The organism is Kribbella sp. NPDC051718, from assembly GCF_040681515.1.
Taxonomy (GTDB): domain Bacteria; phylum Actinomycetota; class Actinomycetes; order Propionibacteriales; family Kribbellaceae; genus Kribbella.
This window is the reverse complement of sequence record NZ_JBFAYZ010000006.1, coordinates 1-224,942: the sequence shown is the minus strand read 5'-3', so window position 1 is coordinate 224,942 and position 224,942 is coordinate 1. Positions and strand designations below refer to the sequence as shown.

The following is a 224,942-nucleotide window of genomic DNA, read 5'->3' as shown; positions in this document are numbered from 1 at the left end:
GGGTGACCTGCGGCGCGGGGCCGGGCGATGTGTTTCTTCCATCGATCCCACACCTCGCACCTGGAGGACTTGTCATGTCCGACATCCGCCTGCGCACCCTGCGTGCGTTCAGCCGCACCCCATCCCTGCGCGCCGCCGCCCGCCGGTACGCCGGTACGGCCGCCGAGCCCGCCGCCCTGGAGCAGAAGGCCACTCCGGCGGCCACCCCGAAGCCCAAGGGCCACAGCGTCGTCGACAGCGCGATCTACTGCGACGGCTCACGGGTCGCGTCGCCGGAGTCGCTGGCCGACACGTACCAGGTGCTGCACGAGTCGCCGAAAAGCCTTGCGTGGATCGGCCTGTACCGCCCTGACCGGCGCGAGCTGACCTCGCTGGCGCAGGAGTTCGACCTGCACGAGCTGGCGATCGAGGACGCCATCCAGGCCCATCAGCGGCCGAAGCTCGAGCGCTACGGCGACACGTTGTTCGTAGTACTGAAGGCCGCTCGTTACCGGGACGCGACCGAGGAGGTCGAGTTCGGCGAAGTGCATGTGTTCGTCGGCCCGGACTTCGTGGTGACGGTCCGGCATGCCGAGGCGCCGAACCTGGCCGCGGTCCGTCGCCGGGTGGAACGCGATCCCGAGTTGCTGCGGCGCGGTACCGAGGCTGTTCTCTACGCGATCATGGACAAGGTCGTCGACGGTTATGCGCCGGTGGTGGCCGGCCTCGAGAACGACATCGACGAGATCGAGACCGAGGTGTTCCGCGGCGACCCGAAGGTGTCGCGGCGCATCTACGAGTTGTCCCGTGAGGTGATCGAGTTCCAGCGCGCGACCCGGCCGCTGGTCGGCATGCTGGACTCGTTGCGTGCCGGTTTCGACAAGTACGGCGTCGACGAGGAACTGCAACGTTCCCTGCGGGACGTGGCCGATCACGTGACCCAGGTGGTCGAGCGGGTGGACGCGTTCCGCGAACTGCTGCGCGACATCCTGACGGTGAACGCGACCCTGGTCGCCCAGCAGCAGAACGAGGAGATGAAGAGCCTCACCGTCGCCAGCAACGACCAGAACGAAGAGGTGAAGCGGATCTCTGCATGGGCAGCGATCCTGTTCGCGCCGACCCTGATCGGCACCGTCTACGGGATGAACTTCGACGCGATGCCGGAGCTGCACTGGCAGTTCGGTTATCCCTTCGCGGTCGGCCTGATGGCGATGGTGTGTGGCGGTCTGCACCTGATCTTCAAGCGCCGCGGCTGGCTCTGACTCCGTTTGCCCGACGGGCACTGGTCTGTTCGACCGAACGACTGAGGAGGAGGCGGACACGATGTGGTTGTTCCTGCGGTGAAGGCTGATCATGTGGGTGGTGCTGGCGATCGCGGTGCCATTGCTGGACTGGTTGCTGGGCAAGGTCAGCGCGGAACTGAAGGCGCGCAAGGGCGAGAGCGCGGTGACCAAGGGGCTCGACACGGCCCGGTCGGCGGCTCACAGCCTCGCCGGAAAGCGGCGCTGAAAGCCCTTCCGGGGGCGCGATCGCGATTGTGGCCGAGGTCACCGTTGGTCGCCGGTTCGTTGCTCTGAAGGGATTCAGAAGCCGGGTGAGAGGCCGATCCGGGGAAAATTTTGCCCAAATCGCCTGAAACAAGGCCGAATTGCCGCGTTGGTGTTTGTGCACACGCCCAAGAGTCCATAACGTTCACGAAAGATCGAGCGCTGTGCTCGACGCAGGAGTTCACGGAGGGAAGACAGTGAACAAGAGCCAGTTGGTCGAAGCGCTCGCAGTGCACTTCGACGGAAATCGCCGTTCGGCCCAGCACGCCCTGGAGTCGGTCATCGACACCGTCCAGCGCGAGCTGACCAAGAAGGGCGGCAAGGTCGCCATCACCGGGTTCGGGGCCTTCGAGGCCATCGAGCGTGGTGCGCGCATGGTCCGCAACCCGCGGACCGGCGAGACCAAGCGCGCCAAGAAGACCGTGGTTCCGAAGTTCCGCGCCGGTGCGGAGCTGAAGGCCGTTGTCTCCGGCGCCAAGAAGCTGCCGAAGCTGGTTGCACCGAAGGCGGCCCCGGCCGTCAAGGCCGCGCCCGCCAAGACGGCTGCGCCGGCCAAGAAGGCCGCTCCGGTCAAGGCCGCCGCCAAGAAGGCCCCGGCCAAGGCCGTCGCCACCAAGACGGTTGCGAAGAAGGCCCCGGCCAAGAAGGCCCCGGCCAAGACCGTCGCCAAGAAGGCCCCGGTCGCGAAGAAGGCCCCGGCCAAGACCGTTGCCAAGAAGGCGCCGGCCAAGAAGGCCCCCGCCAAGAAGGCTCCGGCGAAGCGCGCTGCCGCCCGCTGACCCGTCAGCACCTCGTAGTACCGCTGTACTAGCGAAGGCCGGTCTCCCCACACCAGGGGCGACCGGCCTTCGCCGTTGCCGGCTCTTTTGCCTACGGCAAGGTGATGAAGTGGACCTCGGCGATCGCCAGGCCCGCGCCGGTGCCGGTGGTGGTCAGACGGACCCGCTGGCCGAGGCGGAGCAGGCGCACCGGAGTACCGGTGAGGGCTTCGGCGTCGAAGGGCAGCTCGATGCCGGTGTCGGTCAACACTGCGCCGGATGCCGTCGCGGCGTCGTAACGGCTGACTGTTGCTTGCATGCCCTTACGGTAGCGGCCTTTCAGCAGGCGAGGCCCTCGGTGCCTGTCGCAGCGCCCATCACGAGCGACATCACATCAGCGGTCCGAGGACCGACACCTAGTTGTACTGCGTGCGCCAGGTCCGCCGCTGTGTCCACGTCGCGCCGTACCGACTCGATGGTGGCCAACGCGATCGGCACTGCGCCTGAGCCTTCGTGGGCCTGCGCGGAGCCCACACCGAAGCGGGGATCCAGCGGAACGCCAGGGGCGGCGGCGAGCATCGTAGTACCGGTCCCTGGTTCGTCTATGACGAAGCAGCGGTCTGCTGTGCACGCTGCCAATGCAGCGGTCAGCTCGGAAGCTCTGAGAGCCGGTAGGTCGGCCGAGAGCGCCACCACTCCAGTCCCTGGGTATTCGGCCGCAGCGAACGCCGCACCGTGCGCCAGAGCCCCATTGAGCCCTGCACCCGCCAGGTCCGGTACTACGCGCGCGCCGATCGCAGTGACGTCCGCTGCGACCACTGGGTCATCCGTGACAACCAGTACGGCGCGGACCAGAGGAGACTCGAGTGCGGCCGCAGTAGTGTCGACTGCGAAGGCACGAGCGAACTCTGGACGATGCTGCGGGTAGGCGGAAGCAAGCCGGCTCTTAGCGATCGCCGTACGCTTCACCGGGATCACCAGGGTCCAGGGAGCGACCTGTAGGTCTGCCATCAGGCAGGATTCTCCCATGACCGAGGGCAACCACAGCCACCAGGAGGCAGTAGTGAACGGCCAGCGCACCACCGAGGGGCCCCGGCCACGCCGGGGGTTCTGGTTCGGCCTGGTGGTCGCCATCGTCAAACCCTTCATGCTGACCTGGACCAAACAGGACTTCCGCGGCCGCGAGAACGTGCCGCGGACCGGTGGCATGGTGTTCGTGACGAACCACATCTCGCACTTCGACCCGTTCGTGCTCGGGCTCTACATCTGGGAATGCCGGCGGATTCCGCGGCTGCTCGGCAAGGCGTCGCTGTTCAAGCTGCCGATCGCCGGGCGGATCATCACCAGTGCCGGGCAGATTCCGGTCTATCGCGATTCGGCCGAGGCCGCGGACGCATTCCGGGCCGCGGTCGCGGCGGTCGAGAAGGGCGAGTGCGTCGGCGTTTATCCCGAGGGCACGATCACGCGTGACCCGGACCATTGGCCGATGACCGGCAAGACCGGCGCCGCCCGGATCGCGTTGATGACCGGCTGTCCGGTGATCCCGATCGCGAACTGGGGAGCGCAGGAGGTGTTCGCGTCGTACGGCAGCCTGCGGGTGCGGCTGCTGCCGCGCAAGACGATGCGGGTGATCGCCGGGGAGCCGGTCGATCTGAGCGCGTTCCAGGGCAAGCCGATCACGAACGAGCTGTTGCACGAGGCAACCGAGGTGATCATGCAGCGGGTGGCCGGCGAGCTCGGCGTACTGCGCGGCGAGACGCCGCCGAAGGAGCTCTACGACTTGCGCAAGCACAAGTTCCGTGAGGATGGGGAGAGTCGATGACCAAGGTTGCGGTGTTCGGTGCGGGGTCCTGGGGGACTGCCTTCGCGATCGTCCTGGCCCAGGCCGGCAATCAGGTGTCCGTCTGGGGACGCCGCGAATCGCTCTGCGAGGCGATCAACACGCGGCACGAGAACCCTGACTACCTGCCCGGTCTGCGACTCCCGGACGCCATCACCGCAACGCATGACCCGGCGCAGGCTGCCGACGGAGCCGAGGCGATCGTGCTCGCCGTCCCGTCGCAGTCGTTGCGGGACAACCTGCGCGACTGGGCCGACGTGCTGCCGGCCGCCGTACCGCTGGTCTCGCTGATGAAGGGTGTCGAGGTCGGTACGACGAAGCGCATGAGCGAGGTGATCGCCGAGCTGACCGGCGCCGGCCCCGAGCGGATCGCCGTCGTCTCCGGCCCGAACCTCGCCCGCGAGATCGCGGAAGGTCAGCCGGCCGCAGCTGTTGTCGCGTGCGCCGACGAAGGCACCGCCGCCCGGCTGCAGAAGCTCTGCCACTCGCCGACCTTCCGTCCGTACACGAACAACGACGTCATCGGCTGCGAACTAGGCGGCGCCACCAAGAACGTCATCGCCCTAGCCGTCGGCATGGCCGTCGGCCTCGGCTTCGGCGACAACGCCCGCGCCTCCGTCATCACCCGCGGCCTAGTCGAAACCGCCCGCCTCGGTACTGCCCTGGGCGCCGACGAACACACCTTCTCCGGCCTAGCGGGCCTCGGCGACCTGGTCGCCACCTGCTCCTCACCCTTGTCCCGCAACCGAACCTTCGGCGAAAAACTAGGCCAGGGCATGACCGTCGCCGAAATCGCCGGCGCCACCCGCCAGGTCGCAGAGGGCGTCAAGTCCTGCGCCTCCATCACCGAGCTGGCCCACCACCACGACGTAGAAATGCCCATCGCCGAACACGTGACGAAGGTCGTCGCCGGCGAGATGACCCCCAAAGACATGCTCTTCAGCCTCGTCTCCCGCTCAGCCAAGTCAGAACGCTGGGGCTGACACTGTCGGATTCTGTTCCGCTCGACAGGAGGTACTCAGCCTTTCCTCCGGCGCCCCCGCTCAGCACCGGACCGCCGAGCCACCGAATCGGCAGTACCTCCTGTCGAGCGGGACACGATCAGCTGCCGGACCACTTCGATCACCCATTCGGACTCGAACAGCACCTGCTGGTAGGTGAACCTCAACACCAGCCAACCCGCCGCGACCAGTTCGTCGTAGCGGCGACAGTCCTCAGCGAATGTCTTACTCGATCCGTGAAACTCGTATCCCTCTGCCTCCAGTGCGATCTTGAGTTCTCGATGCCCCAGATCCACTCGTGCCCTGACCCATCCCCGTTCGACCACGACCTGAGTCTCGAAACCCTCGATGCGAGCCTGGATCAGCAACGCACGCAACATGGACTCGAGGAAGCTTTCGCCCCCAGCAGTGGCCAGGGCGGCGACCTTGCGTGCCCTTCCGGAGCCGGGGCCGCGCATCGCCGTGGTCGCGGCGAGCAGTTCGCGGCGGGTGATCCCCTTGCCCAGGCTCGAGTCGGCGACAGCGAGTGCCTCATCGAAGGGCAGGATCCGGAGGCAGTCGGTGACCGTCCGGAGCATGGATGTCAGCCGATTCGATCGGTCCTCGTCGGCGATCGAAGCCCAGTGCAGCACAGCCGGTGGTCCTGGCCGAGGGTGGCGCTTGGCCGGCAGGGTGATGTGCGGCTTCTCCGGTGCTTTCAGTAGCGGCAACTTCCACGCGAGTGCGGCGCTGGTGTGCGACACAACTCCGTCGTAGGCGACCGCGGCCTGCTCATCGGCCGGCTGTCCAGGCAAGCCGTAGATGCCCAGCGCCACCCGCCGGATGACACCCGATTCCACGCGAGCAGCCAGTTCGCGTTTAGGGACGAGCCGGGTCAACTCGGCGAAGGTTGCTTGCCCGCCGAGGCGGGCAAGCACCTCGGGCAGGGTTTCCACCGGAAGAGGGTGCCCCACGGCGGCGGATCCGTGCTGACGTTCATCCACAGGCTGTCCCGCTCGACAGGAGGTACTCGGCTCAGCCAGGAGTGTTGGGCGCTGCTTGAGCGTTGGGATCTGGGCGAAGCAGCGAGTACGTCCTGTCGAGCGGGACACAACGGCGAGGCTGCGGACGGCGGAGGCGTGGGGATTACAAGGCGAGGGTGTGCTGGAGGACCATGGCGGCGGCTCCGTGGAGGGCTGCTTGGTGGGCGGTGTGGGAGGGGGCTACCCGCAGGTGGGTTGTGGCTAGGGGCAACGATCTGGCGTAGATGGTTTCCCGGATGCCGGCCAGGAGGTGGTCGCCTGCTTGGGAGAGGGAGCCGCCGATCACCAGGACTGACGGGTTGATCAGGCTGACGCAGGCGGCCAGGACGGTGCCGATCTCGCGGCCGGCTTGGCGGACAGCTTGGGTGGCGATCGGGTTGCCGGCGCGGACCAGGTCTACTACCTGCTGGCTGGTTTTGGTTCGTAGGCCGGTGGCTCTGAGCTGGGTGGCGATGGCGGCGGCGGAGGCGACGGCTTCCAGGCAGCCGGTGTTGCCGCAGCGGCAGAGTTCGGTGTGGCCGGGGGCTTGGATGTGGCCGATGTCGCCCGCCGCGCCTTGGGCGCCACGATGGAGGCGGCCGCCGCTGATCACACCGGCGCCGATTCCGGTGGCTACCTTGACGAACAGTAGGTGTTCGACGTCGGCGTACTGATTGGTGTGCTCGCCGAGGGCCATCAGGTTGACGTCGTTGTCGACCAGGACAGGGCAGCCGAACTCTTTCGTGAGCCGTCCGACGACGTCGTACGAATCCCAGCCGGGCATGATCGGTGGGTGGTTCGGGCGGCCGGTGCTGTGCTCGACCGGGCCGGGCAATCCGATGCCGACGCCGGCCAGGTCGTTGACCGAGCGCTTGGCGCGCTTGAGTAGGGCGCGGCCGGTGGTGGCGAGGGCGGTGAGGACGGTCTCGGGGCCTTCGGCGATGTTGAGGGCCGAGGTGGTGCTGTCGAGGATCGCGCCGCTCAAGTCGGTCAGCGCGACCGAGAGATGGGTCGCGCCGACGTCGGCCGCGAGCACCAACCGTGCCGACGGGTTGAACGCGAACCGGGCCGGCGGCCGGCCACCACTCGACGCCGCCTCGCCGGACGGTACGACGAAGCCCGCCGCGACCAGCTCCTCGAGCCGGCCGGTGACCGTCGATCGCCCGAGTCCGCTCAGGTCGATCAGCTCGGCACGGGTCCGCGGCTGCCCGTCGAGCAGCAGCCGGAGGACATCGTGGGCTGGACTCATTGACCGTACTTTCGTCGCGGACCGCCAGGCTTTTGCTTGACGGGGAACAAAAGTTCAACATAGCGTCGCCGTCATGTCCACCACAGCGCGCAAGCTCAGGGTCGGGATCGTCGGTGGCGGCTTCATGGGCCGCGTGCACGGGCGGTCGGCGCTGGTCGCGGGCGCGCAGATTGTCGGCGCCGTCGGTTCCAGTCCGGAGCGGGCCGAGGCTGCGGCGGAGGCGTCCGGAGCCGAGCGCGGGTTCGCGACGCTCGACGAACTGCTTGCCGCCGACATCGATCTCGTCCACGTCTGTACGCCGAACAACACGCACCTGCCGGTCACCCTGCAGGCGCTCGAAGCGGGCAAGCACGTGATCTGCGAGAAGCCGCTGGCCACCTCGGCCAAGGATGCGACCGGCCTGCACGCGGCCGCGCTGGAGGCCGGCCGGGTCGCGACGGTGCCGTTCGTCTACCGGTACCACCCGATGGTGCGCGAGTTGCGGACCAGGATCGCCGAGGGCGAGGCCGGGCAGATCACCAGCCTGCACGGGAGTTATCTGCAGGACTGGCTAGCCGGTGAGAATGACCAGAACTGGCGCGTCGACGACACCGCTGGTGGTCCGTCGCGAGCCTTTGCCGACATCGGCTCGCACTGGTGCGATCTGACCGAGTTCGTGACCGGTGACCGGATTGCCGATGTGAGCGCGCAGACTCGGACGATTCGGGCGAATCGCGGCGGGGTCGAGGTACGGACCGAAGATCTGGCGACTGCGCAGTTCCGTACTGCGGCCGGGGTTGTCGGGACTGTCGTCGTGAGCCAGGTCGCAGCCGGTCGGAAGAACCGTTTGTATCTGGAGGTATCGGGGACCGAGTCGAGCTTCGGGTTCGACCAGGAGGATCCGGATCGGCTGTGGGTCGGGCGACGCGCGGCGAGTCAGTTGCTGACGCGCGATCCGGACACCCTCAGCCCGCCTGCCGCGCGGATCAACCGGCTGCCGGCCGGTCATGCGCAGGGCTACCAGGACGCCTTCGATTCCTTTGTCGCCGACACCTACGCGGCTGCGCTGGACGGCGGCCATCCCGATGGTCTGCCCGACTTCGCCGCCGGTGCCCGCTCTGCCCATCTTGTCGACGCCGTACTGCGGTCCGCTGCGGCGGACGGCGCCTGGACCACTGTCGAAAACTGAACTGAGGAGCCTGCACATGCCACGCCCGATCACCCTGTTCACCGGTCAGTGGGCCGACCTGCCCTTCGAGGAGGTCTGCAGCCTGGCGTCCTCCTGGGGATACGACGGTGTCGAGATCGCCTGCTCCGGTGACCACTTCGACGTCCAGCAGGCGATCGACGACCCGGACTACATCGCCGGCCGGCACGAGATCCTGAAGCGGCACGGGCTGCAGGTCTTCGCGATCTCCAACCACCTGGTCGGACAGGCGATCTGCGACGACCCGATCGACTTCCGGCACCAGGCGATCCTGCCGTCGCGGGTCTGGGGCGACGGCGACCCCGAGGGCGTGCGGCAGCGGGCGGCCGAGGACATGAAGAACACCGCTCGGGCCGCGGCGAAGCTCGGCGTGAAGACGGTGATCGGCTTCACCGGGTCGTCGATCTGGCAGTACGTCGCGATGTTCCCGCCGGTGCCGGCCGTGCGGATCGAAGCGGGGTACAAGGACTTCGCGGATCGGTGGAACCCGATTCTCGACGTGTTCGACGAGGTCGGCGTGCGGTTCGCGCACGAGGTGCACCCGTCGGAGATCGCGTACGACTACTGGACCACGACGCTGACGCTGGAGGCGATCGGGCACCGCGAGGCGTTCGGGCTGAACTGGGATCCGAGCCACATGGTCTGGCAGGACATCGACCCGGCCGCGTTCCTGTGGGACTTCAAGGACCGGATCTATCACGTCGACTGCAAGGACACCCGGATGCGGGTCGGCGGCGGGCGCAACGGCCGCCTCGGGTCGCACCTGCCGTGGGGTGATCCGCGCCGAGGCTGGGACTTCTACTCCACCGGCCACGGCGACGTGAACTGGGAAGACTGCTTCCGCGTCCTCAACTCGATCGGCTACGAAGGCCCGATCTCGGTCGAATGGGAGGACGCCGGAATGGAGCGCAAGGTCGGCGCCGCCGAAGCCGTCAACACCATCCGCGCCCTGGCCTTCGACAAGCCCGAAGGCTCCTTCGACGACGCCTTCGCCACCGACAAGTAGTTTCTTTCAGATCTCCAGCTGTACTTCGACGATCCAGTTGCTCTGGTCGTCGCCGGCGGCCTCGAGGTAGTACTCGCGCCAGGTGAGTGTCGTGGGGGTTCGCTCAGTGGATTCAGCCCACTGGGCGAGCTCTTGGTATGCGGTGGAGATGGTGCTCATCGGTCCGTGGTGGACGACCGCGGCTACCTCGGCGGCGGGAAGTAGGTGGTCGTGGAGGCCGGGCACCTCGTGGCCCGCGAGTGCGTAGCCGGCGATGACCTGGACGGTGCTGGCGTCTGAGGACGGCTGGTAGCGGGCGATCGGTGTCGTGCGGTCCGCGCCGGCGGTCTCCATCGCGTCGGTGACTTGCTCGAACAGTGCTTGGACGACGGCGCCCGTCTGTTGGCGGCTGGCGTCCGGGGCGTCGGCTGAGAGGGCGGCGAGGGTGATGGGTTCGAGGTGTTTGGTTTCGACGGTCATCTGAGTCTCCTGCTCGATCAGTCGGAGTCTCGCCTTCACCCGGTCCAGCGTGTGCCGCTGCTGGCGTACCTGACGTTCCAGCTCGGCCTCGCGGAGGCGGAGCATGCCGTGCAGTTCCGCTGGGTCGACACCCTCGGACAGCAGTGGGCCGATCTCGTCCAGGTGGAAGCCGAGGCCTTTGAGGGCCAGTAGGCGGTTCAGCGTCGGCAGTTGGGCGAGCTCGTACGAGCGGCGCGCGGTGTGCGGGTCGACGTGGGCGGGGACGAGCAGGCCCAGGGCGTCGTAGTGGCGGAGCATGCGGGTGGTGATGCCGCCGAGGCGGGCGAATTCTCCGATGTTCATCATGGCCCTTTCAGTCAACGGCTTCACACAGTGTCAACTGCAAGGTGGGTGCAAGGGGTGGTGGTCTACTGGGGCGGACAGGTCTTCGGGGTAGAGGGAGTGGGCTGTGGAGTTGGACTGGGGTATCGGGGAGTACGAACCTACGGGGGAGGCGTTGCTGCCGATTTCTGAGGTTGTGGTGGGGATGTCGGAGCCGCTGGTGGGTAAGCGGGTTGTTGATTTGGGGACCGGGACGGGGAATGCGGCGCTGCTGGCGGCCGAGCTTGGGGCGGTGGTGACTGGGGTTGATCCGGCCGCGCGGCTGGTGGAGGTGGCGCGGAAGCGGGCTGCTGAGCGTGGGTTGCAGGCTGAGTTCCTCGTGGGTGATGCGGCCTCGATCCCGGTGGCGGACGGTACAGCCGAGCTGCTGCTGTCGGTCTTCGCGGTGATCTTCGCGCCGGATGCCGATGCGGCGATCGCCGAGATGACGCGGGTGACGGCGCCGGACGGGCTGATCCGGTTGACCTCGTGGGTGCCGGGCGGATCGATGATGGCGATCAACAACACTGCCGGCAAGTTCATGGCCGAGGTGTTCGGTGGCCCCAAGCCGGCTGACCCTGATGCGCCCAAGCCGCTTGCCTGGCACGACGAGGACGCTCTGCGGGAGGCCTTCGGGAGGTACGGGTTCGGGGCGGAGGTCGAGGTGCGTTCGATGAACCTCACCGGGGTGTCGGCCGAGGAGTACCTGGAGAAGTCGGCACAGCACCCGATGGCCGTGAGCGCGGCGCAGGCGTTGGCCTCGCGGCCGGATGGCGCTGAGTTGCAGGCCGAGCTCGAGCGGCGGCTGCTGGTCGCAGTACGGGAGATCAACGAGGACCCGGCGGCCTTCAAGGTCTCCAACCAATACGCGATCGTGACGGCCCGGCGCGGTTGATGTCGAAACCCGGCCGCCCGCTTCGTACTAGAGGTATGACGAAGATTCTGGTGGACGGACTCGGGTACGGCGAATCGGCGCGGTGGCACGACGGGCGGTTGTGGCTCGCGAACTGGGGGACCGGTGAGGTGCTCGCAATCGACGCGGACGGTGAGCGCGAGGTGATCGTCCGCGTGCCGCCGGAGACGATCCCGTTCTCGATCGACTGGACGCCCGACGGCACCTTGCTGGTGATCGCCGGCGCGACGCTCCTCCAACACAAGGATGGCGAGCTGGTCCCGTACGCCGACCTGAGCGGGCTGGCCGACCTGTTCAACGAGATCGTCGTCGACAGTCGCGGCAATGTGTTCGTCAACGGCGGCTGGTTCGACTTCAGCAAGCCCGGTGTGGTCGTCGTCGTGAGGCCGGACGGACAGGCCAGGCAAGTTGCCGACGGCATCAGGTTCGGCAACGGGATGGCGATCACGGCTGACGACTCCACGCTGATCGTCGCCGAGTCGTACGCGTGCCAGCTGGCCGCCTTCGACATCGCGGCCGACGGCAGCCTGTCCAACCGTCGCGTCTGGGCCGACCTCCCCGACGGTCATCCCGACGGCATCTGCCTCGATGCGGAGGGTGCGGTCTGGTACGCCGATGTGCCCGCGCAGCGGTGCGTCCGGGTGCGGGAGGGCGGCGAGGTGCTCGAGACGGTCGACCTCGATCGGGGCGCGTTCTCCTGCATGCTCGGCGGGACGGACGGCACCACGCTGTACATGCTCAGCGCCCAGTGGCGTGGGTTCGAGCACATGCTGAGCCCGGAACGCACCGGCCTGGTCTCAACTGTCGAGGTGAGCGTCCCGCACGCCGGCAGGCCGTAGTACGGCGGAGAAGGCCGCGATGCCCGTGGCCAGCAGCGTCACCAGGATGAAGGAGACGGTGAGGTTGCTGGCCTGGGCAATGCCGCCGATGACCGATGGGGCGATCAGGCCCGCGGTGTAGGTGACAGTGGCGACTCCGGCGATCGCCTGGCTGGCGTTGGGTCCGGTACGACCGGCAGCGGCGAAGGCGAGCGGTACCACCACCGCTACGCCCAGTCCCAGCAGGCCGAAGCCGGCTATCGCGACCAGTGGGTGGCCGGCCAGCACCACTAGTACGCCGCCGAGCGTGGCGACGGCCCCGCTGATCCGTACCGTCCGTACCGCGCCCCAGCGGTCGACCACTGCATCCCCGGCGATCCGGGCTGCAGCCATCGTCAGCGCGAAGCCAGTAGTGGCTGCTGCGGCCACACCGGCCGAGGTGGTCAGTACATCGCGCAGGTAGACCGCAGACCAGTCCAGGCTCGCGCCCTCGGCGAAGACGGCACAGAAGCCCACCGCACCGATCAGCCAGGCGGACTTGGGCGGCAGGGCGAAGCGTGGAGGCGCTTCCTCTTCCTCGGTCGGCTGCAGGTCGAGCACCCAATGGCAGGCCGTAGTACCGACCACCGTCAGTACGACCGCAGCGATCGCGTGGTGCAGTTGGGCGCTCACGTCGAGGTGGGCAGCCACTGTGCCGATCCCGGAGCCGATCAGCGTCCCCACGCTCCATATGCCGTGCAGGCCGGACAGGATCGACCTGCCCATCCGCTGCTCGACCTCGACACCCAGGGCATTCATGGCGACGTCGGCCATGCCCGCCGTCGCGCCGTAGACGAACAGTGCTGCGCACAGAGCCACCAGGTTGGGCGCGAGCGAGGGGAGCACGAAGGTGAGCGTGAAGAGCGCGATCAGTCCGCGTAGAGCGGTCCGGCTGCCGTAGCGGTGACTGATCCGTGCGGCGAGTGGCATCGAGAGTGAGGCGCCGATCGCGGGGAAGGCGAGTGCCAGGCCGAGCTGGCCGGGGCTCGCCGACGCGTGGTCCTGGATCCAGGGCACCCGGGTCGCGAACGATCCCGCCACTGAGCCGTGCACGCAGAAGACCGCCGCGACGGCGTACCGGGCCTGGCGGAGCTCGCTCACTGGGCGCCAACCTCACATTGGGTTCCACCATTCAAACATTCTGGTTGTTTGAATGAACATGCGGATGATAGTTTTACTCTGGTGAAGAGTACGGAACGGCAGCGGGTCATCGTCGAGCGTCTCAGGGCCGGGAGCCGGGTCGGGGTCGCCGAACTGGTGGCGGTGACGGGCGCCTCGGACATGACGGTCCGGCGCGATCTCGACTACCTCGCGGCGCAGGGTGTGCTGAAGCGCGTCCACGGTGGTGCGATCGCGGCCATGCCGACTGGCGTCGAACCGCCCTTCGCGGCGCGGTCGACCGCCGGCCTGGGGTCGAAGCAGGCGATCGCGCGGGCTGCGGTCGAGCACCTGAAGGACGGCGACACGATCGTGCTGGACAGCGGTACGACGGCACTCGAGGTCGCCAAGTTGCTTCGCGATCGCGCTGTCACCGTGATGCCGCTGTCGCTGCATGTCGCGCAGGAGCTCATCGATGCTCCGCGGGTACGGCTGCTGATGCCTGGTGGTGAGCCGAGGCCGGGGGAGTTGGCGATGGTCGGGCCGCTCACGCTGGCGTCGCTGCGGGCGTTGCGGTTCGACGTTGCCGTGTTGAGTCCCTGTGCGTTCAGTCTCGATGCGGGGATGACCGCTTTCGATCTGGGCGATGCCGAGGTGAAGCAGCAGGCGATGGCGGTGGCCACGCGATCGATGGTGCTGGTCGACGGCGCCAAGTGGGATCGGGCCGCGCTCGCGTACATCTGCCCGGCCGACCGTCCCGAGCTGATCATCACCGATTCCACTGCACCCGAGGAGTCCCGCACTTTGCTCGCGCAGCGCGGAGTACTGGTCGAGGTCGCCCACCTGGCAATGATTCAGTCAACTTCGGAAGGGCTCTCTTGAGCGTCGACACCGGCACCGCCGCGCCACCACGTGCGGCCCGGGTGGCCACTTGGATCTACTTCGGCCTGAACGGCTTCTCGGTCGGGATGTGGGTCGTGCACATCCCGAACGTCGAGCACGCGACCGGGATCTCGCACAGCACGCTCGGGTTGTTGCTGCTGGTCCTGGGTGGCGCTGCGTTCATCGGGATGCAGGTCGCTGGGCCGCTGGCGGATCGGATCGGTCAACGTCGGCTGGTGCCGGCAGCCGGCGTACTGCTGGGCATCTCGTTGTTCGGGCCGGGGCTGGCGCACAGTTGGTGGACGTTGGGGTTGACGCTGCTCGCCGTCGGTTTCGGGAACGGGTCGATCGACGTCGCGATGAACTCGCAGGCGGTGGTCGTCGAGCGGGCTTATCCGCGGCCGATCATGGCCGCGTTCCATGCGATGTGGTCGATCGGTGGGGCGTTCGCGGCGCTGATCGGCGCGGCGGCGTTGAAGGCGGACGTACCGACCGCTGTTTCTTTGAGCGTGTCCGGGGTGGTCGTCATCGTCGTCTCGCTGGCGGCTGGGCGGTTCCTGATCGAGGCACCTGCTGAGCCGGAGGCGGCTGCCGATGAGCCCGAGCGGGTTGCACCGCCGAGCAAGCTGGTGTGGAAGCTTGGTGCGTTGGCTTTCGCGCTGATGCTCGCCGAGGGTGTTGCCAATGACTGGGCGGCGCTGCAGTTCCGCGACGTCCTCGGTACTTCGACCAGTACCGCGGCCTACGCGTACGGCGCCTTCGCTGTCGCGATGACAGTCGGCCGCTTCTGTACGGACCGAGTCGCCGCTGTCGTCGGCCCCGCAGCCATCGTCCGGTACGGCGCCCTGCTCGCCGCCATCGGCCTAACCATCGTCATCGTGGTCCCCTGGGTGCCGCTCGCCCTGGTCGGCTGGGCCCTCTTCGGGCTAGGCCTCTCCGGCGGCGTCCCCCAACTCTTCACCGCAGCCGGCAACCTGGACACCCGCGCATCGGGAGCCCTGATGGCGAAAGTCGTCGGCCTAGGCTACGTAGGCCTACTAGCCGGCCCAGCCCTAATCGGCGGCCTGGCTCACTGGATGCCCCTCAACATCGCCTTCATCCTCCCCGTCGCCCTCTGCGCCATCACCGTCGCCTCCGCCTCGGTGATGAAGCGCTAACACCAACTCCGTACCCAAGGACAGGAAGTAGTCGCCAATCGGCGCCGTGCGCCATGCGGTTTGAGCGCAACATCGGCCCAGTCAGCCGCGGACTTCCTGTTGTTGAGTACGGGTGGCTTGCTGGGGTTGTCGGGTGAGGGCGTGTTCTAGGTCGGTCCATAGGTCGGTGGGGTGTTCTATGCCTACTGAGAGGCGGATCAGGTCTTTGGGGATGGTGGGGGCCTCGGCGGGCCAGCGGTGGCGGCGTTCGAGCATGGATTCGACGCCGCCGAGGCTGGTGGCGTGGACCCAGAGGGTGGTGGATTCGCAGACCTTTTGGGCGTACTCCGCGTCGCCGCCGAGTTCGAAGGCGAGGATGGCGCCGAAGCCGGACATCTGGGTGGAGGCGAGGGCGTGGCCGGGGTCGTCGGGGAGGCCGGGGTAGCGGACTCGGCTTACGCGGGGGTGTTCGAGGAGGCGCTGGGCCAGGAAGGCTGCGTTGGATTGGGCTCGCTCCAGGCGCAGTGCCAGGGTGCGGAGGCCGCGGAGGGCGAGGAACGCTTCCATGGGACCGGGGATCGCGCCATAGCCTCGGCGACGCGACTCCAGAGCGGTCCAGAGGTCGGAGGATGCGGTGACGAGAGCACCCAGTACTACGTCAGAGTGCCCGGCGATGAACTTGGTCGCCGAGTGCATCACGATGTCGGCGCCAAGAGACAGCGGCTGCTGCAGCAGTGGCGTGGCGAACGTGTTGTCGACGACAACCGTTGCCCCCGCAGCGCGACCGGCAGCGGCCAGAACGGGGATGTCCGCGACCTCCATAGCCGGGTTGGTCGGCGACTCGATCCACAGCATGTCCGCCCCGACCACTGCAGCCGACACCGCCGCAGTGTCAGTGATCGACACCCGCGTGACAGTCAGCCGCCCAGTAGCGGCCTGTTGATCCAGCAGAGCCAGTACGCCGCTATAGGCGTGCTGCGGCGTAACTACCCGCCCACCAACCGGCACCAGGTCGCAAACAGTCGCAGCGGCCGCCATACCGGAGGCAAAGGTCAGCCCGCGCCCACCCTCGAGCGCCCCGAGCGTCTCCTCGAGAGCGGCCCACGCTGAGTTGTCGAACCGCCCATACCCGCGATCCCCGCCCGCGATGTAGGTAGAGCTGAAAACCGGTGACTCACCCAGCGGAGCATCCGGTACCCGGGCAGGGCGGCCGGCGTGGACGACAACGGTCGAGGGGTCCAGGTCAGGCGTCATGCCTGCACTGTAGGCAGCGGGATCCCGCCACCGCGGAGCAGGCCCATGGCTTCGTGCGCCAGGTCCTTGACCTCGGTACCGTCCGGGTTGTCCACCCAGGTCTGCACGACGACCTCGATGATGTTCATGACCGCACCAGCAGCCAGCGCAGCCGTGAACTCCACCGAGTCACCCGCGAGCCGTCCGGCCAGTTCCACGGTCAGCTCGTTGCGCCAGCGCCAAGTCACCTCGGCCAGATGTGCACTCACCGACGCCGTCTGCCCGGCCAGCTCATACACGGCCCGGACCCGGTCGGGATTGCGCTCCAACTGGTCGAGCACCAACTCGATGACGCTCTGCAGGCCGTCCGGCAGATCCAGCTCGGCGGGCTGTTCGCGGAACCAGTTCAGCGCCCCGAACATGCTGTCCTCGACGAACTCCAGGACCAGCGTCTCCTTGGTCGGGTAGTACCGGTACAGCGTGCTCGGCCCGACCTCCGCGGCCGCGGCGATCTGCTCGACCGTCGTCCGGCCGAAGCCGTGGTCGGTGAACAGTTCGAACGCCTTGTCCGAGATCAGCCGGCGGGTGCGTTCCCGCTTCAGCTCCCGAAGCCCCATAGCCGTGCCCCTTGCTAGTACGTGCGGGCAGCGTAACGGATACCAACACGCCGACAGCTGATTTCAAATGGCAAACACAGTCATATGGTAGTTACTACCAAATTTTCTCGACGTTCAAACCATAGACAGCGAGGATCCTGCCGATGACCGACTTCCCGGCCACCCGTCCGACCGGCTGCCCGTTCGACCCGGCGAGCGGCTTCAGCAAGCTACGCGAGGCCGACGGCCCGACGAAGGTCTCCACCCCGGCCGGTGTCGACGCCTGGCTCGTCAGCCGGTACGACGATGTGCGAGCGCTCCTGCCCGACTCACGGTTGAGCTCAAGGTCGGCACCTTCGGCTCACGTAGTACCGGGGGCGGACCTCAACAGGGAGGTCGAGTCGGGGTCGATCCTGCAGACCGACGGTGAGCGGCACGCGTACCTGCGCCGCCTGCTGACCAGCGAGTTCACCGTACGCCGGGTGCAGGCGCTGCGGCCGCGGATCGTCGAGCTGGTCGAGGAGCACATCGACGCGATGCTGGCCAGCGGGGGACCGGTCGACCTGGTGCAGGCGTTCGCGCTGCCGATCCCATCGCTGGTGATCTGCGAACTACTCGGCGTCCCGTACGCCGACCGCAGCGAGTTCCAGGCGCGGAGCGCGATCCTCGTCTCGGTCGACCTGCCCGAGGACGAGATCATGCAGCCAGCGACGAGATCAACGAATACATGGCCGGCCTGGTGATGGCCAAGCTCGAGAACCGCGAGGACGACCTGCTGTCCCGCCTGATCACCCGGGCCGAGGACCAGGGAAACCCGCTGACCGTGCCCGAACTCGTCACGCTCGCTATCACCCTGCTGATCGCCGGCCACGAGACCACCGCGAACATGATCGGCCTGAGCACCCTCGCCCTGCTCCGTGACCCGGAGCAGCTCGACGCCCTGCGCGCCGACCCCGGGCTTGCGCCAAGTGCCGTCGAGGAGATGCTGCGCTACCTGACCGTCATCCAGTTCGGCTTGTTCCGCCATGTCATGGAGGACATCGAGATCGGCGACGAGACGATCCAGGCAGGCGAGTACCTGATCGCAGCGATCCAGTCCGGCAACCGGGACGAGAAGGTCTTCCCCGACCCGGACCGGATCGACCTGGCCCGCAAGGCCTCCCGGCATCTCGCCTTCGGGTTCGGCGCTCATCAGTGCCTTGGGCAACAACTTGCCCGGGTCGAGCTGCAGGAGGTCTACACCCGCCTCTACCGCCGGATCCCGACGCTGCGACTGGCCGTGCCGTTCGAGGAGATCACGTACAAGCACAACACCCTCGTGTACGGCGTGACCGCCCTACCCGTCACCTGGGACCGCTGACCTGGCGCTATCGTCGAGTCGGTGAGTCAGTACTCGAACGAACGAAGCAAGCCCCGGATCGCCGTCGTCTTCGGCGGGCGGTCGAGCGAACACGCGATCTCCTGCATCACCGCGGCCAACGTGCTGCAGGTGATCGACCGGGACAAGTACGACGTCGTACCGGTCGGTATCACCGCCAGCGGCCACTGGGTGCTGGAGAGCGGCGACCCGGAGCATCTGTCGATCACCGACGGCAAGCTGCCCGAGGTCGACGTGACCGCGATGCCGGTCGTGTTCAGCGGGGATCGCGAACTGGTAGTCCACGAACCCGGCGAGGTGCCGAACACGCTCGGTGAGGTCGACGTCGTCTTCCCGCTGCTGCACGGCCCGTGGGGCGAGGACGGCACGATCCAGGGCCTGCTGGAGATGTCGGACATCCGGTACGTCGGTTCGGGCGTGCTGGCCAGTGCCGTCGGGATGGACAAGCACTACATGAAGGTCGTCTTCGCGGCCGCCGGACTCGAGGTCACGCCGTACGTCGTGATCCGCGACCGCGACTGGAGCCGCGACCCGGAGTCCTGCCGTGCGGCGGTCGACAAGCTCGGCTACCCGGTCTTCGTGAAGCCGGCCCGGGGCGGGTCCAGTCTCGGGATCAGCAAGGTGAACAGCCTGGACGAGCTGGACGGGGCAGTCGCCGAGGCGCGCGCGCACGACCCCAAGGTGCTCGTCGAGGCGGCCGCCAAGCACCCGCGGGAGATCGAGGTCGGGGTCCTGGGCGGGCTGAACGGCGCCCCCGCGACGGCGAGTGTCTGCGGTGAGATCGCGGTCTCGGGTGGCGGGCACGAGTTCTACGACTTCGAGACCAAGTACCTGCCGGAGGGCGACGAGTTCGCGGCGTTGTCGATCCCGGCCGACCTGCCCGACGAGATCGCGGCGGAGATCCGGGCGCAGGCGCTGACCGCGTTCGACGCGATCGAGGCCGAGGGGCTGGCGCGGGTCGACTTCTTCCTCGACGAGGACCAGCGGGTGATCATCAACGAGATCAACACCATGCCGGGCTTCACGCCGAAGAGCATGTTCCCGCAGGTGTGGGCCGCGTCGGGCGTCGACTACAAGGAACTCGTCGACCGGCTGCTCGCCCTTGCGCTGACCAGGCCCACCGGTCTGCGCTGAGAGCTGCCCTGAAGGGCACACCTCGGGTTGAGCGGCCGGACGTCGGCCAGGTGGTGGTTAGCCTTCGAAGATGAGGCCGCGGGGGCGAGGCACTGGGGTATTGGCTGTGGGGGCGGGCGTTCTGCTGCTCGTCGTGATCGCTTCGGCCGCTGGGAGTGTGCGGCCGTTCGACGGACGCAACAACCAGTGGAGCCTCGAGCCGCACCCGCCTCGCAACACCGTCGCCTCGGGCCCGAGTACCGGTGGTGACATCGAGTTGTGGTGGGGGCCGTTCTGGACGGCGTTGCTCTACCTCGTGGGCGCGCTGGTCGTGCTGGTGCTGATCCGGTTGATCTACCAGGTCGCCACCGCGCCGCGCTCGAAGAAGCGTCGCGCCGAGAAGCCGTCGCCGACGAAGTCCGAGCGGCTGGCCGAGGCGGTGGATCAGGGTCTCCGCGCTGTCGAGCGCGGTACGCCGACCGATGCCGTGATCGCCTGCTGGGTCGGGCTCGAGGACGCCGCCGAAGCAGCCGGAGTACCGCGGAACGAGGCCGAGACGCCCGCCGAGTTCACCGTCCGGGTGCTCGCCGTGGACGGCGTGTCGGCACCAGATCTTGCCGCGCTGGCTGAGCTCTACCGCGAGGCCCGGTACTCCGCGCACCCGTCGTCGGAGGCTGCGCGGGCCGAGGCGCGGGCCGCATTGACCCGCCTGCGCGCCGACCTGACCGTCAGCTCGAACTGGCTTGGGCAGCCTTCCCGTTGAGGTAACGCTGCTGCGGCAGGCTGGTGGTCAGCGTCGCCGCCAACTCGTACGCCGCCCGCGCGCCGCCCAGGTCGCCGGACATCTCCAGCAGATGGGCTCGCACGGCATGCAACCGGTGATCCTGAGCGATCCGTTGATCGACCTCGATCTCACCGAGCAACTCCAGTCCCCGCTCCGGACCTTGCGCCATCGCCACCGCGACGACATGGTTCAGCGCGACCATCGGGTTGTCGCTCAGTTGCAGCAGTACCTCGTACAGCGCGACGATCTGCGGCCAGTCGGTATCGCTCCAGGACGGTGCCTCGCCATGAACGGCAGCGATCGCCGCTTGTAACTGATACGCGCCGACCGGCCCTCGGGGCAGCGCTTCGGTGATCAGCTCGACACCTTCGTCAAGGCTGGCCCGGAGCCAGAGTGAGCGGTCCTGTTCGGCCATCGGGATCAGCTCACCGTTCACACCTGTCCGGCCGGGACGGCGAGCGTCGGTGAGCAACATCAGCGCGAGCAGACCGGCCACCTCACTGTCATCGGGCAGCAGCGTGTGCAGCATCCTGGCCAGCCGGATTCCTTCGGCCGCCAGCTCGACCCGCTGCAACTCCGGCCCGGCCGTACTGGCGTAGCCCTCGTTGAAGATCAGGTAGATGACCTTCAGCACGGCCTCCAGGCGTTCGCCGTGGTCCGATGGCAGCGAGAACCGGGCCCCGGCATCCCTCACGCTTTGCTTGGCCCGGGTGATCCGCCGGGTCATCGTCGCCTCGGGAACGAGGAAGGCACGGGCGATCTCGGTCGTGGTCAGGCCGCCGACCGCGCGCAGGGTGAGCGCGATCTGGGAGGCGGCAGACAGCGCTGGATGGCAACAAAGGAACAACAGGATCAAGGTGTCGTCGGACTCCTCGACCGGCTTGTCCGCAGCCGGTGCCAGCCATTCATCGGGCAGCACCCACTGCGAGACCGTGTCCTCCCGTCTGTGCTGTGCCTGCTCCCTGCGGAGCAGGTCGATCAGCCGCCGGGACGCGACGGTGATCAGCCAGGCACGCGGATCGTCCGGACGACCCTGCTCCGGCCACTGTCGCGTGGCCGTGAGCAGAGCCTCCTGGACAGCGTCCTCCGCGGTGTCGAAGTGCCCGTACCGCCGGACGAGCGCCCCCAGGACCTGCGGCGCCAGCTCCCGCAGCAGCTCCTCCGCCACCGGCTCGGCCGACAGCGGCTCGGCCGACACCGGCTTCTCCGACACCGGCTCGGTCATCAGCCGGCCAAGTCCTCCTGGCCTTCCGCGATCGGCCGGATATCGGCGTATGCGGTGGCCCGGACGAACTCCGGCGCGGGGGTGTCGGCCAGCCGAGCGGCGATCTCGGTGGCGCGGTCGAAGCTCTCGCACTCGACGATCCAGTAGCCGGCCAGGACTTCTTGCGTCTCGGCGTACGGACCATCCGTCACCACCGACGCGCCGTCCTTCGAGCCGAGCCGTCTGGTCAGCACGGGCGCGGCGAGGGCGCGCGTCTCGACGAGTTCGCCGGACTCGGCCAGGTCGGCGTTGAACTTCTCCATGAACGCGCCCATCGCGGCGAAGTCCTCGCCCGTCCAGGCTGGCTTGCCAGTGTCCTTGCCGCCCATGCCGTCGTAGTCCTGCTGCGAGGCGTAGGTGAGGATCATGTATTTCATCGGTGTCTCCCGTCTCCTGGCACCAACTCTGGTGCCTGTCACCAGTTACGTCGATGCCCTCAACCGGAACCGGACGTGCACTCGCACGGAACTTTCGCGCAGCTCAGGTGCAGGGAGTGATGAGGGTGTTGTGGGCCTTGACGGCGTCGGATACGTCGGTGAGGGCGTTGGCCTCGGGGGCGTACTTGCTCGGGACGGCCAGCTCCAGGTAGACCTTGCGGCCGATGGTCGTGAACAGATAGCCGTTGGTGACCTGTTGGGCGTACCAGCCGACGCCGTTCACCTCGAAGCACTGCGACTGGGCCTGCGCCATCCCCGCCGGCGGGGCGACGCCACAGGTCACCTCGATCGCCGGATCCCCGTACGCCGTGGTCAGCGCGCTGGCCGGCTCGGCCTTGCGGCGCTTGGCGTCGAGCACCTTCGCGGGCATGGCCCGGATGAGCGCAGTACAGGCGTCAGCGACCTCTGGAGCAGGTGACGGCACGGCGATCTCGACCGGCCCGGGAGAGCAGCCGGTCAAGGCCAGCCCGAGCATGACGACGGCCAGCGCGACTCGTGGGCGGACGCGCCGGCCGGGTACGGCGGCGATCGGGGTCAGATGTGGACGACGGGGCACGTCAGCGTGCGGGTGATACCGGGCACGTTCTGCACCTTGGCCACGACCAGCTTGCCCAGTTCGTCGACGTTGCGAGCCTCGGCGCGGACGATCACGTCGTACGGACCGGTCACGTCCTCGGCCAGGGTGACGCCCTGGACCTCGGCGATCTGCGCTGCGACGTCGGCCGCCTTGCCGACCTCGGTCTGGATCAGGATGTAGGCCTGGACCACCACGTCGTTCTCCACTCAGTCGTCCTCAGCTGGTCGGGACCACAGTACTGCGCAAGGGTCCGGCGTACTCGTCGTTGCCACGTCACCGTACCGCCTAGCGTCCTGAGCCGGTAGTCACGTCAGCACGGTGCGGCGTGACTACCGGCTCAGGACGCTTAGACTCGCCCCTGGCATATGGGAGGTCTGTTGACGTGACAGAGACGTTGGGAAGCACGGGTGAGTTCGGCTTCATCGAAGCCGCCACCAAGAGCCTTCCCCAAGGTGAGGACGTCCTGGTCGGACCGGGCGACGACGCGGCCGTGGTGGCCGTGCCGGACGGCCGGATGGTGATCACGACCGACCTGCTGGTGGAGGGCCGCCACTTCCGCCAGGACTGGTCGTCGGCGTACGACGTGGGCCGCAAGGCCGCCGCGCAGAATCTGGCCGACATCGTGGCGATGGGTGCGCGGCCGACCTCGATCGTGGTCGGCTTCGGCGGGCCGGCCGATCTGCCGACCGCCTGGGCGCTGGAGCTGCAGCAGGGGCTCGGCGACGAGTGCGAACTGCTCGGCGTGAGCATCGTCGGCGGCGACACGGTCCAGTCGGACAAGATCATCGTCTCGGTCACCGCCTTCGGTTCGCTGGACGGCCGTCCTCCGGTACTCCGCTCAGGCGCGCGCCCCGGCGACGAGGTGGCCGTCGCCGGCCGACTGGGCTGGGCCGAGGCAGGCTTCGCCGTCCTCAACCGTGGCTTCCGGTCGCCCCGAACCGTCGTCGAAGCACACCGCCGCCCCGCACCCCCGTACGCCGAGGGCGTGCGCGCCGCGCTGGCCGGAGCCTCCTCCATGTGCGACGTCAGCGACGGCCTGCTCGCTGACCTCACCCACATCGCCGTGGCCAGCGAGGTCCTGATCGATATCCGCTCAACCGCCCTGACCATCCCCGAGCCTCTCCAAGCAGTAGCCGCCGCCACCGGCGCCGACGCCCTCGCGTTCGTCCTGACCGGCGGCGAGGACCACGCCCTGGTAGCCACCTTCGAACCAGCCGACGTCCCCGACACCTGGACTGTCATCGGCACAGTTGCCGTCGGCAACGAGGACCACCCGTCCGGCACAGTCACCGTCGACGGCCAGCCGTATGCCGGCACCACCGGCCACGCCCACTTCCGGAGCTGAGGAGCTGTTATGAACGCCGCGCCGCCGCGGGTGCTCACCGTCGCCGGGTCCGACTCCGGTGGGGGTGCGGGGATTCAGGCTGATCTCAAGGCGATGTTGGCCACTGGGGTGCATGGGATGAGCGTGATCACGGCGATCACGGCGCAGAACAGTCTCGGGGTGGAGGGGGCTTGGGAATTGCCGGCCGAGCAGGTGGTGGCGCAGTTCCGGAGTGTGGTGGACGACATTGGGGTGGACGCGGTGAAGACGGGGACGTTGGTGTCCGCCGGGATGGTTCGGGTGGTGGCGGGATTGTTGCGGACGTTGCCTGCCGGCGTACCGGTGGTTGTTGATCCGGTGTCGGTGTCCAAGCACGGGGACGCATTGCTGGCGGAGGACGCGATGGTGGCGGTGCGGGAGGAGATCGTGCCGCTGGCTACTGTGCTTACGCCCAACCTGACGGAGCTCGGGCCGGTGGCTGGGGTTGAGTTGCGTAGTGTCGAGGACCGTGAGCCGGCGGCGAAGGTACTGCTTGATGCCGGCGCGTCCTGGGTGCTGGTGAAGGGTGGGCATGACAGCGGGTCGTCGGCTGTCGATGTGCTGCACGGGGACGGAGTACGGATGGAGTTCAGTGCGCCGCGTGCCGATAACCGGCACACGCACGGGACCGGGTGCACACTGGCGAGCACCATCGCGTCGTACCTGGCCCGCGGGTACGACGTACCGGCTGCTGTCGGCGCTGCGAAGGACTACATCAGTGGGGCGGTGGCTGCCGGTTTCGCGCTCGGTGGTGGGATCGGGCCGGTGGACCACGCGTGGGAGTTTCGAAACAGGAGTGATCAGTGACCAAGAGCCGCCCCCCGGTGGACGGACTGTGCGACGAATGCGGCTTCAACTACGACACGGGTGACCTGCAGGGCACGGTGACGACGCTGATCCGGCAGTCGGCCGAGAGCAGCATGGCGTTGACCAAGGCCGCTGCTGGTAAGGACCCGGGTGTGGTGCGGGTGCGGCCGGAGCCGGAGGTCTGGTCGGCGATCGAGTATGCGTGCCATGTGCGCGACGTACTGGAGACGCAGCGCTTCCGGATCGCGCAGTGCCTGGCGGAGGACCGGCCGGTGTATGCGCCGATGGATCGGACCGGGCGGGTGAAGCAGGAGAAGTACGAGGATCAGGACCCGATGGAGGTGGCGGCCGCGCTGATGCGGTTCGCCCGCGAGTTCGGTGCCGCGGCGCGGGTGCTGACGCCGCCGCAGCTGGGCAAGCTCGGCCTCTACAACTACCCGGTACGAGCGCCCCGCTCGCTCGGCTGGATCATCCGCCACACCGCCCACGAGATCCAGCACCACCGCCACGACATCATCAAAATCCTCGCCGTCCTCGAACCCCCGATCATCCCGGCCCCCAAGCCCGACCCAGCTGCCGAGGAGGGCGAGACCATAGAAGGTCAGTCCGAGGAGGTTGCAGAGGCCGAGGACCAGGCGGCCGGCGAGAGGGACTGAGCTCGGCCGAGGGTCCGCTTGAGCCAGGCGGTCCTGGTACGCCGTGCTTCGGTCGACAACCCGGCCTGTGGGAAGACGGCGTCGGAGCCGTGGAAGGCGCCGGACCAGATGTGTAGGTCGGCTTGGCCGCCGGCTGACCAGATGCGGGTGGCGTAGTCGACGTCCTCGTCGCGGAAGACTTCGGCGGTGCCGGCGTCGATGTACGTGGCGGGTAGGCCGGAGAGGTCGTCGGCCAGGGCGGGGGAGATGTAGGGCGAAGGGTCGGTACGGCCGCCTAGTACCGATTGCCAGGCGAACTCGTTCTTCTCGCGGGTCCAGATGCCGGGCTCACCGGCGTACTGGCGGCTGGAGACTGTGATGCCGCGGTGGTCGAGCATGGGGCAGATCAGGATCTGGGCGGCGATCGCTGGGCCGTGGTGGTCGCGGGCCATCAGGGTGATGCCTGCCGTCAGCCCGCCGCCCGCGCTGGTGCCGGCGACGATGATGCGGGCCGGGTCGATGCCCAGCTCGTCGGCGTGGGCGGCGATCCACTGCAGGCCGAGGTAGCAGTCGTCGACGAGTGTCGAGCCGTTGGCCTCGGGTGCCAGGCGGTAGTCGATCGACACGACGACGGCGCCGAACTCCTCCAACTACTCCAGCGGAATGTCGATCTGCGACAGCCGATCGCCCATCACCATCCCACCTCCGTGCATCCAGTAGATGCAGGGCGCCGCCGCGTCGGCGTCAGCTGGGGCGAAGATCGAGAGCGGGAGTTGAGCGCCGTCGGGCGTGGGGATGGTGAGCTCGCGGTGTTCGACGGTACGGCGGCCGTAGAAGGTCTCGGGCGGGGGCGATGGGTACTGCCGGATCTGGGCCAGCAGGTCGGGAGTGAGTGTGGTGGTGAGCGGCATCGTGGTGAGGAGGTCGCTCAGTTCTGGGTCGACTCCAGGGCGCGGCAAGGTCATCGGTCAGGTCCTTTGGCTTGGGGGGGAGGTCAGAGCGCGGCCTTGCCGCCGACTGGGATCTCGTCGGCGTACTCCGAGTCGGCGACGAGTTGCTGGATCCTGGCGGTGAAGGCCTTTGCCTGCTCGGAGTTGAAGAAGCGGCTGTGGGCTTCTTCGGTGCTCCAGCCCTCGGTCACGTGGACGACGTCGGGGTTGCTTGCCGAGCGGCCTACCAGGAAGACGATGCAGTCGTCATTGGGCAAGCTGGGGGCGGTCAGCAGGGCGGCGATGAGTTCGTCCGCCTTGCCGGGCTGGGCGGTCATGGTGGCGTGGAATCCGTGGGTGATCTTCATGACTGAAGTCTTTCGCCCCGACCCCTGCGGACGGTAGATCTATCCTCTTGACCTCTTGCCTGATCCGATCAGAATCAAGAGAATCGGTCACTCCAGTGAGCTAGCGCGCTCTCGCTGGTGATGTGGTCGAGGGCGACGGCGGCGGCGCCTCGGAGGGCGCCGGTCTGCTGGTGGGTCGAGTCGAGTACTGCGGGCGGGCTGGCGCGGTGGAAGGTCATCAAGCCGTCCGAGTAGGCGGTGCTGAAGACTGCCGGGGCAGCGGCTCGCAGGGGGACGGCTAGGCCGCCGAGGGTGACGACCTCGGGGTCGTGGGCGTTGACGAGCCCTGCGATGCCGGTGGCGAGCGCTGCGGTTACCTTGGCGACGGCCCGGCTGATTGGGCGTTCGTCGAGCCGCTGAAGCAGGGCCTCGGCGTAGCTGTAGGGGTCGTCGGGCTCGGGCTCATGGAGGTGCTCCGCTAGCGCCCGCCCGTCGATCTCCAGGTCCCAGCAGCCGCGGGCTCCGCACGGACAGGTGCGACGCCGGTCGCCGAACGGAATGTGGCCGTACTCGCCGCCGGCTCCAGTGGCCCCGCTGGCCGGGCTGCCGTCGATGATCAGGGTGCCGCCTATCCCTACCTCGACGATGAGGTGCAGGGCAGTACCTGCGCCCGCTGCTGCTCCGGTGCGCGCTTCGGCGACACCGCTGAGAGTTGCGTCGTTGCCGACGAGCAGGGGGAGTCCGGAGCCGGCTACCACTGGGCTCAGGTCGACGGTGTTCCATCCGAGCGTCGGGGCTTGCATGAGGTGGTCCTCGCGGACCGTGCCCGCTACGGCGAGGCTGACGGCTAGCAGGCGATCGCCGTACTGTTCCTTGGCCCTGTCGACTCCTGCCCGGAGTGCGGCCAGTACTGCGGCCAGTACTGCGTCCGGCCGCCGGCTGCGGTGCCGGGTGGACTGCTGGTCGAGCAGTACGCCGTCCAGGGTCGCGGCTGCGCTTCGCCAGCCTGCTTGGCGTAGTTCCATGGCGAGTACTACCGGGCCCCGCGGATGCGGGCGTAGTACGGTCGTCGGCCGGCCGCGGCCCTGGCTCGGGGCGGGGGTCTCGGTGAGTAGGTGGAGGTCGCGGAGGCGGGCGGTGACCTCGGTGGTCGAACTGGTGCTCAGGCGGAGCTCGCGGGCCGCGGCTGCCCGGGTGATACCTGGCTGGCGCGCGATGAGGCCGAGGACGTCGGTGGCTGTCTGCCACTGGCCGCGTCGGGCTGCCGGTTTCACGCCGCCTCTTGCCGTCATGGGACCTTCCTGGCTTATGCTCGGAGTACGAGTTTAATGGAGGCGTCGATGGAGTTGGGGCAACTGCGGGCCGTGTTGTTCGACATGGACGGCACTCTGGTCACCTCGGACGCGTCTGTCGAGCGCGCGTGGACGACCTGGGCGGCGGAGTACGGCGTGGACCCGGCGGAGGTTCTCTCGCAGGCGCACGGCGCGCCCGCCGAGTCGACCGCCGACCGAATGCTGCCGCACCTCGATCGGGCTGGCCGGTCGGCGGCAGCCCTCCGACAGATGGAACTCCAGTACGACGACCTCGCCGACGTGGCCGCCGCCCCCGGAGCCTTCGAGCTGCTCGCCTTACTTGACCGCCGCGGCCTCCCCTGGGCAGTAGTCACCAGCGCCGACCACCGTCTCGCCAAGGCCCGCCTCGGAGCCGCCGGCATCGAGCCGCCGCTCCTCGTCACCATCGAAGACATCACCCACGGCAAACCCAACCCCGAGGGCTACCTCCACGCCGCTGAGTTGTTAGGTGTCGATCCCCGCTACTGCCTGGTCGTAGAAGACGCCGAAGTCGGCCTAGCCGCCGGCCGCGCCGCCGGCGCGACGACCGCCGCCCTGAAGGGCCTGGACGGCGACCTCCACCTCGAAGACCTACACCAGCTAGCCGACTCCTTGAACCGGACGGGGGAGTGACCACCCGCCGAGAAGCAACAGCCGACGCAGCTGCGACCCCGGGAGAGGGGTCCGGGGGACCTGTCGGCCCGGACGAGCTAGCGCGGCTCGGCGGTCAGGTGGAGCCGGCCGGCTCTGGGCTGGCGGCAGCAGGCCGGGTTGGCGAGGGCGCAGCGACGGGTGGTGGGCAGGCGCTGGCCGGGAGCCCGGGAGCGGGCGGGTCGGGTGCGGCCAGTGGCGTGGGGGTGGGCAGGCCTGGCGATGGCGCCGTGCTGGGTGGGCGGCTGGTGGTTTCGGTTGGGGTTGAGATTGGGGTGGGGCTTTCGGCGTTGGGGTTTTTGTTGGCTGGGTCGGGTGCGTGTGTGGCGGTGTTGGGGCGGGATTTGGGGGTGTCGGCTGAGCGGTTGGGGGTGTTGTCGTCGGCGTTTGCGGTGGGGTTGCTGGTGGTCGCGGGGGTGGGGCCTTGGATGCTCAGAGTTGTTGCGATCGGGGTGGTGTTGCGGATCGGGGCGGTTGTTTGTGCGGCGGGTGGGGTGCTGATTGCGGTGGCGCCTAGTTATGGGCTGGCGATTGCGGGGGGACTGGGGGTCGGGCTGGGTGGGGCGTTGCTGATTTTGATTGCGCCGTTGTTGCTGAGTGGGCCGACCGCCGCTGCCCGGCTCACGAGGGTCAACGCGTTCTCGAGTGCTAGCGGGATCCTGGCTCCGCTGGCGATTGGGGCGGCGGACAAGGTGGTGTCCACGGGGCGGTTGGCGATGCTTGCGGCGGTACCTCCGTTGGTGCTCCTGGCCGTGATCGCCCGGCCGGGCGCGACTCACCAGCAAGCGGCCGCGGTGCCGCAGCGGTTGGAGCGGCGGGTGTGGGTGCAGGTGGGGCGCGGGTGGGCTCGAGTGGTGCTGGCGGTCGCGGTGGAGTTCTGCTTTGTGATCTGGGCGGTGGCTCGACTGTTGGATTCGGGGCTGACCATCGCCGGCGCCGCCTTGCTGGGCAGTGCGTTCCCGATCGGTATGGCGGTAGGGCGCGCAATCGGGCCGGTACATCTCCGCGGCTGGTCCCCGATCGTGCCGGGCGGTCTGCTGGCGATCGCCGGGACGATACTGGTCAGCTTGTTCGGTACTCCGGCAGTCGTCACAGCAGGCCTCGTCCTAGCAGGCATCGGCGTCGCCCCGCTCTACCCGGTCACCCTGGCAGCCCTAGTAGCCACCCCAGGACTCAGCTCAGCCCGCCTCGCCGCCCTAGGCGCCTCAGCATCCGGTGTAGCCATCCTGCTGGCGCCAGCCGTCCTCGCCGCACTAGCAGGCGTGGTCGACCTCCGGACAGCCTTCCTCATCACCCTGCCGCTACTTGCCGCCCTGTTCCTCGCCAGCCGCCCCTTGAGCAGCGGTCACGAAGACACTGTCAGCCCGTAGCGCCCCAGCAGAGAACGCAACACCTCAAGGCCTTCCGAGAGGTCGTACAGCTCAGCATGCAACCCAGCCTCCCGCGCACCGTCGATGTTGGGCTGGTTGTCGTCGATGAAGAGCGTGGTCGAGCCGGGCTGGTCCACCGCGGCCAGGATCGCCTTGAAGTAGGCGGGATCCGGCTTGGCCAGCCCGAGGTCGCAGGAGTAGAAGCTCTGGTCGAACCAGTCACCGTAGTGCCGCTCGTCGTTCATGATCGCGCGCCGGTACGACTGCTGGTTGGTCGCGAGATGGCAGCCGACCCCAGCCGCCCGCAGCTCCTGGATCCACCCGACCACCACCGGCTCGGCCTCGAACCGGTGCCACAGCTGAAGTACCTCGTCCACCGACGCGCTGGACGACCACCGCTCGAGCACCTCGGCGACTGCCTCCCGGAAGTCGCCCTTGCCGGCGATCGAAGGCCGCTCGGACACCATCAGGTCGAGCACGAACTCGTCGGCCGCCTCAGGCGGTACGAACCCGGACAGCGTCCCTCGCCAGTCGACGGTGGGGCGCTGGATCACTCCATCGGCGTCGAACAGAACTGTGTCGATCTCTGCAAGCGGCATGGCGTCCATCCTGTCAGCCGGCCGGTCGGCCGAGACTGATCGGGCCAAGGAGTGGGCGGGCCCAGGATGAGCCCTTGACCGGTTCAGTTGGTATGCGCTTACCTTAAGCATGTCCGAACATTTGTGGACAACTTCTGGCGAAAATGAACACGAGTACTCCCCAACCGGTCGGTGACGAAGGTGCAGGTGAGGCGGTTCATGACAGTGACACGCAGGCAGTTCCTGGTGCTCGGCGCCGGGGCGGGGGCCGCGGCGGCCGGGTTGACCGGTTGCGGATCACGAAGTTCGCTCGGGGCCGCCGACCAGCTGAGCATGTGGACCTGGGTCGGCTCCGTCAACGACTCGCTGATCAGCGAGGCCGAGAAGACCATCCCCGGGACCGGCAAGCAGCTCTCGATGACCCGGATCGGCGGTGACTACAAGACCAAGGTGCTGACCGCGCTGGCCGGCAAGTCGCTGGTCCCGGACATCATGGCGATCAACGACGACGTGGCGACGTACTTCCCCAACGCGGACCAGTTCCACGACCTCAACGAGCTCGGCGCGGACAAGCTCAAGGGCGACTTCCTCGACTGGAAGTGGAAGCTCGGCATCACGCCGCAGGGCAAGATGATGGCCTACCCGATGGACACCGGCCCGACCGCGCTGTTCTACCGCCGGGACATCTTCGAGAAGGCCGGTGTGCCCACCGAGCCCGCTGACGTGCAGGCCACGGCGCCCGACTGGGACGGCTTCATCCAGCTCGGCAAGAAGGTCAAGCAAGCCGTACCGGGGTCGTCGATCACCGACAACATCACCTCGGTCTTCGACTACGCGATCGCCCAGCTCACCAAGCGCTACATGACCGCCGACGGCCAGTACATCGGCGACGGCGACCACATCCGGCAGGCCTGGGACCTGTCCGTCCGGGTGGTCAAGGAAGGCTTGTCGGCCAACGCCCAGTCGGGCAGTACCGACGCCAACGCGGTCGTCACCAACGGCCAGCTCGTCGCGTACGTCGGTGCGGTCTGGTGGGCCCAGTTGGGGCCGAAGAACGCCGCCCCCAAGACGAAGGGGCAGTGGCGGGTGTGCGCGACCCCGGGCGGCGCCGGGAACCGTGGTGGATCGTTCCTCGCCATCACGAAGTACTGCAAGGATCCGGCGGCCGCGTTCGCCTTCATCAGCTGGCTGGAGTCGTCCAAGAACCAGGCCGAGGCGTTCAAGGACCCGGTACTGTTCCCGTCCACGCCCGCCAGCTACACCGACCCGCGACTGACCGCGCCCGATCCGTTCTTCGGCGGCCAGAGGATCGTCGACGTCTTCGCCGAGTCGGCCAAGAAGTACCCGGGTGCGTACTTCAGCCCGTACGACACGATCATCCGCGATCCCCTCGCGGCCGAACTCGTCAACGTCGAGGTCGGCGGCAAGTCGTCCGACCAGGCCTGGAAGGACGGACAGAAACAGGTCAAGCGCGAACTCACCCGGGCGGGGGCGATCTGAGATGGCCGTCAGCAACGCGATCAGCACCGCAGCGGTGTCCACCAAGGAGTCCGCGCCGGACCGGCCGCCGGGCAAGTACCGCAGAGCGCTTCCGCAGTACGCCGCGGTGTCCCCGTTCTTCATCCTCTTCGCGGTCTTCGGCGCGTTCCCGATCCTGTTCTCGATCTGGCTGTCGTTCCACTCGTGGGACGGCATCGGCCAGATGAAGTGGGTCGGGCTGGAGCAGTACAGCTATCTGCTCACCGATCCGAGCTTCTGGAAGTCCATCACCAACACCTTGATCATCTGGGTGATCTCGACCGTTCCGATGCTGCTGCTGGCCCTGGTGATCGCGAACGCGTTGCACAACGCGACGCGGTTCCGCAGCTTCTACCGGATCGCGTACTTCGTCCCGAACATCACCTCGGTGGTCGCCGTCACGATGGTCTTCGGCTCGGTCTTCAGCAACAACTTCGGCCTGCTGAACGCGTTCCTGCAGTCGGTCGGGCTGCAGAAGATCGAGTGGCTGAGCGCGCCGTGGGGGATCAAGGTGGCGATCGCGAGCATCGTCTTGTGGCGCTGGACCGGGTACAACGCGATCATCTTCCTGGCCGGGCTGCAGGCGATCTCGTCCGACGTCTACGAGGCGGCCAAGATGGACGGCGCCTCCCCACGGCAGACGTTCTGGCGGATCACGGTGCCGCTGCTGCGGCCGGTGATCCTGTTCACCGCGGTCACCAGCACCATCGGCGGCCTGCAGATCTTCACCGAGTCGCAGGTGCTGTTCGGCAGCAGCGGCGCGATCGGCGGTCCCGGTGACGGCGGCCTGACGATCGTCTCGTACCTGTACGACAGCGCGTTCGGCAAGCACCAGTTCGGCTACGGCGCCGCGATCGGCTGGGCGCTGTTCATCCTGATCGTCTTGTTCTCGATCATCAACTGGCGGCTGATCGGCGGCAACGACGACGAACGGATCACCAAACGGGCGGCCCGCCGGATCGACGCGAAGATCGCCCGCGAGAAGGCCGGGCAGAAGGAGCTGACCGATGCGCACTGAAAGAGTCCGTACCGTCGTCGGCCACGTCGTCTTGATGTTCGGCGTGCTGGTCTCGATCTTCCCGTTCTACTGGATGCTCGTGATGGCCTCGAACACCACCTCGGACATCTTCACCTACCCGCCGAAGCTGCTGGTCGGCTCGCACCTGTTCGAGAACATGGGCCATGTGCTGGACAACATCGACTTCTTCGGCTCGATGCTGATCACGCTGATCGCCAGCCTCGGCGTCACCGTTCTGGTGCTGTTCTTCGATTCGCTGGCCGCGTTCGCGTTCGCGAAGTACGAGTTCCCCGGCCGCAACCTGCTCTTCGGGCTGCTGCTCGCGACGTTCATGATCCCGTCCCAGCTGGCGCTGGTGCCGCAGTTCGTGACGCTGGCCGAGTTCGGCTGGATCGGGTCGCTGAAGGCGCTGATCATCCCTGGCGCGGCGAACGCGTTCGGCATCTTCTGGATGCGCCAGTACGCCAAGGGAGCGATCCCGGACGAGCTCATCTCGGCCGCGAAGGTCGACGGCGCCGGCTTCTTCCGGCAGTACCTGACCGTCGGGCTGCCGGTCCTGCGGCCCGGGCTGGCCTTCCTCGGAATCTTCACGTTCATCAACGTCTGGAACGATTATCTGTGGCCGTTGATCGTGATGACGGATCCGAACAAGCTCACCCTCCAGGTCGCGCTGCAGCAACTGAACGGCGTCTATGGCACCGATTACAGCATGGTCATGGCGGGTGCCCTGATGAGTGTGATTCCGTTGATCGGCGTCTTCCTGATCGGAGGCCGCCACTTCATCGCCGACATCGCCGCCGGCGCCATGAAGTTCTGACCCTATTGACCGCACCTCGATGAGGGGAACCTCTGTGCAGAACAGCAAACTCCGCTGGGGAATTCTGGGTACCGGAAACATCGCGTCCAGGTTTGCCAGCCAGATCCCTGCGTCCTCGACCGGCGAGCTGGCCGCGGTCGGCAGCCGTAGCCAGGCGTCGGCCGACGCGTTCGGCGACAAGTACGGCATCCCGCACCGGCATGCGTCGTACGACGAAGTGCTCGCCGACGACACCGTCGACGCCGTGTACATCGCCACCCTGCACCCGATGCACCCCGAGTGGGCGATCAAGGCCGCCGAGGCCGGCAAGCACGTGCTGTGCGAGAAGCCGCTCGCGATCAACCGGTCCTGGGCGGCGGCGATGATCGAGGCCGCGATCCGCAACGACGTCTTCCTGATGGAGGCGTACATGTACCGCTGCCTGCCGCAGACCAAGCTGGTCGCCCAACTGGTCCGCGACGGCGCGATCGGCAAGGTGCACCAGATCCAGGCGTCGTTCGGGTTCCAGGCGTCCTTCAACGCCGAGAGCCGGATCTTCGCCAACGAGCTGGCCGGCGGCGGCATCCTCGACGTCGGCGGCTACCCGGTCTCGTACGCGCGACTGATCGCGGGCGCCGCCATCGGAGCCCCGTACGCCGATCCGGCGGCGGTCACCGCGGTCGGTCAGGTCGGCGAGACCGGGGTGGACGAGTGGGCCGTCGCGACGCTGTTCTTCGACAGTGGGATGACTGCTCAGGTGAGCACCGGGGTCCGCCTCAACGACGAGAACCGGGTCCGGGTGCTCGGCAGCGAGGGGTACCTCGTGATCGAAGACCCGTGGTTCGGCGGTGACGGCAAGCCCACCCACGTGACGCTGCACAAGGTAGGGGAGGAGCCACGCGACATCTCCGCCGAGCCCGCGTTCATCTACACGGCCGAGGCCGATGCGGTCGCGGCGGCGATCGAGGCCAGGCAGGCGCCGGAGATGTCGTGGGCCGACACGCTGGGCAATCTCGAAGTACTGGACGAGTGGCGCAAGCTGATCGGGCAGCAGTACGCGAGTGAGCGCGACGACATCCTGATCCCGACGGTCACCGGGCGGCCGCTGGTACGGCGCGACGATGCGCCGATGACGTACGGCGAGGTGCCCGGCCTCGGCAAGCAGGTGTCGCGGCTGGTGATGGGCGTCGACAACCAGTTGACGCTGCCGCACGCGGCGACGATGTTCGACGACTTCATCGAGCGTGGTGGGACGACGTTCGACACCGCGTACATCTACGGCGGCGGCCGGGGCGAGAAGCTGCTCGGGCAGTGGATGAAGTCGCGGGCCAACCGGGACGACGTGGTGGTGATCGGGAAGGGCGCGCACACGCCGTTCTGCGATCCGGAGTCGATCACCCGGCAGCTGTTCGAGTCGCTGGAGCGGCTGCAGACCGATCACGTCGACCTCTACCTGATGCATCGGGACAACGAAGAGATCCCGGTGGGGGAGTTCGTCGACGTGCTGGACTCGCATTTCCAGGCCGGGCGGATCAAGGCGTTCGGTGGGTCCAACTGGACGACGGCTCGCTTCGACGAGGCCAACGCGTACGCGGCGGCGCACGGGAAGCAGCCCTTCACGTTGCTGAGCAATCACTTGAGTCTGGCGCGGGCGTACGACGTACCGTGGGCCGGCTGCCGTCATGTCAGCGACGACGAGTCGCAGGCATGGCTGCGGGAGCGGCAGGTTGCGCTGTTCCCGTGGTCGAGTCAGGCGCGCGGATTCTTCACCGGGCGGGCCAAGCCGGAGGACCGGACGGACGAGGAGCTGGTTCGCTGCTTCTACTCCGACGGCAACTTCGAGCGACTCCGGCGCGCGGAGGAGCTGGCCGACAAGTATGGTGTGGGTGCGACGGCGATCGCGCTGGCCTGGCTGCTCCATCAGCCGTACCCGGTGTTCCCGTTGATCGGACCGCGTCAGCTGAGCGAGACGCGGACCTCGTTGCCCGGCTTGTCGGTGGAGTTGTCGGCCCAGGATGTGACCTGGCTGACAGCCGCTGACCTGGGCTGATGCCGAATTGGTGGACGCATCAGCAGCTGTGTAACATGGTCTGTCGGTGTCTCGACCCTAATCACGGAGAATCATGTCTAAAGTTTGCGATATTTGCGACAAGAAGCCGATGTTCGGCAAGAGCGTTGCCCGGCTGGGCAAGGGCGCGATGATCCGTCGGGTCAAGGCGCGCACGAACCGTCGCTTCAACCCCAACATCCAGCCGATCCGTGCGGTCATCAAGGGCACGCCCGTGAAGCTGAAGGTCTGCACGTCCTGCATCAAGGCGGGCAAGGTTCAGCGCGTAGTCGGCTAGTACGACCGGCCTGACCAGGCCGTCCTCCGTGTAGGGCCCCAGAGGCGCCCGGGTTACCCCGGGCGCCTACTGCTGTATCCGGTCAGGGCAAAGGCGAGGGGTGCCCGAGCACAGCCACCGGGATGATGCGGCCGGCCTTCGCCTCGTACTTCGCGAAGAACGGCGCGCGGGCGAGCACGACGTCGCGCCACAGCCGGTCGCGGTCCGCGCCTTCGAAGACGTGGACATCGACGTCGTACCGGCGGTCGCCGATCTGGATCCGGGCCCGGGTGGCGGCTCGGAGGTTGCGGAACCACTGTGGGTCAGGTTTGGATCCACCCGCGGAGCCGGTGACGAGGTAGCCGCCGTCGGTCTCGAAGTAGGCGACCGGCACGGTGTACGGCGTACCGGTCCTGCGGCCGGCCACAGTGATCAGCAGCACGGGAAGGCCCTTGGCCGTACCGCCGATCCTCCCTCCAGACCGGCGATACAGCCCGGTGGCGAGCCGGTTGGCGATCCCGGCCACTGTCCGCAGGAACGGGCCGAGGGTTGCTGAGCCGCGGACGCGGGCGATATAGCGGCGGTAGCGCCGCCGGCCCAGCAGCCGCCACATCAGCTTGATCGGGAGCGGCAGCTCGCCGAGGAACCACTGCGCTTCCTCGGGGGTCGCAACCTCCTCGAGGGTGCCGGCGGCGATCAGCTTCTCCGGGTTCGTGAACTTCTCGAACGTCTCCTGGCCGAACCGCCGCCACTCCCCGGCGTCGATCCGGTCCCGCATCAGCGGGACCACATTGGCTTCCTCGTCGTCGAGATGCTCGACCAGCGCCTGGGTGAAGTCATCCAGAGCAGCCGCCAGCTCGTCGCCGTTCACGGGTGCGGCGCGCCAGCTTTCCAGCGCGGCGCGCACCCTTGACGACCTCTCGGCCACCACTTGGTGCTGCTTCTCCATCCGGTCGATCAGCTCGGCCTGCGGCGCGGCCCGCTCGAGGAGCCGGGGCCAGATGTTCTCGTCCTCGCCGCTGTGGTGGTTGTGCAGCCCGTTCAGGAGGAAGTCGAGATGCGCGGCGATCGCCTCGGCGCGCGCGGTGGCGGTCGGCGGAGTACGCCGTACCAGGCCGGCGACCTGCGGAAAGCCGCGCCGGAAGATCCGGTGGATGACGGCCATCTCCTCCACCCGGGCCTCGCGAGGATCCGACCCAACTGCGGTGCTCGTCATGCTGCGCCTCCTGTCGATGGGCGCTCGATTTGATCAGGTGGACCTGATAATCAGGTATACTTGATCAAGTGGCGATGGCACAAGACCCTCCCGAGCAGGCGCAGAACACGGTCTCGATGCTCGGGCAGGCCTACAGCCTGCTCGGGTTCCAGATCGTCGACGGCGTGGTCGGTGCGGGCTATCCGCAGAAGCCGTCCCACTCCGCGGTGTTCGCCCAGATCAGCCCGCGGGGGAGCCGCCTCAGCACGCTGGCCCGCGGGGCGAACATGTCACCGCAGGCGATGGGTGAGCTCGTCGACGAGCTGGAAGAGCTGGGCTACGTCGAGAGACGGCCGGATCCGTCCGACCGGCGCGCGAAGCTGATTATGCTGACCCCCCGCGGCCATGACTGCATCGCCGCAGGCATCGCAACCATCCAGGGCATCGAAACCCGGATCGACCAGATCCTCGGCCCCGAGGGCCACACCGAGTTACGCCGACTGCTGGCCGAACTCCTCGCCACCGGCTAGCGGCGACTCGTACCCGTCACTCTCCGCCATGGACGGCAACCACGGTTGTGGTCCAAGGTGGTGCCTTCACTTTTTCGCATGTGGGGGGAACCACAGTGGATCAGACCAAGGCGCCCGCGCCTGCCCAGAAACCAGCCGACGACCCGGCCAGGAAGCAGTACGCCTGGCACCGGCACCCGGCCCTGATCGCCACCATCCCGGTGATCGGCGCCCTGATCGGCTCGATACTCACCATCGTCGCCGGCCAGCACGGCGCCCTCCCGGAAAGCCTCAACCCAGCCCCACCGCCGACCACCGTGGTGGCGCACGAGACCACCACCGCCACGGTCACCGCGACCGAGACGGTCACCGAGTCCGTCACCCCGGCACCGACCGATGGTGCGTCGACACCAGAGCTTCCGACCTCGCCGACCGTCGAAGCGCCTGCGCCGGGGACGCTGGCGATCACCGTCTCGATGACCACCGGCGGCAAGATCGGGCCGAACGAGTACCGGGCCGGTTCGACGCCCCTCGCCTCTGCGGAGGTGGACGACGAGTCGGGTCGCCAACTGACCCGGGGCTGCTACCCCACCTGGATACTCAAGCGCGGTACCGCGATCGTGCAGAGCTTGCGCGGCGAGACCTGTACCAGCGGCCTTCCCTTCGCCAGGGACGTGCTGAAAACCCGCGGGCTGTACCACGTGACCGTCAACGTGGTGACCGATGCCGGGCCGAAGGGAACCAAGACGCTGGACTTCAAGGTGACGTAGCGGTCACCTGGCTCGGGCGATGACCGTCAGTTCGTTGCGGTTGTGGTGGAGTTGGCGGGCTGACTGGATGTCGTAGTTCTTGCGGAGGACGTCCATGCCTCGGCGGGCGGCGTCGAGCGGGTTCCGGGCGCCGCCCTTGAGGGTGACGACGGCGAGGGCGCCCCGGCGGAGGTGGGGGATCGCGTCGAGCATGACGCGGGCGCTCATCAGCTGGTCCATCCGCATGTCGTTGACCACGACGTCGAAGCGGAGTTGGTTGCGGCGGAAGAACTCGCCGGCCGTGGTGGCGACATGATGGACGCCACGGTCGGCGGCCACCCGGCGGTCCAGATCGCCGGGGTCGATCGACCAGACCTGTTGGTCGTACTGGCGCAGGATCCGCGTCCAGCCGCCGGGGCTGGCGCCTAGGTCGAGCGCCTTGCCGCCGTGGGGGAGTTGCAGGTCGAAGGTCTGGATGGCCTCTTCGAGCTTGAACTCCGAGCGGGAGACGCGATCGTCCGAGCGGGCAAGGCGCATCCGGCCGCCCGGCCAGTCCGAGAGGCTGTGCTCGAGGCGGTTGAGGCCGATCAGCACGTTCTTCTTCGAGGCGAAGCAGGAGACGACGAGCTCCTGGCCGGCCCGGCTGACCTCGATCCCGCGCTCGGCCAGCGCAGGCTCCAGGAGGTGGTAGTACGAGCCGCCGCTGCTAGGCCCATCCGTCCAGGTCTGTACTGCGAGCGCCCGCGGGTGGCGCGGCAGCTCGGCCAGGATCAGCTCCGCCAACTCCTGCCCCGTCGGCACCTCGCTGACGCCGAAGCCGGCGATCTCCGCGGTCAGGTGCCGGATGAAGACGATCCGCCCGTCGTTGCAGGCGGCGGCGAGCTCCTCGATCGGCGGGCCGTTCTCGGTGATCCGGCCGAGGTCCCCGCTGACCCGCTCGACCAACACCTGGGGGCCGAACTCGTCCCGGATCTCCCGGACCGCCAGGTCATAGCTGTCGGTAGCCACCGAGAAGAGCGAAGAGAGCACGCATCATGGTAATCGCCGGGACCGGTTAGCCTTCCGGGCGTGGATGTGCGTGGAGAGGTGCTGACGACGGCGGTACTGCGAGCTTGGGCCCGTACCGCGCTGTCCGAGCTCGGGCGCGCCCGGGTCGAGATCGACGAGCTCAACGTCTATCCGGTCCCCGACGGCGATACCGGCACCAACCTGTACCTGACCTGGGAAGCCGCCTGCGACGCCCTCCCGGCCGGCGACCTGACCTTCGCCGAAGCAGTCCAAGCCTTCGGCCGAGGCGCCCTCCTGGGCGCCCGCGGCAACTCCGGCGTCATCACCTCCCAGCTGGTCCGCGCCTGCGGCCTCCGCCTCGCCGAGAACCTCCCACCAGAGCAAGAGCCTTCGAATGGTGTGTTGGCGGATGCTCGGATGAGCGAGGCGGTGGCGTTCGCGGATGCGTTGGGGTTTGCGGCTGATGCTGCGTACAGCGCGGTTGCCCAGCCAGTTGAGGGCACCATGCTCACGGTCGCCCGGAAGGCTGCAGAGGCGGCGCTGGAGGCTGCTAATGCGGGGAAGAGCCTGGCTGAGGTGTGTTTGGCGGCCGTGGCGGCGGCTCGGATCGCGTTGACCAAGACGACTGAGCAGTTGGAGGTACTGCGGCGCGCGGGCGTGGTGGACGCGGGCGGGGCTGGGCTGGTGGTGATTCTGGGGGCTATGGAGTCAGTGCTGTCCGGGCGGGCTCCGGCAGCTACTAGTGGGGTGCCAGCTCGGGTGGCGCCGGTGGAGTCGGCTGGGACGGATCTGGATCCGGACGGACCGGCATACGAGGTGATGTATCTGCTGGAGGCGCCTGACGAGCAGATCGGCGACTTCCGGAAGGAGCTCGCGGGGCTGGGCGACTCTGTCGTCGTGGTCGGCGGGGACGAGCTCTGGAACGTTCACGTGCATACCGATGACGTCGGCGCGACCATCGAGCTGGGTATCGGGATCGGGCGGCCGTACCGGATCAGGGTGACCCACTTCGCGGACATGGCTCACCGGGAGCCGGTTACGAACCGGGCCGTGATCGCCGTGGCCGCAGGTGATGGGCTGGCGGACCTGTTCGAGGAAGCCGGAGCAGTGGTCGTTCGGGGCGGCCCCGGGCGCAGATGCTCGACTGGTGAGTTGCTGAGGGCTATCGAGCGTTCAGGGGCGCCTGAGATCGTCATACTGCCGAACGACAGCGACTCCATCGCAGTGGCCGAAGCAGCAGCCACCGCGGCGCGCCAGGACGGCATCCGGGTAGCAGTGATCCCGACCAGGGCGCAGGTTCAAGGACTGGCGGCGATCGCGGTCCACGACCCCGAGCGGAGCTTCGACGACGCTGTGGTTCAGCTGTCAGCGGCCGCCGGCCAGACCCGCCACGGCGCGGTGACGATCGCCGTGAAGGACGCGTGGACGATGGCCGGCACCTGCAGGATCGGCGACGCGCTCGGTGTCGTGGACGGCGACTTCAGCCTCATCACCGACGACCTGGAGACCGCCGCGACCGGCGTCGTCGACCGGCTGCTGGGCGGCGGAGGCGAGCTGATGACGGTGGTCACCGGCCGCGAGGTGGAGGCCGGGCTGGTCGATGCGGTGGTGCGGCACGTGCGGCGGATTCGCCGGGATGTCGATGTCGTGGTGTACGACGGAGGACAGGAAAGGTACCCGTTGCTGATCGGGGTGGAATGAAGACCGACATCGACCGCAAGCTCCGCGACTTCGTCGGGGCGAAGACGGCCAAGAGTTTCTCCGAGGTGCTCGGCATCGAGACCGTCGGGGAACTGCTGCGGCACTACCCGCGGCGGTACCTGAAGAAGGGCGAGCTGACCCCGTTCGACGAGCTGCAGGTCGGCGATCAGGCGACGGTCAGCGGGCGGGTCAAGAAGGTCACCGTCCGCTCGCTCGACTCCAAGCAGGAGATCCGCCCGGACGACGTGCAGAAGTTCCGCCGGCACAAGACGATCACCAAGGTGGTCGTCACCGACGGCCGCAACGACCTCGAGCTGGCCTTCTTCAACCAGCCCTGGCTGGCGAACAAGCTGGTGGCCGGCACCGCCGCGCTGTTCTGGGGCGAGGTGACGATGTTCCGCGAGACGATGCAGCTCAAGGGCCCGGGCACCGAGATCCTCGACGAGGAGGACCTGACCGAGGAGGAGATCGAGCGCAGGGCCAAGCCGTTCCGGCCGCTCTACCCGGCCAGCGCGAAGCTGCCGACGGCGACGATCGAGCGCAGCATCAAGATCGTGCTGGACAACCTCGAGGAGGTCGACGACCCGATTCCCGAGCTGATCCTGCGCAAGGAGCGGCTGATCGGTCTGCGCGAGGCGCTGCAGAAGGTGCACCTGCCGGAGACCGAGAAGGACATCGACATCGCCCAGAAGCGGTTCCGGTTCGAGGAAGCGCTGGTGATGCAGACGATCCTCGCCCAGCGCCGGGCCGTCACGGACGCGCTGAAGGCCGTGCCGCGAGTCAAGACGGCAGGCGGTCTGCTGGACGAGTTCGACAAGCGGCTGCCGTTCACGCTGACCGACGGGCAGACCGAGGTGTGCGACGAGATCTTCGCCGACATCGCCCGGCCGCACCCGATGCACCGGCTGTTGCAGGGTGAGGTCGGCTCCGGCAAGACAGTCGTGGCGCTGCGGGCGATGCTCTCGGTGGTCGACGCCGGCGGCCAGGCGGTACTGCTCGCCCCGACCGAGGTGCTCGCGACCCAGCACCACAAGACGCTGACCAAGATGCTCGGTGAGCTCGCCGAGCAGGGCATGCTCGGCGGGGCCGACCAGGCGACCCGGGTGGGGCTCCTGACCGGGTCGCTGAACGCGGCAGCGCGGCGTACGGCGATGTTGGACGCGGCCAGTGGCGCCGCGGGGATCGTGGTCGGGACGCACGCGCTGCTCGAGGACAAGGTGCAGTTCGCCGATCTCGGGCTGGTCGTGGTCGACGAGCAGCATCGGTTCGGCGTCGAGCAGCGGGCAGCGCTGAGCACGAAGTCGGGCGACGCGACTCCGCACACCCTGGTGATGACGGCGACCCCGATCCCGCGGACGGTCGCGATGACGGTGTTCGGCGACCTCGCGGTCTCCACGCTGACCGAACTGCCGGCCGGCCGGTCGCCGATCGCGAGCAACGTGGTGCCGGCGCTGCAGAAGCCGGACTGGCTGGAGCGCGCCTGGCAGCGGGTCCGTGAGGAGGTCGGCAAGGGCCATCAGGCGTACGTCGTCTGCCCGCGGATCGGCGACGACGTGAAGAACGCCGCCGACGAGGAAGGCGACTTCGCCCAAGGAGATCCAGCACCGGGCGACCTCAACGACGGCGACGACGGGCGCAACGAGTCCAAGGCCAAGACCCGGCCGGCGATCTCGGTGCTCCAGGTGGCAGAGGTGCTCGAGACGGCGCTGGACGGCCTCCGGGTCGAGATCCTGCACGGACGGCTGCCGGCCGACGAGAAGGACTCGGTGATGACCCGGTTCGCGGCCGGCGAGATCGACGTACTGATCGCGACCACCGTGATCGAGGTCGGCGTCGACGTGCCGAACGCGTCGACGATGGTGGTGATGGACGCTGACCGGTTCGGCATCTCCCAGTTGCATCAGCTCCGCGGGCGGGTCGGCCGGGGCAAGGTGCCGGGGCTCTGCCTGCTGGTCACCTACACCTGGCCGGGATCGGCATCAATGCAGCGGCTGGAGGCGGTCGCGGCGACGACGGACGGCTTCGAGCTGTCCCGGATCGACCTGGAGACCAGGCGCGAGGGTGACGTGCTCGGCGTCGCCCAGTCCGGCCGCCGGAGCAGTCTCAAGCTGCTCAGCGTACTGCGCGACGAGGAGATCATCCTGACCGCCCGGCACGTCGCGAACTCGCTGATCTCGGTCGACGCCGAGCTCGCGGAGTACCCCGTACTACGCTCCTTCGTGCGCAGCGCGCTGGAGTCGGAAGCCACTGACTACTTGGAGAAAACGTGACCAGGATCGTCGGGGGAGTGGCCGGCGGCCGCCGCATCGCGGTACCACCTGGCAACGGAACCAGACCGACCGCCGATCGGGTCCGGGAGGCGCTTTTCTCCTCCCTGGAGACGGAATTCGGCAGCTTCGACGGACTCCAGGTCCTCGACCTGTACTCCGGATCAGGCGCCGTCGGCCTGGAAGCGCTGTCACGTGGGGCCACCCGAGTCGTCCTGGTCGAGGCCGATCGCCAAGCGGCAGAGGTGATCTCGGCCAACATCAAGGCGGTCGGCCTGCCCGGTGCGACCCTGCTGACCAGGCCCGTCGAGAAGGTTGCCACCGGCACCAATTCGGGCGACCCGATCGACCTGGTCTTCGCCGACCCGCCGTACAAGCTGGAGACCGCCGAGCTGCAGGAAGTCCTGACCACGCTGGCGGCACGCGGCTGGCTGGCCGAGGACGCGGTGGTCGTGGTCGAGCGGGCCAAGCGCGAGCCGTGGGAGTGGCCGGAGGGGTTCGCCGCGCTGCGGGACCGCAAGTACGGCGAGGCCCGGCTTTGGTACGGTCACCGCCATGAGTAGGGCTGTGTTCCCCGGTACCTTCGACCCGCCCACCAACGGCCACCTGGACGTGATCGCCCGGGCGTCGGCCGCCTTCGACGAGGTGATCGTCGCGACCGGTGTGAACCAGTCCAAGCAGCGGCTGTTCGGCGTCGAGGAGCGGGTGGCGATGCTGACCGAGATCGCCGCGCCGTTCGGCAATGTCCGGGTCGGCACCTTCGACGGGCTGGTGGTCGACTACTGCCGGGCCGAGCACGCCGGGGTGATCGTCAAGGGGCTGCGGACCGGGTCCGACTACGACTACGAGCTGCCGATGGCCCAGATGAACCGCAGACTGTCCGGCGTCGACACCGTCTTCCTGCCGACCGCGCCGGAGAACGCTTTCATCTCCTCCAGCCTGGTCAAGGAGATTGCGAAACTCGGCGGTCCGGTAGACCAGTTCGTGCCCCCCAGCGTCCACGCGAGGCTGCTCGCCACGCTCTAGCGAGCCCCGGATTGGGTCAGACGGACTGAAGTTGGTAATGTTGTCCACTGGTCTTGTTGAGACCGAGATTCTGCCTGCCTACGCCTGAAAGGGATGTCCTGAGCGCCTTGGACCCGCGGTCCCCACTCGTGATCGATACCCACGAGCTGTCACGCCGCGCCGGGTCTCAGCGCGAAGTCTCCTTTACGGCACCGGCACCGGCCGACCTCGGTATCGACGTGATCGGCGTTCCCGAAGGCGACCCGATCCAGTTCGATCTGCGACTGGAAGCGGTGGTCGAGGGGGTGCTCGTGTCCGGTTCGGCCAGTGGCCGGCTGGTCGGGGAGTGCGCGCGGTGCCTGGTCGATGTCGAGGACGAGTTCCTCGCCGACGTCCAGGAGCTGTACGTCTACCCGGAGAGCGACGCCGAGCCGGACGAGGCCAGCCGGATGGAGGGCGATCTGATCGACCTCGAGCCGGCGTTGAGGGACCAGGTGGTGCTCGCGCTGCCGTTCCAGCCCTTGTGTTCGGACGACTGCCTTGGTCTGTGCCCCGAGTGTGGGGTGCGACTGGAGGACGAGCCCGGCCACAAGCACGAGGACGGTGCCGATCCCCGCTGGACCGCTCTGCAGGGCCTGCTCGGGCAGGATGAGAAGAAGTAGTACCAGCAGTTCCTGAAAGCTTTTCCCAAGTCACCAGCCAGCCGGCCGGGTCGCAAGCCCCCGGCCGAACCGAGGAGTCATAACCGTGGCCGTTCCGAAGCGGAAGATGTCGCGCAGCAACACCCGGAACCGCCGGGCCCAGTGGAAGGCCACCGCGCCTTCGCTGGTCACCTGCGTGAACCCCGCCTGCCGCGCGAAGCACCTGCAGCACACCGTGTGCCCCACCTGCGGCCAGTACGGCGCCAAGGGTGAGCGTCGCCAGGTCGTCGAGAGCTAAACGGCACCACCCAGTGAACTCTGCCAACGAATCGGGGCTCTACGCCGAGCTGAACCAGCGGCTCGGCGTATCGCTGGCTGACAATTTACTGGAGCACGCCTTCACCCACCGTTCGTTCGCGTACGAGAACGGTGGGTTGCCGACCAATGAGCGACTGGAGTTCCTCGGGGACTCCGTGCTCGGCGTCATCGTCACGGAGTCGTTGTTCCGCAACCATCCGGACCTCTCCGAGGGCCGGCTCGCCAAGCTGCGCGCCGCTGTGGTCAACATGCGCGCCCTGGCGGGTGTCGCTCGCGAGCTGAAGCTGGGTAAGTACCTTCGGCTCGGGCGTGGCGAGGAAGCCACCGGCGGGCGGGACAAGTCGTCGATCCTGGCCGACTGCGTCGAGGCACTGATCGGGGCGGTCTACCTCGATCGTGGGTTCGAGGTGGCCGGCGGGGTCGTGCACACGCTGTTCGACGAGCTGATGGAGTCGTCGGCGCGGCTGGGCGCGGGCCTGGACTGGAAGACCAGCCTGCAAGAGCTGGTGGCCCAGTTGGGTGTCGGCGTACCGGAGTACGTGATCGCCGAGTCCGGTCCCGACCACGCCAAGACGTTCGAGGCGCGGGTGCGGATCGGTTCGGACACCTACGGGCACGGCATCGGCCGGAGCAAGAAGGAAGCCGAGCAGCAAGCCGCCGAGACCGCCTGGAAGGCGCTCAGGGCAGCCCACCCCGACAGCATCGACCCGTCCACCCAGCCGTAAGTGCCTGAGCTACCCGAGGTAGAGGTCGTTCGCCGCGGACTCGCGGATTTCACCGCCGGGCGGACGATCGACGCCGTCGAAGTACTGCATCCACGTCCGGTCCGGCGGCATCTCGCCGGGCCGGACGATTTCGTCGCGCTGCTCAAGGGGCAGACGTTCGCGGCCCCGGCGCGGCGCGGGAAGTACCTGTGGCTGCCGCTGGAGTCCGGGGACGCCGTCCTGGCGCACCTGGGGATGAGCGGGCAGTTCCGGGTGCAGCCGGTCGGGGCGCCGGACGAGAAGCACCTGCGGATCCGTTTCCGGTTCGCCGACGACGGCGGAGAGGTCCGTTTTCTGGACCAGCGGATGTTCGGTGGTCTGTCGTACTCCGAGGGCGGCGCCGAACTGCCCGCGGAGATCGCGCACATCGCCCGGGATCCGTTCGATCCCTTGTTCGACGAGGCGCTTTTCGTCAGCTCCTTGCGCCGGAAGAAAACCGGCTTGAAACGGGCGTTGCTGGACCAGACCCTGGTCAGCGGTATCGGGAACATCTATGCCGACGAGGCTTTGTGGCGCGCGAAGCTGCATTACGCCAAGGCGACCGAGACGATGAAACCCTTACAGGCAAGGGAAATCCTCGGTCATGCCAAGGCGGTGATGGGTGAGGCGCTGGCTGTCGGCGGGACCAGCTTCGATGCCCTGTATGTCAACGTGAACGGGGAATCCGGCTATTTCGAGCGGGGTCTCGCGGTCTACGGCCAAGAGGATTCGCCTTGCCCGCGAGACGGCCGCCCGATCCGTCGCGAACCGTTCATGAACCGTTCCTCGTTCCGCTGCCCGAAGTGCCAGCCGGTACCGCGACACGCCCGGTGGTGAGCGGGAAATAGTTAATTCCAGTAGCCCAGGTTGACCCAACCGGATCCCGGTGTCACCCTGAAAGACGGCACACAATTCTGCGCTCCGCGGACCCCAGGGGCGCCAAACCTGCCAGAACCCTTCCGGAGGACAGCACAATGGCCAAGGCTCTTTTAGGGCACCTTGGAGGCACTGACCCGCGCATGCTCGAGCAGGTTCGTCTGCTCAACCGGCGTGTCGCCGATCTGGAGGCGCACGTGATGCGCCTGCAGGCTGAGAACGACCACCTGGTCGCAGCCGTACACGACGGACGTCTGCTCACGGTAGACGAGGCTCTGCGCGAGCCCGCTTCGGTCTGACCTAGCCGAAGCCGCACCACCTTTACCGACCGCACCACACACGGCGGCGGCCCCCGTCCGGGCCTCCGCCGCGTTTTGCTGCAGATTCAGCGCGTCCGCTCGAAGTACAGTGATGAGTGGAACTACTTCCCCCGGTAGCGGCAGCGTCACAGGGCGTCAAGTGACGCGATTGCGGTTATGACGGTTCCTTTCGGTATCGTCTGTCCTTTCACGGGTTGGGAGCAATCGCTTTGTACCTCAAGAGCATGACGCTCCGAGGCTTCAAGTCGTTCGCGTCGGCCACGACGATGAACTTCGAACCGGGGATCACCTGCATCGTCGGGCCCAACGGTTCCGGCAAGTCCAACGTCGTCGACGGTCTCGCCTGGGTGATGGGCGAGCAGGGCGTCAAGTCGCTGCGTGGCGGCAAGATGGAGGACGTCATCTTCGCCGGCACCTCCGGCCGCGCCCCGCTGGGCCGCGCCGAGGTCGTGCTGACCATCGACAACACCGACGGCGCGCTGCCGATCGACTACACCGAGGTCACCATCTCGCGGACGATGTTCCGCAACGGCGGCTCGGACTACCAGATCAACGGCCAGAACTGCCGGCTGCTGGACGTCCAGGAGCTGCTCAGCGACTCCGGTATCGGCCGTGAGATGCACGTCATCGTCGGCCAGGGCCAGCTCGACTCGATCCTGCGCGCCACCCCCGAGGGTCGCCGCGGCTTCGTCGAGGAGGCCGCCGGTGTCCTCAAGCACCGCAAGCGCAAGGAGAAGGCGCTCCGCAAGCTGGAGTCGACCGAGGGCAACGTGCACCGGCTCGGCGACCTGATCGCCGAGATCCGTCGCCAGCTGAAGCCGCTCGGGCGCCAGGCGGAGGTGGCTCGCCGGGCGGTGACGATCCAGGCCGAGGTCCGTGACGGCCGCTCCCGGCTGCTCGCCGACGACATCGTGCAGGCCCAGTCCGCGCTCGAGGCCGAGCTCAAGGACGAGGCGGCGCTGACCGAGAAGCGTGCCCAGATCGAGGCCGCCCTGCGCGAGGCGCGGGAGATGGAGGCCGAGCTGGAGGATGCGCTGCGGACCGACGCGCCGGCCCTGCAGGCCGCCCAGGACACCTGGTACTCGCTGTCCGGCTTCGGCGAGAAGATCAAGGGCACCGCCCGGATCGCCGCCGACCGGATCCGCTCGCTCAACGACGAGGCCGAGGAGTCCCGCAGCGGACGCGACCCCGAGGAGCTCGAGCTGGAGGCAGCCCGGGTCCGCGAGACCGAGGCGCAGATCGAGGCCGAGGTCGAGGCGCATTCCGAGCTCTTGCAGCAGGCGATCGAGCACCGGCAGCAGCTGGAAGCCCAGCACGCCGAGGAGGAGCGCCGGATCGCGGCGCTGATCCGGGCCGCCGCCGACCGTCGCGAGGGCCTGGCCCGGCTGACCGGCCAGGTGAACGCGCTGAAGAGTCGCGCGGCCGCCGCCGAGTCCGAGATCGGCCGGCTCGCCACCAACCAGCGGGAGGCCGAGGCACGGGCTGCCAAGGCGCAACACGACTTCACTGCTCTGGAGACCCAGGTCGCCGGCCTCGACGCCGGTGAGCGCGGTCTGGACGAGGAGTACGAGGCAGCCCAGAGCGTCCTGGACGAGCTGGATGAGCGCCTTACCAAGCTCCGCGCCGAGGAGCGCGACGCCGAGCGGGAGCGCGCCGGGCTGACCGCCCGCAAGGGCGCCCTGGAGATGGGCCTCAACCGCAAGGACGGCGCCGGCGCCCTGCTGGCCGCCTCTGAGCAGATCACCGGCCTGATGGGCTCCGTGGCGGCCCTGCTGAGCGTCCGCGCCGGCTATGAGACCGCTATCGCCGCAGCACTGGGCGAGGCGGCCGACGCTGTCGCAGTGACCCACACGCAGGCCGCTCTGAACGCTGTCGGGCACCTCAAGGAGCACGACCTCGGCCGTGCCGGGCTGCTCCTCGGAGACGCCCCGGCCGACGACTACTCCAGCTGGCCCTCTCTGCCGTACGGCGCGACGTACGCGGTCGACGTGGTCGACTGCCCCGAGACGCTGCGCCCGGCACTCCGCCGACTGCTCCGCAAGGTGGCTGTGGTCGAGGACGTACCGGCTGCGCGCTCGCTGGTGCAGCACCTGCCCGACGTCACCACGGCCACCCGCGCGGGCGACGTACTGGGTGCCCACTTCGCGTACGGCGGGTCTGACGCGGCGCCGAGCCTGATCGAGGTGCAGTCGGCCGTCGACGAGGCATCCGAGAAGCTGACCGAGGCCACTGCCCGGAGCGAGCGGCTGCGGTTCGAGCTGGCCGCGATGGAGCGTGAGCGGGGGAGCCAGAAGGAGTCCGTCGAGATCGCGCTGGCCCGGCTGCACGAGTCGGACGCGTCGATGGCCGCCGTGGCCGAGCAGCTGGCTCAGTTCGGATCGCTGGCGAAGGCGTCCCGCGGTGAGGCCCAGCGGATGGCTGAGGCGATCGCCGCGGCGGCTGAGGAGCGGGACAAGAACCTGTCCGGCCTCGCCGACCTGGAGAAGCGACTCAGCGACGTCGAGCAGTACGGCGACGAAGACGGCGACGAGCCCGACCCCACCGAGCGTGACCGGCTCGCCGAGGCGGCCAAGGCCGGCCGTGCGGGCGAAATGGAAGCCCGGCTCGCACTGCGGACCACTGAGGAGCGTGCGCGGGCCCTGTCCGGCCGAGCCGACTCACTGGAGCGTGCGGCTCGCCAGGAGCGGGAGGCCCGGGCTCGGGCGATCGCCAGAGCGACCCGGCGGGCACGGCAATCCCAGGCCGCGCAGGCGGTCCACCTGGCTGCCGGTCACGTGCTGGCTCGCCTGGAGAACTCACTGAAGCTTGCGGCGACCGAGCGGTCGGCCATCCAGGCTCAGCGGGCCGAGCGGGAGACGGCGCTGGCACAGGCGCGCTCCGCGACTCGCAACCTGAGCAGTGAGCTGGAGCAGCTCACCAACACCGTCCACCGCGATGCGCTGGCCCGGGCCGAGCAGAAGATGCGCTTGGAAGCCCTGTACGAGAAGGCGCTGAGCGAGCTGGGTACCGAGGTGGAGGCGCTGGTCGCGGAGTACGGACCGGATCAGCTGGTACCGCCGCTGGTGAAGGATGGCGACGAGAACACGCTCGAGCTCGAGGGTGAGCCGTTCGACCGGGTGAAGGTGCAGAAGCGGCTCAAGACGGCGGAGCGCGCGCTCGGCCAGCTGGGGCGGATCAACCCGCTCGCGCTGGAGGAGTTCGACGCGATGGAGGAGCGGCACCGCTTCCTCGCCGAGCAGCTCGAGGACCTGAAGAAGTCCCGCCGCGACCTGATGGACATCGTGAAAGAGGTCAACGACCGGGTCGAGCAGGTCTTCACCGAGGCCTACCGCGACGTCGAGGTCGCCTTCGAACACGTCTTCAGCCGGCTGTTCCCCGGCGGCGAGGGCCGGCTCGTGCTGACCGACCCCGACGACATGCTCAACACCGGTATCGACGTCGAGGCACGTCCGCCCGGCAAGAAGGTCAAGCGCCTCTCACTGCTGTCCGGTGGCGAGCGCTCGCTGGTGGCGGTCGCCTTCCTGGTCGCCCTCTTCAAGGCCCGGCCCTCGCCGTTCTACATCCTCGACGAGGTCGAAGCAGCCCTCGACGACACCAACCTCGGCCGCCTCCTGGAGATCTACGAAGAACTCCGCGAGAACAGCCAGCTCCTGGTCATCACCCACCAGAAGCGCACCATGGAGGTAGCCGACGCCCTCTACGGCGTCACCATGCGCGGCGACGGCGTCTCCGCGGTGATCAGCCAAAGAATCCGCGAACCCGAACCGGCGTAGCGCCGCGTGTCTCACGGGGCTACACTCGTCTCATGAAGATCATCACTCAACGCGAGTTCCGGAATCATTCCGCTGCGGTGATGGACTCCGTCGAGGCGGGGGAGACCTATCACATCACCCGGAACGGGACCGAGGTCGCGGAGTTGCGCCCGCTGGGTCGCCGGCGACGGTTGACGGCTGAAGAGCTGGTCGCACGGCATCGACGGTTGCCCCGGGTGGACTCCGAGCGGCTACGCCAGGAGGCTGATGAGTTCTTCGGCGGCGACGACCGGGTTGGTGACGATCCGGCGGGTGACCCTTGGATGCGCGACCGTGGCTGATTCGCTGGACACTGGCGTACTGGACACCTGCGCATACATCGATCTCGGCTTGTTGGACGCCAGCCGTCTCCCGGAGTACCCGGAGCTCACCGCTGTAACGCTGGCGGAGCTGCATCAAGGTGTCGCGATGGCCAAGGATTCGGCGACCAGGGCGGCTCGGACCGAGTTGCTCGGAGCGGCTGTGTCCGACTTCGACCCATTGCCATTCGATGGTGAGGCGGCTGCTCGCTACGGCACCCTGGTGGCCTTGGCGATTTCGGCCGGGCGAGACCCGCGGCCGCGGCGGATGGATCTGATGATCGGCGCCATCGCTTCGACCAGAGGTTTGCCGCTGTACACGCGCAATGCCAAGGACTTCAAGGGACTCGAGGATGTGTTGACCGTCGTGGCGATCTGATCGCCGGGCTGCGTCGGCAGGAGGGCGGCCTACTTGACAGTCTTAAGACGGGCGGTCATATTGGTGGCATGGCAAGGCGGAGTATGCGGGAAGAGATTGTCGAGGCGGCGCTGGCTCAGTTTCATGAGCGGGGGTTCAATGCGGCGGCGGTGAAGGACATCACGGATCGGGCCGGGGTTCCGAAGGGGTCGTTCTACAACCACTTCGAGAGTAAGGAAGCGCTCGCGATCGTGGCGCTGGAGCGGTACGGCGAGGGGCGGCGGCTGATGGATCTGGCCGACAAGTCGGTCGAGCCGGTGGCCAGGATTCGTCAGCACTTCGAGTTCCTGCGGGATGAAGTGATCAGCTTCGGGATCACTCGTGGATGCCTGCTGGGCAACTTCGGGACCGAGATCGTCGACCACAGTGAGCCGATCCGGGTGGGCGTACGGACCGGGCTGGAGTACTGGAGTGGGCTGCTCGCCGGTGCGATCACCGAGGGGCAGGAGGCCGGCAGTATCCGCAAGGAGCTCAATGCGGATCAGACGGCGCGCTACCTGCTCAGTGCCTGGGAAGGAACCCTGATCCAGGCGCGCGCCTTCAAGTCGACGGAACCCTTCGAGAGTTTCTTCAGCATCACCTTCGCCAGCCTGTTCAAGGGCTGACACCGAACCCCTCGAGTGCCGAGGGGTTCTCTTTTGACCAGTTCAAGATGACCGACCGTCTTAGGAGCGCAACCATGACCACCTATCGCGCGGTGCACGCCACCGAGGGCGTCTTCAGCCTGGCCGAGCGTGAACTCACCGACCCCGGACCGGGCCAGGTCCGGATCGCCGTCGAGGCCTGCGGCATCTGCCACAGCGACGTCGTCGGGGTCGAGAACCTCTACCACCACCACGAGGTCGGTACGCCGATCATCCCCGGCCACGAGGTGGTCGGCCGGGTCGACGCCCTCGGTGCCGGCGTCACCACCTGGAGCGTCGGCCAGCGGGTCGGCGTCGGGTACTTCGGCGGCCACTGCGGCGTCTGCGAGTCCTGCCGGCGGGGTGAGTTCGTCTACTGCACCGACCAGGCGATCCTCGGCGACTCGATCGACGGCGGCTACGCGGAGTACGTGACGACTCGGGCGACCGGGCTGGTCGCAGTACCGGACGAGTTCGACGCAGTCGAGGCCGCGCCGCTGCTGTGTGCCGGTATCACCGTCTACAACGCGCTGCGCAAGGCGAGCCTCTGGCCCGGCGACCTGGTCGCCATCCAGGGCATCGGCGGACTCGGCCACCTGGCCATCCAGTACGCCGCCAAGCTCGGCCTTCGCGTTGTCGCCATCGCCCGCGGCGAGGACAAGCGTGAACTGGCGCTGAAGCTCGGCGCCACCGAGTACATCGACAGCACCGCCGTCGACCAGGCCGCAGCCCTGCAAGCGCTCGGCGGAGCCAAGGTGATCATCCCGACGGCCTCCAGCGGCGCGTCGATGACGCCGCTGCTCGACGGGCTCGCCCGGGGCGGCAAGTTGATCGTCGTCGGTGCGGCGGCGGACCCGATCGAGGTCCCCACCGTGCAACTGCTGTTCGGCAACAAGAGCATCGAGGGGTCGCTCACCGGCACCCCGCTCGAGAACGAGGAGAACCTCGCGTTCAGCCTCGCCCACGACGTCCGGCCGATGGTCGAGCCGGTCGGACTCGAGGACGCCGCCGAGGCGTACGCCCGGATGATGTCCGGCGCCGCCCGCTTCCGCATGGTCCTCGACCTCAAGCGCTGACGAAATTCAAGAGGGGACAGAGATATGAGCAAGCTGATTCTGAACGCCATCGGTGACATCGACAAGGACATCGCGCTCGTCACCGATCCGGAGCTGACGATCGGCGCCGACCAGGTGCTGGTCGCGATCGAGGCCGCGGTGATCAACCCGGTCGACCTGATGATTGCCGCGGGCACCTATGGGTTCCAGGCCAAGCCGCCGTTCGCGCTCGGTACCGAGGGCGTCGGCCGGGTGACCGCCGCGGGGGCGTCGGTCGACCAGGCGCTGGTCGGCCGCCGGGTGGTCATCCTGCCGAACTACCAGCAGGGCACCTGGGCCGACCAGGTGGTGGTGGCCGCGAGCAACGTAGTACCGGTGACGGACGAGGGTGACCCCGCGCAGCTCGCGATGGTCGCCACCAATCCGTTGACCGCGCACCTCATGCTCACCCGATACGTCGACCTGCAGCCGGGGGACTGGATCGGCCAGAACCTGGGCAGCTCGACCGTCGGGCAGTACGTGCTCGGCCTTGCCAAGCAGGCTGGGCTGAAGGTACTCAGTGTCGTCCGCAGCGAGGCGGCGGCGGATCGCCTCCGGCGTCAGGGCGCCGGTCTAGTGGTTGTCGATGGCAACGATCTGGCGGAGCGGATCCAGGCCGAGCTCGGTGGGCAGCAGCTCAAGCTGGTGCTCGACGGTACCGGGGATGCCACCACCAGTGCGCTGGCGTCGGCGTTGGAGTTCGAGGGGACCGTCGTCAGCTACTCGTCCGTCACCGGGCAGCCGGTGCCGGTCGGGTTGGGCGACTCCATCTACCGGCAGGTCAAGCTGCGGGGGATCTGGATCGTCAACTGGCTGCAGAACTCCACGCCGGAGGAGATCGCCTCGACGTACGCCGAGCTGGCCGAACTGGTTGCCCAGGGCGTGCTCAGCGCCGAGGTCGAGGCCACCTACCCGGTGGCCGAGTACCGCAAGGCGCTCGACCACCACCGGCAGCCCGGCCGGACCGGGAAGATCGTCTTCAGGCCGTGATCGTCATCGACGCGATCTGATCGTCCTGTACGTCGAAAGTGAAGTGTGAGGGCCCGTTGAAGCCGTCGCCACCCACCTGGGTGGCGACGGTGACCGGGTTTCCGGGCGTGGACACCTCCGTGCCGGTGAAGGTGACGTTCTTACCGATGAACTCGCCGTCGCTCCAGGACCGGATCCGCTCCGGGCCGCGGAACTGCCGGCCCCAGTCGTCGACGAATCCGTCCGGTGCGAACGCCGCGACGAAGGCGTCCGCGTCGAGGGCGTCGACCGCGGCCAGTACGCGCCGGACAGCGGCCGGCAGATTCTCCTGAGTGCTCATAACGTAAAGATAACCAGGCATTGCGGCTTGAACCGGTTGGGCTACCTGTCCGTGTGGATGGTGTCGAACAGACACACAATCCAAGGGAGCAGGATCATGAAGCGCTTTGCCATCGTCGTCGGAACGACGGTCCTCGGACTGTCCGCCCTCACCGCGTGCGGTGGCGGCTACGACAAGCCCGCGGCGGCCCCGAACAACCCCGCCAGCGCAGGCGCCGCGGCCAAGCTGGCCACCGCGAACGTCGGCGACTTCGGCAAGGTCGTCGTCGACGGCACCGGCCGGACGCTGTACGTGTTCGACAACGACACCTCCGACCCGTCGAAGTCGAACTGCGACGGCGGCTGCGCGGCAATGTGGCCACCGGTGCTCGCCGGGTCAGGTACGCCGCAGGTCGACGGGGTGGACGCGTCCCTCGTCGGTACCGTCGCCCGCAGCGACGGCAGCAAGCAGGTCACGCTGGCCGGACACCCGGTGTACGAGTACGCCAAGGACTCCAAGGCCGGGGAGGCCAAGGGCCAGGCTGTCGGCGGTACCTGGTGGGTCGTCGGCGCGGACGGCAAGAAGATCACCACGGAGGCCTCGTCGGACTCCGGCGCGGGCTACGGCTACTGACCTCCACCGCGATGGCCACCGCCGACTGCTGCGTACTGCAGGGCCCCGCATGGGGTCCTGCGGCGCGATCCCCTATCGTACGATCGACCAAGTCGATCGAGCCTGGGAGGACAGCGGTGGGCGACACGGACCGCCGTCCGGAGACGGCCGAGGCGTTGATCCGCACGCTGTACGCCGAACACGGCCGCAGCCTGCTGGCCTACGCGACCCGGCTGACCGGTGATCGGGCAGCCGCGGAGGACGTCGTACAGGAGACTCTGGTCCGGGCGTGGAAGCACGCCGACGACCTGCTGGACGGCAAGGGGTCGGTGCGGGGCTGGTTGCTGACGGTCGCGCGCAACCTGGTCACCGACCGGGCCAGGGCGCGGGCCGTCCGGCCTGCCGAGGTGGCGGAGGTCGAGGACCGGCCGCCGGTGGAGGGTGATCACTCCGAGTCCGTGGTCAACACCATGGTGGTGATGGACGCACTCGACCAGGTGTCGCCCGAGCATCGCGAGGTACTGGTCCAGCTGTACTACCGCGGCCGGTCTGTGACGGAGGCCGCGAAGGAACTGGGCGTCCCGCCCGGTACCGTGAAATCGAGATCGTATTACGCCCTCCGAGCACTGCGCGCGGTGATGGCAGGACCGGAAGCGGAGGTGGCCCGATGAGCGAGCACGATCACTCGCGGCTCGGCGCCTACGTGCTGGGCGCGCTGGAGCCGGACGAGGTCCGCGAGGTCGACGAGCACCTGGCCGGCTGTGCCGAGGCGCGCGACGAGCTGGCCGGGTTCGAGGAGATGAAGGAGTTCCTCGGCGAGGTACCGCCTGAGGCGTTCCTGGACGGCGCGCCGGAGGACGGTGACCTGCTGCTGCAGCGCACGCTGCGCCAGGTCCGCGCTGAGGCTGAGCCTGTTGGACACCATGTTGCCGAGCATGCCGCTAGTGGCTCGCGCAAGCGGGGTCCGTGGCTACTGGTCGCTGCTGCGGTCGTAGTGGTGGCCGGAGCGCTGGTTGGCGGCGTACTGATCGGCCGCCAGACAGTGGACACCGACGTGGCCGGTACTACGCCTGCCGGCTCCAAGCAGGTCACGGTGACCGATGCGGCCACCAAGGTGAGGATGGCGACCACTGTGGAGCCCCGAGCGGGCTGGAGCTGGATCAACGTCAACCTGACGAACCTGAAGGCCGGTGACCAGTGCGAGATGCTGGTCACCGACAAGAGCGGCAAGACCTACGTGGCCGGCAGCTGGGTCATCTCGGAGAAGGCCGCCAAGGAAGGCAGCCGCTTCGGCGGCGGTGTGCTGGTGCCGATCGACCAGGTGAAGTCGGTGGAGATCAAGACCGTCCAGGGCGAGCACGTAGCCACCACACCGGTCTGAATTCGGTTGTCTCGTCCGAGAGGATGGATAGCGTGAACTACGCGACCACCGAAGCATCCGAGGATCTCCGAGCGCGGCGCAAGGCAGCGGCCGCCGAGTGCACCCGTTGGCTGTCCGGCCGCCGTGTCCCGCCGGCCGACGCGCTGCGGGCGCTCGCGGACGTGGCGACCTCCGACGAGCGGGATGGGTACGGCAACGGCGGTGAAGTCGAGTTGCTCGAGCAGGAAGTCGCCGAGCTGCTCGGTAAGCCTGCTGCAGTCTTCCTGCCCAGTGGGATCCTCGCCCAGCAGAGCGTGCTCCGGGTGTTCGCGGATCGGGCGGGGACGGGGCGTATCGCAGTACACGGGTTGTCCCATTTGCTGCTGCATGAGTTGAACGCGCTGGAGGAGGTACACCACCTCCGGATGGAGCGGATGACGTCTGAGCCGCGGCAGCCTCGGCCGGATGAGTTGGCCGCCATCCCCGGGAAGCTGGCTGCGGTGACGGTGGAGCTGCCGCTGCGCGACGGTGGGTTCGTACTGCCGACCTGGGACGAGCTGGTCGTGTTCGCTGCGGCTTGCGAGGAGCGTGGCGTTCCACTGCACCTGGATGGCGCTCGCCTGTGGGAGAGCACGCCGTACCTGGAGCACAGCCTGGCAGAGGTCGCTGCACTCGCCACTACGGTCTATGTCTCCTTCTACAAGGGACTGGGCGGCTTGAGTGGAGCGGCACTCGCCGGGCCCGAGGACGTGATCGCAGAGGTACGCCGCTGGCAGCGCCGGCTCGGCGGGAACGTCTACACCCTCTTCCCGTACGCCGTGTCCGCGCGCGACGGTCTGCGGACCGTGCTGCCGCAGATGGGTGAACTGCATCAGCGGGCCGTCGAGTTGGCGGAGGCCTTGCAGGGAACGGGATTCCGGGTTTTTCCTGAGCCGCCGCACACCAACTCGTTCCGGGTCTACGCGCCGCGGCCGGCTGGTGAGATGGAGCTGGCCGCAGTACTGCGGATGGAGGCGACTCGGGAGTCGTTGTCGTACACCTGGCAGGCGGCCGACGTCCCCGGATGGTCATGGGTTGAGCTCGTGGTGACGCCGGGAACTCTGCAGTGGCGAATTGATGAAGTCAGCAAGGGTTTCGGGGAACTTCTCGGCGGGTAGGGACGTCCACCTTTTGTGAGGGTTCGGGAAATGCAAGGCATCGGGGAGAAGTAGCAAGTGCTGACGTTCGTTTTGACCATGGTCATCCTGCTGGTCCTGTCAGGGCTCGTCCTGCTGGCAGTCGCTCGAGGTGAAGGCAAGAAGATCGGCCTCTAGATTGGCCTGATGAGACGACTCATCTTTCAGGAATTCGTCACGCTCGACGGGTACGCCGCCGGGCCCGGCGACTCGCTCGACTTCTTCACCTCCGTCACCGATCAGACCGACGACGACAACCTGGCGCTGCTCGAGAGCGTCGACACCATGCTGCTCGGTGCGACGACCTACCGGATCTTCGTCGATTATTGGCCGACGGCAACGGATCGGCTGGCGCCGCGGCTGAACGCGCTGCGCAAGGTGGTCGCTTCGACGACCCTTTCCAGCGCCCCTTGGGGCGAGTGGGAGGCGGGCGAGGTCATGCCTGATGCGGTGGCCGGGGTGCGGGCTATGAAGGCCGAGGAGGGCAAGGACATCGTGTTGTGGGGGAGCATCTCGCTCTTCCACAGCTTGCTGGCGGCGGGACTCGTCGACGAGGTTCAGTTGCGTGTCTGCCCGGTGGTGATCGGTGGCGGCAAGAGTGTGTTCCCCAGCGGGCAGTTCTCGCTGGACCTGATCGAGGCAACTCCCTGGGCGACCAACGGGGTCCTGCTTCGGTATGCGCCTAGCTGACTGCGTGGACGACTGCCTTCACGATCGGTGCTGCAACGGTGAAGGTGGGGACGACCAGTAGGAGTGCGGCGGCGGTGTAGGCGGTGACCGAGAGCAGAGTCGCGTTGGGCGCTGGGTCGGCCAGTCGCTGGACCCTGAGCACGGTGGAGGACTTAGCGGCGGCCAGGCCGGCCTCTGGTGCCGGGGAGCCTGCTAGCGCGACCAGTGCCCTGGCAAGTGGCAGCGGGCCGTTGCGGCGGCGGGCGTCGTCGTCTGCGAGCAGCTCGACCAGTGTGCGGGCCTGGTCGAGTGCTATGTCGCTCCGGACGAAGCGGGGGAAGGCCATGTGGAGTGCTGTGAAGGCCTCGAGCACCAGGTCGTGGCGCGCCCGCAGGTGTGCTTGCTCGTGGGCTAGTACCGCCCGAAGCTCACCGTCGTCGAGCCGGTCGAGTGCACCCACCGACACGATCACCCGGGCGCCGCGTAGCGCCGGCAGGCAGTAGGCCAGCGGTGTCTCCTCGGCCAGCACTCGCAGGCCTGGGATCAGCCCGTCCGGTGTCGCCAGCACGTCGACCAGGTCGCGGTGACGCTTCCTCCGCGCTCTGGTCCCGACGGCGACGCGTCCAACCGCCCAGAGCAGCCGGATGCCGACCAGGGCGGTTAGGCCGAGTACTAGGGCCGCAGCGAGGTCCCGTGGAGACGACGGGTCGAACCGTGGCTCACCCGGCTCGCCGGCCGTCGAGTACGACAATGCGATCCCAGCCCCAAAGGCAGCCAGTACTGCGGCCAGCGCGATCGCCTGCCACAGGGCGACTGCGGCCCGGGGGATCCGGTACGGCCAACTGGCGCGGGCCATGAACGCCGGAACCGGCCCGGTCAGCACCAGGGCCAGTGCAGCGAGCACGAATGGGGCGATCACCCCTCCCGCTCCTCCAGCCGGGCCAGCGCATCCCGGAGCAGCGCGGCCTCCTCGTCACTGACCTGTCCGACGAACCGGACCAGGGCCTCGCGCCTGTCGCCGGCCCGATCTAAGGCGTCCCGCATGAGGTCGGCGGCCAGCTCCTCCCGGGGCGCGGCCGCCTTGTAGCGCCAGGCCTTGCCGTCGCGCTCGCGCTCGGTCAGCCGCTTCTTCGCCAGCCGGTCCAGCACGGTCATCACGGTGGTGTAGGCGAGCTCGCGGGTACCGGACAGCCGCTCGTGCACCTCGCGCACGGTGAGCGCGCCGTCGGCGGCCCAGAGCTGCTCCATCACCAGCCGCTCGAGGTCTCCAAGGGGGCGGGGAGCCTTCTCGTCGGCGGACATGTGGCCAGTATAACTACGCGTTGTAGTAGATCTGCGCTAGCATCTACTACGTAACGTCGTAGATCGCCCGGGAGGGCTCCGATGGACACGCTCGACCTGGCTCGGTGGCAGTTCGCGATCACCACCGTCTACCACTTCTTCTTCGTCCCGGTGACGCTGTCGCTGGTCGCCGTCACGGCCGGCCTGCAGACCGCGTGGTACCGGACCGGCAAGGAGAAGTACCTGCGGCTGACCAAGTTCTACGGCAAGTTGTTCCTGATCAACATCGCGATGGGGGTCGTTACCGGCCTGGTCCAGGAGTTCCAGTTCGGGATGAACTGGAGCGACTACTCGCGGTTCGTCGGCGACGTCTTCGGGGCGCCGCTCGCGCTCGAGGGGCTGCTCGCGTTCTTCCTCGAGTCGACCTTCATCGGGTTGTGGATCTTCGGCTGGGACCGGTTGCCGAAGAAGGTGCACCTCGCGTGCATCTGGATGGTGGTGCTCGGCACGCAGTTGTCGGCGTACTTCATCCTGGCCGCCAACTCGTGGATGCAGAACCCGGTCGGCTTCCGGTACAACGCCGAGCGCGGCCGCGCCGAGCTGACCGACATCGGGGCGGTACTGACCAACAAGGTCGTGCTGGTCACGTACCCGCACACGATCTTCGCGGCCTTCATGGTCGGCGGCGCGTTCGTCGCGGCGGTGGCGCTCTGGCACCTGATCCGCCGGCCGGGGGTCGACACCGGCGCGTTCCGTACCGCTCTGCGGCTCGGCGCGGTGATGCTGATCGTGGCCGGTGCCGGGGTGGCTCTGAGCGGCGACCAGCAGGGCAAGGTGATGACCGAGGTGCAGCCGATGAAGATGGCGGCGGCCGAGGCGCTGTACGAGTCAGAGAAACCTGCCTCGTTCTCGATCTTTACCGTGGGAACTTTGGATGGCTCTCGCGAAATTTACTCGGTCAAGGTTCCCTACCTGCTCTCCTTCCTCGCCACCGGGCACTTCGACGGTGAGGTGAAGGGCATCAACAATCTGCAGGAGTCCTACGAGAAGCTCTACGGGCCGGGCTCGTACAAGCCGAACGTGCCGCTCACGTACTGGACCTTCCGGCTGATGATCGGGGTCGGGATGACCGCCGCCGGGCTGGCCGTCTTGTTGCTCTGGGCAACTCGCAAGGGCCGGGCGCCGCATCGGCTGCTGCTCTGGCTGGCGGTGCCGTTGCCGCTGCTGCCGCTGCTGGCGAACGTCTTCGGGTGGGTCTTCACCGAGACGGGACGGCAACCGTGGCTGGTGTTCGGACTGCTGCCGACGTCAGCCGGGGTGTCGCCGGGGACGACGATGTCGGAGGTGTTGATCTCGCTGATCGGGTTCACGCTGCTGTACGGCGTACTGGCTGTGGTCGAGGTCAAGCTGATGCTCAAGTCGATCCGGGCCGGGCTCGCTGGAACGTCGCCGGCGCCGGGCGATCCACCCGACGATTCGCCGGACGACGCCGCCAAGCCGCTCTCCTTCGCGTACTAGGGGATCTCGAATGGAACTCACAACTGTCTGGTTCCTGATCATCGCGGGGCTCTGGATCGGGTACTTCGTGCTCGAAGGCTTCGACTTCGGCGTGGGCATCCTGCTCCGGGTGCTCGGCCGCGACGAGCCGGAGCGGCGCGCGGTGATCACCACGATCGGCCCGGTCTGGGACGGCAACGAGGTCTGGCTGATCGTGGCCGGCGCGATGACGTTCGCGGCTTTCCCCGAGTGGTACGCCACCCTCTTCAGCGCCTTCTACCTGCCGCTGTTCGCGATCCTGGTGTCGTTGATCCTGCGTGGGGTGGCGTTGGAGTACCGCGGTAAGCGCGACGACCTCTTGTGGCGAAGCCGGATGGACACGCTCATCACCATCAGTTCCCTGTTGCTGCCATTGCTGTGGGGCGTCGCCTTCGCCAATCTCGTCCGGGGTCTGCCGCTGGATGCCTCGCACGAATTCGTCGGCAACCTGGGCACCGTGCTCAACCCGTTCGCCCTCCTGGGCGGTCTGGCCTTCACCGCGCTGTTCGTCGCGCACGGCGCCATCTTCCTGGCCCTGAAGACGACCGGCGACCTCCGGGAGCGAGCGAACCGGTTGGCGTCGGTGGCAGGCCTGGCAGCGGCGGTGTTGGTGGTGGGCTTCTTGGCGTGGGCCCACCTGCAGTATGGGAGCGGGGCTTCGCTGGTGGTTGCTGCTCTGGCGGCCGTGGCTCTGGTCGCCGGGCTGGTTGCCAATCGGATGGCGCGGGAGGGGTGGGCTTTCGTGGGGACAGCCCTTGCTGTCGCCCTGGGTGTGGTGTCGCTCTTCGTGGCGTTGTTCCCGAACGTGATGCCGTCGACGCTTGATCCGGCGTGGAGTCTGACGGTGACCAACGCCAGTTCTACGCCGTACACGTTGAAGGTGCTGACGGTGATCGCGGCGATCTTCACGCCGCTGGTGATGCTGTACCAGGGGTGGACCTACTGGGTGTTCCGGCAGCGGGTCGTGGTGTCGTGAAGCCGCTCGATCCGCGGTTGCTGCGGCGGGCGAAGGCGGCTCGGCTGTTCCTGGTCGGGTCGGTGGTGATCGGGGTGGCTACCGGGTTCCTGATCGTGGTGCAGGCGGTGTTGCTGGCTCAGGCGATCGCAGGGGTGGTGCTCCGGGGCGATGGGGTCGGGCGGGTCGCGTGGCTGCTGGTGGGGGTGGTGGTGGCGCGAGCGGTGTTGGTGTGGGTGCAGGAGGTGGTGGCTCAGCGGGCGGCGGCTGCGGTGAAGTCGACGTTGCGGCGGCAGGTGCTGGAGCACTCGCTGAAGCTGGGGCCGGCTTGGCTGAGCGGTGAGCGCAGTGGTGCGCTGACCACCTTGCTCACCAAGGGATTGGACGATCTGGATCCGTACTTCGCTCGCTACCTCCCGCAGTTGGTGCTTGCGGCGACTGTGCCGGCCGGTGTGGTCGGGTGGATGGCTACTGGTGACTTGATCGCGGCCGGGACTGTAGTGGTGACGTTGCCGCTCATCCCGGTGTTCATGGCGTTGGTCGGTTGGGCTACGCAGGCGCATAGCCGTCGGCGGCAGCATGCGCTCGCGGTACTGGCTCATCACTTCTCTGATGTCGTTGCGGGGTTGCCGACGCTGAAGCTGTTCGGGCGGGCGAAAGGCCAGGTTCGTGCTGTCCGGGAGGTGACGGACCGGCATCGGGTGGCGTCGATGAAGAGTCTGCGGCTGGCGTTCCTGTCGTCGTTCGTGCTCGAACTGCTCGCGAGCATCTCGGTGGCGCTCGTCGCGGTCGGTGTCGGGCTGCGGCTGATCGACGGCAAGCTCGGGCTGGAGACGGCGCTGCTGGTGCTGATCCTGGCGCCGGAGGCCTACCTGCCTTTGCGGCAGGTCGGTGCGCAGTTCCATGCGAGTGCGGATGGGGTTGCCGCGAGCGAAGAGGTGTTCCGGGTGTTGGAGACGCCGCTGCCAGAGAGGGGCGAGCGCACCGACGTACCGGATCTGCGGGTGACGCCACTGCACCTGCACGACCTCACCGTGCGCTACCCGGGCCGAGACGAGCCTGCTCTGGATGGCTTCGACCTGGATCTGTGGCCGGGTGAGGTAGTTGCACTAGCCGGGCCCAGCGGTGCTGGGAAGTCGACTGTCCTCGCCGCGGTGCTCGGCTTCGCACTACCCGAGCGCGGCGTGGTCATCGCAGGCGGAAGCGCCGCCGACGAGTTCACCCCCGAGGACTGGCGCCGGCAATTCGCCTGGGTGCCACAACGCCCTGGTCTCCGCGTGGGAACCATCGCAGACAATATCCGCCTAGCCCGACCCGAGGCCACCGACACCCAGGTACTACGCGCATTAGCCGACGCGGGCGCCTCCGAGCTGGCTCCAACCCAACAGGTAGGCGAGTCCGGCCAACTGCTGTCGGGCGGCCAGCGCAGACGGGTCGCCCTCGCCCGGGCGCTCGTCACAGAAGCCCCGGTCCTGCTGCTGGACGAGCCGACTGCAGGGCTCGACGCCGAAGCCGAGGCGGAGGTAGTTAGCCACCTACGCGACTCCGGCCGCACCGTCCTGCTAGTAGCCCACAGACCCGCCCTCCTCGCCGCCGCCGACCGGGTAGTAGAGGTCGGCCAGGTCCGGAAGTTGGTGCTGGCATGAGCAGCCTTGTGGACTTGGTGAGGCCGGAGCAAGGGGCTTGGTGGCGGCTGGGGTTGGCTGTGGGGGCGGGGGTGTTGGCGTCCGGTGCAGCAGTTGGGCTGTTGGCTACGTCTGCGTGGTTGATTACGGAGGCTGCGGCTCAGCCGCCGGTGCTGGTGTTGTTGGTGGCGATCGTGGCTGTGCGGGCGTTCGGGGTGGGGCGGGGGTTCTTCCGGTATGTCGAGCGGTTGGCGGCTCATGATGCTGCCTATCGGGTGTTGGGGGTGACCCGGGCGCGGATCACCGGGCGGTTGGAGGAGTTGGCGCCTGCGGGGGTTGGGACGCTGCGCCAGGGGGATCTGCTGGCTCGGTTGTTGCTTGATGTGGATGCGGTGCTGGACCTGTGGTTGCGGGTGGTGTTGCCGGTGCTGGTGGCGGCGGTTACCGCTACGGCGACGGTGGGGCTGCTGGTGGTGTTGCTGCCGGTAGCCGGGGCGGCCGTGGGTGTTGCGGTGGCGGTTGCTTGCTTGGTGGTGCCTTGGGTGACGGCTCGTAGTGCTCGGCGGGCCGAGCAGGCGATCGCGGGGGACAGGGGAGAGGTTGCGGCGGGTGCGACCGAGACGTTGTTGACGGCTGCGGATGTGGTGGCTTTCAACGCGACAGAGGCAGTGCTGGCTGAGTTCGAGGCAGCGGATGCGCGGCTGGCGGCTGCGGAGCGGCGGTCGGCCTGGAGCGCCGGGCTGGGGAATGCACTGCTGGTGCTGTGTGTCGGCGGGGCGAGCATCGCTGGGCTGGTGCTCGGTAGTCAGGCCGATATCTCCGGGCCGGTGTTCGCAGTGCTTGTACTGACTCCGCTGGCCCTTGCGGACGCACTTGGCGGCATCCCTGCGACGGCCCAGATCGCCACTCGGGTCAAGGCCTCCCTGACGAGAGTGCAGGACCTCCTGAGCACCCCCACGCCAGTCACCGAGCCCACCACGCCGACGGAGCTGCCAGTCGGCCGTGACCTCGTCATCAGCCACCTCGACGCGGGCTACGACAACAACCCCGTACTACGAGACGTCGCGCTCACCGTGGCCGCCGGGAGCCGAGTGGTGGTGACCGGCCCGAGCGGTTCCGGCAAGAGCACCCTGGCCGCCGTACTGCTGCGCTTCCTCGAACCGACCGCCGGTGAAGTCGCACTGGGCGGCGTGAGCCTCACCGACCTGAACGGCGACGAAGTGCGCTCAGCGATCGGCCTGCTGACCCAGGAGAGCCACGTGTTCGACACGAGCATCCGGGAGAACCTCCTGCTCGCCCAACCCGGCGCCAGCGACCTTCGACTCTGGAAGGCCCTCTACCAGGCCGGCCTGGGCGAATTCGTCGACAGCCTCCCCAACGGCCTAGACACGATGGTCGGCGAGCACGGAGCTCGGCTATCCGGTGGCGAGCGACAGCGACTCGCCTTCGCCCGGCTGATGCTCGCCGACCACGACGTACTGGTCCTGGACGAGCCGACCGAGCACCTGGACGAGGAGACGGCCCGCAGACTGCTCCACGACCTGTACGCCGCGGCAGGCCGACGTACCGTCATCTTGCTGACCCACCGTCCGGAACTGGCTCCTCACGCAACGCAACCTGCGCTGGCGCTCCCGTGATCGATCCGCGCGTCTGCGAAGATGGGTGATCGTGTCGACCCCTCAGCTAGTCACCCTGCTCACCGACCAGGCCCTGATCGCGATCATCGCCGTGATCGCCGTCGTCCTGGTCGCCGGTACTGCCGGTCTGGTCGTCTCCAGGCGCCGCCGGGCGGAACTGCCCGCCACACAGCCGACCCCGGAGCTGACCGAGCCCAAGGTCGGTGACGACGCCGAGGAGCCGCGGGACACGCCGACGCGGACGCTGGAGGACACCCAGCTCCCCGAGCCGGCCACCGCGACGCTGGAGAAGCCCGAGTCCGCACAGGGCCGGCTGGTCCGGCTACGGGCCCGCCTGGCGCGCTCACAGGGGTCGCTCGGCAAGGGTCTGCTCGCGCTGCTGTCCCGCGACAAGCTGGACGACGAGGCGTGGGAGGACATCGAGACCACCCTCATCACCGCCGACGTCGGCGTCGCGCCGACCCAGGAGCTGGTCGAGAAGCTGCGCACCCGGGTCCGCGTGGAGGGCGTCACCGCCGACCAGGCCCGGACGATCCTGCGCGAGGAACTGATCGCGCTCGTCGACCCGACCCTCGACCGCTCACTCAAGGTCGACCGCACCGACGACCAGCCCGCCGTCGTCTTGATGGTCGGCGTCAACGGCACCGGCAAGACCACCACGGTCGGCCGGCTCGCGCGGGTGCTGATCGCCGAGGACAAGCACGTCGTCCTGGGCGCCGCTGACACCTTCCGGGCAGCGGCTGCCGACCAGCTGCAGACCTGGGGTGAGCGAGTCGGCGCCCGTACCGTCCGTGGACCCGAGGGCGGCGACCCGGCCAGCATCGCGTTCGACGCGGTCAAGCAGGGCATCGAGGAGCACGCCGACGTCGTCCTGATCGACACGGCCGGCCGGCTGCACACCAAGACCGGGCTGATGGACGAGCTGGGCAAGGTCAAGCGGGTGATCGAGAAGACCGCCGAGGTGGACGAGGTGCTGCTGGTCATCGACGCCACCACCGGGCAGAACGGCCTCACCCAGGCCCGGGTGTTCGCCGAGGTGATCAACGTGACCGGCCTGGTGCTGACCAAGCTGGACGGTACGGCGAAGGGCGGCATCGTGATCGCCGTCCAGCGCGAGCTCGGCGTCCCGGTCAAGCTGGTCGGTCTCGGCGAAGGTGCCGACGACCTGGCCCCCTTCGACGCCGAACAGTTCGTCGACGCCCTGCTCGACTAGAACCGGCTAGACCCGCTTGGCGAGGTACAGGATCGTCGCCATCTCCAGGGTGACCGGCTCGGGCAGAACCGCGCGCAGCCGGTCGAGCAGCTCGTCGCGCTCCTCGTCCTCCAGCATCAGGTACGCCGACTGGGTGCCCAGGTGCGCCAGGTAATCGGCCGTCGCCAACCTGCGCTCCCAGCGGTAGATCTCCTGCCGGAGCTCACCGAATTCGGCCAGCCCTGCCATCTCCGCGTACGGTTCCAGCTCATCCGACTCCGGCCACTCGCCCGGCCACTTCAGCTCGTACTCGCTCAGGATCGCCTCGACCTGCCGGCGCTCCTCGGAGTCGGCCAGCCGCTCCATGTTCCAGAAGAGCGCCAGCGAGCCGCCGGGGCGCAGCGCGGCCGCAGTACGGGTCCAGCGGGTCTCCGGGGCCGTCCAGTGGAACGCCTGAGCGCTGTAGACGAGATCGACCGGCTTCTCCGGCTCGTACGACTCCAGCGAACCCATGGCGATCGTCACCGGGAGCTCGGCCGCATGCTGCCGCAGCACGAGTGCCATGCCAGGGTCGGGCTCCAGGGCAACGACCTGTACTCCGCGAGCCGCGAACACGCGGGTCGTCTTGCCTGTCCCGGCCCCGATCTCCAGCGCGGTGGTCGGCGACGAGTAGCCGAGGATGTCCTCGAACAGCTGGGGTGGATAGCCGGGCCGCACCCGGTCGTACTCCTCAGCGACCTCGCCGAACGTCAAAGCGCGTACCTTGTCCCCAGCCATACCCGCGAGCATATCCGGAGTGAGATGACTGCCCAGGAGACCAGACTCGAGGACCTGTTGCGGGAGTTGACGCCGCAGGTGCTCGGCGCGGTGGTACGGCGTACCGGGGACTTCACTGCGGCCGAGGACGCCGTGCAGGAGGCGCTGATCGCAGCGGCCCGGACCTGGCCGGAGGACGGGGTGCCGGACAACCCACGCGGGTGGTTGATCCAGGCGGCGTCGCGGCGGTTCATCGACGAGATCCGGCAGGAGCAGGCGCGGCGCAAGCGCGAGGAGCTGGCGGCACATCGGGAGGTGCCGGCCGAGGAGGTCGAGGAGCACGACGACACACTGCGGTTGCTGTTCCTGTGCTGTCATCCGGCGCTCACCGCGGCCTCGGCGATCGCGCTGACGCTGCGCGCGGTCGGCGGGCTGACGACGGCGGAGATCGCGACCGCGTACTTGGTGCCTGAGGCAACGATGGCGCAGCGGATCAGCCGGGCCAAGCAGAAGCTCAAGGGATTGCCGTTCGAGTTGTCGCAGGACGAGGAACGCCTGGCGCAGGTGCTGCACGTGCTCTACCTGGTGTTCAACGAGGGCTACATGACCAGCAGCGGCGCCGACCTGCAGCGCACTGACCTGTCCGGCGAGGCGATCCGGCTCACCCGGATGGTGCGTCAGCTACTGCCCGACAGCGCCCAGGTGACCGGCCTGCTGGCGCTCATGCTGCTCAACGACGCCCGGCGGTTGGCCCGGACCGGCACGGCGGGTGAGCTGATCCCGTTGACCGAGCAGGACCGCACGTTGTGGAACAAGGAGTTCATCGACGAAGGGGTCGCGCTGGCGGTGGAGGCGTTCAAACAGCCGCCGCTGGGGGAGTACCAACTGCAGGCCGCGATCGCTGCCCTGCATGACGAGGCGGCCAAGCCGGAGGACACCGACTGGCCGCAGATCCTCGGGCTGTACGGACTACTCGAGGACCTGTCAGGCAATCCGATGGTGACGCTGAACCGCGCGATCGCCCAGGCGATGGTGTCCGGTCCGGAGGCGGGGCTGGAGTTGTTGCGACCGCTGGACGAGAAGCTGGACGGGCACTACCGGCTGGACGCAGTGCGGGGGCACCTGTACGAGATGCTCGGCGACTACGAGACCGCCGCGACCCACTTCACCGCGGCGGCCCGGCGGACCACCAGCACTCCGGAGCAGAACTACCTGACCACCAAGGCGGCCCAGGTCAGTGATGCTGCGCGAAAGCGCCGATGATCTCGTCTTGCCCCTCGCCTGTTGCCAGCAGCAACCGCAGCAGCACCCGTGCCTTGTAGGGATCGAGGAAACCGCCGTCGATGAGGCCGCGGGCCAGCAGGTCCGACTCGGAGCCGGGTGAGTTGTAGGTGTTGCGCAGTACGGACCCACCGCCGGTACGTGACGTCAGTACGACGGGGATGCGCTCAGCCAGCTCGCCGAGCACCGGCGCCAAGGCTGCTGGGACGTGACCGACGCCGTACGCCGCTACGACCAACCCCTGATGCGTGTCGGCCAGCCCCTTGAGCAGTACGCCGTCGTCGTCCAGCGTGACGGTATAGAGCGCCACCTGCGCCGCATCGAGATCCTCAGGCTCAGCACGACCCGGTACTCCGTCCTGTCGGCCGGGGCGCGTCAGGATGCGCACCTGCCCCTCGACGAGTTGGCCGATGGGTCCGGCGTTGGGGGACGCGAAGGTCGCAGTACTGGTGCTGTGAGTCTTGCGAACCCACCGTGCTGCGTGGATCTGATCGTTGAAGACGACCAGTGCTCCCAGGTCGCGGGCAGCGGGGGAGCAGGCCACCCGGGCAGCGGCCAGGAGGTTCGCCGGGCCGTCGGGGCCGGCCAGAGTCGGGTTGCGCATGGCACCGGTGAGCACGAACGGCTGCGAGTGCGGCCAGACCTGGTCGACCAGGAAAGCCGTCTCCTCCAAGGTGTCCGAGCCCTGGGTCACTACGACGCCGGTGGCGCCGTTGCTGATCGCCTTGGAGGCCGCGTCGACGACGTCGAGCATCTTGGCGAGGGTGAGGTTGGCGCTCGGTACCGCCTCGATGTCCTGGATCTCCAGTGGTACCGGCAGGCCGGCCAGACCGGGTACTGCCTCAGTCAGGTCGGCACCGGTCAGCCGGGCTACGCCATCAGGTGTCCGGCCCGCCATCGAGATGGTGCCACCGAGGGTGAACAACGCAACGCTCACAGCCGAGGTCCTCTCCTAGAGTCACGAGAGGGTACTACTACTTCGAGCGCGCGCGGACGTGCATCCGTTCGCCCTGGGGACCGTAGAGGCAGAGCATCTCGGCAGGGCCCGGTCCTGGGTTGCCGAACCAGTGCGGGACGCGGGTGTCGAACTCGGCCACCTCGCCTTCCCGCAGGACGAAGTCGTTGTCGCCGAGCACCAACCGGATCTGGCCCGACAGCACGTAAAGCCAGTCGTAGCCCTCGTGCACGCGCTGCTCCACCTCGGTGCCACCCCAGCCGGCCGGGACGATCTGCTTGAACGCCTGCAGGCCTCCCGGCCGACGGGTCAGCGGGATCATCGTCGCGCCGTTGCGCTTGAACGCCTTGGCGTGCACCCGCGGGTCGCCGGTCGGCGGTGCGTCGACCAACTCGTCCAGCTGGACCTGGTGGGCGCGGGCCAGCGGTAACAACAGCTCCAGCGTCGGGCGACGCTGGCCGGACTCCAGCCGGGACAGCGTGCTGACCGAGATGCCGGTGGTCTCGGACAGCTGGGTGAGCGTGGTGTCGCGCTCGATCCGGAGGGCGCGGAGGCGGGGACCGACTGCTTCGAGGACATCGCCGAGATCAGGTTCCATCTTGCCATTCTGGCAAAGAAGTTTGTCATTTTCGAGAAGGCGGCGGATGGTCGGAGCAGAAGCTCGAAGACGAAGGAGTAGATCGTGAAGCGGTACGACGTGGTAGTGATCGGCGGGGGAGCCGCTGGGCTGAGTGGCGCGCTGGCGCTGGTCCGGTCGCGTAGGTCGGTGCTGGTGGTCGACAACGGCACACCTCGCAACGCGCCGGCGGAGCACGTGCACAACTACTTGAGTCGGGATGGGGTGCCGCCTGCCGAGCTCTATTCGATCGGGCGCGCCGAGGTCGGCGGGTATGGCGGGGAGGTCGTGATCGACACCGTCACGGGCGTGCGGCGGGACGGTTCGGAGTACGGGTTCGTGGTGGAGCTGGCTGGGCGGGAGGCGGTGGAGGCCCGGCGGTTGCTGGTCACTACTGGGGTGGTCGACGTACTGCCCGAGGTGGCCGGGTTGGCTGAGCGGTTCGGGCGGGACGTGTTGCACTGCCCCTACTGCCACGGGTGGGAGGTGCGCGACCACGCGATCGGCGTACTGGCCACCAACCCGATGGCCGGGCATCAGACGTTGCTGTTCCGGCAGTTGAGTGACGACGTGACGCTGTTCCTCAATGACGTACTGGAGCCCAGTGAGGAGCAGTGGGAGGAGTTCGCTGCTCGCGGGATCTCTGTGGTGCAAGGGAAGGTCACCTCGCTCGAGGTGACCGACGACAAGCTCACCGGTGTTCGCCTGGAGGGTGGCAGGGTCATCCCGCGTCAAGCACTGGCCGTGCAGACCCGGTTGGAAGCACGTGCCGACTTCCTCACCGACCTAGGCCTCAAACCGGTCGTCCGAGAAGGCCGGGGAGTGGTGGTCGGTACTGCCATCGACTCGGACCCCACTGGAGCTACCGATGTCCCCGGCGTCTGGGTGGCCGGCAATGTCGCCGACCCGATGGGACAGGTCGTCACCTCAGCCGCCGCCGGCCTGATGGCCGGTGCCGCTATCAACGGCGACCTCATCGCAGACGACACCCGCAACGCTGTCGAGGCTTACCGCACCCGAGGCGCTATCTCTGTCTAGCCCGGTGGGCCGCTGCTTTGACGCGGCTCTGGCATTGAGGTGAGCAGAACCGCCGGGCGCTGTTGCGGGAGGCATCGACGAACACCCGGTCGCAGGCCGGCGCGGAGCAGACTCCGAGCCGGCCTGCCAGGTCGCTGCCGAGCGCCATGGCCAGGCCGGCCGCACAGCCGGCGGCCCAGCCGTTGGCCAGGGTGTCGTCGGCGCCGTGGAAGTGGAGGCTCCAACCGGGGGCGCCGGAGCGGTCCAGCTGAGGCCGGGCGTTGGTGTCGAGCAGCAGTGCGTTGACCTCCTTGGCGGCGCGATCGGTGTCGCCTCCATGCGAGGCCTCGAAGATGACTCGCATCCTGGTCGCCACTGCCGTCAGCTGCTCCGCGTCGGCGCTGGACACCGTCGGCCTGCGCCGGCCGTCGTCGCCGAGGGCGTCGGCCGTGGCTTCGGCGAGGTCTGCTGGGGCTGCGAAGGGCGCGCCGCCGGACTGGCCGGGCGTCAGCCGGTTGACCAGCGCCACGGCGGCGGTCAGCGTGTTGAGGATGTGACTATCGAAGTTCACTTGACCAGTCACTCCGGAGTTTCGTAGGGTCCGATGTCGTGACCAACCATACCCGTTTAGCCAGTCATCATCGTCTACCTGCCGCGGTCTGGGTGCTGGTGATCGCGCGGGGAGTCAATCGGCTCGGAGCCTTCACGCTGCCGTTCCTGGCGGTCGTGCTGACGGTGGAGCTCGGTGCGAGTCTCGCCCAGGCCGGGTTGGTGCTGACGGTCTTCGGGCTGGCGACCTTGCCGTCCCGGGTGTTCGGCGGGCACCTGGCTGATCGGCTCGGGCGACGGTGGACGATCGTCGTCGGGCTGATCGGGTGCGCGGTGGGGCAGGTGTGGATCGCGGCGTCGGGGAGCCTGTGGTCGGCGGTGCCGACGGTCGTGGTGCTGGGGTTGGCCTTCGAGATCTATGAGCCGCCCAGTCAGGCAATCATCGCGGACGTGACGGAGCCGGCGGATCGGCCGGCGGCGTACGGGTTGCTGGGTGCGGTGATGGCGGTGGCGGCTGTAGTGGCCGGATTGCTGGCTGCGTGGCTGGGGCAGTGGGATCTGCGGTGGCTGTTTGTCGCTGATGCGGTCAGCTGTCTGGCTTGTGCGGTGCTGGTCGCTGTGGCGTTGCCTGGTGGAAAGCAGGTGGCGCCGGCGGCTGCGGCGGTATGGCGGGATCGGCGGCTGCTGTGGGTGCTGGGCTCGGGCACTGTCTTCGCAGTACTCGCCATGGTGCTCGTGTTCGGGCTTCCTCTCACCCTTCTCGACCGGGGCGTCTCGGCATCGGGCGTCGGGATCGTCCTGGCGGTCTCTGCGATCGCGCAGGTCGCAGTACAGCCGGTACTCCGGTCCAGCCGACTGCAAGCGCTCGACGACTTCCAGGCGCTGACCCTGGGCTACGTCTTGCTAGGAGCCGGTCTCATCGCCAACGGCTTCTCCCACAGCCTCCCCGCGTTCCTGGCGGCTGCTGTCGTCTGGAGTCTCGGCGACCTGATACTGGTCGGCCGGGCCCTCTCAGTAGTCGCCGAGCTGGCTCCGGAGCACGCCCGCGGCCGCTACCTGGCTACCTACGGTCTGAGCTGGGGAATAGCCACCGCAGTCGCCCCACTGATCGGCACCCAACTCCTCTCAGTAGTGGGCCCGACCGGTTTATGGATCGGCTGTGGGGCCGCGGCCTGCATCCTGGCGATCCTCCAGCCAAAGCTCCGGCGGCTCGTGCGGTCACAACCCTCCCTTTTGGGTATTGAATGACCTAGGGAGGGTGGATGCGCGACACAGTCGACCCAGAGTTCGCCGCGTACGTCGATGCGCGGCAAGGTAGATGGTTACGTGCGGCGTACCTGGTGTACGGCGAGCTCGAGCGGGCCGAGGAGCAACTGCTGCATGCCTTCACCCGGCTGTCGTTGCGGTGGGGCAAGGTGGACGACCCGGATGCCTTCGTGCTCGGCCACCTCTACGACGCGGCCATGTCGCGGTGGTCCCGTAGCGTCAAGGCCTTCGAGGACGAGGAGGACGCGGTCAAGGTCGCATTGGCCGCTCTCACCCCGCAGCAGCGCGCAGTACTGGTGCTCCTGCATCTGGAGGAGCTCACCGAGTTCGAGGTGGCCGAAGTACTGAAGATGTCCAGCTCGGCCGTGCATGCGACCGGGATGACTTCTCTCAGCCGGTTCCGGCTGGAGCTCGGTACGCCGGACTGGCGCGACGTCACCGGCAGGGAGCCGCGGTGAAGCGCGAGGACGTGCCCTTCATGCTGCGGCAGGCCTCCGACCGGCTCCCCGAACCCGAGCTGGCCGACGCGGCCTGGGCAGCAGGATTCGCCCACCGCCGTCGCCAGCGACGCAGCATCATCGCCGGCCTGATCGCCTTGCTCTTAGTGGTTGTCGCGGGCGTGCTCGTGATGACACTGGGCGGCGGCAAGAGCGCCTTCACGCCACCAGACACCACGCCGACCCCGCCCGGCTATGTGCCGCCGGCGGGCCAGATCTCAGGCATCACCTACTGGAACGCGCCGCCCGCCGGCAGCGAGCGCTTCCTCGACCGGGTCACCACGCCGCTGGGCGAGCTCCTGCAACTGCCGAACGAAGCCGGAGATCTCAAGACCAACCCGGTGGACCGGATCGCGGCCGTGACACTGGCGGCACAGGGGAGCGGGTATGTGCCGCTCTTCCTCAGCGCCGAAGGGCACTGGGCCCGGGCCTCCCATGAGTTGCACCCGATCGTCAGCGGCTGGCCGCTCAGCTCCGGCTCGATCGCACCGAACGGCAAGCTGGTCGCCTTCCCGCAATCCAGCGGGGTGTACGTGATCGACGCCAGTACTTCGGACGCGCGGCAGATCGCCCTGCCGGCGGAGGACATCCGCAGCGTGTCCTGGCTGGCCAACAGCACCCGTCTACTGGTCAGCGGACCCGGTGCGGCGTACCAGCTCGACGTGGACCTGGAGACGACCAAGCAGCCCGTCGTCGGACGCGTTGCTGTCAGCAACGATGCCGAGGACGCGACCGCGCCGTACCGGCTGGACGGGGCGGCGGGGGCGGTGGCGCTGCGGCAGTACGCCGGGAACAACGGTTGGGTCGAGGTCAGCAGCCCGGGGCTGCCGGTGGAGCGGTGGATCGGTCAAACGTTTGCTGGAGGCAACTTGGTCGCGCGGATGTTCGTCGCGGCCCAGCTACCGCAGGTGCCGACGGTCGCCTCCGCTGCCCAGGTGCTCGCGGCGATCTCGACGCTGGAGCCGCGCGACGACCGGCTGCTCGTCCTTGGCGAGACGCCGGCCGCAACACCGACTCCCGGCCGGACCAGCCCGGACCGGATCCGTGAACCCGGCTGCTGCTTCCTGCTCGGCTGGTACGACAACCAGACGGCCTTGTTCCAGGTCACCGACTGGCTGCTGGCATGGAATCTGCAGACCGGCAAGGTCCGCCGGGTCACCGAACTGGACGTCGACGGCGTCGCCCTCGGACCAGGCATCCGAGGCTGACCCCGCGCACTAGCCGTCCACGATCGACCTCATCGTCATCTCCACCAGGAGGTCGGCCTGGTCGACGGCCGGCATCGGCTCGCCGGTCATCGCCCGCAGGATCAGGACGCCGGCCAGCCACTGCACCATCAGCACCGGATCGGCGCCGGGCCGGATCGGCTCACCACGCTGCCGGGCCCGCTCCAGCGCCGCCGCCGTCAAGGCGATCCGGCGCTGCAGGAAGCCGCGGTAGAACGCGGTGAACTGCTCGTCACGGTTCATCTCGGTGATGGCGAGCCGGATCAGCGCGACGCCCTCCTTGGTGTTCACGAACATCAAGGCGTCGCGGTAGACCTGGCGCAGGTCACCCGCGATCGACCCGGTGTCGGCGTCCGGGATCTCGATGTCGAACAGTTGGGCCATCGCGTCGTTGGCGAGGAGCTCCTTGCTCGCCCACCGCCGGTAGATCGTTGCCTTGCCGACGCCGGCCGCCTCGGCCACGTCGTCGACGGTCATCCCGTCGAATCCACGTTCGAGCAGCAGCTGCACGGCGTACCGGCGGATCCTCGGTTCGGCGTCCGGATCCCGCGGCCTGCCTCGACGTGGTCTCTCCCCGCTGTTGATCCCCATTTCGTACTTCCCCAGCTTCGGACGGTCGCAGTGGCGCGGCTGCGGGCCGTGTGGTCAGGCCAGAGTGCCACAAGACGGCCGATGTCACGCCGATGTCACTTGGGGAGCCGCTTTGTCACATGCCTGAAACATCAGGACCGATCGGCTGAAACGGCGCGCCGACACCGTTTGCGGTGTGGCCGTGCGCGGGCTTCCCGGCGTTGTGGAGCTCCCCCTGATGAGGACGCGGGCCACCCCCCAGATCGATGGAAGGGATGACGTTGATGGAGATCAACGCCGGCGATACCGCCTGGGTCTTGGCAAGTGCCGCGCTGGTGTTCTTGATGACACCGGGCCTGGCTTTCTTCTATGGCGGCATGGTGCGCGTGAAGAGCGTGCTGAACATGATGATGATGAGTGCCATCACCATCGCCGTCGTCACCATCTTGTGGGTGGTGGTCGGCTTCTCGCTGACCTTCACCGGTGACAACGGGCACGTGATCGGTGACTTCTCGGCGGTCGGCCTGAAGGGCCTGATCGCTCCCGACGCGGTCAGTGGCACGATTCCGACGCTCGCCTTCGTCGCCTTCCAGCTGATGTTCGCGATCATCACCCCGGCGCTGATCTCGGGTGCGATCGCCGACCGGGCCACCTTCCGTGGCTGGATCGTGTTCGTCGCGGGCTGGACCACCCTGGTGTACTTCCCGGTCGCGCACTCCGTCTGGTTCCTCGACGACGGCAACGGCGGCTGGATCGGCGACAAGCTGAAGGCGATCGACTTCGCCGGTGGTACGGCGGTGCACGTCAACGCCGGTGCGGCAGCACTCGCGCTGGCTCTGGTCCTCGGGCGCCGGGTGGGGTGGCGCAAGGACCCGATGCGTCCGCACAGCCTCCCGCTGGTCATCCTCGGCGCCGGCCTGCTGTGGTTCGGCTGGTTCGGCTTCAACGCGGGCTCCGCGCTGAGCGCCGGTACGACCGCCGCGGTGACCTTCGTCAACACGCAGGTCGCCACGGCCGCCGCCGTGATCGGCTGGCTGATCGTGGAACGGATCCGGCACGGCAAGGCGACCACTCTGGGGATGGCGTCCGGTGCTGTGGCAGGTCTGGTCGCGATCACCCCGTCCTGTGGTGCGGTCACTCCGGTCGGCGCGATCATCCTCGGCGTGCTCGCCGGTGCCATCTGCGCCTTCGCGGTCTCGCTGAAGTACAAGCTCGGCTTCGACGACTCGCTCGACGTGGTCGGCGTGCACCTGGTCGGCGGTCTGTTCGGTTCGCTGGCGATCGGCTTCCTGGGCAGCGCGGCCGCGCCGTCCGCGGTGGACGGCCTGTTCTACGGTGGTGGCGTGAGCCAGCTCGGCAAGCAGGCGCTGGCGAACGTGGTCGTGGGTGTCTACTCGTTCACGGTGGCGTTCATCCTCGGCAAGGTGATCGACAAGACGATCGGCTTCCGGCTCAGCGAGGACGACGAGGTCGCCGGTGTCGACCAGGTCGAGCACGCGGAGACGGCGTACGACTTCCTGGCCGCGGGTTCCGGGCTGCGGGGTCACAGCGCGATCGCCCGTCCGGCGGCCGCCGAGGTTGAGAGCGACACCGCTGAGAAGGAAGGTGCGAAGGTATGAAGCTGATCACCGCGGTGGTCAAGCCGCACAAGCTGGAAGACGTCCGGGCCGCGCTGGAGACGTTCGGGGTGACCGGCATGACGGTCACCGAGGCGAGCGGCTACGGCCGGCAGAAGGGCCACACCGAGGTCTACCGCGGCGCGGAGTACGAGGTGGACCTGGTCCCGAAGGTCCGGCTCGAGGTGGTCGTCGAGGACGGTGACGGCGCCGACGTGGTGGACGTGATCGTGAAGGCCGCGCAGACCGGCAAGATCGGTGACGGCAAGGTCTGGGTGACCCCGGTCGAGACGATCGTCCGGGTCCGTACCGGTGAGCTGGACGGGGACGCCCTCTAGATGGTGGATCGAGCAGCACAGCGGCGCGTGCGTGCCGAAGAGGCCGACGCGCTGCTGTACCTGCTCCTCTCCAAGGCATGCGACGCCCTCGGTACACCTACCGAGGGCGTCGCCCTGGTCGCGGTCGGCGGCTACGGCCGGGAGGAGCTCTCGCCCTACAGCGATCTCGACGTGATGCTCCTGCACACCGAGGGGTATCCGCGGATCGACGAACTGGCGGCCCAGATCTGGTACCCGTTGTGGGACTCGCGGACCAAGCTGGACCACAGCGTCCGGACCATCGCCGAGGCGTCATCGGCTGCAGCGGACGACGTACGAGTCGCGCTGGGACTGCTGGACGCCAGGCATGTCGCGGGCGACTCACACCTCACACTGCAACTCCGGTCGCTGCTGATGGCCGACTGGCGTCGTACTGCGAAGACGCGACTGCCCGCGCTGGCCGAGGCCTGCCGGGACCGGGCCAACACGGTGGGGGAGCTCGCCCACCTCGCGGAGCCTGACCTGAAGGAGGCGTACGGCGGGCTGCGGGACGCGGTCGTGTTGCGCGCATTGGTCGCGTCGTGGCTTATCGACGTACCGCATCCGGTGGTCGAGCGGGCCCGGTTGGACCTGCTGAACATCCGGGACGAGCTGCACACCGTCGCTGGCCGGGCAACCGACCGGGTGGTCGCCGACGTGGCCGGTGAGGTCGCTGCTGGGCTTGGACTGCCGGATCGGGACGCACTGTTGCGACACATCTATTCGACCGGCAGGACACTGGCTCACGTATGTGACGTGTCGTGGCGGCGGATCGAGAGCCTGATGGCCCGTCCGCCTCGCTCACGGCGGCGTAACCGCACGGGTGGACCGTTGCTGTTGGCACTGGACGAGGGAGTCGGACAGCACGAGGGCGAGGTCGTCCTGATGCCGGATGCCCGTCCTGAACGGGATGCGGCTCTTGGACTGCGTGCTGCGGCGGTGGCTGCGGACAGGGAGCTAGTGCTGTCCCCGGCCGTCTGTGCTCGGCTGGCGAGCACCGCTGCTCCGTTGCCGGAGCCCTGGCCCGCTGAAGCTCGGCGACTGCTCTGTGCACTGATTGGAGCCGGCCCGGGGCTCCTGGAGGTGTGGGAGGCGCTGGATCAGGCTGGCTACATCACGCGGATCCTTCCCGAGTGGGACCTGGTTCGCTTCCGGCCGCCGCAGTCGGCAGTGCATCGCTACACGGTCGACCGGCACTTGCTGGAGACCTGTGTCGAGGCTTCGAAGATGGTCCGGGACGTACGGCGCCCTGACCTGTTGCTGATCGCCGCCTTGGTCCATGACCTCGGCAAGGCGGTCGAGGGCGACCACAGCGTCACCGGGGCGGTCATTGCTACTACAGTCGCTCGCCGGTTGGGATTTGCCGAGGCGGACGTCGACACGATCACACTGCTTGTCCGGCAGCACTTGGTGCTGGCACAGGTGGCGACCAGGCGCGACCTGGACGACCCGATGACGGTGGAGCTCGTTGCCGGCATCGTGGGCGACACCGAGACGCTGGACCTGCTGGAAGCTCTCACCTATGCCGATGCGCGTGCTGCCGGCCCGGCGGCCGCCTCGCCGTGGCGGATGCGGCTGGTGGGCGAGTTGGCCCGGCGCGTGCGTGGTGAGTTGTCCGGGGGAGGGGCTGGGTTGTGGACCGACGCTCCGCCGATCCCGGTGCCCGAGTTGCACCAGGTGGTGGGTGTGGGGCGGCTGGGCGTGACGGTGTCGGAGCATCGGGGCGATGTTCGCGTCAACGTGGCCGTACCCGACCAGGTAGGGACCTTGACGACGGTGGCGGGGGTGCTTGCGGTGGAGCGTCTCGCAGTACGGTCGGCGGTTGTTACTTCTGTTGATGGCCTGGGGATCTCGCAGTGGTCCGTGGCCGGGGCGGCTCCCGACCCAGTGCGGCTGCGGGACCGGCTTGCGGTGGCACTGCGCGACGACAGCGATCTCGTACGCCGTTTGGCCGCGCGCGACGCATCGCGGGGCAAGAGCGCCGCGTCGCGAGTCGACTTGTTGCCAGGGGCATCCGAGACGGCGACTGTGCTGCAGGTGCGCGCGCATGACCGGCCGGGGCTGCTCTACGACGTCACTGCCGCGATTGCTGCGACCGGGGCGGACGTCAGGTCGGCCCACGTGAGCACGCTGGGTGCGGAGTGTGTGGACGTGTTCTACCTGACCGACCGGGACGGCTCGCCGTTGGAGGATGAGGACGCGCGAACCACCGCCAAGTCGGTGCTGGATCGCTTGAGCTTCTAATCTCGTCCAGGTGGACCTCGTAGCGAACTTCCAGCGCCAGATCGAGCAGTTCGAAGACCTCGGCTCGCCCATGTACGCGGACCTGCTCCGGCGGGTCGTGGACGACTATGAGCTCGGTGCCGTGTCCAGCCGGATCCTGGCCGGCTGTGAGGACCTGCCGCAGGACTACGTGGTCGCGCTGCCTCTGCTGGGCGCTGTGCATCGCATGGTGCTGGCAGGGGAGGCCCCGGAGCTTGCCGTGTTCTATCCGAGCGTCGGGGGCGAGTGGGATCCGGTGCTCGGCTGGGAGGCGTTCGAGCAGCTGCTGTCCGCCCGGGTGCCGGAGCTGCGCAGTCTGCTTTCGCAGGTGCCGCAGACCAACGAGGTGGGCCGGTCTATCGCTCTCTACGGTGGGCTGCTCCGGCTGCTCGAGGACGTGCAGTTGCCGGTGCGGCTGCTGGAGATCGGGTCCAGTGCTGGGCTCAACCTGCGGGCGGACCAGTACCGATACTTGGCGGATGGGGAGAGCTTCGGGCCGGCGGACAGTCCGGTGGTGTTCGAGGACGCCTGGTCGGGTCGGCCGGTGGTGGACGCACCGGGGTTACGGATCGCGGAGCGGGTCGGCAGCGACATCGCACCGGTCGACTCGCTGAGCGACGACGGTGCTCTCACCTTGACGTCGTACGTGTGGCCGGACCAGACCGCCCGGTTGGAGCGGCTGCGGGGTGCTTTGGCGATCGCCCGGTCGGTGCCGGCCGACGTACGGCGGGAGGACGCCGTGTCGTTCCTCCGCAACGTGGAGCTGTCCGAGGGGCACGTCACGGTCATCTGGCACTCGGTCATGTGGTTCTACCTGAAGCCGGACGAGCAGGTGGAGGCGCTAGGGCTGATCGACGCGCTGGGGGAGCGCGCGACTTCGACGACGCCGCTGGCGCATCTACGGTTCGAGCACGATCGGCGTACGCCGGAGTCGGACGTCGAGTTCCTGGTCGTCCTGGAGACCTGGCCGGGTGGGGTACGCCGGGTGATCGGCAGCGCAGGAGCGCACGGGCTACCGGTTCGCTGGGAGTGAGGCGACCAGGGTGTCGGTGAGCTCGGCGGCGTACCGGCCGTCGGGGTCGAGGTCCGGGTCGAAGATGCCGATGTCGAAGCCGACGCACCTGGGTGAGGCGAGGATGGGCTTCAGGAGCTCGCGCAAGTGCTCGTGCTGGAGGCCGCCGGGGTCCGGACTGTCCACCGCCGGCATCACCTCCGCGTCGAGGATGTCGACGTCGAGATGGACCCAGAAGCCGTCGAGATCGTCGCGCTCCAGGTGGCTGAGCACGCCGGCTGCAGCGGCGGCTGGGTCTTCGATGACGTCGAGCGCCGACCAGTGCGGAATCCCTGCCTCTCCGAGGGTTTCCAGGTAGGCCTCGTCCTCCCGGTAGCCGAGCATGACGGCATCGGTGTCGCGCACATAGGGCTTTCGCTGCTCCAGATCGGTGAGGTCGTCCTGACCGCGCCCGGTCACCAACGCGAGGGCCTCACCACCGGCCGCTCCGACGTACTCGTCGTTGTCGACGGTTCGCAGGTCCGAGTGCCCGTCGAGGTACACCACGCCGTACCGGCCAAGCCTCCTGAGCGCGAGCGCCGGCCCGAGCAGGTTGCTGCATTCGCCACCGAGGAGCACCACGAACCTGTCCTCAGCCAGCAACTTCTCGATCCGGTCGGCCAGCTTGGTCGTGTAGCCGGCCATGGCCGCTGCGTTGAAGACCCCGTCCCCGGGCTTCCAGTCCCCACGGTCGTACCGGGGCGCGGTCACGCAGCCCGCGTCCGCGGCCCCGATCCGCTCGAGGAACCGCTGATCCCGGACGGCCCCCGCCATCTTGTAGCACCCGGGCACAGTGCCAGGGGCCGGCGGCCGCAACCCCAAGTTCGACGGCCCATCCACCACAACCCTGTCCCGCCCCATGCCACTCTCCCTAACCACTGAACATGACCTTCCGGTTAGCTGACTCTACTCCCACGCCAGGTGCACAGGGACGAGTTAGATCAGGATCGAAGGCCTTTGGCCGGGCTGGCCGATTCGGTTTTGCTTTGGCTCCCAGGCCGCCCCGCCGACGGGCGCCCGAGCCGGAAGGCCCTACATGCGCACAGGAACAAGAACGGGTGCCAAGCGCACCGCTCTGCTACTTGCACCGTTGGTCGGCCTCGCTGGGATCCTCCTCCCGAGCCCAGCCGAAGCTGCCGGACCCCGTCCCGACTTTCACGCACCATGGAACTGCGGGGAGTCCCGTTCCTACTCGCACCACGCCACCGAGGTGCCGCAGGCACTCGACTTCATCGGCGCACCGGGCGGTGACCTGGGCTCGCCGGTACTCGCCACCGCCGCCGGTACGGTCGTCTCGGCCGGTGTCAACGGCGGCTACGGCAACGAGGTGGTGCTCTCCCATGGCAGCGGCTGGTCCAGCCGCGTGGCTCACCTCAGCGCGATCAACGTGTCGGTCGGACAACAGGTCGATGCCGGTCAGAACCTCGGCCTGGTTGGATCCACCGGGAACTCCACCGGACCACACCTGCACTACGAACAGTTGGCCGACGGCGTACAGGCGCCGATCGTGCTCGACGGTACGGCGCTGGAGTACCGGCCGACACCCACTACCCATGTCGGCCGCAACTGCCCCATCCAGCGGTTCGCATTCGCGAATGCGGCTGGTCAGGTGTTTGCCAAGGATGGCGCGTATTCGCCGTGGCCTGGTGCGTTGAACGGTGGTGGTGCGTCGAAGGTCGTCTTGAGCGGCGAGTGGATCGGGATCCTGGATGGCACCAATTTCTGGGCGAAGTCGGGGATCAACGGCGGCTGGAAGTTGATGGCCCAGGGCGCTGGGATGCGGGATATCGCGATCGATGGCGAGCGGTTCGCGTTTGTGAACTCCGCCGGTCAGGTCCTGGTCAAAGACGGTGCCGATTCACCGTGGTCGTCGCCGATCAATGGCGGGACCGCCACCAAGGTTGTGCTCGACAGTGGCTGGATCGGCGTGCTGCAGGGCGGCAGTTTCCTGGCGAAGTTCGGCATCTTCGGCTCCTGGAAGGCTCTGGCCGGCGGCGGTGACGTCATCGATGTGGCCCTGGACGGCGACCGTTTCGCCTTCGTGAACAGTGGTGGGTTCGCGTTCGCCAAGGACGGTGTGGATTCGCCGTGGCCGGGTGCGCTGAATGGTGGTGGTGCGACGCGGATCGAGCTGGAGAGTGGCTGGATCGGCGTGCTGCAAGGCGGCAGTTTCCTCGCGAAGTTCGACATCTTCGGCACTTGGAAGGTACTGGCCGACGGCGGCCAGGTCAGCGATATCGCCCTCGGCGGCAACGGCTGGTTCGGATTCATCGGCTCCGGCAGCTTCTTCGCCAAGCAGGGCGCCGACACCAACTGGCTGCCCATGGCAAGCGGTGGCCAGGTCCGCGACCTCGCCCTCGAAACCTGATTCCGATGAAGGAGCCCAAGTTGTCCAAGTTCAGCTCACTGCGACGCCTGCTCGCCCTGGTCGTGATGGCCGGTGCGCTCGTGGCTCTGCCCGCGATGTCCGCCCAGGCGGACTGCCCGAGCATTCCGCCCGACGGGGACCTGGCCGTCACCCAGATCGTCTACCAGGTAGGTACCGAACTCGCTGTCTCCGACAAAGTCATGCTCGCCGGTTTCGAGACCGGCTGGGTCGAGTCCCGGATGAACAACCTCGACTGCGGCGACCAGGACTCGCTCGGCGTCTTCCAGCAGCGCCCGTCACAGGGCTGGGGGACACCGGAACAGATCAGGGACGTCCGATTCGCATCGAACTCCTTCTTCACCCGGGCCAAGAACTCCGACGCCGCCCACCCCGGCTTCACCGCCGGCCAGATCGCCCAGGACGTGCAGCGGTCCGCTCACCCCGACCGGTACGACGCAGCCGAAGGCAAAGCCCGGTCGATGATGGCCGAGGTCGCGATCCAGCGGTTCGCGTTCGTGAATACGGCTGGTCAGGTGTTTGCCAAGGATGGCGCGTATTCGCCGTGGCCTGGTGCGTTGAACGGTGGTGGTGCGTCGAAGGCCGTGCTGAGTGGTCAGTGGATCGGGATCATGACCGGCGACACCTTCTGGGCGAAGTCGGGGATCAACGGCGGCTGGAAGTTGATGGCTCAGGGCGCTGGGATGCGGGATATCGCGATCGATGGTGAGCGGTTCGCGTTCGTGAACTCCGCTGGTCAGGTGCTGGTCAAAGACGGTGCTGATTCGCCCTGGTCGACGCCGATCAACGGCGGAGCGGCGACCAAGGTCGTGCTGGACGACGGCTGGATCGGTGTCTTGCAGGGCGGCGGGTTCTTGGCGAAGTTCGGCATCTTCGGTGGTTGGAAGACGCTGGCCGGCGGCGGTGATGTGGTCGACATCGCGATCGACGGCAACCGTTTCGCTTTTGTGAACAGTGGCGGTTTCGCGTTCGCGAAGGACGGTGCGGATTCGCCGTGGCCGGGTGCGCTCAACGGCGGTGGTGCGACGCGGATCGAGCTGGAGAGTGGCTGGATCGGTGTGCTGCAGGGCGGCAGTTTCCTGGCGAAGTTCGACATCTTCGGTACCTGGAAGGTGCTGGCCGACGGTGGCGGCGTCACCGATATCGCTTTGGGTCGCGGCGGCTGGTTCGGATTCATCGGCTCCGGCAGCTTCTTCGCCAAGCAAGGTACGGACACGAATTGGTTGCCCATGGCAAGCGGTGGCCAGGTCCGCGACCTCGCCCTCGAAACCTGATCTTTCACCAACAGTGAGGAGAACGACATGACATCTACCGGCCACACTTCCCGTGGCGTCGCCCGCCGTACCGTGCTCGCCGCCTTCCCTGCAATGGCAGCGGCGGTGGCGATCACCACCGCAGGCCCAGCCGCCGTTGCGTCAGCGGCAGCTGCCGTACCCGCCAAGCGGCCCCAGTGTCTCGCTGACCTGGTCGCCGCCCCCACAGCCGGAAAGGATCGCTGATGGCCTCCATTCCCTGGCTCGCCGACGTCCTGCGCGAAGCCGGTGTCAGCGTGGTCGAAGAGGGCAACTGGCAGGGCCGCGGTACCGGTGGCGCCTTCGACCCGATCGGCGTGCTGTGGCATCACACCGCCGGCAATCCCAGTCCCTCCAGCCCCAGCCCATCACTCGGTATCTGCATCAACGGCCGCTCCGACCTGGCCGGTCCGTTGTGCCACGCCCTGGTCGACTACAACGGCGTCTTCCACATCATCTCGGCCAACAGCGCCAACCACGCCGGCCCGTCCGGTGGCAGTGGGCCGATCCCGGCCGGCAACGGCAACGCCATGCTGATCGGCTGGGAGATCGAGTACAACGGCGTCAACGCGGCGATGACCCCGGCGCAGTACGGCGCATCGGTCACCGCCACGGCCGCCGTACTGCGGCGGCTCGGCAAGGACGCCTCCTACGCCCGCGGCCACCGCGAGACCGGCATCGAGGGCAAGCCCGACCCGGCCTTCGTCGACCTCGACCAGATGCGTGCGGACGTGGCAGCGCGGATGATCTCGCGGTTCGCCTTCGCCAACAGCAGCGGCCAGGTGATCGTGAAGGACGGGGCGTACTCGCCCTGGGAGAACCCGATCAACGGCGGTGGGGCGAGCAAGGTCGTCCTGAACGGCCAGTGGATCGGGATCATGACCGGCGACACCTTCTGGGCGAAGTCGGGCATCTTCGGCAACTGGCTGGGGATGGCCGCCGGCGCCGGCATGCAGGACATCGCGATCAGCGGTGACCGGTTCGCCTTCGTCAATGCCGCCGGCCAGGTCCTGGTCAAGGACGGGGTCAGCTCGCCGTGGCCGAGCCCGATCAACGGCGGTGGCGCGAGCAAGGTCGTGCTCAGCGGCGGCTGGATCGGGGTCAAGCAGGGCGACTCGTTCCTCGCCAAGTCCGGGATCATGGGGTCCTGGCGGACGATGGCCGACGTACCCGGGCTGAAGGACATCGCCATCGACAACAACCGGTTCGCCTTCGTCAACGGGGCCGGCCAGGTGTTCGTCAAGGACGGCGTCGACTCGGCCTGGCCGACCGCGATCAACCCTGGTGGAGCCAGCCGCGTCGTCCTCAAGGACGGCTGGATCGGGGTCCTCCAGGGCGGCGACTTTCTGGCCAAGTTCGACATCTTCGGTGGCTGGAAGACGATGGCGTCGGGTGGTCAGGTGCCGACATCGCCCTGGGCGGCAACGGCTGGTTCGGATGTGTCGGCTCCGGCAACTTCCTCGCCAAACAAGGCGCCGACAACGGCTGGCTGCAGATGGCCCCCACCGGCACCGTCCGCTCGATCGCACTGGAGACCTGATCCGGGGTCGTGTCAAGTCCGGTCCGCCGGGCTTGCCACGACTCCGCCGGGCTTGCCACGACTCGGCCGGGCTCGCCGCGACGACGGACCACAGCGCCGGAGGCGCCCCATGCTAAGGATCCACTTCTCCGCCACCGACATCGCCCGACTCCAGATCCGCGACACCCCGCACCCGCTCTGGGAGGCTCTGCTGAGCCTGCACGTCCTGCAGAGCACCGGCGGGCCCCACTTCACCGACTGGCGCCGCGACGCCGCGCGCAGGATGTACGGCGCCGAACCCCTGGTCGAGCTCGCCTGGCCCTGGGGATACTCGCCGGACTTCCTCACCCCTGACCTTCCCGGGGCCGGAATCGAGGAAGCCGTCGCCGTGCTCCTGCACACCCCGCGCGAGCGGATCGCCGCCGATGTGCGCGAGCTGGGCGCCATCCGGCGGCTCGGGGCGGCCAATCTCGCTGTCGCGGACGGCGACGAGCGCGCGCTTCGCTGGCTCGGCACCGCGGTGCGCGCGTACCACCACTCCGCCCTCGGGCCGGTATGGCCGGCGGTGGTCCGGCTCGTCGCGGAGGACGCCGAAGCCCGCCGCCGGATCCTCGACCTGGACGGCGTCGACCGCCTGCTGGCCACCCTGCACCCGATGGCCATCTGGCGTCGTCCGGTCCTGGAGATCGACTACCCCGTCGACCAGGACCTGCGCCTAGGCGGGCGCGGCCTGGAGCTGATCCCGTCGTACTTCTGCCAGGACATCCCGATCACCCTGAAGGACACCGGCCTGCCGCCGGTACTCGTCTATCCAGCCAACCGCCCAGCCCCGGTCGCCGACGCATCCCTGGCCGCCCTAGTCGGCAACACCCGCGCCGCCGTCCTCGAAGCGGTCGCGGTAGGCCGCACCACCACCGAACTGGCCCACGAACTGGGCGTGTCAGCCGCCAACATCAGCCACCACGTAGGCGTCCTCCGCAAAGCCGGCATGCTAACCACCCAACGCCAAGGCCCCAACGGCTTCCACCGCCTGACAGTCCTAGGCACAGCCGTCCTAGGCAGACGCCTCTGACACCCCCGACCCATCACCCCCGATCCAGCCCCCCACCCCGCCCCGGCCCCTCACGCCCCGAACCACCGCCCCGACCCCGCGCACCGTCCCCCAACGGTTGCCCCCGCCGCACCGCCCCCGCCGCCGGCGCCTGCCCCTCCAAGAACCGCATCTGCGCCCCCGCCTCACCCGACCGCTCCCACCCAGCCCGCCGCTCACCCGCCGGATTTGGATAACTCACCGGAAGCACATCCGCGCCCCCACCGCGATAATGCCGACGAATCTCCTCAACTTTCGAATTCAGCTTCTGCCGAATCTCCTCCGCGACAGTTACTCCGGTCTCGGTCGGCGAGTCCTTGAGCAGCGGCCAGGCCCGGTGCGCCATCGCCCCGATCAGCGCTGCACGGACCTGCCGTCGGTGCTCCTGATGGAACGGCACAACGTCGCTCAGCCGATTCCGTACTACGCCGTCCGCGAGCTGATCGAAATGCATCACACCAGGGCCGTGGGACGCCTCCTCGATGATGGCCAGGCGATCCTTGGCCGGGCCCGAGACTTGGTGCAGGAGATTCTGGGTCGCCGCGTAGGCTCCGGGATAGCTGGGCGTGGGCAGTTCCAGTCCTGGATACCCGGCGCGGCGTGCGAACGCGGCGAAGTCCTGCAGAGTGCGGACCTCGGCGAAACCTTCTATCAAGCCGAGTGAGTGCTCAGACCGTACGGCGTTCGGCTCGTCCGGTGCATCCGTCGCCATCCCAGCATGGGTTGCCTCATGCAGCACTGTGGCCAGCGCCTGTGATTGGTCCGCGGGGTCTGTCAGTGATGTCGAGCCCGTGAGATGGCGCAGCGTGCGGTCAGCTGACAGGCGGATGTCGCCGGTCTTGCCGGAGAACGCTCCCCAGCGCTCGGAGTCGGTGGCGTAAAGCGTCCCGCTCCAGCGATCGACCGAGGTGGGCCGCAGGCTGCGGGCGAGTCTGTAGAGCCGCGAGAATTCCTGATAGACGGCCGAATCGCGAGGGACGAGGCGGTCGGCCATCGCTCAGTCCGTTGGTGGCTGGTAGCCGTCCAGCGGAAAGGTCGGATCGCGCAATTCGTTCTCGATGTGCTCCAGCACTCGCGTCATCGCGCGAATGTGCGGCGCCTCGTCGGGTGCTGCTCGATCGGCGATGGCCCAGATTTTGCGGCGGGCTTCTTCGAGAGCTGCGATCTTTTCCTCGGTGGTGCCGTCGACGGGGTAGGAGTCGGCGTGGATCTGGCCCGCCTCGTGGTAAAGGGCGCTCCATTGGCGCGGTGGCGGCTCCGGCTTGGCCAGGTCCTCGGCCATTCCGAGCGCGAAGGCGAGGTCGTCCGCCGAGGCATCGTCGGGGACCAGAGCTCGTAATTTCTCCTGCTCTGCCGCGATGTCGGCGCCTTGCTCGCGAATCCTGTCGCGGGCACGCAGGAACGCGTTGTTGAAGGCGTGCAGGTCCAGGGGCATGGGGAAGACGATAGCTAGTGGGGGTGGGGTGTGGTGGGAGTTATCCACAGGGTTGGGGGGCCGGTAGACTCGGGGAGTTGCCTGGGGGTACTGGTGACGTTCTGCTCCACCGGAAGAAACGGACTGTGTTCTCGTGTTCGACACGCTTTCTGATCGCCTGTCCGCCGCCTTCAAGAATCTGCGCGGCAAGGGCAAGCTGACCGACGCCGACATCGACGCGACCGCCCGGGAGATCCGGATCGCGTTGCTGGAGGCCGATGTCGCGCTGCCGGTGGTGAAGGACTTCATCGCGGCGGTCAAGGAGCGGGCCAGCGGCGCCGACGTGCGCGGCGGGCTGAACCCGGCGCAGCAGGTGATCAAGATCGTGAACGAGGAGCTCGTCACGATCCTCGGTGGTGAGACGCGTGAGCTGCGGATGGCCAAGCGGCCGCCGACGGTGATCATGCTCGCGGGTCTGCAGGGCGCCGGTAAGACGACGCTGGCCGGCAAGCTCGCGAAGTGGCTGAAGGAGACCAAGCACCAGACCCCGATGCTGGTCGCCGCCGACCTCCAGCGCCCGAACGCGGTCACCCAGCTCCAGGTGGTCGGTGAGCGCGCCGGCGTACCGGTGTTCGCGCCCGAGCCTGGCAACGGCGTCGGTGACCCGGTCGAGGTCGCCCGGCAGGCGATGGCCGAGGCGAAGACCAAGCAGTACAGCGTCGTCATCGTCGACACGGCCGGCCGGCTGGGTGTCGACGAGGAGCTGATGAAGCAGGCCGCGGACATCCGCGACGCGGTCACCCCGGACGAGATCCTGTTCGTCGTCGACGCGATGATCGGCCAGGACGCGGTCACCACCGCGCAGGCCTTCCTCGACGGTGTCGGCTTCGACGGCGTGGTGCTGTCCAAGCTCGACGGTGACGCCCGTGGTGGTGCCGCGCTGTCGATCGCGCAGGTCACCGGCCGCCAGGTGATGTTCGCCAGCAACGGCGAGAAGCTCGAGGACTTCGACGTCTTCCACCCCGACCGGATGGCGTCCCGCATCCTCGGCATGGGCGACGTGATGAGCCTGATCGAGCAGGCGGAGAAGTCGTTCGACGCCGAGGAGGCGGCCAAGACCGCCGCCAAGCTGCAGAAGAAGGGTGGCAAGGAGTTCACCCTGGACGACTTCCTCGCCCAGATGCAGTCGGTCCGCAAGATGGGCCCGCTGACCAAGATCTTCGGCATGCTGCCCGGCGCGGCCCAGTTCAAGGACCAGCTGGAGAACTTCGACGAGCGCGAGATCGACCGGATCGAGGCGGTCATCCACTCGATGACGCCGGCTGAGCGGACCGATCCGAACATCATCAACGGCTCTCGCCGGCTCCGGATCGCGAACGGCTCCGGCACCGAGGTGGCCACCGTCAGCGGTCTGGTCGAGCGGTTCTTCGAGGCCCGCAAGATGATGTCCGCGATGGCGTCCGGCAAGGGAATGCCGGGGATGCCCGGTATGCCCGGCATGCCGGGAGCGGGCGCGGGCGGCCGTAAGGCGAAGCAGCAGGCCAAGAAGGGCAAGCCCAAGCGCGGTTCGGGCAACCCGGCCAAGCGCGCCAACCAGGGCTCCAGCGAGCCGGCGGCCCCCGCGGCCGGTCAGCTCCCGGCAGCCTTCGGCGGCGGTGGTACGGGCGAGAACTTCGAGCTCCCGGACGACCTCAAGAAGATGCTCGGCGGGAACTGATCGGGAGCGCCGGCCGCCACGCCAGGTAGTCGGCCGGTCCTATTACACGGATCGGTCACAGAGCGCAAGTCTCCCATCGGGCAGCAACACGGGCCCGATCGTCCACGGTTGCCCAGGCCCCACTGACGGCTAAGATCGTGACTACGCCCGAAGCACTCAGGTACTGCGGATTACGTCGTGAGGGACGGTCTGGATGAGGCAGCAGTTCAAGAACCTGGACACGTGGCGGGGCAAGCTGACCGCTGTCTGGGTCTGTATTGCGCCGCCGACGGCCCTGGTCGTCGTGTTCGTGGCCGGTGGGGTCACTTCGAACACGTTCATCGTCGACGCCCAGGCGCTGAGTCAGCCGCGCCAGGACCAGGTCTTCGACGAACTCGCCGGTGACCTCCCGTCCGGTCCCGGCGTCGACGGCAGCATCCCGACCGAGCAGAAGTCCCAGATCGAGGTCCCGGTCACCGGGGCGGTCGACAGCCCGCAGCAGCCGACTCCCGGTGTCAGCGGTGACGCGTCCGGCATCCCGGGCACGGTGCTCGCGGCGTACCAGAAGGCTGCGAACGACCTGGCCGTGGCACAGCCCAACTGTGGGATCACCTGGCCGCTGCTGGCCGGTATCGGCAAGGTCGAGTCCGCCCACGCGAGCGGCGGCCGGGTCGACGCGAACGGCGTCACCCGCGGCAAGATCCTCGGTCCGGTGCTCGACGGTGGCCCGGGGATGTCGGCGATCGCCGACACCGACCACGGTGTGTACGACGGCGACACCAAGTGGGACCGCGCGGTCGGCCCGATGCAGTTCATCCCGGGTACCTGGGCGTCCTTCGGCGCCGACGGCAACGGCGACGGCGTGAAGGACCCGCACAACATCTTCGACGCGGCCCGCGCGGCCGGCGACTACCTCTGCGCCGGCGGCGCGAACCTGAAGGATCCGGCGGGCCTGGTCCAGGCGGTACTGCGCTACAACCACTCGATGGACTACGTGTCCACGGTGCTGCGCTGGATGCAGACCTACAGCAACACCACGGTGACGATCCCGGACAGCACCGACCCGATCACCCCGCCGGACGACAACGGCAACGTGCAGAACGACCCGACCCCGCCGCCGAACACGCCGGTGACGACGCCGCCGACCACCCCGGCCACCACGCCGAGCAAGACCCCGACGCTGACGCCGAAGCCGACGCCGAGCAAGACGACCCAGCCGACCAAGGGCCCGAACGGCGGTACTCCGGGCAGGCCGACGACCGTGCCGACCAGGCCAGGGACGCCGACCTCCCCGACGACACCGACCACGCCACCCACCAAGCCGACGACGCCGCCGACGGAGACTCCGACGACGCCGCCGACGACCACCCCGACGCCGCCTCCGACGACGCCGACGCCGTGCAAGCCGGACGAGACACCGCCGCCGACCGCGCCACCCGCGCCGACCCCGAGCTGCACCGCGCCGCCGACCACCCCGGCCCCGCAGGAGACGGACACTCCGACCCCCGCGCCCCAGGAGACGGAAACCCCGACGCCGGCCGCCTCGCTGAGTTCCACCCCGGCCTGAACGGGCACCCTGGCCCGGCTTGACCGAGCACGGTGACTTAGCCTGGCTCACTGGCCCCACGCTGGCCTGAAACGGCCTACTGACCGGCCACTGAGACCCGGAATCGGGTCGTGAACGTTAAGATTTCCCATCGCCGGAGCTGATCCGACCGGTCCGGCAGGGCCCTGCTGAGCGTGCCGCCCAGCCGTTCGGCGCAAATCTCGGACCGCTGGGCTATCGGCTCAGGTAACTTTCCGTCGTTCCTCGGTAACTTTCTGGCGCGTGGGTCGTTGGGGGAACTATGCGCCTAACCCGTAGTGGTAACCGTCGGGTCAAAATAATCATCGCTTCACTGTGCACGGCCCCCCTGCTGGTAGGGGCGATCGTGACAGTCGCTTCGGGCGGAGCCGGTGCCTCCGGCCAGCTCGCGGCGGACAGTCCGGTCGCTCCTTCGCCTGGAGCCGGACTGAACAGCGGTGAATTCGACGAACTGACCATGATCGTCCCGCAGCGTCCAGGAGTGGACGGCCGGATCGGATCTGACAAGCCTGCCCGGGCCGACGTGCCCGTCCAGGGCGCCACCGACGGCCGGTCCGTGGTCCGGCCGGGACGACCCGGTGCCGTCAACGGCATCCCCCGCGGGGTCTTCCCCGCCTACCGTCGCGCCACCGCGAATCTCGCCGTGGTCCGCCCCAACTGTGGGCTCACCTGGCCGCTGCTGGCCGGGATCGGCAAGGTCGAGTCCGACCACGCCTCCGGTGGCAAGGTCGACGTGGCCGGCACCACCCGGGGCAAGCTGCTCGGCCCGGTGCTGAACGGCAAGGCCGGCACCGGCCGGATCAAGGACACCGACAAGGGCCGGTACGACGCCGACCTGGTCTGGGACCGCGCCGTCGGCCCGATGCAGATCGTGCCGGGCGTCTGGAACGAGTTCGGCGCCGACGGCAACGGCGACGGCTTCCGCAACCCGAACAACGTGTACGACGCCGTCACCACCGTCGCGGTCTACCTGTGCTCCGAGGGCGACGACCTGAAGCGCCCGCGCGATCTGGTCGCCTCGCTGCTGCGCTACCAGCACTCCAAGGACTTCGTCGCCACCGTCCTGCGCTGGATGCGCGTCTACAGCAAGAGCGCGGTCCTGGTGCCGAACCTCACCGGCAAACTGGCCACGCCCAAGACGACCGGCAACGTGGAGACCAACGTGGACCCGCGCGAGGTGCCGGAGGTACCGGACGACCCGACCACCGGTACCACGGTCCCGCCGACCGCGAAGCCGAGTGTGCCGACGTCGACCGACAGGCCGCCGACGATCCCGGACCCGATCGGCACGCCGACCGGTCGTCCGACGAGCCGTCCGACGCACACTCCGACCGGCAAGCCGACGCCGCCGCCGACCTCGGACACCCCGACGCCGACTCCGACGCCCACGCCGACACCGACCCCCACGCCCACCCCGACCGACACCCCGACGCCGACCGAGACCCCGTCCGGCTCCCCGTGCGCTGCCGAGACGAACCCCACGCCCTGCACCCAGGGCAGCGGCTCACACGGCTAGCGGCACTCGGCACGGCACCTCGTCTCACTGGGGCAAAGGCAACGATGGAAAGACATCGAGGCCTTCGCCCCAGCACGCCGAGCCACCGCACCGAGCACCGCTAGCTAGAGCGGGGTTACTCGCGGGGGTGCGGTTCCGGTTACGGTCGCCGTATGACCATCGAGACCGGGGTACTACGGCTCGCCGGGGTGGTTCTGCCGGCCGGGGAGCAGCAGGAGCTTCATCTCAGTGGCGGGCTGGTCGTCGACCGGCCCGCCACTGCGGACGTCACCACGATCCACACCGGCGGCTGGATCGTGCCCGGCCTGGTGGACGCGCACTGCCACATCGGGCTGGACACCCATGGCCCGGTCGACAGGGACGTACAGGAGCAGCAGGCGATCGTCGACCGTGACGCCGGGGCCCTGCTGGTCCGTGATGCCGGCTCGGCCTCCGACACCCGCTGGATCGACGAGCGGGAGGACCTGCCCAAGATCATCCGGGCCGGCCGGCACATCGCCCGCTCCAAGCGCTACATCCGCAACTACGGCTGGGAGATCGAGCCGGAGGAGCTGGTCGCGTACGTCGAGCAGGAGGCCCTCCGTGGCGACGGCTGGGTCAAGCTGGTGGGGGACTGGATCGACCGCGATGCGGGCGACCTGACCGCCTGCTGGCCGCTGGAGGCACTCACTGCCGCGATCACCCGAGCCCACGAGCTAAACGCCAGGGTGACCGCCCACGTCTTCGGCGAACACGCCCTGCCCGACCTACTGGCCGCCGGCATCGACTGCATCGAGCACGGCACCGGCCTACTGCCCGACATGCTCGACGACATGGCCGCCCGCGGCGTCGCAGTCGTCCCCACCCTCATCCAGCTCGAGAACTTCCCCCAGTACGCCGACCAGGCCGCCAGCAAGTTCCCCGTGTACTCCGACCACATGCGCGACCTGTACGCCCGTCGCCAAGCCACCCTGCGCTCCGCCGTAGAGGCAGGCGTCCCCGTCTACGCAGGCACCGACGCAGGCGGCGTACTCGGCCATGGCCTGGTCGCCCAGGAGATCCAGGCCCTCACCAGCATCGGCCTCACTGGCGAGCAGGCCCTGGCCGCTGGCTCCTGGTCGGCCCGTACCTGGCTAGGCGCCCCCGCCGACCTCAGCCCCGGCAATCCGGCCGACTTGGTCGTGTACGCCGAGGACCCCCGCGCCAACCCGGCCGTCCTCAGCCACCCCGAGTGCATCGTCCTGCGCGGCCGCGTCTACCGCCCCTGACCCTCGAAAGTGGCAGGATCACGGCGAAACAGCTGAGTGACCGAACAATTTCATGCTGCGACGGGAAAAATTCACGTAACTACTGGCCGAGGCGGAAGTTTTTGCCCTACCGTGAGTCGCACCCGCCGACGCCCCTCGGTGGGACGCCCGTCGCGGGAGGCGCGACGGACGTCGCAAGGGAAGGAACGAACCCCGATGGGTAAGACCGCCCGAGTGCCCAGACTGACCGCGCTGCTCGCCGCAGCCGCTGCCGGAGCCATCGCCCTCAGCGGCGCGCTCCCCAGCACCGCAGCGCCGGCGCCCGAACCAACAGGACCGCAAACCGGATCGGCTGTGCCAGGTGACCTGGCAACGGCCTTCGACGCAGCCGCCGCCAAATACGACGTACCGCGCGAGGTACTGGTCAGCATCGGTTATGCCGAGTCCCACCTGGACGGCCACAACGGCCTGCCCAGCCAGGACAACGGCTACGGCCTGATGCACCTCGCCAGCAACCCGCAGAACCGGACCCTGTCCGAGGCGGCCAAGCTGACCGGCCTGCCGGTCGAGCAGCTGTCCAAGAACTCGTCCGCCAACATCACCGGTGCCGCCGCCGTGCTCGACTCGTACGCCGACCAGACCGGCCTGAGCGGGGATGCCCGCACGGACCTGGCCAAGTGGTACACGGTCGTTGCCAAGTACTCGCATTCGGCGGACGCCCCGACCGGCCGGCTCTACACCGACGAGGTCTACCGGATCATGGGTGAGGGCGTCGGCGCGGTCGGCGCCGCACCGAAGAAGGTCACCCCGGACCGCGGTGCCTACGCCAAGGTCGCCCCGCTCGGCACCAAGAGCCCGGCGTCGATCCAGGCGGTCGACTACCCGGGCGCGATCTGGAACGCGGCCTGCACCTGTAACTACCGGGTCGGCCGGACCAAGGCGATCACCACAATCGTCATCCACGTCACCCAGGGCTCGTACGCCGGCACGATCAGCTGGTTCAAGAACTCAGCGGCCCAGGTGAGCGCGCACTACGTGATCCGGTCCAGCGACGGCCAGGTCACCCAGATGGTGGCCGAGAAGGACACCGCCTGGCACGTCGGCACCGAGAACCCGTACACGATCGGCATCGAGCACGAGGGCTTCGTGGACCAGCCGTCCTGGTTCACCGACGCCATGTACCGCTCGTCGGCGGCCGTCACCAGGAACATCGCCGAGCGCCGCGGCATCCCGAAGGACCGCGCGCACATCAAGGGCCACTCCGAGCTGCCCAACCAGACCCACACGGACCCCGGTCCGAACTGGAACTGGACCTACTACATGCAGCTCGTCAATGGCGGCGACCCGAACCCGCCGACGTACAACTTCACCACCTACGGCAGCGGGGTCCGGGTCCGCTCGGCGCCGAAGCTGACCGCCTCGATCATCACCGAGCTGCCCGGCCCGACGCAGGTCTTCGTGACGTGTCAGGTGCAGGGCGACACGGTCAACGCGGAGGGCACCACCAACAACTGGTGGGCCAAGCTGCGCGATCAGGGCGGCTACATGTCCAACATCTACATCCAGGACCCGAACCCGAAGCTCCCCGGCGTCCCGGTCTGCCCGTAGTGCACCTGTGCCCGGGGTCCATGCGGCCCCGGGCACCCCGGTGAACAGTAGAGCCTGCTGTACCGACGTGAGCCGCCCTGTTGCGTCAGGATCGATACTGACGACAACGGAAAGGCTCCTGTGATGATCTCGAAGATCCTGGCCCGCGGTGGCCCGGCCTGCGGCTACCTGTTCATCCGGTACCTGAAGGGCATCACACTGCTGGCCGCACTGCCGATCAGCCTGCTGCTGGGCTGGGTGATCCCCGGTGCCACTGCCGGGCTGGTCAAGCTGGCCAACAGCGAGCGGTACCGTGCGTCCCGCTACCTGAAGCTGCCGGAGGCCGTCCCGCTGCCGGACGCCCTGCCGCGGCAGCCTGGCGACGTGGTGACGCTGTTCAAGGACAAGTCGTTCGTACGGAGCCTGCGGCTGCTGTTGATGCCGCCGGTCGTCATCGTGGAGCTCTTCCTGGCGGTGTTCGCCATCGCCGCGGTCCCCTCGGCGGTCATCAGCATGGTGATCTGGCCGTTCGTTTCGGACACCAGCATTCTGGGCGTTCCGATCGATTCGTTGTGGAAGGCATCGGTCTTCGGCCCGCTCCAGATCCTCATCGGGATCGGTCTGCTCGGCTGGGTCGCCCCGGCGACCGCCCGCGGACATGCGAGAGCAGTACTCGGCCTGCTGGCCCCCAGCGCGCAGGAGCTGGAGACTGCCAGGCTCAACCAGCGGGTGGAGGAGCTGACCCGGACCAGGGCCGGTGCTGTCGACTCGCACGGTGCTGAGCTGCGCCGGATCGAGCGGGACCTCCACGACGGTACGCAGGCCCAGCTGGTCTCACTGGCCATGCGGATCGGCATTGCCAAGCAGACGATGGCAGATGACCCGGAGAAGGCGGCCAAGATCCTCGACGACGCCAGGGATGGGGCAGAGCAGGCGATGACGGAGCTGCGCGGCGTACTGCGGACCATGTACCCGCCTATCCTGGCCGACCGCGGCCTGGCCGGTGCTGTCTCGGCCCTGTCCGCCCGCAGCCCGATCCCGGTCGAGCTGCGCGTAGGCGACCTGGGGACGGTGCCGGCGCCAGTAGAGGCCGCTGCGTACTTCGTGGTCGCCGAGTCCCTCACCAACATCACCAAGCACTCCGCTGCCGGACACGTCGACATACTGCTCGAGCGGCGCGGCTCTGAGCTCTACCTGGCCGTCACCGACGACGGCATCGGTGGTGCCCGGATCAACGAGGAGAGCGACCTGCTGGGCCGGGGGAGCGGGCTCCGTGGCATGGTGCATCGCGTGGAAGCCATCGACGGTCAGATCGAACTGCAGAGCCCTATCGGCGGGCCGACGACGGTCGAGGTGATCCTGCCGTGCGCGTAGTGATCCTCGAGGACAACCCGATCCTCGCCGAGGGGCTCGGTCTGCTGCTGGGCAACTCCGGGTTCGAGGTGGCCGCGGTCGCCGGTGACGCGGACGAGTTCGCCAAGGCGGTCGCCGAGCACCAGCCGGACATCGCGGTGGTCGACGTCCGTCTGCCACCCACCTTCACCGACGAGGGCCTGCGGGCGGCGATCGAGGCACGCCGGCTGCGCCCGGGCTTCCCGGTGCTCGTCTTCTCGCAGTACGTCGAGGAGGTCTACGCCGCCGAGCTACTGGCTGCGGGGAGTGAGGGGGTCGGCTACCTGCTCAAGGACCGGGTTTCCCGGGTGGACGAGTTCATGGAGGCCGTACGTCGGGTCGCTGCCGGCGGCACCGTCCTCGACCCCGAGGTCGTCAGCCAGCTGATGGTGAAGCGCAGCGATCCACTGGAGCGCCTCACGCCCCGCGAACGCGAGGTGCTCGCCCTGATGGCCGAGGGGCTCGGCAACACCGCAATCGGGCAGAAGCTGGTGATCAGCGAGGGCGCCGTCCACAAGCACGTCGGCAATGTCTTCCTCAAGCTCGACCTGCCGCCGACCGACTCGGGCCACCGCCGCGTCCTCGCCGTCCTTGCCCACCTGGGACTCTGACCGCTTTCGGTCAACACCTTGACGACTGGTAGTCACTAGGACACTCTCGGTTTCGAGAGCGCTCTCACCGCACCGAACCGCCCCTAGGTGAGGAGAGTCCGATGAAGGTATTTGCTGTCGCCGTGCTTGTCGCGAGCGCGGTAGCCGTCCCAACCCAAGCGATGGCCGCATCGCCTGACCAGCCACTCGCAGTGCCTCAGCAGCAGGCTGCGATGCAGGCTGACCTCGGCCTGACCGCGCAGCAGGCCAAAGACCGTCTCAAGGCCGAGTCGGCAGCCACCAAGCTCGTCCCGATCGCCCAGCGCGCTGCCGGAGCCGCCTTCGGTGGTACCTGGTACGACGCCGCGCGGCAGCGACTGGTGGTCGGAGTGACCAGTTCGGCCGTAGCGGATGCAGTACGGGCCACTGGCGCTGACGTGGCTGTGGTACCGGCTACTGCGAAGCAACTCGACCAGCGCAAGGCTGCTGTCGACAAGTTGGCCGGGAAGGCAGTCCCGGCCGCAGTGAGCGGCTGGGCCGCTGACCCGCGGACAGGCAGTGTGGTCGTGAATGTCCAAGCAGGTAAGCGTTCCCAGGCCGTCAACGCCTTCGTGGCCAAGCTGGCCAAGGCTGGAGCGGTCACTGTCCAGGAGGTCGCGGCCCAAGCGCCGCGTACCTTCGCCGCCGGCACAGTCGGGGGAGACCCGTACTACACCGGCAACGTCCGCTGCTCGATCGGCTTCTCCGTGTACGGCGGATTCGTCTCGGCCGGCCACTGCTCGCCTGGTGTAGGTGCCAGGACGTGGGGCTGGGACGGGTCGAACCAGGGCTTCTTCCGGGGTGCTTCGTTCCCCGGCAACGACTACTCCTGGGTCCAGATCGACAGCGGCTGGTGGACCGTGCCGGCGGTGCTCGGCTGGGGACAGGTCAGCGACGCGCTGGTCCGCGGCTCCTGGGAAGCCCCGATCGGTACGTCGGTCTGCCGCAGCGGGTCGACCACTCACTGGCACTGCGGCACGGTCACCGGCAAGAACGAGACCGTCAACTACGGCAACGGCCAGCTCTTCTACGGTGCCACCAAGACCAACGTGTGCGCCGAGGGCGGCGACTCGGGTGGTTCCTTCATCACCGGTGACCAGGCCCAGGGTGTGACGTCCGGTGGCTGGGGCAACTGCAGCAGCGGTGGCGAGACCTGGTTCCAGCCGGTCAACGAGATCCTGAGCACGTACGGACTCACACTGCACACGGCATGACAGAAGGCCTGGCCCACCCCCAGGGTGTGGGCCAGGCCTCCTTCAACTCAACAGACCGGAACGCCTGGTAGTACTGCGTTCGGATCGTCGATGTAGATGTTGCTGACGAACCCGGCCGGGCTGGCCAGCTTGGCCCACCAGTTGTTGGTGTAGCCCTCCGCGTTCACGGTGTCGCCCTGCTTCTGGCAGAGCACCCGTACCGCGGTCGGCCCGCTCAGAGTGGCGACCACCGAGGAGCTCAGGTAGGCGTCGGAGCGAACCCGTACGCCGGAACCCCAGGTGTTGAAGGGCTTCCCGGGCTGGCTGCCACAGCCGTTGTCGCTGGTCAGATAGTACTGGTTGTACGAGCCCGGGTAGGCGAGGGCGGAACCGTTGATCACGATGTTCTGGCCGGTGCCGTTGTACAGCTGCTCGTAGTGGATGTGCGGGCCGGTCGTGTTGCCGGTGCTCCCGGTGACGCCGACCTGCTGGCCCTGGCTGACCTGTGCGCCGTTGCCCACCGAGAACGACGAGAGGTGGAAGTAGTAGGTCGTCCAGCCGCCACCGTGGTCGATGACGATGTAGTTGCCGGCGCCGCTGGGCTGCGAGTGCTGGGTGGCTGTACCGCCGGCGCTGGCCAGTACCGGGGTGCCGTTGGTGACGCCGCCGTCGGAACGGACGAAGTCGAGGGCGCGGCGGACCTCGGCGGAGTGATGCTGGTAGGTCCAGCGCTGACCGCACGGGAACGGGGCCTTGAAGTTCGGCGCGGCCATCGCCACGGTCGGTACCGCCACCAGGGTGGCGGCACCAACCACGAGCGAGGCCAGAACGGCGATTATTCGTCTGATGGGCACGGTGATCAGTCCTTCGGGGCGACCGGTCACGGATGGTGAGATCCGTGACGCTTGGAGTGATGTGCTCACAAGCTAGCGCAGCTTTCGTGACTTAGGAACTGATCACCTGAGTGAATCGTTAGTGATTAACCTGTGGTGGAAAGGCTTCCCTTCCAGGTCAGGCCGGGGTGTCGTCCGGCACTGCCTCCAGGGTCGGCGTCTTGCCGTTGCTGGACAGCGATTCGATCAGCTGCTTGGCCAGCGCGAAGCCCGAGCCGCCCATCGTGATCGTCTTGACCAGGGTGTCCTCGATGCCCTGGGCACCGTTCAGCACGACCATGCTGCCGACCTTCTCGAAGGACGACGCGGCCGCCCGGACGATCTCCGGGTACGCCTCGGCGAGCTGCTGGGCGACGACGGCATCGGTGTTCGTGGCAAGGGCCTCGGCCCGCGCCTTGATACCGGCCGCCTCGGCCATCGCCTTGGCCTGGACGGCGAGCGCCTCGGCCTTACCGTTCAGCTCGGTCGCCTTCGCCTGCGCCTCACCGCGCAGAGTGACCTCACGGGCCTGTGCCTCGGCGCCGGCGATCTGGGCGTCACGAGCGGCCGCGGCCAACGCACGCTGCCGGTACGCCTCGGCGTCGGCCGGCTTCAGTACCGACGACTCCAGCTGCTTCTCGGCCAGCGACGCGTTCAGCTTCGCGGTCTCCGTCTCGGCGACCACGACTTCCTGGCGAGCGAGTGCCTCGGCCAGCGGGCCGGACTGCGACGCCTTCGAGTTGGCTTGGTCGACCTCGGCCTGGTATCCGGCGCGGGCGATCGAGCTCTGCCGTACTGCGGCCGCCTTGGCCGCCTCGGCGACCTGCTCGCGCTCGGTGGCTTCACGGTCCCGCTCGGCCCAGGCGATCCGGGCTGCTGCCTCGACGGCGGCGGCCTGCGGACGGCCGAGGTTCTTGATGTAGCCGGACTCGTCGTCGATCTCCTGGATCTGCAGCGAGTCGACCACCAGGCCGAGCTTCTCCATGTCGCCGGCCAGCGAGCCGCGGATGTTCGTGGTCAGCGTCTCCCGGTCGTGCAGCATCTCCTCGACCGTGGTCGAACCGACGATCGCCCGCAGGTGACCGGCGAACAGCTCGTGGATCGTGCTCATCACCTGCTCGTCGCTCTGCTCCAGGAACCGCCGGGCCGCGTTCGCGATCGAGCCGTAGTCGTCACCGACCTTGTACGCCGTGACGCCCTTGATGTGCAGCGGAATGCCCTGACTCGAGACGCAGGTGACCGTCAGCGGCGTGGCCCGGATGTCGAGCGGCAACCGGCGGACGGTCTGGAAGCCGGGCAGTACGGCGGTACCGCGGCCGACGACGATCTTGAAGCCGAGCGTCTCGTTGATCTGCTCCTGGCTCGAGTGCGCGCCGAGACCGGAGATGATCAGCGCCTCGTTCGGCTCGGCCACCCGCCAGACCATCCGGAACAGGATCAGGAGGACCACCAGCGCGACGGCGCCGGTGACCAGGTACGTCCAGAGCATTTCCCCTCCAGGGAACACAGGGTTAATTCAGATGGCGCGGGCGACGTAGACCGTGCGTGGTGGGTCGTACTCGACCACGACGATCGGAGTGCCGACCTCGATCACTTCGTCGGCCGCTGGGTAAGCGTAGAAGGCCTCGGTGGCACCGCGGACCGGCAGCATCACCTCGCCGACGATTCCCGGTGCGATCCGGCCGATCACGCGTCCTCGCTTGCCAACCATGACGCCCCTCCGACGTTTCCCCTGCACCAAACGGTTCCCGCAGCTTAGTTCTCGGCGGGCCCGGCCTCGTCGTCGCCGGGCTGTGATTGCGGGTGCTGAGGTGAGGGTGCCGTGGTGCGCGGTCTCCGCAGCTACGCGGATCCCGCGGAGGAGTCTGGGCCGATGGGTCACCTTGGCAAGGCGGCTCGTGCGGCGGGGGCCGCGGTCGCCGGGGTGGCCGGGTTTGTTTGCCGAGGGCAATGGGCGGACCGTCAGCCCCTCAAAGCCCCCGGAGGGTGACGTCTGGCTGGGCGTGTCGGGGTGGTTTGCGGGGCATTTGATGGGCTGGCGGTCCGCCAGCGCACACCAAACCCAGTCGGCAAGCGCTTACCTCGGCGTGTCGGGGGTGGGCGCGGGAGTTGTGTATGCGTGCCGGTCCGGGCCGGGCTGCGCCGGGCGTTGGGGGTGGTCGTTCCATCGTGGCCGGTCTGGTCAGCGGCTCCGGCGACGCGATCCACAGTCCCTGAACCGCACGCCAACCCCGAATCCACAGAGCCAACCGCCACCCATCGCCCATCACGCGTCCCGATCGTGTCGGTGTGTAACGCCTTGTGGTCGGGGTGGCGGCGGCGCATGGTTGGGGTATCGGCCTGGGGGATGGGGAGGTTCGATGGGGGTCGAGGTGCGGGTCGGGGTTCTCGAGGACGGGGCGGACGAGGCTCGGCTGGAGGAGCTGGCGCTGTTGCTGCGCCAGGAGTTGCTGACGCTCGACGTCCGATCGGTCGAGCACGTACGCGATGGGGAGGCACCACCCGGTACGCGAGGTGGGCTGGCCGCGATCGCCGGGGTGCTGAGCGTTTCGCTTGCGCCTGGGCTGCAGGTGGTCGGCGCGGTGGTGGCGGTCGTCCGGGACTGGCTGCGTCGATCCGGTGGCGGGCACACGATCAAGTTGTCGATGGACGGCGACACGATCGAGCTGACCGGGGCGACCGACGAGGTACAGCAGCGGCTGGTCGACGCGTGGGTGCGCAAGCATTCGGGGACGGACGCGTGAGATGGCTGGGTCTCGGGACGCTCTCGTCATCGCCAACGCGGACTACGCCAACCCGGGGCTGAGCCGGCTGATGGCGCCGGCCCGCGACGCGGCGGCGCTGGCCGGCGTACTGGGTGATCCGGAGGTCGGCGGGTTCGACGTCACGGTGCTGGAGAACGAGTCGGCACAGACGATCCGGTTCGCTGTCGAGGACTTCTTCTCGGATCGGTCGCCGGAGGATCTGCTGTTACTGCATTTCTCCTGCCACGGTTTGAAGAACGCGGCCGGTGAACTGTTCCTCGCGGTCGCCGACACCCAGCCGACGCGGCTGGCGTCGACGGCGGTGCCCGCGGACTTCGTGAACCGGCAGATGGCGGACAGCCGGGCGCAGCGGATCGCGTTGTTCCTCGACTGTTGCTATGGCGGTGCTTTTCCGCGCGGGCTGGTCGTGCGGGCGGCCGGCGAGGCGCAGGTACGTGACGCCTTCGCCGGACAAGACGGGGTCGGTGGCGGGCGCGGGCGGGTGGTCGTCACCGCGTCGAGCGCGATGGAGTACGCCTTCGAGGACGGCCGATTGGCCTCCGGTACGCCGAAGCCGTCCGTCTTCACCAGCGCTGTCGTAGACGGCCTCAAATCCGGCGACGCCGACAAGGACGGCGACGGCTGGGTCGGCCTCACCGAATTGGTCAGCTACGTCACCGACCAGGTCCACCGCAAAACCCCCAACCAGAACCCTCAAATGTGGACCTTCGGCTCCCAAGGCGAACTCCTGATAGCCCGCTCCCACCGCCTAACCCCCAGCACCCTGGCCCCCGAACTCCTAGAAGCGATGACAAGCCCCCTGTCAGCCGCCCGCTTCGGCGTAGTCGACTACCTCCGCGACTGCCTAACCGGCCACGACCAACGCCTGGCCTTCGCCGCCTACGAAGCCCTGACCCAAATGACCGCCGACGACAGCCGCAAAGTCTCCCAAGCCGCCCAACAAGCCCTAGCTGAAACCCCACCCACCCTCCAACCCCTACTACAACCCCACCCAACTACCCCCAACCCGCCGGCACCCGAGCCTGCCAATCCCGAGCGTGCTGTCCCCGAGGCAGATGCACCGCAGCCAGCCACCCCCGAGCCGCCGGCACCCGAGCCGGCTGCGCCTCCGGAGGTAACACCAGCAGCACCGGCCGCTGCGCAGCATGAACTTGCGGCGCAGCGGCAAGAGCGCCTGAAGACCACGCCCCAAGCCCACCAAAAGCCGGAGCCCCCACACCCGACCGCAACCCCGCAGACAACCGCAGCGACCCCGACCTCCGAACCAGCGTCGCCACCGGCGACCGCAACCCCGCAGCCCACAACGCCCGCCCCGCAGCCCACCACGCGCGAAACCCGGCCGGCGGCGAAGCCGGCCTCTGCCAACCGGCCGGCGGCGATGCCGGCCTCCGCCAACCCGCCTGCGGCGGAACCCGCATCCGAACCCGCATCCGCGGAGACGCCGAGCCGCGAAGCGGCGCCCGGGGGAGCGTCCGCCCGGGCAGGAGCGTCCGGGCAAGCGTCCGCCTCGGGGTCCGAGCGAGCGTCCGCCTCGGGGTCCGAGCGAGCGTCCGCCTCGGCGGGGGTGTCTGGGGGAGAGCCTGACTCCGTGGGGGCATCGGCGGGGGTGGGTGGCTTGGTGGCTTGGTGGGTTGTGGGGGTGTTGGTGTTGGGGGGTGTGTTGCTGGTGGTGGTGAACTGGCCGGGGGTGGCTGAGTCTCGGCGGGTTTGGTCGGATGACTCAAATACGGGATGGCGGACGTTCCGGGGGTGGTCTGATCCGGAGATGGTGGCGTCGGTGGTGGCACTTGGGGTGGGGTTGGGTGTGCGGTGGGCGGGGCGGTGGAGCCTTGTTTTGTTGGGGATTGCGCTGGGGTGTGTGGGGGCGATCGGTGAGGATGGGGTGCTGATTCTTGCCGGTGGGCTGGCGGCTGAGGAGACGGCGGAGTGGTTGGTGGCCGGGCTGATCGTTTTTGTGATGACCATCGTCTTGTTGGTGGCGCTCAAGCTGCCGAGGCCGGTGCTGGGTCCGGTCCAGCTGCCGGCGGCGGCGTTGATCGTTGCTGGGGGCATCGTTTTGGTGATCAGCGCGACGATCAAGCACAGCGACGGGATCAGCTTCCTCACCGTCACCAAGCTGGCCTTGCTGGAGCCCGTCGTCATCGTCGCGCTCGGCTGGCTGACCATCGCCGCGACCGACGTAAGGACCAGGACCTGGCTGACGGCGACCACCATCACCTACGCGATCATCGGGATGATCGCTGTCGTCCCGGCGCTGACCGAGGGTGACTCCGTCCCCGTCCTGCTCACCGGCCTGCTCGGCGACCTGCTCGTCATCGCCGGCGTCGCCACCGCGGCCCGTCGACCACAGACTCTGCCGACGTAGAGTCCGATCTGGCACACTCCCTCCATGAGCGACCTGCCCCAGCTGATCAGGACCGAACGCCTGGCGCTGATCGAGTTCCTCGACACCCTCGGCCCGGCCGAGTGGGCGACGCCGTCGTTGTGCGGTGAATGGACCGTTCAAGAGGTTGCCGCGCACATCGCCTGGGCTCCGGTGATGGGGCCAGCCGCGATGATGGTCCCGCTGGCGAAGTCGGGATTCCGGATCAACAAAGCGAGCGCCGACATCGCCAAGCAGTACGCCCGCCGCGGCCCCGCCGAGATCCTCAGCCAACTCCGCGCCAACGCCGACTCCGGCGCCAAGCCGGCCGGCGTACCGCTCATCGCCGGTCTGGTCGACGCGGTGATCCACGCGATCGACATGCGGCGACCGCTCAACAGCTCCCGAGAGGTACCGCCCGCGGCCTTCGAGCCGGTCGCCACCTTCGGAGTCCAAGCGAAATGGCCGATGACCATCTCGGTCGGCGGCAGCGCGCGGAAGCGGCTCACCGGCGTACGGCTGATTGCCGACGGCTACAACTGGTCGTACGGGCAAGGCCCCGAAGTACATGCCGAAGGCGAGGCCGTACTGCGAATCCTCAACGGCAGGAAGACGTCCCGCGACGAGCTGACCGGCGAAGGCGCCGACCAGCTCGCCGCAAGGCTCAACCCCGGATAGCGCCCTCGGTCGCGCCCTTGATGAACTGCCGGGCGAAGATCACGAAGACGATGATCAGCGGCACCATCGCCATCAGCGCGCCCGTCATCACCATGCTGAAGTCGACGCCATGACTCCGGTTCAGCGACGACAACGCCACCTGCAGGGTCAGATGATCCGGATTCGTCAGCACGATCAACGGCCAGAAGTAGTCGTTCCACGACGCCACGAACGTGAAGATCCCGAGGAACGCCAACGCCGGCCGCGCCGACGGCAGCGCCACGTTCCGGTAGATCCCGAAGAAGCTGCACCCGTCCAGCGTCGCCGCTTCCACCAGCTCGTCGTGGATCGAGTTCTGGAAGTACTGCCGCAGCCAGAAGATCCCGAACGCGTTCGCCGACGCCGGAATGATCAGCGCCTTCAACGACCCGACCCACCCGAACGCCGCCATCGTCTGGAACTGCGGCACCGCCCCGAGCTGGGCCGGCAGCAGCATCGTCGCCAGCAGGATCACGAACAACGCGTTCCGCCCCGGGAACCGGAACTTCGCGAACGTGAACGCCGCCAGCGAGTCGAAGAACAGCACCAGCAGCGTCGTCGAGACCGCGACCGCCAGCGTGTTCGCCATCGACGAGAAGAAGGCCACGTTCTGCAGTACTTCGTGGATGTTGTCGTCGAGCTGCGACCCGAAGGTGAACTTGGGCGGGTACCGGTAGATGTCCGACGTCGTGTTGGTCGCCATCACCAGCGTCCAGTAGAACGGGAACAGGCACAGCAGCCCGGCCAGCGCCAGCACCACGTGCATGACCAGCCCAGGCCATCTGATCCGCGACTTCACTGGCGTCCCCTTCCGCCGAGCAGCTTCCAGTTGATCGCCGTGAAGAGCAGCACCAGCATGAAGATGCTCAGCGCGATCGCCCCGGCGTACCCGTAGTCGTTGTTGAAGAACGCCTGGTTGTAGAAGTACATGACCACCGTCATGCCGCTCTGTCCGGTACCACCGTTGTTGCCGACCATCACCTGGGGTTCCGTGAAGGTCTGCAACCCGCCGATCGTCGACATGATCACGGTGAACAGCACCACCGGCCGCAACTGCGGCAGCGTGATCAAGAAGAACGTCCGGAACGGCCCGGCGCCGTCGACCTTCGCCGCCTCGTACTGCTCGGTCGGGATCGCCTGCAGCCCGGCCAGGTAGATGATCGTGTTGTACCCGGCCCACTGCCACACGATCATCGTGGAGATCGCGATCTTGATCCCCCACGGCTGTCTGAGCCAGTCCTCGGTGGGCAGCCCGAGCGAGCGCAGCACGGAGTTGATCAGGCCGAAGTTGGTGCTGAAGACGGCGCCGAAGAAGATCGCCGCCGCCACCAGCGAGGTGATGTTGGGGATGAAGTACGCGATCCGGTACACGCCCTTGAACCGGACCGCCGAGTGCAGCATCACCGCGAGCGCCATCGCGATCACCAGCGTCGGCACGGTCGACATCACGAACAGCACGACCGTGTTCCACAGCGACAGCCAGAACGTGCTGTCCTCGGCCAGGAACTGGAAGTTCTGGAAGCCGACCATCGTCCGCGGCCCGAGCCCGTCCCACTTCTGGAACGCGAGCAGGATCGTCGACGCCACCGGGTACAGCCCGAAGACGAGGAAGATCACGTAGAACGGCGACAGCGCCAGATAGAACCGCCAGTACGACCGTACGCTGCGCCGGCGCGGCGGCTTCGTCGTACCGGCGGGTCTGCTGGGGGCGGTCGCGGTCAGTGTCACTGCACGCCCTGACGCTTGCCGATCTGCTTCGCCTTCGAGACAGCCTCCGCCCAAGCCGCGTCCGACGTCTTCTTGCCGGCCTGGACGAGCTTGACGGCATCGGTGAACGGTGCGGCGACCGCGCTGTCCAGCGGGGCCTCGTAGGCGATCGGGATCGCCTTGGCCGCCGGCCCGAAGACCTCGATCGGCACCTGGCCGCCGAAGAACGGGTCCGCCGCCTTGAGCTGCGGCTTGTCGTAGGCGGCCGGCGCGGACGGGAAGATCTGCGCGTCGGCGAACGCCTTGGCCTCGTTGTCGGGGCTGAGCATGTACTTGATCACCTCGAGCGCGGCGGCCGGATCCGCCGCGCTCTTGGTGATGGTGAGGAACGACCCGCCGAAGTTCGCCGGGCCGCTCGGCGTCGGCGCGACCCGCCACTTGCCGACGCTCGTCTTGCAGGCGGCCTTGATGTCCAGCGCGACCCAGGCCGCGCCGGTCACGGTCGGCACCGTGCCCTGGTCGAGACCGGCGTTCCAGTCCGGCGAACCGCCGAGCGTCCGGCCGTCGACCTTCTGGGTGATCGCCTTGACCGCGGTGTCCCAGGCCTTGCGGATGTGGTCCTGGTCGCCGATGAACTTGTTGTCCTTGTCGATGTAGCGCGCCGTGCCCTGGTTGACGATCGTGCCGTACATGTCGGTGGCGTCGGCGACGATGAACGCCTTCGGGTTCGACTTCTTCAGCTCGACACCGGCGGCGATGAAGTCGTCCCAGGTCTTCAGCTGCTCGGCCACCTTGGCCGGGTCGCCGGGCAGTCCGCCGGCGGTGAAGATGTCCTCGCGGTAGAACAGCGCGGTCGGGCCGATGTCGATCGGGATGCCGATCACCTTGCCGTCCAGCGTGGTGGCCTGCTTGACCTTCCACTCCAGGTAGTCGCCCAGGAACGAGTCGGCGCCGATCGTCTTGAGGTCGACGAACCGGTTGGCCTGCGGCAGCAGCGAGGCGATGTCCTCACCCTTGACGCCGGTGATGTCGGGGATCGACGTACCGCCGTTGAAGGTGGTGAGCAGCTTCTGCTTGAAGTCGCCGCCGACCTCGGAGTACTTGATGTGCTGGTCGGGGAAGTGCGCGATCGTGTCGTCCAGCACCGACTTGCCCAGGCCGCCCGGCCAGCACCACAGTGCGATGTTGCCGGTGGCGTTCTTCTTCGTCGATCCCGTGTCCATGCTCGACGAACAGCCGACGACTGTGCTGCCGAGCATGGCGGCGAAGCCTCCGGCGAGCACCGTCCGACGTGAGAGCTCCATGGTTCTACCTTCCTGACTGGTCGCGCAGCGGTGCGCTTCCGGAGTGTGCGCTGATCAGCGCCGCAAGGGATTGGTCTGCTGGGTGCTGCTGATGCCAGTCGGCCAGGTCGGCCCAGGTCGGCGCCGCGTCGGCACCGCCCAGCCGGGTCACCGAGATGGCTGCTGTGAGTGCCGCGAACCGCACGCGGTCGGCGAGTGGGAGCTCCCACAGCGTTGCTGCGATGAACCCGGCGGCGAACACATCACCCGCCCCGGTGGTGTCCGCCGCCGAGACCTGTACGGCCGGTACTGCGACCCGCTCGCCGGAGCCCGCGTCGAGCGCGAGTGCTCCGTTCGCGCCATCGGAGATGACGATCAGCGGGACCTTCCCGGCCAGCCGCTCGAGCGCCTCGTCCGGCGTACTCGTGCGGGTGTAGCTCATCGCCTCGCCGGCGTTCGGCAGGAACACGTCGCAGTGCTCCAGCTGGTCGAGGACGGCCGGATCCCACTGCTCGGTGGGATCCCAGCCGACGTCGGCGAAGACCACGCTGCCGGCCGCCCGGGCCTTGGCGAGCCACTCGTTCGGCCAGGGACCGATGTGAGCGGCGACGGCCCTGGCGGCCGGCGGCGTGGTGAGCAGCTCGTCGGCCGACAGTGGGGGAGGGGTACCCCTGGTGACCAGTGCCCGGTCGTTGTCGTAGGCAAGGGCCACCGTGAGGGGGGTCTGCCAGCCGTCGAGCTTGCGGGAGAGAGTCAGATCGATGCCTTCGCCCTGCGTCAGCCGGTCCCAGAGCCGGTCGCCGAGATCGTCGGCGCCGAAGGTCGCGGCCAGTCCGGTGCGCAGCCCGAGCCGGGCCAGCGCGACCGCGAAGTTGGCGATCCCGCCCGGGCTCTCGGCGGAGTCGTCCGCCCAGACCTCGGTCCCGGGGCGCGGCGCGGAGGGCAGGCCGAGCACCAGATCGTGGAAGACCAGGCCCGACACCACCACGTCGAGCTCACTCATTGGCAGCACACTCCTGCAGGGTCGCTCAAATTCGTGCAGCCAGTGTGGATCTTTTGAGCAAACTACGCAATACCCCTGCAAATTGATGCGCGACTATGACGGAGTTTGCGTGATACCGTCTCCGTGTGTTGCCACAGCAGCGGCAGGATCAGATCGTCCGTGCGCTTCGGGCCGATGGGGCCGGGGGCGTGAAGGTGCTGGCCGCCCAGCTCGGGGTCAGCGAGGCGACGATCCGGCGCGACCTCGAGCAGTTGCACGAGCAGGGCCGGCTGACCCGGGTGTACGGCGGCGCGCTCGCCGTCGACGGCGGTGACGAACCCTTCGACGAGGTCCGTGCGGTGCACGCCACCGAGAAGGACCGGATCGCCCGCCGCGCAGCCGCGCTGGTGACGGATGGGCAATCACTGCTGCTCGACATCGGTACGACGGCCCTGCGCGTCGCCCAGCAGTTGCACGGGCGCTCGCTGACCGTGGTGACGAGCAACCTCGCGGTCCTGGAGGAGCTGCAGAACGACGAGCAGATCGAGCTGATCATCCTGGGCGGCTTCGTCCGGCGCAGCTACCGCTCGCTGGTCGGCTACCTGACCGAGGAGTCGCTGCGCCAGATCCACGTCGACTGGCTCTTCCTCGGCACGAGCGGGGTGCGGCCGGACGGCCGGGTGATGGACAGCACGATGATCGAAGTACCGGTGAAGCGGGCGATGATCAAGGCCGCCGACAAGGTGGTGCTGCTGGCCGACGCGACCAAGTTCCCCGGCCACGGCGTCGCCAAGGTGTGCGAGCCGACCGAACTTTCCATGCTGGTGACCGAGCCCGCCGCCGACCAGGCGACCCGGGCTCAACTGACGGAAGCTGGGGTTGAGGTGGTTCTCGCGTGAGACTGACCATTCTCGGGGGCGGCGGGTTCCGGGTTCCGCTCGTCTATCAGGCGTTGCTGGGGGATCGGGGCGACGGGCGGATCACGTCGGTCGTGCTCTATGACACCGACAAGTCGCGGTTGGCGTCGATCGGTTCGGTACTTCGCCAGCAGGCCGCGCCGTACTCCGATGCGCCGGCGGTGACGGAGACGACCGATCTCGACGAGGCGCTGCGCGGCGCCGACTTCATCTTCTCGGCGATCCGGGTCGGCGGGCTCGAAGGGCGCACGATCGACGAGCGGGTCGCGCTCGATCTCGGCGTACTGGGTCAGGAGACCGTCGGTGCCGGCGGAATCGCCTATGCGCTGAGGACGTTGCCGGTCGCGACTGCCATCGCGCAGCGGATCGCGGCGCTGGCGCCGGAGGCCTGGGTCATCAACTTCACCAACCCGGCCGGGATGGTGACCGAGGCGATGATCCCGTACCTGGGTGATCGCGTGATCGGGATCTGCGACTCGCCGTCCGGGCTCGGGCGCCGGGCTGCGCTGTCTTTGGGGCTGGACCCGTCGGCGGTCTTCTACGACTACGCGGGGCTGAACCATCTTGGGTGGCTGCGTGGGCTGGAGTCGGGCGGGGTTGATCATCTGCCTGCGTTGCTGGCTGACCCGGCTGCGCTGGGGGACTTCGAGGAGGGACGGCTCTTCGGGGTCGAGTGGTTGCGGTCGCTGGGGTCGATCCCCAACGAGTACCTGCACTATTACTACTTCGCTCGCGAGACGCTGGCCGCGGTACAGGCGGTCGAGCAGACGCGGGGGACGTTCCTGCTGGAGCAGCAGTCGCGGTTCTATGCGGAGACGGCGCGGCAGCCCTCGAACGCGCTGGAGCTGTGGCAGAAGACGCGGGCCGAGCGCGAATCGACGTACATGGTGGAGAGCCGTGAGATCGCCGACGCGGGGGAGCGCGACGAGCGGGACATGTCCGCGGGTGGGTACGAGCAGGTCGCGCTGTCGCTGATGCGGGCGATCGCGCACAACGAGCGGGCGTCGCTGATCCTGAACGTGCGGAATCGCGGCACGCTGCACCATCTCGACGCGGATGCGGTCGTGGAGATCCCCTGTACGGTCGACGCCAACGGTGCCCGGCCGGTGGCGGTCTCGCAGTTCACCGACCACCAGGCCGGCTTGGTCTGCGCGGTGAAGGCGGTCGAGCGGTCGACGATCGAGGCGGCGGCCTCGGGGTCGCGGGCGGCGGCGATCCGGGCGCTGGCCTGGCACCCGCTGATCGACTCGGTCACGGCGGCCCACCAGCTCCTCGACGGCTACGTCGACCAGCTCCCGTCGCTGGCCGCGTTCCGCGCCTGAGCGCCCGTACCCCGCGCCCGGGCGTTTCGCGTCCGGGGCGGATTGGTGGCGGGGCGGTTGATCTGGCAGAATGATGGGCTGAGTCCGTCCGGATCACGTGCAGCCCTCTAACTCCACGTCCCGGTGCGGCCCATCCGAGTGGTCACCCGTTGTCCCCACGACGCCGGTGTGCCGCTCAACCAAGACATGAATCCCGAGGGAGACACCACAAACGTGGCAGTCAAGATCCGTTTGAAGCGCATCGGCAAGAAGCGTGCGCCGCACTACCGCATCGTCGTGATGGACGCCCGCACCAAGCGTGACGGCCGCGCCATCGAGGAGATCGGCAAGTACAACCCGAAGGCCGAGCCGTCGTTCATCCACGTCGAGTCGGACCGGGCGCAGTACTGGCTGGGCGTCGGCGCGCAGGCGACCGAGGCCGTCGAGGCGATCTTCAAGGCCAGCGGTGACTGGCAGAAGTTCAAGGGCCTGGACGCCCCGCCGCCGCTGCGGGTCAAGGAGCCGAAGCGCGACAAGCAGGAGATCTTCAACGAGGCCCTCGCCGAGGCGCACGGCACGCTGAAGACCGAGGCCGTCACCAAGAAGGCCACCGCCAAGAAGGCGGAGCCGAAGGCTGACAAGGCTGAGAAGAAGGACGACGCCGTCGAGGCCAAGGTGGAAGAGGCTGCTCCGGCTGCCGACGCCGCTGCCGCCGACGCGCCGGCCGACGACGCCAAGGCCTGACGATGATGGAGACCGAGGCGCTCGAGCACCTGGTCCGAGGCATCGTGGACAACCCTGACGAGGTCAGCGTCCGGTCGCGCAACCTGCGGCGTGGACGCACTCTCGAGGTGCACGTGCACCCCGACGACATCGGCAAGGTGATCGGCCGCAACGGCCGGACGGCGACCGCGATCCGCACCGTGGTCGGGGCGCTCAGCTCCGAGCAGTCGGTCCGGATCGACTTCGTCGACGAGTTCAACCGGCGCCCGCGCCGCTGATCTCAGGTCCACCGGAAAGGCCGCACCCCCTCGGGGGCGCGGCCTTTCCGTCGTTTCAGGACAGTTTCAGGACCAAGCACTCATCACATGCTTGAGGCGGGTGTAGTCCTCGAGGCCGAAGACCGAGAGGTCCTTGCCGGTGCCGGATTGCTTGAAGCCGCCGTGCGGCAACTCGGCCGGCAGCAGTTGGTGGCAGTTGATCCAGACCGTGCCGAAGTCCAGTTCGGCCGCCAGCCGGGTCGCGCGGCCGTGGTCGGTGGTCCAGACGCTCGATGCCAGTGCCAGGTCGACCCCGTTGGCGAGCTCGATCGCCTCGGCCTCGTCGGCGAACGGCTGCACGGTCAGTACCGGTCCGAAGATCTCGCGCTGCACCACATCGTCGTCCTTCCTCGCTCCCGCGATCACGGTCGCGTCGAGGAAGTAGCCCGGCCCGCGTCCGGTGCCACCGGCAACGACCTCGGTATGGTCCGGCAGCCCGGTCAGGAACTCCTCGACCCGGTTCTTCTGGTCCGCGCTGTTGAGCGGGCCGAACGTGATGTCGGGGTCGTCGGGGGCTCCGGCCCGGCTGGCGCGGGCGGCGGTCGCGAGCTCGGTCAGGAACTCGTCGTACGCCGACTGCTCGACCAGGACCCGGGTCGCCGCGGTGCAGTCCTGCCCGGCGTTGAAGAAGCCGGTGAACGCGATCTCCTCCGCCGTCTTGCGCAGATCCGTGTCGGCGAACACCAGCGCCGGCGCCTTGCCGCCTAGCTCCAAGTGGACATTCTTCAGCGTCGGCGCGGCCGCAGCCATCACCTCGGCGCCTGCGCGGGTGCTTCCGGTGATGGCGACCATGTCCGGCCGCTTGTGCGTCACCAGCAACCGGCCGGTGTCGCGGTCGCCGCAGACCACGTTGAGCACACCCGGCGGCAGCACCTCCTGCGCCAACTCGGCCAGCCTGACTGTGCTCCACGGGGTCGTGTCGGCCGGCTTCAGTACGACGGTGTTGCCGGCTGCGAGTGCGGGAGCGATCTTCCAGATGGCCATCATCAGCGGGTAGTTCCAGGGGGTGATCTGCGCGATCACGCCGACCGGCTCACGGCGTACGGACGACGTGAAACCGGCTTCGTACTCCGCCTGCGCGATCCCGGTGAGCACCCTCGCGGCCCCTGCGAAGAACCGGAGCTGGTCGACGCAGGGAATCAGCTCCAGCTCCCGCGTCGCCGCCCGAGGTTTGCCGGTGTTGCGCACCTCGCACTCGATCAGCTCCTCGGCGTTGTCCTCGACCAGCTCAGCCAACGCAAGAATCGCCTGCTGCCGCTGGGCCGGGGTAGTCCGCCGCCAACTCGCGAACGCCTCAGCTGCCGCTCCGACAGCCGCATCCACCTCCACACCCCGCGACCGGGGCGCCTCGCCGATCGGCTGGGCTGTGGCTGGATCGATGAACTCCATCGACTCGGCCGCAGCAGCAGCCTTGCCGCCGATGACATTGGTCAGTGTTGTCAAACCATGCTCCCGGTGAGGTGGGTTGGCCCTGTCCCGCTGGACAGGAGGTAGTCGCCCGGGCAGCCGATCGCCACGCTCACGGAGGCGGTGCCCGGGTCCGATATCAGCACTACCTCCTGTCGAGCGGGACGTGCTCCTGGTGTGATCAGGCGGTGTGGTCACGGGTGGGGATGGGGAGGAGGATGAGGGTTGGGCGGTCGGCGGTGAGTGCTTCGGCGGTGAGGGCGCCGAGGGTTTCGATGGTGGCTTCGACGCCGTACGCACCGATGGCGCGGGCGAGGGCGGGCAGATCTGGTTGGTACAGGTCGACCGCTTGGGGTGCGATCCCGCGATCGACCATCTGCTCGCGGATCTCCGCGTACCCACCGTTGTCCGCGACGACGATCGGCAGCGCGAGCTTGAGCTCAGTCGCGGTCACCAGCTCCTGGATGGTGAACATCGCCGCGCCATCCCCGAACAACCCGACCACCGCCCGCTCCGGCGCCGCAATCTTCGCCCCGATCGCCGCCGGCAACCCATACCCGAGCGTCGCGTACCCAGTCGGATACAGCAGCCTGTTCGCCGGCGTAAACGGCCAGTAGTGCACAGTCCCGTAGTACGTAACCTGCGAACTATCCCCAGCAACCACAGCGTCCGCCGGCAACACCCCAGCCAACACCCGCTGAACCTCCGCCCAAGCCCCAGCATCCTTGGCAGCCTCAGCCACAATCGCCCGCCGCCACCCCACCACGTGCTCGGCCGCCCCGGCTGCTTCGGCCTCCGGCCGACCGGCTGCCGCCGTCTCCCGCTCCCGCTCCGCGGTGAAGTGGCTGTTGGTGACGACTGCGTGGAGTATCTGTTGGGCGTCGCCGGTGATGGCCAGGTCAGCGCGCAGGTTTTTGTGGAGCTGACCGGGATCGAGGTCGATCCGGATCACTTGAGCCGACTCGAGGACGCCGCCCCAGAGGTCTGAGTCGCCGAGTTCGGTGCCGACGGCTATCACCAGGTCCGCTTCGGCGACCGCCTGGTGAGCTGCGGCAAGCCGGATCGATGCGCCTAGCGACAGAGGATCGGTCTCGTCGAGGATGCCTTTGCCGTTCACCGTTGTCAGGACCGGTACGCCGCGAGCAGCAAGCGCGCGGATCTCCTCGCCGGCACCCCGGGCGCCGCCGCCGGCGATCAGCAGGGGCCGGGTCGCCTGGCCGAGTGCGGTGATGAGGTTGCCTATGGCAACTGAGTCGAGGTCGGCGGGTAGGGCGGCAGGCGGGGGCGTGGCGGTCCGGCGTACCCACTCGCCTTCGAGGACGTCGACCGGGATCTCGAGGTGGACCGGGCGGGGACGGCGGGTGCGGAAGCCGGCGAAGATGTCGGCGATCGTCTCGGGGAGTTCGTCCGCGCTCTCCACCCGGATGCTGCGATCGCAGACCGCGTCGAGTGCGCCCTGCTGGTTCTTCAGCTCGTGGAGCCAGCCAACGTCCTTGCCGACCGTGCCACGCGGCGGGCCGGGGGAGATCGCGAGCGTCGGCACCGAATCGGCGTACGACGTCGCGAGCGCGGTGATCGCGTTGGTGATGCCCGGACCGGACGTGGTGATCAGCACGCCCGGTCCGCCGGTCACGCGCGCGTAGCCGTCGGCGGCGTACCCGGCGCCTTGCTCGTGCCGCGTGACGATGTGCCGGATCCCGGACGCAGGCAGATATCGGTAGAGCTCCAGATTGTGCGTCCCGGGAATCCCGAAGACATGCCGTACGCCGTTGGCAACCAAGCTGTCGATGACGGCCGCCCCGCCCGTGACGACCTCAGCCATCGGTCCGGGGCGCCATCGCGCTGATCAGCTCGTACGCCGCATGGGCGGCAGCGATGCCGGTGACCTCGGCGTGGTCGTACGCCGGAGCAACCTCCACGATGTCCGCGCCCACCAAGTTCAAGTCCGCGAACGCACGCAGCATCTGCAACAACTCCCGACTCGTCAGACCGCCGGCCTCGGGCGTCCCTGTGCCCGGCGCGAAAGCGGGATCGAGTACGTCGATGTCCAGCGACACATACGTCGGCCGATCGCCGACCCGCGCCTTGATCCGCTCGACCGCGCCCCGCCAGCCATGGTCGTCGAACTGGTGCGCGCCGATCACCTGGAAGCCGAGTACCTGGTCGTCGGTCAGATCCTCACGGGAGTACAACGATCCCCGGATCCCCACGTGCAGCGACCCGGTCTGGTCGATCAGCCCCTCCTCGGACGCCCGGCGGAACGGCGTACCGTGCGTGATCGGCGCACCGAAGTACGTGTCCCAGGTGTCCAGATGCGCATCGAAGTGCACCACCGCAATCGGCCCATGCGCCTCGTGCATCACCCGCAGCAAAGGCAGCGCAATGGTGTGATCGCCGCCGATCGTCAGCGGCTTCGCACCAGCGCTGAGGACCTCACGAACGCCCAAGTCGATCTGCTGGACCGCCTCGGCGATGTCGAACGGATTGCAAGCGATGTCACCCGCATCGGCGACCTGCTGCAGCGCGAACGGCTCGATGTCCTGCGCCGGGTTGTAAGGCCGCAACAACTTGGACGACGCACGAATATGCCCCGGCCCGAAGCGCGCCCCCGGTCGATAGCTGACACCCGAGTCGAACGGCACCCCGATCACCGCGACATCGGCCTGCGACACCTCGTCGATCCGCGGCAACCGCGCGAACGTCGCGGGACCGCCGTACCGGGGGACCTTGGTCGCGTCGACCGGGCCTTGGAAGTTTGTCATCTCACAACACTTTCGAGAGGAAGGACTGGGTCCGGGCATGGCGGGGGTTGCTGAGCACCTCGGCGGGTGGGCCGGCCTCGACGACGACGCCGCCGTCCATGAAGACCACCCGGTGGCAGACCTCCCGGGCGAAGCCGATCTCGTGGGTGACCACGATCATCGTCATCCCCTCGGTCGCCAGGCCTTTCATCACCTCGAGCACCTCGCCGACCAGCTCGGGATCGAGCGCGGAGGTCGGCTCGTCGAACAGCATCAGCGTCGGCTTCATCGCCAGTGCGCGGGCGATCGCGACCCGCTGCTGCTGACCACCGGACAACTGCGCCGGGTACGCCGCTGCCTTGTCAGCCAGGCCTACCCGGTCGAGCAGGCCAAGAGCCTGGGCCCGTGCGGCCGCCTTGGTCTCGCGCTTGACGAAGACCGGCGCCTCCATCACGTTCTCCACCGCGGTCCGGTGCGGGAACAGATTGAAGCGCTGGAAGACCATCCCGACGTGGCGTCTGGCCGCGGCCGTCTCGCGCGGTCGCAGTTCGTACTTGCGACCGCCGTGCCGCCGATAGCCGACCAGCTCGCCGTTCACGCTGATCTCGCCGCCGTCGAGCCGTTCCAAGTGGTTGATACAGCGCAGGAAGGTGCTCTTGCCCGAGCCGGACGGCCCCAGCAGCGAGATCACCTCGCCGGCCTCGACGGTGAGGTCGATGCCTTTCAGTACTTCGGTGGCGCCGAAGGATTTCCGCACGTTGATCGCCTGGACCATCATCAGCGGGCTCCTGCCTTCTGGCGCCGGGTGTTGGCGAGCACGCCGCGACTCATCCGGCGCTCGAGCCGGTTCTGCGCGACGGTCAGGATCGTGGTGAGGACGAGGTACCAGATGCTCGCGACGATCAGCAGCGGGATCTGCTGGAAGTTGCGGCCGTAGATCAGCTGGGCGGTGGTGGTGAGTTCGGGCAGCCCGATCACCAGTACCAGCGAGGTGAGCTTCAGCATCGAGATCGTCTGGTTCGCCGTCGGCGGCACGATCAGCCGGGCCGCCTGCGGCAGGATCACGCGGCGATAGGTGATCCACGGATTCATGCTGAGCGCCTCGGCCGCTTCGCGTTGCCCTTGGTCGACCGAGCCGATCCCGGCACGGACGATCTCGGCCATGTACGCCGCTTCGTTCAGCCCGAGTCCGAGGATGGCGGCGGTGAACTGGGTGATCACCGTGTTGGTCGGCCAGCTGACCAGGTCGGGTCCGCCGAACGGGAGTCCGATGCTGATCTGGGGGAGGACGGTGCCGAGGAAGAACCAGAACAGTAGCTGGACGAGGATCGGCGTACCGCGGAAGAGCCAGACGTAGCCGCCGGCGACGGCGCGTAGTACCGGGTTCTCGGACAGGCGCATCACGGCCAGCAGGGTGCCGAGGACGACGCCGACCAGCATCGCGATGATGGTCAGCTGGAGCGTCTTGAGCAGGCCGAGCATGATCGACTTCTCGAACAGGTAGCCGCCGACGAGGTCGAGCCGCAGCTTCGGCGCGGTGGCGACGAAGTGCACGAACACGGCCAGCAGGAACGCGATCACCGCGGCGGCCACCCAGCGGCCGGGATGCCGCAGCCGGACGATCGGCTCGTCGGCGGTGCTCATCTCACTTGCCCTGATTGATCGGAGCATCTTTCAGCGCCTGATCCGTGAGATTCCACTTGGCCAGCAGCGCGTCGTACGTACCGCTCTCGATGACCTTCTTCAAAGCAGCCTGTACTGCGTCGCGCAGCTTGGCATTGCTCTTGGGCACCGGGATGCCGACGGGCAAGGTGCCGAACGGCTTGCTCCCGATCTCGAACGCGTCCGGCGCCTGCTTCACGTTGTAGGCCAGCGTGAGGTCCAGCGCGAGCACTGCGTCCGCACGACCGGACTGCAACGCCTGTACCGCGCTCGCCTGGTCGGGGAACGGCAGCTTCTTGACCGCTGGCTTGCCGGCCGTCGCGCACTCCTTGGTGATGTCGTCCGCGGTCAGGTCGCCGGTCGCGCTCTTCTCCACGGCGGCGGTGCGGCCGCAGAGGTCGAGCTTCTCCTTCAGGTTGTTCTTGTTGCCTTTGACAACCATGAAGGTGACGCCGGAGTTGAGGTAGTCGACGAAGTCCGCTGTCCCTTGACGGGCCAACTTGTCGATCATGCTGGTCAGCGCCAGGTCGTACCGGCCCGCGTTCAGGCCGCCGATGATCCCGTCGAAGTTGGTGTTCTGGAACTCGAAGCTCACCCCGAGCACCTGCCCGAGCGCCGCGCCGAGATCCGCGTCGAAGCCGAGCACGGTCTTGTTGTCGGTGTCGAAGAACTCCATCGGCGGGAAGCTCACACCGGACGCGACCCGCACCTTGCCGGCCGTCCGGATCTCCTCGGGCAGCAGCGCGGCGGCGGCATCGTCCTTGGTCAGCTTGGGCGCAGTACTGGTCGAACCGTTACCGCCCGCGGGGCTCTCGGCCGCGTCGGGCGCCGCGCAGGAGGCGGTGACGAGCGTCGCCGACAGGGCGGCGGCGACGGCGAGGTGTGGAATCCGCATGGTGGGTATCTCCCGGACCTTTGATGGCGGTCTTGTTGCCCCAGGTTTCTGGAATGTTTCGTGTGAGGCAACAAAGGTTGTCGTATGAGCATCGGGGGCGGCATGATGGGTGTCAAGCGGTCATTCCGCTGTTTTCGTTTTTGTTCCGCCTAGTGGAAGGCCGCTGATGCGTCCGTTGCCGGTGTCGCCGTCGAACAACGAGATCCGGATCGGCTCCCGGCTCCGGGCCGCCCGTCAGGCGCACGGCTACACGCTCGACCAGCTCGCTTCCGCCGCCGGACTGACCAAGGGCTTCCTCAGCCGGGTGGAGCGGGATGAGACCTCGTTGAGCGTCGCGTCGCTGATCACCTTGTGCGAGGTGATGAGCCTGGACGTCGGCTCGCTGTTCACGGTGCCGGACGTCGCGCTGGTCCGGCTCGACAGCGCGCCGGCGATCAACCTGGGTGGGGCCGGGGTGGACGAGCGGCTGATGACGCCGCGCGGGCAGTCGCGGGTACAGGTCGTGCATACCGACGCCGAGCCGGGTGGTACGGGCGGTAAGGACTTCTACACGATCAACTGCGAATACGAGGTCGTGTATGTCCTGGCCGGGTCGATCGAGATGCTGTTCACCGATCGCCGGGTGGCACTGTCGGCAGGGGACGCCTTGACGTTCCCCGGTGGCGAGCCGCATACCTGGGTCAATGCCAGCGAGACGGAGCGGGCCGAGCTGGTCTGGGTGCTCACCCCTGCGCCGTGGAGCGGTAGCGCCTGAGACACTGTGGCGTTACGTCGGAGGTCAGCGAGAGGAACTGCGGTGCTGGTGATTGTCGGCCGGATCGGCCGGGCGCATGGGATCAAGGGCGAGGTCGGCATGATCGTCCGGACGGACGACCCCGATCTTCGGTTCGCTGACGGCGCGAAGCTCGTCACGGTCACCACGCCGCCGAGGACCCTGACCGTGGAGTCCAGCCGCTGGCACAGCGGGCGGCTGCTGGTGAAGTTCGCCGACTCGCCGGACCGTACGGCCGCGGAGAACCTGCGCAACCTGGAGGTCCAGGCCGAGATCGCCGAGGACGAGCGGCCGGAGGACCCGGAGGAGTACTACGACCGCGAGCTGATCGGCCTCAAGGTGCGGACCACTGACGGGGAGGAGGCCGGTGAGGTCATCGATGTGATCCACCTGCCGTCGCAGGACCTGCTGGAGATCCGCCGGCCGGCCGGCAACGCAGTACTGGTGCCGCTGGTCGAGGAGCTGGTCCCGTCCATCGACCTGGACTCTGGCTACGTCGTGGTGGCTGACCGGCCCGGGCTGCTGGACCCCGAGGGCGCTGAGGTGGTCCCGTCGGAGCCTGGAGACTCGGCCCGATGAGGCTGGACGTCTTCTCGATCTTCCCGGAGTACCTGGCGGCGCTGGACGTCTCGCTGGTGGGCAAGGCGGCCAAGAGCGGCCTGCTGGACGTCCGGGTGCACGACCTGCGCGACTGGACCCACGATCGGCACCGCACTGTCGACGACACTCCCTATGGCGGGGGTGCTGGCATGGTGATGAAGCCGGATCCGTGGGGCGAGGCTTTCGACACCGTCATGCCCGGTGATGGTGTGTCCCAGCCGCGGCTGATCGTGCCCACGCCCGCTGGTCGGCCCTTCAGCCATGACCTGGCCTACGAGCTTGCTGCCGAGCCGTGGCTGGCCTTCGCCTGCGGACGGTACGAGGGGATCGACGCGCGAGTCGCTGCACACGCGGCCGAGCGGATGCAGGTCACCGAGGTCTCCATCGGCGACTACGTGCTGAACGGCGGGGAGGTCGCAGTACTGGTCATGGTGGAGGCGATTGCCCGCCTCCTGCCCGGTGTGATCGGCAACCCGGAGTCCCTGGCCGAGGAGTCGCACTCAGGACATGGGCTGCTCGAGTACCCGGTCTACACGAAGCCACCGGCTTGGCGCGGGCACGAGGTGCCGGAGGTACTCCTGTCCGGCAACCACAAGCTGATCGCCTCCTGGCGCCACGAGGAGTCCGTACGCCGTACTGCCGAGCGCAGGCCCGACCTGCTGGCCGCCTGGGGCAGCTCCTTGGCGGCAGAGGACGACGCTGCCTCGCAGGTGCCGGTGCTGCCGGCGACCGAGGCTGATGCGGGGGAGTTGCTCACGCTGCAGCGGGCCACCTTCCTCACTGAGGGGCAGGCGCACGACGACCTCGGCATTCCGCCGCTGACCGAGTCACTGGCGGAGTGCGTGGCCCGGGTCGGCCAGGGGTTCGTCTGGAAGGCCGTGGTGGGTGCCCGGATCGTGGGGTCGGTCCAGCTGACTGTCACCGGCTCCGTGGGTTACATCGCCCGTCTGATGGTGGCTCCCGACTGGCAGGGCCAAGGCATCGCCACCAAGCTCCTCCGGGTGGCCGAGCGGGCCGCGCCCGCGGAGGTCACGTCGTACGAGCTGAACACGGGCGCCGCCAGCGAGCGCAATCTCCAGCTCTACCGCAACGCCGGCTATCGCGAGACCAGGCGGGAACAGCAGACCGACAAGGTCGAACTCGTCCACCTCGCCAAACGGCGCAAACGTCGCTGACCCGGGCGCCCGCGGGGGTGCCGGGAGCATGCGATTTCGTGGCGGCTCACGCAGTGTGGCAAACTTGGTCGCTGTTGCCATTCGGTGCTCCTGCCACAGGGGGTGACCACCGCATGACAGCATCTTCGACTCTCACATACGAGCATTCGTGGGTGACCTGTGGCACGCGCGAGGAAGAGACACCTGATGAGCAACATCCTGAACGAGCTCGACAACGCGAGTAAGCGTGACGACATCCCCTCCTTCCGCGCCGGCGACACGGTCAACGTGCACGTCAAGGTCGTCGAAGGAAACCGCAGCCGCGTACAGGTGTTCAAGGGCGTCGTGATCCGTCGCCACGGTGGTGGCCTGCACGAGACCTTCACGGTCCGCAAGGTCAGCTTCGGCGTCGGCGTCGAGCGGACCTTCCCGCTGCACACCCCGATCGTCGAGAAGGTCGAGGTCGTCACCCGCGGCGACGTGCGCCGCGCCAAGCTGTACTACCTGCGCGAACTGCGCGGCAAGGCAGCCAAGATCAAGGAGAAGCGGGACAACGTCCCGGCCTCCTGATCGTCTACTGACGACGGTCAGGAATGGCGCCGAGCACCGCGACGCGCGCTCGCCCGCCAGCCAGGAGGGCTCGTCGCAGTAAAGGACGACACCGCAGGCTCAAACAGCGCAATCCGCTGATGAGCCTGCTGCTGGAGATGACCACCGTGACGGTGCTCGCGTTGGTCATCACCGTCGTGCTGCGACTCTTCGTCGCCGAGGCCTTCTACGTGCCCTCGGAGTCGATGTACGACACCCTCACCACGAACGACCGGATCCTGGCCGAGAAGGTCAGCTATCTGCACCGCGACGTGGACCGGGGCGACATCATCGTCTTCAAGGACCCCGGCCACTGGCTGAACGAGGAGCAGAAGGAGCCCGGCACGCTGCGCCGGGTCGGCGAGTTCGTCGGCATCCTGCCGCGCAGCGGTGAGGGTCACCTGGTCAAGCGGGTGATCGGCGTGGCCGGCGACAAGGTGGTCTGCTGCGACAAGGCGGGCCGGATCACGGTCAACGGGATCCCGCTGGACGAGCGTGAGTACCTGCTCAAGGACGCCAAACCGTCCACCACGACGTTCAGCGTCGTTGTGCCGCCTGGTTCACTGTGGGTCATGGGTGACAACCGGGCCGAATCCGCGGACTCCCGTGCCCATATGGGCGGGCCCGGCGGCGGCTTCGTCCCGGTCGACAACGTGGTTGGCCGTGCCTGTTGCGTAATCTGGCCGTCTGACCGGATGACGATGCTGCGTCCTCCGGAAACCTTCAAGAAGCCGGGGCTGAAGAAGTGACTGAGACACCGACCGCGACGAAAGAGAAACCCGCCCACCGCTCTGGCCTCGCGGCAGCTGCCCGCGAGTTCGTGCTGATCGTGGTCGGTGCTCTGATCGTCTCGTCGATCCTGCGGGCCTTCGTCGGCCAGATGTTCATCATCCCGAGCGAGTCGATGCAGAACACGCTGCTCGTCGGCGACCGCGTCGTGGTCGAGAAGCTGACCGACGTCAAGCGTGGCGACGTCGTCGTCTTCGAGGATCCGGGCGGCTGGCTGGGCGACGAGGAGAGCGGTCAGAAGCGCGGTTCGATCGGCCGGTTCTTCGAGGTCGTCGGTCTGCTGCCGGACTCCAGCCACGGTCACCTGATCAAGCGCCTGATCGGCATGCCGGGGGACAAGGTCGCCTGCTGCGACTCCAAGGGCCGGCTGATGGTGAACGGCCAGCCGCTCGACGAGGGCACCTACCTGTATCCGGGTGATGCGCCGTCGGCGATGGAGTTCCAGGTCACCGTGCCGGCCGGACGGGTCTTCGTGATGGGCGACCACCGGTCCGAGTCGGGTGACTCCCGGGTGCACCTGAGCGACACCGGTCCCGATGGTGGCAATCCGGGGGACGCTGCGTTCGTACCGATGGACAAGATCACCGGGCGGGCGATCCTGGTGGTTTGGCCGGCCAACCGGTTCGACAAACTCGAAGTACCGGATACCTTCAAGTCGATACCGGCCGCGGGTCCGGCCCCCGACAAACCCTCGATCTCCCTCACACCACCTCCCAAGTGAGCTATCCGCCTCGCCGGTGAGCCTCTCGCCGGCGACCGCCTCCCGAGTGAGTTGATGGATGAGCGCTCTTCCGCGCGGCAGCACGATCCGGCGTGACGCCGGGCTCTACGGGTACGAACGCGCCCTGCGCCGGGTCGGTCTCGACCCGATCGCGGGCGTCGACGAGGCCGGCCGCGGACCGTGCGCCGGCCCGCTGGTCGCGGCCGCGGTGATCCTGCCGGACGGCAAGCGCGGCCAGATCCCCGAGCTCGCCGACTCGAAGTTGCTGACGGCGAAGGCACGTGACCGCTGCTACGAGCAGATCCGCGAGCGGGCGCTGGCCTGGTCGGTGGTCTCGATCGAGGCGGCCGAGTGCGACCGGCTGGGCATGCACGTCGCCAACGTGGAGGCGCTCCGCCGGGCGATCTTCCTGCTCGACCTGCGCCCGCAGTACGTGCTGACCGACGGTTTCGGGGTGGACGGGCTCGGCGTACCGGGCCTCGCTGTGTGGAAGGGTGACCGGGTGGCAGCCTGCATCGCGGCGGCCTCGGTGATCGCCAAGGTGACCCGGGACCGGATCATGCAGCACTGGCACGAGCAGTACCCGCAGTACGATTTCGCGGTTCACAAGGGGTACTGCACCCCTGAACACCAGGCGGCACTGGACGAATACGGCCCGTGTCCACAACATCGACGGCGGTTCGAGAATGTCCGCCGCAGTATGCGGCCCGATATGGGACAGAATGTGTCCAGTCCCACCGGAGCGGAGAGCCGATGAGTGCAGACGACCTCGAGAAGTACGAGACCGATATGGAGCTACAGCTCTATCGGGAGTACAAGGACGTCGTCGGGATCTTCAAGTACGTCGTGGAGACCGAACGGCGCTTCTACCTGTGCAACGCCGTGGACCTCAAAGTCCGCACCGAAGGCGGCGACGTCTATTTCGAAGTCACCATGGCCGACGCCTGGGTCTGGGACGTCTACCGCTCAGCCCGCTTCGTGAAGAACGCCAAGGTAGTCACCTTCCGAGACGTCAACATCGAAGAACTGGCCAAATCCGACCTAGAAGTCCCCAAAGACAGCGACTTCGGCCGCTAACCGCTACCCCTAGCCCCAGCCGCCCACAACCCCGGCTGGGGCTGCTTCATGTGGGTACCCTCGGCTGGTGCTGCCATCGAGGGACTGACTCTCCGGTGCTGTTGCCAAGTGCTGCTCCGCCGGCACTGGCTGCCGGCTTGCCACCACCACGCACCTAGCCCCGAGTCGCCCACCCGTCCAGTGCCACCACCCCGCTGCTGGCACTGGGTACGGCCAGCAGGCGCCGACCGCCGCCATCGGGGTGCTGCTATCCCAGGTACTACCGCCGGGTGCTGCCACCCCGGTCCCGCCGAGTGGTGCTGTCAGCGGGAGCGCCGTTAGCCGGTACTGCCGCCTGCTGCTGCCAGCGGGGTGCTGCAACGTGGTGCTGCCATTGAGGTGCTGCCTCCGGCGGCGTTGACTGCTGGCTTGCCGCCAGCCACCCAGCCCCGAGCCGCCCACCAGTCTCAAGACGCTACCCGGCTGTCAGGTGGAGGGCGGGGTGGGGCTGAGGGCGGGGGTTAGAGGGATTGGCGGTGGGTGGGGGAGAGGCGCCAGCCGGTGGGGGTGTATTCGATGAGGTTGGAGTCGGCGAGGGTTTCTAGGCATTCCTGGGTGGTGTCTAGGTCTAGGCCTGCCGTGGTGGCTATGCGGGTGGCGTTGGCGGGGCGGAGTACCGGGACTGCATCGAGGGTGCGGCTTAGGTCGTGGTCCAGGTGGTCGGTGAGGGTGGTGGGGGCGTGAGGGTAGGAGGTGGTGTGGGTGCCGATGGGGGAGATTGCTTCGAGGATGTCGGCAACGTTGGTGGCGACGGCGGCGTTGCGTTCGCGGATGAGGAGGTGGGCGCCTTCGGACATTCGGGAGGTGATGGGGCCGGGGACGGCTAGTACTTGGCGGCCGCATTGTTCGGCCCAGCCCGCGCTGTTGAGGGCGCCGCTGCGGATGGCTGCCTCGACTACGACGGTGCCGAGGGTGGTCGCGGCGATGAGTCTGTTGCGGGCGAGGAAACGCAGTTTTGTGGGGGAGCAGCGGGGTGGTAGTTCGCTGATCAGCAAGCCTGTTTCGGCGATTCGGTCGAAGAGAGCGGTGTTGCTCTTCGGGTAGCTGACATCGACTCCGCAGGCGAGCACAGCGACGGTCGGACCGCCGCTTGCGAGAGCTCCGCGGTGGGCGGCGGCATCGATGCCATAGGCGCCGCCGGAGACCACGGTAACGCCCTCGTCGGCAAGTCCCGCAGCCAGCTCGCTGGCGGCATTTTCGCCGTACGCCGAACAGGCACGCGCACCCACCACGGCGACAGACTTGGCCAACGTCTCCCGCAGTTGCGCCGGACCACGAACCCAAAGCCCGAACGGCACCCCGCCCCGACGACTCTGCAGACCGGCGTCGGCCAGCACCTCCACCTGCTCGGGCCATTCGTCGTCTCCCGGGATGACGAACCGGGCCCCGGCCGCCGCCGCACGCTCCAGATCGACCTCCGGCCGCGCCTCTGCCATCCGGGCAGACCATCGCTCGAACATCGGCCGCTTCTCCTGCAACGCCTCCCACAGTTCTTGGGCCTCCATCCCCTCGAACGCGGTAATCGCCGCTGGATCCCCCGGCTCCACCACCCGAACCAACCCAGCCCGAGCCAACCGCTCCGCATCGACGTCACTTGCTCCCGCACCAGCTAGAGGCGCGGACGCCTGCTCATAGGCCGGGGCCGGTTGGTTAGGAGGCATGCGCTCCGCCGAGGCCGGGTGGGCAGGCGGACCGCCGCGTGTGAAGGCGGGCTCGTGGGCGGGCGGACGATCGCGCGTCGAGGTGGGCTCGCGGACGAGGTTGTGCTCGTCGATGGCGGCCGGCTGCTGGGGAGAGCGGCTGTCGGGGGCGGGAGTGGAGGTCGAGGGTGGCGTGGCTTCTGTGGGTGGCGGGGTGGTCGTGGGTGCGGTGGTGGGTGGCGGGGTGGTGGGGCACGGGGGTGAGGTGGTCATGAGGCAGACCTTCTAAGGGGGCGTTCGTCGGTTAGTGGGGTTAGGGGGACGCCGGTGCGGAGTTGGAAGGCTGTGTGGGTGAGGGGGACGGTGGGGATGGGGGCGCCGGCCAGGTCCGCGAGGGTCCAGGCGAGGCGGGAGACTCGGTCGAAGCCTCGGGCGGTGAGGCGGCCGTGGGCGTAGAGGTCTTCCAGGAGGTGTTGGCTCGGTTCGTCGATCGGGTATTCGCGACGGAGGACCGGGCCCGGGAGTTCGCTGTTCAGGGCCCAGCCGGTGCCTTGGTAGCGGTGAGCTTGGCGTTCGCGGGCCAGTCGGACCCGGGCGGCCACCTCGGCGGTGGATTCTGGGCTGTCGGCTTCGCCTTCGCCTCGGGCGGCGGGGAGGATCTGGCGCTGGATGTCGATCCGGTCCTTGATCGGGCCGCTGATCCGCTGGCGGTAGCGGTTCAGGTTCTGTGGAGTGCAGCTGCAGACCTTGTTCGGTATGCCGGCGAGGCCGCAGGGGCACGGGTTGGCGGCTAGGACCAGCAGGAAGCGGGCAGGGAACTTGGCGACCGCCGCGGCGCGGTGAACCTCGACGAACCCCGACTCGAGCGGCTGCCGCAGCGTGTCGAGCGTCAGGGGGTGCATCTCGGGTGCCTCGTCGATGAAGAGGATCCCGCGGTGGGCACAGCTGATCGCGCCGGGACGGGGCATGCCGGAGCCGCCGCCGATCAGGCTGGGCAGGGACGCGGTGTGATGTGGGGCGATGAAGGGCGGCCGGACGACCAGCTCGGCGTCGTTGGTGAGCAGGCCGGCCAGCGAATGGACTGCGGACACCTCGAGAGAGGCGTCGGTGCTGAGGTCCGGCAACAGGCCGGCCAGGCGCTCGGCGAGCATCGTCTTGCCCGAACCCGGCGGGCCGTGCAGGAAGATGTGGTGACCACCGGCGGCGCTCGCCTCGATCGCCTTGCGCCCCTCGCGCTGGCCGAGGACGTCATGCAGGTCGACCTCCGGCACCCGGGTGAGTGACTCGGAGATGAGCCGGGGCTCCGCTCGTGGTGGGTCCTCGTCGGGCATCTCGGTCTGGCGTAGCAGCGCGAGCACCTGACGCAGGGACCGCATCCCGTAGACCTCGATCCCGGGCACCAGCCGTGCCTCGCCCGCGTTCAGTTCAGGGACGATGACGCGTTCGAAGCCGGAGCGGGAGGCGGCCAGGGTCATCGCGAGCGCGCCGCGGACCTCCCGCATCCGCCCGTCCAGGCCGAGCTCGCCGATGATCGCCACGTGCCGGAGGCGTTCGTTGTCGACCACACCGGCGGCCGCGAGGAGCGCGCAGGCGATGCTGACGTCGTAGTGCGAGCCCGTCTTCGGCAGAGTCGCGGGGGAGAGGCCGATGGTCACCTTGCGGTCGGGGAACTTCTCGCCGCTGTTGACGACGGCGGCCCGGACCCGGTCGCGGGCCTCGGACAGCGAGGCGTCGGGCAGGCCGATCAGGGTCGTCTTCGGCAGGCCCTGCGCGATGTCGGCCTCGATCTCGACGAGGTGGCCCTCCAGGCCGACGAGGGCGACCGACCAGGCCTGGGCGAGCGCCATCAGGCCACCCCCCTGACGTGGTCGACGCTCGGCGCGCCGCGGTACGGCAGGAGCACGGCGACGATGTCGATCCGGACCTCACCGGGTCGCACCTCGTGCTCCCGCAGCCAGTGGCCGACCAGTTGGCGCAGCTTGCTGAGCTTGCGGTACGTGATCGACTCGAGCGGGCTGCCGTAGCCCAGCCCGCGCCGGGTCTTCACCTCGCAGACGACGAGGGTCCGGTCCTCCCGGGCGACGATGTCGATCTCGCCCTGGCCACACCGCCAGTTCCGCTCCAGGATCGTGAAGCCGTGCTCCGCGAGATACCTGGCGGCGAGATCTTCGCCGTACTTCCCGACCGCGTCCGTGGTTCGCATCGATGACCACCTCCGGCTGAAGAACATGCCGAGGTTTCGCCGATTGCGGATGCGACTTCGGGGCCTGTGGAAAACAGGCCCCGAAGTCGTCAGTTACGCATGTGCTTGCCGCGCGTCGACTGCTTGGACGGTGGTGGCGTCCGGACCGCGCGCAGCTCGCCGGTGTCGTGCTCGCTCCGGATCGCCTGCAGGCCGCCCGTGCCCGGGTCGGTGTCGCCGATGTCGAAGTCCCAGCTGTCCTCGTTCGCCAGCCGGCTGTGCCAGCGGCCGTAGAGGCCGTAGATCGCCAGGCCGACCGCCATCCAGATCGCGAACTTCGTCCAGGTGCTGGTCCGCAGGTTGAGCATCAGCCACAGTGTCGCGGCCAGCGACAGCAGCGGGATCAGCGGCACCATCGGAACCCGGAAACCGCGCTCCAGGTTCGGCTCGGTACGCCGCAGGGTCAGCACCCCGACGGCACAGAACGCGAAGCAGAACAACGCGCCGATGACGAGCAGTTCCTCGAGGTCGAGCACCTTCGGGTACAGCGTCAGCGCGATCGCCGCCGCACCGGCCGCGGTGGCGGCGCGGGCGGGCGAGGAGTAGACCCGGCTGACCCGGCCCAGGCTCTTCGGCAGCAGACCGTCCCGGCCCATGTTGAAGAGCACCCGGCTCTGCGCGATCAACACGACCATGATCACCGTCATCAAGGCGAGCAAGGCCCCGAGATTGACCACGTTCGCCGCCCAGCCCTCGCCGACGGCCGACATCGCCTCCGACACCGGCGCGGCGCCGCCCAGCTGACTGGACGGGCGCATCCCGACCAGTACGACCGCCATCGCGACGTACAGGATCGTGACCGCGCCGACGCCGAGCAGCATGCCCTGCGGGACGGTCTTGCGCGGGCTGCGGGCGTCCTCGGAGGCGGTCGCGATCAGGTCGAAGCCGATGAAGGCGAAGACGATCGAGCTGGCCGCGGTGAAGATGCCCATCAGGCCGAACGAGCCGAACGACGAGTCCAGGATCCAGCTGAGCAGGGTCGGACTGGCCGTCGCCGGTGCGGGCCGCGCGTCCGGCACGAACGGCTTGTAGTTGTCGAAGTTGATGTGCGTGGCGCCGACGATGACGACCAGCAGGATCACGGCCACCTTCGCCAGTACGACGACGGTGAGCACGCGGGACGACAACTTGGTGCCGGTGACGATCAGCGCGGTCAGCACCAGCAGCAGCAGCGGTGCGACCAGGTTCAGCTTGGCGTCGGGGCCGAAGAACTGAGCCACGCCGGCGGGCAGGCTGACGCCGAATCCGTCCAGGGTCGCGAGGAAGTACGCCGACCAGACGCGCGCCACGATGGCCGCGGCGGTCACCAGCTCGAGCACCAGCGCCCAGCCGACCAGCCAGGCCCACATCTCGCCGAAGGTCACATAGCTGAAGGTGTAGGCGCTACCTGAGACGGGGATCGTCGACGACAGTTCGGCGTAACAGGCCGCAGCCAGTACGCAAACCACCGCCGCGATCAGGAACGACACAATCACAGCGGGGCCGGCCACGTGCGCCGCCTGCTTACCGCTGAGACTGAAAATGCCGGACCCGATCATCACACCTAGTCCGAGAACGACTAGGTCGCGACGACCGAACAAGCGCGGCAGACGGTGCCGCGCATCCTCGACTCGAGTGAACGCCGACTCGACCGGCAGGCGCCGGCCTACGGTCTGTCCGTTCGCTGAGGGGGCCATGGTCAGGGGTGCCTCCGTTGCTACTAGGGCAATCGGGCCGAACAGTAGTCGACCAGTGGGGATTCGGGCCAGACCTCCTCAGGTATCCGCCGCGCGGTGGCTTGCGATGCCGCTGCCACTCCCGCATGGTCAGCACATGGTGCCGGACGAGATCAGCACAACGCCTTCCAGGGCGGAAGATTTCGCTGTGTTACTGGCTGACTACGAACGGCATCTGAAGGCGGAAAGAGACCTCAGCAAACATTCTGTCCGAGCCTACATGGGCGATGTGCTGGATTTAATCGAGCATTTGACTCGGCTTGGTCACGATGACCTGAGCGGGCTCGACATCCGTGGTCTGCGGTCCTGGCTGGCCAAGCAGCAGAGTCTCGGCAAGTCGCGCAGCACGATGGCGCGGCGCGCGACCGCCGCCCGGGTCTTCACCGCCTGGGCGCAGCGGACCGGGCGGATCGAGACCGATCCGGGCGCGCTGCTGGCCAGTCCGAAGCCGCACAAATCGTTACCCGGCGTGCTGGGGCAGGCGGACACGCGGGCGGTGCTCGACGCCGCGGCGGTCGCCGCGGACGACGGAAGCCCCGTCGGGCTTCGCGATCTGGCGATCATGGAGTTGCTCTACGCAACGGGTATCCGGGTCGGCGAGCTCTGCGCCATCGACGTCGACGACGTCGACGCGGGCCGGCGGGTGATCCGGGTCTTCGGCAAGGGGCGCAAGGAACGCTCGGTGCCGTACGGCGTACCGGCCGGGGTTGCTCTGGATGGGTGGCTGGACGGGGCGCGGCCGAAGTTGTTCCGGCCGGGGAGCGGGCCGGCGTTGTTCCTCGGGGCCCGGGGGGCGCGGATCGATCAGCGGACCGTACGGCGGCTCGTGCACGCCCGGATGGAGGCGGTCGACGCGCCGGACCTGTCGCCGCACGGGATGCGGCACACGGCGGCGACGCACCTGCTCGAAGGCGGGGCAGATCTGCGCAGCGTGCAGGAGTTGCTCGGTCACGCTTCGTTGGCGACGACGCAGATCTACACGCACGTGTCGGGGGATCGGCTGCGACGCGCCTACGAACAAGCGCATCCGCGCGCCTGACCTGGGGCCTGGATACGGCAGACTGCGGAGTATGCGGGTTTCGGCGAAGTCTGACTATGCGTTGCGGGCGCTGATCGAGATCACCCAGCGATGGGTGGCGAACGATCCCTCGGTGGTGTCGGCCGAGGAGCTCAGCCGTGCGCAGGGGATCCCGCATGGGTTCCTGCAGGGGATCCTCGCCGACCTGCGCCGGGCCGGTGTGCTGTCGAGCCAGCGTGGTCAGTCGGGTGGGTGGAAGCTCGCCGTCGACCCGAACGAGGTGTCGGTGGCCGACGTCATGCGGGCGGTGGACGGGCCGATCGTGAGCATCTCCGGGGTCCGGCCCGAGAGCGTCGCGTACAACGAGCGGGCGGTCGTGCTGCAGCGGGTGTGGATCGCGGCGCGGGCTAGCCTGCGGGACGTGCTGGAGCACACGACGCTGACGGATCTGGCCAAGGGCAAGTTGCCGGCTGGCGTCGAGCGTCGGTCGAAGGACGAAGACGCCTGGCAGGCGCGAGTCCCGGGGAGCTGATCCGGGGTCGGTTCGGCTGCTGATCGGGCTGGGCATCAGTGTCGCCGGATCAGGAGGCTGCCGATGAGGGTGCCTATGGCAGCCAGACCGACCACCACGCTGGAGGCGAGGCTGCTTCTGGGTGGGGCCGGCGGCTCCAGGTGGCTGGGGTCGGGTGATGGCGCTGCGCCGTGCGAGAGCTGAGTGCCGCTCGCCTGAGTGTTGGCGCGGTGGGGTTGTGGGGTGTTCGGGAGCAGGCGGACCGGGCGGTGGGGGAGTAGGGATAGCGGGTTCAGGTAGGTGGTGGACTGGAGTAGGCCCCAGTGGAGGCAGGTTGCGGGGGTGCAGTGGGAGGCGGCTGCTGAGAGATGGCCTAGTGGGGTGCCTGGGGTGACGAAGGTGCCTGTGCGGACTGTGGGGATGACCGGTTCGTAGGTGGTGCGGAGTGGGCCGGTGGCGATGACGATGACGCCGCGACCGGCGAGGGGGCCCGCGTACGTGACTGTGCCGGAGGTGGCCGAGCGGACCTGCTGGCCGGGGGAGCCGCGTAGGTCGAGGCCGCGGTGGCCGGGGAGCCAGGGCTTGGGTGGAGGCTCGAAACCGCGGACGACCTCGGGTCTTGGAGTGAGCGGCCAGACCGCCCCCGGCTGCACCGGAGCGGCGGTGGTTGTGGGGGTGGTTGGGGCTAGGAGGGCGGCGGTGGCCAGGAGGGTGGGGGTCATACAGGGAATGTGCCGTTGGAAGTGGGGAGTGGGGGTGGGGAATCTGTGGGGTGTGGACAAGTGGGGCCGGTTAGGTTTGGGTGGCGGGTTTCCCGTAGACTTTTGGTGGCGTCCCACGTGAGTGGGGCGACTTCGCACGCCCGCATGCCCCGAGACTGACTCCAGGAACCCTGGTGGCGGTGGGGGCGCACCACTCGGTCCCGGTTCTCCGGGGTCGGTGCGCGCGGGTGTCAGGCGCAACGGACCAAACCCGGTCCGCTGCGGGACAACCGAGACTGTGCCGTCCGAGTGTGCAACGCCGGGCCGGCACGACAGGAGGAACACCTCATGGCCGTCGTGACCATGAAGCAGCTGCTCGAGAGCGGCGTCCACTTCGGGCACCAGACCCGTCGCTGGAACCCGAAGATGAAGCGATTCATCTTCACCGAGCGCAACGGCATCTACATCATCGACCTGCAGCAGTCGCTGTCGTACATCGACCGCGCCTACGAGTTCGTCCGGAGCACCGTCGCCTCCGGCGGCGCGATCCTGTTCGTCGGCACCAAGAAGCAGGCCCAGGAAGCGATCGCCGAGCAGGCGACCCGGGTCGGCATGCCCTACGTGAACCAGCGCTGGCTGGGCGGCATGCTCACCAACTTCCAGACCGTCAACAAGCGGCTCCAGCGCCTCAAGGAGCTCGAGCTGCTCGACTTCGACGACGTCGCCGCCTCCGGTGTGACGAAGAAGGAGCTGCTGCAGAAGCGTCGCGAGCACGACAAGCTGCTCAAGACCCTCGGCGGCATCCGGGACATGGGCCGGGTTCCGGCCGCCGTCTGGATCGTCGACACCAAGAAGGAGCACCTCGCCGTCGACGAGGCGCGCAAGCTCAAGCTGCCGATCATCGGCATCCTGGACACCAACTGCGACCCGGACGAGGTCGACTTCCCGATCCCGGGCAACGACGACGCGATTCGTTCGGTCGGCCTGCTGACCCGCGTAGTCGCCGACGCCGTCGCCGACGGCCTGATGTCGCGCGGTGGCCAGGGTGCGGCCGCGGCCGGCGAGGAGCTGGGCGCCGAGGAGCCGCTGGCTGCCTGGGAGCGGGAGCTGCTGGAGAGCCAGAACGGCGCCACCACGGAAGCGAAGGCCGACGAGGCCCCCGTCGCTGAGGCCGCCGCTGTCGTGACCCCGGCCGCCGAGGCCGCAGTCCAGGCCCCTGCAGTCGAGGCCCCCGCTGCCGAGGCTCCGGTTGCCGAAGAGGCTCCGGCCGCTGAGGCTCCGGCTGCCGACGAGGCGCCGAAGACCGAGGCCTGATCGGCCTGTAGTCGTCCGACGCCGCTGCCGCCTTCCGTACTACGGGAGCCGGCAGCGGCCCAGGACGGCGAACAAGCCGCCGGCCACCCGCGGTACGGCGAGAGATCGCCAGGCGGCGGGATACGGCGAGCAGTCATCGGCCTCCGGGCCGGTGGCGAATCCCATCAGCTGACGCACCACACAAGACTGAGAGATCGAGGAATGGCGAACTACACCGCCGCTGACGTGAAGCGGCTCCGCGACGCCACCGGCGCGGGCATGATGGACGCGAAGAAGGCGCTCGAGACCACCGACGGTGACTTCGACAAGGCGATCGAGGAGCTGCGCATCCACGGCGCCGCCAAGGCCGCCAAGCGTGGCGCCGAGCGCTCCGCCACCAACGGCCTGGTCGCCGCCGCGGAGAACGCGATGGTCCAGTTCAACTGCGAGACCGACTTCGTCGCCAAGAACGAGCAGTTCCAGCAGCTCGCGGCCGACATCGTCGCGCACGCGTCGGCCAGCAAGGTCGGCGACGTCGAGGGCCTGCTCGGCGAGAAGCTGGCCGACGGCAAGAGCGTCGCGGAGAACATCGAGGCGCTGGCCGCGGTGATCGGTGAGAAGCTCGAGCTCGGCAAGGTCGCCGTCTTCGACGGCAAGGTCGCGGCGTACATGCACAAGCGTGCCGCCGACCTCCCGGCCCAGGTGGGCGTGCTCGTCGAGTTCGAGGGCGACAACGCCGAAGCCGCGCGGGGCGCCGCCATGCAGGCCGCCGCGATGCGCCCGCTCTACACCACTCGCGAAGAGGTCCCGGCCGAGACGGTCGAGAGCGAGAAGCGGATCGCCGAGGCGACCGCCCGCGAGGAAGGCAAGCCCGAGCAGGCGCTGCCGAAGATCATCGAGGGCCGGGTGAACGGCTTCTTCAAGGAGGTCGTGCTGCTCGAGCAGTCCTCGGTCCAGGAGAACAAGAAGACCGTGAAGGCGGTCCTCGACGAGGCCGGCGTGACCGTCAAGCGGTTCGCTCGCTTCGAGGTCGGAGCCTGACGGTTCCCCGACCACACCAAGAAGAAGCAGTCGACGAGGAGGCCGGAGTCGTGACGGAAACCCTGGGTACCGAGACGAATCCGGCCTCTGAGCCGTTCGACCCGGCCTATCGGCGGGTACTGCTGAAGTTGTCGGGTGAGGTGTTCGGCGGCGGCAAGCTCGGCGTCGACCCCGACGTGGTGAACTCGATCGCCAAGCAGATCGCCGAGGTGGTGCGCTCCGGCGTACAGGTCGCCGTGGTGGTCGGTGGCGGTAACTTCTTCCGCGGCGCGGAGCTGCAGCAGCGCGGGATGGAGCGCAATCGCGCCGACTACATGGGCATGCTCGGCACGGTGATGAACTGCCTGGCGCTGCAGGACTTCCTGGAGAAGCTGGGTGTCGAGACCCGGGTCCAGACCGCCATCACGATGGGCCAGGTCGCCGAGCCGTACATCCCGCGCAAGGCCGACCGGCACCTGTCCAAGGGCCGCGTGGTGATCTTCGGCGCGGGCTCCGGGATGCCGTACTTCTCCACCGACACGGTCGCTGCCCAGCGTGCGCTGGAGATCGGCGCCGAGACGCTGCTGATGGGCAAGCAGGGTGTCGACGGGGTCTACGACTCCGACCCCAAGAAGAACCCCGACGCGGTCAAGTTCGACCAGCTGTCGTACGACGACTTCCTGGCCCGCGGGCTGCGGGTGGCCGACGCCACCGCGATCAGCCTGGCCCGGGACAACGCGTTGCCGATCGTGATCTTCGGACTCGAGGAGGGCAACATCGCCCGCGTCGTCCGGGGTGAGAAGATCGGCACGGTCGTCTCACCAGGTCAGTAGCGCACCTACTAAGATCACGGCCAACACACGGGCTCAGGTCCGGCGTGGAGTAAACCAGCGTTCGTAGGGTTGGATCAGGCCGCACCGACGCGGCCCCGAGGAAGCGAGGAATGTCGTGATCGACGAAGCACTCCGCGAAGCCGAGCAGAAGATGGCGAAGGCCGTGGAGGTCGCCAAGGACGATTTCGCCGCGATCCGCACCGGCCGCGCGCACCCGTCGATGTTCTCGAACATCGTGGCGGACTACTACGGTTCGCCGACGCCGCTGCAGCAGCTGGCCGGGTTCCAGGTGCCGGACCCGCGTACCGTCCTCATCTCGCCGTACGACAAGGGCGCGATGGCGGCGATCGAGAAGGCGATCCGCGACTCCGACCTGGGCGTCAACCCGGGCAACGACGGCTCGGTGATCCGGGTGACGATGCCGCAGCTCACCGAGGACCGCCGCAAGGAGTACATCAAGGTCGCCAAGACCAAGGGCGAGGACGCCAAGATCTCGGTCCGCAGCATCCGCCGGCACGCGATGGACTCGATCGGCAAGTCGGTCAAGGACGGCGAGGCGGGCGAGGACGAGGGCAAGAGTGCTGAGAAGCGGTTGGACGGGATGACGAAGAAGTACGTCGACTCGATCGACCAGCTGCTCAAGCACAAGGAAGCCGAACTGCTCGAGGTGTGATGGGCGTCGACCAGAGCACCCCCGCGCCGAGCCGCGCCGGGCGGAACCTGCCCGCGGCGATCGGTGTCGGGGTCGGTCTCGGTGCGGTCATCATCGGTTCGCTCTTCTGGTACAAGGCTCTGTTCGTGCTCGTCGTGCTGGCCGCGGTGATCGCGGCCGTCGACGAGCTGGTCCGCGTGTTCCACGCCAGCGGCGCCAAGCTGTCCAGGATCCCGCTGTTCGCCGGCACGACGGCGATGCTGGTCGCCGCGTACTACGGCGGCCCGCTCTCGTTGCTGATCACGATGGCGCTGGCGGTGCTGGCGACGATCTTCTGGCGGATGCCGGGCGGCTCGATCGGCTTCGTCCGCGACGTCACCACCAACGTCTTCCTGATCGGCTACGTGCCGCTGCTGGCCGGGTTCGCGATCCTGCTCGTCCAGCCGGACGACGACGGGCCGCAGCGGGTGGTGACGTTCTTCCTGGTGGTGGTGGCCAGCGACATCGGCGGCTATGTGGCCGGCGTGTTGTTCGGCAAGCACCCGATGGCGCCGACGATCAGCCCGAAGAAGTCCTGGGAAGGTTTCACCGGCTCCACGCTGGCTTGTATCGGCGCCGGCATCGGCGCCGTGGTCTGGCTGCTCGACGGCCCCTGGTGGGTCGGCGCGATCATCGGCGCGATCGCGGTACTGACCGCGACGGTCGGCGATCTGGCCGAGTCGATGATCAAGCGCGACCTCGGGATCAAGGACATGTCGAACCTGCTGCCGGGCCACGGCGGCGTGATGGACCGGCTGGATTCCTTGCTGGCAACGGCTCCCGCGGTCTGGCTGTTGCTGCATCTACTCGTTTGACGTGGGCGGCGCCGCCGGGTTCGATGACTGTATGACCATCGCACCCGACGGCCGCTCCCTGCACGGTGACATCGTCCGGCTGGACCGGCTCGTTGCCTCCGACATCGATTCCCTGTACGCCGCGATCGCCAGCGAGCAGGTCTACGCCGGGGGATTCGGCGGCGGGCCGGCCGCAATACCGGCCGACGTCGGCCACATGCGCGAGACCTGGATCCCCGCGGCCGCCAATCGCGTCGCGTACGTCGTCCGCCTGGCCGCCGACAGTGAATTGGGTGCCGAGGGCACTGTCGTCGGGACGTCGAGCCTGGCCGACGTCGACCTGCACAACGAGCGCACCCACCTCGGCTTCACCGGCTATGCGCCGGCCGTGTGGGGCACGAAGGTCAACCCCGCGGCGAAGCTCCTGCTGCTCCAGCACGCCTTCGAGGACTGCGGTTTCGGCCGGGTGAAGATCCAGACCGGCCTCGCCAACACCCGGTCGCAGGCTGCGATCGCCAAGCTCGGCGCGACTCGCGAGGGCGTTCTCCGCCGGCACATGAAGCTGGCCGACGGCTCCTGGCGCGACACCGTCGTCTTCTCGATCCTGGCCGACGAGTGGCCGGACGTCCGCAAGAAGCTCCAGGACAGGATCAGCGGCTAGTCAGGCTCCTGAGCCCAGCCAGCTCACCGAGCAGCCGATAGGACTCCAGCAGATCGGCGCGGTCGTACGTGTTCGTGGTGATCAGTACTTCGTCCGCGCCCGTCCGCTGCACCAATCCACCCAGCACGGCGTCCACCTCCGCAGGCGTTCCGTAGATCTGCCCACTGAGCGACTGCTCGAAGAACCCGCGCTCCTTCTCGGTCATGTCGAGCTCCAGCACCGTGGAGATCGACTGCAGCGGCGGGAAGACACCACGGGTCCGGGAGTAGGCACTGGACCAGGCCTCGGGCAGCAGTAGCCGCCTGGCCGCCTCGGACGTCTCCGCGACGGCCACTGTCGCCGCCAACACGACGTACGGACCAGGAGCCCAGGCAGAAGGCTGGAAGTCGGTGCGGTAGCGGTCGATGAGGCTCAACAGCTCCTGCTCGCCCTTGACCCCGGCAATCACCAAGGGCAGGCCGAGCGAGGCTGCGAGCACAGCACCTTCGCCGATCGCCAGCACGAAGGGTGGGATGGTCAAGCCTTCACCAGGACGCGCATGGACCTGGTTCTGGTGAGTCCCGGCGAAGTACCCGAGCAGCTCCCGCACCTGGTCACTGAAGTCCTCCGCCGCGTCCTTCTCGACGCCCAGCGCCCGCCGGATCCCGTTGGTGAAGCCGACCGACCGCCCAAGCCCCATGTCGATCCGCCCAGGAAACAGCGACTCCAGTACGCCGAACTGCTCCGCCACAACCAATGGCTGGTGATTGGGGAGCATCACTCCACCAGTGCCAACGCGGATGCGTGACGTGGAAGCCGCCACCGCCGCCGCCAGCACAGTAGGGGCCGACCCGACCACCCCCGGCACGCTGTGATGCTCGGACACCCAGAACCGGTGGTAGCCGAGCTCCTCGACCTGCCGAGCGAGCTGAACGGTTCCGCGAAGCGTCTCAGCCTCTGTCTCTCCCGCACGAGTCCGCGACCGATCCAGGATCGACAGCGGAATCCCTGCGAGCGCAGTACCGGCGAGTGAGTCCATGCAGAGTCCAACTGACCCGCCCGGAGGCCCATTCCCCGGCCGGTTTCGATCTGCGTCGAAATCGGCAGTGAAATTTTCACGGCTCCCAGAGGGCGATGGAAATCTGATGACAACGCGCTGACCTGCGAAAACACCCCGATGTCAGTCGCTGAGCGTGCCCAGGCATGCCCGGAGAGTAGGTTTACAAGCCTGGCCGGAAGGAATCCACTGACATGTGCGACGGCCACGGAGGCCGCCGCGTCGAGGGCTTGAGGAGCTCACATGAACAGTGCTCTGTTCCAGCCGCCCGTGAGGCTCGGGAGGCGTACGACCACGAAGTTGAAGGCCGTGGCATGCGGTCTCGCCCTGATAGCCGGCGTGTCGATCCCGATGGCCGCGTCGGCCTCGGTGCAACCGGTGGTCACCACCCAGTCCGGCGCCGCCAAGGTCAGTACCGGGTTGTCGAGCGCCAAGCTCGCCGCCAACCAGGCCGCCGCGGCCAAGAAGGTGCCGACGCTCGGCCACTCGACCCAGACGCTGCGGTCGCTGAGCATCCAGTTCCAGTACCAGCAAACCGGCTACTGGTGCGGCCCGGCCGCGACCCGGATGGCCCTGTCGGCGCGGATGTCGTCGCCGCCGAGTCAGCAGGAGCTGGCCAACCAGCTGCCCACCACGACCAACGGCACCGACTGGATCGGCCAGGTCACCCGCGTCCTCAACAACCGGCTCAACACCGGGTACTACGAGACCAAGGAGATGCCGAACGACCCGCCGACCCAGGCGCAGCGCAACCTGCTCTGGTACGACATCCAGTACGACATCGACCGCGGCTACGCGATCGTCGCGAACATCGTTGCCCCGGCCAACAACCACCCGCCGGGTTACCCGAACTACACGATCTGGCACTACTTCACGGTGATCGGCTACGACACCAGCGACTCGACCGTGCTGATCGCGGACCCGGCCGGCTTCGGCCCGGCGACGTACTGGCTGACCTTCAACCAGCTCGCCACCCTGATCCCGCCGAAGGGCTACTCCGCCTGACCTGAGCCGATGCGGCGACTCCGGTCGCCGCGTCGACCGGCTCGCAGCGCCGGGTAGTTTGAGGCCGTGAGCACAGAGCCTCGGTTGGAGATCCAGTACTGCACGCAGTGCCGGTGGTTGATGCGGGCCGCGTGGACCGCGCAGGAGTTGCTGACCACCTTCCCGAAGGAGCTGGGGGAGGTGGCGCTGGTACCGGGGACCGGTGGGATCTTCGACATCTCCCTGCAGGGCGAGCTGCTCTGGTCGCGCAAGGCCGAGGGCGGGTTCATCGAGTTGCCGCTGCTGAAGCAAATGGTCCGGGACCGGATCGCGCCGGACCGGCAGCTCGGCCACTCCGACCGCAAGGCCGACGCGACCGAGCTGTGATCCCCGGCACGTCGGGGATGTGAATTTGTGAATCGCCTACCGCCCGCGCGACAATGGGCTGCGATGACTACCTCCCTCCCGCTCGTTTTCGATGAGCCGCGCCGTGCCAAGAAGCCGCCGCGGCACCTGGCCGACCTCAGTGGGGAGGAGCGGCGCGCCGCGGTGACGGCGCTCGGCGAGCCCGCGTTCCGGGCCAAGCAGTTGTCGAACCACTACTTCTCCCGGCTGACCGACGACCCGGCCGACATGACCGATTTGCCCGCCGCAACCCGCGAGAAGCTGGTCGGCGAGCTGATGCCGCCGCTGCTGACCAAGGTCCGCGATCTGGAGTGCGACAACGGCACCACGCGGAAGTCGCTCTGGAAGCTGCTGGACGGCTCGCTGGTCGAGTCGGTGCTGATGCGCTACAAGGACCGCACCACGATGTGCGTGTCGTCGCAGGCCGGTTGTGGCATGGCCTGCCCGTTCTGCGCGACCGGCCAGGCGGGTCTGACCCGCAACATGAGCACCGCGGAGATCGTCGAGCAGGTCGTCGACGGCGCCCGCGCGCTGGCCCGCGGCGAGATCGCCGGCGGCCCCGGCCGGGTCAACAACATCGTCTTCATGGGCATGGGCGAGCCGATGGCCAACTACAAGGCCGTGATTGGCGCCGTCCGCCGGTTCACCGAGCCCTCACCCGATGGCCTGGGCATCTCGGCGCGTGGCGTGACCGTGTCGACCGTCGGCCTGGTGCCGCGGATCAACCAGCTCTCCACCGAAGGCATCCCGGTCACCCTGGCATTGTCGCTGCACGCGCCGGACGACGAGCTGCGCGACGAGCTGGTCCCGATCAACAACCGGTGGAAGGTCGACGAGGTCCTCGACGCCGCCTGGGGGTACGCCGAGAAGACCAAGCGCCGGGTCTCGATCGAGTACGCGATGATCCGCGACATCAACGACCACGCCTGGCGGGCCGACCTGCTCGCCGAGAAGCTGGCCGCCCGTGGCGACTGGGGCTGGGTGCACGTCAACCTGATCCCGCTGAACCCGACGCCCGGCTCCAAGTGGACCGCCTCCGACCCGGCCGACGAGCGCGAGTTCGTCCGTCGCCTGCAGGCCGGCGGCATCCCGACCACGGTCCGCGACACCCGCGGCCAGGAGATCGACGGCGCCTGCGGCCAGCTCGCCGCCGCCAACAAGGACTGACCGGGTGCTCCGCCCGGAGTTCGCGGTCAAGCGGCTGGGGGAGCGGTACGACCGGGCCGAGGTCGACGAGTTCGTCGAGCGGATCCTGGCGACGGCGAACCGTACGACGACGCCGTCGGTAACTGTCGAGGACCTGCGCAGCGCTGCTTTCCGTACTCCGTTGCTCGGCCCGGGCTACTCCGCCCGGGAGGTCGACGACTTCCTGACCGACGCCGAGAACTGGCTGCCGGACCGCCCGGTCGTGCGCCAGGGGCCCACCGGGCAGCGCCGCGAGCCGCCGCTGTTCACGCCGGTCCGGCTGCGCGAGGGCTACTCCTTCGAGGACGTCGACGAGTTCGTCGAACGGGTGATGGCGACGGTGAACGGCGAGCCCGTGAAACGGCCGGTCACGGTGCGCGAGCTGCGCAAGGTGCAGTTCACGCCGGTCCGCCTCGCCGAGGGGTACGACGTCGAAGAAGTCGACGACTGGCTGGACGAAGCCGAGCGCTGGCTCACCGGCCAGGACTGAGATGGGATGATCGAGGGGTGAAGATCCTCTCGATCCAGTCCGCGGTCGCCTATGGGCACGTGGGCAACTCGGCAGCCGTTTTCCCGCTCCAGCGCATCGGGGTGGAGGTGCTGCCGGTCTATACGGTGAACTTCTCGAACCACACCGGCTACGGCGCGTGGCGCGGGCCGCTGATCAGTCCGGACGACGTCCGCGAGGTCGTGCTGGGTATCGAGGAGCGGGGAGTCTTTCCGCAGATCGACGCGGTGCTGTCGGGCTACCAGGGCGGTGAGGGGATCGCCGACGTCATCCTCGAGACCGTCGAGCGGGTCAAGAAGGCCAACCCCGCGGCGGTCTACTCCTGCGACCCGGTGATGGGCAACGCGAAGTCCGGCTGCTTCGTCGCCCCGGCCATCCCGGTGCTGCTGCGCGATCGGGTTGTCCCGGCCGCCGACATCATCACGCCGAACCAGTTCGAGCTGGGCTTCCTGACCAACACGGAGCCCGACACCCTGGAATCCACATTGGCCTCGGTCGAGCTCGTCCGCGCGACCGGACCGCGCACGGTGCTCGTCACCAGCGTCGAGCGGCCTGACCGCGAGGACGGCACGATCGAGATGCTCGCCGTCGACGACAGCGGCGCGTGGCTAGTCCAGACGCCGTACATCCCGATGAAGGCGAACGGCTCGGGCGACGTCACCGCCGCGCTCTTCACCGCCCACTACGGCCGTACCGGCGATCTGAAGGATGCACTCGCCCGCGCAACGTCGAGCGTCTTCGACCTGCTCACCCGCACCCACGAGTCAGGCGAGCGGGAACTGCAACTCATCGAGTCGCAGGACGCCTACGCGAACCCCCGCATGCAATTCACCCCGACCCGCGTCGCCTGAGGGAGGTGGCCTTGCCGGCGAACTGGCCGAGAAAGCGTCTGACGCGCGGCTCGAACATCGTCCTGGCCGTTCTTCATCTCGCCGGTGGCAGTAGATTCGCCGACGCGGCCAGGGAGCTGCGCGATGGCAGGCCGGCGGCTTCCGGTGACTTCTCCGAGCTGCCGGCCGAGCTGGCCGTCAAGGTTCTGAACCAGGCAGGCCATGAGTTCAGGCAGGCCGCCGAGGGGGATCTGGGATCGGCAGAGCTGGCGCTCGAGGAGCTGCTCGCCGCCGCGCCGAAACGCGAGACCCTCGGCCGTGCGCTGCGCGACGCGGAGTCGCTGCGGACGTACCTGCTCAACCATGGCGGGCGGGAGCGCCGGGCCGGTCTGCTGTCGGACGACGCGCAGCGGTACTTCGACCGCCTCCTGGATCTGTCCTGCGAGTTCATCTCCCGGACGGTCCACGAGACCGATCTCGGCGGCCGGGCAGAGCGAGCCGGGATCGCGGAGCTGCTGACCAAGGTCGACCTCTGGCGCCAGGAGACGGCTGACCTGCTCGAGCGAAGAGCGGACGGCAAGGCGTGGAGCGGGGACGCCTCGGCCGTACTGCGGGTGGCCGGTGCCCAGGCCAGGCGGAGTACCCAGCCGGAGATCCTGCCGGGAATGGACCGGCTCGCGGCTCTCGAAAGCGCTGTCGGCGGGCTCTCGAAGTCGCTGGCGATCATCGGTGCGGGTGGGCTCGGCAAGAGTGTCCTCGCCGGCCAGCTCTTCGACCGGTTCGAGGCAGCAGGCGATACCGCGACCATCTTCGTTCCGTGCACCCGGATCCCCGCCTCGGCCGAACTGACCGGTTCGGACGCGGTCGATCTGGCCTTCGGGCAGGCGGCCGCCGGTGACCGGGAGGCCGGTGCCCTGACGGCGATACTGGCCGGGCTCCCGGCGAGCGAGCAGACCGTCGTCATCTTCGACACCCTCGACCTCATCCTGACCGAGCAGAACGCCGACGACGTCTGCTACGTGCTTCGGCAGGTCGCGCGGACTGGCTTGTTGTTCCTGACGTGCCGGGACCAGGAGTGGCACAACTACCTGGAGTCGGAGCGCGACCTGGTGGACGCGCTCTATCGCGTGCCGAGCCTGACGTCCGACGAGATCGGCGAATGGGCGGAAGCGTATGTGCGAGCGAGTGCGATCCCGCAGGACCGGCGGGAGACCTTTGCGGCGAGTCTGAAGCCGTTCAGTGAGGTCTTCTCCTCACCGTTGCGGCTCGCCATCGCTTGCGACATCTACGCTGCCGCAGGTCGTGTCCCGGCCGGCCTCACAGTCACGCGCCTGTACCAGGCTTACTGGGATAGCCGGGTGGCGACGGATCGGCGGGGCCGACGAGCTGACCGGGCCGCGAACCAGGTCCGGACCGCCGAGGCGCTGGCGGCCGCGGTCTGGGAGGCCAGCGGCAGCCGGTTCGTTGAGTATGTACCGGCGAGCGAGGCGATGACCGCCGTCGGCCTCAACGACCTGCTCAGCGAAGGAACCGTCCAGGTGCTCGGCGGGCGGTACGCGTTCTTCCACCAGACCTACGCGGAGTACGCCGTCGCCCGGCACCTCGCCATCCGTGCCACCCCAGTCGACCTGGACCGGCTGGAGGGCGGATTGCGTGCCGGAGCGCCCGGCTACTGGGCGGTCGCCAAGCACCTGCTGATGCTGGAGATCGCTCCGGACCGGCTGCTCGAGCTGGCTGCGCACGTACCGCGGGACTCGGTCGAGGGGATCCGGCTTCATTTCCAAAGTGCGCTGGCACAGGGCGATGCGGCGTTGGTCGAGCGCCTTGCCGCTGAGCTGAAGGAAGATCGTCCGGCGCTCCTCATCGCCAGTATCGGGGTGCTGGAGCCGGCCGCCGGAGACTGTGTCGGCCCTGCGCTCGAGATCGCTTCGTGGTGCCTGAGCAACGCCGATGAGTCGAGCTTCCCCAGGGTTGCCATGACGCTCGGGCCGTTGATCCCCGCCGCCGAACCGGCACAACAGGCCGCGGCTTTGGAACGAGCCCTAGAGATCTGCCTGAAGCGGATGGCAGTCGACCGGCGGAGACACATCGGCCCGGTCATCCGGAAGCTGCTCGAAGACGCGGTGACACCCGATGCGACCGGTATCGACCTCCGGATCCTCGTCGACCGCTACGGCCAACTGCCAGAACCCGCCAGGGCCTGGGCACTGGCCGCGTTCCGGCACCGGGGAGCCGATTCAGAGCTGGCGACCCAGTTGATCCTGCGGGCGCTCCGCCTGAAGTGCCCGACCGGAGCGGCGGACGATGCCGCCGGATTGTTGATCGGTGTCTGGCAGGAGCCCGAGGTCCGTGCGGCCGCAGGTTGGTCGGACTGGCGGTCGATGCTCGGTGCGGCTCTGCCGGAGCGCTGGAACGCCTGCCAGTTGCGACTGATGCGCCACCTGTGCGCGGACCGGACGACAGCGCTGGAGTTGCTGGCGGCGGTTTTCGATCCAGACGCTTCCATCGAGCGGACGCAGTACACGAACGCCGTCCTCAACCTGGCCGAGGACGATCCTGATCTGGTTGCTCAGGCTGTCATCCGGACACCGAGGACGACCTCGAACGGCGTGCTGGGCACCTTGGCCACCGTGACGAGCCGCCTTGCCGGGAGGGTGGACGCTCAGAGCCAGTTCGAGCTCGCCGCTTCCCTGGAGGCTTACCTAGCCGATCACCCGCAGGTGATCTGGCCGGTCCTCCTCAAGCTCGCCTGCGACAACCCCAGCAGGCTGCGGGAGTACCTCGAGCGGTTGACCCGCTTCTCGGTCGAGGACGCCAACGGACTGATGCACGGACGGTCGGCGGTACGCCGCTCCGTCGCCGTCGTCCTGTCCACCGCCGAGCCGGCCGTCGTCCGCGAGTTCGAGACGGAGCTCAGGGCGCTGTGTCCCTCCGAGGACCCGGCCGATCTCGAGCAGATCGCCCGCCTGCAGGGCCGATTGACACCCGTCTCGGCCGCCGCTCGCGGGTGGGTCTCGGAGCAGCTGCTGGAAGGCACCCGGCCGAAGATTGCGAAGGCCGCAGCCCAGGCGACGGCCGACTCGTTGGACGACTGGGATCGAGAAGAACTCAAGGGGCCAGGTCTGGCCTGGCTGCTCGGACTGCTGGCCTCGGAGCAATCAAACGCGGTCCGGGCCGTGGTTGCCGCGGTCGACCTTCAGACCACCACCCTCCAGCTCCCGGAGACCTGGACGCCCGTCGTCGTCGACCGGTTGGTGTGCTCGCTCGCCGGCGGCGAGAACGAGCAGGTCCAGACCGCGCTGATCCGGCTGGTCAGGTCGATCGACCAGGCGACCGGAATCAGCACGGCCGATGCAGTGCTGATCATCGACGCGCATCTCGAGGCAGCCCGAGTAGCCCTCGAACGAGCGTCGTCAGCAGACTCCCGGGCCAGGTCGGGGGCCTACGCCCGGCTGCTGGCCGCCGTGACCACGCTGGGCACGACTCACCTCGGACTTCAAGAGTTGGGTGACCTTGCCGTGCGGGTGCTCACCACGATCGACTCGGCTGCTGTCGTCTGGCGGGAAAGACCCGGTCCGGACAAGTCCGGGCAGCCGCGCAAGAACCTGGCGCGCATGCTGATCCGGGTCGTCACCGAGCAACCCCTTGCGATGCCGCGACTTGAGGATGCTTGGCCGAGGTGCTCGGCCTCCAACAAGTTGGCGATCGCTGAGTGCGTCGCACTGGTGGAGGCCGGGAGCCGCGGCGTCGTCAGTCTCAGGCTGGCTCGCCGGGCGGACTGCCCGCCGGACATCGCCAACCTGCTACACGCCCGCTTCGGCGGATAGTCAGGTCAGACGACTGGAGGCCGCTTCGGCGGTTGGTCAGGTCAGAAGACTCGAACGGCTACCTCCGCGGGGGCGGCGAGTAGGGCGGTGATCTCGTCGTCTAGTTTGACGAGGGTGACCGAGGCGCCGGCCATGTCGAGGGAGGTGCAGTACTCGCCGACGTAGCTGCGGCCGACGGTGATGCCGCGCCCGGCCAGTTGGTCGTGCGCACGCCCGTACAGGAGGTAGAGCTCGCTGATCGGGGTGCCGCCCAGGCCGTTGATCATCAGTGCGACGTTGTCGCCGCGCTCGTAGGGCAGGTCGGTCACGACGGCTTCGAGGAGTTCGTCGATGATCGTGTTGGCGTCGGCGAGCTTCTCCCGGCGGCGGCCGGGCTCGCCGTGGATGCCGACGCCGATCTCCATCTCGTCGTCGCCGAGCTCGAACAGCGGGCTGCCCTTGGCCGGCGGCGTGCACGACGTCAGCGCCATCCCCATCGTGCGGGTCACCGAGTTGACCTTCTCGCCGATCCGGACCAGCTCGTCCAGGTCCGCGCCGGACTCCGAGGCCGCGCCGACCGCCTTGATCACGAAGAAGTTGCCGGCCACCCCGCGCCGCCCGACCGTGTACGTCGAGTCGGCCACCGCGACGTCGTCGTCCACCATCAGCGTCTTGATCGTGACGCCGTCGGCCTCGGCCATCTCGCGGCCCATGTCGAAGGCCATCCGGTCACCGGTGTAGTTGTTGACCAGATGCAGCACGCCCTTCGGCGAGGCGAGCAGTTTGCTGGTCTCGAGCACGTAGTCCATCGGCGGCGCGGCGAACACGTCACCCGGACAGGCGGCGTCCAGCATGCCCTTGCCGACGACCATCACGTGGGCCGGTTCGTGGCCGGAGCCCGACCCCTGGACGATCGAGACCTTGTCCGGGCTCGGCGCGTCGGTGCGCATGATCAGGTTGTACTCCGGGACGTACTTGAGGGTGTCCGGATTGGCGAGCGCGATGCCCTTGAGCATCTCCGGCACAAAGTTCTTGGGATCGTTGACGAACTTCTTCACGAGGGGCCTCCTTGCCACTCTTGCACCAATGCCTCGAACATGACGGCGACCGCGGTCGCGCCGGCGTCGACGCTGCCGATGCTTCGTTCGCCGGTGTAGGCGGCCCGCCCGCGACGGGCCTGCAGCTTCGCCGTGTCGTCGGCCGTGGTCCGGGCGACGGCCGCGGCAGCGCGCAGTACGGTGAGCATGTCGTTGCCTTGGGCAACTTGACTCTCGATCTCGTCGGTCGCGGGGACGAGTGAGTCGAGCAGGGTCTTCTCGCCGAGGCTGGCGCCGCCGCGCGCCATGATGCCCTCGGCCGCGCTGCGCAGCATGGCCACCACGGTCGGCCCGTCCAGCTCTGTCCTGCCGGCCGCGGCGGTGGCGGCGCGCAGGAAGCCCGTGCCCCAGATCGGACCGGACGTACCGCCGATGCGGCTGGTGATGACGACGGCGATCTTCTTCAGGAAGGTCGAGCTGTCGGTCCGGTCGAAGCCGTCCCAGTCGGTCAGCACGATCTCGAAGCCACGCGCGAGCGAGTAGCCGAAGTCGCCGTCGCCGACGACCGCGTCGAGATCGCCGAAGTACTTCTCGTTGGCGACCGCCGTCCGGGCGATCGTCTTGACCACCCGCTCGACCTCGGGAAGCGAATCAGCCATGGTCGGTGCCTCCAGTGGATGACGGCAGTACGGCGGCCAGGTCGGCCAAGGTGACGTAGGCGCCGGGGGAGGCGGCGCTGTGGTTGGCCAGCACCGTGACCGGCTCCAACCCCGGGTCGCCGAGCGAGTCGACGACGAAGGCCGCTTCGGCGAACTCCTCGTGCGCGGTGTAGCCGTTGACTGTTACCACGCAGGCAATGCCCGCCGCATGAGCCGCTGCCAGCCCGGGTGCTGAGTCCTCGATCGCGACCGCGCTACGACCGGGTAGGCCGAGGCGCTCCAGAGCCAGCAGGTAGACGTCGGGCGCAGGCTTCTTCCGCGGTACGACATCGCCGGCCAGGACGGTGAAGTCAGCAGCCCGGGTGGTGCCGACGACGTGCTCCAGCACCGCACGGACGGACGGCTCGGCGGAGGTCGACGCGACGGCGAGTTGCCAGCCGGCGGCGTACGCCTCCTCGACGATCCGCACGATCCCCGGCCGGGCGGGCAGTGCGCCGTCAGCGACCCTGGCCGTGTAGAGCTCGGTCTTGCGCCGGTGCCACCGGGCCACCACCTTCGACTGTGCCTCCCACTCCTCGGGCAATCCGGATTCGGCGACGAACGACGGGGTGAGCAGGCTGGCCATCCGCTCCTTGCCACCACCGATCCGGAGCTTCTCGCCGTACTCGTCCTCGGACCAGTGCACGGGCAGCCCGAACTCGGCGAAGGTCTGGTTGAAGGCCGGCAGATGACCGTCGCGCTCGGTGTCGGCCAGCGTGCCGTCGACGTCGAAGATGAGGGCGCTCACCATGCCTTCCCCGCACTCCCGAAGCGGTCGGCCAGGCCTTCCACCAGCGTGACCACGTCGGCGCGGACGTGCCGGAACAGCGACGGCGGATCCCACGAGTCCCGTACTTCGGCGTCGCGCAGATACTCGAGATTCGCCTTCATGTAGGCGATCTTGAGCGCCGTGGAGATGTTGACCTTCGCGCAGCCGCGGGCGATCAGGTCCTGGAACTGTGCGTCCGTCATCCCGCTGCCGCCGTGCAGCGCGATCGGGATGCCGGTCGCCTCGACGAGATCGGTGACCCGTTGTCCGTCGAGCTCCGGCGCGCTCGAGTAGATGCCGTGCGCATTGCCGATCGAGGGCGCGAAGACGTCGACCCCGGTCTCCTTGATGAAGGTCAGCGACACCTCGAGGGTCTGCCGCTTGGCCTCCGCGTCGGAACCGATGTCGTCCTCGACCCCGGTGATCGACTCGATCTCACCCTCGACATGGGCGCCGACCGCATGCGCCTCGCGGACCACCTCGACGGTCTGCCGCTGGTTCTCCTCGACCGGCAGCGCGGAGGCGTCGAAGAGCACCGAGTTCCAGCCTTTGGCCAGGCAGTCGCTGATCACCGAGCGATCCGGACAGTGGTCCAGATGCAGGGTCACCGGTACTTCGATGCCCGCCGTCAACCCGCGCCACATCGCCATCAACACGTCGGCGCCGATCGCCCGGACGGTCTTGACCGAGGTCTGCACGATCATCGGCGAGCGACGGTCGACCGCTGTCGCCAGCACGGCTTCGAGGGTCAGGTCGTTGACGATGTTGATCGCCGGTACGCCGTACCGCTCGGCCAGCGCTCGATCGACGATCTCCTTCAGCGGGACAACCGCCATGGCAGCACCTCCTCTGCCGCAACGCTAGAAGAGGCGAAACCCGGTGTCAGCGAGGAAATCCCCCGTCTTCACTGGGGGAAATCCCTACCCCGGGCCGTCAGCGAGGCAGACGCGACCCGGCGATCAGCTCCGAGCGACTGCGCGCGCCGGTCTTCCGCAGTACGGCGCTGACGTGCTTCTCCACCGTCTTGACCGAGATCACCAACTGCTCGCCGATCGCCCGATCGCCCAACCCCTGCTGAATGAGGGCCTTCACCTCTCGCTCGCGGGCAGTAAGCCCGTCCACGTTGGTAAGCCGCCCCTCCCAGACCTCACCGTGCGGCACGATCGACTCTCCACGAGCCGCCGCCGCAACTGCACCCGCCAACGCGGCACCATCGGCCGAAGTCTCTACACATCCGTGCACACCGGCCAGTAGGAGATCGACGACCGCCTGGTCATCACCTGGCCGGCAGACTGCGATCACCGCGGGCGCATGCTCCGCCTGCACCAGCGCTCGGATCAACCCCAGCGACTCCTCGTCGACAGCAACAACAGCCACTGCCGGCCGCAGCCGCCTAGCTGCCTCAAGCGCCTCTGCTGTCGAAGCGGCTTCGCCTACGACGGAGAACGGCGGCTCAGACCAAGCAAGCAGCCGCGACAACCCAGCCCGCAGCATCGGCTGAGCCGCAACGACCAGTACGTCCACCCGTACGTCGCTAGCCACCGCCGCACGTTGATACGGGAACACTGCCCGGATACTCGTTCCCCAGCCCGGCATGGAGTCCAGCGAGAGCGAACCACCGGCCCCTTGAGCCAACTCGACCATCCGGCGCAGCCCGAGGCCAGTACGGAACTCATCCGGCTCCCGCAACCCCTGCCCGGCCGTGAAGCCCTGGCCGTCGTCCTGCACCAGCAGCGAGAGCGACGCGGACTCATAGGCCAGCCCGACCCGCACCGTCTTGGCACGCGAGTGCTGCACGATGTTGGTGATCGCCTCCTGGGCAACACTCAACACGCGCTGTGCGAGGGCACGGTCGAGTGCTACCGGCGTACCGGCGACCACCAAGCGGGCGTCGACGCCTCTGGCTCGTGCTGCCCAGGCGAGTTCGGTGCGTAGTACGTCGTCGAGGCTATGGCCCTCCAACGGCGAGCTGCCCGCGCCGAGCAGCGCACGGCGGATTGAGGCGACCGTGTCCCGCGCCGACTCTTGAGCCTGCCTGAGCTCACCGGCCAGCTCTCCACCAGCGAGCTGTTCAGCGCGTTCGAGCCCAGACAGCATCCCGACGAGTCCCTGAGCCAGGAGATCGTGGACCTCGTCGAGGAGCCGTCCACGCTCAGCCGAGGCGGCCTGGAGCCGGGCTCGCTCCTCGGCGGCCTCGTAGGAGTTGGCGTTCACCAGCGCGATGGTCGCGTGCTTGGCGAACACCCGGAGCAGATCGGCATCGGCACGGTCGAACCTGCGGCCCGCGTCCCTGGAGAAGACGACGCAGGCGCCGATGATCCGGCCGCGCCACTCCAGTGGTACGCCGATCACGCTCTTGAGGGTCGCCCGGTCCTCAACGCTGATGTGTCCGCCGACGACATCGTCGTACCGGTCGAACCAGACAGGTCCGCGGCGGCGGACCACCTCGCCGGTCATCCCCTCGCCGAGCGGGAACACCCGGCCTGACTGGCAGCGGATGCCGATGTCGGCCTGCTTGCGGTACGTGCCCGCGGTCTCGTCGACGCTGGAGATCGAGCCTGCGTCGCAGCCCATCAGCTCGGTACAGCGCTGCAGGATCCGCTCCAGCAACGGCTGCAACTGCAGCTCACCGGCGAGGTCCTCGGCCACTGCGTTCAGCGCCTCGGCGCGCGCGGCCGGTGACGACGCAGGTCTGTCGTGGACAGTCACCGCCGGCTCCCTTCGGCCACGTCCTGTGTAGCACAGGCCGTGGAGCCCCAGGAGGGCTTAGCGAACGCAGATCAGCTCTACTGCTTCCTCGATGGAGTCGACCAGGTGTATTGAGGACTGCATGGGTCGGCCGGAGGCCAGGCGGTTCAGGACATCCCAAACCGGGACTGTGCGCGACCAGTGCTCGACGTCTACCAGGATCATCGGGATCTGCATCACCTGGTCGCCGTAGTAGTTGGGGGTGACGGCCTGGAAGATCTCCTGGACGGTGCCGGCCGCCCCGGGGAGGTAGATGATGCCGCCGCGGGCTCTGCTGAGCAGTACGTCCTCGCGGAGGGCGTTGGAGAAGTACTTGGCGATGGAGCTGGCGAAGACGTTCGGCGGCTCGTGGCCGTAGAACCAGGTCGGGATGGAGACGCCGCCGTCGCCGGGGAAGGCCTGGCGGACTGCTAGGCCGCTCAGGGCCCAGTCGGCGATCGACGGGCGGAAGGACGGCGTACCGGCGAGCATTGCCAGGGCTGAGGAGACCGCTGCGTCGTCGTACTCCGAAAGGCTAGACCCCAGGTTGGCAGCCTCCATCGCGCCGGGTCCACCGCCCGTTGCGACGGTCAGGCCGGCCCGGGCGAGCGTGCGCCCGAGCAGGACGGCCGACCGGTACGTCGGGTCGGTACGCGCGATCCCATGTCCGCCCATCACGCCGATCCACGGCCTGCCGTCAGGCAACTCGTGCAGCGAGTCGGCGATCGAGTGATCGTGCAGCGCGGCCGCCAGCGTCCGGCTGGTGTCGCCGCGCTCGTCGTACTGCCGAGACCACGCGTAGATCCGCGCATCCGGGGTCGCCTCGTACCCGTCCGCCAGACCGGCATACAGCTCGTCGGCGTCGTACAGGCGACCGCGGTACGGGTCGAAGGGCAGCTCCGGGATGGTGGGGAAGATCAGCCCGCCGCCGTCGCGCACCCAGTCCGCGGCGGCTTCCTCCATCGCGCAGCCCAGGAACAGCGACCCCATCGGCGACAGCTTGAGCAGTACCGCCGTCCGCCCGGTCAGATCCACCGACTGCACCCGCCAGCCGCCCATCGAGCTGGCCCCGGCCGCGATCACCTCGTCGAAATGCCGCAGCGACTCGATGTCAAGGTGAGGAATGCTCGGCGTTGTCACGAAGAGCACCCTAAGTGACGGCCGGGGCGTGATAGCGGATGGCTCTTGGATGAGGTAGTGATAAGTCATGACACATGCGGAGCTGTGGGAGCGTCACAAGGCCGTCATGCCGGATTGGCTCGCGCTGTACTACGAGCAGCCGATCGAGATCGTCAAGGGATCCGGCCGCCGGGTCACCGACGGTGAGGGCAAGGAGTATCTCGACTTCTTCGCCGGCATCCTGACCAACGCGATCGGGTACGACATCGCGGAGATCTCCGACGCGGTCCGCGAGCAACTGGCCACCGGGGTCGCGCACACCTCGACGGTCTACCTGATCCGCCGGCAGATCGAGCTGGCCGAGAAGATCGCGGAGCTGTCCGGCATCCCGGACGCCAAGGTGTTCTTCACCAACTCCGGCACCGAGGCGAACGAGGCGGCGATGCTGTTCGCCACCCAGAAGCGCCGCTCGAACCAGGTACTGGCGATGCGCAACTCGTACCACGGCCGCGGCTTCGGCACGGTCGCCATCACCGGCAACCGCGGCTGGTCGGCGAGCAGCCTCTCGCCGGTCAACGTGCAGTACGTGCAGGGCGCTTACCGCTACCGCAGCCCGTTCAAGGACCTGCCGGACGCGGAGTACATCAAGGTCTGTGTGGACGACCTCCGTGAGGTGATCAACACCGGTACTGCGGGCGACGTCGCCTGCATGATCGTCGAGCCGATCCAGGGCGTGGGCGGTTTCTCGTCCCCGCCCGACGGCCTGTACGCCGCGTTCAAGGAGGTGCTCGACGAGTACGGGATCCTCTTCATCTCCGACGAGGTGCAGACCGGCTGGGGCCGGACCGGCGACCACTTCTGGGGGATCCAGGCGCACGACGTCGTACCGGACGCGATGACGTTCGCGAAGGGGCTCGGCAACGGGTTCGCGATCGGCGGTGTGGTCGCGAAGCCCGAACTGGTGGACAGCCTCAGCGCGAACAGCCTGTCCACCTTCGGCGGCAACCCGATCTCCACCAGCGCGGCCAAGGCGACGATCGAGTACCTCGTCGACAACGACCTGCAGGCCAACGCCGCCAAGCGCGGCGCCCAGCTGATGGACGGACTGCGTGGCATCTCGGACGAGTTCCCCGAGATCGGCGACGTCCGTGGCAAGGGCCTGATGCTCGCCACCGAGCTGATCAACCCCGCCGACGGCAAGCCCGACGCTGCCGTCACGGTCAAGCTCCAGCAGGAGGCCATGGAGCGCGGCCTGCTGCTCGGCAAGGGCGGCCTCTACGGCAACGTGCTGCGGATGGCCCCGCCGATGACCCTGACCGAAGAGGAGACCACCGAGGCCCTGGAGATCATCCGGGACTCCTTCAACACCCTGCGCTGACACCGTTGCCGCGCTTGTACGTCGCCCTGCGCGAGGGCGACGCCGTCGAGGCGACCTCGTCACCGTTCGGTGCCGAGGTCGCCTTCGCGATGGACAGGTTCGCCACTGCCGACGACCGGTGGCAACAGCTCGACGGAGCCATGGTCGCCTGCACGGTCGAGGTCGCCGGTACTACGAGCATCGGCGAGCTGACCCAGCTAGCGCTGACCGCTGCGAGGGCGGCCGGCCAGGCGTCGAGCGTCGACGGCATCCGGACCTGGCTGGCCGATCCGGCCACCGGTGAAGAGTTCACAGCGGACGACACCGTCGATGCGGCCGGATTGCTGGACGGGGATCTGGTGGTGCTCTGCGTCGAGCATCCGCTGAAGGGGACCTACGACTTCCTGCCGGCCGCCGGTCCGGCCGATGTCTTCGCGCAGTTGCAGTACTCGGACCGGGCCAGGCGCCGGGCTCGCAAGATCCGCGGGGTGCTGCTCTACACCGACGCGGATGTCGAGTTGGCGACCTTCGTACGGACGCATTTCGACGAGCTCAACGCGTTGTCCGGTGAGCTGTTCCAGATCTCGGTCTTCGAGCGGCCGCAGAGTTGGCGGACGGCCAAGCAGTACTGGAAGGACCGGTTGAGCCCGGAGCTGTACCGGATGCTGAGTGCGCTGCGGTGGTTGAAGTGGACGCCGTACGACAAGCTCGGCGCCTACGAGGTGGCGCGCGAACTCGGCGTACCGGGGAGTGAGTTGCCGTGTCTCGTGCTGCTTCCGTACGGCCGCGACAAGTATGTCTTCCCGATCGGGGACACCTCGATGGCAGCGTTCCGCAAGCTGTTCAGAGAGCTCTCGGAGACGATCGAGGACGAGTCTGCCGACGGTTCTATCCTGCGGCGGCTGGCAAGAGCGGAGCAGCGGTTGCGGGCGGAGCTGGTGCCTACCGCCAGAGGGTATGAGTTCAAGGGCGCGACAGTCGTCATTCACACCGGAGGACAGGCAATGACCGAGAACTTCAACTTCCACGGCCAGACGACCTTCATCAACCGCCCGGTCGACACCGTCGTCACCGACTTCCAGAACTCCCACGCCATCACCCCCACCGACCTCGGCACCCTGCTACGCCTCGTCCTGACCAGCGACCAGCTGACCGACGACCAACGCGAACAAGTCGCCCAGCTGATCGACGACGTGGCCGGCCAGCTGAACGCCGAGACCCCGGACGCCGCCAAGACCCGCACCCAGCTGGAGCGGATCAAAACCACTGTGAGCAAGGCGGCCGACATCGCCACCCCTGCGCTGAGCATCGTCGCGAAGGTTCTCGAACTACTGCCGTGACGGGCTCCCGCCCGAAGGCGAGAGCCCGTCGAACCCGCTAGCGCACGGTGAGGTTGTAGGTGGTGGTACCGGTCTTGCCGTCGGTCGAACGCGCCGAGATCTTGATGGCGTAGGTGCCGCGCGGCGTCTGGAAGCTGGTGAAGAACCAGACGTTGCTGGTGCCGTTCTGGGCGATGGTGGTCGGGTTGAAGAAGGTCTGGGTGCCGGCCGGGACGCCGGAGGCGGTGAGCGTGAGGTTGCCGGTGCCGCCGGAGGCCTTCACGACTGTCTGAGCCAGCTGACCCTGGGTGACCGAGCCGCTGGACGGGGTGGCGGTGACCTGTACGTCCCCAGTCGGCGGTTGATCGCCCTCGACTGTGAGGGTGACGGTCGCGGTGGCGGTCTTGCCGGCCGCGTTGGTGCCGGTGACCGTGATGGTGTGGTTGCCGGCCGGTGTGGAGGAACCGGCTTCGAAGGTCAGCTTGGCAGTGCCGCCCGAAGCGATCGACTCAGGCTGGAACGTCGCCTTCGCGCCGGTGGGCAGGCCGGACGCGGTGAGTGTCAGGTTCTCCGCACCACTCGTGCCGGCGGTGCTGGTCACCGTGGTCGAGATGTACTTGCCAGAGGCAACTTTCACCGCGGACGGCGAGACGCCGACGGCGAAGTCGCCGGTGGGCGGTGCGTCGCCGACCTGGGTCTTGACCCAGTCGCCCATGTCGTTGGTGAGCCGGCCGTAGACGCTGTACCACTTGAAGTCCGAGCGGCTCCAGGAGGCGACGCCGATCACCTTGCCCTGGACGATCAGCGGACCGCCGCTGTCCCCGGGCAGGATGGTCACCCGGCCGTCGGCGTACCCGGCGCAGATCATCGTCGCGGGCTTGAAGCCGGCGCCGACGCCGTTGCAGACCTGCGAGCCGTCGACGATCGGCAGCGACGCCTTGTCCAGCGTGACGTCGCGGGCGGTGTCGTCGAAGTCCTTCTTGCCGTAGCCGAAGCCCTGCGCCGTCACGCCGGGCTTCTCCATCCCGGCGTCGGCAGAGGTCGCGTACGACGCGTACTTGCCGCCCGGCACCGGGATGTCCGCGTCCGTGGTGACCACCGCGACGTCGTACCCCTGGTCGAAGTTCACGTACTTGGGATGCTTGATGTACGAGACCACGCCGACCCGCGTGCCGCCGCTGGCGTTGAGGTCGTCAAGGCCGTAGAGGAAGCTCTTGGCGCCGACCGCGTCCGCACAGTGCGCCGCGATCAGGATCTTGCGCGGCGCGATCGCCGTACCGGTGCAGGTCTGCCCCTGCGGCCGGGTACCGCCGGCCCGCAGTCCGGCGATGATCGAGGGGAACTCGCTGACGGTCGCGTCCTGTCCACCGGCGAAGTTGGCGCCAGGGGTAGCGGACTTGACCGGGACCGTGTCGCCCTCGTAGTTGGCGGCCGACGGCGTGAAGTTGAGCGACCAGCCGTCGATGGTGCCGGTGTCGAAGCGGTAGGCGTCCTTCACCTGCAGCTTCCAGGTGCCGTTGCGGGTCTCGCTCGAGGTGTTGGCGGTGAAGGTCTGGTGGAGTCCGTCGGGGGAGCCGACGCCACCGGCCTTGCGCAGGTTGATGACAGCGCCGGACGGTCCGACCAGGTCGACCTGGAGGTCGCCGGTGTAGGTGTGGTTGATATCCACCTTCACGCTGGTGTTCGACGTACCGTTCCCGTCGCAACCGCTGATCGTGGCCGAGGTGGAGACCGCGGCGCCTGCGTCGGGGATGGCTGCGTCCTCGGTCGAGGAACCGCCCGCACACGTCGGCGGCTCGGGGTCGCCGCCGCCGATGAAGCCGGTGTAGAGCAGCTTGTTCGGCGAGCCGGTGCCCGCGTTCTTGACCACTCCGGCGCTGGCGTTGCTGGTCAGCGCCGAGGCGACTGCAGCCGGTGTGGCGGACGGGTTGCCCGCCAGGTAGAGCGCCGCGGCACCAGCGACGTGCGGCGCCGCCATCGACGTACCGCTGATGCTGTTGGTACCACCGTTGTTCCAGGTCGAGGTGATGCCCGATCCCGGCGCGAAGATGTCCAGGCAGGACCCGATGTTGGAGAAGCTGGACCGGTTGTCCTGGTTGTCGGTGGCGCCGACGGTGATCGCCTCCGACGTCCGGGCCGGGCTGTAGCTGCAGGCGTTCGCGCCGTTGTTGTTGCCGCCCGCAATGGAGAAGGTGACGCCCGAGGCGATCGCCTTCTTTACCGCGTCGTCGACCGAGGAGTTGGTCTCGCCCGACAGGCTCATGTTGGCGACGGCCGGCTTCTTCGCGTTCTGGGCGACCCAGTCGATCCCGCCGATCACCTGGGACCACTCGCCGTTGCCCTGGCAGTCCAGCACCCGGACGCCGACCAGCGCGACGCCCTTCGCGACCCCGTACGTCGTACTGCCGACGGTACCGGCGACATGTGTGCCGTGCCCGTTGCAGTCGTTGGCGATCGCGTCGTTGTCGATGAAGTCGTAGCCGTCGGTCGCCCGGCCGCCGAAGTCGGAGTGCGTCTTGTAGATACCGGTGTCGACGATGTACGCCGTGACACCGGGCGCCTTGGTCGCGTACGTGTAGCCCTGGTCGAGTGGCAGCGCCTTCTGGTCGATCCGGTCGAGACCCCAGGTCGGGTTGGCCTGGCGGTCAGTGGCGTGGGCCTTGCCGTCCTGCTCGACGTACTTGACCTCTGGGTCCGCAGCCAGCCGCAGTGCCTCCGTCTCGGTCAAGGAGGCGGAGAAGCCGCGCAGTGCGGTGGTGTAGGTCAGCTTGACCTTGCCGCCGTACTTGGAGGCCAGGGTGGAGGCCGTTGCGCGAGCACCGTCCTTCAGCACGACGATGTAGCTGCCTGGAATGGTGCCGGGGGCACCAGCACCCCGGATGGTGGGGCTGGGCGCCGGTGGTGGGGCGGCCGCCTGGGCAGGTGGGGTCAGTAGTGCGAGTGACAGACACACGATGGCGCCATAGGCGCCCGAGCGTGGGAGGTTCATCAGCTCTCCGTTCGGTCCCCGGCCACCCAGGGCGGAGGGGGTGGGGCAGCCGGTCCGATCACTGTCGGGGCGGGCCCGGACGGGAACAATCCGGGCAGCAGTAGGTAGGGGTACCTGACTATTGGTGCCGAGACCCTCACAGAAATGGGTTTCCCCACGTAGGCTCGCCCCCACATCCACGGGAGCGCAGATGACTGGAGCACCGATCAACAGGACCAGTTCGCCAGTGCTGGTCGGCCGCGGCGATGAGCTGCGCCTGCTGGCTGCTACAGCGGGACAGTCCGGCGTTGCACTGGTCGAGGGTGAGGCCGGCATCGGCAAGAGCCGTCTGATCAGCGAGCTGCTCCGTGGGCCTGACGTACGCGACAGGCATCTCATGATCGGCTTCTGCCAGCCCTTGCGTGAGCCCTTCCCGTACGGCGCTGTCGTAGAGGCGCTCAGGAGCTACCCACGACACTCCGGTACTCCGCTGGGCCCGTTGACCTCAGTACTGCGCCCCCTCCTGCCCGAGCTCGCAGACCGCTTCCCCGACGCGCACTGGCCTGCGGCCGACCCGGCGACCGAGCGGCATCAGGTGTTCCGTGCGATCCGCGAACTGCTGGCGGCTGCTGGTCCGGCGCTGCTGGTGGTGGAGGACCTGCACTGGGCGGACGACGGGTCTCGCCAGCTGCTGCGCTTCCTGATGACGGACCCGCCGGAGAACTTGTCGATCCTGGTCACCTACCGGCGGGAGGACCTGACGACGGGACCACCGCTAGGAGCGGAGTACCGGCCGCCTGTCTGGTTGCCGAGCGCGGTAGTCGCCTTGCAGCCGCTGGATCTGGCTGGGGTCCGGTCGTTGTCGGCCGGGATCCTGGGGGTGGAGGCGATCGCGGCCGACCTGGCCGAGCTCCTGTACGACCGGACAGCCGGCATCCCGGCAGTGATCGAGGAGGCTGTCCGGACGTTGCCGCTCCCGGTCGACGGGAGTACTGCGCGGCGGGCGCTCGAGCAGGTCGAAGTACCGGCTCTGCTGCGGGATGCGATGGCTGAGCGGCTCTCCGGGCTGGAGCAGGAGGCTAGAGAGGTCAGCTACGCCACAGCAGCCCTGGGGATTCCGGCGGCGAGCGAGTTGCTCGGGCGGGTGACTGGTCTGGCCGAAGGGGCCGTCGACGCTGCACTCACCTCGGCGTTGGCAGCCGGAGTACTAAGAGACTCAGGCGACGGCCGCTACGACTTCCGCCATGCGCTGGGACGGCAAGCGGTCTATGACAGCCTGCCGAGTCCGCAGCGGCAAGCACTGCACCGGCGGATCGCCGAGACTCTCGCAGAGACCAGTCCGCAGCCGCTGCTCCAGTTGGCCGAGCACAGTCGGCTCGCGGGGCGTATGCAGGAGTGGCGGCAGTTCGGAGAGGCCGCGGCTGACAGGGCTGGCGAGATCGGTGACGCCTCGACCGCTACCCGCCTGCTGCAACGTCTACTGGCTGAGCCCGACCAGTCAGTCGAAGCACTGGACCGCCTCGCCTCGAAGCTCGGGTCGGTCGCCTACACAGGCCTGGACCAGCGAGACCCGATGGACACGCTCCAGCGCCTGCTGACCGACCACCGGCTCTCGCCTGGCGTCCGCGGCGAGGTGCGGCTCTATGCGGGCCTGCTGATGATCCGGGCGGCAGGCAGCATCGCGGCCGGCCGGGCTGAGATCGAGCGAGCCCTTGCAGACCTAGGCGACCGACCGGACCTCGAGGCGCGAGCTATCTCCGTCCTGGCTCAGTGCTGGCTGGGCGCGGCCACACTCGATGAGACCGGTCTGTGGGCCCAGCGGGCTGACGAGCGCTTTCACCGGGCCACCGATCCGGTGCTGATCACCTCGTTGCGGGCGAACCTGCTGGCCTCGCGACTACACGCCGGTGATCCCTTCGTCCTGTCCGAGGTCGCCGAGCTGACGTCTGACGGAGCCAGCGCGGCCGAGCTGCGACACCTGGCCAGGGCGCACTGCAATCTCGCCGACGCGTGCATGTCGATCGGCTACTACGGCAAGGCCACCGACTTCCTCCATAGCGGGCTCCAGTTCGCCACCGACTGCGGAGCGCCATTCGTCGTCAGTACTGCGCGCGCGACCCAGGCACGAGTCGACTGGTTCACCGGCGAGTGGGCCGGGCTCGACGAGCGCGCCGGCCAACTACTGGACGAGTACCGCGACCTGTTCCCGCTCACCAGCGAACTGTCGCTGGTACTGGCCTTTCTGGCCGTCGCACGTGGTGAATGGGCTGAGGCCGAGGCCTACTTGGCTGCCACCGGGATCGACGAGCCGGCCAACGCCATCGCCCCGATCGCCTTGGGCAGCTTCGGTCTGCTCGCGTGGATGCAGCTGTCCCGCAACAACCTTGATGCTGCGGTCACGGCGGTGAACGACGGCCTGGAGCTGCTGCGGCGCAAGCAGGTGTGGTCGTGGGCAGGGGAGTTGGTACCGACTGCGGTAGCCGTACTGCTCGCCGATGGACGTGACGATGAAGTACGGAAGCTGTTGGGGGAGTTGGACGACTGCATCAGCGGTCTGGAGGCGCCGCTGGCACGGGTGGCGTTGCATTGTGGGTGGGCGCAGCTCACGGAGTACGAAGGCGACTACAGACGAGCGGTTGAGCTCTATAGAGAGGTAGAGATCCAGTACGAGGCACTACCGGCACCGTACTTCGCGGCACTGGTCGCCGAGCGAGCAGCGCATTGCGGGCTGGCACTCAAGGAGCCGGCCGACGCTTTCGCGAAGCTAGCGGAGACCTTCGATCGCCTGGGAGCGCTCAGAGACGCAGCCCGTTGCCGCCACGAGCTGAGGAACCACGGCGTCACAGCCCCTTCCCGCAGAGGCCGCCGCGGCTACGGGGCCGAGCTGTCTCCACGCGAGCAGGACGTGGCCCGCCTGCTCGGCCGCGGCCACACCAACCGCGAGATCGCCGACGTCCTGTTCCTCTCACCCCGCACGGTCGAGCAACACGTCGCCAAGGTCCTCCGCAAGCTCAATGCGGCCTCCCGCGCAGACCTGGTCAACTCAGACTGAGTCGGCCAGCACCTGCTCGACGACACGCAGATCTTCCGTGATCAGGGCCTTCCACAACGCCCACCCACGAGCCCGCGCCCAGGTCCCCGCATCCTGCGAGACCGTACGCCGGAACGCCTCGCGACTCTCCCCCGAGAAGAGAGTCCACGCGATCACCAGATCGCAAGCCGGGTCGCCGACTCCCGACGTGCCGAAGTCGATGACGGCCGACAGCTTTCCGTCGACAACCAGCAGGTTCCCGTGCGCGATATCCCCGTGGAACCATACCGGCGGCCCGTCGAAGGACGAGTTGATCGCCGCTTCCCAGATCTCGGTACAGGCTGCGACGTCCACCTGCCCGGCTAGCTCGACCAGCGCGCGTCGAGTCTCCCCGTCGTAGTGCACTGGCGGCGCGCCCCGGAAGAAGCTGTGTTCCGCGCCCACCGGTCCGTCCGTCGCGTCGCACCGCTGCAGTGCGCGGATGAATGAGGCTACAGAGACAGCAAAGCCAGGCAGGTCGTCGATACGGTCCAGCGAAGCAGTAGAGCCGTCCAGCCAGCGCCGGACCGACCAGTTGAACGCATAGCCCTCGCCCGGCACCCCCTTGCCCACAGGCTCCGGCACTGCGACCGGTAGCTGCGGGGCGAGCCGTGGCAGCCAGAGGTCCTCCTTGTCGACCGCCGGCGCGTAGCCGGCAGCCGTTGGGAGCCGGACCGTCAAGGAGTCCCCGAGGCGATAGGTCCGGTTGTCCCACCCGTCGACCTTGACCGGCGTGATCGGCAGGTCGCTCCACTGCGGGAACTGGGCTTTGATCAGGCGCCGGACCAGGCCCACGTCGATTCCGGCACGACCGTCTGGAGCGTTGTTGTCACTCATCCCGGCCAAGTCTCCAGTGCAGCCGGGAGTCGGGGCAAAGCGTTTTCAGATCGTCAGGTTGATGCCGTAGTCGCGGATCTTGCGGTAGATCGTGGCCCGGGACATGCCCAGGTCGCTGGCAGCCTTGTCCTTGTTGCCGCGGTGGATGACAAGCGCCTTGACGACGGCGTCGCGCTCCAGGGACTCCAGCTGTGTGAGTCGCCGCCGGGTAGTGGCTCGGCACTCGCCGGGCAGGTCGTCCAGGTCGATCGTGCCGGAGCGGCGTTGCTGGGCGATGCGGAGGAGGACGCGGCGAAGCTGCTCGACGTTGCCGAGCCAGGGGAGTCGCATCAGCTGAGCCAGTGCGCTGGGGGAGATGCTGAGGTTGTTGCCCCGGTTGAGGCGGCTCAGCAGGTGAGGTACCAGCTTGTGCATGTCTTCCAGGTGATGCCGCAGTGGCGGTACCTGCACTGTGTGCGAGAAGTGCGGCAGCAGTTGGGCATCCACCTCGGGGTTGCGTGGCTCGCTCCGCATCGTCAGGGCGACCCACATCTCGCTCCGCTGGTCGGCGTGCTCGAGCAGTAGCGCCGACAGTCCACTCACCGAGTCACTGTCGAGCAGATGTGCCCTCCGGATGACCAGTGATCCCGCCCCGGCCGACAACTCCTCAGCAACCGTGTCCAGCCAACCAGGACCGCACTCGGACGCATCCATGACCCGGAAGTGCCCGCTGCCGTTCCGTAGCTGGTTCACCGAGCGCAGCAACGCGATCTTGCCGACACCTGCCTCGCCCTCCAGCACTACCCACGAGCTGTTGCGCCGACTGGTGTCCACCGCCTCGAACACCCGCTGCCAAGTAGCACTGCTCCCAGCAAGCCCAGGCATCACCGGTACTACGCTGCGCACCGCCCCAGTGGTCGAGTCCAGACCCGACTGCACCTGGATCTTCAACACCCCACCAGCGAACTCCGAACCAGCGAACGCCGGCCGATAGTCCAACCGAGCCACCAACCCACTAGGTAGATCAGCGACCAGCGTCACCTGCTCGGGGGAACCCGCAGCGTCGCGCGACCGTGCTAGGAGCGCAGTCTGATCGGCTGGGTCGAACCGCTGCTGCGCCTGGCTGTTCATCATGACCAGGTCCCCGCTCAGCGCGATCACCCCACTGCTGGAGTGCTGGCAAGCGGCCAGGTAGTCGCGGAAGAGCGCCAGCTCCTTGGCACCGGACCGGGCCAGCAACTGCTGCTCGATCTTCTGCGCCGTCGACCGCGCGCAGAACATCAATAAAGCGTTCGAATGAGACACCGACGAGGTCAGGTCCAGCACCCCGAGCAGCGAGCCGGTGACGGGATGGTGGATCGGCGCACCCGCGCAGGCGAAGCCACCGAGCGGCCCGGTGAAGTGTTCGCTCCCCGTGACCATCGTGGGGACGCCGGCCTCCAAGGTGGTCCCGATGCCGTTCGTACCGACCTGCTCCTCCGCGTAGCTGAAGCCTGGCGACAGGGACGCCCGGTCGAGCTGCCTGATCAGCGACGGGTCAGGGCAGGTCCGCTGAAGTACGAGGCCGTGCTGGTCGGTCAGGATGATGCTCACCGACTCGTTCGCCAGCTCGTCGGCCAGGGCGCTCAGCACCGGCGCGGCCGACAGCGCGAGCGGCGTCGGGCCTTCCAGACCCAGGAAGCTGGGATCGACGTTGTCGGTGTCCACCCGCAGCCGGGAAGACCGCAGCCACGACGCCTGGATCGACTCTCGCACCAGCTCGGGGTCCAGATCCCCGGACGACAAGAAGGTATCCCTGGCCTGCTGCAGCAGCCGGCCAGTCCGAGGTGCGTCGATCCAGTGCGCTCGTTCCACAGAGGCCTCCCTGCCATCACTCTAGGTGCGTCCGCCTTCCCACTGTGTCTCAGATTGAGACAAGCGCAAGGCCTGACCCGGGGTGAGATCGGTCCACTTGAAACCCCGAGGAGGCAGACCGTGAGCAGGCAGAGTCTGAGCAAGGCCCACGCCAAGATCACCGAACTGTCCTGGGAGCCGACCTTCGCGACTCCCGCGACACGCTTCGGAACCGACTACACCTTCGACAAGGCCCCCAAGAAGGACCCGCTGAAGCAGATCATGCGGTCCTACTTCCCGATGGAGGAGGAGAAGGACAACCGCGTCTTCGGCGCGATGGACGGCGCGATCCGCGGCAACATGTTCCGCCAGGTCCAGCAGCGCTGGATGGAGTGGCAGAAGCTGTTCCTCTCGATCATCCCGTTCCCGGAGATCTCCGCCGCCCGGGCGATGCCGATGGCGATCGACGCGGTGCCGAACCCGGAGATCCACAACGGGCTGGCGGTGCAGATGATCGACGAGGTCCGGCACTCGACGATCCAGATGAACCTGAAGAAGCTGTACATGAACCACTACATCGACCCGGCCGGGTTCGACATCACCGAGAAGGCGTTCGCGAACAACTACGCGGGCACCATCGGCCGGCAGTTCGGCGAGGGGTTCATCACCGGCGACGCGATCACCGCGGCCAACATCTACCTCACGGTGGTGGCCGAGACCGCGTTCACCAACACGCTGTTCGTCGCGATGCCCGACGAGGCGGCCGCGAACGGCGACTACCTGCTGCCGACCGTGTTCCACTCGGTCCAGTCCGACGAGTCGCGGCACATCAGCAACGGCTACAGCATCCTGCTGATGGCGCTGGCCGACGAGGACAACCGGCAGTTGCTCGAGCGCGACCTGCGCTACGCCTGGTGGAACAACCACTGCGTCGTCGACGCCGCGATCGGCACGTTCATCGAGTACGGCACCAAGGACCGCCGCAAGGACCGCGACTCGTACGCCGAGATGTGGCGCCGGTGGATCTACGACGACTACTACCGCAGCTACCTGATCCCGCTGGAGAAGTACGGCCTGAAGATCCCGCACGACCTGGTCGAGGAGGCCTGGAACCGGATCTACAACAAGGGCTACGTGCACGAGGTGGCGCAGTTCTTCGCCACCGGCTGGCCGGTCAACTACTGGCGGATCGACCCGATGACGGACGAGGACTTCGAGTGGTTCGAGTTCAAGTACCCGGGCTGGTACAACAAGTACGGCAAGTGGTGGGAGAACTACAACCGCCTGCGGTACCCGGGCAAGAACAAGCCGATCGCCTTCGAGGACGTCGACTACCAGTACCCGCACCGCTGCTGGACCTGCATGGTGCCGGCCCTGATCCGCGAGGACATGGTCACCGAGAAGGTCGACGGCCAGTGGCGCACGTACTGCTCCGAGACCTGCGCCTGGACCGACATCAAGGCGTTCCGGCCGGAGTACGAGGGCCGGCCGACGCCGAACATGGGCCGGCTGACCGGGCACCGCGAGTGGGAGACCCTGCACCACAACCGCGACCTGGCCGACATCATCTCCGACCTCGGGTACGTCCGTGACGACGGCAAGACGCTGATCCCGCAGCCGCACCTGGACCTGGACGACCAGAAGAAGCTCTGGACGCTCGACGACGTGCGCGGCATCAACTTCGCCAGCCCGAACATCCTGCTCAACGAGATGTCCGACGCTGACCGCGAGGCGCATCTCGCGGCGTACAAGGCCGGCGGTCCCGCCGGCCGGCCGGCGCCGGCGGTGGCCTGACCCCAGCAAGCAGATCGGTGGCGGCGGACCCTGGCGACATCCCGCCGCCACCGGTCGCCCAATCGTCAGAGGAGCAGGTTGATGGGTGACAAACACGTGGTCAGGTTCGAGCCCGTCGATCTCGAGATGGAGGTCGACGAGAGCGAGACGGTGCTGAACGCCGCCTTCCGGCAGGGCATCGCGCTGATGCACGGCTGCAAGGAGGGCCAGTGCGCCGCCTGCAAGTCGTTCCTGATCGACGGCGACGTCCAGATGGACCGGTACTCGACGTTCGCGCTGGCCGAGTACGAGAGCGACGAGGGCTACATCCTGCTCTGCAAGTCGCACGCGTACTCCGACCTGACCGTCGAGCTGATCAACTACGACGAGGAGGAACTGCGCAACGCGGTCCCGCTGCAGCACCTGCGGACCCGGATCGCCGCGATCGAGCCGGTCACCCGCGACATCGTGTCGCTGCGACTGGACCTGGTCGAGCCGGACAAGTTCACCTTCAAACCCGGCCAGTACGCCGATATCGCGATCCCGGGGCACGACGCGCACCGGTCGTTCTCGATGGCGACGCTGCCCGGCGACCCGCTGGAGTTCCTGATCAAGAAGTACCCCGGCGGGCACTTCTCCGGCCTGCTCGACGGCGCGCTGTTGGTCGGCGACGAGCTCGAGCTGGACGGACCGTACGGCACCTTCACGCTGAAGAAGTCGTCCGACCGGCCGATCCTGTGCATCGGCGGGGGAGCCGGGCTGGCGCCGATCCTGTCGCTGCTGAGGCACCTGGTTGCTGATGGCATCGAACGGCCGGTGCGGTTCTACTACGGCGCCCGAACCCACGACGACCTGTTCTACCTCGACCAGATCGAGGAGCTGGGGGCCGAGTTGCCCGACTTCAAGTTCTTCGGCGTGCTGTCGGAGAGCTGGCCGGACGACTGGGAGCACACCGGGTTCGTGACGGAGGCGGTGCAGCGGCTGGAGCCAGGGCTGGCCGAATGCGAGGCCTACCTGTGCGGGCCGCCCCCGATGGTCGACGCGGCGATCGGGTTGCTGGAGCTGGCCGGCGTACCGCGCGAGCACATCCACTACGACAAGTTCACCACTTCGGTGGCGGAGTAGGAGATCGAGATGGCAGACACGAAAGAACGGAGCTTCCCGCACCCGGAGTTCACCGACTCCGAGGCCGGCGCGCTCACGTTCCCGAGCTCCACGAGTCGCAGTTACAACTACTACCAGCCGGCCAAGGCGCGGGCGACGACGTACGAGGACGTCACCTTCGACGTCCAGCCGGTCCCCGACCGGCACCTGTCGCAGGGCTGGATCTACGGCTTCGCGAACTCGCCCGGCGGGTATCCGAAGGACTGGATCCGGTTGCAGTCTGCGGACTGGCACCGGTTCCGTGACCCGAACGAGGAGTGGGAGAAGACGATCTACCGCAATAACGCGGCGGTCGTCCGGCAGATCGGGCTGAGCCTGGAGAACGCCAAGCGGGCCAAGGCGTACTCGCACTGGAACCCGGCCTGGACCAAGTTCATCCAGCGCAACCTCGGCGCCTGGATGCATGCCGAGAACGGGCTGGGCATGCACGTCTTCACCGCCGCCCAGCGGTCGGCGCCGACGAACATGATCAACAACGCGATCTGCGTCAACGCGGCCCACAAGCTGCGCTTCGCCCAGGACCTGGCGCTGTTCAACCTCGACCTGGCCGAGTCCGACATCGACTTCGACGGCCAGGTGCACCGGGAGGTCTGGCAGTCCGACCCGGTCTGGCAGGGCGTCCGGGAGAACGTCGAGCGGCTGACCGCGATCGGCGACTGGGCCGAGGCGCTGTTCGCGACGAACATCGTCTTCGAGTCGCTGGTCGGCGTGCTGTTCCGGTCCGACCTGCTGATGCAGGTGTCGGCCCGCAACGGCGACTACATCACGCCGACCATCGTCGGGGCCGGCGAGAACGACTACAGCCGCGACCTCGGCTACACCCGGGCGTTGTTCTCGCTGCTCACCCGGGACTCCGAGCACGGTACGGAGAACAAGGCCGTACTGGGTGAATGGCTCGCCACCTGGGTGCCGCAGAGCCTGCGGGCGGCCCACGAGCTGCAGCCGATCTGGTCGCAGCCGAACGAGAAGGTCGTCACCTTCGCCGACTCGCTGGCCGCCGCCAAGGACGGTCTGCGCAGCGTGCTGGCCGACCTCGATCTCGACGTACCGAAGGAGCTGGACCAATGACGGAGACCAAGGCGTTCGGCGCGGCGACCGCACCTTCTCGAACATGTGCGGCGTGACCTTGATGAACAACCAGAACGGTCACGTGGTGGCCCAGATCATGGGCGCCAAGGACAACGTGGAGATCACCGAGTACCCGTCGATGATCCGGGTCGACGGGGTCGGCAAGCTCACCTTCGACTTCGCCGAGATCTCCGACGCGCTCGGCGCGGACTTCGACCAGTCCGACTTCGAGGAGATCATGTCCACCCACTACGGGCGGATGGTCCATTTCGACGACAAGACGATGCTCTTCTCCAGCCCGGAGGAGGCCGCGGAGTACATCGACTTCGATCTGGTCGAGGTCGACGACGATGTATGAGAGCAACGGCGAGAAGTACTACATCGTCGACAGTCACGTGCACTTCTGGAACGGCCGGCCGGAGAACAACAGGAACCGGTACGGCGAGGGCTTCACCAACTGCTTCTACGACTACCACCGCAACCTGTCGCCCGCGGAGTACGTCTGGACGGCGGAGAAGTTCGGTGCGTACTCCGAGGCCGACCTGCTGCACGACCTGTTCGAGATCGGCTACGTGGACAAGGCGATCTTCCAGCCGACGTACCTGACCGACTTCTACGTCGACGGGTTCAACACGACCGAGCGCGACGGCGCCGTGATGGAGAACAACCCGGGCAAGTTCATCACCAACGGCGCCTGGGATCCGCGCGACGGCGCGGCCGGACTGGACAAGCTGGAGGAACTCCATGCCCGCTGGAACCTGCAGGGCGTCAAGCTCTACACGGCCGAGTGGAAGGGCGACTCGAAGGGCTGGAAGCTGTCCGACCCGGAGGCCGAGCCGTACCTGCGCAAGTGCGTCGAGCTCGGCATCAAGAACATCCATGTGCACAAGGGCCCCACGATCTACCCACTGAACCGGGACGCCTTCGACGTCCAGGACGTCGACTACGCGGCCTCGATCTTCCCCGAGCTCAACTTCATCGTCGAACATGTCGGACTGCCGCGGCTGGAGGACTTCTGCTGGATCGCCACCCAGGAGCCCAACGTGTACGGCGGCCTGGCGGTCGCGATGCCGTTCATCCACAGCCGGCCCCGGTACTTCGCCCAGATCATCGGCGAGCTCCTGTACTGGATCGGCGAGGACCGGATCATCTTCGCCAGCGACTACGCGATCTGGCAGCCGAAGTGGCTGGTGGAGAAGTTCGTCGACTTCCAGATCCCCGAGGACATGCAGTCGGAGTACGGCGTACTGACGCCGGACATCAAGCGCAAGATCCTCGGCCTCAACGCGGCCAAGCTCTACAACCTCGACGTACCCGCCGAGCTCCAGCTCCAGCTCACCTGATTCGAAGGGAACAGACCGATGGCCAAGGATCTTCGTTTCAGCAACGATGCCCGGCAACTGCTCGAGCAAGGGGTCAACGCCCTGGCCGACGCGGTCAAGGTGACGCTCGGGCCGAAGGGACGCAACGCGGTACTGGAGAAGCTGACCGGGCCGCCGACCATCACCAACGACGGCGTGACGATCGCGCGGGAGATCCAGCTGCGCAACCCGTTCGCCAACATGGGCGCGCAACTGGTCAAGGAAGTCGCGATGAAGACGAACGGGGTGGCCGGCGACGGTACGACCACCGCGACCGTGCTGGCGCAGGCGCTGGTGCGTGAAGGATTGCGCGCGGTCGACGAGGGCGCGAACCCGATGCAGTTGCGGCGGGGGATCGAGGAAGCGGTCGCGGCGATCGTTCGGACGCTGCATGAGCGGACCGCGGAGGTGGGCGGGCAGACGGATCTGTTGTTCGTGGCAACTTTGTCGGCGAATGATGATCCGGAGATCGGGTCGGTGATCTCGGAGGCGATGGCGCGGGTCGGGAAGACCGGTGTCGTGACGGTCGAGGAGTCGCCGGCGTACGGGCTGTCGCTGAATGTCGTGGACGGGATCGAGTTCGACCACGGGTTCATCTCGCCGTACATGGTGACCGACAAGGACCGGATGGAGACCGTCTTCGACGATCCGTACATCCTGCTGACGAACAAGAAGATCAGCCAACTGCAGGAGCTGATGCCGACTTTGGAGCTGGTGACGCGGTCGGGCCGGCCCTTGGTGATCCTGGCCGAGAACGTCGACGGCCCGGCCCTGCAGATGTGCTGGTCAGCAACAACGTGCACGACACGTTCCGCTCGGTTGTCGTGCGGGCGCCCGGGTTTGGGCACCGGCGGGTGGCGGAGCTGGAGGATCTGGCGGCGGTACTGGGTGGTCGCGTAGTTAGTGAGGACTCGGGCGTCAACCTGCACTCGCTGACGGCCGACGACCTGGGCTCGTGTCACCGGATCACGATCACGGAGAACGGTACGACGATGGTCGGCGGCGCGGGCAACCCCGCCTCCGTGGAAGCGCGCCTCCACCAACTCGAGAAGGAACTGGAGCGCGCCACCAACGACCACGACGAGGACAACCTCAAACTCCGAATCGCCCGCCTGGCCGGCCGAGTCGCCGTAATCCACGTAGGCGCCGCCACCGGCGTAGAACTCAAGGAAAAGCAACACCGAGTAGAAGACTCCTTGTCGGCGACCCGCGCTGCTTTGGAGGAAGGCGTAATCGCCGGCGGCGGCTCAGCCCTCACCCAAGCCCGCGACACCCTCGACCGCCTGGAACTAACCGGCGACGCCCTCATCGGCCGGGAAATCGTCCGCCAATCCCTCGCCGAACCCCTCCGCTGGATAGCCATCAACGCCGGCTACGACGGCGACGAGGTAGTCAAAACAGTCTCCGAACTCCCGCTCGGCCAAGGCTTCAACGCCCTCACCGGCCAGTACGGCGACATGTTCGACTTCGGCGTGATGGACCCCGTCAAAATCACCCGCTCGGCCCTGGAAAGCGCCGCCTCCATCGCCGCCCTCCTGATCACCACCGAAACCGCCGTAGTAGAAGAAGTCATCGGCAACCCCGGCGCCATCATCGCCCCCGACTTCGGCGACCTGGCCGAAGGCATGGTCCGCCCCTCCAACATCTACTAGATGCAAGTCCTCCAACTGGCCCGCCCGCCCCCATCCCTCCCGGGGGCGGGCACCCGTGTCGCGGCGGAGTGCCCACACCACAGGGCCAACAGGCAAGAGCAACAGACAGTCCCGCGCGAGATGTCCTGGTCGGCAGGGGGATCGAGGTTCTGCAGGAAGTTGCAATACAGATGTCTTCCGTCCGCTGGCACGTCCTCTTAGCCTGAAGCCGGGTGGTGAGTACATGTCTGGACCAAGCAGGTCTTCGTTAGCTGGGCAGCCGATGTGACGGACGAACGAAATGGGTGACGAGGGCGCGGCCACGTGCCGCTGGAAACTGCAACGCGAGCTGGTGACCATCACCGCGGCGAAGAGTCCGGCCCGCACGCTCGGCCGTGATGCGCAGGCCAGGCGGGTGTTCAGCGTGACCTGAAAGCGCCCGGCTCGGCTCGGCCAGCAACACCCCACAAGTAGTGCCGGTCCGGTTGCAGGACGTCCAGGTAGCGGATGAACCCTGCAATAGTGTGACGCGATCCAACAGCTTGACCTGCGGAGCAAGGATTCGGAAGTCGGCGACAGATTCAGCCAGAAGCGCCAGTGAGGAGCATTCTTGTGATCGTAGACACAGATTCAATTGACTTTCCTCCGCTCTGCGAGGACCTTGTCACGCCTGGCGTCCGCCGGAGAATACTGCTCAGTGAAGTGGACGTGCTTCTGGATGGTGGGGCGAACTCTGGCCTCTATGGGATCTGGGCTAGACAGTGTGGATTTCGCGGCAGGATCGTATCGTTCGAACCTGCCGTAGAAGTATTTCAGGCCCTCTCGTCCGTTGCCGCCGCCGACGGTAATTGGGAATGCTACAACGTCGCGCTCGGAATGGATGACGGAGAGGGTACGCTTCATTTGTCGACGAGCACCTTGGGGACTTCGCTGTTCGAGCCGTCTCCGGACCATCTCCGCGCGTGGCCAGACGACGTTTCAGCCGGATCGGAGCGTGTCTCGATTCGATCATTGAAGTCTCTTTGGCCGGATCTGGATTGTGACGGTAGCGGCATCTATCTGAAGCTCGATATAGAAGGGGCGGAGCTCGCTGCGCTTAAAGGGGCAGGGCCGATACTTGATGAAATCGCATTCGTCGAAGCCGAGATGGCGTTGGTCGACCTGTACCGAGGCGGTGCCGGTTTCGGGGAGATCTTCGACTTTCTCCGCCGACGGAAATTCGCGGTCGTGGCATTAGAGCAAAAAGGCGGGGACGATCAATTGACCGGGCAAATGCTACAGATCGATGGAATTTTTCGTTCCTCAACCGCACACCGGTCGCCCGGGTCGGGCACCTGAGAGCCTTCATGGTGATGTAGTGGATCCGGTGGTTGCCGACGCTCGTGCTGTCGTACTGGGTGTCGCAGACGGCGAACTTCTGGCCACCGCTCTCGTCGACCGCGAGCGCGCGCGGCGGCGAAGTGGCGGTGGGCGGGCGTGGGTGCCGGCCTGGTCGGTGGAGGTGTCGTCGCCTGGACGATCGGGTTGGAGCGCGGGCTGCTGTTGGCGGCGCCGGTGTTCAGTTTGGGTGTTGTGGTCGGAGTGGTGCTCGGGGAGTTGCGGACACCTCGTCCTGCAGGGCCGGTACGCCGGGCAGCAGTAGAAACCCGCTCGGTAAGGGACTACCTCCCGCGCCGCCTAGCCGGGTCCGTGGCCATCGCGGGAGTGGTGGAGCTGGCGTTGTTGTGCTGGACGACGTCGGTGGCGTCCGCCGATGATCTGGGTCGCGCCGGCCGAGCCCTGTCCCGTACTTGCGGTGACCTGACCACCGTCAAGACCCCCTGGCCAGGATCCTTCTACTCCGTCCCACTCGGCATCGCGGTCCTGCTGGGACTGTACTGATCACCGTTCCATTGCTTGGAACAGCGTTCGTCACCGTCGTGACGATGCCGTGTGACGCCACCTCGTGGAAGCCGATCGGCTGGGCTCTCCTGGTGCCGGCTGCCGGTGGGATCACGTTGCTGGTCTGGAGTGCCATCGCGGTCCTGCAGCCGGCGAGCCAGCCGCATGTGCAGCGGAGTGCCGTGTGACCACGCTTGTTGTGTCGACGTCGGATCCGACACCGCCGTACGAGCAGCTTCGGAAGCAGTTGACGGACCTGATCCATTCCGGCGTACTGGCTCCCGGTGACCGCCTCCCGCCGCTGCGCCAGCTGGCCCGCGACCTCGGTCTCGCAGTCGGCACGGTCGCGCGTACGTACCGGGAGCTCGAAGCGGATGGCCTGCTGACCTCTCGCCGCGGCGGCGGCACCCGGGTGGCCGACAATCCGCCGCGACTCCCGGAAGCTGAGCGCCGGCAGCGGCTCGACGAACTGGCCACCAATTATCTCCACCACACGCGCCAGCTCGGCATCGACGATCAGGCAGCGCTCGAGGCAGTACGCCGCGCCGGCCGCTGAAACGACAAGAGCCCTGCACGCGATCGTGCAGGGCTCTTGAAGGAGGTGGGTCAGGCGGTGCCGTCGGCCACTGGGGCTGCGGTGGGGAGGTCGGTGCCGGGGGCGATTTTGCGGCTTCGGCGGGTGCGGCCTTCCAGATAGCGGGCGAGGACCGAGAGGAGGGAGCAGAGGCCGATGTAGACGACTGCGACCACCATGTACGTCGGGATGTACGGGAAGCCGAACTCGAGCCGGCCGCCCATCTGCTTGGCGACGTACAGGAGCTCGTTGTACGTGATGATGAAGCCGAGCGCGGTGTCCTTCAGCAGGACGACGAGCTGGCTGACGATGGCGGGCAGCATCGCCCGGATCGCCTGCGGGAGCAGGATCAGCCGGACGACCTGGTTCTTGCGCAGGCCGGTCGCGTACGCCGCTTCGCGCTGGCCCTTCGGGACCGCGCTGATGCCGGCCCGGAAGATCTCCGCCAGGACTGAGCCGTTGTAGAGGGTGAGGCCGAAGACGACCGCCCAGAACGGGCCGAGGCCCAGATGGAACTCGAGGTTCCCGTAGTAGAAGAAGAACATCAGGATCAGCACCGGGATCGCGCGGAACAGCTCGACCACGAAGGTCGCCGGAACCCTGACCCACTTGTGGTCGCTGATCCGGGCGGCCGCGAACACAGCGGCGAACAGGAAGGCCAGGACCGCGGCCAGGCCGGCGGCCTTCAGCGTGTTCAGCAGACCGGTGAGCAGCTGCTCCTGGATCGACTTGTACTGGAACTGCGCCCAGCGCCGGCTCTGGAACTGACCGGTGTCGTTCAGCCGGTAGACCACCCAGGCAACCGCGCCCAGCACGACCAGCACGACGACGACGTTGAGGATCATGTTGCGGGCCCGCGCGCGGGGGCCCGGTACGTCGTACAGAACGGCACTCATGCCGATACCGCCGTCCGTCGTTCGGCCCACCGCTGCAGGAAGACCAGGGGGATGATCAGGATCAGGAAGCCGATGGTGATCCAGACCAGGGTCAGCATCTGGTTCTCACCGCGTTCGGCGATCGCCGCCGGGATGGCGCCCGCTTCGAGCACCGAGAAACCGGCCGCGATGGTGGTGTTCTTCAGCAGCGCGATCATCACGCTCATCAGCGGCGGCTGGATCGCCCGGAAGGCCTGCGGCAGTACGACGATGCCGAGCACCTGCAGGAACGACATCCCGACCGCGCGGGCTGCTTCGGACTGGCCCGGCGAGACGGTGTTGATACCCGACCGGACCACCTCGCAGACGAAGGCGGAGGTGTAGACGGTCAGCGCGACGATCGCCGACCAGAAGTACGACGGCAGCTCGATCCCCATCTTCGGCGCGCCGAAGACCAGGAACGCGAAGACCAGGGTCAGCGGCGTGTTCCGCAGGATGTTGACGTAGCCGGTGCCGATGGCCCGCAGCGCCGGTACCGGCGAGACCCGGAACCCGGCCAGCACGGTCCCGAGGACCAGACTCAGCAGACCCGCCACCACGAACAGCTTGATCGTGGTCCAGAAGCCGTCTCTGAACAGTTCCCAGTTGTCGGTGAGGACCGAGAGCATCGCGACCTTCCAAGGGTTGGAGACAGTCAGGGCGACCCCGCGACGCGCGGGGTCGCCCTGAGCTGAGGGTGGATCAGTACTTCTCGACCGGGGGCTGGGTGCCGGCCGAACCGGACTTGCCCAGCGTCTCGTCGTAGATCGACTTCCAGGTACCGTCGGTGCCGGCGGTCTCGAGGCCCGCGTTGATCTTGTCGCGCAGCGCCTTGTCGGCCAGCGGCACGCCGATGCCGTACTTCTCCGTGCTGAACGTCTTGCCGACCACCCGCAGGTCGTCGGGCGCGTTCGCCGCGTAGCCCTTGAGGATCGCGTCGTCGGTGGTGACCGCGTCGACCTTCTTGTCCAGCAGCTGCGAGACGCACTCGGAGTAGGTCTTGAACTCCGAGATGTTGCTGGCCTCGGTCAGGTTCTCGTCCTTGACCTTCTGGATCGGCGTCGAGCCGGTCACCGAGCAGACCTTCTTGCCCTTCAGCGAGTCCTTGCCACCGTCCATCGAGGTGTCGGACTTGCGGACCAGCAGGTCCTGGCCGGCGATGAAGTACGGGCCGGCGAAGCCGACCAGCTTCTTGCGCTTGTCGGTGATCGAGTAGGTACCGACGTAGTAGTCGATCTCGCCACCGGCGATCGCCGTCTCGCGGTTCGCGGACGGGATCTCCTTGTACTCGATCTGGGTCGGGTCGAAGCCGAGCTGGGCCGACACCATCTGGGCGATCTCGATGTCGAAACCGCAGCGCTTGCCGTTGGCATCCTTGTAGCCGAGGTTCGGCTGGTCGGCCTTGACCCCGACGACCGCGTGCCCGCGGGTCTTGATCTTGGCGTAGGTCGGGCTGCCGGCCACGTCCGCGGCCGGGGCCACGGTGAACTTGTGCGGCTCGCCGCAGCTACCGGTGGTGCTGCCACCGCCGCCACCTGCGGCGGTGTCGTCCTTGCCACAGGCGCCGACGCTCAGCGCGAGCGCAGCGACGCCGAGAGTGGCGACCACGTTGCGCATTCTCATGGGATCCCCTTCGTGTGTTTTTACTGCAGTTGCGGCCGGCCCGAAGGCCCGCCGGGCGTCTCGTCAGTGCTTGAGGATCTTCCCGAGGAAGTCCTGGGCACGGCGCGAGGTCGGGTTGGTGAAGAAGGACTCGGGGCTGGCCTCTTCGACGATCTCGCCGTCGGCCATGAAGACGACCCGGTTGGCCGCGCTGCGCGCGAAACCCATCTCGTGGGTGACCACGACCATCGTCATGCTCTGCTTGGCCAGGTCGATCATCACCTCGAGGACCTCCTGGATCATCTCCGGGTCGAGGGCCGAGGTCGGCTCGTCGAACAGGATGACCTTCGGATCCATCGCCAGCGCCCGGGCGATCGCGACCCGCTGCTGCTGGCCACCGGACAGCTGGGCGGGGTACTTGGCCGCCTGGTTCGCGACGCCGACCCGCTCGAGCAGCTCCATCGCGCGCTTCTCGGCGACCTTCGGGTCGTTCTTGCGGACCTTCAGCGGGCCGAGGGTGACGTTCTGCAGGATCGTCTTGTGCGCGAACAGGTTGAACGACTGGAACACCATGCCGACGTCGGCGCGCAGCCTGGCCAGCGCCTTGCCCTCGCTGGGCAGCGGCTGGCCGTCCAGCGTGATGGTGCCCGAGTCGATCGGCTCGAGCCGGTTGATCGCCCGGCACAGGGTGGACTTGCCGGACCCGGACGGGCCGATCACCACCACCACCTCGCCACGGTTGATGGACAGGTTGATGTCCTTCAGCACGTGCAGGTCGCCGAAATGCTTGTTGACGTCTGTCAGGGCGACGAGACCTGTGGTCGTCACTGTGTCGACGGCGGAGGAATCGCTCATGGCGAGAACTTAGCGGAGCCGGAGGGTGACCCGCACGGATCCCCGGTCCCACGGTGGTAACGATCTGCAATAACTGAGCGCTGGCTGTGACGGGGTCGTCACAGCCAGCACGGGTCTGGGCGTTAGTGTCCGGGACGGCCGTTTCCGCAACAACCACCTGCAGCCAGTGCGGCTCCGGCGGGTGGGGTCTTGACGGCAGCCTCGACGTCGGCCAGCATGCGGGCCCGGTCGGCCGGGGAGATGATCCGGCCGCGGGTGACGACGGTGTGGATCCGCCGGGTGTTGCGGATGTCCATCAGCGGGTCGGCGTCCAGGACGACCAGGTCGGCGAGCTTGCGCGGGGCAACGGACCCGAGGTCGGCGGCCATGCCCAGGAATTTGGCTGGTTCTACCGTTGCGGCGTACAGGGCCTGTCGGGTGGTGGCGCCGGCGCCGACCAGCAGTTCGAGCTCGTCGTGCAGGGCGAAGCCGGGGACCATGTACGGCGTACCGGTGTCGGTGCCGGCCAGTACGGGGACGTCGTGGGCGAACAGCTCGCGGACGAAACGTTGCCGGTACTCCCACATCTGCCGCTGGTGGGAGATCTCCTCGGCGCTCCGGTTGGCCTTGTAGAGGTTCTCGATCACGTAGTCGTAGGTGCCGATCGAGTCCTCGCTCAGGTACTTCCGGGTCGCCGGGTCCGGCCCGGTGAAGTCGGGCATGTCCAGCACCTTGTGCATGGTCAGTGTCGGGGTGACCCGGGTCCGGTTGCGTCGCAACGTACCGAAGACGTCGGCCGCGCGAGCCTGGCTGAAGGTGTTTGCCGCGATCCACTCGATCGGGTGCATCTGGCGGAACCAGCCGTTGTAGTCGCCGGTCTTGATCGCGATCGCCTGCTGCATCCGGCGTACCTCGGTCTCGCGGCTCGACACCGACAGGCCCAGCGAGTGGATGTGCTCGATACCGCGCTGACCGGCGTCGCTGACCTGCTTGATCGGGACCTGGTCGGGCGCGTGACCGTGCACGGTCAGCCCTTCCCGCCGAGCCTCGTCCAGGATCGCCCGGTGCGCCGATGAGCTCAGCCGCGAGTAGACCTTGACGAAGTCGGCCCCCTCCTCCTTCACCTGCCGTACCGCCGCACGTGCGCCGGCCTCGTCATCCACGACCAGCACGTGAAGCAGACCGGGATCCCACAAGGTCGGATCGCCGTCGATGATCTGGCTGGCCACGATCATCCGCGGGCCGAGCAGCGTGCCCGCCTCGATCCGGTCGCGCCAGTCGTAGACGACCGGGTCGGGCGCGGCCATCTCGCGGACGGTGGTGAGCCCGTTGGCCAGGTAGAGCGGTGGCGAGACGTGCTCGTCGCCGAGCGAGTGGACGTGCATGTCGGCCAGGCCGGGGATGACGAACTTGCCGCTGAGGTTGATCTCGGTGGCGCCGCGGGGGATCGGCAGGTGGCGGCCGACCCCGATGATGCGGTCGCCGCTGATCAGTACGGTCTGGTGCCGGTCGCGCCGCCCTGTTGTCGGGTCGATCACGGTGACGTCGGTGAGCGCGGTGATCCGGTTGGTACGTGCGGTGGCGGACGGCCAGCTGAGGGCGACCGCGTGGTCGGCGGTGAAGGCGCTGCCGGCAACCACGGCGGCTCCGGCGGCGGTACGGGCGAGGAACTGACGACGGGAACTGTTCATACCCTCCACTGTTGTTTGTCCGGCCTCTGCGGTCAGGGGTCCTGACAGCCCTATCCCAGGTAGGGGAAAGTCCACCTGGCGACGTACTCTTGGTGGCTGTTATGCGTACATACGAGGTCCGCACCCATGGGTGCCAAATGAACGTGCATGACTCCGAGCGCCTTCGTGGCCTGCTGGAGGATGCCGGTTATGTCCGCGCGCCCGAGGGTGATCAGGCCGACGTGGTCGTCTTCAACACCTGCGCGGTCCGGGAGAACGCCGACAACAAGCTGTACGGCAACCTCGGCCAGCTCGCGCCGGCGAAGGCGAAGAACCCGGGGATGCAGATCGCCGTCGGCGGCTGCCTGGCGCAGAAGGATCGCGCGACGATCACCAAGAAGGCGCCCTGGGTGGATGTCGTCTTCGGCACCCACAACATCGGCTCGTTGCCGGTGCTGCTGGAGCGGGCCCGGATCGCCGAGGAGTCGCAGGTCGAGATCCTCGAGTCGCTCGACGTCTTCCCGTCCACGCTGCCGACCCGGCGCGAGTCCCCGTACTCCGCCTGGGTGTCGGTCAGCGTCGGCTGCAACAACACCTGCACGTTCTGCATCGTCCCGGCGCTGCGCGGCCGCGAGAAGGATCGCCGCCCGGGCGACGTGCTCGCCGAGGTCGAGGCGCTGGTCGCCGAGGGCGTGCTCGAGGTGACGCTGCTCGGGCAGAACGTCAACTCGTACGGCGTCGAGTTCGGCGATCGGTACGCGTTCTCGAAGCTGCTGCGTGCGTGCGGCTCGATCGACGGGCTGGAGCGGGTCCGGTTCACCTCGCCGCATCCGCGCGACTTCACCGCGGACGTGATCGAGGCGATGGCCGAGACGCCGAACGTGATGCCGTCGCTGCACATGCCGCTGCAGTCGGGATCGGACCAGATCCTCAAGACGATGCGCCGGTCGTACCGGCGGGATCGCTACCTCAAGATCATCTCCGACGTCCGGGCGGCGATGCCGGACGCGGCGATCACCACCGACATCATCGTCGGCTTCCCGGGGGAGACCGAGGAAGACTTCCAGGGCACGCTCGACGTCGTCCGCGAGGCGCGGTTCGCCGGCGCCTTCACCTTCCAGTACTCCAAGCGCCCCGGTACTCCGGCCGAGTCGATGGCCGACCAGGTGCCGCACGAGGTCGTCCAGGAGCGCTACCTCCGTCTGGTCGAACTGCAAGACGAGATGGCCTGGGACGAGAACAAGAAGATCGTCGGCCGCTCCGTCGAGGTCCTGATCGCCGAAGGCGAGGGCCGCAAGGACGCCGCCACCCACCGACTGTCGGGCCGCGCTCGGGACAACCGCCTAGTCCACTTCACCCTCCCCGAAGGCGTCGAGAAGCCCCGCCCCGGCGACATGGCAACAGTCGAAGTCACCTACGCCGCCCCGCACCACCTAGTCGCGGATGTCTTCGGATCAGTACGCCGCACCCGCGCCGGCGACGCCTGGCAACGAGCCCAAGACACCCCACCCTCCACCCCCGGCGTAATGCTCGGCATGCCCCCCATCGGTGCCCCCGCCCCACTAGAGCACGCCACCGGCGGCTGCGCGGTCAACTGACTTGACCGACCCCCCGGAGCCGAGCGGCGCTGCGCCTGCCCCCGAGCCGAGCGGCGCTGCGCCTGCCCCCGAGCCGAGCGGCGCTGCGCCCGCCCCCGAGTTGAGCGGGGCTGCGCCCGCCCCGGGGTCGAGCGGGGCTGCGCCCGGGCCAGGCAGGTCTGCCGCCGCTGGCGGGTTGACCCCCAACAACGCCGAGTCGGGCGAGGCTGCGTCCGCCCCGGAGTCGGGCGAGGCTGTGCCCGCGGGCGGCCTCGGGGGGTGGTTGCCGGAAGGGGCTGAGCCGTTTGCTGCTGGGCGGGATGCTGATGTGTACGCCATCGACGACGAGTGGGTGCTGCGGCGGTATCGCAACGGGTATCCGGTGCGGGACGAAGCGGAGTACATGACCTGGGTGGCGAAGTACGACTACCCCGTACCGGCCGTGCGGCAGGTCGACGGGCCGGACATGGTGATCGAGCGACTCACCGGGCCGACCCTCGCCGACGCCGCGATCGCGGGTGACCTCTCACCGGCGGAGCTCGGCCGCATGCACGCCGACCTGCACCGCCGCCTGCACGCGATCCCGCCCCCGAGCCGGCCTCGACGCGCCCGGGTAAGCGATGGCCGACCGGGTTTGGTGTGCGCTGGCGGACCGCCAGCCCATCAAACGCCCCGCCAGCCATCCGACACGCCGAGTCAGACGTTTGCTCCCTGTGCCTTTGATGCCGGGGCGGTCCGTCCGTTGCCCTCGGCAACCAAATCCGAACACTCCCGTAGCGGAGACCGCGAACCCACAGTCCCTTACCGCGAGCACCCCGCAACCACAGCACCCTCAGGCGTTGAGGAACTCTTTCAGCGACAGCGCGCGATCCACGATCCGCAGCTCGCCGATGTGGCCGGCGAAGGCCTGTTCGATCTTGTTGGCGTAGTGGTTGGCGCCCAGGAGCCAGGCGGCTCCGGTGGTGGCGAGGCCGTTGGAGCGGGTCGACGGGTTGCGCAGCAGCTCCGAGGAGTCGATGTACAGCGTGGTGTGCCGGCCGTCGTTGACCACCGCGAGGTGGAACCAGCGACCGGCCGGCGTCTCGTGTCCCCAGTTTGTGAACGTGTCGTTCTTGTCCAGCGGGTAGACCGCCCACTGCAGCTCCCGCCCACCCGAGAAGGCGAGGTTGACGACCGGCTCGGACGGGTCGCTACCGATCTTCCCCGCGTCGGTGCCAGTACCGAGCCGGCTCAGCAGCCCTTCCCACGAGTGGTCGGCACCATCATCGGAGAGCTTCACGAAGGCCTCGATCGTGTACCCGCCCTTGAACGTCAGCCGGTTCAGCGGCGCGTTGTCCGCAGTACGAAGGTACCCACCCCGTCCCGGGTTCTTCCCGCCACCGAACACCCAGCTCGCATGCCCCGGCTGATCCGGGTGGAACTCAGTCGACGCCTTCAGACTGTCCGCGGGGCTACCCGGCAACAGCACCGACGTCAGATCGTTGCCCCGACCTGAGTGATCCACGACCCGCGACCCGACCGGCCCATCGAGCCGCCAGTACGCAACCGTCCCTGGGATCACCAGCTGAGCGGCCGGCCGCGCAGGCCGTATCGGCGAAGGCGCGAACGCGGCGAAGCGGGCCGCGAAGTCGATCGGCAGACTGAAGCGGTTGACGTCGCTGGTCAGCTCGACCTCCTCCTCGGCCAGCAGCGAACGGCGGGACGGCTTCTGCGCCAGGATCCACGGGTTGATCGTCTCGACGTCGATCGTGTTCCGGACCAGGTCGAAGTGGTAGAGGCGGATCATCGCGCCACCGCCGTAGTACCGGTCCTGGTAGTTGGTGATGTGCAGGTGCACCTCGTTCCCGGCGGCGTTCTTGCGGATCGTCCGGCCGGGCGGCCAGTAGTGGCCGTTCATGGTCAGGAAGATCTGGTCGTTGCCGTCGACGAGCTGATCCCAGACGCGGTTGCCGTGGTCGGAGAAGTAGGCGACACCGCCGTCGTCGTTGGCGTACACGAGCTCGTGCGTCGTCAGGATCACCGGCAGCGTCGGGTGTTCGGCGATCACCTTGCGGGCCCACGCGAAGCCGGCGTCCGACGGCCGCCAGTCCATTGCCAGCAGCAACCATTGCCGGCCGCCCGCGCGGAACACGTGGTACGAGTTGTAGCCGTCCGGCGTCGAGCCGCCGTAGGTGCTCATCCGCTTGAACCGCTGCGGCCCGAACACATGCAGGTACGGCGAGTCGCCGCGCTGGTCGTCCTTGCTGCCGTCGATGTCGTGGTTGCCCGCGAGCACGCTGTACGGCATCCGGGCCCGGTCCATCACCGCGAACACCGGGTCGGCCTGCGCGAACTCCCGCGCTTGCGCGTTCTGCGTGACGTCCCCCAGGTGCGCGGTGAAGACGATGTTGTCCACGCCGCGCTGGTCGATCAGGTACTCGAAGGTCGCGGTCAGCGGCGCCGAGTCACCCCGGTCCTCGTCGAACATGTACTGCGTGTCCGGTACCACCGCCAGCGTGAACCGCGGGTCCTCCACGTCAGGCCGACTGGACGAAGCTGCAACACCAGCCGCCGAAGCCGTCGGTACTCCGCTCACCGCGCCGCCGACGACCGCCGCGCCCGCACCCAGCGCACCGGCCTGGAGAATCCGCCGCCTGCTGGTCCCATCGAACTGCTCGCCCATCGGTGCCTCCGGCCTAGAAGCCGGTGCCTCACGCCCCGGCGCATCGCTGGCACTCTAGAACGCCTTTGTCCTAACCAATGTGAACGCGAGAAGAACTACTCGAAACCTTGAACCACGACCGCAGGCAGACCGCCGCCACGCAGGCCGGCCAGGACGCGCGCCTCGTGCGGTACGACCGGATCGGGCAGCTTGGAGAGGGAGAACCAGTCGAGGCCGGCTGCCTTGCCCGGCTCCATCAGTCGTGGCTCGCCGGTCCAGCGGGTGGTGGTGAAGAAGAAGTCGACCCGCTCGTCGATCGGCAGCCCGTTGCCGCCGGTCCGGTGCATCGCCGTGACGGGCAGCAGGTCGGCCGGGTCGATCTCCACCCCGACCTCTTCGCGGACTTCGCGGATCGCTGCCGTCAGTACCGACTCGCCCTGCTCGACATGCCCGGCGGGTGTCGCCCAGAAGCCGTCCATGTAGCCGGTGTTGGCCCTGAGCAACAACAGCACCTCGTCGCCCCGTCGCAACACCACATAGGCCGCGGGAATCACCTGGAACCGATCCATGACCGCCACCCTAGGTGGCCGGCCGGACAGAAAATGACCGAGGGCCGCAAGGGGGGATCCCCTTGCGGCCCTCGGCGAGAAGCTCAGGCCTTGTCGGCGATGTCGTCGTTCTGGCCGTCCAGCCCGTCGAGGCCGTCCTTGGCCTTGTCGACGCCCTGGTCGATCTTGTCGCCGTACTTGCCACCGGTCTTCTCGTCAACGAAGTCGCCGGCCTTGTCGAGACCGCCGCCGACCTTGTCGCCGTGCTCGTCGACGAGCTCGGTCGCCTTCTCTTTCAGGTCCTCGGCCTTGCCCTTGAACTTGTCGAAGATGCCCATCTCGGGGGCTCCCATTCCTAGCGTAGTGAACTACTTACAGACAGCTAGCGGTGATCTTCCCACCAACAGGGCCCCAGGTGTGGGAGGTGGGTCAGGCGAGATCGCGGGGTTCGGACTCGACGTCGCCGCCGGAGTCCGTGCCCTCCTCGTCGCCGAACTCGACGTCGCCGCCGCTGAACTCGACGTCACCGCCGCTCTGGTTCGGTCCGACCTCGACGTCGCCGCCGCTGCGCTTGAGGGCGTCGACCTGGTCGGCGCCCTCCTCGACCGCGTCCTTGGCCGCTTCGGCTTCTTCTTCGAACGGATTGCTCACGAATGTTCCTCCCGAGTCAGGTGCTGCGATGTGTTTCGGCCCCCCGAATCGCCGATGCGGTCCGGACCGTAACTCTTGCCCTTGTTCCTACCGAACACAGGGGGTCACCCACAAGCCCGGTGACCGTTCCTTGTCCCAGAGTTCACGCCGGTCGCCAGGCCCGGCGACCGGCACTGTCACACTAAGCAGATGGTCGAGTCACTCGTCGTCGCCGTCGTGGGCCCCACGGCGGCCGGAAAATCCGACCTGTCGGTTGCCCTGTGCAAACAGTTACCGGGTGAAGTGGTGAACGCCGATGCCATGCAGGTCTACCGCGGCATGGACGTCGGGACGGCGAAGATCACGGCGGCGGAGCGGTCCGGCGTACCGCATCACCTGCTCGACATCCTGGACGTGACCCAGACCGCGACGGTGGCCGAGTTCCAGCAACTGGCCCGGGCCGCGATCGACGACTGCCTGCGCCGTCAGGTGGTTCCGGTGCTGGCCGGTGGGTCCGCGCTTTACGTCAGGGCGATCCTCGACGACTTCGAGTTCCCCGGTACCGATCCGGTACTCCGTGAGCGGCTCGAGGCCGAGTTGGAGGCGCACGGCTCCGGCGTCCTGCACCAGCGGCTGGCCGAGGTCGACCCGGCCGCGGCCGAGCAGATCCTGCCGAGCAACGGCCGCCGGATCGTGCGCGCCCTCGAGGTCATCGAGATCACCGGCGGCCCGTACGTGGCCACGCTGCCCGAGCACACCTACGTCTACCCGGCCACCGTCCAACTCGGACTCGACGTCCCGCGCGAGGTGCTCGTCGAGCGGATCGACCGCCGGGTGGACCGGATGTTCGACAACGGCTTCGTCGATGAGGTGAAAGGCCTGCTGGGCAAGGGCTTGCTGGACGGCCGTACCGCGAACCGCGCGCTCGGTTACTCGCAGGTGATCGCGTTGCTGCGCGGCGAACTGTCCGAGACCGAAGCCCGCGAACGTACCGCCCAGGCGACCCGGCGCTTCGCCCGCCGGCAGGACTCGTGGTTCCGCAAGGACCCCCGGATCACCTGGCTGCCTTGGGATGCGCCCGACCTGGTGGACCAAGCATTGCGAGTTATCCGAGGCAACCATCCGGCCCCCGCCGACGTAGAGAACATGGAAGAAGGCGCACGGCATGTCTGATCGCTTCGTGCGTGCTGCGCGTCACCCGGTACGGCACCTCGGCGCACTGGAGCAAAGGCCACGATGGAAAAACATCGAGGCCTTCACTCCAGCACGCCGAGCTACCGCACCGGGCAACTGCTCGCGACTGCACGAAGCGATCAGACATGCCGTAGGGGCTGTCGATGCGAGGGGGTGACCGTGAGGCCGAGTTCCGCGAGTACGTCGTCGCGGATCGCAGCAGACTGATGAGAACGGCGATGTTGCTCACCGCGGGGGATGTGCACACCGCCGAGGATCTGGTCCAGACCGCCTGCACGCGGGTGTATGTGCACTGGCACCGGATCCGGCACGAAGGCGCCGGGCCGTATGCACACCGCATCCTGGTCAACGCCTTCCTGGACGAGCGTCGCCGGGCCGGCCGCCACCCCGAGGTGGTGACCGCCGAGACGTTCGAGCCGAGGCTGTCGGAGCAGACGGACCCGGTGGACACACTGGCCGTCCGCAAGGCGCTGCTGGACCTGGCGCCCAGGCAACGGGCGGTCCTGGTGCTCAGGTACTTCGAGGATCTCGACGTGTCCAGCTGCGCCCGGATCCTGGAGTGCACCGAAGGCACCGTGAAGAGTCAGACCGCGAAAGCTTTGAAACGACTGAAGGACCTGATGGCCGACGACCCGGCCACGGATCCCACGACGGGGAGTACCGACAAGTGGACGACGTGAAGAAGCTGCTGGCGGGGTTCGCCGACCATGCGGTCGACGGGCTGCCGGCAGCTGACGTGGACGCGGACGTGGCGCGTGGCCGCCGCGCGCTGCGCCGGATCAGGGCGCGCCGCCGCGTCACCGGCGTACTGTGCATCGCTGCCGCGACGACTGCTGTGCTCGCCGTCGGCAACCAGGTCAAGTGGTGGGGTGCAGGCCAGTCGGAGGTCGCGGGCGGTCCCGATGAGCCCGCGTCGGCGGCCGGCGCCGAGACCGGCAGTTCGCTGGCGAAGCCCGCCCAGAGCCCGGGAGCCGACGAGGGCACGATGTCGACCTTCGGCGCCGCGGGCGTCACGCTGGTCGCCAACCGGGAAGCCTGGAACAACATCAGCTGCTCGCTGGCACCGGAGGGCTGGGCGCTGAGAGCACCGTCCGACGCCAACCACGTCCAGCTCGCCCCGCCGACCATGCGGACCGCGGACCTCGGCTCCAACGGTGGGCTGGACGTCCAGACGATCGACGCGGCCCGGAGCCTGCAGGGCATCCGGGTGTCCGAGTCCGCCGGCAAGGTCTTCCACCTCGGTACCAGCGACGGCCGCGAGTCGGGCCAGGTGCTGCTCGGCGAGCGCTGGCTGCTGGTCCAGCTCCCGGCCGGCAACAAGGACTGGAACGACGATCTCCTCCGCCGCTTCATGGCCTCCTGCACGGTCAACTGACCTGCCGGACTCGCTAAGAGTGGCGGACTAGCTCCAGAGCGGGTAGGCAGGGCCCTGTCCCTGTACGCCGAACCCGCGGAGGACCCGTGACCCCGAAACGCCTGGCCGCCACCCTGACAGCGGGTGCGCTCGTCCTGGGTGGCCTGACTGCGAGCGGCGCAGCAGCCGCCCTCACCGGCTCCACCTCCAGCGGCGCCGCCACCGCCCAGACCGACCACAGCGCGCAGCCCACGCAGAAGTACGCCACCGCGATCGGCTTCGGCGGCGCCGTCGCCTCGGTTGACGCCGACGCGACCAACATCGGTGTCTCCGTGCTACGTCGCGGCGGCAACGCCGTCGATGCGGCCGTCGCCACCGCAGCCGCGCTCGGCGTCACTGAGCCGTACTCCGCGGGCGTCGGCGGAGGTGGCTACTTCGTCTACTACAGCGCGAAGGACCGCAAGGTCTACACGATCGACGGCCGCGAGACAGCACCCGCGACGATGCCACCCGACGCCTTCCTCAACCCGGCGACGCCCGGGAAGCCGTACACGTTCTTCCCCGACCTGGTGACGTCCGGCGTCTCGGTCGGCATCCCCGGCACGCTCGCGACCTGGGACTCCGCGCTGCACTCGTGGGGCTCGCTGTCGCTGGGCAAGGCACTCAAGCCGGCCGCCGACCTGGCCGATCGCGGGTTCGTGATCGACCAGACGTTCCGCAACCAGACGCTCGACAACAAGGCCCGCTTCTCGGCGATCACGCCGACGGCCGCGCTCTATCTGCCGAACGGGGATGCGCCTGTCGTCGGGTCGGTGTTCAAGAACAAGGACCTCGCCAAGACGTACGAACTGCTTGGCAAGAAGGGCCCGTCAGCCTTCTACGGCGGAGCGTTGGCGCAGGAGATCGCGACGACAGTCCAGACGCCGCCGAAGGCTCCGGGCGCGACGCTTCCGGTGATGCCCGGACACCTGACCACGACCGACCTGGCGAAGTACAAGGTGATCAAGCGGGAGCCGACGAAGGTCAGCTACGACGGCCTGGATGTCTACGGGATGGCGCCGTCATCGTCCGGCGGTACGACGGTCGGCGAGGCACTCAACATCCTTGCCCCGTTGAAGTTGTCGAAGCAGTCGACTCCGCAGGCGTTGCACTCGTACCTCGAGGCGTCGGCGCTCGCGTTCGCGGATCGGGGCAAGTACGTCGGCGACCCGGCGTTCGTCGACGTACCGACGAAGGAGCTGCTCTCCAAGGGCTTCGGCGCCGAGCGGTCCTGCCTGATCGACCCGGCCAAGGCCTCGATCAAGCCGCTGCAGCCCGGTTCACCGGATGGCTCGTACTCCGGTTGCCCGGCCGGTATCGCGCACGAGGACAAGGCCGACACCGAAGGCCTGTCGACGACGCACCTGGTCGCGGCCGACAAGTGGGGCAACATCGTCTCGTACACGCTGACGATCGAGCAGACCGGCGGCTCCGGCATCCTCGTCCCCGGCCGTGGTTTCCTGCTGAACAACGAGCTGACCGACTTCACGGCGATTCCCGACCCCGCGGACCCGAACCGGATCCAGCCGAACAAGCGGCCGCGGTCCTCGATGTCGCCGACGATCGTGCTGAAGAACGGCAAGCCGTTCCTCGCGCTCGGCTCGCCGGGTGGATCGACGATCATCACGACCGTGCTGCAGACGCTGACCAACCGGCTGGACCGGGGGATGACCCTGCCCGACGCGATCGCCGCGCCGCGCGCGTCCCAGCGCAACACGGCGAACGTGACGGCCGAGCCGCCGTTCATCGACGCCTACGGAACCGTGCTCAAGCCCTACGGCCACACGTTGGTACCGGCGGGTGACGCTCTCACGTCGGCTGCCGAGATCGGTGCGGTCGCGGCTCTCGAAGTACTGCCGCACGGTGGATATCTCGCTGCGGCCGAGCCCAAGCGTCGCGGTGGCGGTGCGGCCGGAACGGTCGACCAGCTCTGGCCGAACTAGCCCCTCTTCAACCTCTTAGGAGCAGTAGGCAACGGCGGTGGCTCGACGGGCGGCGGTGCTCCGGCATCACCCGCGTCGAGCCACCCGTCGTACTGCGTGACCAACGGCTCGACCACAGCCAGATCAGCATCACCCGGCACGAGGACCATCCACGGATGGTCCTCGTCGTCGTCTTCCCCCTGAAACCGGTCCCGCCGCACGACAGCCTCAAGCTGTCCGGCCACCGCATCCGCGTCCTCGCGCTCCCAGAAGTACGCGACCACCTGCTCACCCATGCCGGAACGGTACGCCCGTAGGATCTTGCTATGAGCACTTTCCCTTGGTTGAAGGGGCATGGCACGGAGAACGACTTCGTGTTGCTGCCCGACCCCGACGGGACCGTGCATGGGGATCTGGATGCGAGTTTGGTCCGGTTTCTGTGCGATCGGCACGCGGGGCTCGGCGCGGACGGCGTGCTGCGGGTGATCGAGGGGTCGAAGCAGGCGTACGTCGAGGACGGCGGCGACTGGTTCATGGACTACCGGAATGCCGATGGGTCGATCGCGGAGATGTGCGGCAACGGCGTCCGCGTCTTCGTCCGGTACCTGGCCGAGGCCGGCCTGGTCGGCGAGAAGCCCGTCCGGGTGGGAACCCGCGCTGGCGTGAAGGAGGTCATGCTCAACGACGACGGCACGATCACCGTCGACATGGGCGAACCGACTCTCCCCGGACCGGCAGGCATCGTCGTGGAGGCGAACGGCCATCAGTGGCCCGCCCTGCACGTCGACATGGGAAACCCGCACGCGGTGGCCTTCGTCGACTCGCTCGACGAGCCGGGCAATCTCTGCGACCAGCCTGGTTGGTCCCCGGCAAACGCGTTCCCGCATGGCGTCAACATCGAGTTCGTGGTCCGGAAGGGTCCGAACGAGGTGGCGATGCGGGTGCACGAGCGAGGTGCGGGGGAGACCCGCTCCTGTGGGACGGGCACCTGCGCCGTCGCCGTGGCGGCCGCCCGCGCCGCTCGCCAGGCCACGCCGGTCACGTACCGCGTCGTAGTACCGGGTGGAGCTGTCACCGTGAACTGGCGCGAAGACAACCATCTGGAGCTCACCGGCCCGGCCGTGATCCACGCCCGCGGCGAGTTCGACCGCTCCTGGCTGCCCGCCTGAACGGGAATTCGGCACGCCGCTGGGTCGTTGGAACTGAAATCGGGTCGCCTGTGTGGGTGAGCCGTGCCACGATGGAAGGTATATGACGACCCATTCGAACGCATACGAAGAGACCGACGTCGACCTCGACCTGCTCCAGGACGACGTGCTCGACGACGAGGATTCTTCGTCGGGTTACCAGAACGACTACTCCGCTGAGGAGAACACCGAAGGCCTAGAGCTGGAGGAACGCCAGGCGCTGCGGCGCGTGGTGGGGATGTCGACCGAGCTGACGGACATCAGCGAGGTCGAGTACCGCAAGCTGCTGCTGGAGCGCGTGCTGCTGGTCGGCGTGTGGACCGACGGCAGCGCCGAGGACGCCGAGAACTCGCTGGCCGAGCTGAAGCTGCTCGCCGAGACGGCTGGTTCCGAGGTGCTCGACGGCGTGATCCAGCGGCGCAAGAAGCCGGACCCCGCCACCTACATCGGTAGCGGCAAGGTGGCCGACCTGCGCAACCTGGTCGCCGCGCTCGGCGCCGACACGGTGATCGCGGACGGCGAGCTCGCGCCCGCCCAGCTGCGCAACCTCGAAGACAAGCTGAAGGTCAAGGTGGTCGACCGGACCGCGCTGATCCTCGACATCTTCGCGCAGCACGCGAAGAGCAAGGAAGGCAAGGCCCAGGTCGAGCTGGCCCAGCTGCAGTACATGAAGCAGCGGCTGCGTGGTTGGGGTGGAAACCTCTCCCGCCAGGCCGGTGGCCGGGTCGGTGCGGCCGGTGGCGGTATCGGTGGTCGTGGTCCTGGTGAAACCAAGATCGAGACCGACCGGCGCCGGATCAACACCAAGATCGCCAAGCTGCGCCGTGAGCTGAAGGACCTGAAGAGCACCCGTTCGACGATGCGGCAGGAGCGTCGCCGGCACTCGATCCCGTCGGTGGCGATCGCCGGGTACACGAACGCGGGCAAGTCGTCGCTGCTCAACAGCATGACGAACGCCGGCGTACTGGTCGAGAACGCGCTGTTCGCGACCCTGGACCCGACGACGCGGCGTACGACGACGTCCGACGGCCGGGTCTACACCTTCACCGACACCGTCGGGTTCGTCCGGCACCTGCCGCACGACATCGTCGAGGCGTTCCGCTCGACGCTGGAGGAAGTCGCCGACGCGGACCTGCTGCTGCACGTGGTGGACGGCTCGCACCCGGACCCGATCGCCCAGATCAACGCGGTGCGCGAAGTGCTCACCGAGATCGGCGCCTCGGACGTCCAGGAGATCATCGTGATCAACAAGGGCGACCTGGCCGACCCGATGGCGCTCGCGCCGATCCTGCACCGGGAGACCGGCGCGATCGTGGTGTCGGCGCGCACCGGCGAGGGCATCGACAAGCTCCGCGCCCTGGTCGAGGCAGCTCTGCCGAGCCCGGACGTGGCGGTCGACCTGCTGCTCCCGTACGACCGGGGTGACCTGGTCTCGCGGATCCACTCGGAGGGCGCTGTGGATCAGCTGGAGCACACCGGCGACGGCACGAGGGTGACGGCCCGGGTCCACGCGGATCTGGCCGGCGACCTGGCGAAGTACGCGTTCGTCGTCTGACCTGTACCACGAAAGACCAGCGGCCCCCGGGAGAGATCCCGGGGGCCGCTGGCTTGTGGTGCTGTGATCAGGTGATCAGCTCCGGGGGTAGATCCTGACCTTGAGCGAGGTGTTGTCGCGCGAGGTCACCCGGATGTTGACGCCGTTGTTCGGCACCTTGACGCTGTTCTGCGGCTGCGTGGCGTCCCAGTAGGACAGGCTGTCGTTGAACAGCGGCTGAGCTGCCTGGCCGCGGATGTAGCTGGCCTGGCCGTTCAGGTGCAGCGTGAACGAGTCGGCCTTTGTCAGTCCGAACGGCGCGTCGTAGCCGCTGACCCGCGGACGCCAGATGCCACCGTCGAGACGGTTGATCGGGGTCGGGTGCGAGTCGATCGGGAGGATTTCGCCCTCACCGGGGTGGACGTTGACGTTGTTGTCGCCCTGCGAGGTGTCCCAGTAGGAGATCAGCAGACCCTCCTGCATCGGGAAGTGCTCGACCTTGTCCGGCAACGAGTTGGCCCAACCGAAGTTGTACGGGCCGGTCTTGAGGTTCTCGTCGTAGGAGACGTAGTTGCGGTGCGAGGCGATGTAGTAGTTGTCGTACGGCGTGGTCAGCGTCGACCCGACCGAGCTGAAGCCGTTCAGCGTCCAGCCCTCCGGCGTCGCCTCCGCACCCGAGCTGAGCACGGTGGTGGCGCCGTTGGTCACCTTGATGTCGTCGACGTGGAGGCCGAAGCCACCGGTGTTCGCGTCGGTGGTGTAGCGGAACTGCAGGCCGACCGTCTTGCCCGCGTAGGCGGACAGGTCGAACGTGGCCGGCTTCCAGCCGTTGCTGTCACCGTCGATGCCGTTGCCTTCACCCGGGTGGGTGATGTTGCCGGCGATCGGCTTGTAGCCGGAGCCGTCGTTGACCTCGACGTAGGCGTAGTCACAGGCGGTGTCCGGGCCACAGTCCTCGATCGACCAGTTGGCCTGGAACGTCAGCGACGTGGTACCGGCAGGCACTGCGACCTGACGGTTCATCGTGTGGGTGAAGTTGTCACCGCGACCGCTCCACCAGGACTTCGCACCGACGGCCGGCGGCTGCAGCGGCGACGTCACCAGCTTCTTCGGCAGCGTGACCACCACGGCCTGCGGGTTGGTCGAGTTGTACTCGTGCGGGCCGAGCTCCAGCTTGCGCTCCTGGCCGGCCTTGACGATCTCGTAGTCCAGCCAGCCGAGCTGCAGCTTCTCCCAGGCGCCGAAGTCGGCAGCCTGCTCGCCGATGCCGCCGTCGGTGGGCTTGCTGACCCGGCTCTGCGCCATGATCGACCACCAGTTGACGCCGTTCTCGACCGCGGCACCGGAGGTGTCGTAGAGGTCCGGCAGACCGAGGTCGTGGCCGAACTCGTGGGCGAAGACGCTGATCCCGCCGTTCTCCGGCTGGATGGTGTAGTCGCCGACCCACAGGCCGGTGTCACCGATCTGCGCGCCGCCGGCCGGGTTGTTGGCCGGGCCGCCCGCGACACCGACGTACCAGCGGTGCGACCAGATGGCGTCCTCACCCTGCTGCGGGTCGCCATCGGCCTGGTCGCCACCGGAGTGGACGATCTGGAAGTGGTCGATGTAACCGTCGGGCTCGTTGAAGTTGCCGTCACCGTCGTAGTCGTAACGGTCCCACTGGTCGAACGTCGCCAGGTCGGCCTTGATCTGGGCCGTGGTGCGGCCGGCCGCCTTCTGGTCGGCGACCCACTGGTTCACCGCGTCCGCGACGAGTGCCCAGGTGTTGTTGCAGACGTTGCCGGTGCAGCCGGTCGGGTTGTTCGAGCGGCCGTAGCGGGCCTCGTTGTACCTGACCTTGACCCAGTTGGTCACCTCGCCGTCGACGCTGTAGCGACCCGAGGACTGCTTCTCGTAGTACTTCTTGACGGAGTTGCCGTTGCCGAAGTACAGCTGCTGGTAGTGCGCCTGGTCATAGTTGGCCTGCCAGACGGTGGAGTTGTCCACCGAACGGTCGGGCGCGGGGATCGCGTTGTGCAGCGGCCCCTCGAAGGTGGCCGGACCGGGGATCGCGGCGTTGGTGTCCTTGTCGGGGTAGTTCGGGTGCCGCTCGTTGCCGAACTCGGCGAGCACGACGAAGATCTTGTCGGTCTTCTCCCGGCTCAGCTCGACGTACTCGTCGACCTTCGCCTTGGCCGCGCTGGCGGTCTTGCCGGCGGTCAGGCTGCCCTTGACGCCCTTGTCCTTCTTGCCGAGCTTGACGACGGTGCTGGCGCCGCGCTTCTCGGCCTTGGCGGTGCCGTTCAGCACCTTCGTGAGGGCTTCCTCACGCAGTTCCCGGCGCTTGTCCTCGGCCGGGTTCGGTAGCTCGTCCGAAACGGCTGTGGGCTCGCTCGCCGCCGGTGCGGCGGCGGCCCCGGCCGGCAGCTGGGCGGCGTTACCGGCTGAGGCCAGGCTCAAGCCGAACGTCGCCGCCAGAGCCAGGCTGAACAGCCCGGCAGATACTTTGCGCACGATTCCCTCCCTGTACAGAAAAAGCACGCCGCGCTTGTGACGCAACGTGTTCATGGCTCCCCCGAGCGTGTACTTCTGCGCGACAGTACGGGGAAAATCGGCGTTGCTGAAGTGGTTTGGCAGAATTTTCCGGCCAACAGCGGGGAATCATTCGCGCACGCAATGAGTAAGACCACTCAACACACTGGAGTAGGGCAACGCAGCGTCGCGAAGCCCGCGATTGGCACACTGTCCGCTATGGATGTGTCCCTGGGCGGCCTGCGCGCCGACGCCACCCGCTCGGACGGCGAGGTGGTCGACCTGATGCTGCCGCTGTGGCGGGCGCTGGTGGTGTTCCGGGTGATCACCTGGGGATTCGCCTGTTTCGGCGTCTGGAGCCGCTGGGACGGAATTGCCCGGCCGTCCGGCGCGGTCATTCAACTGGCAGGGATGGGGCTTTGGACGGTCATTGCGTCCATTGGTTACAGTCGGCATTGGGGCCGTCGCAATACGCGACTGGCATTCGCTGACCTGATTGTCACGGCCGGCTGTATGTACCTGACCTTGCTGGCCCAGCCGCTGGTCGACATCCGCGGCGGCGCATCGGTCCTCACCTCGGTCTGGGCGGCCGGTCCGGTGCTCGCGCTGGCCATCTCACGTGGCCGCGACGGCGGTCTGCTCGGCGCCGCGACGATCAGCCTGGCCCTGCTCTCACTGCGCGGCGTGGACAACGCGGCCAGGATCCTCAGCAACGTCCAGCTGCTGCTCGTCGCCGGCCTGGTAGTCGGGTACGCCGCCAGCACGATGCGCCGGGCCACCACGAGACTGCGCGACGCGATCGCCACCGAGAGCGCGACCGCCGAGCGGCTCCGGCTCAGCCGGTCGATCCACGACGGCGTACTCCAGGTGCTCGCCCAGGTGCAGCGCCGGGGCAATGCGATCGGCGGCGAGGCAGTCGAGTTGGCTGCTCTCGCCGCGGAGCAGGAGGTTGCGCTGCGCACTCTGATGGCGACGCGGGCCGCCACCGGTGATCGCGGCCGGATCGACCTCTGCATGTTGCTGTTGCCGCTGGCAACGCCTCGGGTGGACGTCGTCGTACCGGCTGGTCAGGTGCTGGTGGCGACGGCGCGGGCGACCGAGCTGGTGGCCGTGGTCAAGGAGGCGTTGAGCAACGTCAGCAAGCACGCCGGCCCGGAGGCGCAGGCGTGGGTGGTGGTCGAGGACCTGGGTACCGAGGTGTTGTTGTCGATCCGCGACGATGGAGTCGGGACGACCGCGGACCGGCTCGAGGCCGCCGGGCACCTCGGCGTGAGTCAGTCGATCCGCGGCCGGATCGCCGATCTGGGCGGCAGCGTCACGGTCCGGACCGCCCCGGGCGAAGGTACCGAGTGGGAGATGAAGGTGAGCAAGGCATGACGCGAGTCATGATCGTCGACGATCACCCGATGTGGCGTGAAGGCGTCGCGCGGGATCTGGGCAGTCGTGGGTACGACGTCTGCGCGACGGCCTCGGCGGTGGCGGGGGCGGTCAAGATCGCCCTGGCGACCAGGCCCGACGTGGTAGTGATGGACTTACAGCTGGGCGATGGCTCCGGCGTCGACGCGACCCGGGAGATCACGGCTGCGCTACCGGACACTCGGGTGCTGGTCCTGTCGGCCAGCGCTGAGCAGGCCGACGTACTGGCTGCTGTGAAGAACGGTGCCTCGGGGTATCTGGTCAAGTCGGCATCGCTGGACGAGTTCGACGACGCGGTACGGCGTACTGCCGACGGCGACGCTGTCTTCAGCGCGGGACTGGCCGGGTTGCTGCTGGGGGAGTACCGGCGGCTAGGGGCTGGGCCGGAGGTACCGCAGCTGACCGAACGAGAGACAGAGGTGCTGCGGCTGGTGGCGCGCGGGCTGACCGCCCGGCAGATCGCTACCAGGCTGGTGTTGTCGCATCGGACGGTCGAGAACCACGTGCAGAACACCCTGCGCAAGCTGCAGCTCCACAACCGTGCAGAGCTGGTCCGCTACGCGATAGAGAACGGCATCGACGAGTAGTACGCCGTACCGGTCGGGGCGGAGCCGGTACGGCGTACCCGACTCAGAGGCCGTTCGAGAAGAGCAGGCGGTTTACGGTGCCACCGGTCGCGCCGCCGGAGACGACGTTCGGGGTGGCGTTGGTCTCGATGTAGGACTTGACCGTGGCCGGGGTGGCCGACGGGCTGGTCTGCAGGTAGAGAGCGGCGACGCCCGCGACGTGCGGCGTGGCCATCGAGGTGCCGTTGTACGAGCCGGTGGTGTTACCGGGCAGCGTGGAGATGATGGCCGAGCCCGGCGCGTAGACGTCCACGCAGGACCCGGTGCTCGAGTAGGACGCCCGGGCGTCGTTGCGCTCGGACGCCGCGGTGACCAGGGCGGTCTCGATCTTGCGCGGCAGCAGGTTGCAGGAGTTGGCCCCGGTGTTGCCGGCCGAGGTGGCCAGGAACACGCCGGACCGGATCATGTTGCGCAGCGAGGTCTCCAGCGTCGCGTTGGCTGGGAAGTTCCAGGACGTGTTCGCCACGGCCGGCTTCACCGCGTGGGCGGTGACCCAGTCGACGGCGGCGATCGCACCGGACGCCGTACCGCTGCCAGAGCAGTTCAGCCACTTCACTCCGTGCAGGCGGACAGCCTTGGCGACGCCGTACGAGGTGGAGCCGATGGTGCCCGCGACGTGCGTGCCGTGGCCGAGGCAGTCGGTGTTGTTGGAGTCGATCGCGTTGAAGTCGAAGGTGGCGCGGCCGCCGAAGTTCGGGTGGCTCGCGTCGATGCCGGAGTCGATGATGTAGGCGTTCACGCCGCTACCGGTGCGGGTGTAGGTGAACGAGTTCGACAGCGGCAGGTTGCGCTGGTCGATCCGGTCGATACCCCACGACGGCGGGTTGGTCTGGGTGGTGTCGATCGCCTTGTAGGAAACGTCCTGCGAGATGGCGACGACGTCCGGGCTCTTCTGCAGAGCGGCCAGCTGGGCGGCGGTGAGCTTGGCGCTGAAGCCGTTCACCGCGGTGCTGAACTGGCGTTGCGGGGTGAAGCCGAGCTTCATCTTGGCGAGCTGGCTGCCCTGCTTGAGTTCGACGATGTACGTGTCCTTGACCGGGGTGACACCGGGGTCGGCGGACGCCGGCTGGATCAGGATGATCCGGCCGCTGGGCTCGGGCGCGGGAGCGGCGCTGGCGCTGCTCAGAGCGGTGGTCACGGCGATCGCCGGCACGATGGCGGCGGCCAGGGTCAGACGGATGCTTCGACGCACGGGTTCCTCCTTGGGAACTCAAAATCACCCACCGGGGCGGAGGGGTGATCACACTCGGTCCACGAGGGACTACGGAGTGAGTGCGTGTGAAGTTAGGGCTTCCTCACCTGACACGTCAATCAATTCACCAGCGCACTACTGCCACGGCACTGCGGTGACAGCCTTGTGTGCGTTCGTACACTGTGCCTTCCACACCCCAGTGGTTAGCTCTGTGTCACGACACCTGCACTCAGGGTGCCCACACTCTGCGGAGGCTCCAAGTGAAGTCGTCCCTGGTTCGCGCTCTGTTCGCGTTCCTCGTTCTCGCGGCGTCGACCTACGTCGTGCTGACGGCCAAGCCCGAACTGGGCCTCGACCTGCGGGGAGGAACGCAGATCGTCCTGGAGGCGAGCGACTCGCCGACGGTGAAGGCGAACAAGGAGACCACCGACAAGTCGCTCGAGGTGCTGCGGCGCCGGATCGACGCGCTCGGCGTCAGTGAGCCGAGCGTGAGCCGGCAGGGTGAGAAGCGGATCATCGTCGAGCTGCCGGGTGTGCAGGACCCGCGCGAGGCGGCCAAGGTGATCGGCAAGACCGCCCAGCTGACCTTCCACGAGGTGCTCGACATCGTCGAGACCAAGGCTGCCAAGCCCGCGGCCGGCGAGCTGTACCTGCCCAGCGACAACGGCCCCGGCTTCCTCCGGCTGGCCAAGCCCGCGATGACCGGCGAGAAGATCAGCGGCGCGGACGGCCTGGTCGATCCGCAGCAGGTCGCGCAGGGCTGGTTCGTCCAGATGAACTTCAAGGACGACGGCGGCAAGATCTGGGCGAACATCACCGGCAAGGCGGCCTGTGAGCCGGTCAACACCCCGAAGCGCCAGGTCGCGATCGTCCTCGACAACGAGGTGATCAGCGCTCCGCAGGTCGATCCGAGCGGCGGCAGTCAGCTCTGCAACATCGGCATCGGCGGTGGTACCAGTACGATCACCGGCAGCTTCACCGAGGAAGAAGCCAAGGACCTGGCCGCGCTGATCGAGGGCGGCTCGCTGCCGGTCCCGGTCAAGGTGATCGACCAGCGCGTCGTCGGCCCGTCGCTCGGCAAGGACGCGATCCAGGCCAGCGCCCTGGTCGGCCTGATCGGTGTCGCGCTGACCGCTCTGTTCATCACCGTCGTCTATCGCCTGGTCGGTTTGATGGCCGTCTTCGGCCTGATCGCCTACGCCGGTCTCTCGTACGCCGCCCTCACCCTGATGGGCGCGACCCTGACCCTGCCCGGCCTCGCGGGCTTCGTGCTCGCGATCGGCATGGCCGTCGACGCCAACGTGCTCGTCTTCGAGCGAGCACGAGAGGACTACATCGGGGGCCGGACCGACGGGCTGAGGAGATCTCTGCGCAGCGGCTTCGAGAACGCGCTGTCCGCGATCGCCGACTCCAACATCACCACCCTGCTCGCGGCCGGACTGCTGTTCTTCCTGGCCGCCGGACCGGTCCGCGGCTTCGGCGTCACGCTGAGCATCGGTGTGATCGCCTCCATGCTGTCCGCGCTCGTCATCACCCGGGTGCTGGCCGAGTTCGTCGTCTCCCGCAAGTTCATCCTGGACCGGCCGGCGGTCAGCGGTATCGCCGGCCACGGCCGGGTGCGGACCTGGCTGGAGGCGAAGAAGCCGCCGCTGATGAAGCACAGCCGGCGCTGGCTGGTGATCACCGCGATCGCGATCATCGTCAGCGTGGCCGGCGTCGGCATCCGCGGGCTGAACCTCGGCATCGAGTTCACCGGCGGGCGGCTGCTCGAGGTGAGTACGGCCCAGCAGATCAGCCCGGACCAGGCCCGGGTCGCGGTGGCCGAGGCGGGGTATCCGAACGCGATCATCCAGTCCTCGGGGACGGATGACATCACCGTTCGTACCGGCACGATCAGCGATGACGAGGCCGAGAAGATCCGCGGCGCGATCTCCGAGATCGGCGGCGGTACGACCCTGATCCGCAACGAGAGCATCGGCCCGTCGCTCGGCAGCGAACTGCGCGACAAGGCGCTGATCGCGCTCGGCGTCGCATTGCTGGCGCAGCTTGCGTATCTCGCCATCCGCTTCCGGTGGACCTTCGGCGCCGGCGCGGTGCTGGCGTTGCTGCAGAACGTCGCGGTCGTCGTCGGCGTCTTCGCCTGGACCGGCAAACCGGTCGACGGGATCTTCCTGGCCGCGATGCTGACGATCATCGGTTACACGGTCAACGACTCGGTCGTCGTCTTCGACCGGATCAGGGAGACGCGCAACGCGCGCTCGACCGAGAACCTCGGCCCGGTCGTCGACACCGCGATCATCAACGTGCTGCCCCGAACGATCAACACCGGTATCAGCACGCTGTTCATCCTCACCGCGCTGCTCTTTCTGGGTGGGGAGTCCTTGGGCGACTTCGCGCTCGCGTTGTTGCTCGGCATCCTGGTCGGCACGTACTCCTCCAACCTGACCGCGGCCCCGCTGCTGGTCGAGCTGGAGAAGCGCTACCCTGCACCGCCGCCCCGCCCCAAGGTCAAACAACGCGACCGCGACGCCGAACCAGACCGCGGCGCCGTCGTCTGACCACCTAGCACCGACGCGCTCACCGACTCCCCCCGCTTTCCCTAGACCTGCGCCTGCCTGCCCACCTGGTTGTCCACAGGCCTCGCGATCCAGCTTCGGAGAATGTCGTTGGTGGCGGCTAGGGTGATGCGGTGGGTGTAGATGTGCGGGAACTTCTGGAGGCTGCGGTCTCCGCGATCGGCGGGCAGACGCGCCCGGGCCAGGTCGAGATGGCCGAAGCGGTGAACGGATCGATGCACGACGGATCGCATCTGCTGGTCCAGGCCGGGACCGGGACGGGCAAGTCGCTCGGCTATCTGGTGCCGGCCCTGATCCATGCGGTGGAGGACCGGCGAGTGGTCGTCTCGACGGCGACGCTGACGCTGCAGTCGCAGCTGGTCGACCGGGATGTGCCGGCCTTGCTCGACGCCACCGAGAAGCTGCTCCCGCGCCGCCCGTCGTACGCGATCCAGAAGGGCCGCAACAACTACGCCTGCCTGCACCGCATCCGCGAAGGCGCCCCCGACGACGACGGCATGCTGATCGACCTGCCGCCCGCGGGACCGGTCGGCCAGCAGGTGCTCGAGCTGCGCGACTGGGCCGAGCAGCAGTTGATCGACGGCGAGGCCGGCGATCGCGATCACGCGCCCTCGCATCAGTACCAGGCGTGGCAGCAGGTGGCGATCGCCGCCCGTGAGTGTCTCGGCGCGCAGAAGTGCCCGTACGGCGAGGAGTGTTTCGCCGAGAAGGCCAAGGAGCAGGCGCGCAAGGCCGACATCGTGATCACCAACCATGCGCTGCTGTCGATCGACGCGTTCGAGAACCGCACCGTGCTGCCCGAGCACGACGTGGTGATCGTCGACGAGGCACACGAGCTGCCGGCCCGGGTCACCGGCGCGGCCGGCGACGAGCTGTCCCCGCAGATGGTCGAGCGGGCCGCCAAGCGCGCCCGCCGGTTCATCGACGACGACAAGGCCGACGACCTGATCGACGCCTCGGACGCGCTCCGGGCGGCGCTCGACGAGACCCGCGAGGGCCGGATCGAGGCGGCCAACGGCGTAGTACTGGAGGCCGCCGCGCTGGTCCGCGATGCTGCCCGCTCGGTCTACTCCGATCTGAACAAGAAGTCCGACGACAAGGACGACGACCCCGACGGCGCGAAGCGGCAGTCCAAGGGCGCGGTCAAGGAGATCTTCGACGTCGCCGAGCGGGTCGCGGCGTTGAGTGACATGGATGTCGTCTGGATGGTCGATCGGGACCGATTCGGCCGACAGTTGCAGATCGCCCCACTCACGGTGGCGGGTCTGCTGCGCGAGCTGGTGCTGAAGGACCGGACCGTCGTGCTGACGTCGGCGACGCTCACCCTCGGCGGCGACTTCGACGCGATCGCCCGGCAGGTGGGGCTGCGGCCTTCGGACAAGCTCGCTGACGATGACGAGATACCGTCGGTGGACACGGACTCGGAGACCGGGCCGCTGCCGTGGCGCGGGCTCGATGTCGGCTCGCCCTTCGAGTACGAGAAGCAAGGCATCTTGTATGTCGCCAAGCACCTGCCGCCGCCGCATCGCGACGGGTTGGGCAAGAAGCAGTTCGAGGAGATCATCGACCTGATCACGGCCGCGGGTGGGCGCACGCTCGGGCTGTTCTCTTCCCGGCGGGCGGCCGAGGCGGCGACTGCTGCCGTCCGCGAGGCGACCGACCTGAAGGTGCTCTGCCAGGGCGACGCGCAGCTGGGGGAGTTGTCGCGGGAGTTCGTGGACGACCCGGAGACGTCGCTGTTCGGCACGCTGTCGCTGTGGCAGGGCATCGACGTACCGGGATCGACCTGCAACCTGGTGATCATCGACCGGGTGCCGTTCCCGCGACCTGACGAGCCGCTGATGGCGGCCCGGCAACGCGCTGTCGACGAGGCTGGCGGCAACGGCTTCATGGCGGTCGCCGCGACGCACGCCGCCCTGCTGCTAGCGCAGGGGACCGGCCGGTTGATCCGCCGAACGTCCGATCGGGGCGTGGTCGCGATTCTCGATCCGCGCATCGTTACCGCTCGATACGGCGGCTACCTGCGCGCCTCCTTGCCCCCGATGTGGCCCACCGCCGATCGTGAGAAGGTGCTCGCTGCCTTGAAGAGACTCCAGGACTGAGCGTGTCTGCGCCCCCGGTGCTGCCGATGATGGCGTCGCTCGGCACGATGCCGTCCGGGGCGGGGTGGTCGTACGAGATGAAGTGGGACGGCATCCGGGTGATCGCCGAGGTCGACGAGACCGGCTGCCGGTTGTGGTCGCGCAACAGCCGCGACGTGTCAGGCGGGTACCCGGAACTGCTCGGGCTCGCGCAGGCGCCGGGGTTGGAGCTGCCCGCAGTACTGGATGGTGAGATCGTCACGCTCGACGAGTCGGGGGCGCCATCGTTCGGGTTGCTGCAACGGCGGATGCATGTCCGCGATCCGCGTCATCTGGCCCAGTTGATCAACCAGGTGCCGGTGTCCGTCCGCGTCTTCGACGTACTCCGGTACGCGGGCGAGTCGTTGCTAGAGGCAACCTACGACGAGCGGCGCGGGCTGCTCGACTCGCTCGACCTCGGCGACCCGTTCTGGGAGATCCCACCGGCGTACGACGATCCGGACGAGGCGCTGGACCTGTCCGCCTCGCAAGGGCTGGAGGGCGTGGTCGCCAAGCGGCGCAAGTCGCGGTACCTGCCCGGCAAACGCAGCTCCGACTGGATCAAGATCAAGCCCGTGCTCACCCGCGACGTCATCCTCTGCGGCTGGCATCCCGGCGAAGGCAATCGCCAGGGCAGGATCGGCTCCTTGTACTGCGGCGCCTACGACGCACCGGGCGGTGAGCTCGTACTGATCGGCAAGGTCGGCTCCGGCCTCGACTTCGCAATGCTGGAGGTGCTGGGTGCCGAACTCGCCGCCCTAGAAATCGACACCCCACCCTTCGACACCTCCACCATCCCCACCGCCGACCGCCGAGCCGCCCATTGGCTAGACCCCCTCTTGGTAGCCGAAGTCACCTACTCCGGCTGGGCCGGAGACGGCCGCCTCCGCCACCCCGTCTGGCGAGGCCTCCGCCTCGACATCAACCCCGACTCAGTCGTCCGCTAACCCCGACGTGTTAGCGGCCGACGTTTGAGTGGTTGGCGGCTGTGAGGATGTCGTAGCCCTCGGCGTAGGTGATCGAGCCGGCTTGCAGCAGTTGCGTGGCCTTGCTGCCGACCGCAGTGACGTATGCCTTGTGGCTCGGCCAGTTGGCTTCGGCATCCGGCAACTCATCGGTGAGGGTGCAGCCGTAGCGTAGGTTGCGGTTGACGACCTCGCTGTCGATGTTGCCGGTCCACACGGTCGGCCTCAGATCCGAATGCGGACATGGATCCGCGGGCGGCGTGTAGGACGCCAGGTTCGTCTGGTTCGTGTAGCCGTCCGGCCGAAGCAACATGTAGTAGATGCCAGTCGGTGCCTGGGTCAGCCGGTACAGCCCACGGTCGCGGACGACGGTTGCGGCGCCGCTCAGGCTGTCCACGACGAACAGCCGGCTTCCCGTTACGGCGTACAGGTAGCCGTCACGCCACGACATCGCCCCGTCCGCCGATCCGGTCCTGCCGTTGAACACAGGAATCCGCCGGATGACCTCACCCGTCGTCGGATCGGCGACGAAGACCGTGCCGTCCGCCAGACCCCAGATGTTGCCGTCCGGACCGACGCTCAGCTCGGTAATGCTTGCCGCACCCGCCACCGGTACGACGTCCACGCTCACCGCGCCGCTCGTCGGGTCGACCTTGACCAGATGCGCCTCGGTGGTCCGTGGGTCGGTCCCTTGCCCGCTGTCGATGCTCGAACCAGCCCAGACGGCGGCGCCGAGCGGTAGTACCGACGCGATCGTCTCGTCGTGGACGACATTGCGGAAGACAGAGAGGTGACCGGTCGAGATGGTGTAGACGGAGAGCGCGCCGCCGTACTCGCCGTACCCGGGAGTGGTGCCGAGGTAGACGCGATCGCCGGACGGCACGACCGCGACCGGTCGGTTCTGCAGATCGCTGTCGACCAGTTGGAAGAGCACCCGTGGATTGGTCGAGCTCTCCGGAGCATTCGGATTCCAGATCGACAATTGGCCGTAGGGGTAGACGCCGACGTACAGGTTCTTGGTCGAGTCCCAGTTCCAGCCCTCGACCTGTCCCTGCCGTGCGGTCAGCGTCGCCCGGCCAGTCTTCGGGTCATAGCTGGTCGTCGAACCGTTGAGGAACGCGTTGACCAGGATCTTGCCGGTGACCGGATCCGCGATCGTGTGCATCAACGGCGCGCCGACGTACTGGAACGGCGACGTCCACTGATCCAGTACTCCGGTCTGCGGGTCGTAGCGCCACGTCCCGCCGGAGTAGTTCCCGCCCAGACCGTAAAGCATCGGCTTCCCATTATCGGTGAACCAGCCGTAGCCGATCGCTGCACCGCGGGCGAGTTGGACGCCGGAGGGGACTCGCCCAACGGTGTTGGTCGCCGTGTCGTAGTGGATGAGCGCCATGTTGTTGGTGAAGTAGACGCCGCCGGGGCCGACGTTCGAGACGCCGCGGGCGCCGATCGGGTAGTCGGTCACCTGGCTGCCAGTGGCGGCGTCGGTGAAGGTGATCTGCTGCTGGGTGGCTGCGTCGATGACGATCAAGCGATTGCTGGCGTTGCCGAAGACCTTGCCGTTCGCGTAGTCGAGGTCCTGGAAGTCCTTCGCCACCAGGTTCGGGGGAGTGACGTCCTGTTTGGTGCCGGTGTTCAGATCGATGCGGATCAGCTTGGCGACCGGGGTCATCAGGCCGGCATACAGAGCGTTGTGGTCAGGGTCGTAGACGGCGGCCCGGACGTACTGCTGGACCGGGTCGAGCGAGCCGTAGTCGGTGACTCGATTGGTGGCCGGGTCGTACTTGAAGGCGTGGGCGTTCGGGTACGTCCCGGCGTAGACCGCGCCGTCGCGACCGGAGGTGAGGCCGTAGATGGACGACTCGCCGCGGATCGGCTGGCCGAGGTCGGTGACCGTGTGCGTGTCGGGGCGGTACCGGTAGAGGTGCGCATTGGTGTAGCTGCCGACGTACACGCTGCCGTCGGTCGCGACGGTGATCGCCCACGCGCCGGCCGCGCCAGGCAGTGGGATCGCCCGGAGCAGTTCACGACTGTGGATATCGACGACATTGAGCGCCGCGTTCTCACCGGCCGGTACGGCGTACACGACGTCGCGACCGTCGGGCTCGTGGCCGAAGGCGCCCTCCATCACGGTCAGCGAGCTGAGCGGGGCACCGAGGTCCTTGACGGGATCCGGTGGCGCTGTCTGTATCGCTTCGGCCGCCTGGGCGGTGAGCGGGAGGGCGGCGGTACTGAGGATGGCGAGTGTTGCGAACAGTTCGAGGGCGCGCTGAAGCGGGCGGCGGCGCGGAATCATGGCGGTTCTCCCTGCGACGGTTCCATCGACCATAAAGCGGTCTTGACCGGAACGTCTACAGGCTGACGCCGCCTATTTCGGACATGACCGTAAGGCTGCCCGAAGGGTCAGTGAGCGAGGACTCAGGTCCCCGCAATCAGCTTTTGTGCCTCAGCTTCTGGTTTGCAGTGCGACGGGGGATGACTCACTGTCGCAGACAAAAGAACGGCATCGATTCCAGACCTGGTCCGGAATCGATGCCAGCTACCGCCGGTGAATCAGTCGCCTGATTCGCGCCGGCTCGGAGCCGGCACCGCGAGCGCAGCCTCGATCTTGTCCGTCAGTTTCTCCGGCGTGGCGGTCGGCGCGTAGCGCGCGATCACCCCACCGTCGCGGCCGATCAGGAACTTGGTGAAGCTCCACTTGATCCGGCCCCCGAGAAGTCCGCCCTGCTCGCGCTTCAACCAGTTGTACAGCTCCGGGGTCTTGGAGCCGTTCACGTCGATCTTGGCGAACATCGGGAACGTGACGTGGTAGATCGTGGACACGAAGTTCGCGATCTCGTTCTCGTCGCCGGGCTCCTGGTGACCGAACTGGTCACAGGGAAATCCCAGCACCGAGAACCCTTGTCTGCGGTAGGTCCTGTAGAGCTTCTGGAGACCGGTGTACTGCGGCGTCTGGCTGCTTTGCGACGCCGTGTTCACCACCAGGAGCACCTGGTCGCGGAAGTCGGAAAGAGACTGTTCATTGCCTTCGATCCGGGTGGCGCTGAAGTCATAGACAGTCGTCATAACTCAATCCTGACATGACACGCGCGAGTCCGCGCGCCGTCTGAGATGTCAGACACGCCGCAGAACTGTTACGACCTTTCCGAGGATGACCGCGTCCTTGCCGTCGATCGGCTCGAACGCCGGGTTGTGCGGCAGCAGCAGGATCTCGGTCGCGGTCTTCTTGAACGTCTTCACGGTCGCCTCGCCGTCGATCATGGCGGCGACGATGTCACCGTTCTCCGCGGTCTGCTCCTGCCGGACGACCACCCAGTCGCCGTCGCAGATGGCCGCCTCGATCATCGACTCACCCTTGACCTTCAGCATGAACAAGGTGCCCTCGCCAACCATTGCCCTGGGCAACGGGAAGACCTCCTCGATGTCTTGCTCGGCGAGGATCGGGTTACCGGCGGCGATCTGGCCGACCACCGGCACGTAGACCGCGTCCGGGTGCGCGTCGCCGGCGCCGGTCTCGTCGTACGACGTCTGCCGGACGGCGCCGACCGAGCCGCGGCGGGCCACGTCGGCCACCTCGTTGGGGTAGCGGACCTCGATCGCGCGCGGCCGGTTCGGGTCGCGGCGCAGCAGGCCCTTCTGCTCGAGCACCTTCAGCTGGTGGGAGACCGAGGATGAGCTGGTCAGACCGACCTTCTCGCCGATCTCGCGCATCGACGGCGGGTAACCGCGGCTGTCGACCGAATCGCGGATCACGTCCAGCACCCGGCGTTGGCGAGGCGTCAGACCGGTGGCGTCGGCGGGGCCGTCGGGCAGCTCGGAGACCGTCTTGGCGGCTGCTCCCGCGACAGGTCGATCGTCCTTGCTGGAACCGCTCGGCGTCCTGGCCATGGTCAGGCTTCTCCTCGGGTCGGGCCGGCGGTCGGGCACCGGCCAGGCTTTGTCGATTGAGAAGACCGTAGACCGAATCCTGAGATTCTTCAAACATCTGTTCGAAGGCGTGTCGGTTCGCACGTTTGTTCGCGTGTCAGGTTATAGGGCATCGGTGACCGGGATTTCTCCGGCGTGTCCTGGTTGGAAATAGTTGCGTACCGCGGGTGGTTCGGTTAATCATTCGTACAGGCGTTCGATCGAACAGGTGTTCGGGTTGATCGAACGGAGCGGTCCACCGGGCCGCTCGGCGAAAACTGTCGGCGGCGGCCGGTAGACAGAGATCGACAGCAGGACACGAGGTCTGAACGAGGGTCTGGAGGATCCGATGAGCACTGCGGCACTGGCGTCAGGAGCCCTGACAACAGAGGTGACGACGCCTGAGGTGACCCAGGCGCCCGGCGAACCCCGCAGGCGCCGCCGGATCCCCGGCACCACCACCGACCACCTACCCCTCCCCGGCCCCCTCCCGGTCCGCGCCTGCTCCGGCCCCGACCTCCTCCGCGAGGCCCGCCCGGCAACCCGCACCACCCGCCGGACCACCTGGTCAGAAGACATCGAGCCGTCAGCTCTGCAACTGACCCGCCGAGGCAAACTCCTCCTGACCACCCTCTCGGTCCTGATCTTCGGCGCCGCAGTAGCAGTCCTAGGCCTCCGAGTAGCCGGCGTCCTAGACCCCCAACCCCAGTTCGACCACACCATCCAGGTCCAGGTAGGCGCCGGCCAGTCCCTCTGGTCCATAGCCCAAGAAACCAACCCCACCGAAAACCCGGCCGTAGTAGTAGAAAAGATCGCCGACCTCAACAACCTCCAGAACCCCACCGACGTAATCCCAGGCCAAACCCTCCAAATCCCAGTCCGCTGACCCTGGCGCTGAGCTACTGGCAGAGGGCGGCGTTTACTACGTCTTCTACGGCGGTGGCTGTTGCGAGGGTGGTGGGGAGGGTGGTTACTGCGACGGTTGCTTGGCGGCCGTCGGGGGTGATGGCGTTGCGGGTTTCGTAGCCGGGGGCGTCGCCGCCGTGGCTCCAGGCGAAGCCGCCGCAGGTCAGTTTGAAGGTCTGGATGCCCAGGCCGTAGCGGGATGCGCCGCGCGGGCCGGCGTCGGGTGCCTCGACTGTGGTCAGCATCTGGTCGAGCTGCGCGGGCGCGAGGAGCTTGCCGCCGATCAGTGCGGCGAAGAAGCGGTTGAGGTCGCTCGGGGTGGAGATCAGCGCGCCGGCGGCCCAGGCCATCGACGGCTCCTGCTCGGTGACGTCGACCAGCGGCTTGCCGGGCTCAGTCATCCAATAGCCCTTGGGGTGGCGTTCGCGGATCGTCTGATCCCCAGTGGCCGGCCAGTACGTGTGCCGCAGCCCGATCCGGTCGATCACGCGCTTGGTGATCTCCTCGCCGAGCGGTCGTCCGGTGACCTTCTGCACCATCAGGCCCAAGATGATGTAGTTGGTGTTGCTGTAGCTCCACTCGGTACCAGGTGCTGAGGCAGCCCCATGGGCCAGCGCCAGATCGAGGAGCTGTCGCGGCTCGAAGTACGTGTGCTGCTGAGGTAGATAGTCGCCGGCGACATCCTGGTCGTAGTCGGGCAGACCGCTGGTGTGCTGCAGCAACTGCCGCACAGTGATGTTGTGACCGTCGATGCCCTTGCCGCGAACCAGGCCGGGCAGGTATTTCTCGATCGGCTGGTCGAGCTCGACTTTGCCTTCACCGACCAGCTGCAACACGACGGTGGCGACGAAGGTCTTGGTGTTGCTGGCGATCCTGACCTGGCCGTCGACCGGCACCTTCGCCTGGGTCTTCAGGTCCCCGACCCCGGCGGTGTAGTTGCGCGTCCGGCCGTCGCGATCCCGGACGGCGGCCAGCGCACCCGGGAACTTGTCGTCCTTGACCAATCGGTTCAGACCCTGCTGGACGACGTCGCCGGGACGGCTCGCGACAAGATTGCTATCGGCAACAGCCGGCGGAGTAGCGGACACCACGGCGGCCGCGACCAGGCTGGCTGTGACCGCGGCCGTGGCGAGCGCGGTACGTCGGCGCAGCCGCGGAGTACGGGTGGATGTGGTGCGGGTGAAAGACATGGTGACTCTCTCTGTTGGGCGGGATCTGCTTGCCCCAACAGCTTGGTCACCGTGAGCGGCCCGAACGATCCCGCAGCCTGCACGATGAGAGGTAGAGCAGGCTGCACCAATCAGCCGAGCAGCGACGACACCTGCACCACCTGGCCGGTTTCAAAGGATTGATTGGCGGCCAGGCCGATGAGGAGTGAGCGGGCGCCGTCCTGGTGGTCCGCGCCGCGGCCGAGCGGATCTTCAGCCGGATCGCCGAAGAGCGATTCAAGGAGACGCGCGTCGCCACCGCCGTGCCCTTGGCCGAGTTCGCCGTGCAGCAATGTCTGCGGCGGCTCCCACAAAGGATGCAGCGTCAGCAACGCCTCGGTCTCGCCGGGCTTCGCGTCGCCATGCTGTACCGCGGTCGCATACTGCTGCCCCTCCGGCGGAGTCGCGAAAGTGTTCTCCCGGACCAGCAACTCCAACCGCCCCGCACTCCCGTTGAACCCGATCCGGTAGCCCTCCCACGGCGAATAAGCCGTCAGGTGATAGCTCAACGAGGCGCCGGTCGAGTACCTGACCAGCACCGCCATATCGTCCTCGATCGTGATCCCTGGCGCGAAAACATTCTGATCGCGGTGATAGCCGTCCTCGTGCTCGGCCTCCAGGTAAAGCTCCCGCAACTGCGCCGAATCGGCCAGCTTGATCGCAAACGGATCATCCGCCGCGGCCGCCGCCCCAGCGGCCCGCTCGTAATCCCGGGCCAGCCCCCGCTTCTTGCCGTTCACATCCCCGTAGAAGAACAGCTTCCCGTCAGCGAACACCGTTACCGGCTCCGCGCCGATCCACCAGTTCACCAGGTCGAAGTGATGCGTCGCCTTGTGCACCATCAATCCACCGGCGTTCGCCTTGTCGCGATGCCAGCGCCGGAAGTAGTCGGCCCCGTGCCGCACATCCAGCAGCCATTCGAAATGGACCGACCCGATCTCCCCGATCGCCCCCGACGCGAGCACCTCGCGGACCTTCTCGTGCACCGGGTTGTAGCGATAGTTGAACGCCACCCGGACGGATCCCGGCGCTTTCTCCGCCGCCGCGAGAATCCGCCGGCAGCGTTCCGGATCCATCGTCATCGGTTTCTCGGTGATCACGTCCAGCCCCGCCTCGAGGGCGGTCACGATGTAATCGTCATGAGTCCGATCCATCGACGTCACGACCACCACGTCGACCCGCTGCTCGACCAGCATCCGCGCGAAATCACCGGCCTCGTACTGCGGTACCGCAGCCGCACCGAACTTCTCCGCCAGCCACCGGTTGTGCACCGCCATCCGGGTCTGGTTCACATCGCAGAACCCGACCAATTGAGCGCGATCGGCGTACGGCCCGGCCAGCGCGTTCACGAAGGTCTGCGCCCGGGCCCCCAATCCGACCACGGCGTAACGACGACGTTCCTCGGACAAGGCAGGCTCCTCACCACGACGGTACGGCAAACGCTTGCCATGCAATCACGATCAGCGCACGGCCGCCAGCCAGAGGTCCGCATAGCGTCGCCCGTCCACCGCGGTGGCGACCTGTACCACCGGTGGCGCCGCCCCGAACGGGTCAGTGGTCAAATCACCCGACCAATCCCGCGTATCCACGATCGTGCGCCCACGGGACCAACTCCCCGAAAGCTCCACCCGCAGCGGAAATGCCTGTGTCGTCAGCCCATCGGGATCGATCACCGCGCAAACCGCACCGCCGTCGCCGATACTCGCGCCGTCCGACTTGTACAACTCGCTCCGCTTCTCGATCAGCCGGCGCGCGAGCTCCGCCGATTGCGACCCGCTGAGCGCCTTCGCCTCGTCCAGCGGAATTACCACGTCGTAAAAGACATCCAGCCCGTACATCGTCACGGGAATGCCCAGCTCGCCGGCAGCGGCCAGCGTGATCGCCGCCGCCTCGGGGTCGGTCCAGATGTTGAACTCCGCCGACGCCGTCGCATTGCCGATCCCGGCCGCGCCACCCATGAAGACGATCTCGCGCAATCCCGCGGCGGCTTCCGGATAGGTCCGCAGCAGCAGGGCGATATTCGTCATCGGCGCCAGCGGAATCAAGGTCACCAATTCACCCGTCCGCGCGGCGTCCAGCAGCGCGTCGCGAAGCAACTCCACGGCGTGCCGCGCGTCCGGAGTACGGGTAGAGCGAGGCCAGTCGAGGTCGCCCAGGCCGTCGGCGCCGTGGACGTGCGGTGCCGTCCGGACGGGTTGAAGCAAGGGGAGTGCGGCTCCACGGCCGACCGGGACGTCCGGGCGGCCGGCCGCCTCGAGCACCGTCAGCGTGTTGACGACGACCTGGTCGAGCCCGACGTTGCCACCGACGCAGGTCACCGCCTTGAGGTCGAGCTCCGGATGCCGGGCGGCGAGGAGAAGGGCACAGGCGTCGTCCAGCCCGGTGTCGACATCGAGGATGACGGGTCTCATGCGCTCCATCCTCGCTGATCGCACCGGCCGGGTCGCAGCCGGTCCGGGCGGCGCATTTTGCTCCTCGAAAGGGTCTCCGCGGCGGCGCCACGCGGGAGTACACAGGCCCGTGCGGGTGTTGGAACAGGGAGACGCGCGCGAGATTCGGACGTTCTTGCAAACTGTCGGAGGCCGGACGTAGCATCCCTAGATGTAGTAGTTACACCCCTGTAAGTCATCCACAGGTAGTGGTTAGTTACTCACAGGTCATGCACAAGTTGTCCCCAGCTGATCCACAGATTCATCCCCAGGCAGGGGGTGGACGCTCACGGGAGGAGTGGTTCGCCATGCATTGTCCCTACTGCCGGCACGTGGACTCCCGGGTGGTCGACAGCCGGGTCGCCGAGGACGGCGGAGCGATCCGCCGCCGGCGGCAGTGCCCGGTCTGCGAGAAGCGGTTCACCACCGTCGAGCAGATGCAGCTCACGGTCGTGAAGCGCTCCGGCGCCACCGAACCGTTCAGCCGGGAGAAAGTGATCAGAGGAGTCGGCAAGGCCTGCAAGGGCCGGCCCGTCACCGTGGACGCCCTGGCCCGGCTGGGCCAGCAGGTCGAGGACACGTTGAAGGGCAGCGGCTCGCCGGAGGTGCCGGCCAACGAGGTCGGGCTGGCCATCCTCGGACCGCTGCGAGAGCTCGACGAGGTCGCGTACCTGCGCTTCGCCAGCGTCTACCGGCAGTTCGAGTCCGCCGACGACTTCGAGACGGAGATCGCGTTGCTACGGGCCGAGAAGGAGCCCGAGGGCACCGAGCCGTCGATACAGACATAAATCGGGGAATCAGCAGTATCAGCAGTCCAGCGACACCAGCGGGTAGCAGAGCACCATCAACGGGGCGGTCCCGACAGACCGCGACATTGAACAGGCGAGGAGCCAACATGACAGAGACGGTGACCGGCCATTCGGGGTCGACCAAGAGGTCGACGGCCGGGTTCCGCAGGGCCAAGAACGCGCCCGCGGGACTCACCATCGATCGCATCTTCACCACCGAGGGTGTGCACCCGTACGACGAGGTGACGTGGGAGCGCCGCGACGTCGTACAGCAGAACTGGAAGACCGGCGAGACCGTTTTCGAGCAGCGCGGGGTCGAGTTCCCCGACTACTGGAGCGTGAACGCCTCCACCATCGTCACCACCAAGTACTTCCGCGGCGCCGTCGGCCACGACAACCGCGAGTGGAGCCTCAAGCAGCTGCTCGACCGGGTCGTGAAGACCTACCGCAAGGCCGGTGAGGAGCACGGCTACTTCGCCACCCCGGCCGACGCCGAGGTGTTCGAGCACGAGCTCACCTGGATGCTGCTGCACCAGTACTTCAGCTTCAACTCGCCGGTCTGGTTCAACGTCGGGACCACGTCCCCGCAGCAGGTGTCGGCCTGCTTCATCCTCGCCGTCGACGACTCGATGGACTCGATCCTGAACTGGTACAAGGAAGAGGGCCTGATCTTCAAGGGCGGCTCCGGTGCCGGCCTGAACCTGTCCCGGATCCGCTCGTCGAAGGAGCTGCTCCAGTCCTCCGGCGGGACCGCCTCCGGCCCGGTCAGCTTCATGCGCGGCGCGGACGCGTCGGCAGGGACGATCAAGTCCGGTGGCGCCACCCGCCGCGCGGCCAAGATGGTCGTGCTGGACGTCGACCACCCCGACATCGAGGAGTTCGTCGAGACCAAGATGCGCGAGGAGGACAAGATCCGCGTCCTCCGCGACGCCGGCTACGACATGGACCTCGGCGGCCGGGACATCACCTCGGTGCAGTACCAGAACGCGAACAACTCGGTCCGGGTGACGGATGAGTTCATGCGCGCGGTCGAGGAGAAGGGCGAGTTCGGCCTGCGGGCACGGATCGACAACTCGATCATCGAGACCGTCGACGCGCGCGAGCTGTTCGACAAGATCAGCCACGCCGCCTGGGCCTGCGCCGACCCGGGCATCCAGTACGACGACACCATCAACGACTGGCACACCACTCCCGAGACGGGCCGGATCACCGCGTCCAACCCCTGCTCGGAGTACATGCACCTGGACAACTCGTCCTGCAACCTGGCGTCGCTGAACCTGATGAAGTTCCTCAAGGACGACGACACCTTCGACTCGGTCAACTTCGTCAAGGCCGTCGAGCTGATCATCACCGCGATGGACATCTCGATCTGCTTCGCCGACTTCCCGACCGAGGCGATCGGCGACACCACCCGCGCGTACCGGCAGCTGGGCATCGGGTATGCGAACCTCGGCGCGCTGCTGATGGCGACCGGGCACGCCTACGACTCCGACGGTGGTCGCGCGCTGGCGGGCGCTATCACCTCGCTGATGACGGGCACGTCGTACAAGCGCTCCGCCGAGCTGGCCGGCATCGTCGGCCCGTACGACGGCTTCGAGCGCAACAAGGACGCGCACACCCGGGTGATGCGCAAGCACGCCGCGGCCAACGACGCGATCCGTACCGTGCACGAGATCGACGCCGACGTGCACAAGCACGCCACGGCCGCCTGGGAGGGCGTGCTGAAGGTCGGCACCCGCAACGGCTGGCGCAACGCGCAGGCCTCGGTGCTCGCGCCGACCGGCACGATCGGCTTCATGATGGACTGCGACACGACTGGCATCGAGCCGGACTTCTCGCTGGTCAAGTTCAAGAAGCTGGTCGGTGGCGGCTCGATGCAGATCGTCAACCAGACGGTGCCGCGGGCGCTGCGTCAGTACGGCTACACCGAGGAGACGATCGAGGCGATCGTCGAGTACATCTCGGAGAACGGTCACGTCGTCGACGCGCCCGGCCTGAAGACCGAGCACTACTCGATCTTCGACACCGCGATGGGCGAGCGGGCGATCAAGCCGATGGGGCACGTGCGGATGATGGCGGCGGCCCAGCCGTTCCTGTCCGGCGCGATCTCGAAGACGGTCAACCTGCCGGAGACGGCGACGGTCGAGGAGATCGCCGACGTCTACTTCCAGGGCTGGAAGCTCGGCCTGAAGGCGCTGGCCGTCTACCGCGACAACTGCAAGGTCGGCCAGCCGCTGTCGGACTCCAAGTCCGCCAAGGCCACCGCCGACGCTGCCGCGGCCGAGCCGGTCGTCGAGAAGATCGTCGAATACCGGCCGATCCGCAAGCGTCTGCCGAAGTCGCGTCCGTCGCGCACGACGTCCTTCAGCGTCGGTGGCGCCGAGGGCTACATGACGGCCGGCTCGTACCCCGACGACGGTCTGGGCGAGGTCTTCCTGAAGATGGGCAAGCAGGGCTCGACGCTTGCCGGTGTGATGGACGCCTTCTCGATCGCGATCTCGATCGCCCTGCAGCACGGGGTGCCGCTGGAGACGTACGTCCAGAAGTTCACCAACCTGAAGTTCGAGCCGGCCGGTCTGACCGACGACCCGGACGTCCGGATGGCGCAGTCGATCATGGACTACATCTTCCGCCGGCTGGCGCTGGACCACCTGTCCTTCGACGACCGCTCGGCCCTCGGCATCTACTCCGCCGAGGAGCGCTCCCGCCAGCTCGACACCGGCTCCTACGAGCCGACCCCGGTCGAGGTGTCGGAGCCCGAGTCGCTGAAGTCCGTCGAGCCGCTGGCAGAGGTCGAGGCCTCCACCGAAAAGGTCGAGCTCCACGACGCCTCGATCGACGCCGCAGCAGCCAAGCCCGCCTCCTCCGAGGTCCGCACGACTGCCGAGATGTTCGAACTCATCACCGGCACCTCGGTGGACGCGCCCTTGTGCTTCACCTGCGGCACCAAGATGCGCCCCTCCGGCTCCTGCTACGTCTGCGAAGGCTGCGGCAGCACCTCCGGCTGCAGCTAACCCCCAAGTCAGCCTCCAGCTGACCCCACGTTGATAGCGCCACGGCCCCCGGGAACTTCCCACTTCCCCCGGGGGCCGCAGCGCGTCGGGTGGCAGGTAGTGAACAGGTTCCGGTTCTGGCCAGCGGAATCTGATCGTTCGGTGCTTGTGGATGCCTAGGATCGCCTTCGATCCAGACCGTCGTCCTCAGGAGCCGCCCCGATGTCCACAACCCTTCGACGTACGTCGGCTGCGCTCGCCGCTGCTGGTGTGCTGGTCGCAGCAGCGCTCACCGCAGCGCCGGCGTACGCCAACACGATGGCGAATTGCTACGCCCACCCGTCCAAGGAGCTGGTGAATTCGCGGCTCAGCGGCGCGATCTACTGCACCGACGGCGAGTGGCTCGGCGTGCATGACGACCAGGCCGACGGCTACAGCGCACGCGCGGCCATTCAGCTCTACCAGAGCCAGGTCGGCTTCTGGTACGACGCCCACGAGTGCTTCGACGACGTCTCGGTCGCCGACTACCAGGGCTGGTCCTTCTGCAACTTCTCCGTCCCCGACGGCACCCTGGTCCGCATCCGCCTCTGGTCCTCCAAGAACGGCGTCGAGTCGTATCCAGTCGTCACCGGGTCCTTCACCACCTGAGCCGGCCGCAGCGCGTCTAGAGCTCGTCCGGTTACGCAGGCATCACACGAACTGTTCGTCGGTGCCCGATCCCCACAACGTGTCCAGCAGTTCCCGTCCACGCTCGTCGATCAACGATGCCGGAACGGTTCGGCCCGTCCACAGTGTGAAGCTACCGGTGGCAGTGCGAGTCGTTACCCGGGTTGAATTTCCAGCCTGAATCTCGACGAGGCACTTGATGTAGGGCGCCCAAGTGCCCAGCAGCTTGGCGGACAGCTCAAGTCTTGGAGCTACTTCCTCGCCGATGCTGCCGGCGTCCGCCGCCCGGGTTCCTCGCTGAAGAGTTGTGGAGACGTAGTCGATCGACAGTTCATCGTGAGTGCGGATCTCCGGATCGACCAACTCTGCGAACTCGATTGTTCCGCGGAGCGCATCGAGGCTCATGAGGACGTGCTTGTGTGAGTCGCGGAGGCCGGCGACACCTTGGTAGGTGATGTCCTGACCGAGACGCCCGAGAGCCAACTGGAGAAGGTGGCAGACATCGATGGCGTCCTCGACGGAATCAGGCAGAGGAACCGTGTACTCGTGCTCGACGATGTTTCGCTGAACATTGAGCTTCCCGAAAAGCTTCAGTGAGATCAGGCCGACGCTGTCCAGCAGCGCGAGCTTCTGGGGGAAGGTCGTGTGCTTGTTGTTCCAGGCCAGGAGACCGTAGTTCTGAAGCAGCGTGTCGATCATCAGATGAAGCGCACGCTTCGTGTTTCCCAGTGCGTTGATCATGCCCCGTTCGGTGCCGGTGACGAAGTCGTCCCGGGCGTAGGCAAGGTACTGCTCCGCCGAAACACTAGTCACCACCGGTACTCCGGAAGCCTGCAGCACCGGTGAGAGGTAAGTCAGTGGACCGTCGGTGTAGAGGTGGGTCACCCCCATGAGGCCTGTCCTTCGTCAACCAGTGGCATTGGCCGATCTTACGAGCGCCAGCGGCCTGACGAAGCATGTATTTCAGCCGCCTGGACGATCCCGATGCGGCTACCACGAGGGCAGGGTGCGGCCTCAGTGGCCGAACTGGTCGCTGTCGGCTGCGGTGCGGCCGGTGCCGTCCAGGGCTGACAAGGCGGCCAGTTCGTCGTTCGTGAGTTCGAAGTCGAAGACAGCGAGGTTTTGCTCGAGGCGTTCGCGGTTGGCGGACTTGGGGATCGGTACTACGTTCTGCTGGGTTTCCCAGCGGAGTACGACCTGGCCTGGCGTCTTGTCGTGGGCCTTGGCGGCTGCTGTGACGGTGGGGTGGTCCAGGAGGTCGGTGCCCTTGCCGAGTGGGCTCCAGGCTTCGGTGACGATGTTGTGACTCGCGTGGAACTCCCGCTCGGCCTGTTTGGTCCACATCGGGCTCAGTTGGATCTGGTTGACCTCGGGGGCGACGCCGGTCTCGTCGATCAGTCGCTGCAGGTGGGTCGGCTTGAAGTTCGACGTACCGATGGCTCGGACCAGGCCGGCCTCACGCAACTCGATCAGCCCGCGCCAGGCATCGACGTACTGGTCCTGGTCCGGGTTGGGCCAGTGGATCAGCAGTAGGTCGAGGTACTCGAGGCCGAGCTTCTCCGCACTCGCCTCGAACGCGGTCCGCGCGCCCTCCACGCTGTGCCACCGCTTGTTGAACTTGGAGGTGACGAAGAGTTCCTCTCGCGCCAGCCCGGACGACTTCAGCGCCCGTCCGACACCGACCTCGTTGCGGTAGTTCTCCGCGGTGTCGATGAGCCGGTACCCGACCTCGAGAGCCTGTACTACGGCGCGTTCCGCGTCGGCGTCGTTCATCGGGGAGGTCCCCAGCCCGAGCCGCGGCAGCACCGCTCCGTTGCTCAGAGTGACGGTCGGAACGCTGATCATCGATCCTCCTGACAAGCCTCGGAAATCTCGTGGACACCGTATCCAACGTCGCCAGCAACCCCTTTCCCAGGCCCGGATCCGGGCAGTTCAGGCGGGCGAGACTGAGAGCCGAGACGCGGGCAGCGGATTGTCGGTGGGCTGGGTCATCATGGGGTTCGGCGGGACCGGAAAGCATGTGAGGGGTGGGCGATGAAGAACAGACTGATCACGCTGGTGGACCTCGGCCTGGACAGTTCCTTCGACGCCTCGATGACGTTCGTCCAGGGCATCACCAGCAATATCAACGCCGGCTGGAACAGTCCGGTGATCGACGTGAACTTCGTCCGCACCCGCGATCACGAGACGGCCTTCTCGGCGCTCACCACCCCGTCGACGGTGCTGCACGTGATGGCACACGGTGACCACAGCGACGAACCGTCGTTCCTGTCCACCGACGGCCAGACCCAGGTCTCGCTGACCGCGCTGGCGGACTGGTTCCTGGACCGCTCCTGGGGCATCGCCAGCGGCGTCGTCATCGCCGACGGCTGCAAAACCGGCATCGGCAAGTGGCAACGCGCCATCCGCGACTGCCTCCAGGACGACATCACCTATATCGGCACCAGCACGGTCATCGGGTGGTACGAAGCCACCGTCTTCTGCTCCGCCTTCTACGGCGCCCTGATCCGCAACCGAGGCCTGGGCAAAAGCCCCGCCGAGCAAGGCTGGGACGCCGCCAACCGAGCCATCAGCGCCTACGAAACCCTCACCGACGCCCGCTGCCCCTACAAACCAGTCCTCCTAACCCCCAGCCGCCGAGCCCTCCGCTCCCTAGCCGGCTGAGAACCGCCCGCGCTGTCAGTGCGGCTCGGATCGGCGGTGGGCGACACGCTTTGCGTGGCTACGGTGTGTGATGCGTGGCAGACTCTTTGTGGCTCTGGTGATGTGAGGTGATCAGCGCGGGGGTGAAAGGCGCGTAGCCGTGGCGAGACTCGGGCACCTGCGGCAGTTCGGTCAAGGTAATCCGCTCAAGCAAGGCGATCCTCGATGACGTCTACTCAGCGTGCTCTGCTGACAGCGGCTGCTGTGGTCGCTGTTTCCTCCCTCCTGGCGATGATTCTCGACCTGCCGGCCTGGCTGGCCGCGCTGGTTTCCACGGTGGTGCTGGTCGTCTTGGCGATGGTGTGGAAAGAGAAGAAGCCGGCACCTGTGGCGGCCCCCGCTCCACCCGCCCCGAAACCGGTGGATCGCGAACCTGTCTTCACCGCGCCGCCCACGCGCACCATCGCCGGAGTTCGGCTTCCGTCGACGTCTCCCGACTACCACTTCCACTTCTCCGCGATCGTCCAGTGGTCGCCGGTGATCACCGGACTGCGGCATGCGGACCTCGGCAGTGTGGCTGTCGATGCCTTGCTCAGCAGGGCGAAGGCGTTGACGGCGAGCCAGCAGCCGTCCGAGGAGGCGTTGAACCAGCACCGCCTCGCGTCGCTGCTCGGCGAACCGGATATCGACGAGAAGGGCCAGGTCCGCACCTGGGCCACCGAAGTACGGCTCAAGCTGCCGGACGCGGACTTCAAGCACCTCCAGAACATCACCGCGCTTCAGCGCCGTGCGCAGACCCTGCTGCTGGAACGTCAACTGGAGCAAGACAAACGCGCCTATCTCCGCGACGACGTCCTGGCCACGCCGGGCTCGGCCGTCGTCTGGTGGCTGGCGAACAATCCCGGCGAGGTCGCCCAGTGTGTGGACCTGCTCGGCACGCTCACCCGGCTGTCCGCGGCAGCCAACGACGTCCCGATCGAGACGCTCGAGCGTCGGTGGGACAGCGAGCACGGCCCGCTGGCGCTCGTAGTACCGGAACTGCCCGGGCTCAGCGACAAGGCGACCGAGCAGGGCGAGGATCAGGGCGATCAGCCTTCTGGCCAAGGCTGAGGCTGAGCCGTCTGGTCGGTAGGACCGGCGCCAGTACAGGGGAGACGCCGGCCCTACCGAGCTCATCAGTCGTCCATCCATCGGATCTCCGTCGCTCCGTCGTGCCCGTGAATGGTCAGCAGGGCGTCGACTCCGTCCTGCCAGACGGTGGTGGTCGGATAGCGGCCTCCCCAGTGCAGGGTGACGGTGCCGTCGGACCACTCCACGCCCTCGGCGACGACGCCGGTACCGCTCACACCTGAGACGTCGCGGTGCCGGAACAGGTGGAACCGTCGCGGCCCGGCCGCCGCCGCGACCTTCAGGTGCCTTCGCGGTGGCACTGGCGGCGGCGGTGGCCGGAGCATCGTCGCGGGTCTGCCGCTGATCTCGTCCATGGCCACAGTCAACGCTTCCGCTCAGCGCCCGACCATGAACTGAGCCTGTATCCACAGGTCACCGAACGTGCACCCACGAGCTCACTCAACCGACGTAATCTGGTTGCACAGAGTGATCGAACAACAGCTGGGAGGAGCGGGCCGATGACAGTCATCGACCAGTGGACGGGTCGGCACGCACGCGCCCTGCAAGCGGCGATGCGACTGACCGGCGAGGCCTTCGCCGAGCACCTCGGCATCTCGCCACGCACGGTCGCCAAGTGGCGAAGGCGCCCGGACATGGTCCCGAGCGCTCAACTCCAGGAGGCGCTGGACACGTCGCTGCGGCTTGCCACGCCAGAAGCCCAGACGAGATTCGCGGCCAGCGTCGGCGTACCGCAAACTGAGCAAGCTGCCCTGGACGACTCGATGGTCGACCAGTTGAATGCCGCCGTTGGGGAGTTGTCGCGCATACTCGCGACGCTGCAGACAGCGGAGAAGGGACAGAGTGGATGAGGCGTCGGGCGGTGACCTCGGCGAGCGTGAAGTCGGTGGGGTACGACCTGTCCAGCGGCACGCTCGAGCTGGAGTATGTGAACGGCAGCATCTACCAGTACTACGAAGTGCCGCAGCCGACGTATGCCGGCCTACTCGCCGCCCCCAGCATCGGCAACTACGTCAACACCCAGATCAAGCCCTACTACGAGTTCGCCGAGGTCTGACCCGGCTACATCGGCAGGATCTCGAAGATCTCGACCGCGAACCGTCCCTTGCCCTCGGTCAGGAACGGGTGCCCGTCGAGCAACGACCGAGCAGCATCCAAGCTGTCGGCCTCGACGATCGAGTAGCCGTTCTGGTCACTCGGTTCGGCAGCCGAGCCGTCGTCCCGCACGGATGCCCGAGGGGCCAGCGGATTGCCCTGGTCGACGATCGCCGAGGCGGCCTTGCCCATCCATTCGGTCCACAACTTCATCTGCTCCTCGCCCTGCTCCGGGGTGAAGTCCTCCATCGGCGTGGCCGGACCGCGGTACAGGTACAGGTACTTGCTCATGGTGCTTCCCTTCTCTCCCGCGGCACTGCCGTGCCGGCGGAACGCCCGTGCTGAGCGTGTATCTGACTGACGAGCGACCCGAGCCGGAATCGACAGCACCCGCCCACGTTTTCGCTGTGTCACCGAAGGGCACCAGAGGGTGGATCCACGGGGGTGTGCTCTTGCCAGGAGGTGGACATGCGCACTCGTAGAGCCTCTACGACTGGTTCTCGCGTCATCACGATCTTTGTGATCGTGTGGTTGTTGATCGGTCTCGCCGCGGCCGCTCAGCGAAGTTATTTCAAGAACGACAACGCCAGTTGCGCGAAGGTCGGCACGATCGTCGTCACGATCCTTGCCGGCCCGCTGAACTACATCGGTGCCAATCCGAAGATCGACTGCGACGCACCGCAGCCGTCTCGCTGACCATCGCTGCGGCTGCGGATGCTCCGGCATCCGCAGCCGCACTGCGTGCGCCTCGTCCGGCTAGGCTCCGAAGCAACCGACTGGGGAGGCGACGGCGTTGGCAGACGTGCTGCGGGACGAGATCGAGAAAGACCTGGAAGAGTTCAAGGTTCCAGGCGTCAGCTGGACGGTGATCGACAAAGGCGAGATCGTCGACCAGGGTGCTGCCGGCGTCCGTGAGGCCGGTCGGGACGATCCCATCACCGGCGACACGTTGTTCCAGGCGTGTTCGATCAGCAAACCGGTCGCCGTCTTCGCGCTGCTCCGGCTGGTCGATCGCGGTCTTCTCGATCTCGACCAGGACGTCAACCAGCGCCTGACGTCATGGCAGATTCCCCCGACGGGCGAGTGGCGGCCGATCGTCACCTTGCGGCAGCTGGCGAGCCACAGCGCCGGTCTGACGGTGCCCGGCTTCCCTGGGTACCGCCAAGGCGTCGAGCTGCCGACGCCGGTACAGATCCTGGACGGTGTACGCCCGTCGAACACCTTCGGCGTCCACGTGGACCTCGTTCCCGGCACCCAGTTCCGGTACTCCGGCGGCGGGACCGTCGTCCTGCAGCAACTACTCGAAGACGTCACCGGTACGCCGTTCCGCCAGCTCCTGCGCGAACTCGTCCTGGAACCGCTGGGCATGTCGAGTAGCGACTATGCGCAACCACTGCCCGATGAGCTCCATCACCGCGCGGCGACCGCGCATGACGAGTTCGGACGCCCGGTACCTGGCCGATGGCACTCCTATCCCGAGCTGGCCGCGGCCGGTCTCTGGACCACGTCGACTGACCTCGTCGCGTTCGCGCACGGCGTACGCAACGCGTATCTGGGAGTACCTGGAGCTCTCGTCTCGCAGGAGAGCGCGCGGGACATGCTCACACCGCAGATCCCCATCGCCGATCCGTGGGATGCGATGGAGGCGCTCGGCCTTGGAGCGTTCCTGGGCGACGGTGGGAGGCGCTTCGGGCACGGGGGCTCGAACAAGGGTTTCAAGTGCTACCTGGTCGCGTACCGGGATACAGGTCAAGGCGCTGCCGTCATGACCAACGGGGACAACGGGAGCTACCTGGTGGACAGGGCGATCGCACGGATCGCGGATTCGTACGGGTGGGAGGACTACCCGCTCGAGGTCAGCGATCGGGGCGAGGTCAGCGACGAGGAGCTCCGAGCCGTCGCGGGGACCTACCGCTTGGGGGACAACCTGTCGTTGGAGGTGACCGTGGCAGACGGTGGCCTCGAGGCCGTTTTCGGGCGACAGCCGGCGCTGAGATTCGCCTCCAGAGGAGACGGCCGGTACGCCGCACGCTGGGTGGCGAGCGAGTTGCGGCTGACCGACGGCCGGCTGACCTTCGTCCAGGAGGGCGAGGAGATCGAGTGCTCGCGGGCGAGCTGACCGCCCGGGAATAGGTTCGTGGGGGAGTGGGTTAGACCTGATGTCGTTCAGTGCAAGACCCCCGGGCCTCACACTTAGCCGCTACGAGCGGCCACTCGCCGAGAGGCGTCTACTGGGCGATGCGGTACTCGATGGGTGGGAGCTGGTTCGCCGGCTCCCACCCATTCGCTGTCTCCGGCTTGAACGGGTGCGGCATCATGATGTTGTGGCTCGCGGAGACGCGGGTGACTGGTGGGACAGGTGGGACGGCGCTGGGTAGGCCGGAGAGGGTTTGCAAGGGTTCGGCCAAGGTCCGGCCCCCGATTTGCATCTTCACCGTGAATCTCAGTAATGTTCTTCTTGTTGGAGCGAGTGCGGGACGCGAAAGCGGCCGGTCGCTCCGAACTCCCCGGGAACTTCCTAGCAGCTGAAGCACGCCTCTGGCGGGTCTTCAGTCGCTGAGTCACGGAGAGACTGGGACGAAAGAGGCCGATTTGACCGGCCGCGGACGAAACAGTAATGTTTGGCGGGTTGCCCCGGAGCTGAACTTGAAAGAGTAAAGCGCGGTGTGCGTCCGATTCTTGAGAACTCAACAGCGTGCCGAAAGTCAATGCCGAAATTTAGCATTTACCCCGTTCACAGCTCTTTATGGGTTGTGGCGGATTCCTTTGATTAACGGATGATTCAAGTCAGTTTGATTGTTTCTGAGATTATTGAAGGATCACTCAAAGTAGTCTGTTCCTCATCCTTTCGGGGGTGGGTTACATATAGATTTCAACGGAGAGTTTGATCCTGGCTCAGGACGAACGCTGGCGGCGTGCTTAACACATGCAAGTCGAGCGGTAAGGCC

At 67.8% G+C, this 224,942-nt stretch carries 220 protein-coding genes and 1 rRNA gene; 140 read left to right on the top strand and 81 right to left on the bottom strand.

Annotation, left to right across the window (positions count from 1 at the left end; all coding sequences use genetic code 11):
• The first annotated feature begins 74 nt into the window (after nucleotides 1-74).
• From corA to AB0M15_RS23660, 3 genes are all read left to right on the top strand, one after another.
• A complete protein-coding gene (gene corA / locus AB0M15_RS23670; protein ID WP_363822914.1) occupies nucleotides 75-1,241 on the top strand; it encodes a magnesium/cobalt transporter CorA in 1,167 nt (388 codons plus the stop codon).
• Nucleotides 1,242-1,341: 100 nt separating this feature from the next.
• Nucleotides 1,342-1,488: a hypothetical protein gene (locus AB0M15_RS23665; RefSeq protein WP_363822907.1), complete on the top strand. Its 147-nt coding sequence runs from the start codon at nucleotides 1,342-1,344 to the stop codon at nucleotides 1,486-1,488.
• A gap of 235 nt (nucleotides 1,489-1,723) precedes the next feature.
• The gene (locus AB0M15_RS23660; RefSeq protein WP_363822902.1) at nucleotides 1,724-2,305 is read left to right on the top strand and encodes an HU family DNA-binding protein; all 582 of its coding nucleotides are present in this window, start codon (nucleotides 1,724-1,726) and stop codon (nucleotides 2,303-2,305) included.
• Between the two features lie 91 nt (nucleotides 2,306-2,396).
• Here the strand turns inward: AB0M15_RS23660 and AB0M15_RS23655 are convergent, their stop codons facing one another.
• A complete protein-coding gene (locus tag AB0M15_RS23655) occupies nucleotides 2,397-2,603 on the bottom strand; it encodes a hypothetical protein (protein WP_363822899.1) in 207 nt (68 codons plus the stop codon).
• Between the two features lie 20 nt (nucleotides 2,604-2,623).
• Nucleotides 2,624-3,295, bottom strand: a complete 672-nt coding sequence (gene cofC / locus AB0M15_RS23650; protein ID WP_363822896.1) for a 2-phospho-L-lactate guanylyltransferase — start codon at nucleotides 3,293-3,295, stop codon at nucleotides 2,624-2,626.
• Between the two features lie 16 nt (nucleotides 3,296-3,311).
• On the opposite strand from cofC, the gene AB0M15_RS23645 reads away from it, so the two are divergent.
• Both AB0M15_RS23645 and AB0M15_RS23640 read left to right on the top strand, forming a co-directional pair.
• Nucleotides 3,312-4,106, top strand: a complete 795-nt coding sequence (locus AB0M15_RS23645; RefSeq protein WP_363822893.1) for a lysophospholipid acyltransferase family protein — start codon at nucleotides 3,312-3,314, stop codon at nucleotides 4,104-4,106.
• Nucleotides 4,103-5,107 (top strand): NAD(P)H-dependent glycerol-3-phosphate dehydrogenase, encoded by a 1,005-nt coding sequence (locus tag AB0M15_RS23640; RefSeq protein WP_363822890.1) that lies wholly within the window; start codon nucleotides 4,103-4,105, stop codon nucleotides 5,105-5,107. The genes AB0M15_RS23645 and AB0M15_RS23640 overlap by 4 nt, the downstream gene beginning before the upstream one ends.
• Nucleotides 5,108-5,142: 35 nt before the next feature.
• Here AB0M15_RS23640 and AB0M15_RS23635 read toward each other — a convergent pair whose 3' ends face one another.
• Together AB0M15_RS23635 and AB0M15_RS23630 are read right to left on the bottom strand one after the other, a co-directional pair.
• Nucleotides 5,143-6,060: a type IV toxin-antitoxin system AbiEi family antitoxin domain-containing protein gene (locus AB0M15_RS23635; protein ID WP_363822887.1), complete on the bottom strand. Its 918-nt coding sequence runs from the start codon at nucleotides 6,058-6,060 to the stop codon at nucleotides 5,143-5,145.
• A 190-nt stretch (nucleotides 6,061-6,250) separates the two neighbouring features.
• Nucleotides 6,251-7,375, bottom strand: a complete 1,125-nt coding sequence (locus AB0M15_RS23630) for an ROK family transcriptional regulator (RefSeq protein WP_363822884.1) — start codon at nucleotides 7,373-7,375, stop codon at nucleotides 6,251-6,253.
• Between the two features lie 73 nt (nucleotides 7,376-7,448).
• Here AB0M15_RS23630 and AB0M15_RS23625 point away from each other — a divergent pair, with 73 nt between their 5' ends.
• Nucleotides 7,449-8,543, top strand: a complete 1,095-nt coding sequence (locus AB0M15_RS23625; protein ID WP_363822882.1) for a Gfo/Idh/MocA family oxidoreductase — start codon at nucleotides 7,449-7,451, stop codon at nucleotides 8,541-8,543.
• A 16-nt stretch (nucleotides 8,544-8,559) separates the two neighbouring features.
• Nucleotides 8,560-9,567, top strand: coding sequence for a sugar phosphate isomerase/epimerase family protein (locus AB0M15_RS23620; protein ID WP_363822879.1), 1,008 nt, complete (start codon nucleotides 8,560-8,562; stop codon nucleotides 9,565-9,567).
• A 6-nt stretch (nucleotides 9,568-9,573) separates the two neighbouring features.
• Here AB0M15_RS23620 and AB0M15_RS23615 read toward each other — a convergent pair whose 3' ends face one another.
• A complete protein-coding gene (locus AB0M15_RS23615) occupies nucleotides 9,574-10,368 on the bottom strand; it encodes a MerR family transcriptional regulator (protein ID WP_363822872.1) in 795 nt (264 codons plus the stop codon).
• 106 nt (nucleotides 10,369-10,474) lie between these two features.
• On the opposite strand from AB0M15_RS23615, the gene AB0M15_RS23610 reads away from it, so the two are divergent.
• Together AB0M15_RS23610 and AB0M15_RS23605 are read left to right on the top strand one after the other, a co-directional pair.
• The gene (locus AB0M15_RS23610) at nucleotides 10,475-11,281 is read left to right on the top strand and encodes a class I SAM-dependent methyltransferase (RefSeq protein ID WP_363822870.1); all 807 of its coding nucleotides are present in this window, start codon (nucleotides 10,475-10,477) and stop codon (nucleotides 11,279-11,281) included.
• Nucleotides 11,282-11,316: 35 nt separating this feature from the next.
• A complete protein-coding gene (locus AB0M15_RS23605) occupies nucleotides 11,317-12,138 on the top strand; it encodes an SMP-30/gluconolactonase/LRE family protein (RefSeq protein WP_363822868.1) in 822 nt (273 codons plus the stop codon).
• Here the strand turns inward: AB0M15_RS23605 and AB0M15_RS23600 are convergent.
• Complete coding sequence (locus AB0M15_RS23600; protein WP_363822864.1) at nucleotides 12,097-13,257, bottom strand: MFS transporter; 1,161 nt, start codon at nucleotides 13,255-13,257, stop codon at nucleotides 12,097-12,099. The two genes, AB0M15_RS23605 and AB0M15_RS23600, sit on opposite strands and share 42 nt — an antisense overlap.
• 81 nt (nucleotides 13,258-13,338) lie before the next feature.
• On the opposite strand from AB0M15_RS23600, the gene AB0M15_RS23595 reads away from it, so the two are divergent.
• Nucleotides 13,339-14,136, top strand: coding sequence for a DeoR/GlpR family DNA-binding transcription regulator (locus AB0M15_RS23595; RefSeq protein WP_363822861.1), 798 nt, complete (start codon nucleotides 13,339-13,341; stop codon nucleotides 14,134-14,136).
• Nucleotides 14,133-15,293, top strand: a complete 1,161-nt coding sequence (locus AB0M15_RS23590; RefSeq protein ID WP_363822858.1) for an MFS transporter — start codon at nucleotides 14,133-14,135, stop codon at nucleotides 15,291-15,293. Before AB0M15_RS23595 ends, AB0M15_RS23590 begins: the two co-directional genes overlap by 4 nt.
• Nucleotides 15,294-15,374: 81 nt before the next feature.
• Here the strand turns inward: AB0M15_RS23590 and AB0M15_RS23585 are convergent, their stop codons facing one another.
• Together AB0M15_RS23585 and AB0M15_RS23580 are read right to left on the bottom strand one after the other, a co-directional pair.
• Nucleotides 15,375-16,526 (bottom strand): PLP-dependent transferase, encoded by a 1,152-nt coding sequence (locus tag AB0M15_RS23585; protein WP_363822854.1) that lies wholly within the window; start codon nucleotides 16,524-16,526, stop codon nucleotides 15,375-15,377.
• The gene (locus AB0M15_RS23580) at nucleotides 16,523-17,122 is read right to left on the bottom strand and encodes a TetR/AcrR family transcriptional regulator (protein ID WP_363822852.1); all 600 of its coding nucleotides are present in this window, start codon (nucleotides 17,120-17,122) and stop codon (nucleotides 16,523-16,525) included. Before AB0M15_RS23580 ends, AB0M15_RS23585 begins: the two co-directional genes overlap by 4 nt.
• Nucleotides 17,123-17,265: 143 nt before the next feature.
• On the opposite strand from AB0M15_RS23580, the gene AB0M15_RS23575 reads away from it, so the two are divergent.
• From AB0M15_RS23575 to AB0M15_RS23560, 4 genes are all read left to right on the top strand, one after another.
• On the top strand, nucleotides 17,266-17,844 hold the full coding sequence (locus AB0M15_RS23575; RefSeq protein ID WP_363822849.1) for a hypothetical protein: 579 nt from the start codon (nucleotides 17,266-17,268) through the stop codon (nucleotides 17,842-17,844).
• Nucleotides 17,829-18,461, top strand: coding sequence for a cytochrome P450 (locus tag AB0M15_RS23570; protein ID WP_363822846.1), 633 nt, complete (start codon nucleotides 17,829-17,831; stop codon nucleotides 18,459-18,461). The genes AB0M15_RS23575 and AB0M15_RS23570 overlap by 16 nt, the downstream gene beginning before the upstream one ends.
• Nucleotides 18,462-18,482: 21 nt before the next feature.
• On the top strand, nucleotides 18,483-19,613 hold the full coding sequence (locus AB0M15_RS23565) for a D-alanine--D-alanine ligase family protein (RefSeq protein ID WP_363822843.1): 1,131 nt from the start codon (nucleotides 18,483-18,485) through the stop codon (nucleotides 19,611-19,613).
• Between the two features lie 70 nt (nucleotides 19,614-19,683).
• Entirely contained in the window at nucleotides 19,684-20,355 is a 672-nt protein-coding gene (locus tag AB0M15_RS23560; protein ID WP_363822840.1) for a DUF4129 domain-containing protein, read from the top strand.
• Here AB0M15_RS23560 and AB0M15_RS23555 read toward each other — a convergent pair.
• The 4 genes from AB0M15_RS23555 to AB0M15_RS23540 all read right to left on the bottom strand — a co-directional run bounded on the left by AB0M15_RS23555 (nucleotide 20,321) and on the right by AB0M15_RS23540 (nucleotide 22,845).
• On the bottom strand, nucleotides 20,321-21,601 hold the full coding sequence (locus AB0M15_RS23555) for a sigma-70 family RNA polymerase sigma factor (RefSeq protein ID WP_363822837.1): 1,281 nt from the start codon (nucleotides 21,599-21,601) through the stop codon (nucleotides 20,321-20,323). The genes AB0M15_RS23560 and AB0M15_RS23555 overlap by 35 nt on opposite strands.
• Nucleotides 21,601-22,017, bottom strand: coding sequence for a YciI family protein (locus AB0M15_RS23550; RefSeq protein WP_363822834.1), 417 nt, complete (start codon nucleotides 22,015-22,017; stop codon nucleotides 21,601-21,603). Before AB0M15_RS23550 ends, AB0M15_RS23555 begins: the two co-directional genes overlap by 1 nt.
• A 103-nt stretch (nucleotides 22,018-22,120) precedes the next feature.
• Complete coding sequence (locus AB0M15_RS23545) at nucleotides 22,121-22,633, bottom strand: DUF3515 domain-containing protein (protein WP_363822831.1); 513 nt, start codon at nucleotides 22,631-22,633, stop codon at nucleotides 22,121-22,123.
• The gene (locus AB0M15_RS23540) at nucleotides 22,612-22,845 is read right to left on the bottom strand and encodes an Lrp/AsnC ligand binding domain-containing protein (protein ID WP_040455366.1); all 234 of its coding nucleotides are present in this window, start codon (nucleotides 22,843-22,845) and stop codon (nucleotides 22,612-22,614) included. Before AB0M15_RS23540 ends, AB0M15_RS23545 begins: the two co-directional genes overlap by 22 nt.
• Before the next feature lie 191 nt (nucleotides 22,846-23,036).
• On the opposite strand from AB0M15_RS23540, the gene AB0M15_RS23535 reads away from it, so the two are divergent.
• The 3 genes from AB0M15_RS23535 to AB0M15_RS23525 are packed head-to-tail and all read left to right on the top strand — an operon-like array spanning nucleotide 23,037 to nucleotide 25,480.
• On the top strand, nucleotides 23,037-23,999 hold the full coding sequence (locus AB0M15_RS23535) for a thiamine-phosphate kinase (RefSeq protein ID WP_363822824.1): 963 nt from the start codon (nucleotides 23,037-23,039) through the stop codon (nucleotides 23,997-23,999).
• A gap of 9 nt (nucleotides 24,000-24,008) precedes the next feature.
• The gene (gene thiD / locus AB0M15_RS23530; RefSeq protein ID WP_363822821.1) at nucleotides 24,009-24,824 is read left to right on the top strand and encodes a bifunctional hydroxymethylpyrimidine kinase/phosphomethylpyrimidine kinase; all 816 of its coding nucleotides are present in this window, start codon (nucleotides 24,009-24,011) and stop codon (nucleotides 24,822-24,824) included.
• Complete coding sequence (locus tag AB0M15_RS23525) at nucleotides 24,821-25,480, top strand: DinB family protein (protein ID WP_363822818.1); 660 nt, start codon at nucleotides 24,821-24,823, stop codon at nucleotides 25,478-25,480. The genes thiD and AB0M15_RS23525 overlap by 4 nt, the downstream gene beginning before the upstream one ends.
• Here AB0M15_RS23525 and AB0M15_RS23520 read toward each other — a convergent pair.
• From AB0M15_RS23520 to AB0M15_RS23505, 4 genes are all read right to left on the bottom strand, one after another.
• On the bottom strand, nucleotides 25,426-26,109 hold the full coding sequence (locus AB0M15_RS23520) for an alpha/beta hydrolase (protein WP_363822815.1): 684 nt from the start codon (nucleotides 26,107-26,109) through the stop codon (nucleotides 25,426-25,428). The genes AB0M15_RS23525 and AB0M15_RS23520 overlap by 55 nt on opposite strands.
• The gene (locus AB0M15_RS23515) at nucleotides 26,110-26,424 is read right to left on the bottom strand and encodes a hypothetical protein (protein WP_363822813.1); all 315 of its coding nucleotides are present in this window, start codon (nucleotides 26,422-26,424) and stop codon (nucleotides 26,110-26,112) included.
• A gap of 29 nt (nucleotides 26,425-26,453) precedes the next feature.
• Nucleotides 26,454-26,756 (bottom strand): antibiotic biosynthesis monooxygenase family protein, encoded by a 303-nt coding sequence (locus tag AB0M15_RS23510; protein WP_363822810.1) that lies wholly within the window; start codon nucleotides 26,754-26,756, stop codon nucleotides 26,454-26,456.
• Nucleotides 26,757-26,830: 74 nt separating this feature from the next.
• Nucleotides 26,831-28,027: an ROK family transcriptional regulator gene (locus tag AB0M15_RS23505; RefSeq protein WP_363822806.1), complete on the bottom strand. Its 1,197-nt coding sequence runs from the start codon at nucleotides 28,025-28,027 to the stop codon at nucleotides 26,831-26,833.
• A gap of 48 nt (nucleotides 28,028-28,075) precedes the next feature.
• Here AB0M15_RS23505 and AB0M15_RS23500 point away from each other — a divergent pair, with 48 nt between their 5' ends.
• Both AB0M15_RS23500 and AB0M15_RS23495 read left to right on the top strand, forming a co-directional pair.
• Nucleotides 28,076-28,699, top strand: a complete 624-nt coding sequence (locus AB0M15_RS23500; protein WP_363822804.1) for an HAD-IA family hydrolase — start codon at nucleotides 28,076-28,078, stop codon at nucleotides 28,697-28,699.
• Complete coding sequence (locus AB0M15_RS23495) at nucleotides 28,696-30,087, top strand: MFS transporter (protein ID WP_363822802.1); 1,392 nt, start codon at nucleotides 28,696-28,698, stop codon at nucleotides 30,085-30,087. Before AB0M15_RS23500 ends, AB0M15_RS23495 begins: the two co-directional genes overlap by 4 nt.
• On the opposite strand, the gene AB0M15_RS23490 is transcribed toward AB0M15_RS23495, so the two are convergent.
• A complete protein-coding gene (locus AB0M15_RS23490; RefSeq protein WP_363822799.1) occupies nucleotides 30,063-30,686 on the bottom strand; it encodes an HAD-IA family hydrolase in 624 nt (207 codons plus the stop codon). The genes AB0M15_RS23495 and AB0M15_RS23490 overlap by 25 nt on opposite strands.
• Nucleotides 30,687-30,884: 198 nt before the next feature.
• On the opposite strand from AB0M15_RS23490, the gene AB0M15_RS23485 reads away from it, so the two are divergent.
• From AB0M15_RS23485 to rpmB, 5 genes are all read left to right on the top strand, one after another.
• The gene (locus AB0M15_RS23485; RefSeq protein ID WP_363822796.1) at nucleotides 30,885-32,165 is read left to right on the top strand and encodes an ABC transporter substrate-binding protein; all 1,281 of its coding nucleotides are present in this window, start codon (nucleotides 30,885-30,887) and stop codon (nucleotides 32,163-32,165) included.
• 1 nt (nucleotide 32,166) lies between these two features.
• A complete protein-coding gene (locus tag AB0M15_RS23480; RefSeq protein ID WP_363822794.1) occupies nucleotides 32,167-33,201 on the top strand; it encodes a sugar ABC transporter permease in 1,035 nt (344 codons plus the stop codon).
• Nucleotides 33,191-34,018: a carbohydrate ABC transporter permease gene (locus tag AB0M15_RS23475; protein WP_363822791.1), complete on the top strand. Its 828-nt coding sequence runs from the start codon at nucleotides 33,191-33,193 to the stop codon at nucleotides 34,016-34,018. Before AB0M15_RS23480 ends, AB0M15_RS23475 begins: the two co-directional genes overlap by 11 nt.
• A 19-nt stretch (nucleotides 34,019-34,037) precedes the next feature.
• On the top strand, nucleotides 34,038-36,047 hold the full coding sequence (locus tag AB0M15_RS23470; protein WP_363822789.1) for an aldo/keto reductase: 2,010 nt from the start codon (nucleotides 34,038-34,040) through the stop codon (nucleotides 36,045-36,047).
• Between the two features lie 73 nt (nucleotides 36,048-36,120).
• Nucleotides 36,121-36,342 carry a 50S ribosomal protein L28 gene (rpmB, locus tag AB0M15_RS23465; protein ID WP_328326414.1) on the top strand — a complete coding sequence of 74 codons (222 nt, stop codon included), beginning with the start codon at nucleotides 36,121-36,123 and terminating at the stop codon, nucleotides 36,340-36,342.
• An 82-nt stretch (nucleotides 36,343-36,424) separates the two neighbouring features.
• On the opposite strand, the gene AB0M15_RS23460 is transcribed toward rpmB, so the two are convergent.
• Entirely contained in the window at nucleotides 36,425-37,537 is a 1,113-nt protein-coding gene (locus tag AB0M15_RS23460) for a nitroreductase/quinone reductase family protein (RefSeq protein ID WP_363822785.1), read from the bottom strand.
• Between the two features lie 74 nt (nucleotides 37,538-37,611).
• Between AB0M15_RS23460 and AB0M15_RS23455 the strand changes: the two genes are divergently transcribed.
• Together AB0M15_RS23455 and AB0M15_RS23450 are read left to right on the top strand one after the other, a co-directional pair.
• Nucleotides 37,612-38,046 (top strand): MarR family winged helix-turn-helix transcriptional regulator, encoded by a 435-nt coding sequence (locus AB0M15_RS23455; RefSeq protein ID WP_363823828.1) that lies wholly within the window; start codon nucleotides 37,612-37,614, stop codon nucleotides 38,044-38,046.
• A gap of 95 nt (nucleotides 38,047-38,141) precedes the next feature.
• Entirely contained in the window at nucleotides 38,142-38,795 is a 654-nt protein-coding gene (locus AB0M15_RS23450) for a hypothetical protein (protein WP_363822783.1), read from the top strand.
• A gap of 3 nt (nucleotides 38,796-38,798) precedes the next feature.
• On the opposite strand, the gene AB0M15_RS23445 is transcribed toward AB0M15_RS23450, so the two are convergent.
• Nucleotides 38,799-39,803 (bottom strand): SAM-dependent methyltransferase, encoded by a 1,005-nt coding sequence (locus AB0M15_RS23445; RefSeq protein WP_363822780.1) that lies wholly within the window; start codon nucleotides 39,801-39,803, stop codon nucleotides 38,799-38,801.
• Between the two features lie 39 nt (nucleotides 39,804-39,842).
• On the opposite strand from AB0M15_RS23445, the gene AB0M15_RS23440 reads away from it, so the two are divergent.
• The 15 genes from AB0M15_RS23440 (at nucleotide 39,843) to AB0M15_RS23370 (ending at nucleotide 54,889) form a co-directional block, all read left to right on the top strand.
• On the top strand, nucleotides 39,843-41,483 hold the full coding sequence (locus AB0M15_RS23440) for a DAK2 domain-containing protein (RefSeq protein WP_363822777.1): 1,641 nt from the start codon (nucleotides 39,843-39,845) through the stop codon (nucleotides 41,481-41,483).
• The gene (gene recG / locus AB0M15_RS23435) at nucleotides 41,480-43,753 is read left to right on the top strand and encodes an ATP-dependent DNA helicase RecG (RefSeq protein WP_363822774.1); all 2,274 of its coding nucleotides are present in this window, start codon (nucleotides 41,480-41,482) and stop codon (nucleotides 43,751-43,753) included. The genes AB0M15_RS23440 and recG overlap by 4 nt, the downstream gene beginning before the upstream one ends.
• Nucleotides 43,750-44,313 carry a 16S rRNA (guanine(966)-N(2))-methyltransferase RsmD gene (rsmD, locus tag AB0M15_RS23430; RefSeq protein WP_363822770.1) on the top strand — a complete coding sequence of 188 codons (564 nt, stop codon included), beginning with the start codon at nucleotides 43,750-43,752 and terminating at the stop codon, nucleotides 44,311-44,313. Before recG ends, rsmD begins: the two co-directional genes overlap by 4 nt.
• On the top strand, nucleotides 44,306-44,776 hold the full coding sequence (gene coaD, locus AB0M15_RS23425; RefSeq protein WP_363822767.1) for a pantetheine-phosphate adenylyltransferase: 471 nt from the start codon (nucleotides 44,306-44,308) through the stop codon (nucleotides 44,774-44,776). Before rsmD ends, coaD begins: the two co-directional genes overlap by 8 nt.
• A 128-nt stretch (nucleotides 44,777-44,904) precedes the next feature.
• Entirely contained in the window at nucleotides 44,905-45,417 is a 513-nt protein-coding gene (locus AB0M15_RS23420) for a YceD family protein (protein WP_363822764.1), read from the top strand.
• An 85-nt stretch (nucleotides 45,418-45,502) separates the two neighbouring features.
• Complete coding sequence (rpmF, locus tag AB0M15_RS23415) at nucleotides 45,503-45,694, top strand: 50S ribosomal protein L32 (protein WP_270137530.1); 192 nt, start codon at nucleotides 45,503-45,505, stop codon at nucleotides 45,692-45,694.
• Between the two features lie 13 nt (nucleotides 45,695-45,707).
• Nucleotides 45,708-46,439 carry a ribonuclease III gene (gene rnc / locus AB0M15_RS23410; protein ID WP_363822761.1) on the top strand — a complete coding sequence of 244 codons (732 nt, stop codon included), beginning with the start codon at nucleotides 45,708-45,710 and terminating at the stop codon, nucleotides 46,437-46,439.
• Entirely contained in the window at nucleotides 46,440-47,294 is an 855-nt protein-coding gene (gene mutM / locus AB0M15_RS23405) for a bifunctional DNA-formamidopyrimidine glycosylase/DNA-(apurinic or apyrimidinic site) lyase (protein WP_363822758.1), read from the top strand.
• 182 nt (nucleotides 47,295-47,476) lie between these two features.
• The gene (locus tag AB0M15_RS23400) at nucleotides 47,477-47,632 is read left to right on the top strand and encodes a hypothetical protein (protein ID WP_328326390.1); all 156 of its coding nucleotides are present in this window, start codon (nucleotides 47,477-47,479) and stop codon (nucleotides 47,630-47,632) included.
• 245 nt (nucleotides 47,633-47,877) lie between these two features.
• On the top strand, nucleotides 47,878-51,426 hold the full coding sequence (gene smc, locus AB0M15_RS23395; RefSeq protein ID WP_363822755.1) for a chromosome segregation protein SMC: 3,549 nt from the start codon (nucleotides 47,878-47,880) through the stop codon (nucleotides 51,424-51,426).
• Between the two features lie 32 nt (nucleotides 51,427-51,458).
• Nucleotides 51,459-51,746, top strand: coding sequence for a type II toxin-antitoxin system prevent-host-death family antitoxin (locus AB0M15_RS23390; protein ID WP_363822753.1), 288 nt, complete (start codon nucleotides 51,459-51,461; stop codon nucleotides 51,744-51,746).
• Nucleotides 51,739-52,143 carry a type II toxin-antitoxin system VapC family toxin gene (locus AB0M15_RS23385; RefSeq protein ID WP_363822750.1) on the top strand — a complete coding sequence of 135 codons (405 nt, stop codon included), beginning with the start codon at nucleotides 51,739-51,741 and terminating at the stop codon, nucleotides 52,141-52,143. The genes AB0M15_RS23390 and AB0M15_RS23385 overlap by 8 nt, the downstream gene beginning before the upstream one ends.
• A 68-nt stretch (nucleotides 52,144-52,211) precedes the next feature.
• Nucleotides 52,212-52,787 carry a TetR family transcriptional regulator C-terminal domain-containing protein gene (locus tag AB0M15_RS23380; protein WP_363822748.1) on the top strand — a complete coding sequence of 192 codons (576 nt, stop codon included), beginning with the start codon at nucleotides 52,212-52,214 and terminating at the stop codon, nucleotides 52,785-52,787.
• Nucleotides 52,788-52,861: 74 nt separating this feature from the next.
• The gene (locus AB0M15_RS23375) at nucleotides 52,862-53,881 is read left to right on the top strand and encodes an alcohol dehydrogenase catalytic domain-containing protein (protein WP_363822745.1); all 1,020 of its coding nucleotides are present in this window, start codon (nucleotides 52,862-52,864) and stop codon (nucleotides 53,879-53,881) included.
• Between the two features lie 24 nt (nucleotides 53,882-53,905).
• Nucleotides 53,906-54,889: a zinc-dependent alcohol dehydrogenase family protein gene (locus tag AB0M15_RS23370; RefSeq protein WP_363822742.1), complete on the top strand. Its 984-nt coding sequence runs from the start codon at nucleotides 53,906-53,908 to the stop codon at nucleotides 54,887-54,889.
• Here the strand turns inward: AB0M15_RS23370 and AB0M15_RS23365 are convergent.
• Entirely contained in the window at nucleotides 54,879-55,208 is a 330-nt protein-coding gene (locus AB0M15_RS23365; protein WP_363822740.1) for a nuclear transport factor 2 family protein, read from the bottom strand. The genes AB0M15_RS23370 and AB0M15_RS23365 overlap by 11 nt on opposite strands.
• 96 nt (nucleotides 55,209-55,304) lie before the next feature.
• Here AB0M15_RS23365 and AB0M15_RS23360 point away from each other — a divergent pair, with 96 nt between their 5' ends.
• From AB0M15_RS23360 to AB0M15_RS23340, 5 genes are all read left to right on the top strand, one after another.
• The gene (locus AB0M15_RS23360; protein ID WP_363822737.1) at nucleotides 55,305-55,820 is read left to right on the top strand and encodes a hypothetical protein; all 516 of its coding nucleotides are present in this window, start codon (nucleotides 55,305-55,307) and stop codon (nucleotides 55,818-55,820) included.
• 116 nt (nucleotides 55,821-55,936) lie between these two features.
• On the top strand, nucleotides 55,937-56,470 hold the full coding sequence (locus tag AB0M15_RS23355; RefSeq protein WP_343963497.1) for a sigma-70 family RNA polymerase sigma factor: 534 nt from the start codon (nucleotides 55,937-55,939) through the stop codon (nucleotides 56,468-56,470).
• Nucleotides 56,467-57,180: a zf-HC2 domain-containing protein gene (locus AB0M15_RS23350; RefSeq protein ID WP_363822733.1), complete on the top strand. Its 714-nt coding sequence runs from the start codon at nucleotides 56,467-56,469 to the stop codon at nucleotides 57,178-57,180. Before AB0M15_RS23355 ends, AB0M15_RS23350 begins: the two co-directional genes overlap by 4 nt.
• A gap of 32 nt (nucleotides 57,181-57,212) precedes the next feature.
• Nucleotides 57,213-58,316, top strand: a complete 1,104-nt coding sequence (locus AB0M15_RS23345; protein ID WP_363822730.1) for a beta-eliminating lyase-related protein — start codon at nucleotides 57,213-57,215, stop codon at nucleotides 58,314-58,316.
• Nucleotides 58,317-58,481: 165 nt separating this feature from the next.
• Nucleotides 58,482-59,024: a dihydrofolate reductase family protein gene (locus AB0M15_RS23340; RefSeq protein ID WP_363822727.1), complete on the top strand. Its 543-nt coding sequence runs from the start codon at nucleotides 58,482-58,484 to the stop codon at nucleotides 59,022-59,024.
• Here the strand turns inward: AB0M15_RS23340 and AB0M15_RS23335 are convergent.
• Nucleotides 59,017-59,922, bottom strand: a complete 906-nt coding sequence (locus AB0M15_RS23335; RefSeq protein WP_363822724.1) for a M56 family metallopeptidase — start codon at nucleotides 59,920-59,922, stop codon at nucleotides 59,017-59,019. The two genes, AB0M15_RS23340 and AB0M15_RS23335, sit on opposite strands and share 8 nt — an antisense overlap.
• A complete protein-coding gene (locus AB0M15_RS23330; protein ID WP_363822722.1) occupies nucleotides 59,919-60,305 on the bottom strand; it encodes a BlaI/MecI/CopY family transcriptional regulator in 387 nt (128 codons plus the stop codon). The genes AB0M15_RS23335 and AB0M15_RS23330 overlap by 4 nt, the downstream gene beginning before the upstream one ends.
• An 81-nt stretch (nucleotides 60,306-60,386) precedes the next feature.
• On the opposite strand from AB0M15_RS23330, the gene AB0M15_RS23325 reads away from it, so the two are divergent.
• The 5 genes from AB0M15_RS23325 to ftsY are packed head-to-tail and all read left to right on the top strand — an operon-like array spanning nucleotide 60,387 to nucleotide 67,250.
• The gene (locus AB0M15_RS23325; protein WP_363822719.1) at nucleotides 60,387-61,802 is read left to right on the top strand and encodes a cytochrome ubiquinol oxidase subunit I; all 1,416 of its coding nucleotides are present in this window, start codon (nucleotides 60,387-60,389) and stop codon (nucleotides 61,800-61,802) included.
• A gap of 10 nt (nucleotides 61,803-61,812) precedes the next feature.
• Nucleotides 61,813-62,796, top strand: coding sequence for a cytochrome d ubiquinol oxidase subunit II (gene cydB, locus AB0M15_RS23320; protein WP_363822716.1), 984 nt, complete (start codon nucleotides 61,813-61,815; stop codon nucleotides 62,794-62,796).
• Nucleotides 62,793-64,421 carry a thiol reductant ABC exporter subunit CydD gene (gene cydD, locus AB0M15_RS23315; RefSeq protein WP_363822713.1) on the top strand — a complete coding sequence of 543 codons (1,629 nt, stop codon included), beginning with the start codon at nucleotides 62,793-62,795 and terminating at the stop codon, nucleotides 64,419-64,421. The genes cydB and cydD overlap by 4 nt, the downstream gene beginning before the upstream one ends.
• A complete protein-coding gene (cydC, locus tag AB0M15_RS23310; protein ID WP_363822710.1) occupies nucleotides 64,418-66,037 on the top strand; it encodes a thiol reductant ABC exporter subunit CydC in 1,620 nt (539 codons plus the stop codon). The genes cydD and cydC overlap by 4 nt, the downstream gene beginning before the upstream one ends.
• Before the next feature lie 31 nt (nucleotides 66,038-66,068).
• The gene (gene ftsY, locus AB0M15_RS23305) at nucleotides 66,069-67,250 is read left to right on the top strand and encodes a signal recognition particle-docking protein FtsY (protein ID WP_363822707.1); all 1,182 of its coding nucleotides are present in this window, start codon (nucleotides 66,069-66,071) and stop codon (nucleotides 67,248-67,250) included.
• 6 nt (nucleotides 67,251-67,256) lie between these two features.
• On the opposite strand, the gene AB0M15_RS23300 is transcribed toward ftsY, so the two are convergent.
• Nucleotides 67,257-68,006 carry a class I SAM-dependent methyltransferase gene (locus AB0M15_RS23300; RefSeq protein ID WP_363822704.1) on the bottom strand — a complete coding sequence of 250 codons (750 nt, stop codon included), beginning with the start codon at nucleotides 68,004-68,006 and terminating at the stop codon, nucleotides 67,257-67,259.
• 24 nt (nucleotides 68,007-68,030) lie between these two features.
• Here AB0M15_RS23300 and AB0M15_RS23295 point away from each other — a divergent pair, with 24 nt between their 5' ends.
• Nucleotides 68,031-69,248, top strand: a complete 1,218-nt coding sequence (locus tag AB0M15_RS23295; protein ID WP_363822701.1) for a sigma-70 family RNA polymerase sigma factor — start codon at nucleotides 68,031-68,033, stop codon at nucleotides 69,246-69,248.
• On the opposite strand, the gene AB0M15_RS23290 is transcribed toward AB0M15_RS23295, so the two are convergent.
• Entirely contained in the window at nucleotides 69,220-70,203 is a 984-nt protein-coding gene (locus AB0M15_RS23290) for an asparaginase (RefSeq protein WP_363822698.1), read from the bottom strand. The two genes, AB0M15_RS23295 and AB0M15_RS23290, sit on opposite strands and share 29 nt — an antisense overlap.
• A 37-nt stretch (nucleotides 70,204-70,240) precedes the next feature.
• Nucleotides 70,241-70,819: an XRE family transcriptional regulator gene (locus AB0M15_RS23285; RefSeq protein WP_363822695.1), complete on the bottom strand. Its 579-nt coding sequence runs from the start codon at nucleotides 70,817-70,819 to the stop codon at nucleotides 70,241-70,243.
• Between the two features lie 84 nt (nucleotides 70,820-70,903).
• Here AB0M15_RS23285 and AB0M15_RS23280 point away from each other — a divergent pair, with 84 nt between their 5' ends.
• Nucleotides 70,904-71,875: an NAD(P)/FAD-dependent oxidoreductase gene (locus tag AB0M15_RS23280; protein ID WP_363822692.1), complete on the top strand. Its 972-nt coding sequence runs from the start codon at nucleotides 70,904-70,906 to the stop codon at nucleotides 71,873-71,875.
• On the opposite strand, the gene AB0M15_RS23275 is transcribed toward AB0M15_RS23280, so the two are convergent.
• Complete coding sequence (locus tag AB0M15_RS23275; protein ID WP_363822689.1) at nucleotides 71,862-72,425, bottom strand: CGNR zinc finger domain-containing protein; 564 nt, start codon at nucleotides 72,423-72,425, stop codon at nucleotides 71,862-71,864. The genes AB0M15_RS23280 and AB0M15_RS23275 overlap by 14 nt on opposite strands.
• Before the next feature lie 38 nt (nucleotides 72,426-72,463).
• Here AB0M15_RS23275 and AB0M15_RS23270 point away from each other — a divergent pair, with 38 nt between their 5' ends.
• From AB0M15_RS23270 to AB0M15_RS23260, 3 genes are read left to right on the top strand one after another with little or no spacing between them, the layout of a single operon-like run.
• Nucleotides 72,464-73,651, top strand: coding sequence for an MFS transporter (locus AB0M15_RS23270; protein WP_363822687.1), 1,188 nt, complete (start codon nucleotides 72,464-72,466; stop codon nucleotides 73,649-73,651).
• A gap of 14 nt (nucleotides 73,652-73,665) precedes the next feature.
• Nucleotides 73,666-74,127 (top strand): sigma factor-like helix-turn-helix DNA-binding protein, encoded by a 462-nt coding sequence (locus tag AB0M15_RS23265; RefSeq protein ID WP_363822684.1) that lies wholly within the window; start codon nucleotides 73,666-73,668, stop codon nucleotides 74,125-74,127.
• Complete coding sequence (locus tag AB0M15_RS23260) at nucleotides 74,124-75,374, top strand: hypothetical protein (RefSeq protein ID WP_363822681.1); 1,251 nt, start codon at nucleotides 74,124-74,126, stop codon at nucleotides 75,372-75,374. The genes AB0M15_RS23265 and AB0M15_RS23260 overlap by 4 nt, the downstream gene beginning before the upstream one ends.
• 9 nt (nucleotides 75,375-75,383) lie before the next feature.
• On the opposite strand, the gene AB0M15_RS23255 is transcribed toward AB0M15_RS23260, so the two are convergent.
• Entirely contained in the window at nucleotides 75,384-75,983 is a 600-nt protein-coding gene (locus AB0M15_RS23255; protein ID WP_363822679.1) for a TetR/AcrR family transcriptional regulator, read from the bottom strand.
• Between the two features lie 254 nt (nucleotides 75,984-76,237).
• On the opposite strand from AB0M15_RS23255, the gene AB0M15_RS23250 reads away from it, so the two are divergent.
• Genes AB0M15_RS23250 through AB0M15_RS23235 form a run of 4 tightly spaced genes read left to right on the top strand, consistent with a single transcriptional unit; the run spans nucleotide 76,238 to nucleotide 81,229 of the window.
• Nucleotides 76,238-77,581: an ammonium transporter gene (locus tag AB0M15_RS23250; protein WP_363822676.1), complete on the top strand. Its 1,344-nt coding sequence runs from the start codon at nucleotides 76,238-76,240 to the stop codon at nucleotides 77,579-77,581.
• The gene (locus tag AB0M15_RS23245) at nucleotides 77,578-77,916 is read left to right on the top strand and encodes a P-II family nitrogen regulator (RefSeq protein WP_325036050.1); all 339 of its coding nucleotides are present in this window, start codon (nucleotides 77,578-77,580) and stop codon (nucleotides 77,914-77,916) included. The genes AB0M15_RS23250 and AB0M15_RS23245 overlap by 4 nt, the downstream gene beginning before the upstream one ends.
• Nucleotides 77,917-80,178, top strand: a complete 2,262-nt coding sequence (locus tag AB0M15_RS23240) for a [protein-PII] uridylyltransferase (protein ID WP_363822674.1) — start codon at nucleotides 77,917-77,919, stop codon at nucleotides 80,176-80,178.
• A 10-nt stretch (nucleotides 80,179-80,188) separates the two neighbouring features.
• On the top strand, nucleotides 80,189-81,229 hold the full coding sequence (locus AB0M15_RS23235) for a DUF2332 domain-containing protein (RefSeq protein WP_363822671.1): 1,041 nt from the start codon (nucleotides 80,189-80,191) through the stop codon (nucleotides 81,227-81,229).
• Here the strand turns inward: AB0M15_RS23235 and AB0M15_RS23230 are convergent.
• Nucleotides 81,209-82,108 carry an arginase family protein gene (locus AB0M15_RS23230; protein WP_363822668.1) on the bottom strand — a complete coding sequence of 300 codons (900 nt, stop codon included), beginning with the start codon at nucleotides 82,106-82,108 and terminating at the stop codon, nucleotides 81,209-81,211. The genes AB0M15_RS23235 and AB0M15_RS23230 overlap by 21 nt on opposite strands.
• A 349-nt stretch (nucleotides 82,109-82,457) precedes the next feature.
• Here AB0M15_RS23230 and AB0M15_RS23225 point away from each other — a divergent pair, with 349 nt between their 5' ends.
• From AB0M15_RS23225 to AB0M15_RS23210, 4 genes are read left to right on the top strand one after another with little or no spacing between them, the layout of a single operon-like run.
• Nucleotides 82,458-83,615 (top strand): M23 family metallopeptidase, encoded by a 1,158-nt coding sequence (locus AB0M15_RS23225; RefSeq protein WP_363822666.1) that lies wholly within the window; start codon nucleotides 82,458-82,460, stop codon nucleotides 83,613-83,615.
• 5 nt (nucleotides 83,616-83,620) lie between these two features.
• A complete protein-coding gene (locus AB0M15_RS23220) occupies nucleotides 83,621-84,907 on the top strand; it encodes a hypothetical protein (protein ID WP_363822663.1) in 1,287 nt (428 codons plus the stop codon).
• Nucleotides 84,908-84,934: 27 nt separating this feature from the next.
• Entirely contained in the window at nucleotides 84,935-85,132 is a 198-nt protein-coding gene (locus AB0M15_RS23215; protein ID WP_363822661.1) for a hypothetical protein, read from the top strand.
• A complete protein-coding gene (locus AB0M15_RS23210; RefSeq protein WP_363822658.1) occupies nucleotides 85,132-87,516 on the top strand; it encodes an N-acetylmuramoyl-L-alanine amidase in 2,385 nt (794 codons plus the stop codon). Before AB0M15_RS23215 ends, AB0M15_RS23210 begins: the two co-directional genes overlap by 1 nt.
• Before the next feature lie 13 nt (nucleotides 87,517-87,529).
• On the opposite strand, the gene AB0M15_RS23205 is transcribed toward AB0M15_RS23210, so the two are convergent.
• Nucleotides 87,530-88,528, bottom strand: coding sequence for a hypothetical protein (locus tag AB0M15_RS23205; RefSeq protein ID WP_363822656.1), 999 nt, complete (start codon nucleotides 88,526-88,528; stop codon nucleotides 87,530-87,532).
• 3 nt (nucleotides 88,529-88,531) lie between these two features.
• Entirely contained in the window at nucleotides 88,532-88,969 is a 438-nt protein-coding gene (locus AB0M15_RS23200; protein WP_363822654.1) for a hypothetical protein, read from the bottom strand.
• A 133-nt stretch (nucleotides 88,970-89,102) separates the two neighbouring features.
• On the opposite strand from AB0M15_RS23200, the gene ffh reads away from it, so the two are divergent.
• The 8 genes from ffh to AB0M15_RS23160 all read left to right on the top strand — a co-directional run bounded on the left by ffh (nucleotide 89,103) and on the right by AB0M15_RS23160 (nucleotide 99,793).
• Nucleotides 89,103-90,665, top strand: a complete 1,563-nt coding sequence (gene ffh / locus AB0M15_RS23195; protein ID WP_363822651.1) for a signal recognition particle protein — start codon at nucleotides 89,103-89,105, stop codon at nucleotides 90,663-90,665.
• Nucleotides 90,666-90,858: 193 nt separating this feature from the next.
• Nucleotides 90,859-92,211, top strand: a complete 1,353-nt coding sequence (locus tag AB0M15_RS23190; RefSeq protein ID WP_363822648.1) for a lytic murein transglycosylase — start codon at nucleotides 90,859-90,861, stop codon at nucleotides 92,209-92,211.
• A gap of 364 nt (nucleotides 92,212-92,575) precedes the next feature.
• Entirely contained in the window at nucleotides 92,576-93,745 is a 1,170-nt protein-coding gene (locus AB0M15_RS23185; protein ID WP_363822645.1) for a lytic transglycosylase domain-containing protein, read from the top strand.
• Between the two features lie 152 nt (nucleotides 93,746-93,897).
• The gene (locus tag AB0M15_RS23180; protein ID WP_363822643.1) at nucleotides 93,898-94,992 is read left to right on the top strand and encodes an amidohydrolase family protein; all 1,095 of its coding nucleotides are present in this window, start codon (nucleotides 93,898-93,900) and stop codon (nucleotides 94,990-94,992) included.
• A 195-nt stretch (nucleotides 94,993-95,187) separates the two neighbouring features.
• Nucleotides 95,188-96,579, top strand: coding sequence for an N-acetylmuramoyl-L-alanine amidase (locus tag AB0M15_RS23175; protein ID WP_363822640.1), 1,392 nt, complete (start codon nucleotides 95,188-95,190; stop codon nucleotides 96,577-96,579).
• Between the two features lie 123 nt (nucleotides 96,580-96,702).
• Nucleotides 96,703-97,932 (top strand): histidine kinase, encoded by a 1,230-nt coding sequence (locus AB0M15_RS23170; protein ID WP_363822638.1) that lies wholly within the window; start codon nucleotides 96,703-96,705, stop codon nucleotides 97,930-97,932.
• Nucleotides 97,923-98,561, top strand: a complete 639-nt coding sequence (locus tag AB0M15_RS23165; RefSeq protein ID WP_363822635.1) for a response regulator transcription factor — start codon at nucleotides 97,923-97,925, stop codon at nucleotides 98,559-98,561. Before AB0M15_RS23170 ends, AB0M15_RS23165 begins: the two co-directional genes overlap by 10 nt.
• Before the next feature lie 101 nt (nucleotides 98,562-98,662).
• Entirely contained in the window at nucleotides 98,663-99,793 is a 1,131-nt protein-coding gene (locus AB0M15_RS23160) for a S1 family peptidase (protein ID WP_363822633.1), read from the top strand.
• 47 nt (nucleotides 99,794-99,840) lie between these two features.
• Here AB0M15_RS23160 and AB0M15_RS23155 read toward each other — a convergent pair whose 3' ends face one another.
• From AB0M15_RS23155 to AB0M15_RS23145, 3 genes are all read right to left on the bottom strand, one after another.
• Complete coding sequence (locus AB0M15_RS23155) at nucleotides 99,841-100,626, bottom strand: M23 family metallopeptidase (protein WP_363822631.1); 786 nt, start codon at nucleotides 100,624-100,626, stop codon at nucleotides 99,841-99,843.
• 157 nt (nucleotides 100,627-100,783) lie between these two features.
• Nucleotides 100,784-102,133: an SPFH domain-containing protein gene (locus AB0M15_RS23150; RefSeq protein ID WP_363822628.1), complete on the bottom strand. Its 1,350-nt coding sequence runs from the start codon at nucleotides 102,131-102,133 to the stop codon at nucleotides 100,784-100,786.
• Between the two features lie 27 nt (nucleotides 102,134-102,160).
• Nucleotides 102,161-102,355 (bottom strand): hypothetical protein, encoded by a 195-nt coding sequence (locus AB0M15_RS23145; protein ID WP_343963408.1) that lies wholly within the window; start codon nucleotides 102,353-102,355, stop codon nucleotides 102,161-102,163.
• Between the two features lie 649 nt (nucleotides 102,356-103,004).
• Between AB0M15_RS23145 and AB0M15_RS23140 the strand changes: the two genes are divergently transcribed.
• From AB0M15_RS23140 to AB0M15_RS23130, 3 genes are read left to right on the top strand one after another with little or no spacing between them, the layout of a single operon-like run.
• Nucleotides 103,005-103,388, top strand: coding sequence for a hypothetical protein (locus AB0M15_RS23140; protein WP_363822624.1), 384 nt, complete (start codon nucleotides 103,005-103,007; stop codon nucleotides 103,386-103,388).
• Between the two features lies 1 nt (nucleotide 103,389).
• Nucleotides 103,390-105,774: a caspase family protein gene (locus AB0M15_RS23135; protein ID WP_363822622.1), complete on the top strand. Its 2,385-nt coding sequence runs from the start codon at nucleotides 103,390-103,392 to the stop codon at nucleotides 105,772-105,774.
• A 24-nt stretch (nucleotides 105,775-105,798) separates the two neighbouring features.
• On the top strand, nucleotides 105,799-106,449 hold the full coding sequence (locus AB0M15_RS23130) for a maleylpyruvate isomerase family mycothiol-dependent enzyme (protein ID WP_363822619.1): 651 nt from the start codon (nucleotides 105,799-105,801) through the stop codon (nucleotides 106,447-106,449).
• On the opposite strand, the gene AB0M15_RS23125 is transcribed toward AB0M15_RS23130, so the two are convergent.
• The 4 genes from AB0M15_RS23125 to AB0M15_RS23110 are packed head-to-tail and all read right to left on the bottom strand — an operon-like array spanning nucleotide 106,436 to nucleotide 110,460.
• Nucleotides 106,436-107,233, bottom strand: a complete 798-nt coding sequence (locus AB0M15_RS23125; RefSeq protein ID WP_363823826.1) for a carbohydrate ABC transporter permease — start codon at nucleotides 107,231-107,233, stop codon at nucleotides 106,436-106,438. The genes AB0M15_RS23130 and AB0M15_RS23125 overlap by 14 nt on opposite strands.
• Before the next feature lie 29 nt (nucleotides 107,234-107,262).
• Nucleotides 107,263-108,195 (bottom strand): sugar ABC transporter permease, encoded by a 933-nt coding sequence (locus tag AB0M15_RS23120; protein WP_363822617.1) that lies wholly within the window; start codon nucleotides 108,193-108,195, stop codon nucleotides 107,263-107,265.
• Complete coding sequence (locus tag AB0M15_RS23115; protein WP_363822614.1) at nucleotides 108,192-109,478, bottom strand: extracellular solute-binding protein; 1,287 nt, start codon at nucleotides 109,476-109,478, stop codon at nucleotides 108,192-108,194. The genes AB0M15_RS23120 and AB0M15_RS23115 overlap by 4 nt, the downstream gene beginning before the upstream one ends.
• 4 nt (nucleotides 109,479-109,482) lie before the next feature.
• On the bottom strand, nucleotides 109,483-110,460 hold the full coding sequence (locus AB0M15_RS23110) for a PfkB family carbohydrate kinase (protein ID WP_363822612.1): 978 nt from the start codon (nucleotides 110,458-110,460) through the stop codon (nucleotides 109,483-109,485).
• A 125-nt stretch (nucleotides 110,461-110,585) separates the two neighbouring features.
• Here AB0M15_RS23110 and AB0M15_RS23105 point away from each other — a divergent pair, with 125 nt between their 5' ends.
• The 4 genes from AB0M15_RS23105 (at nucleotide 110,586) to AB0M15_RS23090 (ending at nucleotide 113,658) form a co-directional block, all read left to right on the top strand.
• Nucleotides 110,586-111,338 (top strand): DeoR/GlpR family DNA-binding transcription regulator, encoded by a 753-nt coding sequence (locus tag AB0M15_RS23105; protein WP_363822609.1) that lies wholly within the window; start codon nucleotides 110,586-110,588, stop codon nucleotides 111,336-111,338.
• Nucleotides 111,335-112,678: a 6-phospho-beta-glucosidase gene (locus tag AB0M15_RS23100; protein WP_363822606.1), complete on the top strand. Its 1,344-nt coding sequence runs from the start codon at nucleotides 111,335-111,337 to the stop codon at nucleotides 112,676-112,678. Before AB0M15_RS23105 ends, AB0M15_RS23100 begins: the two co-directional genes overlap by 4 nt.
• Nucleotides 112,679-112,891: 213 nt before the next feature.
• Nucleotides 112,892-113,401, top strand: a complete 510-nt coding sequence (gene rpsP / locus AB0M15_RS23095) for a 30S ribosomal protein S16 (protein ID WP_363822600.1) — start codon at nucleotides 112,892-112,894, stop codon at nucleotides 113,399-113,401.
• 5 nt (nucleotides 113,402-113,406) lie between these two features.
• Nucleotides 113,407-113,658, top strand: a complete 252-nt coding sequence (locus AB0M15_RS23090; RefSeq protein WP_328335296.1) for an RNA-binding protein — start codon at nucleotides 113,407-113,409, stop codon at nucleotides 113,656-113,658.
• Between the two features lie 66 nt (nucleotides 113,659-113,724).
• On the opposite strand, the gene AB0M15_RS23085 is transcribed toward AB0M15_RS23090, so the two are convergent.
• From AB0M15_RS23085 to AB0M15_RS23060, 6 genes are all read right to left on the bottom strand, one after another.
• Nucleotides 113,725-115,140 (bottom strand): aminobutyraldehyde dehydrogenase, encoded by a 1,416-nt coding sequence (locus tag AB0M15_RS23085; protein ID WP_363822597.1) that lies wholly within the window; start codon nucleotides 115,138-115,140, stop codon nucleotides 113,725-113,727.
• A gap of 145 nt (nucleotides 115,141-115,285) precedes the next feature.
• Nucleotides 115,286-116,926, bottom strand: a complete 1,641-nt coding sequence (locus AB0M15_RS23080; protein ID WP_363822594.1) for a thiamine pyrophosphate-binding protein — start codon at nucleotides 116,924-116,926, stop codon at nucleotides 115,286-115,288.
• Nucleotides 116,919-117,866 (bottom strand): agmatinase, encoded by a 948-nt coding sequence (gene speB / locus AB0M15_RS23075; RefSeq protein ID WP_363822591.1) that lies wholly within the window; start codon nucleotides 117,864-117,866, stop codon nucleotides 116,919-116,921. Before speB ends, AB0M15_RS23080 begins: the two co-directional genes overlap by 8 nt.
• A 1-nt stretch (nucleotide 117,867) precedes the next feature.
• Nucleotides 117,868-118,620, bottom strand: a complete 753-nt coding sequence (locus AB0M15_RS23070; RefSeq protein ID WP_363823825.1) for an amino acid ABC transporter ATP-binding protein — start codon at nucleotides 118,618-118,620, stop codon at nucleotides 117,868-117,870.
• Nucleotides 118,621-118,622: 2 nt separating this feature from the next.
• Complete coding sequence (locus tag AB0M15_RS23065) at nucleotides 118,623-119,489, bottom strand: amino acid ABC transporter permease (RefSeq protein ID WP_363822589.1); 867 nt, start codon at nucleotides 119,487-119,489, stop codon at nucleotides 118,623-118,625.
• A gap of 1 nt (nucleotide 119,490) precedes the next feature.
• Nucleotides 119,491-120,402, bottom strand: coding sequence for an ABC transporter substrate-binding protein (locus AB0M15_RS23060; RefSeq protein ID WP_363822586.1), 912 nt, complete (start codon nucleotides 120,400-120,402; stop codon nucleotides 119,491-119,493).
• Nucleotides 120,403-120,568: 166 nt separating this feature from the next.
• Here AB0M15_RS23060 and AB0M15_RS23055 point away from each other — a divergent pair, with 166 nt between their 5' ends.
• From AB0M15_RS23055 to AB0M15_RS23020, 8 genes are all read left to right on the top strand, one after another.
• On the top strand, nucleotides 120,569-121,156 hold the full coding sequence (locus AB0M15_RS23055) for a cupin domain-containing protein (RefSeq protein WP_343963374.1): 588 nt from the start codon (nucleotides 120,569-120,571) through the stop codon (nucleotides 121,154-121,156).
• Between the two features lie 42 nt (nucleotides 121,157-121,198).
• Nucleotides 121,199-121,753, top strand: a complete 555-nt coding sequence (gene rimM, locus AB0M15_RS23050) for a ribosome maturation factor RimM (protein WP_363822583.1) — start codon at nucleotides 121,199-121,201, stop codon at nucleotides 121,751-121,753.
• The gene (gene trmD / locus AB0M15_RS23045; protein WP_363822580.1) at nucleotides 121,750-122,949 is read left to right on the top strand and encodes a tRNA (guanosine(37)-N1)-methyltransferase TrmD; all 1,200 of its coding nucleotides are present in this window, start codon (nucleotides 121,750-121,752) and stop codon (nucleotides 122,947-122,949) included. Before rimM ends, trmD begins: the two co-directional genes overlap by 4 nt.
• Nucleotides 122,950-123,135: 186 nt before the next feature.
• Nucleotides 123,136-123,498 carry a 50S ribosomal protein L19 gene (rplS, locus tag AB0M15_RS23040; RefSeq protein ID WP_363822577.1) on the top strand — a complete coding sequence of 121 codons (363 nt, stop codon included), beginning with the start codon at nucleotides 123,136-123,138 and terminating at the stop codon, nucleotides 123,496-123,498.
• A 119-nt stretch (nucleotides 123,499-123,617) separates the two neighbouring features.
• Nucleotides 123,618-124,265 carry a signal peptidase I gene (gene lepB / locus AB0M15_RS23035; protein ID WP_343963364.1) on the top strand — a complete coding sequence of 216 codons (648 nt, stop codon included), beginning with the start codon at nucleotides 123,618-123,620 and terminating at the stop codon, nucleotides 124,263-124,265.
• Nucleotides 124,262-125,026: a signal peptidase I gene (gene lepB / locus AB0M15_RS23030; protein WP_363822573.1), complete on the top strand. Its 765-nt coding sequence runs from the start codon at nucleotides 124,262-124,264 to the stop codon at nucleotides 125,024-125,026. The genes lepB (AB0M15_RS23035) and lepB (AB0M15_RS23030) overlap by 4 nt, the downstream gene beginning before the upstream one ends.
• Before the next feature lie 58 nt (nucleotides 125,027-125,084).
• Nucleotides 125,085-125,783, top strand: coding sequence for a ribonuclease HII (locus AB0M15_RS23025; RefSeq protein WP_363822570.1), 699 nt, complete (start codon nucleotides 125,085-125,087; stop codon nucleotides 125,781-125,783).
• Nucleotides 125,780-126,103, top strand: a complete 324-nt coding sequence (locus AB0M15_RS23020; RefSeq protein WP_012922325.1) for a DUF2469 domain-containing protein — start codon at nucleotides 125,780-125,782, stop codon at nucleotides 126,101-126,103. The genes AB0M15_RS23025 and AB0M15_RS23020 overlap by 4 nt, the downstream gene beginning before the upstream one ends.
• A gap of 500 nt (nucleotides 126,104-126,603) precedes the next feature.
• On the opposite strand, the gene dprA is transcribed toward AB0M15_RS23020, so the two are convergent.
• The 4 genes from dprA to AB0M15_RS23000 all read right to left on the bottom strand — a co-directional run bounded on the left by dprA (nucleotide 126,604) and on the right by AB0M15_RS23000 (nucleotide 131,700).
• Nucleotides 126,604-128,055, bottom strand: a complete 1,452-nt coding sequence (dprA, locus tag AB0M15_RS23015; RefSeq protein WP_363822566.1) for a DNA-processing protein DprA — start codon at nucleotides 128,053-128,055, stop codon at nucleotides 126,604-126,606.
• Complete coding sequence (locus tag AB0M15_RS23010) at nucleotides 128,052-129,629, bottom strand: YifB family Mg chelatase-like AAA ATPase (protein WP_363822562.1); 1,578 nt, start codon at nucleotides 129,627-129,629, stop codon at nucleotides 128,052-128,054. Before AB0M15_RS23010 ends, dprA begins: the two co-directional genes overlap by 4 nt.
• Complete coding sequence (locus AB0M15_RS23005; protein WP_363822559.1) at nucleotides 129,629-129,985, bottom strand: YraN family protein; 357 nt, start codon at nucleotides 129,983-129,985, stop codon at nucleotides 129,629-129,631. Before AB0M15_RS23005 ends, AB0M15_RS23010 begins: the two co-directional genes overlap by 1 nt.
• Nucleotides 129,986-130,074: 89 nt before the next feature.
• Complete coding sequence (locus AB0M15_RS23000; RefSeq protein WP_363822556.1) at nucleotides 130,075-131,700, bottom strand: amino acid permease; 1,626 nt, start codon at nucleotides 131,698-131,700, stop codon at nucleotides 130,075-130,077.
• A 136-nt stretch (nucleotides 131,701-131,836) separates the two neighbouring features.
• Here AB0M15_RS23000 and AB0M15_RS22995 point away from each other — a divergent pair, with 136 nt between their 5' ends.
• Both AB0M15_RS22995 and AB0M15_RS22990 read left to right on the top strand, forming a co-directional pair.
• Nucleotides 131,837-132,778, top strand: coding sequence for a tyrosine recombinase XerC (locus tag AB0M15_RS22995; RefSeq protein WP_363822553.1), 942 nt, complete (start codon nucleotides 131,837-131,839; stop codon nucleotides 132,776-132,778).
• 31 nt (nucleotides 132,779-132,809) lie between these two features.
• The gene (locus tag AB0M15_RS22990; protein WP_343977465.1) at nucleotides 132,810-133,289 is read left to right on the top strand and encodes an Rrf2 family transcriptional regulator; all 480 of its coding nucleotides are present in this window, start codon (nucleotides 132,810-132,812) and stop codon (nucleotides 133,287-133,289) included.
• Between the two features lie 35 nt (nucleotides 133,290-133,324).
• Here AB0M15_RS22990 and AB0M15_RS22985 read toward each other — a convergent pair whose 3' ends face one another.
• Complete coding sequence (locus tag AB0M15_RS22985; protein ID WP_363822549.1) at nucleotides 133,325-133,990, bottom strand: M23 family metallopeptidase; 666 nt, start codon at nucleotides 133,988-133,990, stop codon at nucleotides 133,325-133,327.
• A gap of 327 nt (nucleotides 133,991-134,317) precedes the next feature.
• Between AB0M15_RS22985 and rpsB the strand changes: the two genes are divergently transcribed.
• Nucleotides 134,318-135,283 (top strand): 30S ribosomal protein S2, encoded by a 966-nt coding sequence (rpsB, locus tag AB0M15_RS22980; RefSeq protein ID WP_363822545.1) that lies wholly within the window; start codon nucleotides 134,318-134,320, stop codon nucleotides 135,281-135,283.
• 39 nt (nucleotides 135,284-135,322) lie between these two features.
• Here the strand turns inward: rpsB and AB0M15_RS22975 are convergent, their stop codons facing one another.
• Entirely contained in the window at nucleotides 135,323-135,460 is a 138-nt protein-coding gene (locus AB0M15_RS22975; RefSeq protein ID WP_363822542.1) for a hypothetical protein, read from the bottom strand.
• 24 nt (nucleotides 135,461-135,484) lie between these two features.
• Here AB0M15_RS22975 and tsf point away from each other — a divergent pair, with 24 nt between their 5' ends.
• The 5 genes from tsf (at nucleotide 135,485) to AB0M15_RS22950 (ending at nucleotide 139,261) form a co-directional block, all read left to right on the top strand.
• Entirely contained in the window at nucleotides 135,485-136,303 is an 819-nt protein-coding gene (gene tsf / locus AB0M15_RS22970) for a translation elongation factor Ts (RefSeq protein WP_363822539.1), read from the top strand.
• Between the two features lie 62 nt (nucleotides 136,304-136,365).
• Entirely contained in the window at nucleotides 136,366-137,115 is a 750-nt protein-coding gene (gene pyrH / locus AB0M15_RS22965; RefSeq protein ID WP_328335294.1) for a UMP kinase, read from the top strand.
• A 115-nt stretch (nucleotides 137,116-137,230) separates the two neighbouring features.
• Nucleotides 137,231-137,788 carry a ribosome recycling factor gene (gene frr, locus AB0M15_RS22960; protein WP_328326244.1) on the top strand — a complete coding sequence of 186 codons (558 nt, stop codon included), beginning with the start codon at nucleotides 137,231-137,233 and terminating at the stop codon, nucleotides 137,786-137,788.
• The gene (locus AB0M15_RS22955; protein WP_363822535.1) at nucleotides 137,788-138,621 is read left to right on the top strand and encodes a phosphatidate cytidylyltransferase; all 834 of its coding nucleotides are present in this window, start codon (nucleotides 137,788-137,790) and stop codon (nucleotides 138,619-138,621) included. Before frr ends, AB0M15_RS22955 begins: the two co-directional genes overlap by 1 nt.
• 31 nt (nucleotides 138,622-138,652) lie before the next feature.
• Nucleotides 138,653-139,261, top strand: a complete 609-nt coding sequence (locus tag AB0M15_RS22950) for a GNAT family protein (protein WP_363822532.1) — start codon at nucleotides 138,653-138,655, stop codon at nucleotides 139,259-139,261.
• Here the strand turns inward: AB0M15_RS22950 and AB0M15_RS22945 are convergent.
• The gene (locus AB0M15_RS22945) at nucleotides 139,251-140,279 is read right to left on the bottom strand and encodes an LLM class flavin-dependent oxidoreductase (protein ID WP_363822529.1); all 1,029 of its coding nucleotides are present in this window, start codon (nucleotides 140,277-140,279) and stop codon (nucleotides 139,251-139,253) included. The two genes, AB0M15_RS22950 and AB0M15_RS22945, sit on opposite strands and share 11 nt — an antisense overlap.
• Before the next feature lie 261 nt (nucleotides 140,280-140,540).
• Here AB0M15_RS22945 and AB0M15_RS22940 point away from each other — a divergent pair, with 261 nt between their 5' ends.
• The 6 genes from AB0M15_RS22940 to AB0M15_RS22915 all read left to right on the top strand — a co-directional run bounded on the left by AB0M15_RS22940 (nucleotide 140,541) and on the right by AB0M15_RS22915 (nucleotide 148,036).
• Nucleotides 140,541-141,302 (top strand): C39 family peptidase, encoded by a 762-nt coding sequence (locus AB0M15_RS22940; RefSeq protein WP_363822526.1) that lies wholly within the window; start codon nucleotides 140,541-140,543, stop codon nucleotides 141,300-141,302.
• A gap of 66 nt (nucleotides 141,303-141,368) precedes the next feature.
• Nucleotides 141,369-141,668, top strand: coding sequence for a SelT/SelW/SelH family protein (locus AB0M15_RS22935; RefSeq protein ID WP_363822524.1), 300 nt, complete (start codon nucleotides 141,369-141,371; stop codon nucleotides 141,666-141,668).
• Nucleotides 141,669-141,731: 63 nt separating this feature from the next.
• Nucleotides 141,732-142,853: a 23S rRNA (adenine(2503)-C(2))-methyltransferase RlmN gene (gene rlmN / locus AB0M15_RS22930; protein WP_363822521.1), complete on the top strand. Its 1,122-nt coding sequence runs from the start codon at nucleotides 141,732-141,734 to the stop codon at nucleotides 142,851-142,853.
• A gap of 4 nt (nucleotides 142,854-142,857) precedes the next feature.
• Nucleotides 142,858-143,361 (top strand): DivIVA domain-containing protein, encoded by a 504-nt coding sequence (locus tag AB0M15_RS22925; RefSeq protein ID WP_363822518.1) that lies wholly within the window; start codon nucleotides 142,858-142,860, stop codon nucleotides 143,359-143,361.
• A gap of 17 nt (nucleotides 143,362-143,378) precedes the next feature.
• Nucleotides 143,379-144,230: a pyridoxal kinase PdxY gene (gene pdxY, locus AB0M15_RS22920; RefSeq protein WP_363822516.1), complete on the top strand. Its 852-nt coding sequence runs from the start codon at nucleotides 143,379-143,381 to the stop codon at nucleotides 144,228-144,230.
• Between the two features lie 11 nt (nucleotides 144,231-144,241).
• Nucleotides 144,242-148,036 (top strand): hypothetical protein, encoded by a 3,795-nt coding sequence (locus AB0M15_RS22915; RefSeq protein ID WP_363822514.1) that lies wholly within the window; start codon nucleotides 144,242-144,244, stop codon nucleotides 148,034-148,036.
• Nucleotides 148,037-148,077: 41 nt separating this feature from the next.
• Here AB0M15_RS22915 and dhaK read toward each other — a convergent pair whose 3' ends face one another.
• The 6 genes from dhaK to AB0M15_RS22885 form a co-directional block, all read right to left on the bottom strand.
• The gene (dhaK, locus tag AB0M15_RS22910; protein WP_363822511.1) at nucleotides 148,078-149,073 is read right to left on the bottom strand and encodes a dihydroxyacetone kinase subunit DhaK; all 996 of its coding nucleotides are present in this window, start codon (nucleotides 149,071-149,073) and stop codon (nucleotides 148,078-148,080) included.
• A complete protein-coding gene (dhaL, locus tag AB0M15_RS22905; RefSeq protein ID WP_363822509.1) occupies nucleotides 149,070-149,711 on the bottom strand; it encodes a dihydroxyacetone kinase subunit DhaL in 642 nt (213 codons plus the stop codon). The genes dhaK and dhaL overlap by 4 nt, the downstream gene beginning before the upstream one ends.
• Nucleotides 149,704-150,498, bottom strand: a complete 795-nt coding sequence (locus AB0M15_RS22900) for an HAD-IA family hydrolase (RefSeq protein ID WP_363822507.1) — start codon at nucleotides 150,496-150,498, stop codon at nucleotides 149,704-149,706. The genes dhaL and AB0M15_RS22900 overlap by 8 nt, the downstream gene beginning before the upstream one ends.
• Nucleotides 150,495-151,355 (bottom strand): class II fructose-bisphosphate aldolase, encoded by an 861-nt coding sequence (locus AB0M15_RS22895; RefSeq protein ID WP_363822505.1) that lies wholly within the window; start codon nucleotides 151,353-151,355, stop codon nucleotides 150,495-150,497. Before AB0M15_RS22895 ends, AB0M15_RS22900 begins: the two co-directional genes overlap by 4 nt.
• Before the next feature lie 97 nt (nucleotides 151,356-151,452).
• Nucleotides 151,453-153,228: a GAF domain-containing protein gene (locus AB0M15_RS22890; protein ID WP_363822503.1), complete on the bottom strand. Its 1,776-nt coding sequence runs from the start codon at nucleotides 153,226-153,228 to the stop codon at nucleotides 151,453-151,455.
• 57 nt (nucleotides 153,229-153,285) lie between these two features.
• The gene (locus AB0M15_RS22885; protein ID WP_363822500.1) at nucleotides 153,286-154,386 is read right to left on the bottom strand and encodes an LOG family protein; all 1,101 of its coding nucleotides are present in this window, start codon (nucleotides 154,384-154,386) and stop codon (nucleotides 153,286-153,288) included.
• Between the two features lie 67 nt (nucleotides 154,387-154,453).
• Between AB0M15_RS22885 and AB0M15_RS22880 the strand changes: the two genes are divergently transcribed.
• Together AB0M15_RS22880 and AB0M15_RS22875 are read left to right on the top strand one after the other, a co-directional pair.
• Nucleotides 154,454-155,743 (top strand): aminotransferase class III-fold pyridoxal phosphate-dependent enzyme, encoded by a 1,290-nt coding sequence (locus AB0M15_RS22880; protein WP_363822498.1) that lies wholly within the window; start codon nucleotides 154,454-154,456, stop codon nucleotides 155,741-155,743.
• 5 nt (nucleotides 155,744-155,748) lie between these two features.
• A complete protein-coding gene (locus AB0M15_RS22875) occupies nucleotides 155,749-157,062 on the top strand; it encodes a hypothetical protein (RefSeq protein WP_363822495.1) in 1,314 nt (437 codons plus the stop codon).
• Between the two features lie 37 nt (nucleotides 157,063-157,099).
• On the opposite strand, the gene AB0M15_RS22870 is transcribed toward AB0M15_RS22875, so the two are convergent.
• Nucleotides 157,100-160,030 (bottom strand): S8 family serine peptidase, encoded by a 2,931-nt coding sequence (locus tag AB0M15_RS22870; RefSeq protein ID WP_363822493.1) that lies wholly within the window; start codon nucleotides 160,028-160,030, stop codon nucleotides 157,100-157,102.
• Between the two features lie 190 nt (nucleotides 160,031-160,220).
• Here AB0M15_RS22870 and AB0M15_RS22865 point away from each other — a divergent pair, with 190 nt between their 5' ends.
• Nucleotides 160,221-163,061 carry an AAA family ATPase gene (locus AB0M15_RS22865; protein ID WP_363822490.1) on the top strand — a complete coding sequence of 947 codons (2,841 nt, stop codon included), beginning with the start codon at nucleotides 160,221-160,223 and terminating at the stop codon, nucleotides 163,059-163,061.
• On the opposite strand, the gene AB0M15_RS22860 is transcribed toward AB0M15_RS22865, so the two are convergent.
• Nucleotides 163,053-163,916: an aminoglycoside phosphotransferase family protein gene (locus tag AB0M15_RS22860; protein WP_363822488.1), complete on the bottom strand. Its 864-nt coding sequence runs from the start codon at nucleotides 163,914-163,916 to the stop codon at nucleotides 163,053-163,055. The two genes, AB0M15_RS22865 and AB0M15_RS22860, sit on opposite strands and share 9 nt — an antisense overlap.
• Nucleotides 163,917-163,961: 45 nt before the next feature.
• Entirely contained in the window at nucleotides 163,962-165,749 is a 1,788-nt protein-coding gene (locus tag AB0M15_RS22855; protein WP_363822486.1) for a helix-turn-helix domain-containing protein, read from the bottom strand.
• Between the two features lie 120 nt (nucleotides 165,750-165,869).
• Here AB0M15_RS22855 and AB0M15_RS22850 point away from each other — a divergent pair, with 120 nt between their 5' ends.
• The 12 genes from AB0M15_RS22850 (at nucleotide 165,870) to AB0M15_RS22795 (ending at nucleotide 175,162) form a co-directional block, all read left to right on the top strand.
• Complete coding sequence (locus AB0M15_RS22850; protein ID WP_363822483.1) at nucleotides 165,870-167,522, top strand: hypothetical protein; 1,653 nt, start codon at nucleotides 165,870-165,872, stop codon at nucleotides 167,520-167,522.
• An 81-nt stretch (nucleotides 167,523-167,603) separates the two neighbouring features.
• Entirely contained in the window at nucleotides 167,604-168,626 is a 1,023-nt protein-coding gene (locus AB0M15_RS22845; RefSeq protein ID WP_363822480.1) for a 2Fe-2S iron-sulfur cluster binding domain-containing protein, read from the top strand.
• A 9-nt stretch (nucleotides 168,627-168,635) separates the two neighbouring features.
• A complete protein-coding gene (locus AB0M15_RS22840; RefSeq protein WP_363822478.1) occupies nucleotides 168,636-169,733 on the top strand; it encodes an aromatic/alkene monooxygenase hydroxylase subunit beta in 1,098 nt (365 codons plus the stop codon).
• Nucleotides 169,702-170,091, top strand: coding sequence for a propane 2-monooxygenase effector subunit MimD (gene mimD, locus AB0M15_RS22835; protein WP_363823823.1), 390 nt, complete (start codon nucleotides 169,702-169,704; stop codon nucleotides 170,089-170,091). The genes AB0M15_RS22840 and mimD overlap by 32 nt, the downstream gene beginning before the upstream one ends.
• Nucleotides 170,084-171,076 carry an amidohydrolase family protein gene (locus AB0M15_RS22830; RefSeq protein WP_363822475.1) on the top strand — a complete coding sequence of 331 codons (993 nt, stop codon included), beginning with the start codon at nucleotides 170,084-170,086 and terminating at the stop codon, nucleotides 171,074-171,076. Before mimD ends, AB0M15_RS22830 begins: the two co-directional genes overlap by 8 nt.
• Before the next feature lie 18 nt (nucleotides 171,077-171,094).
• A complete protein-coding gene (gene groEL, locus AB0M15_RS22825; RefSeq protein WP_363822472.1) occupies nucleotides 171,095-171,994 on the top strand; it encodes a chaperonin GroEL in 900 nt (299 codons plus the stop codon).
• Entirely contained in the window at nucleotides 171,892-172,746 is an 855-nt protein-coding gene (locus tag AB0M15_RS22820) for a TCP-1/cpn60 chaperonin family protein (RefSeq protein WP_363822470.1), read from the top strand. The genes groEL and AB0M15_RS22820 overlap by 103 nt, the downstream gene beginning before the upstream one ends.
• Nucleotides 172,747-173,026: 280 nt before the next feature.
• Entirely contained in the window at nucleotides 173,027-173,158 is a 132-nt protein-coding gene (locus AB0M15_RS22815) for a hypothetical protein (protein WP_363822468.1), read from the top strand.
• Between the two features lie 179 nt (nucleotides 173,159-173,337).
• Entirely contained in the window at nucleotides 173,338-174,063 is a 726-nt protein-coding gene (locus tag AB0M15_RS22810; protein WP_363822463.1) for an FkbM family methyltransferase, read from the top strand.
• Between the two features lie 138 nt (nucleotides 174,064-174,201).
• On the top strand, nucleotides 174,202-174,606 hold the full coding sequence (locus tag AB0M15_RS22805) for a hypothetical protein (protein WP_363822460.1): 405 nt from the start codon (nucleotides 174,202-174,204) through the stop codon (nucleotides 174,604-174,606).
• A gap of 44 nt (nucleotides 174,607-174,650) precedes the next feature.
• Nucleotides 174,651-174,794: a hypothetical protein gene (locus AB0M15_RS22800; RefSeq protein WP_363822457.1), complete on the top strand. Its 144-nt coding sequence runs from the start codon at nucleotides 174,651-174,653 to the stop codon at nucleotides 174,792-174,794.
• Nucleotides 174,791-175,162 (top strand): GntR family transcriptional regulator, encoded by a 372-nt coding sequence (locus AB0M15_RS22795; protein ID WP_363822454.1) that lies wholly within the window; start codon nucleotides 174,791-174,793, stop codon nucleotides 175,160-175,162. The genes AB0M15_RS22800 and AB0M15_RS22795 overlap by 4 nt, the downstream gene beginning before the upstream one ends.
• 50 nt (nucleotides 175,163-175,212) lie before the next feature.
• Here AB0M15_RS22795 and AB0M15_RS22790 read toward each other — a convergent pair whose 3' ends face one another.
• From AB0M15_RS22790 to AB0M15_RS22770, 5 genes are all read right to left on the bottom strand, one after another.
• Nucleotides 175,213-176,076, bottom strand: coding sequence for an amino acid ABC transporter permease (locus AB0M15_RS22790; protein ID WP_363822451.1), 864 nt, complete (start codon nucleotides 176,074-176,076; stop codon nucleotides 175,213-175,215).
• Nucleotides 176,073-176,723: an amino acid ABC transporter permease gene (locus AB0M15_RS22785; RefSeq protein WP_363822448.1), complete on the bottom strand. Its 651-nt coding sequence runs from the start codon at nucleotides 176,721-176,723 to the stop codon at nucleotides 176,073-176,075. The genes AB0M15_RS22790 and AB0M15_RS22785 overlap by 4 nt, the downstream gene beginning before the upstream one ends.
• 73 nt (nucleotides 176,724-176,796) lie before the next feature.
• Nucleotides 176,797-177,717 carry a glutamate ABC transporter substrate-binding protein gene (locus AB0M15_RS22780; RefSeq protein ID WP_363822445.1) on the bottom strand — a complete coding sequence of 307 codons (921 nt, stop codon included), beginning with the start codon at nucleotides 177,715-177,717 and terminating at the stop codon, nucleotides 176,797-176,799.
• A 63-nt stretch (nucleotides 177,718-177,780) separates the two neighbouring features.
• Nucleotides 177,781-178,551 carry an amino acid ABC transporter ATP-binding protein gene (locus AB0M15_RS22775; RefSeq protein WP_363822442.1) on the bottom strand — a complete coding sequence of 257 codons (771 nt, stop codon included), beginning with the start codon at nucleotides 178,549-178,551 and terminating at the stop codon, nucleotides 177,781-177,783.
• A gap of 122 nt (nucleotides 178,552-178,673) precedes the next feature.
• Nucleotides 178,674-180,221 carry an amidohydrolase family protein gene (locus tag AB0M15_RS22770; RefSeq protein WP_363822439.1) on the bottom strand — a complete coding sequence of 516 codons (1,548 nt, stop codon included), beginning with the start codon at nucleotides 180,219-180,221 and terminating at the stop codon, nucleotides 178,674-178,676.
• Nucleotides 180,222-180,322: 101 nt separating this feature from the next.
• Between AB0M15_RS22770 and miaB the strand changes: the two genes are divergently transcribed.
• Nucleotides 180,323-181,798 carry a tRNA (N6-isopentenyl adenosine(37)-C2)-methylthiotransferase MiaB gene (gene miaB, locus AB0M15_RS22765; RefSeq protein ID WP_363822436.1) on the top strand — a complete coding sequence of 492 codons (1,476 nt, stop codon included), beginning with the start codon at nucleotides 180,323-180,325 and terminating at the stop codon, nucleotides 181,796-181,798.
• Nucleotides 181,799-182,609: 811 nt separating this feature from the next.
• Here miaB and AB0M15_RS22760 read toward each other — a convergent pair.
• From AB0M15_RS22760 to AB0M15_RS22745, 4 genes are all read right to left on the bottom strand, one after another.
• A complete protein-coding gene (locus AB0M15_RS22760; RefSeq protein WP_363822433.1) occupies nucleotides 182,610-184,439 on the bottom strand; it encodes a LamG-like jellyroll fold domain-containing protein in 1,830 nt (609 codons plus the stop codon).
• A gap of 95 nt (nucleotides 184,440-184,534) precedes the next feature.
• Nucleotides 184,535-184,987, bottom strand: coding sequence for an NUDIX domain-containing protein (locus AB0M15_RS22755; protein ID WP_363822430.1), 453 nt, complete (start codon nucleotides 184,985-184,987; stop codon nucleotides 184,535-184,537).
• An 83-nt stretch (nucleotides 184,988-185,070) separates the two neighbouring features.
• Nucleotides 185,071-185,319 (bottom strand): antitoxin, encoded by a 249-nt coding sequence (locus AB0M15_RS22750; protein WP_363822427.1) that lies wholly within the window; start codon nucleotides 185,317-185,319, stop codon nucleotides 185,071-185,073.
• 76 nt (nucleotides 185,320-185,395) lie between these two features.
• Entirely contained in the window at nucleotides 185,396-185,617 is a 222-nt protein-coding gene (locus tag AB0M15_RS22745; RefSeq protein ID WP_363822425.1) for a hypothetical protein, read from the bottom strand.
• A 189-nt stretch (nucleotides 185,618-185,806) separates the two neighbouring features.
• On the opposite strand from AB0M15_RS22745, the gene miaA reads away from it, so the two are divergent.
• The 4 genes from miaA (at nucleotide 185,807) to ggt (ending at nucleotide 190,126) form a co-directional block, all read left to right on the top strand.
• The gene (gene miaA / locus AB0M15_RS22740; protein WP_363822422.1) at nucleotides 185,807-186,769 is read left to right on the top strand and encodes a tRNA (adenosine(37)-N6)-dimethylallyltransferase MiaA; all 963 of its coding nucleotides are present in this window, start codon (nucleotides 185,807-185,809) and stop codon (nucleotides 186,767-186,769) included.
• A 164-nt stretch (nucleotides 186,770-186,933) separates the two neighbouring features.
• Nucleotides 186,934-187,470 carry a SigE family RNA polymerase sigma factor gene (locus AB0M15_RS22735; RefSeq protein WP_363822419.1) on the top strand — a complete coding sequence of 179 codons (537 nt, stop codon included), beginning with the start codon at nucleotides 186,934-186,936 and terminating at the stop codon, nucleotides 187,468-187,470.
• Nucleotides 187,458-188,165, top strand: coding sequence for a hypothetical protein (locus AB0M15_RS22730; protein WP_363822416.1), 708 nt, complete (start codon nucleotides 187,458-187,460; stop codon nucleotides 188,163-188,165). The genes AB0M15_RS22735 and AB0M15_RS22730 overlap by 13 nt, the downstream gene beginning before the upstream one ends.
• 86 nt (nucleotides 188,166-188,251) lie before the next feature.
• Complete coding sequence (gene ggt / locus AB0M15_RS22725) at nucleotides 188,252-190,126, top strand: gamma-glutamyltransferase (RefSeq protein ID WP_363822413.1); 1,875 nt, start codon at nucleotides 188,252-188,254, stop codon at nucleotides 190,124-190,126.
• Here the strand turns inward: ggt and AB0M15_RS22720 are convergent.
• On the bottom strand, nucleotides 190,123-190,401 hold the full coding sequence (locus tag AB0M15_RS22720; protein WP_363822410.1) for a hypothetical protein: 279 nt from the start codon (nucleotides 190,399-190,401) through the stop codon (nucleotides 190,123-190,125). The two genes, ggt and AB0M15_RS22720, sit on opposite strands and share 4 nt — an antisense overlap.
• Before the next feature lie 30 nt (nucleotides 190,402-190,431).
• Between AB0M15_RS22720 and dapF the strand changes: the two genes are divergently transcribed.
• Nucleotides 190,432-191,274, top strand: coding sequence for a diaminopimelate epimerase (gene dapF, locus AB0M15_RS22715; RefSeq protein ID WP_363822407.1), 843 nt, complete (start codon nucleotides 190,432-190,434; stop codon nucleotides 191,272-191,274).
• 82 nt (nucleotides 191,275-191,356) lie between these two features.
• The gene (hflX, locus tag AB0M15_RS22710) at nucleotides 191,357-192,847 is read left to right on the top strand and encodes a GTPase HflX (protein ID WP_363822404.1); all 1,491 of its coding nucleotides are present in this window, start codon (nucleotides 191,357-191,359) and stop codon (nucleotides 192,845-192,847) included.
• A gap of 75 nt (nucleotides 192,848-192,922) precedes the next feature.
• Here the strand turns inward: hflX and AB0M15_RS22705 are convergent, their stop codons facing one another.
• The gene (locus tag AB0M15_RS22705; RefSeq protein ID WP_363822402.1) at nucleotides 192,923-195,319 is read right to left on the bottom strand and encodes an immune inhibitor A domain-containing protein; all 2,397 of its coding nucleotides are present in this window, start codon (nucleotides 195,317-195,319) and stop codon (nucleotides 192,923-192,925) included.
• 237 nt (nucleotides 195,320-195,556) lie between these two features.
• On the opposite strand from AB0M15_RS22705, the gene AB0M15_RS22700 reads away from it, so the two are divergent.
• Together AB0M15_RS22700 and AB0M15_RS22695 are read left to right on the top strand one after the other, a co-directional pair.
• Nucleotides 195,557-196,714 carry a DUF5931 domain-containing protein gene (locus tag AB0M15_RS22700; protein WP_363822399.1) on the top strand — a complete coding sequence of 386 codons (1,158 nt, stop codon included), beginning with the start codon at nucleotides 195,557-195,559 and terminating at the stop codon, nucleotides 196,712-196,714.
• Nucleotides 196,711-197,340, top strand: coding sequence for a response regulator transcription factor (locus AB0M15_RS22695; protein ID WP_363822397.1), 630 nt, complete (start codon nucleotides 196,711-196,713; stop codon nucleotides 197,338-197,340). The genes AB0M15_RS22700 and AB0M15_RS22695 overlap by 4 nt, the downstream gene beginning before the upstream one ends.
• Nucleotides 197,341-197,383: 43 nt before the next feature.
• On the opposite strand, the gene AB0M15_RS22690 is transcribed toward AB0M15_RS22695, so the two are convergent.
• Nucleotides 197,384-198,571: a S8 family peptidase gene (locus AB0M15_RS22690; protein WP_363822395.1), complete on the bottom strand. Its 1,188-nt coding sequence runs from the start codon at nucleotides 198,569-198,571 to the stop codon at nucleotides 197,384-197,386.
• A gap of 260 nt (nucleotides 198,572-198,831) precedes the next feature.
• On the opposite strand from AB0M15_RS22690, the gene secD reads away from it, so the two are divergent.
• The 3 genes from secD (at nucleotide 198,832) to ligD (ending at nucleotide 204,214) form a co-directional block, all read left to right on the top strand.
• Nucleotides 198,832-201,129: a protein translocase subunit SecD gene (secD, locus tag AB0M15_RS22685; protein ID WP_363822393.1), complete on the top strand. Its 2,298-nt coding sequence runs from the start codon at nucleotides 198,832-198,834 to the stop codon at nucleotides 201,127-201,129.
• A gap of 209 nt (nucleotides 201,130-201,338) precedes the next feature.
• Nucleotides 201,339-203,249, top strand: a complete 1,911-nt coding sequence (locus AB0M15_RS22680) for an ATP-dependent DNA helicase (RefSeq protein WP_363823821.1) — start codon at nucleotides 201,339-201,341, stop codon at nucleotides 203,247-203,249.
• Between the two features lie 2 nt (nucleotides 203,250-203,251).
• A complete protein-coding gene (gene ligD / locus AB0M15_RS22675) occupies nucleotides 203,252-204,214 on the top strand; it encodes a non-homologous end-joining DNA ligase (protein ID WP_363822390.1) in 963 nt (320 codons plus the stop codon).
• Nucleotides 204,215-204,224: 10 nt separating this feature from the next.
• On the opposite strand, the gene AB0M15_RS22670 is transcribed toward ligD, so the two are convergent.
• The 3 genes from AB0M15_RS22670 to lexA all read right to left on the bottom strand — a co-directional run bounded on the left by AB0M15_RS22670 (nucleotide 204,225) and on the right by lexA (nucleotide 208,120).
• Entirely contained in the window at nucleotides 204,225-206,528 is a 2,304-nt protein-coding gene (locus AB0M15_RS22670) for a hypothetical protein (RefSeq protein ID WP_363822388.1), read from the bottom strand.
• 257 nt (nucleotides 206,529-206,785) lie between these two features.
• Entirely contained in the window at nucleotides 206,786-207,298 is a 513-nt protein-coding gene (locus AB0M15_RS22665; protein ID WP_363822385.1) for a glutathione peroxidase, read from the bottom strand.
• A 48-nt stretch (nucleotides 207,299-207,346) separates the two neighbouring features.
• Nucleotides 207,347-208,120, bottom strand: a complete 774-nt coding sequence (gene lexA / locus AB0M15_RS22660) for a transcriptional repressor LexA (protein WP_363822383.1) — start codon at nucleotides 208,118-208,120, stop codon at nucleotides 207,347-207,349.
• Between the two features lie 367 nt (nucleotides 208,121-208,487).
• Here lexA and AB0M15_RS22655 point away from each other — a divergent pair, with 367 nt between their 5' ends.
• Nucleotides 208,488-209,024: a LysM domain-containing protein gene (locus AB0M15_RS22655; RefSeq protein ID WP_363822380.1), complete on the top strand. Its 537-nt coding sequence runs from the start codon at nucleotides 208,488-208,490 to the stop codon at nucleotides 209,022-209,024.
• A 13-nt stretch (nucleotides 209,025-209,037) separates the two neighbouring features.
• On the opposite strand, the gene AB0M15_RS22650 is transcribed toward AB0M15_RS22655, so the two are convergent.
• From AB0M15_RS22650 to AB0M15_RS22640, 3 genes are all read right to left on the bottom strand, one after another.
• Nucleotides 209,038-210,234, bottom strand: coding sequence for a serine hydrolase domain-containing protein (locus tag AB0M15_RS22650; RefSeq protein ID WP_363822377.1), 1,197 nt, complete (start codon nucleotides 210,232-210,234; stop codon nucleotides 209,038-209,040).
• Between the two features lie 110 nt (nucleotides 210,235-210,344).
• Nucleotides 210,345-211,661 carry a Gfo/Idh/MocA family oxidoreductase gene (locus AB0M15_RS22645; RefSeq protein ID WP_363822374.1) on the bottom strand — a complete coding sequence of 439 codons (1,317 nt, stop codon included), beginning with the start codon at nucleotides 211,659-211,661 and terminating at the stop codon, nucleotides 210,345-210,347.
• Between the two features lie 51 nt (nucleotides 211,662-211,712).
• Nucleotides 211,713-212,663 carry a nucleoside hydrolase gene (locus AB0M15_RS22640; RefSeq protein WP_363822372.1) on the bottom strand — a complete coding sequence of 317 codons (951 nt, stop codon included), beginning with the start codon at nucleotides 212,661-212,663 and terminating at the stop codon, nucleotides 211,713-211,715.
• Between the two features lie 326 nt (nucleotides 212,664-212,989).
• On the opposite strand from AB0M15_RS22640, the gene nrdR reads away from it, so the two are divergent.
• From nrdR to AB0M15_RS22625, 3 genes are all read left to right on the top strand, one after another.
• The gene (nrdR, locus tag AB0M15_RS22635; protein ID WP_328326125.1) at nucleotides 212,990-213,469 is read left to right on the top strand and encodes a transcriptional regulator NrdR; all 480 of its coding nucleotides are present in this window, start codon (nucleotides 212,990-212,992) and stop codon (nucleotides 213,467-213,469) included.
• A 107-nt stretch (nucleotides 213,470-213,576) separates the two neighbouring features.
• Complete coding sequence (locus AB0M15_RS22630) at nucleotides 213,577-216,483, top strand: vitamin B12-dependent ribonucleotide reductase (protein ID WP_363822368.1); 2,907 nt, start codon at nucleotides 213,577-213,579, stop codon at nucleotides 216,481-216,483.
• Nucleotides 216,484-216,684: 201 nt separating this feature from the next.
• Nucleotides 216,685-217,110, top strand: coding sequence for a hypothetical protein (locus AB0M15_RS22625; protein WP_363822366.1), 426 nt, complete (start codon nucleotides 216,685-216,687; stop codon nucleotides 217,108-217,110).
• 42 nt (nucleotides 217,111-217,152) lie between these two features.
• On the opposite strand, the gene AB0M15_RS22620 is transcribed toward AB0M15_RS22625, so the two are convergent.
• Nucleotides 217,153-218,013, bottom strand: coding sequence for a hypothetical protein (locus tag AB0M15_RS22620; protein WP_363822364.1), 861 nt, complete (start codon nucleotides 218,011-218,013; stop codon nucleotides 217,153-217,155).
• Between the two features lie 129 nt (nucleotides 218,014-218,142).
• Nucleotides 218,143-218,973 (bottom strand): aldo/keto reductase, encoded by an 831-nt coding sequence (locus tag AB0M15_RS22615; protein WP_363822361.1) that lies wholly within the window; start codon nucleotides 218,971-218,973, stop codon nucleotides 218,143-218,145.
• A gap of 189 nt (nucleotides 218,974-219,162) precedes the next feature.
• Between AB0M15_RS22615 and AB0M15_RS22610 the strand changes: the two genes are divergently transcribed.
• Both AB0M15_RS22610 and AB0M15_RS22605 read left to right on the top strand, forming a co-directional pair.
• On the top strand, nucleotides 219,163-219,792 hold the full coding sequence (locus tag AB0M15_RS22610; RefSeq protein WP_328326117.1) for a hypothetical protein: 630 nt from the start codon (nucleotides 219,163-219,165) through the stop codon (nucleotides 219,790-219,792).
• Between the two features lie 204 nt (nucleotides 219,793-219,996).
• On the top strand, nucleotides 219,997-220,881 hold the full coding sequence (locus AB0M15_RS22605; RefSeq protein ID WP_363822355.1) for a hypothetical protein: 885 nt from the start codon (nucleotides 219,997-219,999) through the stop codon (nucleotides 220,879-220,881).
• A gap of 65 nt (nucleotides 220,882-220,946) precedes the next feature.
• Here AB0M15_RS22605 and AB0M15_RS22600 read toward each other — a convergent pair whose 3' ends face one another.
• On the bottom strand, nucleotides 220,947-221,255 hold the full coding sequence (locus AB0M15_RS22600; RefSeq protein ID WP_363822353.1) for a hypothetical protein: 309 nt from the start codon (nucleotides 221,253-221,255) through the stop codon (nucleotides 220,947-220,949).
• 144 nt (nucleotides 221,256-221,399) lie between these two features.
• On the opposite strand from AB0M15_RS22600, the gene AB0M15_RS22595 reads away from it, so the two are divergent.
• Entirely contained in the window at nucleotides 221,400-221,750 is a 351-nt protein-coding gene (locus AB0M15_RS22595) for a helix-turn-helix domain-containing protein (RefSeq protein ID WP_363822351.1), read from the top strand.
• Nucleotides 221,747-221,956 (top strand): KTSC domain-containing protein, encoded by a 210-nt coding sequence (locus AB0M15_RS22590; RefSeq protein ID WP_363822347.1) that lies wholly within the window; start codon nucleotides 221,747-221,749, stop codon nucleotides 221,954-221,956. Before AB0M15_RS22595 ends, AB0M15_RS22590 begins: the two co-directional genes overlap by 4 nt.
• A gap of 5 nt (nucleotides 221,957-221,961) precedes the next feature.
• Here the strand turns inward: AB0M15_RS22590 and AB0M15_RS22585 are convergent, their stop codons facing one another.
• Nucleotides 221,962-222,285 (bottom strand): hypothetical protein, encoded by a 324-nt coding sequence (locus AB0M15_RS22585; RefSeq protein WP_363822342.1) that lies wholly within the window; start codon nucleotides 222,283-222,285, stop codon nucleotides 221,962-221,964.
• Between the two features lie 177 nt (nucleotides 222,286-222,462).
• On the opposite strand from AB0M15_RS22585, the gene AB0M15_RS22580 reads away from it, so the two are divergent.
• The 3 genes from AB0M15_RS22580 to AB0M15_RS22570 form a co-directional block, all read left to right on the top strand.
• On the top strand, nucleotides 222,463-222,690 hold the full coding sequence (locus AB0M15_RS22580) for a hypothetical protein (RefSeq protein WP_363822339.1): 228 nt from the start codon (nucleotides 222,463-222,465) through the stop codon (nucleotides 222,688-222,690).
• Between the two features lie 106 nt (nucleotides 222,691-222,796).
• Nucleotides 222,797-224,113: a serine hydrolase domain-containing protein gene (locus AB0M15_RS22575; protein ID WP_363823816.1), complete on the top strand. Its 1,317-nt coding sequence runs from the start codon at nucleotides 222,797-222,799 to the stop codon at nucleotides 224,111-224,113.
• 753 nt (nucleotides 224,114-224,866) lie between these two features.
• Nucleotides 224,867-224,942: ribosomal RNA gene (locus AB0M15_RS22570) — 16S ribosomal RNA — on the top strand; the annotation flags it as partial.

Coding starts and splice junctions, on each gene's coding strand:
- recG (WP_363822774.1), top strand. CDS start 41,480: ATGAAGACCGACATCGACCGCAAGCTCCGCGACTTCGTCGGGGCGAAG.
- AB0M15_RS23140 (WP_363822624.1), top strand. CDS start 103,005: ATGGGGGTCGAGGTGCGGGTCGGGGTTCTCGAGGACGGGGCGGACGAG.
- AB0M15_RS23575 (WP_363822849.1), top strand. CDS start 17,266: ATGACCGACTTCCCGGCCACCCGTCCGACCGGCTGCCCGTTCGACCCG.
- AB0M15_RS23580 (WP_363822852.1), bottom strand. CDS start 17,122: ATGGGGCTTCGGGAGCTGAAGCGGGAACGCACCCGCCGGCTGATCTCG.
- nrdR (WP_328326125.1), top strand. CDS start 212,990: ATGCATTGTCCCTACTGCCGGCACGTGGACTCCCGGGTGGTCGACAGC.
- AB0M15_RS23380 (WP_363822748.1), top strand. CDS start 52,212: ATGGCAAGGCGGAGTATGCGGGAAGAGATTGTCGAGGCGGCGCTGGCT.
- corA (WP_363822914.1), top strand. CDS start 75: ATGTCCGACATCCGCCTGCGCACCCTGCGTGCGTTCAGCCGCACCCCA.
- AB0M15_RS23080 (WP_363822594.1), bottom strand. CDS start 116,926: ATGGCTGAGGTCGTCACGGGCGGGGCGGCCGTCATCGACAGCTTGGTT.
- AB0M15_RS23240 (WP_363822674.1), top strand. CDS start 77,917: ATGGTGGATCGAGCAGCACAGCGGCGCGTGCGTGCCGAAGAGGCCGAC.
- AB0M15_RS23515 (WP_363822813.1), bottom strand. CDS start 26,424: ATGACCTTGCCGCGCCCTGGAGTCGACCCAGAACTGAGCGACCTCCTC.
- AB0M15_RS23055 (WP_343963374.1), top strand. CDS start 120,569: ATGCGTCCGTTGCCGGTGTCGCCGTCGAACAACGAGATCCGGATCGGC.
- AB0M15_RS23645 (WP_363822893.1), top strand. CDS start 3,312: ATGACCGAGGGCAACCACAGCCACCAGGAGGCAGTAGTGAACGGCCAG.
- AB0M15_RS22630 (WP_363822368.1), top strand. CDS start 213,577: ATGACAGAGACGGTGACCGGCCATTCGGGGTCGACCAAGAGGTCGACG.
- AB0M15_RS23160 (WP_363822633.1), top strand. CDS start 98,663: ATGAAGGTATTTGCTGTCGCCGTGCTTGTCGCGAGCGCGGTAGCCGTC.
- AB0M15_RS23485 (WP_363822796.1), top strand. CDS start 30,885: ATGACAGTGACACGCAGGCAGTTCCTGGTGCTCGGCGCCGGGGCGGGG.
- AB0M15_RS23360 (WP_363822737.1), top strand. CDS start 55,305: ATGAAGCGCTTTGCCATCGTCGTCGGAACGACGGTCCTCGGACTGTCC.
- AB0M15_RS22655 (WP_363822380.1), top strand. CDS start 208,488: ATGAGCACTGCGGCACTGGCGTCAGGAGCCCTGACAACAGAGGTGACG.
- AB0M15_RS23180 (WP_363822643.1), top strand. CDS start 93,898: ATGACCATCGAGACCGGGGTACTACGGCTCGCCGGGGTGGTTCTGCCG.
- AB0M15_RS23265 (WP_363822684.1), top strand. CDS start 73,666: ATGCGCGACACAGTCGACCCAGAGTTCGCCGCGTACGTCGATGCGCGG.
- AB0M15_RS23170 (WP_363822638.1), top strand. CDS start 96,703: ATGATCTCGAAGATCCTGGCCCGCGGTGGCCCGGCCTGCGGCTACCTG.
- AB0M15_RS23090 (WP_328335296.1), top strand. CDS start 113,407: ATGGAGACCGAGGCGCTCGAGCACCTGGTCCGAGGCATCGTGGACAAC.
- smc (WP_363822755.1), top strand. CDS start 47,878: ATGACGCTCCGAGGCTTCAAGTCGTTCGCGTCGGCCACGACGATGAAC.
- AB0M15_RS22955 (WP_363822535.1), top strand. CDS start 137,788: ATGGGCGTCGACCAGAGCACCCCCGCGCCGAGCCGCGCCGGGCGGAAC.
- AB0M15_RS23150 (WP_363822628.1), bottom strand. CDS start 102,133: ATGCTCTGGACGTACCTGGTCACCGGCGCCGTCGCGCTGGTGGTCCTC.
- AB0M15_RS23110 (WP_363822612.1), bottom strand. CDS start 110,460: ATGAGTGAGCTCGACGTGGTGGTGTCGGGCCTGGTCTTCCACGATCTG.
- AB0M15_RS23250 (WP_363822676.1), top strand. CDS start 76,238: ATGACGTTGATGGAGATCAACGCCGGCGATACCGCCTGGGTCTTGGCA.
- rplS (WP_363822577.1), top strand. CDS start 123,136: ATGAGCAACATCCTGAACGAGCTCGACAACGCGAGTAAGCGTGACGAC.
- AB0M15_RS23210 (WP_363822658.1), top strand. CDS start 85,132: ATGGCCTCCATTCCCTGGCTCGCCGACGTCCTGCGCGAAGCCGGTGTC.
- AB0M15_RS22735 (WP_363822419.1), top strand. CDS start 186,934: ATGCGAGGGGGTGACCGTGAGGCCGAGTTCCGCGAGTACGTCGTCGCG.
- AB0M15_RS23340 (WP_363822727.1), top strand. CDS start 58,482: ATGAGACGACTCATCTTTCAGGAATTCGTCACGCTCGACGGGTACGCC.
- AB0M15_RS22665 (WP_363822385.1), bottom strand. CDS start 207,298: ATGACGACTGTCTATGACTTCAGCGCCACCCGGATCGAAGGCAATGAA.
- AB0M15_RS22950 (WP_363822532.1), top strand. CDS start 138,653: ATGACCATCGCACCCGACGGCCGCTCCCTGCACGGTGACATCGTCCGG.
- rlmN (WP_363822521.1), top strand. CDS start 141,732: ATGACTACCTCCCTCCCGCTCGTTTTCGATGAGCCGCGCCGTGCCAAG.
- dhaL (WP_363822509.1), bottom strand. CDS start 149,711: ATGGCTGATTCGCTTCCCGAGGTCGAGCGGGTGGTCAAGACGATCGCC.
- trmD (WP_363822580.1), top strand. CDS start 121,750: ATGAGGCTGGACGTCTTCTCGATCTTCCCGGAGTACCTGGCGGCGCTG.
- AB0M15_RS22800 (WP_363822457.1), top strand. CDS start 174,651: ATGCCGTGTGACGCCACCTCGTGGAAGCCGATCGGCTGGGCTCTCCTG.
- AB0M15_RS23190 (WP_363822648.1), top strand. CDS start 90,859: ATGAGGCAGCAGTTCAAGAACCTGGACACGTGGCGGGGCAAGCTGACC.
- AB0M15_RS23550 (WP_363822834.1), bottom strand. CDS start 22,017: ATGAAATACATGATCCTCACCTACGCCTCGCAGCAGGACTACGACGGC.
- AB0M15_RS23005 (WP_363822559.1), bottom strand. CDS start 129,985: ATGCGAACCACGGACGCGGTCGGGAAGTACGGCGAAGATCTCGCCGCC.
- cydC (WP_363822710.1), top strand. CDS start 64,418: ATGAGCAGCCTTGTGGACTTGGTGAGGCCGGAGCAAGGGGCTTGGTGG.
- AB0M15_RS22830 (WP_363822475.1), top strand. CDS start 170,084: ATGTATGAGAGCAACGGCGAGAAGTACTACATCGTCGACAGTCACGTG.
- AB0M15_RS22990 (WP_343977465.1), top strand. CDS start 132,810: ATGCGGGTTTCGGCGAAGTCTGACTATGCGTTGCGGGCGCTGATCGAG.
- lepB (WP_343963364.1), top strand. CDS start 123,618: ATGAGCCTGCTGCTGGAGATGACCACCGTGACGGTGCTCGCGTTGGTC.
- AB0M15_RS22650 (WP_363822377.1), bottom strand. CDS start 210,234: ATGTCTTTCACCCGCACCACATCCACCCGTACTCCGCGGCTGCGCCGA.
- AB0M15_RS23460 (WP_363822785.1), bottom strand. CDS start 37,537: ATGACGAGCACCGCAGTTGGGTCGGATCCTCGCGAGGCCCGGGTGGAG.
- AB0M15_RS23020 (WP_012922325.1), top strand. CDS start 125,780: ATGAGTGCAGACGACCTCGAGAAGTACGAGACCGATATGGAGCTACAG.
- AB0M15_RS22985 (WP_363822549.1), bottom strand. CDS start 133,990: ATGACCCCCACCCTCCTGGCCACCGCCGCCCTCCTAGCCCCAACCACC.
- AB0M15_RS22695 (WP_363822397.1), top strand. CDS start 196,711: ATGACGCGAGTCATGATCGTCGACGATCACCCGATGTGGCGTGAAGGC.
- AB0M15_RS22670 (WP_363822388.1), bottom strand. CDS start 206,528: ATGATTCCGCGCCGCCGCCCGCTTCAGCGCGCCCTCGAACTGTTCGCA.
- AB0M15_RS22720 (WP_363822410.1), bottom strand. CDS start 190,401: ATGGGTGAGCAGGTGGTCGCGTACTTCTGGGAGCGCGAGGACGCGGAT.
- AB0M15_RS22945 (WP_363822529.1), bottom strand. CDS start 140,279: ATGGACTCACTCGCCGGTACTGCGCTCGCAGGGATTCCGCTGTCGATC.
- AB0M15_RS23375 (WP_363822745.1), top strand. CDS start 52,862: ATGACCACCTATCGCGCGGTGCACGCCACCGAGGGCGTCTTCAGCCTG.
- AB0M15_RS22770 (WP_363822439.1), bottom strand. CDS start 180,221: ATGAACAGTTCCCGTCGTCAGTTCCTCGCCCGTACCGCCGCCGGAGCC.
- AB0M15_RS22755 (WP_363822430.1), bottom strand. CDS start 184,987: ATGGATCGGTTCCAGGTGATTCCCGCGGCCTATGTGGTGTTGCGACGG.
- AB0M15_RS23220 (WP_363822663.1), top strand. CDS start 83,621: ATGAAGGAGCCCAAGTTGTCCAAGTTCAGCTCACTGCGACGCCTGCTC.
- AB0M15_RS23475 (WP_363822791.1), top strand. CDS start 33,191: ATGCGCACTGAAAGAGTCCGTACCGTCGTCGGCCACGTCGTCTTGATG.
- AB0M15_RS22580 (WP_363822339.1), top strand. CDS start 222,463: ATGCGCACTCGTAGAGCCTCTACGACTGGTTCTCGCGTCATCACGATC.
- AB0M15_RS23285 (WP_363822695.1), bottom strand. CDS start 70,819: ATGGAACCTGATCTCGGCGATGTCCTCGAAGCAGTCGGTCCCCGCCTC.
- AB0M15_RS23200 (WP_363822654.1), bottom strand. CDS start 88,969: ATGCCCCTGGACCTGCACGCCTTCAACAACGCGTTCCTGCGTGCCCGC.
- AB0M15_RS23570 (WP_363822846.1), top strand. CDS start 17,829: ATGGCCGGCCTGGTGATGGCCAAGCTCGAGAACCGCGAGGACGACCTG.
- AB0M15_RS23115 (WP_363822614.1), bottom strand. CDS start 109,478: ATGGAGCTCTCACGTCGGACGGTGCTCGCCGGAGGCTTCGCCGCCATG.
- tsf (WP_363822539.1), top strand. CDS start 135,485: ATGGCGAACTACACCGCCGCTGACGTGAAGCGGCTCCGCGACGCCACC.
- AB0M15_RS23135 (WP_363822622.1), top strand. CDS start 103,390: ATGGCTGGGTCTCGGGACGCTCTCGTCATCGCCAACGCGGACTACGCC.
- AB0M15_RS22640 (WP_363822372.1), bottom strand. CDS start 212,663: ATGAGACCCGTCATCCTCGATGTCGACACCGGGCTGGACGACGCCTGT.
- groEL (WP_363822472.1), top strand. CDS start 171,095: ATGGCCAAGGATCTTCGTTTCAGCAACGATGCCCGGCAACTGCTCGAG.
- AB0M15_RS22585 (WP_363822342.1), bottom strand. CDS start 222,285: ATGAGCAAGTACCTGTACCTGTACCGCGGTCCGGCCACGCCGATGGAG.
- AB0M15_RS23145 (WP_343963408.1), bottom strand. CDS start 102,355: ATGGTTGGCAAGCGAGGACGCGTGATCGGCCGGATCGCACCGGGAATC.
- AB0M15_RS22700 (WP_363822399.1), top strand. CDS start 195,557: ATGGATGTGTCCCTGGGCGGCCTGCGCGCCGACGCCACCCGCTCGGAC.
- AB0M15_RS23130 (WP_363822619.1), top strand. CDS start 105,799: ATGAGCGACCTGCCCCAGCTGATCAGGACCGAACGCCTGGCGCTGATC.
- AB0M15_RS23630 (WP_363822884.1), bottom strand. CDS start 7,375: ATGAGTCCAGCCCACGATGTCCTCCGGCTGCTGCTCGACGGGCAGCCG.
- AB0M15_RS22605 (WP_363822355.1), top strand. CDS start 219,997: ATGACGTCTACTCAGCGTGCTCTGCTGACAGCGGCTGCTGTGGTCGCT.
- AB0M15_RS23555 (WP_363822837.1), bottom strand. CDS start 21,601: ATGACCGAGCCGGTGTCGGAGAAGCCGGTGTCGGCCGAGCCGCTGTCG.
- AB0M15_RS23125 (WP_363823826.1), bottom strand. CDS start 107,233: ATGCACGTGGTGCTGGCGCTGGCCGGGCTGCTGTGCCTGTTCCCGTTC.
- AB0M15_RS22615 (WP_363822361.1), bottom strand. CDS start 218,973: ATGATCAGCGTTCCGACCGTCACTCTGAGCAACGGAGCGGTGCTGCCG.
- AB0M15_RS22610 (WP_328326117.1), top strand. CDS start 219,163: ATGAAGAACAGACTGATCACGCTGGTGGACCTCGGCCTGGACAGTTCC.
- AB0M15_RS22780 (WP_363822445.1), bottom strand. CDS start 177,717: ATGAGAATGCGCAACGTGGTCGCCACTCTCGGCGTCGCTGCGCTCGCG.
- AB0M15_RS23245 (WP_325036050.1), top strand. CDS start 77,578: ATGAAGCTGATCACCGCGGTGGTCAAGCCGCACAAGCTGGAAGACGTC.
- AB0M15_RS23505 (WP_363822806.1), bottom strand. CDS start 28,027: ATGACGGCAAGAGGCGGCGTGAAACCGGCAGCCCGACGCGGCCAGTGG.
- AB0M15_RS23615 (WP_363822872.1), bottom strand. CDS start 10,368: ATGAACATCGGAGAATTCGCCCGCCTCGGCGGCATCACCACCCGCATG.
- AB0M15_RS23510 (WP_363822810.1), bottom strand. CDS start 26,756: ATGAAGATCACCCACGGATTCCACGCCACCATGACCGCCCAGCCCGGC.
- lexA (WP_363822383.1), bottom strand. CDS start 208,120: ATGGCCAGGACGCCGAGCGGTTCCAGCAAGGACGATCGACCTGTCGCG.
- dapF (WP_363822407.1), top strand. CDS start 190,432: ATGAGCACTTTCCCTTGGTTGAAGGGGCATGGCACGGAGAACGACTTC.
- AB0M15_RS22895 (WP_363822505.1), bottom strand. CDS start 151,355: ATGGCGGTTGTCCCGCTGAAGGAGATCGTCGATCGAGCGCTGGCCGAG.
- AB0M15_RS22775 (WP_363822442.1), bottom strand. CDS start 178,551: ATGAGCGATTCCTCCGCCGTCGACACAGTGACGACCACAGGTCTCGTC.
- rpsB (WP_363822545.1), top strand. CDS start 134,318: ATGGCCGTCGTGACCATGAAGCAGCTGCTCGAGAGCGGCGTCCACTTC.
- AB0M15_RS22860 (WP_363822488.1), bottom strand. CDS start 163,916: ATGAGTGACAACAACGCTCCAGACGGTCGTGCCGGAATCGACGTGGGC.
- AB0M15_RS23620 (WP_363822879.1), top strand. CDS start 8,560: ATGCCACGCCCGATCACCCTGTTCACCGGTCAGTGGGCCGACCTGCCC.
- AB0M15_RS23300 (WP_363822704.1), bottom strand. CDS start 68,006: ATGGCTGGGGACAAGGTACGCGCTTTGACGTTCGGCGAGGTCGCTGAG.
- AB0M15_RS22790 (WP_363822451.1), bottom strand. CDS start 176,076: ATGAGTGCCGTTCTGTACGACGTACCGGGCCCCCGCGCGCGGGCCCGC.
- AB0M15_RS23605 (WP_363822868.1), top strand. CDS start 11,317: ATGACGAAGATTCTGGTGGACGGACTCGGGTACGGCGAATCGGCGCGG.
- AB0M15_RS23230 (WP_363822668.1), bottom strand. CDS start 82,108: ATGGGGCGGGACAGGGTTGTGGTGGATGGGCCGTCGAACTTGGGGTTG.
- AB0M15_RS22845 (WP_363822480.1), top strand. CDS start 167,604: ATGGGTGACAAACACGTGGTCAGGTTCGAGCCCGTCGATCTCGAGATG.
- AB0M15_RS23470 (WP_363822789.1), top strand. CDS start 34,038: ATGAGGGGAACCTCTGTGCAGAACAGCAAACTCCGCTGGGGAATTCTG.
- AB0M15_RS23480 (WP_363822794.1), top strand. CDS start 32,167: ATGGCCGTCAGCAACGCGATCAGCACCGCAGCGGTGTCCACCAAGGAG.
- AB0M15_RS22600 (WP_363822353.1), bottom strand. CDS start 221,255: ATGGACGAGATCAGCGGCAGACCCGCGACGATGCTCCGGCCACCGCCG.
- miaA (WP_363822422.1), top strand. CDS start 185,807: ATGGTCGAGTCACTCGTCGTCGCCGTCGTGGGCCCCACGGCGGCCGGA.
- AB0M15_RS23025 (WP_363822570.1), top strand. CDS start 125,085: ATGAGCGCTCTTCCGCGCGGCAGCACGATCCGGCGTGACGCCGGGCTC.
- AB0M15_RS22995 (WP_363822553.1), top strand. CDS start 131,837: ATGGTGCCGGACGAGATCAGCACAACGCCTTCCAGGGCGGAAGATTTC.
- AB0M15_RS23295 (WP_363822701.1), top strand. CDS start 68,031: ATGACTGCCCAGGAGACCAGACTCGAGGACCTGTTGCGGGAGTTGACG.
- dprA (WP_363822566.1), bottom strand. CDS start 128,055: ATGACCACCTCACCCCCGTGCCCCACCACCCCGCCACCCACCACCGCA.
- AB0M15_RS22750 (WP_363822427.1), bottom strand. CDS start 185,319: ATGGGAGCCCCCGAGATGGGCATCTTCGACAAGTTCAAGGGCAAGGCC.
- coaD (WP_363822767.1), top strand. CDS start 44,306: ATGAGTAGGGCTGTGTTCCCCGGTACCTTCGACCCGCCCACCAACGGC.
- AB0M15_RS22680 (WP_363823821.1), top strand. CDS start 201,339: ATGGCCGAAGCGGTGAACGGATCGATGCACGACGGATCGCATCTGCTG.
- cydB (WP_363822716.1), top strand. CDS start 61,813: ATGGAACTCACAACTGTCTGGTTCCTGATCATCGCGGGGCTCTGGATC.
- AB0M15_RS23175 (WP_363822640.1), top strand. CDS start 95,188: ATGGGTAAGACCGCCCGAGTGCCCAGACTGACCGCGCTGCTCGCCGCA.
- AB0M15_RS23070 (WP_363823825.1), bottom strand. CDS start 118,620: ATGGTCCAGGCGATCAACGTGCGGAAATCCTTCGGCGCCACCGAAGTA.
- AB0M15_RS23325 (WP_363822719.1), top strand. CDS start 60,387: ATGGACACGCTCGACCTGGCTCGGTGGCAGTTCGCGATCACCACCGTC.
- miaB (WP_363822436.1), top strand. CDS start 180,323: ATGCGTACATACGAGGTCCGCACCCATGGGTGCCAAATGAACGTGCAT.
- AB0M15_RS22815 (WP_363822468.1), top strand. CDS start 173,027: ATGGGTGACGAGGGCGCGGCCACGTGCCGCTGGAAACTGCAACGCGAG.
- AB0M15_RS23655 (WP_363822899.1), bottom strand. CDS start 2,603: ATGCAAGCAACAGTCAGCCGTTACGACGCCGCGACGGCATCCGGCGCA.
- AB0M15_RS23585 (WP_363822854.1), bottom strand. CDS start 16,526: ATGACGCCTGACCTGGACCCCTCGACCGTTGTCGTCCACGCCGGCCGC.
- AB0M15_RS22595 (WP_363822351.1), top strand. CDS start 221,400: ATGACAGTCATCGACCAGTGGACGGGTCGGCACGCACGCGCCCTGCAA.
- AB0M15_RS22785 (WP_363822448.1), bottom strand. CDS start 176,723: ATGCTCTCGGTCCTCACCGACAACTGGGAACTGTTCAGAGACGGCTTC.
- AB0M15_RS23400 (WP_328326390.1), top strand. CDS start 47,477: ATGCTCGAGCAGGTTCGTCTGCTCAACCGGCGTGTCGCCGATCTGGAG.
- rpmB (WP_328326414.1), top strand. CDS start 36,121: ATGTCTAAAGTTTGCGATATTTGCGACAAGAAGCCGATGTTCGGCAAG.
- hflX (WP_363822404.1), top strand. CDS start 191,357: ATGACGACCCATTCGAACGCATACGAAGAGACCGACGTCGACCTCGAC.
- AB0M15_RS22760 (WP_363822433.1), bottom strand. CDS start 184,439: ATGGGCGAGCAGTTCGATGGGACCAGCAGGCGGCGGATTCTCCAGGCC.
- AB0M15_RS23000 (WP_363822556.1), bottom strand. CDS start 131,700: ATGGCCCCCTCAGCGAACGGACAGACCGTAGGCCGGCGCCTGCCGGTC.
- AB0M15_RS23350 (WP_363822733.1), top strand. CDS start 56,467: ATGAGCGAGCACGATCACTCGCGGCTCGGCGCCTACGTGCTGGGCGCG.
- AB0M15_RS23205 (WP_363822656.1), bottom strand. CDS start 88,528: ATGGCCGACCGCCTCGTCCCTCGCGATTCGGCCGTCTATCAGGAATTC.
- AB0M15_RS22940 (WP_363822526.1), top strand. CDS start 140,541: ATGAACAGTGCTCTGTTCCAGCCGCCCGTGAGGCTCGGGAGGCGTACG.
- AB0M15_RS23455 (WP_363823828.1), top strand. CDS start 37,612: ATGGCACAAGACCCTCCCGAGCAGGCGCAGAACACGGTCTCGATGCTC.
- AB0M15_RS23060 (WP_363822586.1), bottom strand. CDS start 120,402: ATGCGGATTCCACACCTCGCCGTCGCCGCCGCCCTGTCGGCGACGCTC.
- AB0M15_RS22590 (WP_363822347.1), top strand. CDS start 221,747: ATGAGGCGTCGGGCGGTGACCTCGGCGAGCGTGAAGTCGGTGGGGTAC.
- AB0M15_RS22865 (WP_363822490.1), top strand. CDS start 160,221: ATGACTGGAGCACCGATCAACAGGACCAGTTCGCCAGTGCTGGTCGGC.
- AB0M15_RS23490 (WP_363822799.1), bottom strand. CDS start 30,686: ATGCCGCTTGCAGAGATCGACACAGTTCTGTTCGACGCCGATGGAGTG.
- AB0M15_RS22625 (WP_363822366.1), top strand. CDS start 216,685: ATGTCCACAACCCTTCGACGTACGTCGGCTGCGCTCGCCGCTGCTGGT.
- AB0M15_RS23010 (WP_363822562.1), bottom strand. CDS start 129,629: ATGGCGCTCGCCCAGGCCTGGTCGGTCGCCCTCGTCGGCCTGGAGGGC.
- cofC (WP_363822896.1), bottom strand. CDS start 3,295: ATGGCAGACCTACAGGTCGCTCCCTGGACCCTGGTGATCCCGGTGAAG.
- AB0M15_RS23370 (WP_363822742.1), top strand. CDS start 53,906: ATGAGCAAGCTGATTCTGAACGCCATCGGTGACATCGACAAGGACATC.
- AB0M15_RS23365 (WP_363822740.1), bottom strand. CDS start 55,208: ATGAGCACTCAGGAGAATCTGCCGGCCGCTGTCCGGCGCGTACTGGCC.
- AB0M15_RS23500 (WP_363822804.1), top strand. CDS start 28,076: ATGGAGTTGGGGCAACTGCGGGCCGTGTTGTTCGACATGGACGGCACT.
- AB0M15_RS23065 (WP_363822589.1), bottom strand. CDS start 119,489: ATGAGCACCGCCGACGAGCCGATCGTCCGGCTGCGGCATCCCGGCCGC.
- AB0M15_RS23330 (WP_363822722.1), bottom strand. CDS start 60,305: ATGTCCGCCGACGAGAAGGCTCCCCGCCCCCTTGGAGACCTCGAGCGG.
- AB0M15_RS22870 (WP_363822493.1), bottom strand. CDS start 160,030: ATGAACCTCCCACGCTCGGGCGCCTATGGCGCCATCGTGTGTCTGTCA.
- thiD (WP_363822821.1), top strand. CDS start 24,009: ATGAACGCCGCGCCGCCGCGGGTGCTCACCGTCGCCGGGTCCGACTCC.
- AB0M15_RS23215 (WP_363822661.1), top strand. CDS start 84,935: ATGACATCTACCGGCCACACTTCCCGTGGCGTCGCCCGCCGTACCGTG.
- AB0M15_RS23390 (WP_363822753.1), top strand. CDS start 51,459: ATGAAGATCATCACTCAACGCGAGTTCCGGAATCATTCCGCTGCGGTG.
- AB0M15_RS23640 (WP_363822890.1), top strand. CDS start 4,103: ATGACCAAGGTTGCGGTGTTCGGTGCGGGGTCCTGGGGGACTGCCTTC.
- AB0M15_RS23625 (WP_363822882.1), top strand. CDS start 7,449: ATGTCCACCACAGCGCGCAAGCTCAGGGTCGGGATCGTCGGTGGCGGC.
- AB0M15_RS22840 (WP_363822478.1), top strand. CDS start 168,636: ATGGCAGACACGAAAGAACGGAGCTTCCCGCACCCGGAGTTCACCGAC.
- AB0M15_RS22880 (WP_363822498.1), top strand. CDS start 154,454: ATGACACATGCGGAGCTGTGGGAGCGTCACAAGGCCGTCATGCCGGAT.
- AB0M15_RS23560 (WP_363822840.1), top strand. CDS start 19,684: ATGAGGCCGCGGGGGCGAGGCACTGGGGTATTGGCTGTGGGGGCGGGC.
- speB (WP_363822591.1), bottom strand. CDS start 117,866: ATGACAAACTTCCAAGGCCCGGTCGACGCGACCAAGGTCCCCCGGTAC.
- AB0M15_RS23255 (WP_363822679.1), bottom strand. CDS start 75,983: ATGGGGATCAACAGCGGGGAGAGACCACGTCGAGGCAGGCCGCGGGAT.